This is a genomic window from Cellulosimicrobium cellulans (assembly GCF_016921195.1).
Classification (GTDB): domain Bacteria; phylum Actinomycetota; class Actinomycetes; order Actinomycetales; family Cellulomonadaceae; genus Cellulosimicrobium; species Cellulosimicrobium cellulans_F.
Map to the genome: position 1 here is coordinate 224,693 of NZ_JAFGYF010000003.1, position 230,686 is coordinate 455,378.

Here is a 230,686-nt window from a genome sequence, read left to right on the forward strand (position 1 = left end):
TCTCCCGCTCCGTGTCGGCGACGACGTCGATCACCGTGTCGCCCGACTGCCAGACCACGTGCCACGGCTCCTCCGACAGCACGTGCACGCGACGGCCCTCGACGTCCCACGTGTCCCCGCCCGCGAGCGCGGCGGTGTCCAGGAGCCCGTGCTGCTCCCGTACCACAGCCTCGCCACCCGGCGCCTCGAGGTCGATCTCGACGGCGCCACGCGGGGCGGTTCGCACGTCGACCACGCTGAAACCCTCCGGAAGAGAGGTCGGGCACGTCCAGCCCTCCGCGTCGAGCGCCGCGAGCGCGGTCGCGCCGTCGCCGTCCGGGGCGTCCTCGTGACCGGCGCCCTGCTCCGCCGTCGGCACCCCGCCCACCACGAGCGCCCCCGTGGCGCGGGGTGCGGCCTGCGCCAGCACGTTGAGGGGGTCGCTGCGGTGCAGGTCCGGCGTCACGAGCGGGCTCTCGCCCAGGGCGAAGAGGCCGACGGCCGCGACCCCGACACCGCCGACCACGAACCCGACGACGCGTCGACGCACGGCCCCCCGGCGCACGTCGCCGCTCCACGCACCGCGCGGGAGGGGCACCGGCTGCGCCCAGGGATCGCTCCCGGCAGGCGCGGAGCGGAGCGGGTCGCCGTCCGTCGAGGGGATCTGCGCCGACAGCGCGAGCAGACGGGCCGCGAGATCGGGAGCGGGCTCGACCGGCCCGGCGGAGCTCAGCGCCCGGCGTGCGGCGCGCGCCGCGGACAGCTCGGCGGCGCACCGCGGGCAGCACGCCACGTGCTCGAGGGCGCGCTCCGCCTCGGCGGGGGTGAGCTGCCCGTCGACGAGCGCGGAGAGGCGGGAGCCGAGGTGCGTCACGCCGCCCCCCGGGCGGCCACGGGCGTCGGGGCGTCGTCCGACGTCGGGCGGTCCGCGGGGTCGCGGTGCGGCAGCGCGGCACGGAGCTGGGAACGCGCGCGGTGGATGCGGGAGCGGACCGTGCCGAGCTTGATCCCCAGCGTCACGGCGATCTCCTCGTACGACAAGCCCTCGATGTCGCACAGCACGACGGCGGCACGGTACTCGGGCGAGAGCGCGTCGAGCGCGCGCTGGACGTCGTGGTCGAGGTTCGCGTGCTCGAAGCCGCGCTCCGGCTGGGCCTCGGCCCGTGCGGGGTACTGCCCGTCGTCGTCGCCCATGGCCTCCATGCGGATGCGCTGCTTGCGGCGGACCTGGTCGAGGAAGAGGTTCGTCGTGATCCGGTGCAGCCACCCCTCGAACGTGCCCGGCGTGTAGCTCGACAGCGAGCGGAACACCCGGACGAACGTCTCCTGCGTGAGGTCCTCGGCGTCCTGCCGGTTGCCCGTGAGGCGGTACGCGAGCCGGTAGACGCGCGCCGAGTGCTCGCGCACGATCTCGTCCCACGACGGCGGCACCCACGCGCCACCGTCCTGCGTCACGTGCGTGCTGGTCCCCGGTCGTGCGTCGCTCACGTCGTCCATCGTCCCAGAAGAACGCGCGGCCCCCGGCGCGTGTTCCCCCTCCCGTGCGGGACGTCCGCGCGACGTCCACGGGCCGTGCACACCCGCCCGGCGCGGGAGCGGGCCGGCGTGGGAGGGGACGGGTACGATCCGAGGCAGCGTCCGCCCCGGCCCGGTCCCGGGCCCACGCGGACGACGGACCACCAGGAGGCACCGATCACCAGCGACGTCGGCACCCACCGCAGCGCCAAGGCCGCGAGCTGGGTGTACAGCGAGGAGTTCGTCCCGGAGGACGAGGTCCTCCTGCGTGCGCGCGACCGCGCCGCGGAGCTCGGGTGCCCGGCGGTGCTCCCCGGCGTGGGGGCGGTGCTCCAGGTCCTCGCGGCCTCGCTCGCCGCCCGCGCGGTCGTCGAGATCGGCACCGGCACCGGCGTGGCGTCGCTCTGGCTCCTGCGAGGGATGCCCGCCGACGGCGTGCTGACGACGATCGACGTCGAGGTCGAGCACCAGCGAGCGGCCAAGGAGGCCTTCGCGGAGGAGGGCGTGCCCTCGGCACGGACCCGCACCATCCCGGGTCGCGCGAGCGAGGTCCTCCCCCGGCTCACCGACGGCGCCTACGACCTCGTCCTCGTGGGGGCGGACAAGCACAGCTACCCCGAGTACGTCGAGCAGGGTCTGCGCCTGCTGCGCCCGGGCGGCGTGCTCGCGGTCGACGGCGCGCTGTCGCACGACCGGGTCGCCGACCCCGCGCGGCGCGACGAGGTGACGACGATCGTCCGCGAGGTCGGTCGCTCGCTCCGCTCCGACGACCGCGTCCTGCCGGCGCTGCTCCCGAGCGGCGACGGCCTGCTGCTCGCCGTCCGGCGCTGACAGGACGCCGCCCGCGTCAGAGCCGGTCGAGCGCCTCGAGCAGGAGCCGCGCGCCGAATCCCGTCGCCCCGGCGACCACCTCGTGCCGGTCCGCCGTCGCGCGCGCCGGGCCGGCGACGTCCAGGTGCGCCCACGGCACGTCACCGACGAACTCGCGCAGGAACAGCGCGGCCGTGATCGACCCGCCCCCCGGGCTCTCGACCGGGACGTGGCGCAGGTCGGCGACGTCGGACCGCAGCGCGTCCGTGTAGTCCTCGACGAGGGGCATGCGCCACACCCGTTCGCCGGTGGTCAGCGCGGCGCTCTCCAGCGCGTCGGCGACGGCGTCGTCCGTCGCGAACAGCGCACCGTGCCCTCGACCCAGCCCGAGGCTCGCCGCCCCGGTGAGCGTCGCGACGTCGACGAGCACGTCGGGTGCGAGCTCGGCCACCGCGTACGCGATCCCGTCGGCGAGGACGAGGCGGCCCTCCGCGTCGGTGTTCGCCACCTCGACCGTGCGGCCCGACCAGGTACGCAGCACGTCGCCGGGGCGGTAGGAGGCGGCGCCGACGTGGTTCTCGGCCAGCGGGAGCACCGCGGTGACCCGGCGGTCCGAGCGGGCGCGGGCGGCGCCGAGCACCACCGCGAGCGCGACGGCGGCGCCCGCCATGTCGGTCTTCATCGGCACCATCGCCTCGCGGGGCTTGATGGACAGTCCGCCGGTGTCGTACGTGATGCCCTTGCCGACGACGACGACGTGCCGGACGTCGACGCCCCGCGGGAGGACGCCGTGGTCCGTGGGGTCGTAGGTGACCGTCACGAGGCGCGGCGGCCGGGCCGAGCCCGCACCCACGGCCAGGAGCGCGCCGAAGCCCTCGGCACCGAGCTGGGCGGGGCCGCGGACCGTCGTGTCGAGCCCGAGCGCGTCGGCCAGCTCGACCGCGCGGTCGGCGAACCACGCCGGGTCCTTCACGTCGGACGGGATGTTGGCGAGGTCGCGGACCAGCCAGGTCGCCGCCGCGGCGCGGTGCGCGGCCTCGATCGGCGCCGTGTCGTCGGGCCGGTCCTCGGGCGCGAGCAGGACGAGCTGCTCCGCGGCAGCCTCGGCCGCGGACGGTGAGGACCCGCTCTGCCGGGGTTGGTCGTACGCGGCGAGCAGGTAGCCCTCGACGAACGCGCGGACCGCGTCGGGTCCCGCGTCGGCGGTGGCGGCGCTGACGACCCGCTCCAGGCCGCGCGACGCACGGGCGAGGGCCGCACCGGCGCGCCGGAGATCGGACGCCGTCCCGGCGCCGACCCCGAGCAGGAGGATCCTCGGGGGCAGGCCCGTCCACGGGAGCCGCACCCCGGAGCCGGCGTGCGCGCGCGGCAGGTCGACGCGCACCACCTCGCCGGACGCGCCGCGGAAGCTCCGCCCGCCCGCACGCTCGGCGAGCTCCGCGAGGTCGACGCCGTACCGCACCGTCGCGTCGACGGTGCCGGCACGCGGCTGCAACCCGTCCTCGGCCTCGCGCGGAGGCGCGACGGCCACGACGACCGCGTCGACCTGCGCGCCGTCGAGGAGTACCGCGTCGCTCAGAGCGCCCCGGGCGCCGACCACCTCGGGCAGCGTGCGCGGCAGCCCGGGGAGACCGGAGACCCGGCGCTCACGTGCGGGCAATCAGCCCACCACGGCCTGGAGCGCCTCACCCAGCTCGCTGGCCTCGGTCGCGTTGAGCTCGACCACCAGACGTCCGCCACCCTCGAGCGGGACCCGCATGACGATGCCTCGCCCCTCCTTGGTGACCTCCAGCGGCCCGTCACCCGTCCGCGGCTTCATCGCAGCCATCGATGGCACTCCATTTCCGTTGTCCCGAGTCCACCCCGCGCGCGCGAGGAGGGGCGTCCGACCTCGGACGACGCCCGAGGACAGTCTAGTTCACGCGTGCCGACATCCCGGGCGTCCCGGTCACGGCGGCCAGCCGGACGGCGGGACGAGCCGCCACAGCGACCACACCCACCACACCTGACCGGCGACGCCGGCGACCGTCACGGCGGCCAGCCACAGGCGGGACCGCGTCCACCCGACGGTCACCGCCGCGAGCGGGAAGGCGAGCAGCAGGAACCGCACGAGCGACGTCCCCGGCTGGATCGCCGCGACCAGGTAGGCGAGGTACGCGCCGGACCACGCGTGCATCTCCGGGCCGAGCCGCGTCGCGACGGGGTTCAGCACGAGCGCGGCCGTCGCGAGCAGCACGAGCGCGAGGACCCACGGACCGGCATCACCCATCAGCCAGCGAGACACGTCGACCCACGGGACGAACGGCACGACCTCCGCGCCCCCGCGCCACGCCCCCTGCGTGCGGAAGTACCCCTGGTGCACCCCCGTGACGACGCTGCACGCCCACGGCCACACGAAGCCGCTGACCAGGGACACGGCGAGGAGGCCGCCCAGCCGCGCGGCGTCGGCCGCGCGCAGCTCGCCGCGCCGCCGACGCACGATCCCGTGCCAGAGCACGACCGCGGCCATCGGCAGCGCGACGGCGCGGGAGAAGCCGAGGAGGACGACCACGAGCGCCGCCCACCCGTAACGGCGCCGCGACAGCAGCAGGAGCGCGGACGCCACGAGGAGGAGCGCGAGGGACTCCGTGTACGCGACCTGGAGGACGGGGCTGGACGGGAAGACGCTCACGAGCAGGACGGTCGCCAGCGGCAGGCCCGGCCTGCGCTCGACGGCCGCTGCGCCGGCCGTGGCGACCAGCCGGTGGATCACGAGGACGGCGCCGGCGCCGCACGCGAGCGCGACCGTGGGCGCGAGCACGTCCCACCCCAGTCCGGTGACGGCGTCGAGCGCGCGGACGAGCGCCGGGAAGAGCGGGAAGAACGCCCAGACGTTCTGCTCGACGGCGCCGTCGGGACCCACGGGGAGCGTGTCGGGGTAGCCGGACGCGTAGATCTGCTCGTACCAGCTCGCGTCCCACATGCGCGCGACGTACGGCAGGTACGACGGGGCGGCGTCCGTCCAGGGGTTCGCCTCCTGGGACCTCGCGACGACGAGGAGGATCACGGCGCTCACCGCGCGCGCGAGGCCGTACACCGCGAGGACCTGCGCCCACCAGGGCCAGGAGGCGGGACGCAGCAGCCGTGGACGCTCCCCCGGGCCGGCCGAGACGCGCCGCGTGGTCACGCGAGACCCCGCAGGGCACCCGCCGGAGGAACCTCGTCGCGCACCGCGGCGACGAGGTCCAGGACGCGCCGGGTCGCTGCGACGTCGTGCGCGCGGAAGACACGTGCGCCGAGCCACGCGGCGACGGCCGTCGCCGCGAGGGTGCCCTCCAGCCGCTCGTCGGCCGGCAGGTCGAGCGTCTCGCCCACGAAGTCCTTGCGCGACAGCGCCATGAGGAGCGGGAACCCGAGCCCCGCCAGGACCTCGGTCCGACGCAGGAGGTGCAGGGAGTGCCAGGTGTTCTTGCCGAAGTCGTGCGTGGGGTCGACGAGGACCGACGCCCGGGGGACCCCGCACGCGACCGCCCGCTCCGCCGCCGCGCGGAGGGTCGCCACGACGTCCTGGACGACACCGTCGCGCGGGTCCGTGGCGCCGGGCCGCGCGGGATAGGTGACGCGGAACGGGTCGGTGCGGGGCGTCGCGCCCCCCGTGTGCGAGCACACGACCCCGACGCCGTGCTCGCCCGCGACCTCGACGAGTCGGGGGTCGTGGCCCGCCCACGTGTCGTTGATGAGGTCGGCGCCAGCGAGCGCAGCCTCGTGCGCCACCTCGGCCCGCCACGTGTCGACGCTCAGGAGCAGGTCGGGGAACTCGGCACGCACCCGTGCGACGAACGGCACGACCCGACGGACCTCCTCGTCGGGCGTCACCACGGGACCGACGCCCGCCCGCACTCCCCCCACGTCGAGGATCTCGGCGCCCTGGACGACCGCCCGCTCGACCGCGGCGAGCGCCTCCCGGTCGTCGAGCTGACGTGCGCCCGCGTAGAACGAGTCGTCGGTGCGGTTGACGATCGCCATCACCGCCGGCCGTTCGAGGACCCGCCCGCGCAGCACGAGCGACGTGCCACGAGGTGGGACCCCGAGGGGAGGCAGCGGTTCCGCTGCGTCGTCGGGGTGCTCGCCCGGCGGCTCCGCGGGCGCGTCGGGGCCGGGTGAGGTCATCGCGCCGGGGCCCTCAGCTCGCGTCGCCGGCCTGCGCCCGGGCGAGCTCCTCGGTGGCCTCGAGCTCCTCGGCGCGCAGCTCGGCGCCGCGGTCGCACACGTACTCGACGGCCTCGGCCGGGTCGTCGCAGAGGTGGACGAGGTCGAGGTCGTGCGGGCTGATCATGCCGCGCCCGGCGACCGCGGTCCGGGCCCACTCGAGCAGCCCGCTCCAGTAGTCGGTCCCGACGAGCGCGACCGGGAACTCGGTGATCTTGTGGGTCTGCACGAGCGTGAGCGCCTCGAACAGCTCGTCGAACGTCCCGAACCCGCCCGGCAGGACGACGAAGCCCTGCGCGTACTTGACGAACATCGTCTTGCGGGCGAAGAAGTAGCGGAAGTTCACCCCGAGGTTGACGTACCGGTTCATGCCCTGCTCGAACGGCAGCTCGATCCCGAGCCCGACCGAGAGTCCGCCGGCCTCCGAGGCGCCCTTGTTCGCGGCCTCCATGATGCCGGGGCCGCCACCCGTGATGACCGCGAAGCCCTCCTCGACCAGGCGACGCCCGACCTCCTCCGCGAGCGCGTAGTCCGGGTGGTCCGGCTTGGTGCGGGCCGAGCCGAACACCGAGACCGCCGGGCCGACCTCCGCCAGCGCGCCGAAGCCCTCGACGAACTCGCTCTGGATGCGCATCACGCGCCACGGGTCCGAGTGGACCCAGTCCGCGCTGCCTCCCGTGTCGAGAAGACGCTGGTCCGTCGTCTGGCGCGGGATCTGGTCCCCGCGCAGCAGCACCGGCCCCTTGCGGTACCCCGTCCCGGCCTGCGGCAGGCCGTCGTCGGAACCCTGGTCACGCACCGTGTCGCTCATGGTCACGAGCCTATGCCGCAGGGGCGGCCGTCAGCCACGCACGGAGCGCGTCGCGGCACAGCGCGAGCTCGCCGACGGAGCAGCGCTCGTCGTCCTTGTGCGCCAGGAGCGGGTCGCCGGGGCCGAAGTTCACCGCCGGGACGCCGAGCTCGGCGAAGCGCGCGACGTCGGTCCAGCCGTACTTCGGTGCCGGCGCGCCCCCCGTCACGCCCAGCACCGCAGCGGCGAAGTCCGCCGCGAGCGGGTCGTCGAGACCGGGGCGCGCGCCCGGCGCGGCGTCGGTGAGCACGACCTCGAAGCCGGCGAACAGCTCGCGCACGTGCTGCTCGGCCTCGGCGACCGTGCGCGACGGCGCGAACCGGAAGTTCACCGTCACCACGCACTCGTCCGGGACGACGTTGCCCGCGATCCCCCCGCGGATCCCCACGGCGTTCATGCCCTCCCGGTAGACCAGCCCGTCGACCTCCACCTGCTGCGGGACGTACGCCGCCAGCCGGTCGAGCACCTCGTGCGCCGCGTGGATCGCGTTGGCTCCCGTCCAGGAGCGCGCGGAGTGCGCGGCGACCCCGGGGACGCGCACCTCGACCCGCAGCGTGCCGTTGCACCCGCCCTCGAGACCGGCGGAGGTCGGCTCCCCGAGGACCGCGAAGTCGGCCGCGAGCAGGTCGGGCCGGTTGCGCGCGAGGCGCCCGAGGCCGTTGAGGTCCGACGCGACCTCCTCGTTGTCGTAGAAGACCCACGTGACGTCCTGTGCGGGCGCCTCGAGCTCCGCGGCGAGCGCGAGCGCGACCGCGACACCGCCCTTCATGTCGACGGTCCCTCGGCCCCACACCTCGGCGTGGGCGCCCTCGCCGACGACGCGCGTGGGGAGGTTCGGCGGGTCCGTGAGGGGCACGGTGTCCAGGTGGCCGGCGATCACCACGCGCCGCTCCCGGCCGAGCGTCGTGCGCGCGACGACCGTGTCGCCGTCGCGCACGACCTCCAGGTGCCGGCACGCCCGCAGCGCCGTCTCGACCGCGTCCGCGAGCGTCCGCTCGTCGCCGCTCACCGACGGCGTGTCGCACACCGCGCGGAAGAGGGCCACGAGGTCGCCGGTGAGGTCCAGCGCGGGCGGGTCGTGCGGCGGGGTCACGGAGGTCGTGGGAGAGGTCACGCCAGCACCCTACCCGCGGCCGATAGGGTGGGACGCATGACTTCTGCGACCCCCGCGACCGCCCCCTCGGCGGCCGCGTCCGAGCCGCGTACGGCGTGGGGCTACGGCCTGGCGACCGTCACCGACGACGGCACGACCCTCGACGTCTGGTACCCCTCGCCGGCGCTCGGCAGCGCCCCGGCGGACGCGACCGTCCCCGCCTCGCTCGTCGCGCTCGCCGAGCGCGACGAGCTGCGCGGCGTGGACGTCGTCGTGGTCCGGACCGAGATCGACCTCGACGCCGCCCCTGCCGACACCGCCGACGCGTACCTGCGCCTCCACCTGCTCTCCCACCGCCTCGTCGCCCCGCACGGGCAGAACCTCGACGGGCTCTTCGGCGTGCTGACGAACGTGGTCTGGACGAACCACGGCGCGTGCGCGGTCGACGGCTTCGAGGAGACGCGCCTGCGCCTGCGCGCGACCGGGCAGACCGTGACCGTGTACGGCGTGGACAAGTTCCCGCGCATGGTCGACTACGTCGTCCCCTCGGGCGTCCGCGTCGCCGACGCCGACCGGGTGCGGCTCGGGGCCCACCTCGCTCCCGGCACGACCGTCATGCACGAGGGCTTCGTCAACTTCAACGCCGGGACGCTCGGCACGTCGATGGTCGAGGGCCGCATCTCCGCGGGCGTCGTCGTCGGCGACGGCTCCGACGTCGGTGGCGGCGCGTCGATCATGGGCACCCTCTCCGGGGGTGGCCGCGAGGTCATCTCGGTCGGGCAGCGCTCGCTCCTCGGCGCGAACGCGGGTCTCGGCATCCCCCTGGGCGACGACTGCGTCGTCGAGTCCGGCCTGTACGTCACCGCCGGGACCAAGGTGACCGTCGTCGGGCAGACCGACTCCGCGGGCGAGCCCCTCGTCGTCAAGGCGCGCGAGCTCTCCGGCCGCTCCGGCATCCTGTTCCGACGCAACTCGCTCACGGGCGGCGTCGAGGCCGTGTCCCGTACCGGCGCCGGCGTCGAGCTCAACGCCGCGCTGCACGCCAACTGACCCACCACCGGCGAGCACGACGGCGTCCCGCATGACCACGACTCGAGCCCCCCGGGACCTGCCGGACGTCGGTCGTGCGCGCTCCCGGCGCCGCCCCCTCCGCACCGTCGTCACCCTCCTCACGGTGGCCGTGGTCGGGGTGGGCGGCGTCGTCCTCGCGCTCAACCGGCTCGACGACGAGACGCCCGTCGCCGAGCGGTGCGCCGCGACCGCCGACGGCCGCACCTGGTACCTGTCCGTCACCCAGGCGGACAACGCCGCGCTCGTCGCGGGGACGGCCGTGCGCCGCGGGCTCCCGGCACGCGCCGCGACGATCGGGCTCGCCACCGCGCTCCAGGAGTCCCGGCTCGTCAACATCGACTACGGCGACCGCGACTCCGTCGGGCTGTTCCAGCAGCGGCCCTCCCAGGGCTGGGGCAGCGTCGAGCAGATCATGGACCCCGTCTACTCGACCAACGCCTTCTACGACGTGCTCGAGACCGTCGAGGGCTACGAGGGCATGGAGGTCACCGTCGCCGCGCAGACCGTCCAGCGGTCGGCCTTCCCCGACGCGTACGCGCAGCACGAGCCCCGGTCGCGCGCCTGGGCGTCCGCGCTCACCGGCTGGTCCCCCGCCTCGCTCACGTGCGACCTCGCCCCCGTGGCGGCGGCCGAGGTCCCCGGCGACGGCGACCCGACGCGGCCCTTCCAGGACCGCCTCGTGCGCGACCTGGGCGACGGCGTCCGGGTGTCCCCGTTCGACGGCGGCGACGGGAGCACCGTGCAGGTCGACGCCTCGGGCCTGCCCGCCGCTGGCGAGGACGGCGGTCCCGACCGCGCCGCGTGGGCCGTCGCCCAGTGGGCCGTCGCCACCGCCAACGCCACGAACGTCGTCGCCGTCGAGGTCGGCGACCGCCGCTGGTCCCGCGACGACTCGACCTGGACCCCGCTCGACCCCGACGAGCTCGCGCCGCTCGACCCGGGCCTCCTCCGCGTCCACGTCGCCGTCCCCGACGAGGCGTGACCGGCGGCAAACGAGAGACGACGGACGCCGCGCCGCTCACCGTGGGGTGAGCGACGCGGCGTCCGTAGGAGCCAGGGTCAACGGTCGGAGACCGGGACGTAGTCGCGCTCGGTCTCGCCGACGTAGACCTGGCGCGGGCGGCCGATCTTGGTCTGCGGGTCCTTCATCATCTCGCGCCACTGCGCGATCCAGCCGGGCATGCGGCCGAGCGCGAAGAGCGGCGTGAACATCGCGGGCGAGAAGCCCATCGCCTTGTAGATGAGGCCGGTGTAGAAGTCGACGTTCGGGTAGAGCTTGCGCTCGATGAAGTAGTCGTCGTTGAGCGCGATCTCCTCGAGGCCCATGGCGATGTCGAGGAGCTGGTCCTTCTTGCCGAGGGTCGACAGCACGGCGTCCGCGGACTTCTTGACGATCGCCGCGCGCGGGTCGTAGTTCTTGTAGACCCGGTGGCCGAAGCCCATGAGGCGGACGCCGTCCTCCTTGTTCTTCACCTTCTTCATGAAGGTGTCGACGTCGTACTCGGCGCCCGCGATCTTGTCGAGCATCGTCAGCACGGACTCGTTGGCGCCGCCGTGCAGCGGGCCGGAGAGCGCGTTGACGCCGGCGGCGACGGAGGCGTAGAGGTTCGCGTGCGACGAGCCGACGACGCGGACGGTCGACGTCGAGCAGTTCTGCTCGTGGTCGGCGTGCAGGATGAGCAGCTTGTCGAGCGCGTCGACGACGACCGGGTCGGCCTCGTACTGCTGGTACGGCGTCGCGAACGTCATGCGCAGGAAGTCGTCGACGTAGCCGCGCGAGTAGTCGGGGTAGAGCAGCGGCTCGCCCACGCGGCGACGGTGCAGGTACGACGTGATGGTGCGGGACTTCGCGAGGAGCAGCACCGTCGCGAGCTCGACGGTCTCGTCGTCGAACGGGTCGAGCGACTCGGGGTAGAACGTCGACAGCGCGTTGATCGCGGACGAGAGCACGGCCATCGGGTGGGCACCCCGCGGGAACGTCCCCATGAAGGTGCGGAAGTCCTCGTGCACCAGGGTGTGGCGGTTGACGCGCTCGACGAAGGCCTCGAGCGTCGCGGCGTCGGGCAGCTCGCCGTGGATGAGGAGGTACGCGACCTCGAGGAAGCTCGACTGCTCGGCGAGCTGCTCGATGGGGTACCCGCGGTACCGCAGGATGCCGGCCTCACCGTCGATGTAGGTGATGCTCGACTCGCACGACGCCGTGTTCATGAAGCCCGGGTCGACGGTCACGAGGCCGGTCGACTTGAGCAAGGAGGACACGACGATGCCGTCGTTGCCCTCGGTCGCCGCGACCACGGGCAGGTCCTGCGCCTGGTCGTCGACGAGGAGGCGGACCTTCGCCTGCTGAGTGGTGGTCATGGTTCCCTTCCTGCTGCTGCTCGCGCCGTTGCCGCGCGGTCGACCGTACCCCGCTTCACCCGCACGTGACCAATCCTGAACCGTCACGAGAACACCACCTCTCTGTGAGGCAGGTCACGTCAGCGATCAGGCTCCGGAGAGTCGAGCCGCGGCCTCGTGGACCCTCTCATCGGTCGCGGTGAGCGCGACGCGCACGTGCCCGGACCCCTCTGGCCCGTAGAACGCCCCGGGCCCTACCAGTATGCCGAGGTCGGCGAGGTCGGACACGGTCCGCCAGCAGTCGCCGCCGTCGTCCCCTGCGGGTCGCGACCACAGGTAGAGCCCCGCCTCGGAGTGGTCGATCCGCAGCCCCGCGTCGCCGAGCGCCGCGACGAGCACCTCGCGCCGGCGTGCGTACACGTCGCGCTGCGCGACGACGTGCGCGTCGTCGGACAGAGCGGCGACCATCGCCGCCTGCACGGGCGCGGGCACGATCATGCCGAGGTGCTTGCGGGTCGCGAGCAGGTCGGCGACCAGCGCGGCGTCACCCGCGACGAACGCGGCCCGGTAGCCGGCCATGCTCGACTGCTTCGAGAGCGAGTAGGTGACGAGGAGCCCGTCGTGCGAGCCCCCGGAGACGGCCGGGTCGAGCAGGCTCGGGACGCCTCGCGACGCGTACGGCTCGGCCCAGGCCAGCTCGGCGTAGCACTCGTCGCTCGCGACGACCGCGCCGATCTCGCGCGCCGCGGCGACGACGCGCGCGAGCTGGGCGGCGTCGAGCACCCGGCCGGTCGGGTTGCTCGGGGAGTTGACCCAGACGAGACGCACGTCCCCGCGCCCCGCCCACTCGTCGACGTCGTCGGTCGCGAGCGGCGTCGCGCCGGCCAGACGCGCGCCCACGTCGTACGTGGGGTAGGCCGTGCGGGGGTGCACGACGGCGTCGCCCGGCCCGAGGCGCAGGAGCGACGGCAGGAGCCCGACGAGCTCCTTGCTGCCGACGGTCGGCAGCACCGCGTCGGGGTCGAGGCCGGGGACGCCGCGCCGGCGGGCGAACCAGTCGGCGACGGCCTCGCGCAGCGCCGTCGTCCCGTGCGTCGTCGGGTAGCCGTGGGCGTCCGACGCCGCCGCGAGCGCGTCGCGCACGACGGCAGGCGTCGGGTCGACGGGCGTTCCGATCGAGAGGTCGACGACGCCCCGCGGGTGCGCGCGGGCGCGCTCCGCGTACGGGGTCAGGGTGTCCCAGGGATAGGCGAGACCGGAGAGGTCGGCGAGTCCCACGTGCGGCGGTGCCGGGGCTCAGGCCTGCGGCGGCAGGGCGGCGATCATCGGGTCGTCCTTCTCGATGAGACCCATCTTCGCGGCGCCGCCGGGCGAGCCGAGGTCGTCGAAGAACTCGACGTTGGCGCGGTAGTAGTCGCTCCACTCCGTCGGGACGTCGTCCTCGTAGTAGATGGCCTCGACCGGGCAGACCGGCTCGCACGCACCGCAGTCGACGCACTCGTCGGGGTGGATGTAGAGCGACCGCTTGCCCTCGTAGATGCAGTCGACAGGACACTCCTCGATGCACGCCTTGTCCTTGACGTCCACGCACGGCTGAGCGATCACGTAAGTCACGACCGAGTACCTTTCTGGATTCGTCCGGACCCCGGCCCGGCGAGGGGCGAGGTCACGACAGGGAGACGCACGACTAGTATCGCTCAGGTCGGGCGGTGCCCGACCCTCCCTGACCAGCCCGTGGACGAACGTCACAGACCCGAGGAGCCGTGCCGTGCCCGACGCGCCCTGGACCGCATGGGCCCCGGGCACCCGCGTGGTCGTCCGCCGTCGCCTCACCGCCGACGAGGCGGCCGCCGCGGGCAAGCCCCTCACGGACGTCATCGGGGTCGTCGTCCGGACGACCGCGGCCGAGCTCGTGCTGCGCGAGGACGCGGGCGGGAGCGCCCCGCCGCACCGCGGTCACGGCGTGCACGACGCCGTCCCGCCCCTGGTCGTCGTCCCGCTCGACGCGATCGTGGCCGGCAAGCCCGTCCCGCCGCGTCCACCGCGTCGGCCCGCCTGACCCGGAGCCCCGAGGCCGGTCAGGCGACGACGACCGCGCCGTCCTCCACGGCGACGACGACGGCCCCACGGGCTCCCGCCGCGGTGACCTCCGCGCGCCAGCCCCCCGCGTCGTCGAGGACGACCCGCGACCGCTCCCCGGCCCCCGGCGCGTCGGCCGGGCCGCGCACCGGGTCGGGCCGGTCGAAGAACTCTCCCACGGGCGCGTTCGACTCGAGCGCCGCGACGAGCTGCTCGAGGTCGCGCACCACGACGCGCAGGGCCGACGCGACCCAGGCCGCGTTGTCGGTGACCATCGCCTCCGTGCGTCGGGGGTCCGTGCGCCCGACCCGCGTCGCGTCCCGGAAGCTGCCCGCCGCCAGCCCGCGCGCGACGTCGCGCACCGGGGCGTCCGCGACCACGCCGAGGAGCTCGGTGGCGAGGACGTGCGGGACGTGGCTGACGAGCGCCGTCGACTCGTCGTGCACGTCGTCGGTGAGGACGTGCACCGTGCCCCCGAGCGGTCCGGTCACGAGCCGCAGCACCGCGACGAACGCCTCGCGTCGCGTCGTCGCGTCGACCGTGACCGCCCACCGGGCGCCGTCGAGCATCCGCGGGTCGGACGCCTCGAAGCCGGAGTGCTCGGTGCCCGCCATGGGGTGCGCCCCGACGTAGCGCGCGTCGAGCCCCGCCGCCCGGACGGCGTCGCGCACCGCGCCCTTCACGCTGCCGACGTCCGTGACGACGGTCGCGCCGCGCACGTGCCGCGCGACCTCGGTCGCGACCGTCCGCATGGCCCGGAGCGGCACCGCGAGCACGAGCACGTCGGGCTCGGCCGCGCATACGTCGGCCACGTCGTCGACGACCCGCAGGCCTGCGGCGCGGGCGGCGGCGCGCGTGGAGGCGGTCGCGTCGTGCGCGGTCACGTCGACGCCCTGCTCGTGCAGGAGCCGCGCGACGGAGCCGCCGACCAGCCCGAGCCCGACGACCCCGACCCGCAGCTGCGCACCCGCCGCCGGTGCGGCGTCGGGCGTCACCACAGCAGCCCCGCCGCGAGCGCGGCCGGGTCGGCGGAGGAGTCGACGCTGCCCACCGGGACGTGCGCGACGTCGACGTCGGCGTGCACCGACTCGTCCAGCTCGCCCCGCGCGGGCACGACCCCGAGCGTCTTGAGCGAGTCGCCCGCGCGGACCAGGTCGTCGAGCACCGCGCGGACGGGGGCGTCCCACGGGGCGCCGTCGACGGTCAGGACGAACACGTACGTGCCGGCCACCGCCTTGAGCGGGCGCGTGATGAGGCTCGACAGGTTGACGCCGCGCTCGCCGAAGGACCGCGTGATGCGGGCGAGCACACCCGGCCCGGTGACCACCGGGGTCACCGCGAGCATCGTGCGCCACGGGCCGTCGCCCCGGGCGCGCGCCGCCTCGAGGGCCGCCGCTGCCTCCGCCCGCGGCGCGAGGACGAGGAAGCGGGTCCGGGCGCCGGCGAAGTCCTCGACGGCGCGCTCGAACGTCTCGAGGCCGTAGAGCGCGCCGCAGATCGTCGGGCCGAGCGCGACCTGGTGGGGTCCCGCGTCCCGGCACGCCGCCGCGTTCGACGACGCGGCGAGCGGGGCGAGGCCCGTCCGGCGGACGAACTCCTGGCACTGCGCGAGGCCGTGCGGGTGGGCGGTGACCTCGGTCAGCGCGCCGTGGTCGGGCCGCACGAACGCGTCGAACGAGATGTCGAGCACGACCTCGTCGACCGCGACGACCGTCGCGCTCCCCACGATCGCGTCGAGCGACGGCACCACGTAGCCCTCGACGGTGTTCTCGATCGCGACGACGCCGCGTGCGAGCTCCCCTGCGGCGACCCCGGCGAAGACGTCCGCGACGGTCGTCCGCGCGGACAGGGCCCCCGGCCCGCCACGGTGGTCGTGGTCGGCCGACCACGCGGCGGCCGCCTGGTGCGTGAACGACCCCTCGGGGCCGAGGTAGCCGACGACGCTCACGCGCGCGCGGGGTCGGGGGCCGTCGCCCAGCGCGGCTCGAGCGCGTCGGGGCCGGGGACGAACTCCTGGCCCGGCAGGACCGCGAGGACGCGGTGCGCGACTCCCCGGTCCGCGAAGCCCGCCACGAGAGCGTCGAGCGTCGCCGCGTCCGGGCAGGAGAACGCGCAGAAGAAGATGTGCGGGCCGGCCTGCGAGCGGTGGCTGCGCAGGTGCTGGAGGTCGATGCCGGCCTGCGCGACGAGCGCGAGCGTCTCCTGGAGCGACCCGCGGTGGTCGTCGCGCGGCCCGAACGCGAGCCACACCTGCGCGACGCCCTCGGCCCGCGGCGCCGCGTCCCGGCTCTCCAGGAGCCCGTACCAGACCGGGGCGCCCTCGCCGAGGAGCTCGCTGCCGACGAGCTCGGCATACCCGAGCGCGGCGAGCGTCCCCGCGGCGACGGCGCGCTCGACGACGAGGCTCCCGTCCGGTCCCGCGAGGGCCACACGCTCCTCCAGGCTCGTGCGCGTCGGGACGAGCGAGGGGCTCACGCCCATCGTGCGCAGGACGTGACGGCGGTCGCGCATGCCCGCCTCGTCCACCACGACGTGCCCTGTGAGCTCCCGCGCCGCCGACGAGCGCCCCACCCACACCCACTGGGCCGGCACGGCCGAGGCACTCGTGAGCACGAGCGACGGCGGCGCGGCGAGCAACGCCCGCTCCAGCTCGTGCGACGGCTGCGCCGGGTGGCCCAGGTGCACGACGGCGGACAGGCCGTCGATGCTCGCGACGGTCGACAGCGTGGCGGTCGTCGACCCGAGGTCGAGCAGCGCGTCCGCCTCGGCGGGGTCGCCCTCGACCCAGCCGGCCGCCGTGGCCGCGAGCAGCGCCTGCGCGCCCGACTCCCGTTCGCTCCGTCCGAGCATGGGACCTCCGTGTGTGTGGTGGACCGGGTCGTCTACTCGCAGACGACCGCGTTGTCCGGCTTGTACGTCCACCGGTAGGACTCGTCCTTGACGAGCTCTCCCTCGTGGTAGACCTTGCGGTAGTTCGTGATGGAGAAGCCCGGGCTGCCCGCGGGAGTGGGCGCGCAGTCGGCGCCCGAGTGCGTGACCGTCGTCGGCTGGACCACGTTGGACTTGCCGCTCGACGACGTCTCCACGTCGTAGTACTTGGTGCTCCAGATGGCGACGTGCAGCTCGCCGCCGCCGACCCAGGACTGCAGGAGGACGCCGTACGGGGTGTCGTTCTTGAACTTCATGTCGATCGAGCCGACGAAGATCGTCGCCTCGCGCCCCGCGGGATACCGCTCGAACCAGTAGCTGTGCGGTCGGTGCTCGACGTCCTCGAGGCCGGCGAAGAACCCGGCGTTGTACGCGGTCGTCGCCATCTGCGACAGACCGCCGCCGACGCCCTCGGTGTGCCGTCCGCTCTCGACGATGCCCGCCGCGAAGTAGCCGCCCTCGAGCGTGATGGGCGACAACGTGTCCACGAGCGAGAACGTCTCGCCCGGCTTGACGAGGGTCCCCGTCACCTTCTCCGCGCCGCGGCGCAGGTTCGCGGTGCGGACCGGCACGTTCGGCACGGGCGTGGAGAACTCCGAGACCTTCTCCTTGATCCCGAGCGCCTCGAGCGCGGCGACCGACTGCTCGGGGTCGGACTCGACGAGCTCGACCGTCGCCGTCCGCTCGTCGCCCGACGCCGCCGTCGTGACGGCGGCCGCGATGGCCGCCGGGTCGATCGTCGTGCCCGGCTCCCCGCCCTCGATCACCGGCGCCCCGTCCCGGAAGACGAAGTGCGCGTCGTCCGCGGCGGTGAGCAGGTCGTTCGTCCGGTCGACCACCGAGTCCACGAGCGTCGCACCGTCGAAGGTGAGGGTCAGCACGCCGTCGGTCGCCGCGAACGACGCGGCGGCCGCGAGCGCCTCCGGCGGGAGCTCGGGGTTCTGGCCCCCGACCGACACGACGACCGGCGCGGACACGACCTTCTGCGCGACGGCGAGAGCCGCGTCCGTCTCCTCCTGCGTGATGGCGGGCTCCACCGGCTCGGTGGGCAGCGCGACCGGGCCGTCGGAGACGAGCCAGCTCTCGGTGATGACCGCCGGCACCTCGTCGGTGACGAGCGCCGACCCGTCCGCGGCGGGGGTGCTCGTGGGAGCGCCGTCGACGAACTGCACCGCACCGTCCACGGGCTCGATCTCGAGGCTCCCGCGCAGCGCCTCGACCTGGGCATCGAGAGCCGCGTCGTCGACGAGGACGACGGGGGCCTCGTCCTGCCCGCCGAAGAGGTGCTGCCACAGGCGGGCCGGGTTCATCGAGAAGGCCGTGAGCTCCTCGGCGGTGGCCGCGGCGTCGAACGTGAGGCCCGCGGCCGCCGGGTCGAGCGTCGTGCTCGCCTCTCCCGCGGTGAGCGTGACCGGCTCCGCGGCTCGAGGCCCGAGCTCCGACTCGAGCGCGTCCTGCGCCGCCGTCCGGGTGAGTCCCCCGACGTCCACGCCGGCGACGCTCGTCCCGCTCGGCACCTTGTCCGAGAAGAACCACTGCGCGCCGGTGTAGAGGCCGCCGAGGACGAGGACGCCGATGCCGGTCCACATCAGACCGCGCACCCAGCCGCGCCGGGGGGCGTCCTCCTCGAAGCCGTCGAAGGGCGACGTCTGCCGGGTCTCGTCGGGCGGGACCGGGCCGAAGGCGCTCCCCAGGCCCGCTGCCGCCGGAGCGGCCACGGGCGTCTCGGCCGGGGTCGCCGTCGGGTCCGCCGTGGGAGCCGTGGCCGAGGCGTCCGGCCGGACGGAGGTCCGGACGACCGGGGCGGGCCGGGACCACGGGTCGACGGGCGGGATGACCTGGGTGGCGTCCGCGGCCGGCGCGGGGGTCGGGTCAGGGGGCGCGGGGTCAGGACCGGCGGCGGACGGCGCGGGTGCCTGCGGCGGCACCACGGGCACGACGGCGGTCTGCTCGGCCTCGGGCTCCTCCACCGCGGGCACCCCGGCGGTCTGCTCGACCGGGGGCTCGGTCGCCGCCTCGGCGTCCGGCCTCTCCGAAAGCGTCGCGGCCTGCGCCTCGGTGCCTGGCGGCGGGACGAGCACTGCCGGGACGCTGGGGTCGAACGCGAAGACGCGCGGCACGTACGGCTCGTCCTCGCCGTCGTCCTCCGCGCTCGAGGCCGAGGGCGCCTCGACGGGCCCTGCGTCGTGCGCGGAGCCGTCCTCGGTCCCGGCGCCCGCCCCGGCCGGAGCAGCCGCGGGCTCGCCGGGCCGCGCCGCGTCGTCGGGCGTGTCGTCCGCGTCGTCCGCAGGCGCGTCGGGCGCCTGCGCGCCCGGGGCAGAGCCGGCACCCTCGGTGACCGCCGTCGACCCCGGCTCTATGGGTGCGTCGTCCCGCTCCTGCGGTACCGCGGTCTCGACGCGGTCCGCGGTCTCGACGCGGTCCGCGCTCTCGACCGGCGTCGCGGGCTCGACCGGCTGGGGCACCTCGCCCGTGGAGGGGACGTCCGCAGCGGCGACCGCCCCGCTGCCGGCCTGCGGGGCGGCCGCGTCGTCCACCGCAGGCGCGGGGTCGGCCGGGACACCGGCCTCGTCGGAGACGTCGCCGTCGTCCGCGAGGACCTCCTCGGACGCGTCGGCCGCCGCCTCGGCGCTCTCGTCGGCGGGGGCGGGCTCGGGGCGGGGACCGGTGGTCCCGGCCCCGGGGACGGCGTCCTGAGGGGAGTCGAGATCGGCGTCTCGGTCGGTCGGCTGACCCATCCACTGTCTCCGTGACGAAAGGCGCGCGGCTGTCCGCGCGACGACGAGGGGTGTGCGGGGATCCGCACCGCGAATTCTAGCGGGACGCGAGGGTGTCCTCGGGTCCGTCGTGCCTGGTGGGACGCCCGTGGAGCGCCGGGCGGACGGGTCGGTCGCTGAACCACGAGCGCGGCAGGAACGCGACCGCCGCGACGACGAGCAGACCCCCGTAGATCCAGACGTACCCGACGGGCTCGCTCGGCACGAGGACGTCGCCGCCGGGGCCCTCGAGCGAGAGCAGCTGGACCACGACGACCCATCCGATGCCGTAGCCGAGCAGGCCGGCCATGCCGCCCCAGGCGCGCGCGAGGGTGCCCGCCGCGAGGACGGTCAGCAGCGCGAGCACGATGCCCAGCCCGACGCCACCCGGGAGGTCGACGGCGAGCAGGTGCGCCCGGTGCGCGACGGTGCCGACGAGCCCGACGACCACGCCCACGAGCGCGCACGCCACCCCACGGCCGACGAGCCGCCCCATACCGGTCTCCACGGGCCCCAGGCTAACGCGTGGGCCCGGGCCGGACCTGGTCGCCCGGGAGAGCGCCGCCGGAGGGAGCGTAGAACTCGTGTGAAGGCACGGGGGCCAGCACGTCGTTGCTGAGCGCGTACCAGCCGAGCACGCCCCCGGGGGCCTCCCCCGCGCCCGACCCTGGGGCGGCGACGGCGGCGGTCGCGCGCTGGACCTGTGTCGCGTGCGCCCGCAGGGCCGCCAGGAGCTCGTCGAGGACGGGTGCCACCGGCACCGTCACGAGCGGGGGCAGCGAGGCGTCGGGGCGGGCGACCGGCGGCAGGTCCTCGTCCGGGTCGGGCAGGACGAGGTCGGCGTCGGCCGCGAGGAGCGCGCGGACGGCGGGGTGCGCGGCGAGGGCACGCCGCGCGGCACGCAGCGTGCTCTCGGGGGCGACGGCCAGCCAGAGCGCGGGCACCGGCTCGCCCGCGGCGTCGATCAGCTCCAGCGCCCGGACGGTCACCTCGTGCGCGCGCACGTGGTCGGGGTGCCCGTACCCGCCCCCGGGCTCGTACGTCGCGACGACCGCGGGACGGCGGTCGCGCACGACGGCGGCCAGCCGCGCGGCGGCCTCGTCGAGCGGGACAGCGACGAAGGCCCGCGGCGGGAGGTCCTCCGCGGCGCTCGCGACGCCCGGCGCGACCCAGGCCATCCCGGAGTCCTCGAACCGGGGTGACGCACCGCCGTCGGGAACCGCACCCGTCACGGGGAGCGCGACCGCGTCGAGGAAGACGTGGTCCGCGACGCCGAGGGCGGCGAGCGCGCGCGCGAGCTCGCCCTCCCGGTGCGCGGCGAGGGCGGGGCCGTCGCCCTCGAGGTGCCCGACGCCGGTCGGGTGCGCGGGCGTGTCGATCACCTCGCCCCGCTCGCCGCGCGTGCACGTCACGACGGTGACGCGCTGCCCGGACCGTGCCCACGTCGCGAGGAGCGCGCCCGTGGCGAGCGTCTCGTCGTCGGGGTGGGCGTGCACGGCCAGCAGGCCGCCGTCGGGCACGACGGCGGCCTGCTGGCTCGGCGGGAAGGTCACCCCGGGGCGCCGTCAGGCGCGCTTCGCGCGCGAGACCGCGCGGGCGCGCTCGGTCTGGTCGAGGATGACCTTGCGGATGCGGACGACCTCGGGCGTCACCTCGACGCACTCGTCCTCGCGCGCGAACTCGAGCGACTCCTCGAGCGTGAGGTGGCGCGGCGGGATGAGGTTCTCGAAGTTGTCGGCCGTCGAGGACCGCATGTTCGTGAGCTTCTTCTCCTTGGTGATGTTCACGTCCATGTCCTCGTTGCGCGAGTTCTCGCCCACGATCATGCCCTCGTAGACCTCCTGCGTGGGGTCGACGAAGAACGAGCCGCGCTCCTGGAGGTTGATCATCGCGAACGGCGTCACCTTGCCGGCACGGTCCGCCACGAGCGAGCCCGTCGTGCGGGTCTCGATGTGCCCGGCCCACGGCTCGTAGCCCTCGGAGATCGAGGCCGCGATGCCCGTGCCGCGCGTCTCCGTGAGGAAGCGCGTGCGGAAGCCGATGAGCCCGCGCGCCGGGACCATGAACTCCATGCGGATCCAGCCGGTGCCGTGGTTGGACATGGTCTCCATGCGGCCCTTGCGCTGCGCGAGGAGCTGCGTGACGTTGCCGAGGTACTCCTCGGGGACGTCGATGGTCATGCGCTCCATCGGCTCGTGCGTCTTGCCGTCGATCGTGCGGGTCACGACCTGGGGCTTGCCGACCGTGAGCTCGAAGCCCTCGCGGCGCATCTGCTCGACGAGGATCGCGAGCGCGAGCTCGCCGCGGCCCTGGACCTCCCACGCGTCGGGGCGCTCGGTCGGCAGGACGCGCAGCGACACGTTGCCGACGAGCTCCGAGTCGAGGCGGTCCTTGACCTGGCGGGCCGTGACCTTGTGGCCCTTGCCGCCCTTGCCCGCGAGCGGCGACGTGTTGATCCCGATGGTCATGGAGATCGCCGGGTCGTCGACCGTGATGAGCGGGAGCGGGCGCGGGTCCTCGGGGTCGGTGAGCGTCTCGCCGATCGTGATGTCCGCGATCCCCGCGACCGCGACGATGTCGCCCGGGCCGGCCTTGTCCGTGGGGACGCGGTCGAGCGCCTTCGTCTCCAGCAGCTCGGTGATCTTCACGTTCTGGATCGTGCCGTCGTGGCGCGCCCACGCGACGACCTGGCCCTTGCGGAGCTCGCCGTTGAAGATGCGCAGCAGGGCGAGGCGACCGAGGAACGGCGACGCGTCCAGGTTCGTCACGTGCGCCTGCAGCGGCGCGCCCTCGTCGTACGTCGGCGCGGGGATCTTCTCGAGGATCGTCGTGAAGAGCGGCTCGAGGTCCTCGTTCGACGGGAGCTGGCCGTCCAGCGGCTGGTCCAGCGACGCCCGGCCGGCCTTCGCGGACGCGTAGACGACGGGGACGTCGAGGATCGCGTCGAGGTCGAGGTCGGGCACCTCGTCCGCGAGGTCCGACGCGAGGCCCAGCAGCAGGTCGGTCGCCTCGGCGACGACCTCGGTGATCCGCGAGTCCGGGCGGTCGACCTTGTTGACGACGATGATGACCGGGAGCTTCGCGGCGAGCGCCTTGCGCAGCACGAACCGGGTCTGCGGCAGCGGGCCCTCGCTCGCGTCGACGAGAAGGACGACGCCGTCGACCATGGAGAGGCCGCGCTCGACCTCGCCACCGAAGTCGGCGTGCCCGGGGGTGTCGATCACGTTGATCGTGATGCCGTCGGGCTCCCCCACCGCGGCGGCGGCCGGGCCGGCGTAGCGGACCGCGGTGTTCTTCGCGAGGATCGTGATGCCCTTCTCGCGCTCGAGGTCACCGGAGTCCATGACGCGGTCGTCCACGTGCTGGTGCGCGGAGAAGGCGCCGGACTGGCGCAGCATCGCGTCGACGAGCGTGGTCTTGCCGTGGTCGACGTGGGCGACGATCGCCACGTTGCGCAGGTCGGAGCGCACAGACATCTACGGTTCTCATTTCGTGGGGTTCGAGGGGCGACGACGGCCGGCCACCTCTGCGCGCGCGGCGCGGGAGCAGCCCGCCGCGGCATCACGGAGCACGGGCCGTCACCCGGGCACGGCTATCCTACCGGGTCGCGGTTCCCGCCACCATGACCCGCGTCACTCCCCCCGGCGCCGTGTCACTGCGGCGAGCTCTTGCGCGCGCGCCGGGACAGCGCGCGCCACCGGTCCGGCCGGTCGGGGTAGAGCTCCTCCCACTGCTCCGAGATGCTCTCCGAGACGCGTGTGGTGACGTGCTCCGTCAACGCAGCACGCGCCGCGCGTCGTTCCGCGCGCACGATCGCCGCGTGCTCGACGCGCAGAGCCCTGACGGTGGACACCGCCATCCCGATCATGACGACCGAGAACGGCAACGCGATGAGGATCGCCGCCGTCTGGAGCGCCTGCAGCCCGCCCGCGAGGAGGAGCGCGATGGCGAGCAGCCCGGAGACCCCGGCCCAGAAGATGCGGCTCCACGTCGGCGGGTTCGGGTTGCCGCCGCTCGCGAGCATGTCCACGACGAGCGAGCCCGAGTCCGACGACGTCACGAAGAACACGACGATCAGCAGGATGCCGACGACCGAGAGCACGCCCCCCAGCGGGAGGCCGTCGAAGAGCTGGAAGAGCGTGGTGTCCGTGTCGACCTCGCCGTCGACGAGCATGCTCCCCGGCTCCCGGAGCTCGCGGTAGAGGGCCGACCCCCCGAAGACCGAGAACCACAGGGTCGTGACGATCGTCGGGACGAGCAGCGTCCCGAGGACGAACTCCCGCACCGTGCGTCCGCGGGAGATCCGCGCGATGAAGACACCCACGAAGGGCGCCCAGGAGATCCACCAGCCCCAGTAGAAGATCGTCCACGACGACTGCCACTCGAGCCCGGCCTGCCCCTGGAACGCGGTCGTGTCGAAGGACAGCCGCACGATGTTCTGGACGTAGTAGCCGAGGGACTGGACCCACTCCCGGAGGAGGAAGAGGGTCGGTCCGAGAGCGAGCACCAGCACCAGCACGACCCCGGCCAAGACCATGTTGCCGTTCGAGAGCCACTTGATCCCCTTGCCCAACCCGGACACGACGGAGATCGTCGCGAGCGCCGTGATCGCGGCGATGAGCCCGATCTCGAGCGCCGTGCTCGGCTGCACCACGTCGAGGTACCCGAGGCCCGCCGCGATCTGGAGGACGCCGAACCCCAGCGACGTCGCCACCCCGAACACCGTGCCGATGATCGCGACCACGTCGATGACGTCCCCGAGCCTCCCCTTGACCCGCTCACCGAACAGCGGCTCGAGCGCCCACCGGATCGAGACCGGGCGGCCCTTGCGGTGGATCGCGTACGCGAGGGCGAGTCCCGCGACGACGTAGATGGCCCACGCGTGGACGCCCCAGTGGAGGTAGCTCTGCCCCATCGCGGCCTGCGCGAGCGCGGGGTCGCTCCCCTCGACGCCCGGTTTGGGGTCGACGTAGTGCGACAACGGCTCCGCGACGCCCCAGTAGACGAGCCCGATCCCCATGCCCGTCGCGAAGAGCATCGCGAACCAGACGGGCAGCCGGAACAACGGCTCGTCCTCGTCGCGACCCAGGACGATGTCACCGAAGCGGCTCAGCCCCATCCACAGGGAGAAGACGACGAACCCCGCCACGACGATGACGTAGTACCAGCCGAAGACGCCGATGACGTCCCGCTGGAGCGTGTTCATGAGCGCCGTCACCGTGTCGGTGAAGAGGATGGTCACGAGCACGAAGAGCAGGATGATGCCCGCCGCCGGGTAGAAGACCCGAGGTTCCGGTCGCCCGGTGCGAGGGCTGTCGAGGTCGTCGGCCGCCGTGGCCCCGCGGGCGGGAGCGCCCGCGTCGGCGGGCTCAGGTGACGTCTCGTGCTCCGGCGCGTTCATGGGCTCCAGGCTTGTCGCGCGCGCATTGCCCGGCAACCGGAACGGCTCGGGGGCGGCTGCGTGCGCAGCCGCCCCCGAGGCGTCCTCCGATCCGTCCGGCGGTGCGGGCTCGGTCAGAAACCCGCGCCCGCGGTGGGCGGCGCGCTCCGCTCGTGGTCGATGTCGTCGCGGGTCTCGGCGAGCGAGCGCTCCTCGTCCACGAGCGACGACAGCTCGTCGTTCGCGATGTCGCGCGCCGCGGCCGCGAGCAGAGCGTCGCGCGCGGCACGGCGCTCGCGCTGCGCCGCCGGGTCCGGGACGGGGACCGCGGCGAGGAGACGCTGCGTGTACGGGTGCTCCGGGGCGTGCACGATCTGCGCCGTCTCGCCCACCTCGACCAGCTTGCCCTTGTGCATGACGGCGATGCGGTCGGACAGCATCTCGACGACCGCGAGGTCGTGCGAGATGAAGAGGCACGCGAAACCGTGCTCCCGCTGCAGGTCGGTGAAGAGGTCGAGGACCTTGGCCTGCACGGACACGTCGAGCGCCGACGTCGGCTCGTCCGCCACGAGCAGCTTGGGCTCGAGCGAGAGCGCACGGGCGATGCCGACGCGCTGGCGCTGACCGCCCGAGAGCTCGTGCGGGTAGCGGTTGCGCATCGCGCGCGGCAGCTCGACCTGGTCGAGGAGGCGCTCGACCTCGCGGCTGAGCTCCTTGCCCTTGACGCCCTTGTGCAGCATGAGCGGCTCGCCGATGGACTCGCCGATCGGCAGGCGCGGGTTGAGCGACGACCCCGGGTCCTGGAACACGATGCCGACCTCGGTGCGCAGCGGCTTGAGGTCCTTGGTCGTGGCGCCCACCATGTTCCTGCCCACGATCTCGAGCGAACCCCCGGTGACCGGAAGGAGCCCGACCGCCGCACGGCCGATGGTCGTCTTGCCGGAGCCCGACTCGCCGACGAGCCCCAGGACCTCGCCCTGGTGGATCTGCACCGACACCTCGTCGACCGCGCGGAACGCCGCCTGGCGGCGACGCCCCGGGTACTCGATGACCATGTCCCGCGCGTCGAGCACGAGCGGGCGGTCCGCGGCGCCCGCGGCGGGAACCCGGTCGGTGACCATGGTCGCCTCGCGCGTGGACCCGAGGTGCGGGACCGCCTCGAGCAGGCGGATCGTGTACGGGTGCTTCGGCGCACCGAAGATCTCGGCCGACGTGCCCCGCTCGACGACCTGGCCGTCCTTCATGACCATGATCGAGTCGGCCATGTCGGCCACCACGCCCATGTCGTGCGTGATGAGGATGATCGCGGCGTCGACCCGGTATCGCAGGTCGCGGAGCAGCTTGAGGATCTCGGCCTGGACGGTCACGTCGAGCGCCGTGGTCGGCTCGTCGGCGACGAGGAGCTTGGGGTCGCACGCGAGGGCCTGGGCGATCATCGCGCGCTGGCGCTGACCGCCGGAGAGCTGGTGCGGGTACGCGTCGAAGCGGCGCTCCGGCTCGGGGATCTCGACGAGCCGCAGGAGCTCGACCGCGCGCTCCTTGGCGTCGGCGGGGCCGACGTTGAAGTGCGTCCGGATGGTCTCGACGATCTGGAAGCCCACGGTGTACACGGGGTTCAGCGCCGTCATCGGCTCCTGGAAGATCATGGAGATCTCCTTGCCGCGGACGTGCCGCAGCGAGCCGTGCGACATACCGATGAGCTCGCGGTCGCCGAGCTTCGCGGAGCCGCGCGCGCGCCCGTTCGGCGGGAGCAGGCCCAGCAGCGCGAGCGACGACTGGGACTTGCCCGAGCCGGACTCGCCGACGATCGCGAGGACCTCACCGGAGTGGAGGTCGTAGCTCACGTCCGTGGCCGCGGGGTACCAGGCCTTGTCGACGTAGAAGTCCACGCCGAGGTTGCGCACGGTCAGCACGGGGCTGCCCTGGCGCGCGGCCGGGGCCGCGGGAGACGTCTCGATGGCCACGCTGATCAGTGTCCTTCCTGCTGGAGCCGGCGCTCGTGGCGCCTCGACTCTGCGAGCATGGGCGCATGGGTCCCACGCTGGTCTTCCGTTCGACGTACGGCCGAGTCCTCACGGTGGCGACGGGCGCCGTCGCCGTCGCCCTGGTCGTGGTCACGGCCCTGACGGGGGACGTCGCCGCGGTCGCCGGGGCTCTGCTCCCCGCCGCGCTCGTGACGTACCTCGTCTGGATGCTGTTCTGGCGTCCCGCCGTGGAGGTGTCCGACGGCGGGGTCGAGGTCCGCAACGTCGCCCGCACCGTCCACGTGCCGTGGACCGCGTACGAGGGCGTCGAGACCCGGTACTCGCTCGAGGTTCGCTACGCAGGCGGCACGGTGACGGCCTGGGCGGCGCCCCGGTCGAGCGGATCGGCCCGCTGGCTGCGCAGCTCCCGCCGGAACCCCGTGGACCGGGAGCGCGTGGTCAGCGGCGCGAACGCCGAGGCCGTGGCCGAGGCCGTGACGCAGCGGCACGGCCTGCTCGCGGAAGCCGGTCACCTCGACCGCGCGGTGCCCGGCGCTCCGGGCGCCCGCACCACGTGGCACGTCGTGCAGCTCGCCGTGCTGGGCGCGCTCGCGGTCGCGACGGTCGTGGTGCTCACCGCCTGACCGCGGCCGCGGCGCGCCGCGCCGTCCGAGAGGTCGAGGACCTCCCGGACGGGCGGCGACGACGGCGGTCATCAGCTCGCCCCGGCCTCACCGGTCGAGCCCGGCGCGGCGGCGGCCGTGGGACGCGCGACGCGCTTCGCGCGCGCCATCTTGCGCTCCGACGGGATCCGCTTCTGACGCGGGTCGAACGCGTCGCGCAGGCCGTCACCGATGAAGTTGACGCACAGCGCGATCGCGACGATGAACAGACCAGGCCACCAGAACAGCCACGGACGCGTCGCGAACGCCTCCTGGTAGTCGCTGATGAGCTTGCCGAGCGAGGTCGCCGGCGCCTGGATGCCGACGCCGAGGTAGCTCAGCGCCGTCTCGAGCAGGATCGCCGAGCTCATGAGCAGCGTGACGTTGACGATGATCACGCCCACCGCGTTGGGCAGCATGTGCTTGAAGATGATCCGGCTGTTGCTGGCCCCCGCGACGCGCGCCGCGTCGACGAACTCGCGCTCGCGCAGCGAGAGGAACTCGCCGCGCACGAGGCGCGCGAGCGGCGGCCACAGGACGAGGCCGAGGAACGCACCGAGGATGAGCGCGTTGCTGCCGCCGGAGAGCAGAGCGAGCACCGCGCCGATCACGATGACCGGCATCGTGATGATGAGGTCCGTGAAGCGCATGAGCCACGAGTCGGTGGCACCCCGGAAGAAGCCCGACAGCGCACCCACGAGGACGCCCATGAGCGTCGAGATGACGCCGACGGCGAGAACGACGAGCAGCGACGTCTGGGTTCCCTGCATGACGCGCGCGAACACGTCACGGCCGGCCTCGTCCTGGCCGAAGATGTGCTCGGCCGACGGGCGGCCGCCGTTCACGAGGGGGTACGTCGACCCCTGGCCGGACGCCTTGTAGGCGTACCAGCCGTCCCAGCCGCCGATCCCGATGGACGTGATCGCCAGGAGGATGATCCCGACGAGGAAGACGAGCGCGACGACCGCGCCCTTGTGGTGGAAGAAGCGCCGTCGGACGATCTGCCCCTGGGACAGCCCCTCGACCTCGAGCAGCTCGATCTGGTTCTCGAGCGCGCCGCCCTGCGGCGCGTCGTTCGGTGTGTTGCTCATGCGTTCACCCGGATCCGCGGGTCGAGGGCTGCGTAGATGAGGTCAGCCACGATGTTGGCGATGATGGCGAGGGCCGCGACGATGACGAGGTAGGCCATGACGGGATCGATCTCGCCGCCCCGCAACGACCTCAGGAAGAGCAGGCCCATGCCCGGTCGGGCGAAGACCTGCTCCGTGATGATCGCACCGCCGAGCAGCGTGATGACGTCGATGGGGACGATCGTCGCGAGCGGGATCAGCGTGTTGCGGAACCCGTGCCGCATGACGACGGTCCGCTCCGGCAGGCCCTTCGCGCGCGCCGTGCGGATGTAGTCCTGGCTCATCACCTCGAGCATGCTCGAGCGCGAGTAGCGCGTGTACCCGGCGAACTGGATGAGCACGAGCGCGATGGTCGGCAGCAGCAGGTGCGTGTACTGGTCGAGGACCTGCACCCAGAAGTTGCCGCCGAGGTTCGGCGTGCCGTTGCCGATCGTCGGGATGGGACGGCCGTTGATGGCCGGGGCGCCGAAGTACGCCGGCCACACGGACATGACCTTGTCGACGAAGATCATCGACCCGACGAGGAAGGCAGTGATCCCCGCGGCACGCGCGGACACGCCCTTGTCCGGCCCGCCCCACGCGTACCCGATCCCGATGCCGACGGCGACGGTGACGACGGCGAGCACGAGCACGAGCCACCAGTTGTCGACCTGGCGCAGCACCGACTGGATCGGGAAGTAGACGACCACGCCGACGACGACGGTCGTGAGCGAGGCGTACAGCGCGCGGCGGTTCTTCAGGCCCGACACGAGCGCCGTGATCGCGAAGGCGAGGGCGCCGCCCGTGACCACGATGATGACCGGCCCGAGGTTCGGCCGGTCCCACCAGCCGGAGAGCTGGAGGTAGAGCAGCGCGAGCGCGCTCGCGGCGAAACCCATGCCGAAGACCGTGAGGCGTCGGCGCGCGGTGCCGCCGAACGCCAGTGACCACAGGAGGCCGAACACCACCCCGATGACGGCGATCGCGAGGATCGAGAGGTTCGGGTCCCGGAGGAAGTCGTTGAAGCCGATCGCGCCCCACTGCTTGAGCAGGACGGCGACCCAGAAGGCGGGGAGCGAGTAGAGGACGAACGACACGAAGATCGTCAGGTAGTCGAACGTGCTGTACTGGCGCAGCGCGCTGACGATGCCGACCATCACGCCGAAGATCACCGCGAGCACCGTTGCTGCGGCGACGAGCTGGATGGTCGAGATCACGGCGCCCTGGAGCAGCGTCGTGACCTGCTGGCCGGAGCGCCACGCGACGCCGAGGTCCCCCTGCACGAAGTCGCCGAGCCACTTGAAGTAGCGGATGACGACGTTCGTGTTGAGGTCGAGGTCGATCGTGCGCTGATCGATGAGCTGCTGCTTGTTGGGAGCGGTGCTGCCCTCGAGGTCCATGAAGATGTAGGGCCGGATCGCGGCGCTCACGAGCAGGAACATCGCGAACGTGGACACGAGGAGGGTGGCCAACCCTGCCAGCACACGCCGCGAGATGAAGGAGAACATCGGAGGTCTTACCTCGCTGGTCGGTAGGGACCCCGGGTCTGGGGCCGGTCGATTCTACGCGCGGGTCTCGCGTGATCGTGAACCGACGGCGACAGCCCGTCAGTGGGGTGACGTCGGGGACGGGAGCACGCGAGGACCGGGGGTTCCGGGGCGGACGAGCCGCCGGGACCCCCGGTCCCACACTCGGACGAGCCCGCCGCCGTCCGGATCGGACGACGGCGGGCCGCGTCAGGGCGTCAAGGAGCTCAGCCCTCGAACGTCCAGTTCCAGAACCCGTGGAAGATCGTCGGGCTGATCGTGATCGACTCGACGCCCTTCAGGTTCTCGTCCCAGCCCTGGATGGCGGGGAACTGGAAGATGGTCACACCGAAGCCGTCGGCCCAGAGGTTCTTCTCGACCTCGAGCTGGAGCTGGAACTGCTCCTCGGGGTCGGTCGCGACCTGCAGCTGGTCGAGCGCGGCGTCCACGGCCGGGTTGTTGTACTGGCCGTAGTTGTTGATGCCCGGCGTCGGGGCCCAGCGGAAGTTGGCGTCCGACTCGGTGACCGCGGTCGATGTCGACTGCCAGCCGAACAGCGACGCGTCGTACTGGTCCTGGCCCGTCGCGAGGAGAGTGCCCCACTCGGCGGCCGGACGGCCGGTGTCCTGGATCGTGAACCCGGCCTGCGAGGCGGCGTCCGTGATGAGCGCGAGCTGGTTCACGCGGCGCGTGTTCTCGTTGTTGTACGCGAAGCGCACCGTGATCGGGGTCGCGACCCCGGCGTCGGCGAGCAGCTGCTTCGCCTTCTCGATGTTCTCGGCCGCCTTCGACGGGTCGTAGAAGTCCGAGCCGTTCTCCGCGACCATCTGGTCGTAGTTCGGCGAGCCGGGGAGGAGGATGTTCGAGTTACGCACCTCGGCGTCCGGGTTGAGCGGCTTGATGAGGTTGTCGACGATCGTCTGGCGCGGGATCGTCAGCAGGAACGCCTGGCGGACGGCCTTGGCCTTCTCCGCGTCGCCACCGTAGGTCTGCGGGTCGAACGGTCCGCCGTTCTGGAAGACCAGGTCGACGTGCTCGTACGTGCCCTCGATGCCCGAGTGGGTCTCGACGCCGTCGAGCGCCTCGAGCGCGGTCCGGACGTCGGCCGAGGCCTGCGGGCCGATGAGGTCGACCTCACCGTTCTGCAGCGCCTGCACCTGGGCCATCGGGTCCTCGATGTAGCGGACCGTGATGGTGTCGACCGAGGCCTTGTTCTTGCCCTGGTAGTCCGGGTTCGCCTTCAGCGTGAGGAACTGGTTCTCCTCGTACTCCTCGAGCGTGTACGCGCCGTTCGAGACGTAGAGCGCCGGGTCGTCGGGCAGCGACGTGAACTCGAAGCCGGAGTTCCAGAACGACGAGATGGGCGAGAGCGCGGCGGTGTCGCCGTTGACGATGGCGTCGCGGAGCGCGTCCTTGGCCTCCTGCGGGTCCTCGATGCCGAGCGCCTTCTGCGCGACGACGTGGGCCGGGACGAACTCGTTCGTGAAGCTGAGCTCCCAGTCACCGAACGGCTTGTCGTAGACGAACGTGATCGTCTTGCCGTCCTCGGAGATCTCGGGCGTCTGCGTGATGAGCGCGATGCCGGGGTCCGTACCGTCGAAGTAGACGCCCGCGTCCACCTCGTCCTGGTTGATGACGTTACCCTCTTCGTCCAGCTCGGCCTCGACCGTGTTGAACTTGCTGGACAGGGCGGCCCAGCTGAGGAGCATGTCGGTCGCGTCGAACGCGGTACCGTCAGACCACTTCGTGTTCTCGTTGACCGTGTACTCGATGGTCAGCGGGTCGTCGGAGACCTTCTCGTACGTGCCGAACGACTCGTCCTGGACGATGTTCAGGTCGGCGTCGTAGTAGTTGAAGCCCGAGTTGAGCATGTAGTTGATGACCGCGTTCTGGGTCGCGTTCCCGTTCTGGGAGCTCAGGTTGAGCTCGTTGAGCGGAGCCTCCCACGCGACGGTGACCGCAGACTCGGTGTTGATGCCCGCGTCGTCGCCGCCGTCGGTCTCGCCGTCACCCGACGTGCCGCTGCACGCGGAGAACAGCAGTGCCCCCGTGACCGTCACGGCGAGAGCGGCACTGGTGCGCCTGATCTTCAATGTTCCTCCTCCAAGGGATGGTGGGCGCGGACGGACGGGCGTTCGTTCACCCCCCGGGCCGCCCCGTCGCCCGCGAGCCGGTTGGTGTCGGCGCGCGTGGACGGGAATGCCCACCACGGTTTGGGGCAACGCTACCCAGCAAGTTGCGACGCTTCTCCCCCTTGCCCGGTTGCTGCGGTCGATCGTTACCGAGTTGATACTGGCCGGTACGCAGACGTTTCCGCCCTGCGACAGCAGGGAAACACGCACGAAACGACTCCTGGCCCGGTCCGGCAGACCTGCCTCGTCTCACGATGCGGCAGGCGGTCAGGCCCCGGCCCGCGTCTCGACCGGGACGCCGCCAGGGTCGGTGCGTCGACGATCTCGCGCAGAGCGGCGACCTACTCGGCCGACTCCAGCGACGCCAGGCGCTTGGACGGCAGGGAGTCGCTCGCGTCAGGACCCGCTCAGCTCCAGGAACCACCGGCGAGCTGACGTGTCGTCGCGTTGAGCCTGTTGAACAGGTTGGTCGTCGCGACGTAGAGGACCAGGGCGGCCAGCTGGCGCTCGTCGAAGAAGCTCGCCGCCTCGTCCCACACTTCGTCGGGGACGGCGTCCGGTCGATCGGCCAGCCGGGTGACGCTCTCCGCCAGCGCGAGGGCGGCGCACTCCTCGTCGGTGAAGTACGGCGTCTCACGCCAGGCGACCACCGCGTGCAGGCGCTCGTCGCTCTCGCCTGCCTGCTTCGCGGACCTCACGCCCGACTCCACGCAGAGGCTGCAGCCGTTGATCTGGCTGGTCCGCAGGTGCACGAGCTCGAGCGTCGCGTGCGGAAGGTCCGTCTGCCGGGCTGCCTTCATCAGCGCGAAGATCGCGCCCGAGGCACCCTCGAGGAGCGTTGCCGGGTTCGACATCCGGGGCGTCGCGACGGGGGTCGTGGAAGTCATCGCCGTTCTCCTTGCCGTGGTGGCTGCTCGGTACGCTTCGAGCCTCGCAGGCCACCCGACCTCGAACAACGACCGGTCGAGCAACGTCCCTTGCGCCCCGGGTTAACGATCGGACCGAGGACGCCGGCTGGAGCGCCCGGCGTCAGCAGGGCATGACGAGCCGGGTCAGACGTTGAACCGGAACTCCACCACGTCGCCGTCGGCCATGACGTAGTCCTTGCCCTCGACGCGCGCCTTGCCCGCGGCCCGCGCGGCAGCGACGGACCCCGTCGCGACGAGGTCCTCGAAGGAGACGACCTCCGCCTTGATGAAGCCGCGCTCGAAGTCGGTGTGGATGACGCCGGCCGCCTGCGGCGCGGTCCAGCCCTTGCGGATGGTCCAGGCGCGTGCCTCCTTGGGACCCGCGGTGAGGTAGGTCTGGAGCCCGAGGGTGTCGAAACCGACGCGCGCGAGCTGGTCCAGCCCGGCCTCGTCCTGCCCCGACTCGGCGAGCATCTCCTTCGCCTCGTCCGGCTCGAGCTCGACGAGCTCGGACTCGAACTTCGCGTCGAGGAAGATCGCCTGGGCCGGCGCGACGAGTGCGCGCAGACGATCCTGCAGGTCGTCGTCCGCGAGACCGGCGTCGTCGGTGTTGAACACGTAGATGAACGGCTTGGCCGTGAGGAGCTGGAGGCTCGCCACGTCAGCGAGGTCGAGCCCGGCGGCGGCGGCGCCCTGGAAGAGGGTCGTGCCGGCCTCGAGGATCGCCTGCGCCTTTTTCGCGGCGTCGAGGAGGGCCGCGTCGCCCTTCTTGATCTTCACCTCCTTCTCGAGGCGAGGAACCGTCTTCTCGAGCGTCTGGAGGTCGGCGAGGATCAGCTCGGTGCTGATGGTCTCGATGTCGCCCTCGGCGTCGGTGGAGCCCTCGACGCGGACGACGTCCGGGTCGGAGAACGCTCGGGTCACCTGGCAGATCGCGTCGGCCTCGCGGATGTTCGCCAGGAACTTGTTGCCGAGCCCCTCCCCCTCGCTGGCACCCTTGACGATCCCGGCGATGTCGACGAACGACACGGTCGCGGGCAGGACGCGCTGGCTGCCGAAGATCTCGGCGAGCTTGTCGAGCCGCGGGTCGGGGAGCGAGACGACGCCGACGTTGGGGTCGATCGTCGCGAACGGGTAGTTCGCGGCGAGGACCTGGTTGCGCGTCAGGGCGTTGAACAGGGTGGACTTGCCGACGTTGGGCAGGCCGACGATGCCGATAGTGAGTGCCACGTCGCCCGAGTCTACGGGCCGGGGCCGCGGTGCGCGGACCCCGGCCCGGACGTCAGGCCGCCGACATCACCTTCTGCAACAGCTCGGGCGCACGCCGGTCGTAGGCGCGCGCGCCCCACCGGACGCCGAGGAGCAGGACGACGACGCCCACGGCGGCGCCCACGACGAGCGTCACCCAGCCCACGGCCGGCAGGTCGGCCAGGATCGCGACGAGACCCGGCACGAGGAACGGGATCGACAGCGCGAGGACGAGGAGCATCGCGACCGACTGCGCGACGAGCGTCGCCATCGCCGCGCCCTGCGGCTGCTTGAACGGGCTGTCGCCCGGCTTGGGCACCGGGTACAGCAGCCGGGCCGACGTCGCGCTCGAGACGCCGGTCGCGACCAGGAGCGTGCCGACCGTCAGGCCGAGCAGCGCCGGCAGCGTGTCCCACCGTCCCGCCACGGCGACGGAGACCACCGCGAACACCATCGTCACGACGCCCCCGGCGACGAGCACCGGGAGGGCCCGACCCCACCGGTCCGCGCGTCCGGAGACCCCCGTCGTCACGTGCAGCGCGAACGCCGTGTGGTCGTACGCGATGTCCGCCGAGATCGAGAAGCCGAGGATCCACGCGGTGAAGGGCGCGAGCGCGAGGAAGATCTCCGAACCCGACCCCCCACCCACCACGAGCAGCACGACCGGGATGAGCGGCACGACGGCGATGGACCCCGAGTAGCGCGGGTCGCGGAGCCAGTAGGTCGCGGTGCGCGCCGCGACCGCCCCGGTCGGTGTCGCGGGGAACCGGGAGAAGAAGCCCAGCCCCTTGGCCCGGCTGCCCGCCCCGGAGGTGGGCGGCGTGACGAGCGCCCGGGAGAGCGCCTTGTCCCACACGACCCAGGCCAGGACGAGCGTGACCAGCGCGACGACGAGACGCGCGAGCGCGAGGCCCCACGCGCCGTCGTGCACGGCGGCGCCCAGTCCCCACGGCGCGCCGAACGGCGTCCACGCCGCGATCTCGGCGAGGCGCGTCACCATGCCCCGCACGGCGTCGCCGTCCACGGGGCCTTCCCCGAGCTGCGAGCCGACCCAGGCGAAGGCCGGGCCGACGAGGACGAGCGGCACGAAGGCGGCGATCGTGACGACCTCGCGGTAGCGGCGCGACTCGAGCAGCGGCGCGAGGGCCGTCGTCGTCGCCCGGGAGCCGACGACGCACAGCGCCACCGCGAGGACCGCACCGACGAGCGCGGCGAGCACCGCGAGCGGCGTGCGCCACCACGCGAAGGAGACGCCGAGCGCGGCCAGCGCCGTGACGATCCCGGGGACCGAGACGACCCCCGCGACGGCGAGGCCGGCGAGCAGCCGGCGCTGCGGGATCCCGAACAGGACGAAGCGCTGGGGGTCGAGGGTCGCGTCGACCCCGAACGCGAAGAGCGGGATCACCCACCACCCGAGGACGGCGAGCGCTCCGACGAGAACCATGATCGACCCCGCGAGGACGGGGTCGTCCGTGCCGAGCACGACCATCCCGACGACGAGCATCCCCACGACGAACAGCCCGTAGAGCGCCCCGACGAGGAACCCGATCGTCTGCCACACGCTCCGCCGGAACGTGTTGCCCATGAGGGTGAGCTTGAGCCTTACGAACTGCGCAACCACGCGAGGCCCTCCGTGCTCTGCCGTCCGCCGACGAGGTCGACGAAGCGGTCCTCGAGGCTCTGGTCTCCGCGCACCGCGTCGACCGTCCCCGCCGCGAGGACGTGCCCGCCCGCGACGACCGCGACGTGGTCGCACATGCGCTGCACCAGGTCCATGACGTGCGACGACACGACGACGGTCCCGCCGCTCGCGACGTAGCCCGCGAGGATGTCGCGGATGTTGGCGGCCGAGACAGGGTCGACCGCCTCGAACGGCTCGTCGAGGACGAGCGTGCGCGGGGCGTGGATGAGCGCGGTCGCGAGCGCGATCTTCTTGGTCATGCCGGCCGAGTAGTCGACGACGAAGGTGTTCGCGTCCTTGGCGAGGTCGAGCGCCGCGAGGAGCTCGGCGGTGCGCTCCGCCACGGTGTCCCGGTCCATGCCGCGCAGGAGGCCCGCGTAGGTGACGAGCTGCGCGCCGGTGAGCCGGTCGAACAGCCGGACGCCGTCGGGCAGCACGCCGAGCTGCCGCTTGCCGGCCACGGGGTCCGCCCAGAGGTCGGTGCCGTGGACATGCGCGGAGCCCGCGTCGGGACGCAGCAGCCCGGTCGCCATGGACAGGGTCGTCGTCTTGCCCGCGCCGTTGGGCCCGACGAGCCCGTAGAACGAGCCCGCCGGGACGTCCAGGTCGATGCCGGCGACGGCGATCTTCTCGCCGAACCGCTTCCACAGCCCGCGCAGCGAGAGCGCGGCGGCGGGGTCGGGCGGCGTCGGAGGGCCGGGCTGCGTGCCGGGGTGGGGGCCCGGTGCCGCTCCGGGCACCGGACCCTGAGCGAGCGCACCGGCCGGCGCGACGGGTGGTACGGGGGTGGGATCGACCATGCGACCAACGTAGCGGAGCCCTCCGACCTCGGCCGGTGCCTTTTGTCACGACCTGTCCGCCAGGGCGCGCGACGTGTCGACGGCCGTCGTGTCGGTCCCCCGTGGGAGGGTGCCGCCATGGACACCTCGGGATGGTTGCTCTTCGCCGTCGGCCTCGTGCTGGGGCTCGTCGGCGGCGCCGCGCTCGTCCTCACCGTGCGGCGCGCCTCGCCCGACGCCGCCGCGGCGGAGGTTCGCCGGCTCACCCAGCTCCTGGGGCAGGCGCAGCAGGAGGCGGCGCGCGGCGCGGGCCTGGCGGAGCGGCTGGAGGCCGAGCGCGAGGGCTTCGCGCGCCAGCTCGGCGCGGCGCAGCGCAGCGCGGACGAGCGCCTCGACCTCGCGCGGGCGGCCCACGAGCAGCAGCTGGCCGAGCTGCGGGCGGCGGCCGAGCGCCGCGTCGAGGAGGTCCAGGGTGACCACCGCCGGCTCGAGGCGCAGTTCGAGGCGCTCTCGCGCAAGGTGCTGGCCGCGGGCACGGAGCAGTTCCTCGTCCAGGCGGAGGAGCGCCTGCGCCGCAGCCAGGAGCAGGGCGCGGCCGAGCTGGAGCGCCGCGAGGAGGCGGTGCGCCACCTCGTGGAGCCGCTCGCGGGTGCGCTCGAGAAGGTGCGGGCCGAGGTCGCCGAGGCCGAGCGTGCCCGGCTCGCCGCGCACGGCAGCCTTGCCGAGCAGGTGCGCGGGGTGCGCGACGCGTCGGAGCTCCTGCGCGCCGAGACGTCGCAGCTCGTCACCGCGCTGCGGTCGTCCCAGGTGCGCGGCGCGTGGGGGGAGCTGCAGCTCCGGCGCGTGGTCGAGGCGGCCGGAATGCTCCCCCACGTCGACTTCGTGGAGCAGGACCAGGTCGCGACGGACGACGGTGCGCTGCGCCCCGACATGGTGGTCCGCCTCGCCGGTGGCAAGCAGGTCGTGGTCGACGCCAAGGTCGCGTTCCTCGGCTATCTCGACGCGCAGGGCGCGACCGACCCTGCGGTGCGCGCCGACCGGCTCGCCGCGCACGCGCGCCACATGCGCAAGCACGTCGACGACCTCGGCGCCAAGCGCTACTGGGACCAGTTCGCCCCGGCGCCGGAGTTCGTCGTCATGTTCGTCCCGGCGGAGTCGTTCCTCTCGGCCGCCGTCGAGCAGGACCCGTCGCTGCTCGAGCACGCCGTCGCGAAGAACGTCGTCATCGCGACGCCCATGACCATGGTCGCGATGCTGCGGACCATCGCGTACGCGTGGCGGCAGGACGCCCTGGCCACGAACGCGCAGCAGGTGCTCACGCTCGGCAAGGAGCTGCACGGCCGCCTCGCGGTCATGGGCTCGCACCTCGCCAAGCTCGGGCGCCAGCTCCAGAGCGCCGCGGACTCCTACAACCGGACGGTCGGTTCGCTCGAGACGCGCGTGCTCGTCAGCGCGCGCCGGTTCGCGGACCTGCACGTCGTCGACGACGAGCTCGCGACGCCGCCGACCGTGAACCCGCAGCTCAGCGCGGTGAGCGCGCCCGAGCTGCTGGCGTCCGTCAACGAGTCCGTGATCGCGATCGACGAGCGCGACGACCGTGAGGAGTCCCGTCGGGAGCCGTCCGCCGGCGGGGCGAGCGCCTGACCGCTCGCCCCGAGCCGGCGGCTGCCGTCGACCCCGGCGCGGGCGTCAGACGGGCTGGACGGAGAGCGAGGTGCGCCCCCCGCGGGCCGGACGACCGCCGTCCGACCCGGACGCCTTGAGGTCCGCGCGCAGCTCCCGCGGCAGCGAGAACATGAGGTCCTCGGTCGCGGTGCGCACCTCCTCGACCTCGCCGAACCCCCGCTCCGCGAGGTAGGCGATCACGTCGTCCACGAGGATCTCGGGCACCGAGGCGCCGGACGTCACCCCGACGGTCGTCGCGCCCTCGAGCCAGGCCGGGTCGATCTCCTTCGCCCGGTCGACGCGGTACGACGCCCCGGCACCGGCCTGGAGCGCGACCTCGACGAGACGCACCGAGTTGGACGAGTTCGCCGAGCCCACGACGATGACGACGTCCGCGTCGGGCGCGAGCTTCTTCACCGCGACCTGGCGGTTCTGCGTCGCGTAGCAGATGTCGTCGCTCGGCGGGTCCTGGAGGGTCGGGAACTTCTGCCGCAGCCGGCGGACCGTCTCCATGGTCTCGTCGACGGACAGCGTGGTCTGCGAGATCCACACGACCTTGTCGGGGTCGCGGACCACGACGTCGTCGACGTGGTCGGGCGAGTCGACGACCTGGACGTGGTCGGGCGCCTCGCCCGCCGTGCCCTCGACCTCCTCGTGCCCGGTGTGGCCGATGAGGAGGATGTCGTAGTCGTCCTTGGCGAAGCGCACGGCCTCCTTGTGCACCTTGGTCACGAGGGGGCACGTGGCGTCGATGGTGTCGAGGTTCCGCGCCGCCGCGGCGGCCTTGACCGCGGGCGAGACGCCGTGCGCCGAGAACACGACGCGCGCGCCCTCGGGGACCTCGTCGGTCTCGTCCACGAACACCGCGCCGCGCTCGCTCAGCGTCTCGACGACGAACTTGTTGTGCACGATCTCCTTGCGCACGTACACCGGCGCGCCGTAGTGCTCGAGCGCCTTCTCGACCGCGACGACGGCCCGGTCCACGCCCGCGCAGTAGCCGCGCGGCGCGGCCAGCAGGACGCGCTTGCGAGGCGCGGGGTTCTGCGGGGCCGCCTCCGACGGGACGGCGGGGCGGTCGGACGGGTGCGCGGACGAGCCGGCGGGGTGGTCGCTCACGCCATCGAGTCTAGGCGAGGGCCCGCGCACCGACCTCGGTGAGGCCCGTCACCCACCGGCCGCGCCCGCGCTCCTCACACGGCGGTCGCCGGTGCTCCACCGTCCCTCCGCGACTCGCTGCCGCGAGCGGCACGGACGCGGGCCGCGAGACGGATCTCACCCCGGAAGGGCGGCGCTCCCGGTCGCCGGACGTCCCACGGCGCCGGAGGATCGAGTGATGGCCGACGACCTCGACCCGACCGCTCCCGACGCTCCCCCCGCCGCCACCGGCCCGAGCGGGCCCGCGGGGACCGCCGACCCCGTCGATCCTGCCGGGCCGGCGCGTCCTCGGCGGCGCGTGTGGCGGTGGCTCGTGCCCGGCATCGCCGTCGTGGTGGCCGGTGCGCTCGTCCTCGCCGCGTCCGTGGAGCACGAACGGTGGGTCGAGTCCGTCGAGCGGTACCACGCCGACGTCGCGCAGGCGGAGCGCGACGCCGCGACCGCCCGCGCCGAGGCGGAGGCGGCGTACGCGCCCCGCCTCGCGACGCTCGCCGTGGCGCACGTGGTCGGTGGCGCCGTGCTGGCGCAGAGCGCGGACCAGGTCGCCGACCCGGCCGTGCGCGAGCCCCTGGCAGCGGCGCTGCCGGAGGCCGCCACGCTCCTCGGGCTCCCCGTCGAGTACCCCGTCGAGGACCGCACGGTCGACACGCTCACGCGCCCGAACCCCTTCTTCCCTCGTTCGCTGCCGGAACGCCGGTTCGAGGTCGTCACAGGCTCCACGCCGTCGCCCGAGACGCTCGACGACGCGACGGCCGCGGTCGCCGGGGCGACGCGGGAGGTCGCGACGGCGTGGCAGCAGTGGGCGTACGACGGGCTCGAGGACGCCGTCGCCGAGGGTCGTCCGGTGCTCGCCGAGTCGGCCGGCCTCGTCTCCGACGAGGCGCACCGCACGTCGCTCGACGCCGCGCTCGCCGCCGCGGGCGCCACGCTCGACGCCGGCGTGGGCGGCGCCCCCGTCGCCGAGACCGTCGCGCAGCGCGACGCCGTGCTCGGTGCCACCGAGGCGGTGTGGACCGACCGGCTGGCCCTGACGCTGCAGCAGCGCCGAGAGCTGGGGCGCGCGCAGGGCGTGGACTGCACGGTCGACCGGTGCGTCGCCCTGACGTTCGACGACGGGCCGGGAGCCGACACCGAGCGCTTGCTGCAGACGCTCGCGGACAAGCACGTCACCGCGACGTTCTTCCTCGTCGGCACCAACGTCGAGAAGCGCCCCGACGTGGTGCGTGACACGGCCGCGGCGGGGCACCTGCTCGCGAACCACACGTGGGACCACCCCCAGCTCACGACCCTCGACGACGACGCGGTGCGCGCCGAGCTCGAGCGCACGCAGGACGCGATCACGCGGGCGTCCGGGGTGACACCCACGTTCCTGCGCCCGCCGTACGGCGACGTCGACGACCGCGTCCGGTCGGTCGCGACCCGGACGGGTCTCCAGGTGATCCTGTGGAACCTCGACACGCTCGACTGGAAGACCAAGGACGCCGCGGAGACCCGGCGGCGGGCCGTCGAGGGTGCCCGGCCGGGCAGCGTCGTGCTCATGCACGACATCCACGGCACGACGGTCGACGCCGTCCCCGGCATCATCGACGACCTGCGCGCCCAGGGGTACGTGCTCGTGACGGCCGACCTCCTGGCCCCGTGACCGGTTCCTCCTGGCACGCGCCGCGTCCCGTCGCGCGGGCGCACCGGGTGGGCGTGGGTGGGGTGCGGCAGGCTGGTCCCGTGACCGCCCCGCTCCCCCTGCCCGACGACGTCCCGCGGCCGGGCACGCCGTCCGCGGGTTCCCCTCGGCCCGGGGACAGTGGCCGCGGCCCGCTGCCGGCGCGAGCGCTCGAGACGAGCGCGGACCACCCGTGGCCCGTGCGGCTCCTCGCCCGCAAGATCGAGCAGTACGTGGACCGCATGGCGCCCGTGTGGGTCGAGGGACAGGTCGTCCAGCTCAACCGCCGTCCGGGCACGTCGACCGCGTTCCTCACGCTGCGCGACACCGACCTGGACATGTCCCTGCCCGTCTCCGCGGCGCCGCGCGTCCTCGACGGCGCGCCGCTGACGGAGGGCGCGCACGTCGTCGTGCACGCCAAGCCGGTCTTCTGGACCCGGCGCGGGACGCTCCAGCTCCAGGCGCGCGAGATCCGGCCGGTGGGCGTGGGCGACCTGCTCGCGCGCATCGAGCACCTCAAGCGCGTGCTCGCCGCCGAGGGGCTGTTCGACGCCGACCGCAAGCGGCCGCTGCCGTTCCTGCCGAACGTCGTCGGGCTGGTGTGCGGCCGAGAGTCCAAGGCGGAGCACGACGTGGTGGTCAACGCGCGGGCCCGCTGGCCCCAGGTCCGGTTCGAGATCCGCGAGGTCGCGGTCCAGGGCGCGCACGCCGTCCAGCAGGTGGGCGATGCGATCCGGGCGCTCGACGCCCACCCGGACGTCGAGGTGATCGTCGTCGCGCGCGGGGGCGGTGCCGTGGAGGACCTGCTGCCCTTCTCGAACGAGACCCTCGTCCGGGTGGCGGCGGCGTGCCGGACCCCGCTCGTGAGCGCGATCGGGCACGAGACCGACTGCCCGCTCCTCGACCTGGTCGCGGACCACCGCGCCTCGACCCCGACGGCCGCTGCCAAGCGCGTGGTCCCGGACGTCGCCGAGGAACGGTCGCGGCTGTCCCAGAGCCGCCACCGGCTGCGCACGGCGATCGCCGGCCGGGTGTCGCGCGAGCAGGCCGGGCTCGACGGCCTCCGTTCGCGTCCGGTGCTCGCCGCTCCGGGCACGATGCTCACGGATCGCGAGGAGCGCGTCGCCGCGCTGCGCGACCGCGGCCGCCGCGCCCTGGACGCGCGGCTCGTGCGCGCCGGGGGCGAGGTCGGCCGGCTGGAGGGCCAGGTGCGGGCGCTGTCGCCGGCGTCGACGCTCGAGCGCGGCTACGCCGTCGTCCAGCGCGCGGACGGGCACGTCGTCCGCTCCCCCGACGACGTCGCGGCGGACGACCTCGTGCTCGTGCGGCTCGCGCGGGGCGCGCTCGACGCGCGGGTGACCGGGCCGCACGCCGAGAGCCACCCCGACGGCCCCGGGGTCGCCCCGTGAGGCGGCGACCCGAGAACTACCCGGCGTCCGTTCCGCGGACGGCGTGTCCGACCATGACGCACAGATGGGGTTGAATACTGCCGTGACTTCCTTTGACAACGCTGTCACGACCGACGTCGCGAGCCTGTCGTACGAGCAGGCGCGCGACGAGCTCGTGCAGGTGGTCGCGCGGCTCGAGGCCGGCGGCGAGCCGCTCGAGGCGTCGCTCGCGCTCTGGGAGCGCGGCGAGGCGCTGGCCGCGCGCTGCCAGGAGTGGCTGGACGGCGCGCGAGCCCGGCTCGACGCCGCACGCGCCCAGGACGCGGCGAGCGCGCCCGGCGGCAGGCCGGACGAGACGAGCGACGAGAACCCCGACGACACCACCGGAGACGACCGATGAGCACCAGCCCCGCCGCCCCCGCGCCCGACGGCACCCCGGAGCGCGAGCACGTGCTCGTGGTGGGTGAGGCGTTGATCGACGTCGTGCACCGCGCCGACGGCAGCGTCGACGAGCACCCCGGCGGCAGTCTCGCCAACGTCGCCCTCACCCTCGGGCGCCTCGGCCGCGACGCACGCCTGGCCACCTGGCTCGGCCCGGACGCGCACGGGGAGGCGATCCGGGCCTGGCTCGACGACTCCGCCGTGACCCTCACCTCCGGCAGCACCGACGCCCAGAGGACCAGCGTCGCCACCGCCCACCTCGACGCCCACGGCGCCGCGACCTACGACTTCGACCTGGACTGGCGCGTCCCGGCCGCCACCGCCCCGGACGCGGGCACGCTCGCCGTGCACACCGGCTCGATCGCCGCCGTCCTCGAACCCGGCGCCTCCGACGTGCGCGCGCTCGTCGCCGCCGCACGCGACACCGCGACGATCACCTACGACCCCAACGCCCGCCCCGCCCTCATGGGCGACCCCGCCGACGCTCGTACCCGGATCGAGGCGCTCGTCACCCTCGCCGACGTCGTCAAGGTCAGCGACGAGGACCTCGCCTGGCTCGCGCCCGAGACCGACCCCGTCGACCTCGCCCACCAGTGGCTCACGCTCGGCCCCGCGCTCGTCGTCATCACGTACGGCGGCGACGGCGCCCTCGCCCTCACCGCCACCGGCGAGCAGCGCGTCACCGCCCCGCGCGTGGACGTCGTGGACACCGTCGGCGCCGGCGACTCCTTCATGGGCGCGCTCCTCGACGGGCTCTGGGACGCCGGCCTGCTCGGTGCCGACCGCCGCGACGCCCTGCGCGCGATCGACCCCGGCACGCTCACCGCCCTGCTCGAGCGCTGCGCGGCCGTCGCCGCCGTCACCGTCTCCCGCGCCGGCGCCAACCCGCCGCGACGCGCCGAGCTCGCGTCCACCTGACCGGCGGCCACGAGCCTCGGGGACGGGGCGACCGCGGCCGCCGCGAGCCTCAGACCTGGGCGTCCTGCTTCTGCGCTCGCTCGAGCGAGCGCTTGCGGTCCTCGGCGTTCTCGGTCTCGATGCGCTCGGCCTCGGCGTCGTCCCGCGTGAGGTTCTCGCTCGTCTCGGGGTCGAAGATCATCATCTTCGTCGGGTCGAACCACAGGTCGGTCACGTCGCCGTCGCGCACGCGCGACGCGGAGTCGAGCGCGACGACGAACTGCGTGCGCAGGCCCTCGCCGTCGAGCTCGCGGTCCAGCTCCTCGAGCTGTCCCTTCACGGACTCGTGCATCTCGAACGGGACGTACGCGTAGAGCTCCGCGCCGAGCCACTCGGTGACGTCGATCTGCGCCTCGAACGTGTGCCCCCGGTCCTTCTTGGACGGGTCCACGAGCCGCGCGTCCTCGAAGTGCTCGGGGCGCAGGCCCACGATGACCAGGCCGCGGTCGCCCACGGCCGACGCGATGCTCTCCGGCATGTCGAACTCGCCGAACGGCAACGTGATCCTCCCGCCCGACACCTCGCCCGGCAGGAAGTTCATGGGCGGCGTCCCGATGAAGCCCGCGACGAACAGGTTGACCGGCTGCTCGTAGAGCCCGCGCGGGCTCGCGACCTGCTGGAGCACGCCGCGGCGTAGCACGGCGACGCGGTCGCCGAGCGTCATGGCCTCGGTCTGGTCATGGGTGACGTAGACGGTCGTCGTGCCGAGGCGCCGCTGGAGCCGCGCGATCTCGGTGCGCGTCTGGCCGCGCAGCTTGGCGTCGAGGTTCGACAGCGGCTCGTCGAAGAGGAACGCCTTCGCGTCACGCACGATCGCGCGGCCCATCGCGACGCGCTGCCGCTGCCCACCGGAGAGGTTCGCGGGCTTGCGGTCCAGGTGCTCGCGCAGGTCCAGCATGTCGGCAGCGCGCTCGACCTTCTCGCGGATCTCCTCCTCGCTGTGCTTGCCCTTGGCGAGGCGCAGCGGGAACGCGATGTTCTCGGCCACCGTGAGGTGGGGGTAGAGCGCGTAGTTCTGGAACACCATCGAGAGGTCGCGCTCGCGCGGCGCCTTCTCGTTGACGCGCACGCCGTCGATGTTCAGCTCGCCGGACGTGATGTCCTCGAGCCCGACGATCATGCGCAGGACCGTCGACTTCCCGGAGCCCGACGGGCCGACGAGGATGACGAACTCGCCGTCGGCGATGTCGAGGTTCACGCGGTCCACCGCGAGGAACCCGTCGCCGTAGCGCTTGACGATGTCCTTGAGGGTGATCGACGCCATCAGCTCTCTCCTCGGGTTCGGCGTGCGGCACGGTGCCCGGCGGTGCGGGCGAGGCGCGGCGGTGCCGCGGCGGGCTGCGGGGCGGTGAGACTCATCCCTTCACCGCCCCCTGGGTCAGGCCGGAGACGATCTGGCGCTGGAACAGCACGACGAGCACGACCACCGGGATGGTCACGACGACGGCCGCGGCGGAGATCGCGCCGGTCGGCTCCTCGAAGTACGACGCGCCGGTGAAGAACGCGAGCGCCGCCGGGACGGGGCGGGCCGCGCTCGTCGACGTGAGCGAGATGCCGTAGACGAAGTCGTTCCACGCGATGAAGAACGCGATGAGCGCGGTGGTGAACACGCCCGGCGCGGCGAGCGGGACGATCGCCTTGCGGAACGCCTGCCACGGCGTCGCGCCGTCGACCTGGGCGGCCTGCTCGAGCTCCCACGGGATCTGCCGGAAGAACGCCGCGAGCGTCCAGATGGAGATCGGGAGCGTGAGCGACAGGTACGGGATGATGAGCCCGAGCCAGGTGTCGTAGAGGCCGATGTTGCGCCAGAGGTTGAACAGGGGCGTGACGATCGAGACGACCGGGAAGATCGAGACGCCGAGCGCCGTCGTGAGGATGAGGCGCTTGCCCGGGAAGTTCAGGCGTGCGATCGCGTAGGCGCACAGCGTCGCGAGCACGACGGCGATGACGGTCGCGATGAGCGAGATGCCGATCGAGTTGCGCAGCGCGGAGAGGAACAGCTCCTGCGCGGAGCCTCCGGACGCGAGGATCTGCTCGTAGTTGTCGGAGCTCCACCGCGGCGGGAGGAACGTCCCGGAGTTGATGTCGCTGGGCGCCTTGAAGCTCGTCATGAAGATCGACGCCACGGGGAACAGCGCCCCGACGAGGACGACGACCGTGATGACGGCCCACCAGATCTTGGCCTTGGTGCTGAGGACGCTGCCCATCACTTCTCCCCCCTCGCGCCGGCGAGATCCACCTTGAAGAGCTTGATCGCGACGAAGCAGATGAGCACGACGCACAGGAACAGCAGCACGGAGATCGCCGAGCCCATGCCGATCTGGAGCTGGCCGATCGAGGTGCGGTAGGCGAGCAGCGAGAGCACCTCCGTGCCGTTGGCACCGTTGGTCATGATGAAGACGTTGTCGAAGATGCGGAAGGCGTCGAGCGCGCGGAACAGGACGGCGACCATGATCGCGGCCTTCATGTTCGGCACGATCACCCGCGTGAACCGCTGCCACGCGGTCGCGCCGTCGACCTTCGCGGCCTCCTCGAGGTCGCCCGGCACCTGTGCAAGCCCGGCCAGCAGGAGGAGCGAGATGAACGGCGTCGTCTTCCAGACCTCGGACGCGATGATGACGAACAGGCTCGTGCCCTGCTGCGCGAACCAGTTGAGGTCCGGCCCGATGCCGGGCACCCAGTCGAACCAGTGGTTGACGTACCCGGAGGTGATGTCGAACGCGTAGAACCAGGCGAACGCCGAGACGACGGTGATGATCCCGTAGGGCACGAGGATCGCGGTGCGCAGGAGCCCGCGCAGGCGCCTGATCGCGCGGTGCATGACGAGCGCGAGCGCGAACCCGAGGATCAGCTCGATGACGACCGTGACGACCGTGATGAAGAGCGTCACGCCGAGGTCGCGCCACCACACCGAGTCCGTGAGGATCACGATGTAGTTGTTGAGCCCGACGAACGCGCGGTCGTCGGGGGCGGTGAGCTTGTAGTTGAAGAGCGAGTCGTAGACCGCCTGGAGGATCGGGTACAGCGTCACGGCGAGCATGACGACGAACGCCGGCCCCGCGAGGTACCACCCGAGGCGCGCCTCGGCGCGGGCCCGGTCGCTGCGCGCGGCCTTCGCCGCGGCGTCGGGCGCGCCGCGGGCGTCGTCCCGGGACGCACCACGGGACTCAGAGCCGCGGCGGGTCGGCGCCTCGTCGGCGTTGGTCGACGGCGTGGCGTGCCGGCCGCGGGGCGCGGGCTCGGCGGGAGGTCCGGCGTTCACAGGAGTCGCTCCCCTCGCAGGACGGCGGTGATGAACTCGGTGGACTGCTGCGGCGTCGTGTCGGGGTCGACGTCGGCAGGCGGGTACCACGTCTGCTGCAGGCCCGTGGAGACCTCGTTGTAGAACGGCGTCTGCGGCCGCGGCGCGGCCTGGTCGAGCGAGTCACGGATGACGTCGTACATGGGGAACGCCTTCTGGACGTCCGGGTCCTCGTACGCCTCGATGCTCGCGGCCGGGTTGCCGTTGGTGACGAAGTACTCGGCCTGGTTCTCCGGGCTGACGATGCACTGTGCTGCCTCGTACGCGAGGTCGGTGTGCTTGCCGAACGCCCCGATGCCGAGCGAGATGCCGCCGTAGGGCGGGCGGGCGTCCTCGCCCTCGGTGGTCCGGGGGTACAGCGCCCAGCCGATGTCGTCGAGCAGCGACTGGTCGAGCGAGCCCGCCTCGACGGCGCCCTGCGTGGAGGACCAGACGAACGGCCAGTTGACCATGAACGACCCGCTGTCGCCCTGGAACTTGGTGAGCGACGCCGGCTCGTCCTCGCTCGGGAGGCCCGGCCCGCCGACGCCGGAGGTGCCGATGTCTCCGATGATCTGCGCGGCGGCCTTGCCCGCGTCGGTGTCGAGGCCGAGCTTCACCTCGTCGGCCGGCGCCTCCGGGTTCTCGATGATGTGGCCGCCCGCGCCCTCGACGAGCGCGTTGATCCACACCGTCAGGGACTCGGCCTTGGCGCCCTGGACCGCGAGGAGCTTGTCCTGGTCCTGCGCCGCCTGCATGATCTGCTCCCACGTGACGGGCTGCGACAGGTCGAGCCCCGCGGCCTCGGCGACGGACTTGCGGTACCACAGGAGCTGGGTGTTGGCCCAGAACGGGATGGCGACCAGCTCGTCCTTCCACGTCGACGCGTCGATCGCGCCCTGGACGACGTCCTGCGTCGTCGCGTCGGCGACGTCGGCCGGTACCGGTGCGAGGAAGTCGGCCTCCGCGAACTCGGCGATGAACACCGGGTCGAGGCTCATGATGTCGATCGACGAGTCCTTCGCCGCGAGGCGTCGGGCGAGCTGCTCGCGCTGCGACGCGGCGTCGCGCGGCAGGAGCTCGGTCTGGATCCGGTACGCGCCCCCGGCGGCGTCCGTGCAGGAGGCGGCGATGTCGGCCTGTCCGCCGTTGTCCGGGTTGATGTACCACGTGAGCACCGGCGTCCCGTCGTCGCCCGGGCCGCACGCGGCGAGCGGCGCCACGAGCCCCACGGCGACCAGGACGGCGAGCGCTCGGGTGCGTCGACGCACGTCAGCTCCCCTCGGTCGCGGCCTGCCGGTTCCACCGGCGTCCCCTCCATGGCTACACCCGGACCTCGTGGCTCGCCATGCGAACGCCCGCTGCCTGCGACGACGCCGTGCGTGATCATGGGTCCATGACGTCTGCCTCTTCCCCCGCTCCCCTCACCCCGGCCGAGGCCTGGGCGACCCTGCGCGCCGGCAACGACCGGTTCGTCTCGGACGCCCCGATCCACCCCTCGCAGGGTGCGGACCGAAGGCGGGAGACCTCGGCGGCGCAGCACCCGCACACGGTGCTGTTCGGGTGCTCGGACTCGCGCGTCGCGGCGGAGATCATCTTCGACCAGGGCCTCGGCGACATGTTCGTCGTGCGGACCGCGGGCCACGTCGTCGACACCACGGTGCTGGGCTCGATCGAGTACGGGGTCGAGATCCTCTCCGCGCCGCTCGTCGTGGTGCTCGGGCACGACTCGTGCGGCGCCGTGGGCGCCGCGGTGGAGACGCTCACGACCGGGGCCCAGGCCGACGGGTTCGTCCGGGCCGTCGTCGACCGGGTCATCCCGTCGGTCGCGAAGATCACGGGCGCCGGCAACGGCTCGCTGGAGAACCTCGACCCCGCCGTGCTCCGACGCGAGCACGTGCGCAACACGGTCGACATGCTGCACTCCTACTCCGCCGGCCTCGCGGCCGCGGTCGCCGAGGGTCGCTGCGCGATCGTCGGCGTCGAGTACGACTTCGCCGAGGGCCGCGCGCACCTGGTCGACGTCGTGGGCGACGTCGGCGAGGCGCCCCGCGCCGACGTATGAGCTCGCGCCACGGGCACCTCCTCGCACCCCGCGTGACCTCGGTCACGCGGGTTGCGGGAGCCTGCGCGCGGTGCGGCAGGATGGCCCCATGACTGCATCTCCCGAGGCTCCCGGCGCCGCCGCCGGCGAGGCCGCTCCGACGACCGAGTACCGCATCGAGCACGACACCATGGGTGAGGTGCGCGTCCCCGCGCAGGCGCTCTACCGCGCGCAGACGCAGCGCGCGGTCGAGAACTTCCCGATCTCCGGCACCCCGCTCGAGCGTGGCCACATCGAGGCCCTCGCCCGTGTGAAGAAGGCAGCGGCCCGGGCGAACGCCGAGCTCGGCGTGCTCGACGAGGACGTCGCCGCGGCCATCGTCGCAGCGGCCGACGAGGTCGCGTCGGGCGCGCACGACGCGCACTTCCCGGTGGACGTCTACCAGACCGGGTCCGGGACGTCGTCGAACATGAACACGAACGAGGTGCTCGCGACGCTCGCGACGCGCTCGCTCGGGCGCGACGTGCACCCGAACGACCACGTCAACGCGTCGCAGTCCTCCAACGACGTGTTCCCCACGTCGGTGCACGTCGCGGCGACCGCCGGGGTCGTGCGCGACCTCGTGCCGGCGCTCGGCCACCTGGCCGCGACGCTCGAGGCCAAGTCCGCCGAGTTCGCGACCGTCGTCAAGTCGGGCCGCACGCACCTCATGGACGCCACGCCCGTGACGCTCGGCCAGGAGTTCGGCGGCTACGCCGCCGCGATCCGCTACGGCGTCGAGCGCCTGGAGGCGGCGCTCCCCCGCGCGGCCGAGGTCCCCCTCGGCGGCACCGCCGTCGGCACGGGCATCAACACGCCCGCCGGGTTCCCGCAGCGCGTCATCGCGCTGCTCGTCGAGGACACCGGCCTGCCGCTCACCGAGGCGCGCGACCACTTCGAGGCGCAGTCGTCGCGCGACGGTCTCGTCGAGCTGTCCGGCGCGCTGCGCACCATCGCGGTGTCGCTCACCAAGATCTGCAACGACCTGCGCTGGATGGGCTCGGGCCCCAACACGGGCCTCGGCGAGATCTTCATCCCCGACCTCCAGCCGGGCAGCTCGATCATGCCGGGCAAGGTGAACCCGGTGGTCCCGGAGGCCGTGCTCATGGTCGCCGCGCGCGTCGTCGGCAACGACGCGACCGTGACGTGGGCGGGCGCGTCGGGCTCGTTCGAGCTCAACGTCCAGATCCCCGTCATCGCGCAGGGCGTGCTGGAGTCGATCCGTCTCCTCGCGAACGCCTCGCGCGTGCTCGCCGACAAGACCGTCGCGGGCATCACCGCGAACGTCGAGAAGGCGCTCGCGCTCGCCGAGTCGTCGCCGTCGATCGTCACGCCCCTCAACCGCGTGATCGGCTACGAGGCGGCCGCGAAGGTCGCGAAGCACTCCGTCAAGGAGGGCGTCACCGTCCGCCAGGCCGTGATCGACCTCGGCTTCGTCGAGCGCGGCGAGGTCACCGAGGCGCAGCTCGACGAGGCGCTCGACGTCCTGTCGATGACGCGCCCGCCGCAGGCCTGAGCGTCGACCCGGAGGCCGGGCGGAGCGGGACGACCCGCCCCGCCCGGCCTTCGTCGTCCCGGCGTCGCGCGGGACGACGTCAGTAGTCGACGGGGTCGAGGCGGCGCAGCACGACGGCGAGCAGGCGCGCGAGCTCGTCCCGCTCGTCCTGGTCCAGGTCGGCGAGCGCCGCGCGCTCGCGATCGAGCTGCTGGGGGAAGACCTCGTCGACGAGCGCGGTCCCCGCGGCGGTGAGCGCGACGAGGACGCCGCGCCGGTCACGCTCGGCGACGGTCCGCTCGACGAGCCCGGCGCGCTCGAGCCGGTCGAGGCGCTTGGTGATCGACGCACCGGGAGCGCCCGTCATCGTCGTGACCTCGCCCGCGCGCAGCGGCCGCCCGGCGCGGCGCAGCGCCGCCAGCACGTCGAACTCCGCGCGCGAGACGTCGTGCCGTGCCGCAGAGCGCTCCAGCGCCGCCTCGAGCAGCGCCGCGACGCGCCGCAGCCGGGCTCCGACCGCCGACGTCGCGGTGTCGAGGTCCGGCCGCTGCTCAGCCCACTCCGCGCGCACGCGGTCGACGTAGTCCACGGACCCAGGATAGGGCGGTTCTCACACTCATTCACTAGTGAAACATCTCGGAACAACCGCTAGGCTGGCCGTCGATGCCCCTCTCCTCCCCCGCCCGCCCGGTGTTCGCGCCCGTGCGCGCCGCCGCACAGGACGTCCTCGACCCCGCTCATCTGCGCGCCGCGCTGCGCGTGAGCCCTGCCGACGCGACGGTCGCCGCCGCGCTGCGGTGCGGTGCGGCGGTCGCCCTCGCGATCGCTGTCCCGGGCCTTCTCGGCCGCCCCGACCTCGCGGCGTTCGCGTCGCTCGGCGCGCTCACCTCGCTCTACGGCCGGTACGACCCCTACCGCCGGCGCGCAAGCCTCCTCGCCACCGTCGGCACGCTGATGACCGGCACCATCGCGGCGTTCACCCTGCTGGCCGCGACCGGCGCCCCCACGCTCGTGACGACCGCGGCCGTCGCGCTGCTCGCCGCGGGCGCGACCGCCTTCTGCCTCCTCGTCCGCACGGGGCCGCCGGGGGCGACGATCGTCGTCTTCGCCGCGGGTGCGGGCCTCGCGGGCGCGCCGGCCCTCGCCGACGTCGGCCCGCGCGTCGTCGCCGGTGCGTCCGGTGCCCTCCTCGCGTGGCTCGTCTGCATGGCCGGAGTGCTCGTGCGGCCCACCGCGCCCGCGCGCCTCGCCGTCCGGCGCGCCGCCGACGCCGTGGCGATCGTCGCGCGGGATGCCTCGCGCGGCGCTGACGCCGCCCCCGACGTGCGCCCCACCGACGCGGCGCTCCCGAGCCCGCGCGGTGCGCACGCCGCGCGGGTGGCCGTCGGGCGGGCGCGCGAGGTGCTCGCCGACGACTCGACGTGGCGCCTGCCCCGGGGTGCCGTCGCCGCGCTCTCCCGCGAGCTCGACGAGGTCGAGCGGGCGCTCGACGCCCTGGGTGCTCCGCGCGAGGACGGCGCAGCGCCCGTCCGGGCGTCGCTCACCGCCCAGGCACGGTCCCGCGTCCGCGGCCCGTGGCGGCTCGCGACGGCGCGCGTCGGCGTCGCCGGGCTCGTCGCGGGCGGGGCCGCGGCCGTCGCCGGCCTCGGGCACGCCGCCTGGGCGACCATGGGCTCGACCGCCGTCCTGCAGGGCGAGTCGGCGCGCCACGCCGTCGTGCGGGCCCTCCAGCGCGGTGCCGGAACCGTGGCGGGCGCGCTGCTCGCGTGGCCGCTGCTCGCCGCTCCGCTCGGCTTCTGGGGAACCGCCGCGGTGGTCGTGGTGCTGCAGACCGTGACCGAGACGATCGTGGGACGCCACTACGGTCTCGCGATGCTCACGATCACGCCCATGGCGCTCCTCATGACCTCGCTGGCCCACCCGGCCGACCCGGCCGTGCTCGCGCTCGACCGCGCGCTCGACACGGTCCTGGGCGCCGTCGTCGGCGTCCTCGCCGTGGTCCTCGTCCACCCCCGAGCCCGGCCTGGCGCGAGGGGGCACCACCAGCCGCCGGGGTAGAACCTCGGTACCCCGTGGTAGGACCGTGGCACCGCGAGGTAGAGCCCTGGTCGAGACCAGGGCTCTACCTCGCGAGGTCAGACCTCGATCGACTCCAGCATCTCCGTGACGAGCGCCGCGACGGGCGAGCGCTCGGAGCGCGTGAGCGTCACGTGCGCGAACAGCGGGTGGCCCTTGAGCGCCTCGATCACCGCGGCGACGCCGTCGTGCCGCCCGACGCGCAGGTTGTCCCGCTGCGCGACGTCGTGGGTGAGGACGACGCGCGACGACTGCCCGATGCGGGAGAGGACCGTGAGCAGCACGTTGCGCTCGAGCGACTGGGCCTCGTCGACGATGACGAACGCGTCGTGCAGCGACCGCCCGCGGATGTGGGTGAGCGGCAGCACCTCGAGCATCTCGCGGTCGATCACCTCGTCGAGGACCTGCGGCGAGACGAGCGCGCCGAGCGTGTCGTAGACGGCCTGCGCCCACGGGTTCATCTTCTCGGCCTCGGAGCCCGGCAGGTACCCGAGCTCCTGGCCGCCGACGGCGTAGAGCGGCCGGAACACCATGACCTTGCGGTGCTGCCGGCGCTCCATCACGGCCTCGAGCCCCGCGCACAGCGCGAGCGCCGACTTGCCCGTCCCCGCCCGGCCTCCGAGCGACACGATGCCGACGGACTCGTCGAGCAGCAGGTCGATCGCGACGCGCTGCTCCGCGGAGCGCCCGTGCAACCCGAAGAGCTCGCGGTCGCCGCGCACGAGCTGGACGTGCTTGTCCGCGGTGACGCGGCCGAGCGCGGAGCCGCGCGGCGAGTGCACGACGAGCCCGGTGTGGCAGTGCAGCGGCCCGGCCGCCTCGACGACCGCCGGGTCGAGGCTCGTCAGCTCGACGGACTCGTGCTCCCAGAGCGCCGCCGCCTCGGCGTCGGTGAAGGAGATCTCGCCCATGCCCGTCCAGCCCGAGTCGACGGCGAGCTCGTGCCGGTACTCCTCCGCGCGCAGCCCGACCGCCGACGCCTTGACCCGCATCGGCAGGTCCTTCGACACGACCGTGACGTCGTGCCCCTCGGCCGCGAGGTTCGCGGCGACGGACAGGATGCGCGTGTCGTTGTCGCCCAGCCGGAAGCCGTCGGGAAGCACGCCCGGGTCGGTGTGGTTGAGCTCGACGCGCAGGGTCCCGCCGACGTCGCCGACCGGGATCGGGGCGTCGAGGCGACCGTGCTTGACGCGCAGGTCGTCGAGCATGCGCAGCGCGCTGCGCGCGAAGTACCCGAGCTCGGCGTGGTGGCGCTTGGCCTCCAGCTCAGTGATGACGACGACCGGGAGGACGACGTCGTGCTCGGCGAACCGCCCGATCGCGCGGGGGTCGCTCAGCAGGACCGAGGTGTCGACGACGAACGTGCGGCGTGCGTCGTCTCTCGCGTCGTCCTGCGGGGTGGGGGTGGCGGGTGAGGTGCGGACCACGAGGGCTCCCCTCCGGCGCGCGGGCGCCGTTCTCTCTCTGGGCGAGGCAGGCGACCGGCCGTCGGGCCGTGGGTGCCACGGCTCAGCAGCGCCGGTGCCGGCCCTCCTGAGCGGAGCGTGAACCCCATCGGCTGGCCTCCCGGAGGACGGCGGTGGTGCCGTCCGTCTCCTCGAAACTACGCCCGTGTGATTCGGATCACCAGCCCGGCACGCACGCGCCGTCGAGGTTTAACCCGGCGTTCACGCGGGGCACCGACACCGACGCGACCGTCCCGGGCGTCCGGGATCGACCCTCGGGAGGTCGACCTCGTGACGCACGGGCCGATCTCGCGGGTCAGTGCTCGACGTGCTTCGGCGCCATCGCCACCGCGCACACGAACCCCAGCACGAGCACCACGGCGGTGACCACGAGCGTCTGCCCGACGGCGGTCGCGAAGCCCTGGTGGAAGGCGGTGGTCGCGGCGTCGGACACCTGGCGCGCGACGTCGTCGGGCACCCCGGGCGGGAGGTCGAACGAGCCGCCCGCACCGCCCTGCAGGGAGCCGGCGTTCGCGAACCCGTCGACGAACTGCTGGCGGAGCTGCTCCGGGAGCGACGCCGCCGCGTCCCGCGCGGCGGCGGGCAGCGTGACGGCGAGGCGCGCGGTGAGCGTCGCGACGATGGCCGCGGAGCCGATGACCCCGCCCACCTGACGCGTGGTGTTGAACGCACCGGCGCCGGCGCCCGCGGTGCGGTGGTCGAGGCCGGAGGTCGCGAGGTTGGCGAGCGGCGAGAACACGCACCCGGTGCCGATGCCGAACAGCGTCATCGGCAGCACGATCGTCACGACCGACACGTCGGGACCCACGACCGCGGCGAGCCAGCCGATCGCGACCGCGAGGACCCCGAAGCCCGTCGCGACGACCCACTTGGCCGGCACGCGGTCGGAGAGGCGACCCGCGAGCGGCGCGACGACGCCCGAGACGAGAGACCCCGGCAGGTTGACGAGCGCCGCGTGCAGCGGCGAGAGGCCGAGGATCGACTGGAGGAAGATCGTCAGCGGGAAGAAGATGCCGATCATCGCGAAGGACACCGACATGCCGGCGACGTTCGCGAGCGAGAAGTTGCGCGAGCGGAAGAGTCGCAGGGGCAGGAGCGCGCCGTCGCCGAGGCGCCGCTGCCACAGGACGAAGCCCACGAGGACGAGCAGGCCGACGCCGATGACCCCCCAGACGGTGATCGGCCCGGTGATGGTGCCCCAGTCGTAGGTCTCCCCCTCCTGGAGGCCGAAGACGACGGCGAACAGCCCGACGACGGACAGCACGACGCCGAGGACGTCGAACGAGCGCTTGTTGGTCCCGAGGCGCGGGAGCCGCCCGAGCGCCAGCAACAGCGCCACGACGCCGACCGGCACGTTGACGAAGAAGATCCACTCCCAGCCCCACGACTCGACGAACACGCCGCCGAGGAGGGGTCCCGCGATCGTCGCGACCCCGGCCGTCGCGCCCCACAGACCCATGGCCGCGCCGCGCTGCCGCGCCGGGAAGACGCGCGTGATCATCGCCATGGTCTGCGGCGTCATGAGCGCCGCGCCGACGCCCTGGACGACGCGGGCCGCGATGAGCATCTCGATGGAGCCCGAGAACCCGCACCAGGCAGACGCGAGCGTGAAGACCGCGAGGCCGACGACGAACACGGGCTTGGGTCCGTACCGGTCGCCGAGGCGGCCGGCGAGCAGGAGCAGCACCGCGTAGGAGAGCAGGTAGGCGCTGTTCACCCAACCGACCGCGACGAGGGACGCGTCGAGCTCGGTCTGGAGCGTGGGGACGGCGATGTTCACGATCGTGGTGTCGACCATGATCATGAAGAAGCCGAGGATCAGCGGCGGCAGGATGCTCCAGGCGCTGCGGCCGTGGAGGTCGACGAGGGGCACGACGCGCGAGCCGGCGTCGGCGGGGGCCGGGGCCGTGCTCGGGCCGCTGCCCGAGGTGGGAGTGGTCACGAGGTCTCCTGAGGTGGGGTCGTGCGGGGGAGGCGGAAGGCGGCCGCGGGCTCCTCGGTCCAGCTCAGCGCGCCCGACTCGAGGTCGGCGATCGTCGCGTCGAGCCAGGCGATCTCGGCCGCGGTCTGGTGGAGCTGGAACGACGCGTCGAGCAGGTAGCGGCGGGGCAGGCCGCGCGCGACGACGCCGTCGAGGTGCTCGCGCACCCCGTCCGTCGCGGCCGCGAGCGCTGCCCGGCGCTCCCGGAGGAGGGCGAGGGCGTCGTCGAGGGGAAGGTCGTGCACGAGCGCGAGCCCGACCGGGAACGCCGGGTACTCGGGCGATGTCTCGCGGACGAGCTCGCGGGTGCGGTCGTGGTGCGCGGCGACTCCGGCGTCCGTGATGGCGTAGACGGTGCGCTCGGGCCGGTTGCCGTCCCGGTCGACGCCCGCGCGCTCGACGAGGCCGTCGCGCTCGAGCCGGTCGACGGCGTGGTAGACGGCGCCGGGGTTGAGCCGGACGAGCCGGTCGTCCTGCCGTCTGCGCAGGCGCACGAGCATCTCGTACGGGTGCATGGGCTGCTCGAGCAGCACGGCGAGGACGAGCGTCGCCGTGGGGCTGAGGCGCGGTGCGGGCACGGTCGTCTCCGGGACGGTGGTCGGGCGGGAGGGGCGGACGGTCCGGGTGAGCCGGTTCGGGCGAGCCGACCGGACACTGGAGGTCCGTAAGGAATATTCCTGGTGGAATATATGCCCGCACGCCTCCGGATGTCGACCCGGACGGTTCGCGCGGCTGCGGCACCGCGCGTAGGTTCACGAGCCATGAGCGTCACCGACCTGCTCGACCTCGACGCCACCGCGCTCGCCCACGCGCTCCGGACGGGCGATGCGTCACCTACCGAGGTGCTCGACGCGACGCTCGACGCCGCCGCGGGCGTGGGCGCAGACGTCGGCGCCTTCACCGTCCTCACCGCCGACCTCGCGCGCACGCAGGCGCTCGCCGCCGAGGCCGCGCTCGTCGCGGCGCGGCGCGCGGGAAACTCCACCGCCGCGTCCGGGACGAGCCCGGGCGGGCTGCCCCCGTTCCTCGGCGTCCCGTGCCCGGTCAAGGACCTCACCATGGTCGAGGGCGTGCCGATCCGTGCCGGGTCTGCGGCGATCGACCCGTTCCCGGCGCCCTACGACGACGGCGTCGTGACGCTCCTGCGCTCCGCGGGCACGGTCATGGTCGGCAAGACGACCACCCCGGAGCTCGGCCTGCCCTGCTACACCGAGCCCGACGTCGGGCCCACGGCCCGGACGCCGTGGGACCTCGCGCGGTCCGCGGGCGGGTCGAGCGGGGGCGCGGCGGCGGCCGTCGCGGCGCGCGTCGTGCCCGTCGCGCACGGCAGCGACGGCGGCGGGTCGCTGCGCATCCCCGCGAGCGCGTGCGGGCTCGTCGGGCTCAAGCCGTCGCGCGGGCTCGTGAGTCCCGGGCCGCACGGGGTCGACGGCGCGGGTCTCGCCACCCACGGCGTCCTCGCCCGGTCGGTGCGCGACGCCGCGGCGTTCCTCGACGTCCTCGCCCGCCCGTGGCCGGGAGACACGTTCACGGCGCGCCTCGCGGCCGTGCCCGGCGGGCGACGGCTCCGGGTCGGGCTCCTGCTCGATCCCGTGATCGCCGCCGACGCTCCCGTGCACCCGGCGTGCGCGGACACCGCCCGCGCGGCCGCGGCGCTCCTCGCCGGGCTCGGGCACGACGTCGTCGAGATCCCCCCGCCGTTCGGCGCCGAGCGCTGGGACGCGTTCGCCGCGCTGTGGTCGGTCGGCGCCCTCCAGGCGCCCGTGCCGCCGGACCGCGAGCACCTGCTCGTGCCGCTCACCCGGTGGCTGCGCGAGCGCGGGCGCGGCGTGAGCGGGCTCGCCTACGCCACCGCCCTCGCCGGGGTGCAACAGCTCACGCGCGAGGTCGCCGCCGCGTGGGCCGGCGTCGACGTCGTGCTCTCCCCCACGCTCGCGCAACCGCCCGCGCTCGTCGGGAGCCAGCGGATCGACGACGACCCCGCCGCCGACTTCGCCGCGCAGACCGCGTTCACCCCCTGGACCAGCGTGTGGAACCTCACCGGCCGGCCCGCGATCTCGCTCCCGCTCGGCGAGGCGCACGTCACCGACCCCGACGGCACCTCCGCGACCGTCCCGGTCGGCGTCATGCTCGGCGCCGACCACGGCGACGACGCGCTCCTCCTCGACCTCGCCGCCCGCCTCGAGGAGGCCGCGCCGTGGTCCCACCGACGGCCGGGGGTGTCGTCGTGACCGCGTACGTCGCCCTGCTGTTCGCCGTGAACGTCGGGGGACGCAAGGTCCCGTCGACCGCGCTGCGCGAGCTCGCGGACGAGCTCGGGTTCGCGCACGCCCGCACGGTCGTCAACAGCGGCAACCTCGTCGTCGCGCCCGGCACCTCCGGCGCGTCCCGGCCCGACGACGTCGCGCGCCTCCTGCACGACGCCGTCGCCGAGCGCTTCGGCGTCGACGCCGCCGTCGCGGTGCTCACCACCGAGCGCCTCCGCAAGATCGTCCGCGGCAACCCCTTGCCGGACGACGCGCACGAGCGCCCTGCCGCGCTGCTCGTCCTCGTGGGCGAGACGCCGGTCGACCCGGACGGCGCCGCCGCGATCGAGGGCCGCGGCGGGACGGAGCGCGCCGCGGTCGCGAACGGCGTCCTCTACGTCGCCTACCCCGACGGCATCGGCCGCTCGAAGCTCACGACGGCGGTCCTCTCGAAGGCCGCCGGCACCCCGGTCACAGGCCGCAACTGGAACACCATGACCCGCCTCCTCACCCTGGCCGAGGACACCCCCGCCTGACCACTCCCGCCGAGGTAGAACCGTGGTCGCGTGAGCTAGAACCGTGGTCACGCGAGCTGGAACCGTGGTTCGGCGAGGCGGGCGCGCTCGGGCTTCAAGCCCGCGGGGTGGGTCCGCGGCGCGGGTGGCCTCGGTGCTCGGGGCTGCGGCGCCGTCACCCCGGCAGCTCGGCCGTGGGTCTGAGGAGCGCCGCTCTGACGCCCCTTCGCATCCGAGCCCACCCCCACCGCTCGGCGGTCGTCTCGCCATGGCTCGGCGGCAAGCCGACCAGGCGGGCAGGCCGAACAGGGGACCATGGCTCGTCCGTCACCCCGGACCAGCCCCAACCACCTGCGCGGCGGAACCTGGCGACGACCGGGACGCGTCGCGACCGTGGCTCGACCTACGACGCGCAGCCAAGAAGCAGCAGTGAAGCGGTGCGGCCATGCGGCGGTACAGGCAGTGTTCGTGCCGCGACCGGATGCGGCATCCGGAACCGACCGAGCGAACTCACACCGCGGGCAGTCGCCCGGGCGAGCGACGACCAGCGGGAGACGACGTAGGGCGGGGTGGGTGGTGGTGCCGCGTCGTGGCGGGCCTGGCGGGAGCCGCGAGGAACGAGCGGCGGATGGTAGACGCGGCACCACCACCCACCCCGCCCACCCAACCCGACCACACGCCGTCGAACACAAGCACCACGGCTCTACCTCACGCAACCACGGCTCTACCTCGCGCAACCACGGCTCTACCTCACACGACCACGGCTCTACCTCGCCCGACCACGGTTCTACCTCGCGTGACCAGAGTGCAATCTCGGCGGGGTGGCGGGGCGCCAGTGCTGGGCCTTGTCGACGTCGCGGACGACGACGCCGAGGCGGGCGAGCTCGCGCCGCAGGTCTGCGGCGTCGGACGCCTTGTCCGCCTGGAGCATGGCGGCCCGGGCGCGCAGGACGGCGTCGGCGCTCGGCGGCAGCGCCGGGTCGCCGGGAACCCAGCGCCGGAACTCGTCCGCCCACGGGTCGTCGTCGTGCCACGGCCAGCCGTGCGATCGGAACGCGGCGGCGAGGCGGTCGGTCGCGAGCTCGGTGCGCACGTGCAGGAGCTCGACGACCGGCACGTCGTGAGGCGTGCTTTCCGCGGCGCCGGCATCGGAGGTCGACGTGCGCGCCACGGGTGACGCGGGCGACGCCTGCCGGTCGGGCGCGGTCGGGCGGGGACGGCCGAGCACGACGAGGTCCTTGCGGTCGACGAGCACGGCGGTGACACGGTCCCGGACGAGCTCGGTGCGGTCGTCGCGCAGGATCACGGTCGCGCGCTCGGGGTCGACGGTCACGACCGCGATGTCCCGCACCGCGTGCGCGGCGAACGCCAGACCGGCGAGCCCCCCGACGGCGAGGGCGATCCCGACACCGAGAGCACCGCGCTCGCCGAGGAGCGCGTCGACGGTGCGCGCGAGGCCCTGGAACGGGGCCCAGGGAAGACCCACCATCCATCCGGCGAGGTGGAGCACGCCGAACGCGACGACCGCCCCCAGGGCCGGGGACCCGCCCCACAGGAGCCAGCGGTCGAGCGCCGTCGGTCCGACGACGGTCGGCACGTCCGGTGACGCCGCCCCGTCCGGGGACGGCATCGTGGCCGGACTCGGGGCCGGGTCAGAGCCGGTGAGACCTGCCGGGGCGAGGTCGGGCGCGGGGCGAGGGACGGCGTCGGGCACCCGCAGATCCTCACGTCCGCTGGCCGCGCGCGGCGTCGCCCGGGAGGATGATCACGAGACGGGCACGTCGGCCGCGAGGGGTATGCCCCCGTTAGGATCGAGGGCGGTGTGCCGGGAAGTCTGGTCGGCCACGGTCTCGCGTCCGCGGGCCGTGCGACTCGACAGCGACCCTGGGAGCACGATGACCCACGCCACCCCGCCCTCCGGCACCCACCCCGCCTCGCAGACCGACCGCCCCTCACCGCGGGTCCGCCTGCGCCGCTGGGTCAGTCGCGAGACCACGGGCGGCGCGCTGCTCATCGGCGCGGCGCTGCTCGCGCTCCTGTGGGCGAACTCGCCGTGGCGGGACGCGTACACGGCCCTCTCGGAGACCGTCGTCGGGCCGGCCTCGATCGGCCCGCTGCCCCTGCACCTCGACCTGAGCCTCGAGACCTGGGCCGCCGACGGTCTGCTCGCGATCTTCTTCTTCGTCGTGGGCGTCGAGCTCAAGCAGGAGTTCGTGGCGGGCAGCCTGCGGAGCCCGCGCCAGGCGGGTGTGCCGATGCTCGCCGCGGTCGGGGGCATGGCGGTGCCGGCGGCGATCTTCACGGCGGTCGTGCTGCTCGCGGGCGACGACGGCGCTCTGCACGGCTGGGCCATCCCGACGGCCACGGACATCGCGTTCGCGCTCGGCGTGCTCGCCGTCTTCGGGCGCGGCCTGCCCGCCGCGATCCGCACGTTCCTCCTGACGCTCGCGGTCGTGGACGACCTGCTCGCGATCGTCGTCATCGCGGTCTTCTACACCGAGGACCTGCGCATCGGGTTCCTCAGCCTCGCGCTCGTCGCCGTCGCGCTGTTCGCCGTGCTCGTCCGCGCCCGGCGCACGCGCTGGTGGCTCCTCGTCCCCGTCGCGGTCGTCGCATGGGTGCTGGTCCACGAGTCCGGCGTGCACGCGACGATCGCGGGCGTCCTGCTCGGCTTCACCGTCCCGGCGCTCGCGATGCACGGCGAGACCGCGTCGCGCACGCACCGGTTCGAGCACGCCCTGCGCCCGTTCTCCCAGGGGGTCGCCCTGCCCGTGTTCGCGTTCTTCGCCGCGGGTGTGACGTTCGTCGGCGGCGGGGGCGACGTCCTCGGCCAGCCGGTCGTGCTCGCGATCGTCCTCGGCCTGGTGCTGGGCAAGCTCGTGGGCGTGCTCGGGATGACGGCGCTCGTCACGCGGTTCACCCCGCTGCGCCTGGCACCCGGCATCGGGGTGCGCGACCTGCTGCCGGTCGGCCTGCTGGGCGGGATCGGGTTCACCGTGTCGCTCCTCATCGCGGAGCTGTCGTTCCCGGACTCGACCCACACCGACGCGGCGAAGATCGCCGTCCTCGCCGCGTCGACGATCGCCGCCGCCCTCGCGGCGGTCGCGCTGCGCTGGGACGCCCGGCGCGCGCGCACGAACGACATGAACCTCGACGACCTGCCGGACGACGTCACCGACCACATCGGCGACGCGAAGGACCGCCTGGAGCACTGACGCCGCCGCCCACCGGCTCGGGCCCCGGATTACCCGGGCCGCCGAACCCGGGGTTGTGGGCGGGACAGCGACCCAGCCCGTCCGTATCCCCGGGTTCGGCAGCCGGAGGGCTCTGCTCAGCAGGCCGTCGCGACCTCGTACCGGCCGGGCGCGGCCTCGCGCAGCGTCGTGACCGTCGCGTCGCCCTGACCGAGGTACGCGAGCGAGCCCACCGCGTAGTACGGGTTGTACGGGTTGACGCCGTAAGAGATCGCGCGGCCGGCGGCCTGGTGCTGCGCGTTGGTCGCCGTCCCGCACCACGGGCCGGTCGGCCCCTGGACCGTGACGGTGACCTGCGCCGTCGTCGCGTTGCCCGCGGCGTCGACCGCGCGCGCCGCGAGCACGTGCGTCCCGGCGGCGAGCGCCGTCGTGTCCCAGTCGTACGCGTACGGGGCGGTGCGCAGCGTCGCGAGGGCCGCGCCGTCGACGCTCAGCTCGACGCGGTCCACGCCACGGTCGTCCGACGCCGCGACCCCGACCCGGACGGTCCCGGTCACGGTCGAGCCCGCGGTGGGCGACGTGATCGCGACCGTCGGGGCGACGACGTCCGGGTCCGGCCCGGTGCCCGGGTCGCGGTCGACCCGCCGGTTGTTCGCGAAGAGGAAGTCGGTGAGGTACGCCGGGTAGTCGACGCTGTTCGTCGACACGTACGACCCGCCGGGTCCGCCGCCCGCGGGCCACGCGTGGCCGAGCCCGGTGTTCCGGATCAGCGAGACGCGCGGGCCGTCGGCGTCGGACCACAGGGAGCCGGAGCCCGCGGTGTTCGCCCCCGCGAGCCCGGCGAGGGAGAACGACGACGTGGCCGCGGCGCCGTAGAGGTCCGCCATGACCTGGGCGTTGAGCGTCCCGTACCCGGTCGCCACGGTCGTGTCGGCGCTGCCGAACACGACGGACGTCACCTGGGTCGCGAAGTCCGCCGCGTGCGGCCCGGCGAACGTCCGGCACGTCGAGCGCGCCTGCGCGAGCGTCGTCGCGACGCTCCCGATCTGGCCCGACGTCGTCCCGACGGTCGGACCGGCCGCGATCCCGACGCCGGCGAACACGTCGGGCGCGAGGCAGCCCATGACCATCGCCTGGCCGCCGCCGGACGACAGCCCGCTGACGTAGACCTGGTCCGGGTCGATACCGAGCGAGGCGTCCGCCAGCAGCGCGGAGACGAGGTCGAGCAGGTTGTCGTCGTGCCGCGCGGGGTTGGTGCGGCTGTGGTTCGTGTCGTAGTAGTCCCAGCAGCCGAGCAGCACGCCGCCGTTCGGCGCAGCGGGGATCGCGACCACCATGCCGTGGTCGTCGGCGGTCGCGGCCCAGTTGCCCGCGTTCTTGAGGACCTGCGAGGTCTGGACGCAGCCGTGCAGCGAGATCATGAGCGCCCGACCGCCGGGGAGCGCGGGCTCGGTCGTCGGCCGGTACAGCTCGACCGTCATGCCGCCCGCCGAGCGCTGGGACCAGGAGCCCGCCGCGGACGCGGGGGCCGTGACGAGCGGCGCGAGCACGACGGCGAGCGCCGTGCCGAGAGCGAGCGCGGCAGCGGACCGGCGGGCGCGGCCGCGCCGCCTGAGGGTGTGCCTGACCATCTGAACCTCCACGTCGAGGTCGGGTCGCCGTCGGCGCTGACTGCGCCGCGACGCGCACCGTCGCGCGCCGGACCCGGGCGGACCGGACGTTACGTGTGACCTGAATCACCTGTCAACATCCTCCGGTCGGTCCGTGGCCCGAGAGCGACCGGCACGGGTTGACACCGGGCCGGTCCCGGATCCATGATTCCCGCAACCTGAATCGCCTCTCATGTTTGAGCGGCACCCCCAGGACAACCCAACGAAGGGCGAAGTCATGCGGACGAAGAAGTCCCAGCGGCCGGCACTCGCCGTCGCCGCGCTCGCGGCCGCGAGCCTCGCGCTCGCCGCGTGCGCGCCGACCGACGCGACCGGCGGCGACAGCACCGGAGGCGAGAGCAGCGCGAGCGCCGACCCGGTCGACGTCGGCATCATCTACTCCAAGACCGGGCCGCTCGCCGCCTACGGCGAGGCCTACTACGAGGGCTTCCAGGCCGGTCTCGACTACGCGACCGACGGCACGGGCGAGGTCGACGGCCGCCCGGTCAACGTGACGTTCCACGACGACGGGGGCGACCCGGACAAGGCGGTCGGCCAGGCCAAGGATCTCATCGGCAAGGGCTACCAGATCCTGGGCGGGACGGTCGTGTCCGGCGTGGCGCTCAAGCTCGCGGAGCAGGCCGAGCAGAACAAGGTCCTCTACATCTCCGGCCCGGCCGCGGTCGACGCGCTCACGGGCATCAACGACTACACGTTCCGCTCGGGCCGCCAGTCGCTCCAGGACGTCGCGACGGCGGGCACGTTCGTCGACCCCGACGGCGCGAAGGTCGTCGTGTTCGCCCAGGACAACGCGTTCGGCCAGGGCAACCTCGCCGCGGTCGAGGCCGTCCTCGGCGCGCAGGGCGCCGAGGTGACGAGCGTGCTCGTGCCGGAGGACGCCACGGAGTTCACGCCGTTCGCGCACCAGATCGTCGACGCCGCGCCCGACCTCGTGTTCGTGGCGTGGGCAGGGGCGACGTCGGGCGCGATGTGGCAGGGCCTCGACCAGCAGGGCGTGCTCGACTCGACGACGGTCGTCACCGGGCTCGGCGACGTCGCGACCTACGGCGCGTACGGCGCCGCGGCGAGCAAGGTCGACTTCCTCAACCACTACTTCCCCGGCGCCGCCGGTACCGAGGTCGAGGCCGCGATGCTCGCGTCGGTCGAGGAGGCGGGCAAGCAGGCGGACCTCTTCACGCCCGACGGTTTCGTCGCGGCCCAGATGATCGTCCACGCGATCGAGGAGGGCGGCGACGACGTCGACGCCATGGTCGACGCGCTCGAGGGCTGGAGCTTCGAGGGCCCCAAGGGCACGACGACGGTCCGCGCGTCCGACCACGCGCTGGTCCAGCCGATGTACCAGGTCAAGCTCGTGGCCGACGGCGACGCCTGGGTGCCCGAGCTCGTCACCGAGGTGCCGGGCGAGGACGTCGCGCCGGCCGAGGCGGGCTGACGTGGGCGAGCCGCACACCCTCCCCGCGCTCGAGGTCCGCGACCTCGGCCTCCAGATCGGCGGGGCGCGCATTCTCCAGGGCGTGAGCCTCGCCGTCGGGCAGGGCGAGATGCTCGGGGTGATCGGGCCGAACGGCGCGGGCAAGACGACGCTCTTCAACCTGGTCTCGGGGATCCACCGCCCGACGAGCGGGTCGGTGCTCCTCGAGGGTGCGGACATGACGACCACCTCCGTGGCCGCGCGGGCCCGCGCCGGGCTGGGCCGCACGTTCCAGACGTCGAGCCTGTTCCCGCGCCTGAGCGTCCGGGAGAACGTGCGGCTCGCCGCGCAGGGGCGCCTCGGCGGCGCCCTGTCCGTGCTGCGCTTCCCGCGCCGCGGCGACGCCGCGACGCGGGAGGCGGACCGGCACCTGGAGACCGTGGGGCTCGCGCGCCGCGCCGACGTCGCGGCCGGGGACCTGTCGCACGGCGACAAGCGCAAGCTCGAGATCGCGGTGCTCCTCGCGACCGAGCCCCGCGTCGTGCTGCTCGACGAGCCCATGGCGGGCGTGTCGTCGGCCGACGTCCCCGGCCTCGTCGAGGTCATCCGCGACCTGCACGCGACCGGCTGCACGGTCCTCATGGTCGAGCACCACATGGACGTCGTCCTGGGGCTCGTGGACCGCGTCGCCGTCATGCACCACGGTGAGGTGCTCGCGTGCGACACCCCCGACGCGGTCATGGCGGACCCGACGGTGCAGAGCGCCTACCTGGGCGTCGCGGCAGGAGAGGCAGCATGAACGCCGGCAGGAACGGGATGGACCGCGACGGAGCGATGGCCGACGTGCCCGTGCTCGAGGTGCGCGGGCTGTCCGCGCGCATCGCGGGCCAGCAGGTCGTCGAGGACGTGACGTTCTCCGTCCCGGCGACGGGCGTCACGGCGGTGCTGGGCCGCAACGGCGTCGGCAAGACGTCGACGCTCAAGGCCGTGCTCGGCCTCATCGAGCGCCGGGGGGAGGTGCTGCTCGCGGGCGAGCGCGTCGACGCCGAGCGCACGGACAGGATCGTGCGCCGCGGCGTCGGGTACGTGCCGGAGGACCGGGAGGTGTTCGCCGGGCTCACGGTCGCGGAGAACCTGCGCCTCGCCGAGCGTGACGCCCACCCGCGGTCCGAGCTCGTCGCGGAGCTCTTCCCGGACCTCGTGCAGCGCGCCGCGCAGCGCGCGGGCACCCTCTCGGGCGGGCAGCAGCAGATGGTGTCGCTCGCGCGCGCCCTGCTCAACGCCAACCGCCTGCTCCTCGTCGACGAGCCCACCAAGGGCCTCGCGCCCCGGATCGTCGGCGAGGTGTCGGACGCGCTCGCGGAGGCGGCCCGCACGGTGCCGATCCTCCTCGTCGAGCAGAACCTCGAGGTCATCGAGCGCCTCGCCGAGCGCGTCGTCGTCATCGACGCGGGCCGCGTCGTGCACACGGGCCCCGCGCGCGAGCTCCTCGACGACCCCGACCGCGTCCAGCAGCTCCTCGGCGTGCACGCCGAGGTCGACCACCACGGAACCGAAGGGGCGGTGGCCCGGTGAGCACGATCGTCCTCCTCCTCGTCACGGGGCTCGGCCTCGGGGCGCTGTACTTCCTCGTCGCGTCGGGCCTGTCGCTCATCTACGGGCTCATGGGCGTCCTCAACTTCGCGCACGGCTCGTTCCTCACGCTCGGCGCGTTCGGCGGCTGGTTCGTCGCCCGGTCGCTCGGCGCGGACTCGTGGGGCGTCTTCGCGCTCTCGCTGCTCGCCGGGGCCGTCGTCGGGGCGGGCGCCGCGGCGCTCACCGAGCTCCTGCTCATCCGCCCGCTCTACGAGCGGCACATCGAGCAGGTGCTCGTCACGGTCGGCCTCTCCCTCGCGTCCGTCGCGCTGTTCGAGGGCATGTGGGGCTCGGATCCCGAGTTCATCTCCGGGCCCGCGTGGCTCAAGGGCACGACCGACCTCGCGGGCGCCCCGGTGCCCAACGACCGGTTCGTCGCGATCGCCGCGGCGGCGCTCGTGCTCGGCGCGATCGTGCTGTTCCTCCAGCGCACCCGCTACGGGCTCATCATCCGCGCGGGCGTCGAGAACCGGTCCATGGTCACCGCGCTCGGGATCGACGTGCGCAAGGCCTTCACGCTCGTGTTCGCCGTCGGCGGCGCCGCCGCGGGGCTCGGCGGGGTGCTCGCCTCGCAGTACTTCGGCTACGTCTCGCCGCACCTCGGCGGGTCGCTGCTCATCTTCGCGTTCATCGTCACCGTCATCGGCGGCCTCGGGTCGCTCACCGGCGCCGCGGTCGCGTCCGTGCTCGTCGCGGTCCTGCAGCAGTTCGCGAACTACTACCTCGGCTACGGCGACCTCATCGTCGTGCTGCTGCTCGCGCTCGTGCTCCTCGTCCGTCCCACCGGCCTCCTCGGGAGGGCAGCCGCATGACCACCCAGACCGCTCCCCCGGCCTCGGCCGTGCCGGCCGACGACGCGGCGCGCGCCGACCGACCCGCCCGCCGGGCGCCGTCGGGCATGCTCGTCCGCGCCCTGGCCGGCATCGCGCTCGTCGCGATCCTCGCGTGCCTCCCGCTGCTGGCGATCCACGTCCCGGGCGTCCTCCCCGGCCCCACGTACACGCCCGGCGCGCTGCAGATGATGGCGCTGTGCTGGCTCATCGGCGCGCTCGCGCTGAGCTACCACCTGCTGTTCGGCGTCGCGGGGCTGCTGAGCTTCGGCCACGCGCTGTACTTCGCCGCCGGCGTCTACGGGCTCGCGATCGTGCTCGACACGACCGAGATCCCGCTCCTGCCCGCCGCGGCGCTCGTGCTCGTCGGCGGCATCGTGCTCGCGCACGTCGTCGGCGCGATCTCGCTGCGCGTCACCGGGATCTCCTTCGCCATGGTGACGCTCGCGTTCGCCCAGGCCGGCAACGTGCTGGTGCGCCGCAACCCCGGCGGCGCGACGGGCGGAGAGGAGGGCCTCGCGCTCGCCACCGGGAACGTCCCCGACGCGCTCGTCGGGGTGCTCAACACGCGCAACCTCTACTGGCTCGCGCTCGCCGTGCTCGTCCTGGTCTACCTCGTCGTGCTGTGGGTCGAGCGCTCGCGCGCCGGGCACGTCGCGGCGGCGACGCGCGAGAACGAGATGCGCGTGCGCGTGATCGGCGGGCGCCCCTACCTCGTCAAGCTGCTCGTGTTCGTGCTCGCGGCGACGCTCGCGACCGTCGTCGGGATGGCCTACCTGCTGCTCCAGTCCGGGGCGGTGCCGCGCGCGACGTCGGCCGACTTCACGCTCACGCTGCTCGTCATGGTCGTGCTCGGCGGCGTCGGCTCCCGGTGGGGCGCGATCGTCGGCGGCGTGCTCTACACGATCCTCGACCAGCGGCTCGGGACGCTCGCGGGCTCCGCGGCCGTCGCCGACCTGCCCGCGGTGCTGCGCGTGCCCCTCAGCGAGCCGCTGTTCCTCCTCGGGACCCTCTTCGTCCTCGTCGTGATGTTCCTGCCCGGCGGCATCGCCGGTGCCGCGTCGCGCCTCGCCGCGCGCCGCCGCCCGCGGGAGGATCGGGAGGGAGCCCGCGAGCGCCTCGAGGAGGTGGCATGACGACGACGACGCAGCACTGGCCCGGCGCGCAGGACGGCCTGCACACCCTCGGGCGCTGGACGCGCGACCGCGCGCTCGCGACGCCGGACCGCGTCGCGGTCGACGACCGGGGCGTCACCCTGCGCTACCGCGACCTGCACGAGCGCGCGAGCACCCTGGCGACGGCGTTCCGCGAGGCGGGGTACGGCGTCGGGGACCGCGTCGCCACGGTGACGGGCAACAGCGCCGACCAGGTCGTGCTGTTCTTCGCGTGCGCGCAGGCGGGGCTCGTCCTCGCGCCGCTCTCGTGGCGCCTGTCCCCCGGCGAGCTCGCGGCCCAGCTCGAGCAGGCCGACCCGGCGCTCGTGCTCGTCGAGCAGGAGTTCTCCGCCCTGGCGGACGCAGCTCTCGACCGGCTCGTGCTGCCGCCCCGGCGCACCGAGCTGGGCCGCAGCGGCGTCGAGGCGCGCGTCCCGGCGCCGTCGCGCCGCCCACGCGTCGCCCACGGAGCCGACGGGCCGGCGCCCGCCCCCGAGCGCCGCCCCGTGCGCGACGACGACCCGCTGCTTCTCGTGTTCACGTCCGGCACGCAGGGCACGCCCAAGGGCGCGCTGCTCACGCACGCGAACTGCTTCTGGACCAACCTCTCGCTCTCGCGCACGGTCGAGCTGACGAGCCACGACGTCGTGCTGAGCGTGCTGCCGCAGTTCCACGCGGGCGGCTGGAACATCCAGCCCCTGCTCGCGTGGTGGACCGGCGCGACGGTCGTCCTGGAGCGCACGTTCGAGCCCGAGCGCGTCCTGCAGCTCGTCGCCGAGCGCCGCGTCACGACGATGATGGGCGTGCCGACGAACTACCTGCTGCTCGCCGAGCACCCCGGCTTCGCGGACGCCGACCTGTCGTCGCTGCGGCACGCGGTGGTCGGCGGCGCGCCGATGCCCGAGCCGCTGCTGCGCACGTGGCACCGGCGCGGCGTCGCGCTCTCGCAGGGGTACGGGCTCACGGAGGCCGGGCCCAACGTGCTGTGCCTGCCGGACGACCAGGCGCGCGAGCGCATCGGGTCCGCCGGGACGCCGTACCCGCACGTCGAGGTCGCGGTCGCCGACCCGGTGACCGGCCGGCACCTCGACGGACCGGCGTCGGGCGAGCTGCTGGTGCGCGGCCCCGGGGTGTTCGCCGGCTACTTCCGCGACGACGCCGCGACGGCCGCCGTCCTGCACGACGGCTGGCTGCGCACCGGGGACCTCGTCGAGCGCGACGCCGACGGGTACTACCGCGTGGTCGACCGGATCAAGGACGTCTTCATCGTCGGCGGCGAGAACGTCACGCCGTCGGAGGTGGAGGCCGTGCTCCGGCGCCACCCCGGCGTCGCGGACGTCGCGGTCGTCGGCGTCCCCGACGACCGGTGGGGCGAGGTCGGCGCGGCGTTCGTCGTCCCGCGCCCGGGCTGGCCCACCGACGCCGAGGACCTGGAGGCGTTCTGCCGCCGCGAGCTCGCGCACTTCAAGGTCCCGCGCCGCTTCGACCTCGTCCCGTCCCTGCCCCGCACGTCGCTGCACAAGGTGTCCCGCCGCTCGCTCGCCGAGCGCGTGACCGTCCCGGAGGACTCATGAGCACCCAGCCCCGCACCGCCCGCGGCAACCGCACGCGGGCCAAGATCCTCGCCGCGGCCGAGCAGGTGTTCGCCGAGGTCGGGTACCACGACGCGTCGATCGTCAAGATCACCGAGTCCGCGGGCGTCGGGCAGGGCACGTTCTACCTGTACTTCGAGTCGAAGATCGACGTGTTCGACGAGCTCGTCGACGACCTCAACCGCCGCGTGCGGCACGCGATGATCGAGGCGAGCTCGCAGGCGGACACGCGTCTGGCCGCCGAGCGGGCGGGATTCGAGGCGTTCTTCCGCTTCACCGCGGAGCACCCGGCGCTCTACCGGATCGTGCGGCAGGCCGAGTTCGTCTCGCCCGGCGCGCTGCGTCGGCACTACTCGCGCATCGTCGAGGGTTACATGACGGGCCTCGACAAGGCGCGCGCGAACGGCGAGGTCGGCCACCACGTCGACCCGGAGGTCGCCGCATGGGCGCTCATGGGCATCGGCGAGATCGTCGGGATGCGCTGGGTGCTGTGGGGCGGACGCTGGGACGAGGGCGCCGAGCCGCCGTCGTACGACACGGCGGCCGCCGAGGTCCCCCCGCACGTCTTCGAGCAGACCATGCAGTTCATCGAGCGCGCGCTCGCCGCGCCGCGGGCCGCTCCACCGACCGGGACCGAACCCGCGACCACGACCGACACCGAAGGAGACGCGCGATGACCGTCGCCGCCACCGTCCCCGCAGGCAACCCGGCCGGACCCGGCGCCCCGACGCTCGCCGGGCGCCGCGCGCTCGTCACGGGCGGCGCGAGCGGCATCGGCGCGGCGTGCGCGCGCGAGCTCGCCGCGCGCGGCGCGCACGTGACCGTCGCCGACGTCGACCCCGACGGCGCGCAGCGCCTCGCGGACGAGCTCGGCGGCGAGGCGTGGGTCGTGGACCTCGCCGACACGCGCGCGCTCGACGACCTCTCGCTCGACGTCGACGTGCTCGTCAACAACGCGGGCGTGCAGCGCGTGAGCCCCATCGAGGACTTCCGCCCCGACGACTTCCGCCTGCTGCACGCGATCATGCTCGAGGCACCGTTCCTCCTGGTCCGGGCCGCGCTCCCGGGGATGTACGCGCGCGGGTTCGGCCGCGTCGTCAACGTGTCGTCCGTGCACGGCCTCGTCGCGTCGCCGTTCAAGTCGGCGTACGTGTCCGCGAAGCACGGGCTCGAGGGCCTGTCCAAGGTGACGGCGCTCGAGGGCGGCCCGCACGGCGTGACGAGCGTGTGCGTCAACCCCGGGTACGTCCGGACGCCGCTCGTGGAGAAGCAGATCGCGGACCAGGCGCGCGTGCACGGCATCCCGGAGCCCGAGGTGCTCGCGACCGTGCTCCTCGCCGAGTCCGCGGTGAAGCGGCTCGTCGAGCCGGAGGAGGTCGCGTCGCTCGTCGGCTGGCTCACCGGCCCGGACGCGGCGATGGTCTCGGGGGCCTCGTGGACGATCGACGGCGGCTGGAGCGCGCGGTGACCGCGGCGACGACCACGCCGGACGACGTCACCGCCGCGCCCCACACCTACGCGACGCTCGACGTCCCCGTCGCCGGCGGGCGGCTGCGCGTCGGGGTCTGGGACCCGGTCGGCCCGCACGCACCCGAGCCGGGCGCCCGGCCCGAAGGCGGCACGCGCCCCGCGCGCGACGCCGTCCCGACCGTCCTCGCCGTGCACGGCATCACGGCGTCGCACCGCGCGTGGCCGGCGGTCGTCGCGGCCCTGCCGGGCGTGCGCGTCGTCGCGCCCGACCTGCGCGGCCGCGGGCGCAGCAACGCGCTGCCCGGCCCGTACGGCATGGGCGCGCACGCCGACGACCTCGCCGCCGTGCTCGACGCGCTGGGCGTCGAGAGCGTCGTCGCGCTCGGGCACTCGATGGGGGCGTTCGTGTCCGTCGTGCTCGCGCACCGCTACCCGGGCCGCGTCTCGCGCCTCGTGCTCGTCGACGGCGGCATCCCGCTCCCGCCCCCGGCGGGCCTGCCCCCGGACGCCGACCACGACGAGGTCCTGCGGGCGCTGCTCGGCCCGGCCGTCGAGCGCCTCGAGCGCACGTTCGCCGACCGCGAGGAGTACCGCGGCTTCTGGCGCGCGCACCCCGCGTTCGCGAGCGCGTGGGACGAGCCGTGGGGCGACGTCGTCGCGGGCTACGTCGACTACGACCTCGTCGGCGAGGCGCCCGCGCTGCGCCCGGCGTCGTCGGGTGCGGCGGTCTCCGCCGACTCGCTCGAGCTCTACGAGGGCGGGCCGCTCGCGGACGCGCTCGCGGGCGACCGCCCGCTCGACGTGCCGCTCGTGCTGCTGCGCGCGCCGCGCGGCCTGCTCGACGAGCCCGAGGCCCTCTACTCCCCCGAGCACCTCGCCGCGTGGCGCGCGCGGCTGCCGGGGCTGCGCACGCGCGACGTAGCGGGTATCAATCACTACACGATCATCATGAGCCCGCCCGGCGTCGAGGCCGTCGCGGGCGAGACCCTGCGGGCCCTGGCCGTCGTCACGAGCGACGGACACGGACCGGCGAGTGACGAGGAGGTCACGGCATGAGCCCCACGATCGCGTCCCCACGAGGGACCGGGTTGGACAAGGTGGTCGCGTCCGCGGCCGAGGCCGTCGCGGACGTGCCCGACGGCGCGTCGCTCGCCGTCGGCGGGTTCGGCCTGTGCGGCAACCCGATCGCGCTCATCGAGGCGCTGCTCGCGCAGGGCACGCGCGACCTGTGGGTCGTGAGCAACAACTGCGGCGTCGACGACTGGGGCCTGGGCGTCCTGCTCGGCGCGGGCCGCATCCGCAAGATGACGAGCTCGTACGTCGGGGAGAACAAGGAGTTCGAGCGGCAGTTCCTCTCGGGCGAGCTCGAGCTGGAGCTCACGCCGCAGGGCACGCTCGCGGAGAAGCTGCGCGCCGGGGGCGCGGGCATCGCCGGGTTCTGGACCCGCACCGGCGTCGGCACGCAGGTCGCCGAGGGCGGCCTGCCCCAGCGGTACGACGGCGCGGGCGGCGTCGCGCAGGCGAGCGCACCCAAGGAGGTGCGCACGTTCGGCGTCGGTCCGCGCGGCCGCGACGGGTCGTACGCCGACGAGGCGGAGTTCGTCCTGGAGGACGCGATCACGACCGACTACGCGCTCGTGCACGCCCTGCGCGGGGACCGGCACGGCAACCTCGTGTTCCACCGCTCGGCCCGCAACTTCTCCCCGCTCGCCGCGATGGCGGGCCGCGTGTGCGTCGCGCAGGTCGAGGAGCTCGTCGAGCCCGGCGAGATCGACCCCGACGCCGTCCACCTGCCCGGCGTCTTCGTGCACCGCGTCGTCGAGGTGGGTCCCGACGCGCCCAAGCGCATCGAGCGCCGCACGGTCCGCCCGTCCGTGACCACCCAGGAGGGCTGAAGCATGCCGCTCACCCGCGACGAGATGGCCGCGCGCGCCGCGCGCGAGCTCCAGGACGGCTGGTACGTGAACCTCGGCATCGGTCTGCCGACGCTCGTGCCCAACCACGTGCCCGCCGACAAGCACCTCGTGCTGCAGTCGGAGAACGGGATCCTCGGCGTCGGGCCGTACCCGACCGAGGACGCCGTCGACCCCGACCTCATCAACGCCGGCAAGGAGACCGTCACCGTCCTGCCGGGCGCCGCGTTCTTCGACTCCGCACTGAGCTTCGGCATGATCCGCGGCGGCAAGATCGACGCCGCGATCCTCGGCGGCATGCAGGTCTCGGAGACGGGCGACCTCGCCAACTGGATGATCCCCGGCAAGATGGTCAAGGGCCCCGGCGGCGCGATGGACCTCGTGCACGGGGCCGCGCGCGTGATCGTGCTCATGGAGCACGTGGCGCGCGACGGGTCGCCCAAGATCCTGCGCTCGTGCTCGCTCCCGCTCACGGGGCGTGGGGTCGTGCATCGCGTCATCACCGACCTCGCGGTGATCGACGTGACGCCCGACGGGCTCGTGCTGCGCGAGACCGCGCCCGGCGTGAGCGTCGACGACGTCCGCGCCGCGACCGAGCCCGACCTCGCCGTCGCGCTCGACGACGCCCCGCTCGACGTCACCGACGCCCGGCCGGGACCGTCCACGCAGGCCGCGGGGACGCCCTCGTGACGCGCGACGTGCTGCGGCGCGACGTCACGACCCCGCGCGGGCGCGAGCACGTGCGCGAGGTCGCCCCCGACACCGCGGCGCGCGCGACCGTGCTCCTCGTGCACGGCAACTGCTCGTCGTCGGCGTTCTTCCACCCGCTGCTGCAGGCGCTCCCCGCCGACGTGCGCGGCGTCGCCGTCGACCTGCGCGGGTACGGCGACGCCGAGGTGCGCCCCGTCGACGCGACGCGCGGCGTGCGCGACTACGCGGACGACGTCGCGGCCGTCGTCGACGCGCTCGACCTCGCGCACCCGCTCGTCGCCGTCGCGCACTCCGCCGGGGCGGGGGTCGTGCTCCAGCTCGCGACCGACCGGCCCGACCTGTTCGACGCGGTCCTCCTCGAGGCACCCATGTCGCCGTACGGGTTCGGCGGCACGCGCGACGTCGACGGCACGTCCCTGTCGCCCGACTTCGCGGGCTCGGGCGGCGGGACGGCGAACCCCGCGTTCGTCGCGGCGCTCGCGGCGGGCGACCGCAGCGAGGACGCCGGGTCGCCCCGCGACGTGCTGCGCCGGTTCTACGTCGCCGACCCCGCCTCGTTCGGCGAGCCGCTCGGCGAGCTGGAGGAGCTCCTGCTCGACTCCGTGCTCTCCACGCGCACGGGCGACGACAACTACCCGGGCGACCGGACGACGTCGGGCACGTGGCCCGGCGTGGCCCCCGGGACGCGCGGCATGAACAACGCGATCAGCGCGAAGTACTGCGACCTGTCCGGCTTCGCGACGTCCGGCGCGACGGCACCCGTGCTGTGGGTGCGCGGCGACGCCGACGCGATCGTCTCGGACGCGTCGCTGTTCGACCTCGCGCAGCTCGGCGCGCTCGGCGCGGTCCCCGGCTGGCCGGGTGCCGAGACGCACCCGCCGCAGCCCATGGTGGCCCAGACCCGGGCCGTCCTGGACGCCTACGCGGCCGCCGGCGGGAGGTACCGTGAAGAGGTGCGGCCCGGCGTCGGGCACAGCCCGCACCTCGAGGAGCCTGACGTGTTCCTCGAGCTCCTGCTCGGGCTCGTGGACGGCGCCGTCGCCCGCACGACCACCGCACGAGCGGGCGCCACACCCCCGGCACCCGCGCAGACAGAGCCGTCCGCACCCCTGGAGGTCCAGCCGTGAGCACCACCACCCCCGTCTCTCCCGCCGCCCGCCCGGACGACGTCGTGATCGTCGCGGCCGCCCGCACGCCCCAGGGCCGGCTCAAGGGCTCGCTCGCCGCGCTGACCGCCGTCGAGCTCGGCGCCGTCGCCGCACGCGCCGCGATCGAGCGCTCGGGCCTCGGCGCGGACGCCGTCGACGCCGTGGTGTTCGGCCAGGTGCTCCAGGCCGGGGCCGGGCAGAACCCCGCCCGCCAGACGGCGGCCGGGGCCGGCGTCGGCTGGGACGTGCCCGCCGTGACGGTGAACAAGGTGTGCCTGTCCGGCCTCACCGCCGTCATCGACGGGACGCGGATGATCCGCTCCGGCGAGGCGGAGGTCGTGCTCGTCGGCGGCCAGGAGTCCATGACCAACGCCCCGCACCTGCTCCCCGGGTCGCGCGCCGGGTTCGCGTTCGGCGACGCGACGCTCGTCGACGCCGTCGCGCGCGACGGTCTCACCGACGCGTTCGACCGCGCCTCCATGGGTGCCTCGACCGAGCGCACCAACGTGGGCGACGTGTTCGTGTCGCGCGAGGAGCAGGACGCCGTCGCGGCGGCCTCGCACCAGCGCGCCGCGGCCGCGGCGAAGGACGGCCTCTTCGACGCCGAGCTCGCCCCCGTGAGCGTCCCGCAGCGCCGCGGTGAGCCGGTCGAGGTGCGCGACGACGAGGGTGTGCGCCCCGACACGACCGTCGAGGGGCTCGCGCGCCTGCGCCCCGCGTTCGACCCCGAGGGCACCATCACCGCGGGCAACGCGTCGCAGATCTCCGACGGCGCCGCCGCGCTCGTGCTCACCACCCGGGCCCGGGCAGAGTCCGCGGGCGCGCCCGTGCTCGCGACCGTCCGCGCGTGGGGCCAGGTCGCCGGACCGGACACGTCGCTGCACTCCCAGCCGGCGCGCGCGATCCGGCAGGCCCTCGACCGCGCCGGCTGGACGGTCGACGACCTCGACCTCGTCGAGATCAACGAGGCGTTCGCGACCGTCGTCGCGGTCTCCACGCGCGTGCTCGGCGTCTCGCCGGAGATCGTCAACGTCCACGGCGGCGGCATCTCGCTCGGCCACCCCATCGGGGCGTCGGGCGCCCGCCTCGCGGTCCACGCGGCGCACGAGCTCGCGCGCCGCGGCGGCGGTCGCGTCGCCGTCGGGCTGTGCGGCGGGGGCGGCCAGGGAGAGGCGCTGCTGCTGGAGGCCTGACGGTCCTCGTCGGGCGCGGCCGGTTCGAGAGGACGGTTCGAGGTGCCTCGCCTACGCTCGCGATGTGCAGCCCACCGTGACGGAGACCCGCGCCCCTGAGCCCGTCGACGAGGAGCGGCCTCGGCACGGCGTGTGGGGGCGATGGGTGCGGCGGTTCTCGGCCACCGGGCTGGTGCTCGCGCTGCTGTGGTTCAGCCTGTCGTTCACGCCGTCGCTCATCCCGCGTGCCTGGTACTACCAGGCAGTGATCTCGGGCGTGAGTGCGGTCGGCGGGTACGGCGTCGGGGCGTTCGTCGAGTGGTTCGCGGTCAAGGTCGGGTTGCGCGTCCGGTGGACGGCGCGCGCGAGCCGGGTCGCGTGGTGGGTGCTCGCCGGGGCGACCGTCGTGCTCGTGCCGCTCGCGCTGATCCTCGGGGCGCGCCGCCAGATCGAGCTGCGGCACCTGTTCGGCATGTCGGAGGACGTGCCCGGGCGCGAGGTCGTCACGCTCCTCGTGGCGCTCGCCGTCGCGCTGCTCGTGCTCCAGGCGGGCCGCGGTCTGCGGCGCCTCGCGCGCTGGCTCAGCCTCGTCGTCGACAACGTCGTACCGGCGCCCGTGGCGCGGTTCGTCAGCGGCGTCGCGGTCGCCGTGGTCGTCGTCCTGGTGTTCAACGGCGTCATCTGGTCGGGTGCGCTCAGCGCCCTGAACTCGATCTACGCGACCGCGAACGCCGACGTCGACCCGCGCCTGTCGCCCCCGGCGCAGCCCGAGCGGTCCGGGTCGGCGGCGTCCCCCGAGACGTGGGACTCGCTCGGCGCGGAGGGTCGCAAGTTCGTCGTGTCCGGACCGACCGTCGACGAGCTGCGCGCGTTCGCCCAGGCGGGCGACGTCGTCGACCCCGCGGACGTGCGCGAGCCGATCCACGCGTACGCAGGGCTCGACCCCGAGGGAGACCTCGACGCCACGGCGGCGCGCGTCGTCGACGAGCTCGACCGGACCGACGCGTGGGACCGGTCCGTCCTCGTCGTCGCGACGACCACCGGCACGGGCTGGGTGGACCCCGGCATGGTGGAGGCGCTCGAGCTCATGCACGGCGGCGACACCGCGATCGCGAGCATGCAGTACTCCTACCTGCCGAGCTGGATCAGCTTCGTCGGCGACCGGTCGACCCCGCCCGCGGCCGGCAAGGCGCTGTTCGAGGCCGTGTACGCGCGCTGGTCGGAGCTCCCCGAGGACGACCGCCCCCGCCTGCTCGCGTTCGGCATCTCGCTCGGGTCGTTCGGCATGCAGGGCGCGTTCAGCGGCGTGCAGGACGTCGAGGCGCGCTCCGACGGAGCGATGTTCACCGGCACGCCCGGCTTCACGCCGATGTGGCGCGGGCTCACCGACGCGCGCGACCCGGGCTCGCTCGAGTACGCGCCCGTGCTCGACGACGGCCGGCAGGTCCGGTGGGGCGACCCCGTCGCGACCGGGGTCGCGGACCTCTGGGGTCCCGGCCCGCGCTGGGACGAGCCGCGCGTCGTCTACCTGCAGCACGCGTCCGACGGCGTGACGTGGTGGGGACCGGAGACGCTGTGGTCCGAGCCCGACTGGCTGCGCGAGCCGCGCGGGCCCGACGTGCTGGGCGACGTGCGGTGGTACCCGTTCGTCACGTTCTGGCAGCTCACGGGCGACCTGTTCGTCGCGGCCGCGTCCGACATCCCGGCCGGCCACGGTCACGTCTACAAGCTCGAGTACGCCGACGGGTTCGCCGCCCTGCACGCTCCCGAGGGCTGGTCGGACGCCGACACCGCACGCCTCAAGGACGCGATGGACGCGCCGACCGAGGGCGGCTCGATCGGCTGACGACCGCGTCCGCGAGTGCTGGGCGTCGCCACTGCCCCGAGGGGCGACAACCCGGCACTCACCGAGGGGCGTGGGCCTCGAGGAACGAGTAGACCTCCGTGGTGTCGACGCCCGGGAACGCGCCCGTCGGCATCGCCGCGAGCATCGACGCGTGCGGGCGGGCGCTCGGCCAGGCGTGGCCGGCCCAGCGGTCCGAGAGCGCGTCCGGCGGGCGGCGGCAGCACGCGCCGTCGGGGCACCGGGAGACCAGGCGCTCGGTCGTGTCGCGGCCCAGGAACCACTTCACGTGCGCGAACGGCACGCCGACGCTCACCGAGAACTCGCCGTCCGCCGAGGCCTGCACGCGCGACGTGCACCAGTAGGTGCCGCTCGGGGTGTCGGTGTACTGGCTGAACGGGCTGAGCCGGTCCTCGACCGCGAACACCGTGCGCGCGGTCCAGCTCCGGCACACGTACTGCCCCTCGACCGCGCCGAGCGGGTCCGCCGGGAAGCGCACGCCGTCGTTCTCGTACGCCTTGTGGATCACCCCGGACTCGTGGACCTTCATGAAGTGCACCGGGATGCCGAGGTGCTTCGTCGCGAGGTTCGTGAACCGGTGCGCGGCCGTCTCGTACGACACCGCGAACGCGTCGCGGAGGTCCTCGATGGAGATCTCGCGCGCGTCCTTCGCGGCCCGCAGCGCCTTGACCGCGTGGCGCTCGGGCAGCAGGAGCGCGGCCGCGAGGTAGTTGGCCTCGACGCGCTGGCGCAGGAACTCGCGGTAGTCGCGCGGCTCCGCGTGGCCGAGCACGTGCGGCGCGAGCGCCTGGAGGAGCGCCGACGTCGCGTTGGACCGCCCGCGCATCCCGTTGCTCGGCAGGTAGACGCGGTGGTGCCGCAGGTCGAGCACCGAGCGGGTCGAGTGCGGCAGGTCGCCCACGTAGTGCAGCGTGAAGCCCAGGTGCGCCGCGAGGTCTGCCGCGACGCGCTGGGGCAGCGGGCCGCCCGCGTGGCCGACGCCGTCGAGCAGCTCGGCCGCCGCGTCCTCGAGCTCGGGGAAGTAGTTGTCCTGCGCGCGCATCGTCGAGCGCAGCTCCGCGTTCGCGCGGCGCGCCTCCTCGGGGGTCGCGGCGCGCTCGGTGTGCAGCCGCTGGAGCTCGCGCTCCAGCGCGACGATCGTCTCGAGCGCGTCCGTGGGCAGCGACTTGCCGACCCGCACCGGGCGGAGCCCGAGCGCGCCGAAGAGCGGGCCGCGCTGCGCCCGTTCCAGCTCGATCTCGAGCGCGTCCCGGCGCGACGGCGCCTCGGGCGAGAGCAGGTCGTCGAGGCTCGCACCCAGCGCCCGCGCGACCGCCTGGAGCTGCGCGAACTTGGGCTCGCGCTTGCCGTTCTCCAGGAGCGACACCTGGGACGGCGCGCGGCCGATCGCCGCGCCCAGCTCGTCGAGCGTCATGCCCCGCGCGGTGCGCAGGTGCCGGATCCTGCGGCCGATCGTCAGGGCGTCGGGCTCGCTCTCGAGCGGGATTTCCGCATGTTCCGCGATTCCGGCCGGTCGCGTCGTCGGGATAGCCATGACTGAGAGTGACACGCGCCACTCCTTGCGCACAAGAGAAGAACCGTGCTTCTTTCGCTCGATCTGGCTTGAGGAGGGCTCGCGGACGGGAGGAAGGTCGAAGCACGGACCTCGCCGAGGTCCACCGACCGGCCCGGCCGGCCCGCGCACGCGGCCGGCGCACCACCAGGAGGCACCCGTGAACAGGCCCACCATCGTCAGCCGCCGCTCCCCGTCCGAGTACGCGGGCGGCGCCCGTCCGCTCGGCGCCGTCGCGACGACGGCGGCGGTCACCGGCCCGACCGGCCATGCCCCCTCCACCGGCACCGGGCCGCGCCCCGGCGACCAGACCCAGACGGCGGCGGAGCTCGCCGGGCAGTGGTCGACCGACCCGCGCTGGGCCGGCCTCCAGCGCGACTACACCGCGGAGGACGTCGTCGCGCTGCGCGGCTCGGTGCGGGAGGAGCACACGCTCGCGCGCCGCGGCGCCGAGAAGCTCTGGGACCTCATCCACACCGAGGAGTGGGTCGCCGCGCTCGGCGCGTTCACCGGCAACCAGGCCGTGCAGCAGGTGCGCGCGGGCCTCCAGGCCATCTACCTGTCCGGGTGGCAGGTAGCGGCCGACGCCAACCTGTCCGGCCAGACCTACCCCGACCAGTCGCTCTACCCCGCCAACTCCGTGCCCGCCGTCGTGCGCCGCATCAACAACGCGCTCCTGCGCGCGGACCAGATCGAGACGGCGGAGCGTTCGAGGACCGACGACGAGCCGAGTCGCGACTGGCTCGCCCCGATCGTCGCCGACGCCGAGGCCGGGTTCGGCGGCCCGCTCAACGCGTACGAGCTCATGCACTCGATGATCGCCGCGGGCGCGGCGGGCGTGCACTGGGAGGACCAGCTCGCGTCGGAGAAGAAGTGCGGCCACCTCGGCGGCAAGGTGCTCGTGCCCACGAGCCAGCACATCCGCACGCTCAACGCCGCGCGCCTCGCGGCCGACGTCGCGGGCGTGCCGTCCGTGATCATCGCCCGCACGGACTCGCTCGCCGCGGACCTGCTGACGTCCGACGTCGACGAGCGCGACCGCCCGTTCCTCACGGGCGAGCGCACCTCGGAGGGCTTCTACCGGGTGCGCCCGGGGCTCGACGCCGTCGTCGCGCGCGGCCTCGCGTACGCGCCGTACTCCGACCTCATCTGGGTCGAGACGGGCGAGCCCGACCTCGAGCTCGCGCGCACGTTCGCCGAGACGATCCACGCGCAGCACCCGGGCAAGAAGCTCGCCTACAACTGCTCGCCGTCGTTCAACTGGAAGAAGCACCTCGACGACGCCCAGATCGCGAGCTTCCAGAAGGAGCTCGCCGCGATGGGCTACGCGTTCCAGTTCATCACGCTGGCCGGCTTCCACGCCGTCTCGCACTCCATGTTCGAGCTCGCGCGCGGTTACAACGAGCGCGCGATGTCCGCCTACGTCGAGCTGCAGGAGGCCGAGTTCGCCTCCGAGGCCGACGGCTACACCGCCACCCGCCACCAGCGGGAGGTGGGCACCGGCTACTTCGACCGGGTCGCCACGGCTCTCAACCCCGACGCCGCCACCCTCGCGCTCGCCGGGTCCACCGAGACCGCCCAGTTCCACTAAGCCCCCTCTCGCGAGGTAGTACCGCAGTCCAGCGAGGTAGTACCAGGGTCAGCACCCCGGTACTACCTCGCGAGACCAGGGTTCTACGTCGGCGGACCACGGTTCTACCTCGCGACATCGACCTTCGGAGACCGCCATGACCACGCTCACCACGACCACCTCGCCCCCGACCTCCGGCCCGTCCGGGACCGGGCCCGACGGCGCCCCGCACCCCGGGCGGCCGGGCGAGCCCGCGCCGTCGGGCACCGTCCGCATCACCGGCACCCTGCGCGTCACCGGGACGCTGGGCGAGCGGTACCGCGAGATCCTCACGCCCGAGGCGCTCGACTTCCTGACCCTGCTGCACGACCGGTTCGTCGCCCGCCGCCACGAGCTGCTCATGGACCGCCAGCAGCGGCGGCAGGACGTCGCTGACGGCATCGACCCCGACTTTCGCGCCGCGACGCGTCCCGTGCGCGACGACCCGTCGTGGCGCGTCGCGGGCTCGGCCGGCGCGCCGGGCCTCGAGGACCGCCGCGTCGAGATCACCGGGCCGACCGACCCCAAGATGACGATCAACGCCCTCAACTCCGGGGCCAAGGTCTGGCTCGCGGACGCCGAGGACGCCTCGAGCCCCACGTGGCGCAACGTGATCGAGGGCCAGCTCGCGCTGCACGACGCGATCCGCGGGACGCTGACGCACACGACCGGCTCGGGCGAGCACCGCAAGGAGTACCGCCTGCGCTCGACGACGCTCACCGACCTGCCGACGATCGTGTTCCGGCCGCGCGGGTGGCACCTCATCGAGAAGCACATGCGGTACGTCGACCGGGCGGGGGTCAGCGTGTCGGCGTCGGCGTCGCTCGTCGACTTCGGGCTGTACCTGTTCCACAACGCGCGCGAGCTCGTCGCGCGCGGCCGCGGCCCGTACTTCTACCTGCCCAAGCTCGAGGGCTACCGCGAGGCGCGGCTGTGGAACGACGTGTTCGTGCTCGCCCAGGAGTACCTGGGGCTGCCGCAGGGCACGATCCGCGCGACCGTGCTCATCGAGACCCTGCCCGCAGCCTTCGAGATGGAGGAGATCCTCCACGAGCTGCGCGACCACTGCGCCGGGCTCAACGCCGGGCGATGGGACTACCTGTTCTCCGTCATCAAGGCGTTCCGCACGCGCGGCGACTCGTACGTGCTGCCCGACCGCGCGCAGGTCACGATGACCGCGCCGTTCATGCGGGCGTACACCGAGCTGCTCGTCGCGACGTGCCACAAGCGCGGCGCGCACGCGATCGGCGGGATGAGCGCGTTCATCCCCGACCGGCGCCGGCCCGACGTCACCGAGCGCGCGTTCGAGCAGGTGCGCGCCGACAAGCGCCGCGAGGCGACGGACGGGTTCGACGGGACGTGGGTCGCGCACCCCGACCTCATCGAGGTCGCGCGCGGTGAGTTCGACGCGGTGCTGGGCGACCGCCCGCACCAGGTGTCCCGCCTGCGCGACGACGTCGAGGTGGGCCAGCACGAGCTGCTCGACATCGGCTCGGCCCGCCGGGCCGGGGCCACCGTGACCGCCGCGGGGCTGCGGTCCAACGTGTCCGTCGGGGTGCGCTACCTCGAGTCGTGGCTGCGCGGCGTCGGGGCGGCCGCGATCGACCACCTCATGGAGGACGCCGCGACCGCCGAGATCTCACGGTCCCAGGTGTGGCAGTGGATCGCGTCGGGCACGCGCACGGAGAACGGCGTGCCGATCACGCGCGAGCGCGTCGAGGCGCTGCTCGCCGAGATCGTCGACGACCTGCCGCGCACCCCGGGCAACCGCATCGACGACGCGGCGAACGTGTTCCGCGCCGTCGCGCTCGCCGAAGACTTCCCGACGTTCCTCACCATCGGGGCGTACTCGCAGTTCCTCGTGGGCTCGGAGGTCGACCAGCCGTAACCGGGCCCGCCGAGCACGACCTTGGTGTCGCTATCCGACCGATGGCGACACCAAGGTCGTTCTCGTGGGCGCGCGACGTCGTGCTCGACGCCGCACCCCGGGCGGGCATGGTGGTGGGGGGAGGTCGCCGTGTGGGAGCATCCGGCCACGCGCGGCGACACACCCGTCGTCCGGGCGCTCGCACGCACGAGCCGGGAGCACCATGAGCAACCCCTTCGCGCCGCCGAGCCAGTCGACGTCCGGCCCGTCCGGTCCGCCCCCCGCGGCTCCCGGATCACCTTCGGTCCCGACGCCCGGGCACCCGGCCGCCCCGCCTGCTGGCGCGCCGGTCCCCCTCCCGACGCCTCCGCAGACTCCCGGGTACGGGCCCGTCCCGATCGGCTACGGCCCCGTCCCGGCGGGGACCGTGCCGTCGGCACCCGTTTCGCAAGGCCCTGGCCCGACGTACCCTGTCGCCGGACTCCCCGGCCCGCCCCCGCTCGCCGCCCGCCGCGGTCTGTCGCGCACCGCCGTCGGGCTGATCGTCGGTGCTGCCTGCCTCGCCCTGGGCGGTGGCGTCGGGTTCACCGCCGGGGTCGCGAGCGACGCGGGCGGGCGGATCGCCGCGTGGTACACGGCGCCGCCCGACGACTGGTCGGACGAGGACTGGTCCGACGAGGACTGGTCCGAGGGTGAGTGGGAGGGCTCCGGCACGCCGGACGACCCGTGGTTCTTCGACGGCTACACCATCGGCGGGGACGAGTGGGAGGTCCTCCTGGACCCGCCCTACGAGGCGACCGCGGAGATCCTCGCGCACAGCGACGTCAACGTCGCGCCACCGGAAGGCACCGAGTACTGGATCGTCCCCGTGACCGCGACGTACTACGGCCCCAGCTCGCAGGTGAGCGCCTGGGGCGCCCTCGAGCTCGGCTTCGTCGGCGACGACGGCGTCCAGGCGGACGGGCAGTGCGGCGCCGTGCCCGACGCCCTCGTCGGGACGGGTCTCGTCGGGACCGACGACACGGTGTCGGGCAACGTCTGCCTCGCGGTCCCCGCGGGGGCGCCGGGGCTGTGGACGCTCTCCCTCGAGGGGTACGAGCCCTGGTACCTCACGGTGGGCGACCCCCTCGCGGGCTGACCCGCACGCGCCCACAGCCCGCCCCGGCCGCTGAGCCCGTTGCCGTGGTCGCCGGACGCACGCCGTGCCAGAGTCTCCCCATGGCCCGCCCGTGGGAGACGCGATGAGCCACACCCGGCCGGTGCGCGCCGCCGGAGCGTGGTGGGACGGCGTCCGTCCCGAGCGAGGGACGTTCTGGCGCTCCGCGGGCGCCGGCTTCCCCGGAGCCGTCGGCGGGGTCCCCGACGGCATGGCGACGGCGACGCTCGTGGGTGTCAACCCGATCCACGGCCTCTACGCGACCGCGATCGGGCGCATCGCGGGCGGGCTGACCGTCGACTCACGCCTCATGATCGTCACGACGACGAGCGCCGCCGCCCTCGCCGCCGGCTCGACGCTCGCCGGGGTGGCCGCCGACGCTCGTCGTGGGTCTGGGCTCGGTCGCCCTCCTCCTGCTCCTCGGCCGGACGCGCGTCGCCCCGAACGCGGCCGTCGTCGCGCTCGTGGTGTCCAGCGTCGGCGTGTGGGCCCTCGGCGCGACGTCCGTGCAGCTCGTCGGGGACGCGGGCGAGATCCCCGCCGGCCTGCCCTCCTTCGCGCTACCCGACCTGGGGCTCGTCTCGGTCGACGTCGCCGTGGGCGCGCTCGCGGTGGCCGCCATCGTGCTCGTGCAGGGCGCGGGGGTCGCCGAGTCCGTCCCGAACCCCGGCGGGCGCCGCGCCGACCCGAACCGCAACTTCGTCGGGCAGGGCGTCGCGAACCTCGCGGCGGGGTTCTTCCGCGGCATCCCCGTCGGCGGGTCGGTGGGCCAGACGGCGATCAGCACCGCCGCGTGGGCGCGCGACCGCTGGGCAGGGATCATGTCCGGCGTCTGGGTGCTCGTCGTCCTCGTCGCTCTCTCGGGGCCGGTCGGGGCAGTCCCCTCGGCGACGCTCGCGGCTCTGCTCGCGGTCGCCTCGGTCGGATCGATGCGGCTGTCGGCGATGGCGACGGCGTGGCGCACGGGCAGCCAGTCCCAGGTCGCGATGGCGACCACGTTCCTCGCGACCCTCCTCCTGCCCGTCGCGGCCGCGGTCGGCATCGGAGCCGCGCTGTCGATCCTGCTGCAGGCGAACCGCGAGTCGCAGGACCTGCGGATCGTCCGCCTCGTCCCCCTCGAGGACGGCACTACCGCGAGGAGCCGGCACCGCGGCACCTCGACGACGCGACCGTCACCGTGCTCGACGTCTACGGGAGCCTGTTCTACGCCGGCGCGCGCTCGCTCGAGGCCGCGCTGCCGGAACCCGGGAACGCGCACGACGCCGTCGTCGTGCTGCGTCTGCGAGGCCGCGCGAGCCTCGGCGCGACCGCGTTCACTGTGCTCGCGCACTACGCGGACCGGCTCGGCGAGCGCGGCGGCCGGCTCTACGTGAGCGGGGTCGACCCCGAGCTGGCGGCGAAGTTCGAGCAGGTCATCGACCTGCGCCTGCGCGAGCGGATCGCGGTGTACCCGGCGCGGCCTGTGATCGGCGAGTCGACCGCCGACGCGATGGCGCACGCCGAGGCGTGGCTCGTGCGCGGGGTCGAGGCGGCCCAGGTCCCCGCCGTGCGGCGGGACGGCCCGGCGAAGCGGCTGTGGTCCCGCGTGCGGTCGATGCTGCACCGCGGCTGACCGGAGCGCTCAGCCCAGCGCGTGCACGAAGTCCACGCGCTGTGCGGCGAACCAGGCCTCGTTCTCGCGGATCCGGTCCCCGACCCCGTCGTCCCACATGCGCTGCCAGCCGCCCCCGCGCACCTGCGCCGCGTGCCGCATCGCGTACCAGCTCCGCGCGAACCGTTGCGCGAGCACGTCGAGCAGCGCAAGCCGCTCGGACCGGTCCAGCCCGTACGCCTCCGCGAGGATCCGCGCACGACGGGGCGCATCGAGGTCACGCAGCGCCTCCGGACGCGCCTCCGGCGGCGCGATGGGCGCCCAGTAGAGCAGCGACGTCGCGACGTCGAGCAGCCGCGTCGTCGGCACTGCCAGGTCGAAGTCGATCACGCCGACGAGCCGGTGCGGACCCTGCGGGTCGTCGCCGGCCGGGACGAACAGCGCGTTCTCGATCGTGAGGTCGTTGTGCCCGACGACGTCCGGCACGTCGAACACGTCCGGAACCTCCGGGAACTGCGCCCGCTCGGGCCACGCGACGCCGTCGGGCAGGACGACGTCGCGCGACACCGCGTGGAGATCCCGCAGCCACCCCCCGAGCTGGACGAGCACGTCCTCGTCGGTCGCCCACGCGTGCGGCGGGCGCCCGCCCATCTCGCCCGGCAGGAACGTCACGACCTCCCGGCCGTCGTCGTCGATCCCGAGGAACCGCGGCGCGCGCTCGAAGCCCGCGCGCTCCAGGTGCAGCAGGTACGCCTCGACGGCGGGGCTGTGCGGGCCGCGCGGACGGCGGACGGTGTCGCCGCGCCGGACGATCCCGTCCGACACGTCCCCACCGAGCAGGGGGACCTCGACGTCGTCCGCGTCGTCGCTGTACGGGGGCAGATCGGTCATACCCGACACCCTCGCACGCGCAGCGGGCCCCTGGCCAGGCCCGTCGCGCTACGCGACCGTCTCGAACGGGTACCGCCGGCGCAGGACGAGCCGCTGCACGAGCGTCCACGTCACCGTCACGAGCAGGTACAGACCCGCGGCGAGCGGGACGAAGCACGCGATCACCGCGGTCATGAACTGCAGGGCGCCGAGCGCGGTCTGCAACCCCGGCCCGGCCAGGGGGCCCGCAGCGCCCGGGGCGGGCGTCGTCCGCGGCACGGCGAGGCGACCGCCGGGCAAGGACGCCCGGCGTGTGAGCTCCCCGACGAGCGCGATGAGGAGCACGACCGCGCCCGCGACCACGAGGGTCGGGACGGCGGCCGCACCCCCACCGAGCGAGCCGACGAGGCTCGAGCCGAGCGGTGCTCCCCAGAGCGTGTGACCCAGCAGTGCGTTCCCGTGGCCGGCGATCTGGGCGTGCAGGAACAGTGCGTAGACGACGCCGACCACGGGTGCCTGGGCGAGCATCGGCAGGCATCCGGCGAACGGCGTCGTGCCCGCCTCGGCGTAGAGGTCGAGGGTCGCGCGCTGCAACCTCTGCGGGTCGTCCCCGTGACGACGCTGGAGCTCGGCGAGCCGGGGCGCGAGGCGCGCGCGGTCACGCTCCGCCTTGGCCTGCGAGACGCCGACGGGGACGAGCAGGGCACGGACGGCGAGAGTGAGCAGGACGACGGCGGCCGCAGCCGCAGCGCCTCCGGCGACGGGTTCGAGCAGGTCGGACAGGCCCATCAGGGCGCGATAGGCGGCGTCGAGCACCGTGGAGACGAGCGGGAGGTCGAGCAGGTTCATGGTGGTGTCCTCGGTCGAACGTGCGGGGTACGCGTTCGCCGATCACCCTGCGCCGGGCAGGCAGGGGCACGCCGCGGCGTCGTGCGCGCGGGATGCGGGTGGGTGACCTCGGCCGGGTGATCAGCCGAGGGGTCGGCCGGGCGCCCGGGGTCGGGCGCGACCCGGGGCGTCGGGGTCGCTCTGCGTGACGGCAGGCCCGACGTCGACCGTCTCGCGCAGACGGCCCGCCGGACGGGTGGCCACGCCGAGCACGAGGGGCGTGCCCCAGCGCGCGGACGCCGCAGCGACGGCCGCGACGAGGGCGGTGGCTCCGAGGAGGAAGAGCGTCGCCGTGAGGGTCGACGTGCCGAGCAGGAGCGCGAGCGCCGACGCGACGTCGCGCGCGACGACGAGAAGGTCGTTCATCGCTCCTCCTCCTCGGTCAGGGACGGCCGTGACCCCAGCCTAGGACACGTCGAGCGCGGCCCACTCGTCGTCGGTGAGCAGGCGCGAGCGGATGATGAACCGCACGCCCTCGGGAGCCTCGACGCTGAACCCCGCGCCGCGGCCGGGCACGACGTCGATCGTCAGGTGCGTGTGCTTCCAGTACTCGAACTGCGCCCGGCTCATCCACACAGGCACGGTGAACGCCCGCGCGCCGCCGGGCTCGCCCGCGTCGCCGCCGGGGACGACCAGGTCGCCCAGGTGGACGTCCGCGTCGCCGAGCAGGAAGTCGCCCTGCGGGTAGCACATGGGCGACGACCCGTCGCAGCACCCGCCGGACTGGTGGAACATGAGCTCGCCGTGGACCGGGCGCAACCGCGCGAGCAGCGCCGCGGCGTCGTCGGTGAGCGCGACCCGCACCGGAGCCGCGCTCGTCGGTTCGGGCGAGGAGACGTCGTCGGTCACGAAACCTCCTGGGGTGGGCCGAGCATGCGCTTGCTGCCGCCGAGCATGCGGTTGTGCCCCGTCCGCACTCCTGGACGGTCGACAACCGCATGCTCGGCGGGCGGGGGTCTAGAAGAAGCCCAGCTTTTGGGCCGAGTAGGAGACGAGGAGGTTCTTCGTCTGCTGGTAGTGGTCGAGCATCATCTTGTGGTTCTCGCGCCCGACGCCGGAGCCCTTGTAGCCGCCGAACGCCGCCGCGGCGGGGTAGGCGTGGTAGCAGTTCGTCCAGACACGCCCGGCCTCGATGGTGCGGCCCGCGCGGTAGGCGGTGTTGCCCGACCGCGACCAGACGCCGGCCCCGAGCCCGTAGAGGGTGTCGTTGGCGATCGTCATGGCGTCGTCGAAGTCGGAGAAGTCGGTGACGGCGACGACGGGCCCGAAGATCTCCTCCTGGAAGATCCGCATCGAGTTCTTGCCCTCGAAGATGGTGGGCGTCACGTAGTACCCGCCCGCGAGGTCGCCGCCGAGCTCGGCGCGCGACCCGCCCGTGAGGATCTTCGCGCCCTCGGCCTTGCCGATCTCGATGTACGACAGGATCTTCTCCAGCTGGTCGTTCGACGCCTGGGCGCCGATCATCGTCTCGGTGTCGAGCGGGTTGCCCTGCTGCACCGCCTTCGTCCGCTCGATCGCGTCGCCGAGGAACGTGTCGTAGATCGACGACTGGACGAGGGCCCGCGACGGGCACGTGCACACCTCGCCCTGGTTGAGGGCGAACATCGTGAACCCCTCCAGGGCCTTGTCGTAGAAGTCGTCGCGCGCGTCGGCGACGTCGGAGAAGAAGATGTTCGGCGACTTGCCGCCGAGCTCGAGCGTTACCGGGATGATGTTCTGGCTCGCGTACTGCATGATCAGGCGGCCCGTCGTCGTCTCGCCCGTGAACGCGATCTTCCGGATGCGCGGGCTGGACGCGAGCGGCTTGCCGGCCTCGACGCCGAACCCGTTGACGACGTTCACCACCCCGGGCGGCAGCAGGTCCCCGACGATGTCCATGAGGAAGAGGATCGACGCGGGCGTCTGCTCGGCGGGCTTGAGCACGACGCAGTTGCCTGCCGCGAGCGCCGGGGCGAGCTTCCACACGGCCATGAGGATGGGGAAGTTCCACGGGATGATCTGCCCGACGACGCCGAGCGGCTCGTGGAAGTGGTACGCGATGGTGTCCTCGTCGATCTCGGAGATCGAGCCTTCCTGCGCGCGGATCGCGCCCGCGAAGTAGCGGAAGTGGTCGATCGCGAGCGGGATGTCGGCGGCGAGCGTCTCGCGGACGGGCTTGCCGTTCTCCCACGACTCGGCGACGGCGATCCGCTCGAGGTTCTCCTCCATGCGGTCGGCGATCTTGTTGAGGATGTTGGCGCGCTCGGTCGCGCTCGTGCGACCCCACGACCGGGCGGCGCCGTGCGCGGCGTCGAGCGCGCGCTCGATGTCGTCGGCGGTGCCGCGCGCGACCTCGGTGAACGTGCGGCCCGTGACGGGGCTGGGGTTCTCGAAGTACTGCCCGCTCACCGGCGCGACGTACTCGCCGCCGATCCAGTGGTCGTACCGGGTCTTGTACTCGGCGATGGCCCCGTCCGTGCCGGGGGCTGCGTAGACCGTCATCGTCTGCCTCCTCGCAGTGCTGGCTCGCCGCGCTCCTGGGAGGTCACCTCCGGGCGGGGAGTGCCCGACGGCGGTGCGCGGCACGGCGCCTCGTCGCGCCGTGGCACGACGCTAGGCACCCGAGGGTTGCAGGACCGTTGCAGCGGAGGTGGCGGTCAACCGAGCTCGTCGTCGAGCAGGTCGAGGTGCGCGCGGGCACGGACCCACAGCGGGCTGCCGTGGTCGGCGACGCGCTGGAGGCGCGTCCACGCGGCGTGGTCCTCGGCGCCGTCGTCGGTGCGGGTCCACGCGTCGAGGGCGTCGGCGTCGCCCGCCGACACGACCGCCGCGCGGAGCTCGGCGGCGAGCTCGCCACGCAGCTGTTCGACGGCGGGCGCGCCGGAGCGCGGGAGGAGCGGCGCGCGGTACGCCGCGACCGCCCCCCGGACGTCGCCGACGGCGAGCCGGTCGCGCACGACGTCGGCGTCGGTTCGCAGGGGGCGCGCGAGGCGGTACGGGCGGGACCCGGCGAGGAGCGTCCCGGCGACGCGACGCAGGCGCGAGACCTCCGCGCGCACGGTGACGTCCGAGAGCGCGCCGGGGTGCAGGAGGACGGCCAGCTCGTCGGCGGAGAGGCCACGCGGGTGTGCGGCGAGGAGCGCGAGGATCTCGGCGTGCCGCAGCGAGAGACGGTGCTCGAGGCCGTCCGGTGCGCGGAGCACGGGCGTGGTGCCGAGCACGAACAGCTCGGGCCCGCCGTCGGGCGGTGGCACGGGGAGCGTTCCCGCGCCGTCGGTCGCGGTCGCCAGGGCGGCCGCGCGCTCGGCCAGCTCGCGCTCGAGGCTCAGCACCGTCGCACGCACGAGCGAGAGCACGACTCCCGAGGCGGCCGACTGCCGGCCGGTGACGTCGAGGACGCCGAGGACCCGGCCGGTCCCCGGCTCGTGGATGGGGACGGCGGTGCAGCTGAACGCCTGCACGGGCCGGGAGAAGTGCTCCGCGCCGAGGACCTGCACGGCGCGGCGCGCGGCGAGCGCGGTCCCGGGGGCGTTGGTCCCGACGCGCTCCTCGCGCCAGACCGATCCCTCGACGAACCCCACCCGCTCGACGGCGTCGCGCAGCGCGCGGCTGCCCTCGACCCATAGGAGCCGGCCCGCGTCGTCCGACACGGCGACGGCCAGCCCGTCGTCGGCGGCGGCGTCGACGACGAGCTCGCGCACGACCGGCATGACGCTCGCGAGCGGGTGGGCCTGGCGGTAGGCGACGAGGTCGTCGTGGGCGAGCGCGGACTCCGTGCGCGGGCCCTCGGGGTCGACGCCGCTGTGGACGGAACGCCGCCACGAGTCGGCCACCACGGGGTGGATGCCGGGCGGGAGCACGCCGTCGACGAGGAAGGACCGGTAGGCCGCGCGGACCGAACGGGCGTCGCGGCGCGCGTCGGTGCGGCGCGGGTGCGCGTCCGAGCGCAGCGGCGGTGCGAGAGTGCGCGGCACGGGACCTCCGACGTCGTCGTGCGGTGCTGGGGCCAGTGTAGGTGCCGCGCCGCGGCACCGGGTCGTCAGCGGTCCCCGGCGCGGTCACCGGGCGTCCGGACGCTCCGGTCCCCGAGCGTGGTCTCGCGCGCGACGCGACGGAGCCCGGCGAGGACGACGCCGGTCGCCGCGGTGGGCGGGGCGCCGCGGCGCACGGCGGCGTACACCGGCCGGGTGCGGGGCACGCGCAGGGGCCGGGCGACGACGGCGTAGCGCGGGTCGACGGCGAGACCCGGAAGCAGCGCGACGGACAGTCCCGCCTCGACGTGCGCGAGGAGCAGCTCGTAGCTGGGGAGCCGCGCGACGACCCGGGGTTCAAACCCGGCGTCGCGGCACGCGCTCTCGACCAGCGTCGACAGGTACCGGCCGGGCAGGTCGGCGGCCCACCGCGCGTCGGCGAGACCGGCGAGGTCGACCGGCCCCTCCCCCGCTTCCGTCCCCGCCGAGGCACCCGCCGGTGCGACGAGCACGACCGGGTCCTCGAGCAGCGGGACGGTCGCGACGTCCGGACCGGCGAGCCGGGCGCCGTCGAGCAGGTCGGCGGTCACCGCGACGTCGACGTCCGCGCGCCGCAGGGCCGGGCCGCTGTCGCGCGGATCGAGCTCGACCACCTCGACCTCGACGCGCGGGTGGTCGACGGCGAGCCGCATCGCGAGGGGGATGACGAGCGCCCGCACCGCGCTCGAGAACGCGGCGACCCGCACGACTCCGGCGGGCTGCCCGTCGGGGTGGGCGAGCTCCGCCTCGGCGAGCGCCATCTGGTCGAGGATCACGCGCGCGTGCCGGGCGAGCGTGCGCCCCGCGGGCGTGAGACGCACGCGCCGCCCGGTCCGTTCGACGAGGCGCGCGCCGGTCTCGGCCTCGAGCGCCGCGAGCTGCGCGGAGACCGCGGACGGGCTCAGGTGCAGGGACGCGCCCACGGCGCGCACGGTGCCCAGGCTCTCGAGCCGCGCGAGGATCTGGAGCCGGGCGGCGTTGAGCACGCGACCTCCGATCTGCACCCGGCTGTGCGGGTTCTCCGTACAGACTGTACGAGAGTTCGCGCTGTACGCGCACAACGGTCCGTCCCTACGCTCGATCCATGACCGTGCCCTCCCCAGCCCTCACGCCGTCGCCCGGCGTCGACCCCGTCCCGGCCCGCGTCGCGGCGGACGATGCCGCGACGTTCTGGGCCGACGCCGACCGCCACCTCGTGCGGTACGGCGGGCCGTTCACGCCGGAGATCGTCGAGAGCGCGTCGGGCAGCTTCGTCACGACGGCCGACGGACGCCGGGTCCTCGACTTCACGTCGGGGCAGATGAGCGCGATCCTCGGGCACAGCCACCCGGCGATCGTCGAGACGGTGCGGAACCAGGTCGGGACGCTCGACCACCTCTTCTCCGGGATGCTCTCGCGCCCAGTCGTCGACCTCGCGCGCCGCCTCGCGGGCACGCTGCCCGACCCGCTCGAGAAGGTCCTGCTCCTCACCACGGGCGCCGAGTCCAACGAGGCGGCGATCCGGATGGCGAAGCTCGTCACGGGGCGACACGAGATCGTCTCGCTCGCCGGGTCGTGGCACGGCATGACGCACGCCGCGGCAGCCGCGACGTACAGCGCCGGTCGCCGCGGGTACGGTCCGACGGCGCCCGGCAACCTCGTCATTCCGGTGCCGAACGCGTACCGCCCCGACCACCTCACGCCCGACGGCGCGCACGACTGGCGGCGCCAGCTCGACCTCGCGTTCGACCTCGTCGACGTGCAGTCGACGGGGAGCCTCGCGGCGTGCATCGTCGAGCCGATCCTCAGCTCGGGCGGGATCGTCGAGCTGCCGCCCGGCTACCTCGCGGCGCTGCGCGACAGGTGCCACGAGCGCGGGATGCTCCTCGTCCTCGACGAGGCGCAGACGGCGCTGTGCCGGACCGGGTCCTGGTACGCGTTCGAGGGTCGCGACGGCGAGGAGCCGGTGGTCCCCGACATCCTCACGATCTCCAAGACGCTCGGCGCCGGCCTGCCGCTCGCGGCCGTCGTCACGAGCGCCCAGATCGAGGAGCGCGCGCACGAGCGCGGCTTCCTGTTCTTCACGACGCACGTCTCCGACCCGCTCGTCGCGGCGGTCGGCAACACCGTCCTCGACGTGCTCGAGTCCGAGCGGATGGACGCCCGGGTGCGCGTGCTCGGCGGCCGCCTGCGTGCCGGGCTGCTCGACCTCCAGGACCGCCACCCCACGATCGGCGACGTGCGCGGGCGGGGTCTGCTCCAGGGCATCGAGCTCGTGCTCGACCGCGAGACGAAGGAGGGCGCCGACGCGCTCGGCGCCCTGGTCACCCGGCGGGCGCTGGACCTGGGGCTCCACATGAACGTCGTGCAGCTCCGGGGCATGGGCGGGGTGTTCCGCATCGCGCCGCCGCTCACCGTGAGCGAGGAGGAGCTCGACCTCGGGCTCGACCTCCTGGACCGTGCGCTCGGCGAGGCGGAGCGTGAGCTGCTCGGCTGAGCCGCGCCCGGGTCATCCCGCGTCGGGCGTGCGACGTGCGCCGACGGCCACCACGCCGTCGCGCACGACGGCCGGCGCGCCCCACCCAGGGACGGCGAGCGACGCGCGGACACCGTCGACGACGCGGCCGTCGTCCCTGCCCGGCGTCTCGTAGACCAGCCAGAGCGCCCCGCCCGGGACGAGCAGCGCCGCCAGCGCGCTCGCCTCCTTGCGCGCGGCTCGGGTCCAGAAGAGGTTGACGTTCACCGCGAACGCGACGTCGAACGGGCCGGTGAGCCCGTCCGGGAGGTCCGGGTCCGCGACGTCGCCCTGCCGCACGACGAGGCGGCCGTCGTCGACCGCGGCGCGGTTGCGCGCCGTCGTGCGAGCGACGGCCGTACCGGACCGGTCGAGCGCGACGTACCGCACGCCGCGGTGCCGCGCGAGGACCAGCTCCGCGGCCACCCCGGGGCCCGGCCCGATCTCGAGCACGGCCTCGTCGCCGCGGAGGCCGAGCAGCGCGACGGCACGCTGGACCCGTTCGGGCACGGTGACGCTCACGAGTCCAGTCTGACCGGCGACCACCCGGTCGGCAGCACGCGTTTACACCGTCTCAGCATGCGCGACGACCCTTCCGTGATGCGGACAGCCGACCTAGCCTGACGATCGGACGGACCACCACCTCGGACACCCAGCTCCCGCAGCACGGAGGACACCATGCCCGCACCCCTCGACACCAGCGAGAAGATCACCCAGTACGCCCACCCCGACCGCCTCGTGAGCACGGACTGGCTCGCCGAGCACCTCGGGGAGCCGGGCATCGTCGTCGTCGAGTCCGACGAGGACGTGCTGCTCTACGAGACCGGTCACATCCCCGGTGCGGTGAAGATCGACTGGCACACCGACCTCAACGACCCCGACACGCGCGACTACATCGACGGCAAGGGCTTCGCCCAGCTCCTCGGCAGCAAGGGCATCGCGCGCGACACGACGATCGTCGTCTACGGCGACAAGAACAACTGGTGGGCCGCCTACGCCGCGTGGGTCTTCACGCTGTTCGGCCACGAGGACGTGCGCCTGCTCGACGGCGGCCGCGGCAAGTGGATCGCCGAGGGCCGCGAGGTCACGACCGACGTCCCCGCGCCGGAGGCCGTCGAGTACCCCGTGGTCGAGCGCGACGACGTGACGATCCGCGCGTTCAAGGAGGACGTCCTCGCGCACATCGGCAACGGGCCGCTCGTCGACATCCGCTCCCCGCAGGAGTACACGGGCGAGCGCCTGCACATCCCGGACTACCCGGAGGAGGGCGTGCTGCGCGGCGGCCACATCCCGACGGCGCGCAACGTCCCGTGGGCGACCGCGGTCGCCGAGGACGGCACGTACAAGTCGCGCGAGCAGCTCGAGGCGATCTACCAGGAGGGCGGCCTCGGCCTCGCGACCGACGACGAGGTCGTCACGTACTGCCGCATCGGCGAGCGGTCGAGCCACACGTGGTTCGCGCTCACGTACCTGCTCGGCTTCGACAAGGTCCGCAACTACGACGGCTCGTGGACCGAGTGGGGCAACGCCGTGCGCGTGCCGATCGTCAAGGGCGAGGAGCCCGGCGAGGCCCCCGCGTCGCTCAACTGACCCACCGCCCGTCCTGACGCCCGACGGCGCGCGGCCGGCCCCTCGCGGGCGGGTCGCGCGCCGTCGGCGTCCGCCGCCGGGCATACGTCGCGCGCGCCGGGCGTTCCGCACGGTGGGACCAGGTCCCGACCGCACGCCCCCGATGCAAGGATCGACACCATGAGCTCCCCCTCCGACGCTTCGCCCGACCTGCCCGCGACGCTCGCGGAGATCCGCGACGACTTCCTCGCGATGCCGGAGCGTGAGCGGCTCCAGCTCCTGCTCGAGTTCGCGAACGAGCTGCCCGACCTTCCGGAGCGCTACGCGAGCGCGCCCGGTCTGCTCGAGCGCATCGAGGAGTGCCAGTCGCCGGTACGGGCCTTCGCGGAGGTCGACGGCGACGGTGTCGTCCACTTCTACGCGACCGCTCCCGCCGAGGCGCCGACGACGCGCGGGTTCGCCTCGATCCTCGCTCAGGGCCTCTCCGGCCTGACCGTGCAGGAGGTGCTCGACGTGCCGGACGACTTCCCCATGTCGATCGGCCTGACGCGCGCGGTGAGCCCGCTGCGCATCGGCGGCATGAACGGCATGCTCACGCGTGCCAAGCGCCAGGTGCGCGAGCAGATCGCCGGCCGCCCCTGACTCACGCGGCCCCAGCCGAGCATGCGGTGGTCGCCCGTCCGGGCGTCGTGCCGGGACGCGACCGCATGCTCGGCGTGTCAGTCGCGCAGCGCGAGGCGGCGGGCCAGGACCGCGCAGACGACGAGCTGGAGCTGGTGGAACACGATCACCGGGACGGCGACGACGCCCGCGACGGCGACCGGGAACAGCACGCTCGCCATGGGCAGACCCGTGGCGAGCGACTTCTTGGACCCGCACATGAGCAGCGCGACCCGGTCCTCGGTCGAGAGCCCCAGCGCCGCGCCGCCCCACCACGTGGCCGCGAGCATCACGGCGAGGACGAGCGCGCTCACGACGAGCAGCGCGACGATCGACCAGCCGGACACGCTCGACCACACCCCGGCCGACGAGGCCGCCGCGACCGCGCCGAACACCACGACGAGGATCGTGCCGCGGTCGACGCCGAGCGTGAGCCAGCGCCGTGCCCGGACCCAGTCCCCGGCCCACGGCTGGAGGAGCTGTCCCAGGACGAACGGCAGCAGCAGCTGGAGCAGCACGGTGCGCAGGCCGCCGAGCCCACCGGTGGGACCGTCGGCTCCCCCGCCGGTCCCCGTCATGAGCCACAGCACGAGCAACGGGGTGATCACCATGCCCGCGACGTTCGACACCGTCGCGCCGCAGATCGCTCCCGCGACGTTGCCGCGCGCGACCGACGTGAACGCCACGGACGACTGCACGGTCGACGGGAGCAGGGACAGGTAGAGCATGCCGGCCGCCAGCGGCGCCCCGACGAGCGGCTCGATCGCCCACGCCGTGACGAGCCCGAGCGCCGGGAAGACGACGTACGTCGCGGCGAGGATCCCGCCCTGCAGGCGCCAGTTGCGCAGCCCCGCCCAGACCTCGCGCGTGGACAGGCGCATGCCGTAGACGAGGAAGAGGACGGTGACCGCGACGTCCGCGGCGGCGTCGACCACGCGCTGCGCGTCCGGTCCCACCGGCACGACGAGCCCGAGCACGAGCACCACGAGCAGCGTGACGACGAAGGGGTCGACCCACCTGCTCAGGACTGCGCGCACGGGGATCGAGCCTAACCCGGCCCGCGACCCGCGCGCCGCGCCGACCGCGGGCCGGTCAGAACAGCGCGTACCCGCCGTCGACCGTCACGACCGCGCCCGTCATGAAGCTCGACGCCGCGCTCGCGAGGAACACGACGGGCGGGCCGATCTCCTCCGGCTCGGCCCACGCGGGACAGCCGACCACGGGGCGTGTCAGAAGTCGAAGAGGTCCTCGAGCCACGACTCCTTCTTCTTCCGCTTGCGGTAGCGGGGGTCGTAGCCGTCGCGCCCGTCGTAGCGGCGGTCGCGGTCGTCGCGGTAGCGCTCGTCCCGGTACCGGGCGTCGCCGTACTGCTCGCCCCGGTAGCGGTCGCGGTCGTCATACCGGCGCTCGTCGCGCCGCTCACCGTACCCGGGCGAGCCGTAGTCCGCGGCGGGTGCCGGTGGGTACGACGTCGGGGCGGGCGGGGCCGCGGGGGCCGGAGCGACGGGCGCAGCGGCGACCGGACCGGCCGCCTCGGCGGCGATCTCGCTCTCCAGCGAGCGGTCGATGATCTTGTCGAGCTCGCCGCGGTCGAGCCACACGCCGCGGCACGTGGGGCAGTAGTCGATCTCCACGCCCTTGCGCTCGGTCATGACGAGCACGGTCTGGTCGGTGGGGCATAGCATGTCTGCCTCCTCGCGGGACGGGCCGGGCGCGGTCGACGCCCGCACCGGGTACTGCGGAGTCCAACGCGGCACCCGCACGCGCGGTTCCCGCCCGGCCGCGTCAGCCGGTGCGGCGATCGCTCGCGAGCCGGTCGCGCAGCTCGTCGGCCCGGTGGACCTCGTCGTCGAGGGCGGCGAGGGCTGCGGCGACCCGCGGGAGAAAGTCGGCCCCGGCCCGGAACCACTCGGCCCCTTCGAGGAAGCGTTCCGCCGCAGCGTCGTCGTGCAGGGCGAGCGCGAGGTCGGCGCGGAGCACCAGGGCGCGGAACCGCACGCGCTCGGCGACGCTGCGGGTCCGCACGCCCTCGGCGGCGAAGGCCCGGTCGAGGACCTGGGCGGCTCCACCGGGGTCTCCCGCCGCGCGGAGGATGCGTGCGTGCTCGAGAGCGCGTCCCAGGTCCGGCGGTTCCTCGGCGCCGCGGCGTGGCAGCCCGGGCACGAAGGCCCCACCAGCCACGCCGCACCTCCCGCCTCCCGCCGACAGCCCGACCACACTAACCCTCGTGGTGCGGCCCGGCACGGCGGGAGGCGGGAGGCGACCCGGTCAGCGCTGCACGCGCGCGCTGCCGCCCGAGGCGAGCTTGCGGACCTCGGCGAGCGACGCCGTCGACGTGTCGCCGGGAGTGGTCATCGCGAGCGCGCCGTGGGCCGCCCCGTACTCGACGGCCTCGTGGATCGAGCCGAGCTCCATGAGCCCGTACGCGAGACCCGACGCGAACGAGTCGCCGCCACCCACTCGGTCGAGGATCTCCAGCCCGGGGCGGTGGGTCGCCTCGGCGAAGCCCTGCACGCGCGACCACGCGATGGCGCCCCAGTCGTTGACGGTCGCGGTCCGCACGCCGCGCAGCGTCGTCGCGACGACCTGGAAGTTGGGGTACTCCTCGGCGGCCCGCGCGATCATCGCGCGGAAGGCCCCGGTGTCGAGGTCGGTGAGGTTCTCGTCGACGCCCTCCACCTCGAAGCCGAGCGAGGCGGTGAAGTCCTCCTCGTTCCCGATCATCACGTCGACGTACCGGGCGAGGCGGCGGTTGACCTCCTGCGCACGCTCGACGCCGCCGATGCCCTTCCAGAGCGAGGGACGGTAGTTGAGGTCGTAGGACACGACCGTCCCGTGGCGGCGCGCGGCGGCCATGGCCGCCTCCGCGACGTCGGCGGACGACTCGGACAGCGCGGCGAAGATGCCGCCCGTGTGGAACCAGCGCACGCCGCGGCCGAACACGTCGTCCCAGTCGACGTCCTCGGGCCGGAGCTGGGCGATCGCGGTGTTGCCGCGGTCGGAGACGCCGACCGCGCCGCGCACGCCGAACCCGCGCTCCGTGAAGTTGAGCCCGTTGCGCACGGTGCGCCCGATGCCGTCGTACTCGCGCCACTGCACCCAGCGCGTGTCGAGGCCGCCGGTGAGCATGAGGTCCTCGACGAGGCGCCCGACCTCGTTGTCCGCGAGCGCGGTGACGACCGCGCCGCGCAGACCGAACGCGCGGCGCAGGCCGCGCGCGACGTTGTACTCGCCGCCGCCCTCCCACGCGTCGAAGCTGCGGGCGGTCTTGATGCGGCGCTCGCCCGGGTCGAGGCGCAGCATGACCTCGCCGAGGGCGACGACGTCGTAGGCGCTCTCGGCGGCGGGGCGGACGGCGAGCGGGGGCCGGTCGGTCGTGGGCGTCGCGGTCGTGTCGGTCACGGGTCAGGCTCCTTCGGCGGGGTGGGTGCCGGTCGCGGCGAGCTCGACGGCCTCGCGCGTCCGACGGGTGATCTCGGCGGTGTCGCCCGCGCGCACGAGCGCGGCGTCGACCATCCACGAGCCGCCCGCGGCCAGGACGGACGGCAGCGCGAGGTAGTCGAGCAGGTTGGCGGCGCTCACGCCGCCGGTCGGCACGAAGCGCAGGCCGGGGAACGGAGCGGAGAACGCCTTGACCGCCGCCGGGCCGCCGACGACGTTCGCCGGGAAGAGCTTCACCGCGTCGAGGCCGAGGTCGAGCGCGGCGATGACGTCGGACGGCGTCGCGACCCCGGGCAGGACCGGCACGCCGACCTCCTGGGCGCGGCGGACCACGGCGGCCGACAGCCCCGGCGAGACGAGGAAGCGGGCCCCGGCCTCGACGGCCTCGTCGACCTGGGCCGCGTTGACGACGGTCCCCGCACCGACGAGCACGTCCGGCACCTCACGCGCGATCGCCTCGATCGCCGCGCGGGCACCCGCCGTGCGGAAGGTGACCTCCGCGACGGGAAGACCGCCGTCGCGCAGCGCTCTCGCGACGAGCACGCCCTGCTCCGCGTCGTCGACGACGACGACCGGCACGACGCGGGCGCGTGCGATCGCCTCCAGGGGTCCGTGGGCTGACATCCTCGCTCCGTTTCGCTATGGTGAACATCTGTTGTTCACTACGGAACGCACTCTAGGCGAAGGAGCGACGATGGCGGAAGCCGGGACGGCGGCGTCGGGCATCCCCGAGGGCGACGCGCAGGCGACGACCGGTCCGCACGGCAGCCCGCTGGGGAGCGTGGACAAGGCCCTCACCGTGCTCGAGGCCCTCGCCGGGTCCGGCCCCGCGGGGGTCGCGCTCGGCGACCTGTCGCGCTCGCTCGGGCTGCACAAGGCCTCGCTGCACCGCACGCTCGCGGCGCTGCGCTACCGCGGCTACGCCGAGCAGGACGCCGCGACGGGCGACTACCGGCTCGGCCCTGCGGCGACCGCGCTCGCGACGGTCTACCTCGGGGAGGAGAACCTGCCGGCGCTCCTGCACCCGGTGCTCGTCGCGGTGTGCCGGGCGACCGACGAGCTCGTCCACCTCGGCGCCCTCGCGGGGACCGAGATCGTCTACCTCGACAAGGTCGAGCCCGCGCGCGCCGTCCGGGTCTGGTCGGCCGTGGGCCGGCGCCGCCCCGCGGCCACGACGGCGCTCGGGCGCGCGCTGCTCGCCCACCGGCCGCTCGACGACGGCGCGCTCGCCTGGTACGCCGCGGCCGCCCCCGACGAGCACCCCGTCTCGCCCGCCGCGCTCCGCGCGACGTGCGACGCGACGCGGGCGAGCGGCTTCGCGACGGAGACCGAGGAGAACGAGCCGGGCATCAGCTGTGTCGCCCTCCCGATCCTGCGAGGTGGGCAGTCCGTGGCCGCCGTGAGCGTCACGGCGCCGGCCGAGCGCCTCGGTGCGCGACGGCGGCGCGAGATCGAGGCGGTCCTGCGCGACGTCGTCCCGCCCCTGCTGCCCCCGACGCTCGCCGTGCCCGACGCCGCGCTCGGACGGTCCGGCGCGCCCGTCGCCGCAGGCACCCGTCGACCGGCGACGGGTGCCGCCCTGTGAGAGAGTTCAACGGCAGCGACGGAATGACGGAAGGGCCCGCGCGATGACCGTCCTCGTGGCGTACAACGACTCCCCGCAGGGCGAGACCGCGTTCCGTGCGGCGGTCGCCGAGGCGGTCCACCGCTCGACAGCCCTCGCGGTCCTCGTCCTCACCCCCCAGGACGCCGACGCGGGCGTCCCCGCGACCCTCGCGCACCTGCTGGACACCCTCCCGGCCGAGGTCGCACGCCCCGAGATCACGTACCGGCCGGAGCACCTCGACCCGGCCGAGGCGATCATCGACGAGGCAGAGCGCACGGCGCCCGACCTCGTCGTCGTGGGCGCGCGCAAGCGCTCGCCGGTGGGCAAGTTCCTCCTCGGAAGCACGACGCAGCGCGTGCTCCTCGACTCGCCCGTCCCGGTGCTGGTGGTCAAGGCGTCCCACTGACACCGTGCCGACGGGCGTCGCGGCGCGGCCGCCCGGTCCCCCGGGACGGCCGCACCGCGACCTCTCAGCGCTGTGCGACGGCGGCGCGCAGCCCGTCGACGAGCGGCGTCGTCGGTCGGCCCAGCAGACGCCCGAGCTCTCCCGACGTCTCGGCGAGCAGCCCGTCGCGGATGTTGCCGTCCAGCGCGACGACGAACCCGGCCGTGCCCTCGTCCAGGCCCGCGCCGAGAAGGAGCGCGCGGTGCTCGTCGGGGGTCACGCGCCGGTAGGTGACGGGGCGGCCCAGCACCTCTGTCGCCGCGGCGGCGAGGTCGTCGAACGTCCACGCGACGTCGCCGCTCAGCTCGTACACGGCGCCTGCGTGCGCGGCGGCGTCCGCCGTCGCGGCGAGTGCGACGACCGCGGCGGCCTCGGCGTAGTCGGCGCGGCTCGCGCTCGCGACGCGGCCGTCACCCACGCTCGACACGATCTCGCCGGACTCCCGGGCGCCCAGCACGTCGCCGACGTAGTTCTCGGTGTACCAGTTGTTGCGCAGGATCGTGGTCGCCAGGCCCGACGCCGCCAGGAGCTCCTCCGTGGCCTTGTGCTCGGGCGCGAGGACGAGCGCCGAGGTCGTGGCGTGCGGCGCGCTCGTGTAGACGACGCGCGAGACGCCGGCAGCCCGCGCGGCGTCGACCACGTTGCGGTGCTGGTCGACGCGCTGCCCGACCTCGGAGCCCGAGACGAGCACCAGCACGTCGACGTCCGCGAGCGCCACGGCGAGGGTCTGGGGCCGCGCGTAGTCGGCCTCGCGAACCTGGACGCCCCGGTCGGCGAGGTCGGCGACCTTCGCCGTCGTGCGCGCGGCGGCGACCACCGCGGACGGGTCCGCCCCGTGCGCGAGGAGGGACTCGACGACGAGGCGGCCGAGGTGGCCGCTGGCTCCGGTGACGGCGATGGACATACGAAGGCTCCTTCGGTGCGCGAGGGCACGACCGGGCGGTCGCGCCGTCCCAGCATGCGCTTACTTTTCGAAAGTGCCAACTAGTCGCTAGTGCGGTCTATGTCACAGTGCTGCGGCACTGGCTGGCGCCGTATCCTGGGGCGATGACGACCGACGCTCGCACCGTGGAGGACACCGAGGACCACGGACCGACGGACGCGATGGTGGCCGACGTCTTCCAGCGCGGCTGCACGTCCCGGCACGTCCTCGAGGCGGTCACCGGCAGGTGGGGCGTGCTCACGGTCGCCGGTCTGCGCGACGGCGCGGTCCGTTTCAACGCGCTGCGTCGCCGCATCGACGGGGTCAGCGAGAAGATGCTCGCCCAGACGCTCCAGTCCCTGGAGCGCGACGGCATCGTCGTGCGCGAGGTGCGTGCGACGATCCCGCCGCACGTCGAGTACTCCCTCACCGACCTCGGGCGCCGCGTCGCCGACAGCCTGACAGGGCTCCTCGACGTGCTCGAGGGCTCGGTCGCGGAGGTCGCGGCGTCCCAGCGCGCGTACGACGAGCGCCGGGACGCCTGAGGTTCACGTCGGCGAGCGCAGGTACCAGACGACGAGCGCCGCGACGACGAGCAGGCCGGCCAGCACGGCGAGGACGATCTTGCCGACGCTGTAGGGGCGCCGCCCGATCACCTGGCCGGTGTTGGCGTTGACCATGACCTGCCACTGCTTGCCCGCGTACACGTACGTCGCGATCCACAGCGGGAGCAGCACGAGCTTGAACATCACGTCCGCGTAGGCCGTGCGGATCGCGCCGACCCGCTGCTCGTCGCCCCCGATGTCGCGCTCGACGTCGTCGCGGATGACCGACGCCATCTTCTGCTTGGCGCGGTCCAGGCCGGCCGGGGGCTCGACGTCGTACCGGGCCGCCGCGAACCCCGCGAGGTACTCGGCACGGAACGGCACCGCGTGCGACAGCGGCCACGGGCCGAGCCGGGCGAGGTCGCGCTCGGCCACCTGCGACGACGCGGGGACGATCACGTCGTCGAAGTCACGCGCGACGTGTCCCGACACGGGGGTCCAGGCCACCCGCCGCTCCCGGGTCTCCTCGTCCCCGTTCTTGACGGTCACGTAGTAGGCGTCGCCCCGCTGCCCCGAGTACGCCGACGACGTGCGCGCGTCGAACGTCCAGTGCGGCACGTACGAGCCGTGCAGCGACTCGGTGTCCCCGACCTTCTTCAGCTCGCCGGGGGCGAACCAGCGCGAGCGCACCCAGCGCCGGAACGCGTCGCGCGCCTGCGCCTGCTCCACGCCGAACGGCACCACCGCCTCCGGCTGCACCAGACCGTCCGTCTCGGCCGTCGCAACGAGGTGCCCGCCGCAGAACCGGCACGCGACGGACAGGTCGGTCCCCCGCGTCGTCGCGCCGCAGCCGTCGCACGTGAGGACCCGCGCGTCGACGATCCCGGCGCGCACCCCGCCCTGCGCCGCGGCCCACGCGTCGAACGAGTGCTCGGCGACCGCGTCCCCGGCCGCGTGCACGATCGCGACGGTCCCGCCGCACGCGACGCAGCGCAGGTGCTGCGTGCCGGGCGCGTACGCGAGCTGCGACCCGCACGCGTCGCAGCGCGTGCGGACGAGCTCTCCCTGGGTGTCGCTCACCGTCAGCCCGCCAGCGGACCGGTCGGGGCGCCGGTCGGAGGCAGCGGCGGCGGGGTCGCCGCGAACAGCGGCGCGAGCGCGGGGACCTCGCCCGCGGCGGTCCACGCGGCCATGCCCTGCTGCCACACGAGCGACTCGCGCGTCACCTCGCCGGACCGGACCCGGCCGGCGAGGTCCGCCGTCGTGCCGGGCCCGGACTGCGTGCCGCCGACCGCCCAGTACCAGGGCGACTCCACGGCGGGCAGGGGCGGCGGTCCGGTGGGCGCCGGTGCCGGCTGCGCCGCCGTCGTCCCGAGCGACTGCGCGAGCCGCTGGCCCATGGCGGCCCCGAGACCCATGCCGGCGCCGAGCCCCATCCCGTCGCCCGCGCCTCCGGGGTTCGCGGCGGCGGTCTCGATCGCGTTCGCCGCCTGGAACTTCGTGTACTGGTCGAGGTTCCCGACCACGGCCATCTGCGTGCGCTTGTCGAGCGCCGCCTCGACCTCGGGCGGGAAGGAGACGTTCTCGAGGACGAAGCGCGGGACGGTGATGCCGTACTCCGACAGGTCCTCCGAGAGCTGGCCCGCGAGCTGCGTGGCGATCTCTCGCTGGTTCGCGGCGAGGTCGATCGCCGCGACGCCGGCCTCCGCGAGCGCCGGGCCGAGCCGGCCGACCACGAGGCGGCGGAAGTAGTCGCCGATCTCGTCCGTGCGGAACTGCGGGTCGGTCCCCACGAGCTGGCGCAGCAGCGCCGACGGGTCCACGACCTGCAGCGCGTACGTCCCGAACGCGCGGATGCGGACCGCTCCGAGCTCCGGGTCGCGCAGGATCACCGGGTTCTGCGTGCCCCACGTGAGGTCCGTGAGCTGGCGCGTCGCGACGAAGTACACCTCCGCCTTGAACGGTGAGTCGAACCCGTACTTCCAGCCCTGGATCGTCGACAGGATCGGCAGGTTCTTGGTCTCGAGCGTGTACGTGCCCGGACCGAACACGTCGGCGAGCCGGCCCTCGCTCACGAAGACGGCGCTCTGCCCCTCGCGCACGACGAGCTTCGCCTGGTTCTTGATCTCGTTGCCCTGGCGCGGGAAGCGCCAGACGATCGTGTCCCGGCTCTCGTCGAGGAACTCGATGATGTCGATCAGCTGGCCGCGCAGCTTCTCCATGAAGCTCATCCGGACTCCTTCGCTCGTCGTGCGGGACGGCCGCGGGCGGCCTGGCGTACCGGCGCGCGGCCCGCCGCGGTCCCCCCGGGCGCGCCGAGCATAGCGGCACCCTGGCCCGACGATGAAACCGCCAAGGATCGGTAAAACCGACTGGTGGTCGCGGGGTCCCGCTCGATCCCCCGAACCCGGGTCCGCTCCCCGCGGACGCGGCCGTCCGGTGCGGGACCCTGCTTCGGTGGTCACCTATCCTGGCCGGGTGCCGACCTCGCCGACGACCGCGCCCGCGACGCCCACCGTCGCGGTCCTCCTCGCGGCCGGGGCGGGGACCCGGCTCGGCCGCGGGCCGAAGGCGCTGCTCCCCCACCGAGGCGGCACGCTCGTCGAGCACGCGACGGGGGTGCTGCTCGCGGGCGGGTGCGACGCCGTCGTCGTGGTCCTCGGCGCGGGCGCGGACGACGTGCGCGCCGCGACGGCGCTCGACGAACCCAGGGTCCGCGTCGTCGACAACCCCGGCTGGGCGACCGGGATGGCGTCGTCCCTGCGCGTCGGCGTCGTCGCCGCGCTCGACCTCGCTCCCGCCCGGGTCGTCGTCGCGCACGTGGACCAGCCCGGCGTCGTGCCCGACGACGTCGCGCGCCTCCTCGCCGCCCACCGCCCCGGCCGCGTGGCCGCGTCCCGCTGGACCGGCGGCGTCGGCCCCGCGGCACCCTCGGGCGCGGATCGCCCGCGCTGGGCCCACCCGCTCGTCCTCGACGCCGCGCTGGCCGCGCCCGCGGCCGCGAGCGCCCACGGCGACCGCGGCGCGCGCGGCTTCCTGCGCGCCCACGCCGACCTGGTCGACGTCGTCGACCACCCGGGCGACGGCCGCGACCTCGACACGGAAGCCGACCTCGACCTCCTGCCTCCGGCCGATCGCTGAGCGTATGAGACCGCCGCGTCCGATCGGCGCGGCCTCTCATGCCCTCAGCGTGTGGTTGCGGCCTTGATGCCCACGTACACACGGTCTCGGGCGAGCGGGAGCTCGGTGAACCGCACGCCCGTCGCCGCGCGGATCGCGTTGGCGAGCGCCGGGGCCACCGGGTTGAACGGGCTTTCGCTCATCGACTTCGCCCCCATCGGGCCGACGGTGTCCGACGTGCGCGCGAAGTAGACCTCGCTGCGCGGGGTGTCCGCGAAGGTGGGCAGGTGGTACTGGCGGAAGATGTCGGTCGTCACGCGCCCGGTGTCGTCGACGATCACGTTCTCGTACAGCGCGGCGCCGAGGGCCTGCGCGATGCCGCCCTCGACCTGGCCGCGGCACTGGCGCGGGTTGACGACCTCGCCGGCGTCGGCGGCCTGGACGGACTGGAGGATGCGGATCTCGCCCGTCCCCCGGTGCACGGCGACCCGGAAGCCGTGGACGTTGAACGCGACGGAGCGCGGGGTCCCGCCCCACCGTCCCTCGGCGACGAGGTCGATCCCGGCGTCGGCGGCCGCGCGGGCGACGTCGGCGAGCGGCAGCACCGTCGTCCGCTCGCCTCCCGTGCAGTCGACCCCGCCGGGCACGAGCCGGCAGTCGCCGGGTGCGGCGCCCAGGACGCCGGCCGCGACCTTGAGCACCGCCTCGGCGAGGTCCTGCGCGGCGGCGAGCGACGCCTTGCCCGCGACGACGGTGCCGGTGGACCCGAACGCGCCGGTGTCGTGCTCCACGAGGTCCGTGTCGGACTGCCGCACGACGACGTCGGCGGCGTCCTGGCCGAGCGCGCTCGCGACGAGCTGGGCGTGCACGGTCGTCGTGCCGTTGCCGAACTCGGCGGTCCCGACCTCGGCCTCGACGACCCCGTCCGGCCGCAGCCGCACGCGCGCGTGGGAGTAGTGACCACGCGGGGGCACCGTGTCGATCATGGACAGCGCGGTGCCCTCGCCGACACCCCACTCCGGCCCGAGGTCCGGCAGCGCGTCCGGCCCCGACCCGGCGCCCGCGCCGTACGCGGCGACGTCGCGCGCGCGGCCGCGCGCGAGCGCGTCGGCGGCCAGGTCGAGGCACTGGTCGAGCCCGTAGCTGCCGTAGAGCACGTCCTCCTCGGGCGTCGGGTGCGTGGAGAGCATGGGGTCGCCGTCGCGCACGACGTTGCGGCGCCGCAGCTCGACCGGGTCCATCCCGAGCTGCCGCGCGAGCTCGTCGACCGAGGACTCGACCGCGAAGATCATCTGCGACAGCCCGTACCCGCGGAACGCGCCCGCGGGCACGGTGTTCGTGTAGACGCAGTGGGCGTCGACCTTCTTGTTGTCGCACCGGTAGACGGCGAGGGACTCGCCGCACCCGTGGAACATGACGCCCGGGCCGTGGTTCCCGTACGCCCCCGTGTTGCTGAGCACGTCGAGGTGCAGCGCGGTGAGGGTCCCGTCGCGGCGCGCGCCCGCGCGCACCCGGATGCGGAAGGGGTGGCGCGTCGTCGTGCCGATGAACTGCTCGGAGCGCGTGAGCTCGAGCTGGACCGGCCGACCGAGACGCAGCGTGGCGAGCGCCGCGACGTCCTCCGTGAGCACCTCCTGCTTGCCGCCGAACCCGCCGCCCACGCGCTCGCAGTGCACGCGCACGCGCTCCGGGTCGAGGTCGAGGACGCGCGCCAGGTGGCGGCGCGCGAGGAACGGGACCTGCGTGGACGACCGCACGACGAGGCGCCCGTCGTCGTCGAGCGACGCGATCGCGCAGTGCGTCTCGAGCGCGGCGTGCTGCACGCGGTGGGTGCGGTAGGTCGCCTCGTGCACGACGTCGGCCTCCGCGAGACCCCGCTCGACGTCGCCGAGCTCGGAGTGCACCTCGGCGACGACGTTCGCCTCGGGGCGAGAGACGCGCGCGTCGGCGGCGTCGAGCTCGGGGTGCACGAGCGGCGCGCCGGGCGCCATCGCTTCCTCCGGGTCGACGACGGCGGGCAGCACCTCGTACTCGACGCGGACCCGGCGCACGCCCTCCTCGGCGGCGGCGACCGTCTCCGCGACGACGGCGGCGACGCGCTGGCCCACGTGCCGCACGACGTCGTCGAGGATCCGCGTGTCGTCGGGGTCGTCGGTGAACAGCTCGTGCTGCGCCGTCGAGAACCGCGTCGCGGGCGCGTCCTCGTGCGTGAGGACGGCGTGCACGCCGGGCACCGCGAGCGCGTCCGTCGTGTCGATCGCGACCACGCGCGCGTGCGCGTGCGGCGACCGCACGAGCTTGAGGTGGAGCAGGCCCGGGTAGTCGGCCGGGTCCACGTCGAGCGTGTACCGCACCGTCCCGGTGACGATCCCCCGGCCCGCGGGCGCGGGCACGTCGCGCCCGAACGCCCGGCCCGCCTCGCCAGAGCCCTGCTCCGCCGAGGGAGAGCCCTGGTCCAGCGAGGGAGAGCCCTGGTCCAGCGAGGTAGAGGCCCGGTCGCCGACCGACGGCGCACGCTCGCCCGTGCCCGGCGCGGTCCCGGTCGTGTCACCGCGCCCCAGGACCGCGTCCTCGATCGCGCGGTACCCCGTGCAGCGGCACAGGTTGCCCTTGAGGTTGCGCGGCAGGTTCTCGCGCTGCGCGTCGTCGAACGTCGCGGCGGTCATGATCATCCCGGCGGTGCAGAACCCGCACTGGAAGCCCTGCGCGTCGAGGAACTGCTGCTGCACCGGGTGCAGCGCGTCCTGCGGGCCGTGGGGGTCGTGGTCGCACGCGCCCACGGGATCGTCCCCGGCCGCGCTGCCGTGGCACGACGACGCCGCGAGCCCCTGGATCGTCGTCACCTCGTGGCCCGCCGCACGACGCGCGGGGTAGACGCACGAGTGCACCGGGATGCCGTCGACGTGGACGGTGCAGGCGCCGCAGTCGCCGCCGTCGCACCCCTTCTTGACGCCGAGCGCGCCCTGCTCGCGCAGGTAGGTGCGCAGGCACTGCCCGGCGCGGGGCTCGGCCTGGACCGCGCGGCCGTCGATCGTCACGGGCGGTGCCGGGCGGGGGTCGAGCGTGGTCATCGGAGGCCTCCGTCCGTCGTCATACCGTCGAGGAGCTCGGTGAGGAGCTCGGAGCGGATCTCCTCGCCGAGGCGGTAGGTCATGTCCCGGCGCCACTCGGGCAGGCCGTGGATGTCGTCGTGGTAGAGGTCGGCGGGGATCGCGGCGTCGAGCGTGGCGACGAGGTCGGCGGCGGTGGGCAGCACGTCCGCTGCGAAACGGAGCTGCACGGGCCGGCGCGTCGAGGCGGTGACCGTGAGGACGAAGGCGCCCCCGGCGTCGGGCGGGTCGACCCGACCCACGAGCAGCACGCCGGAGCGCCCGAGGTTCGACAGCGACAGGCGGCGGAACGCGGTGCGCGAGCGCAGCGCGTGGTCCGGCAGACGGATCGCGCGCAGGAGCTCCCCGGGCGCGAGCGTGTTGCGCAGCTCGCCCGTGACGAGGTCGACGACGGGCTGCTCCCGGCGGGTGCCGCCCGGCCCCCAGACCTCCGCGACGCCGTCGAGCGCCGCGGTGAGCGAGATCATCGGCCCGGCCGGCAGGGACGTGCAGACGTTGCCCCCGACGGTCGACGTGTTCCAGATCTTGAACGACGCGACGAAGCTGTCGCAGCACGGCCGCACGAGGTCCAGCGCGCGCCACCGGTCGCGCACGGGCGCGGCCTGCGCGCTCTCCTCGAACGCCCACAGCTCGGCGACGGTGCACGTCGCGGCGATCTCGAGGCCCTCGTCGGTGACGGTCAGCGCGGGCCACCCCGCGCTCGTCAGGTCGAGCAGGCGCCGGAGCGTCTCGCTGCCGTAGGAGAACAGGACGGTCCCGCCCGCGAGCCACGCGTCGCCCTCGCGCCAGTCGGCGGGGTCGGCGGTCGGGACGAGGTCGGTGACGGTGCTCAGGTCCATCAGGAGGCCTCCTCGGGGGTCGGCGCGGCGGCGGCCGCGGGGTGATGGGCGGGCGAACCGGGCGGCGGGTCGGCGTGGATCGGCCCGTCCGTGCCGCTCAACGGGACGACGGCGGCCCGCCCGTGCCGGGTCGCGACGAGCTCTGCGGTGATCGAGACGGCGACCTCCTCGGGCGTGACGGCGCCGAGGTCGAGGCCGATGGGCGAGCGGAGCCGCGCGAGCGCGGCCTCGCTCACGCCCTCCGCGCGCAGGGCGGCGACACGCTGCGCGTGCGAGCGGCGCGAACCCATCGCCCCGACGTACGCGAGCGGCAGGTCGAGCGCGAGCCGCAGGAGCGGCACGTCGAACTTCGCGTCGTGCGTGAGGACCGCGACGGCGGTCCGGGCATCGACGCGTCCCGCCGCGGCCTCCGCGGCGAGGTACCGGTCCGGCCACTCGACGACGACCTCCGCCTCGGGGAACCGGCGGGCATCGGCGAACACCTCGCGTGCGTCGACCAGCGTCACGCGGTACCCGAGCAGGCGCACGTGCCGCACGAGCGCGCCGGCGAAGTCGTTCGCCCCGCACACGAGGAACCGTGGGGCCGGCAGGCGGGTCTCGACGAGGAGCGTGACGGGCTCGGTCTCGTCGCACGCGTCCGCGTGCGCGGGCACGCGGTCCGGGCCGCGGTGCGACGGCGAGGGCCCCGCCGTGCCGGGCGCCCCGTGCGCCGCGTGGACGGTCGCCGTGCCGCCGGCGCGCAGGACGGCGACGACCTGCGCGGTCGCCGCGTCGAGAGCGTCGGGCCCGACGAGGTCGCGGATCGCTGCGGCGACGACGCGCTCGCTCGCGGTGGCGGGGTCGTCGACGAGCGCCGCCGTGCGGCGCGACCCGTCGATCCGGCGTACGAGGGCGACCGCACGGCCCGTCTCCGCGGCCGGGCCCCTCGTCTCCTCCGGTCCGTCGCCACCCCGGCGCGGACCGCCGTCGGGCCGCGTCACGGCCGCGGCGAGCGCGCGCGCCGCGTCGTCGCCGGGGAAGACGGGCTGGACGTGGACGTCGAGGGTGCCGCCGCAGCTCAGCCCGACGGCGAACGCGTCGTCGTCGCTGTAGCCGAACGTCTCACGGTGGCTCGTGCCCGAGGCGATCGCGTCGAGCGAGGCGGCGTGCACCGCGCCCTCGACGCACCCGCCGGACAGGCTGCCGATCACGGCGCCGTCGGCGCGCACCGCCATCGCGGTGCCGACCGGTCGTGGCACGGAGCCGGACGCGGCGACCACCGTCGCGACGGCGAACGGGGGCTGCCCCGGGCCGAGCCACGGGGCGAGCCGGTCGACGAGATGGAGCATCGTGGGCCTCGCTTCCGCCAGGGTGCCGGCGAACCGGCGTCCTTCCAGTGAACCCTTGCGGTGAGTCCCCTGCGTGTCCGAGGTCGCGTCGGCTGTGACGCGCCGGAAACACAGGGCTTGAATCCGCCCTTGGAACACTCTCCACCTGTGCAGAGTGTTCCGTCCAGCGGAACTTACCTTCCGCTCAACGGACTCCACGCTAGCACGCGCCGTGGCCCAGGTCACGGCCCCGGCCGGAGCACCGTCTACGATCGGGCCATGACCGCGGTCTCGCTCGGGATGCCCAGGCTGCGGTCGGGCGCGCCCACGAACGGCTCCGCGGACCTCGACCCGGGGCGTCCCCCGACCGACGCGCTCGTTGACCGCTACGGGCGCGTCGCGCGCGACCTGCGCATCTCGATCACGGAGAAGTGCTCGCTGCGCTGCACCTACTGCATGCCCGCGGAAGGGCTGCCCGCGATCCCCCGCGAGGACCTCCTCACGCCGGACGAGATCGGCCGGGTCGTGCGCGTCGCGGTCGACCGCCTCGGCATCACCGACGTCCGGTTCACGGGCGGGGAGCCGCTCATGCGTCGGGACCTCGCGGACATCCTGCGCGCCGCGCGCGCGGCCGCGCCCCACGTGTCGCTCTCGCTGACGACGAACGCGATCGGGCTCGACAAGCGCGTCCACGAGCTCGTCGCCGCCGGTCTCGACCGCGTCAACATCTCCCTCGACTCCGTCGACCGCGCCGACTTCGCACGCCTCACGCGCCGCGACCGGCTGCCCGACGTGCTCGCCGGGATCCGTGCCGCGCTCGACGCCGGCCTCGCGCCGGTGAAGCTCAACGCCGTCCTCATGCCCGAGACGCTGTCGGGCGCGGCCGACCTGCTCGCGTGGGCCGTCGAGCACGGCTGCCACCTGCGGTTCATCGAGCAGATGCCGCTCGACGCCGACGGGCGCTGGACGCGCGACGACCTCGTGTCGGCGACGGACCTCCTGGCCATGCTGGGCACCCGCTTCGACCTGGTCGAGGTCGGACGCGACGACCCGTCGGCGCCCGCCGAGGAGTGGCTCGTGGACGGCGGACCGCAGACGGTCGGCGTCATCGCGTCCGTCACGCGGTCGTTCTGCGGCGCGTGCGACCGCACGCGGCTCACCGCCGAGGGCACGGTCCGCTCGTGCCTGTTCGGCGACGACGAGACCGACCTGCGCGCGATCCTGCGCTCGGCGGACCTCGACGAGGACGAGCGCGACGACGCCCTCGCCCGCGCGTGGCAGGGCGCGATGTGGCGCAAGCCGCTCGCGCACGGCAGCGACGCCCCCACGCTCGCCGCCGACGCCTTCGCGGCGACGACACGCAGCATGGGCGCGATCGGCGGCTGAGCGTCACGACGGTGGCGCAGATCATAGGGTGAAGCCGGTCACCTGGGTGCATCAGCCCAGGTCAGAGCCGCCGTCTCTTCCTACCATGGATGTCGTGACGACGATCTCTCCTGCACCCACCAACCGCCCCTCCTCCTCGATCTCCGGTGCGTCCTCGACGACCCCGGACAACAGCGCCTCCGCGCTCCCGATCTACCGCACCGACGAGCGGTCCGCCGCCTGGAAGGCCGGGACCAAGAGCGTCCTGGGCGCGGCGATCGGCGCCGTCGTCGGGACCGTCGTGCTGAGCTGGTTCGGCCTCATCCTCGGCACCGCCGTCGGCCTCGGCATCGGCATGCTGCTCGACAACCGCCCCGCCGAGCGCTGACCTTCCCCCTCCCCTCCCGGCCCGCGCGGCCGGGCAGTCCCGCCCGACATCGTCGTCGCCCGGCGGATCAGAAGGAACTCACGAGAGGCGAGAAGCGGCCCCTCCCCGGCTCCGGCCGGGGGCCACTTCTCGCCTCTCGTCGTCTCGCGAGCGGTCCAGGGACGCGTCCTACAGCCCGACCCACTCCGAGACGCCGTCGTCGAAGTGCTGCCGCTTCCAGATCGGCACCTCGGCCTTGATGCGCTCGACGAGCAGCGAGCACGCCTCGAACGCCTCCCGGCGGTGGCCCGCGGCCGCCGCCGCCACGAGCGCGACGTCGCCGATCCCCAGGCTCCCGTACCGGTGGACGGCGGCGACCCGCAGCCCTGTCTCCGCCGCCACCGCGGCCACGCACCGCCGGATCACCGCGGTGGCGTCGGGGTGCGCCTCGTAGTCGAGCCGGGTGACGCCTCGACCGCCGTCGACGTCGCGCACGACCCCGCGGAACGTCACGACGGCGCCGCACTCCGGGCTCGCGACCTCGTCCTCGACGGCGCGCGACACGGCGTCTCCGAGCACGTCGGTCGTCACGCGGCTCACGTCCTGGGACGCCCCACCCCGGGCAGCGCCCTCCGACTCGCCCTCCGACTCGCCCTGGGACTCGCCCTGCGTCTCGCTCACAGTTCTCGTACCTCCACCTCGGTCCCGGCGTCCCACTGTGTCACGTCGGCGGGGACGTCCACGAGCACGTTCGCACGCGCCATCGACGCGACGAGGTGCGAGCCCGCTCCCCCGACGACGCGCACCGTGCCGTCGGGGCCGGTCGCGCCGCGGAGGAGCTGACGCTTCCCCGCGGGCGACGTGAGCGCGTCGGCGAGGACCGCCGTGCGGACCCGTTCGACGGCCGGCAGCCCCGCCGCGCGCTCGAGCGGCTCGCGCAGGAACATCGCGAACGACACCTGGGCGCTCACCGGGTTGCCCGGGAACGTGAGCACGGGCGTCCCGTGCACGGTGCCGAACCCCTGCGGCCCGCCCGGCTGCATCGCGACCGACCGGAACGTGACGCCCGGCGACGTCGCCCCGCCCACCTCCCGGGCGGCGCCCCGGGCGCCGGCGGGTCCGGATCCTCCGAGCACGTCCTTGACCACCTCGTACGCCCCTTGCGACACGCCGCCCGACGTCACCACGAGGTCTGCGGCCGCGGCCGCCTCGGCGAGCACGGCGGCGAACCGTGCGGCGTCGTCGCCGCACCGGGCCGTGAGGACGACGTCGCCGCCCGCGCGCCGGACGGCCGCCCCCAGGGCATCGGCGTTGGCGTCGAAGACCTGCCCCGGCCCCGGCGTCTCCCCCGGCCCGACGAGCTCGGACCCCGTCGACAGGACGGCGACGCGCGGCCGAGCGACCACGCGCACGCCCCCCACCCCGCACGCCGCGGCGGCGGCGAGATGGTGCGGCGCGAGGACGGTGCCGTCCGCGAGAAGCGTGTCCCCCGGCCGGACGTCGGAGCCTGCCTCGCGGACGAAGTCCCCCGCCGACCGCGGCACCCGTACGTCGACCACGTGGCTCGCGCCTGGGCCTGCCGCGTCGTCCGCGGTGGGACCCTCGGGTCGCGGCGCGCCGACGAACGTCCCCGCCACGGTGTCCTCGACGGGGACGACGGCGTCCGCGCCCTCGGGCACGGGCGCGCCGGTCATGATGCGGGCCGCGGTGGCGGGCGCGAGCCGTGGCGGGACGCCCGGCGCCGCGGGGATCTCGGCCGCGACGGCGAGCCGGACGGGAGCGTCCGCGCTCGCTCCGGCGACGTCCGCGGCCCGGACGGCGTACCCGTCCATCTGGGAGTTGCGGAACAGCGGGACGGCGACGGGCGCGACGAGGTCCCCCGCGAGGACTCGGCCGAGCGCGCGGGCGAGGGGGACGTCCTCGGTGCGCGTGCGCCGTCGGGCCGCCTCGACGAGGGGGGCGAGCAGCGCCGCGACGTCCGCGCGGTGCTCGTCGACGCTCACACGAGCTGTCCCGGCCATGCCACGCCCTCCCACGGTCCCGTGCACGCCGACGGGCCACCCGGAGGAGCGGGCGACCCGTCGGCCGTGCGGTCGATGTCGAGGCTCAGCCTCCCACGACCGCGGTCAGGGGACCGCGCACGAAGTACACGACGAACCCGGCCGCGACCACCCACAGGAGCGGGTGGACGTCGCGCGCCCTGCCGCACGCGAACCGCAGCAGGACCCACGTGACGAACCCGATGCCGATGCCGTTCGCGATCGAGTACGTGAGCGGCATCGTCACGATCGTGAGGAAGACCGGCAGCGTGACGGTGAAGTCCGTGAGGTCGATCTCCTTGATCTGGCCCATCATCATCGCGCCCACCACCACGAGCACCGCGCTCGCGACCTCGATCGGGACCACGGCGGTGAGGGGCGTGAGGAACATCGCGACGAGGAACAGCCCGCCCGTGACGACCGAGGCGAGGCCCGTCCGCGCGCCCTCGCCCACGCCCGCCGCCGAGTCGACGAACACCGTGTTCGACGACGACGACGTCGCGCCGCCCACGACCGCGCCCACGCCCTCGACGACCAGCGCCGACTTGATGCGCGGGAAGTTGCCGTCCGCGTCGGCGAGGCCGCCCTGCTTGGCGAGCCCCGTCATCGTGCCCATCGCGTCGAAGAAGTTCGTGAAGAACAGCGTGAACACGAGCATCGTCGCCGCGAGCGCCCCGATCCGGTCGAACGCGCCGAACGAGAACTGCCCCAGCAGGCTGAGGTCCGGGACGGAGACGAGGGAGCTCGGCAGCGTCGGGACGGTGAGGTGCCAGCCGCCGGGGTTGTCGTCGGACGCGGGACCGAGGTGCAGCACCGACTCGGCGACGATCGCGACGACGGTCGTCGCGACGAGCCCGATGAGCAGGCCGCCCTTGACCTTGCGCGCGACGAGGATGCCCATGGTCAGCAGCCCGACGATGAACACGAGCGTCGGGACCGAGGTGATCGACCCGCCGTCGCCGAGCTGGACCGGCGGACCGCCCGGGGTGCGCGTGACGAACCCCGCGTCGACGAACCCGATGAACGCGATGAACAGGCCGATGCCGACCGTGATCGCGGCCTTGAGCTGGCGCGGGACGGCGTTGAAGATCGCGGACCGCGCGCCCGTCACGGCGAGCAGCACGATGAGCAGTCCGTTGACGAGCACGAGCCCCATCGCCTCGGGCCACGTGACGTCGCCGATGACGGCGACGGCGAGGAACGAGTTGATGCCCAGCCCGGCCGCGAGCGCGAACGGGAGGTTCGCGACGAGCCCGAACAGGATGGTCAGGCCGCCGGCGGCGAGGCCGGTCATGGCGCCGACCTGCGCCGTCTGGAGCCACCCGCCCGCGACGTCCACCGGTGCGTTCTCGGCGCTCGTGCCGCCGAGGATGAGGGGGTTGAGGATGACGATGTACGCCATCGCGAAGAAGGTCACCAGGCCGCCGCGGAGCTCGCGCCCCGTGGTCGAACCGCGCTCGGTGATCCGGAAGAAGCGGTCGAGCCGGCCGGCGGCCGGGCCGGTGCCGCGTGGGTCGTCGTTCTCGGCGGTCTCCCGCCGGGTGCCGAGGAGGGTCACGTCCTTGTGTCCTTTCGGTGCGGTGCTGAGCGGCGCTCGGCCGGTCAGTACTCGATCCGGGAGTCGAGGACGCGCCAGGCGTCGAACGGCGCGGTGGCGGTGGCCGTGCGCTCGTGCACGACCTGCATGCTCCGGTCGGCGGGGTCGGCGGCGAAGAAGTCGTAGAACTCCGCGTCGTCGAACCCGGCGCGCGCGGCGTCGTGGCGGTCGGCGGCGAAGTACACGGTCTGCACGCGCGCCCAGAGGGCGGACGCGAGGCACATGGGGCACGGCTCGCAGCTCGAGTAGAGCGTCGCGCCCGTGAGGTCGAACGTGCCGAGCGCGGCGCACGCGCGCCGGATCGCGGTGACCTCGGCGTGCGCGGTGGGGTCGTTGTCCTGCGTGACCCGGTTGTTGCCCTCGAACACCTGCCCGTCGGCGGTGACGATGACGGCGCCGAAGGGGCCTCCGGCGTTGGCGACGCTCTCGACCGCCAGGGTGACGGCTCGGTCCAGGTGTGCTGCGTCCACGACAAGAGTGTCCATGGTGAGTCTCCACGGTTCGGGCAGCGACGCCGGGTGCTCCGCCTCCGGCTTCCGGCTCGTCGGTGAGCCGGGAGGAGGCGGCCGGCGGGCCGCTGCAGGCGAGTTGTCCACTTCCGCCTGGTAGGTAGCTGCCGGTGTCGGATCGATCGCGTCGACCACCGAGCGTGTCGCTCGGCCCGGGCCCGCCGTTGGCATGCACGACGCTAGCAGCGCGTGACGGAGGACACAAGAGAATCGGAAGAACTTTTCCACACTGTGGACAGACGTGTGGAGGACCGCGATCCTCCGGCCGTTGCGGAAGGAACTCCCGCCCGGAAGAGTTGTCCCAGCACAGGTCCGACGCAGGTCGGTCCGAAGGTCCATCTGAGGGTCCGACGCCGGGGGCGTCGCCCGTCCCCGACCACCCGGAGGCCCCGTGACCGAGCCCGCTCCGCCGTCGTCGTTCCCGATCGTCCGCGTCCCCGCGCGGCCAGGGCCCCCGCTGCGCTTCCAGCTCCGTCCCGTCGCGCCGTCCCTGCGCTCGTTCCTCGCGACGGAGGCGGGTGGCGCGGTGCTGCTCCTCGCCGCGACCGTCGTCGCGCTCGTCTGGGCGAACTCCGCCTGGTCCGGCGCGTACGACGCCCTGTGGTCCGCGACGGCGGGCTGGCACGTCGGACCGTGGTCGTTCGAGATGGACCTGCACCACTGGGTCAACGACGCCGCGATGGCCGTCTTCTTCCTCGTCATCGGGCTCGAGATCAACCGCGAGGTGACGAGCGGCGAGCTCCGCAACCGGCGGACCGTCGCCGTGCCCGCGCTCGGCGCGCTCGGCGGGCTCGCCGTGCCTGCCCTCATCTACGTCGCGTTCAACGCCGGCTCCCCCGCGCAGCACGGCTGGGGCATCGTCATGTCGACCGACACCGCGTTCCTCGTGGGGATCCTCGCCCTGTTCGGGCCTCGCTGCCCCGACCAGCTCCGGCTCTTCCTCCTCACCCTCGCCGTCGTGGACGACATCGGCGCCATCACCGTCATGGCGCTCTTCTACACGGACGACCTCTGGCTCCCAGGTCTGCTCGCCGCGGCCGTGCTCGTCGCGGGGATCCTCGCGCTGCGCTGGCTCGGCGTCTGGCGGCTCACCCCGTACGCGCTCGCCGGGATCGCGCTGTGGGGCGCCGTCTACGCCTCGGGCGTGCACGCGACGCTCGCGGGAGTGCTCGTGGGCCTGCTCGTCCCGTCGCGCTCGTCGCGGCCCGTCGACGTCGCGGTCGTGCCCAAGTACGCCAAACGGCTCGCGCAGGAGACGACGGCGGAGCGCGAGCACCTCACCGAGCTCGCCGCGCGCGCGGCCGTGCCCACGAGCGAGCGCCTCCAGCGCGTGCTGCACCCGTGGAGCGCGTACGTCGTCGTGCCCGTCTTCGGCCTCGCGAACGCGGGCGTGCAGCTCGACGCCGAGTCGCTCCGGACCGCGGCGACGTCGCCCGTGACGATCGGCGTCGCCGTCGCGCTCGTCGTGGGCAACGCCGTCGGCATCTTCGGCGCCGCGACGCTCGCCCTGCGCCTCGGACTCGGCGACCTCCCGGGGCGCGTGCGCTACTCCCACCTGCTCGGCGGGGCCATCCTCGCCGGCATCGGCTTCACCATCTCGCTCTTCATCGCGGAGCTCGCGTTCGACGACGAGGCGCTCATCGAGCAGGCCAAGATCGGCATCCTCGCGGGCTCGCTCGTCGCCGCCGTCCTCGGCTCCCTCGCGCTCCGGTTCGTCGGCGAACGCTGGCCCCTCTGCTCCCCGGGCGCCGACGGCCCCCCGCCCGAGCTTCCACCCCTCCCCTGGCGCCCGCCCGCAACCCCCTGAGCGCCCCACCTCCGCCGAGGTAGAACCATGGTCGGGTCTCAGGCCCGCGCGCTGCGAGCCGCGACAGCAGCGCCCCGCGGCAGCGCGGCAGCCCGGCACTCTCGTGCGGCGACCGGCTCGACCAGCGGGAACTGTGCCGGCGAGACCGACACCGCGAGCGGTCGCCCGGGCGATCGACGACCAGGGCGAGACGACGCCGGGCGGGGTGGGTGGTGGTGCCGCGTCGTGGCGGGCCTGGCGGGAGCCGCGAGGAACGAGCGACGGATGGTAGACGCGGCACCACCACCCACCCCGACCACCCAACCCGACCACACGCCGTCGAGCACAAGAACCACGGCTCTACCTCACGCAACCACGGCTCTACCTCGCGCGACCGCGGCTCTACCTCGGCGAGCGGGTCCTACCTCGGTGGGGCGGCGGCCTCGATGGCGGTGCGGAGGCCGTCGGCGGTGACGCGGCCTCGGTAGCGGACGCCGTTGACGAACAGCGTCGGGGTGCCCTGGACGCCCACGGCGAGGGCGTCGGCATAGTCGCGCTGCACCGGTGCCGCATGCTGCTGCGCGGCGTCCCCCACGACGGACGCTCCGTCGAGACCGAGCTCCTCGGCGCGGTCGACCAGGCCGGCCTCGCCGAGCTGGTCCTGGTGCTCGAACAGCGCGGCCTGCATCTCCCAGAACCTCCCCTGCGCCGCGGCGGCCTCGACCGCGAGCGCCGCGGAGAGCGCGTGCGGGTGGAGCTCGAACAGGGGGAAGTGCCGGAACACGAGCCGCACCTGGCCGGCCGAGGCCTCGACGACCTGCCGCAGCACGGGCGCGGCGGCGGCGCAGTACGGGCACTCGAGATCACCGAACTCGACGATCGTCACGGGCGCGTCCGGGTTGCCGAGCACGTGCGCGTCGGCGGGGACGAGCTGGTCGGCCGGGATCGGGGCTGCGGTCTGCTCGCTCACGCCGCCCAGCATGGCACGGGGCGGACGCGTCGCACCCGGCGAGCGGCCGGTCGACGAGGTAGCCCTGCGCCCCGACGTCCTCGACGGAGAACGCCATCTGCCGCACGCCGTCCGGTCCGAAGCCGGTGCGGACCGGACGCGCGCTCCCCGAGGTCCGACTCGCTCGTGCTGACGAGCCCACGTGCCCTCGCAGCAGAGCACCAGGTGTGTCATGACCCCTCCCCGTCTCGCCCCGAGCGGTCGCTCGAGGCCCCGTCTGGGGAGGGTCCGGCGGGGTTCGTGATGCTTCGGTGAGCGTCTCCCCGCTCACGCGCGGAACGGTCCGGGGGCCTGTGCCGGGTGGCGTAGGTTCTGGCGATGTGACCGTCACGAGCACCCCACCCTCCACCGACCCCTCGGGCTACCCGACCGGGCGGGAGCGGCGGCACGCCCGGGGCACGCGCCGTCGACGCGGCGTCTGGGTCGCGGTCGTCGTGACGCTCGCGCTCCTTCTCGGCGCCGCCGGGGGCGGGCTGGTCTGGTACCGGGGGTCGACGTACGACGAGCTGGCGGCACGGACCACCGTGGCCCAAGAACTGCTCACGACCTCCGACGGCAAGGTGGCCGACCCCGCGGTCCGGGCGGAGCTCACCGCGGAGGTCGACGACGCGCGCGCCCTGCTGGGCGCGTCGTTCCTCGATCGGATGACCACCGGGACGACGAGCGCGACCCTGTCGCTGGAGCAGGCGTCACAGGCGGTGCACTCCTCGATGCTGGAGCACGCGCGTGCCGAGGTCGAGGCCGCCCGGACGAGTCTCGCGCCGGTCCAGGAGCAGGGCGAGAAGGTCTACGCCGCCACGGAGGGCCTGGGCGCCGACGAAGCGGTGCGCACCCGGCTCCGGGAGGCGCTCGACGCCGCCGCGACGACGTCGGAGAACGCCGGGAGCGGTGCGTCTGGGGACGACCTCGCCGCGCTGGAGCAGGCGGTGCTCGACCTGGAGGCGGACCTCGCGACCGTCGCGACCTCGACGGAGGAGATGTCGGCCGCGCAGGACGCCGTCTCCTGTCCCGCACCGGACCAGGTGTGGGACCCGGACGGCGGGCGCGTGCCCGACTCCGCCCTCGCCCCGATCCCGTGGTCCCCGTCGGACCGCGTACGCGCCGACGTGCTCGACGGGCTCGTCGCCCTGGACGCCGCCTACGTCGAGCGGTTCGGCGTCCACCTGACGATCAACTCGTCCTACCGCACGTACGAGGAGCAGGCCGAGCTCTACGACCCGTCGTCGCCGATCGCGGCGCCGCCCGGTTGCTCGAACCACGGCCTGGGGTTCGCCGTCGACCTGGGCGGCGGCGTGCAGGCGTTCGGCACCCCGCAGTACGAGTGGCTCAAGCAGAACGCCGAGACGTACGGCTGGACGCACCCCGACTTCGCCGAGCCCGACGGACGCGTGCCGGAGCCGTGGCACTGGGAGTCGGTGCTGGCGCGCGCGGAGGACTGAGCCGTCCGCAGGGCGTCAGGACGCCGGCGGCGCCGCCGGGCCCGCGTCGCGGTCGACGTCCACGCGGGTGACGCGCCCCGGCGTCGGGCCGTCGCGCAGCCACGCGACGAGCCGCTCGACCGCGTCGTCCGCCCCGGTGGCGACCACCTCGACGGTCCCGTCGGGGAGGTTGGTCGCCGTCCCCTCCAGCCCGAGCACCGCGAGCCGATCGCGGGTCGCCCAGCGGAAGCCGACGCCCTGCACGCGTCCGTGCACGACGGCCCGCACGCCGGCCGGCGCGTCGGAGGCCCCGCTCACAGGTGCACGTGCGCCGGGACGCCCGTGGACGACTCGATGTCCGACTCGGCGTCGTCGAGCAGCCGGTCCGCGAGCCGCCGCAGCGCCCGGCCGACGGCGATCTCGTCGCCGATGAGCGGGACGTCCAGGTCGTGCGGGTCGCGGCGCGCACGCCCGACCGTCCGCAGGTGCTCCGGTGTCTCCGCCACGAGCACTGCCTCCGCCGTCGTGCGGCCCTCCGACTCGACGACGCTGACCTGCACGCGCCAGACCTTCGTCGTGTCGGTCCCGCCGCCGTTCTCCGCCCCGGGCACGTGCTCGACGTAGCTGTCCGACCCGGGGTAGACGAGCGTGCGCTCGCCCGTGTCCGTCCATTCCACGAGGTACGGGGGCGACCCGTCCTCGTGCCGCAGCTCGACCACCACCCCGTCGCGCACCGCTCCGCCGACGACCCCCGAGGCGGTCACGATCCTGTCCCCGACCGATGCCCTCATGGCTCCTCCTCGTGCCGCACCGCTCTTCCATCATGCGACCGGCTCGGGCCCGTTGCACCCCCGGGGATCCGGGTCAGCCGGCGAGCTGGGCCCGCAGCCCGTCGGGGTCGTGCGCGGGGAGCCGGCACACGAAGTCGGCGCACAGGTAGGCGCCCGGGCCGCGGCCGGCGAGCAGGTCGACGCCGTCGACCGCGAGCGCCGCGGCGTCACCGGGCGTCACGGCGAGCAGCAGGCCGTCCGGGTGGTACCAGTCGCGCGCGACCTCGCGGAACGCCTCCCGAAGGTCCGGGTCGGCGACGAGCACGAGCTGGTGCGGCGGCTCGGCGAGCCCGACGGCGACGCGCAGCACCCCGGCCGCGCCGAGCGGGTGCTCGCTCGCGGTCGGGGACGACGCGACCTGCGCGCGGGCGGCGTCGCGGTAGCGCGCCTCGCCCGTCGCGAGGTGCGCGAGCAGCGCGGCACGCGCGGCGGCCGTCGTGCCCGACGGGACGGCCCCCTCCGACGCGTCCGCGGCGGCACCGGCCGCGAGCCCGAGGTCGGTGAGCACCGGGTCGGTGCCCTGCGGGGGCCGCAGCTCGCCGTCCGCGCCGACGGTCGCGTCGACGAGGCGCAGCCCTTCGCGCACGTACCGGGCCTCTCCCGTCAGGCCGCCGAGCACGAGGAGCGCGGTCGCGAAGGCGCCGTGGTCCTCGAGCGTCGCGACGGCGTCCGAGGCGATCCCGCCCTCCGACGCGCGCACGAGCGTCCCGTCGGCCCGGACGTGCGTGGTCAGCAGCCGGTCGGCGGCGGCGCGCGCGGCGTCGGTGAGGTCGGGGAGGCCGAGGTGGTGCCCGGCTCGGGCGAGCGCCTCGATCGCGAGGCCGTTCCAGCCGGTGAGGACCTTGGTGTCGAGCCGGGGCGGCTCGTGGTGCGCGCGCTCGGCGGGCGGGAGCAGGTAGTAGCCGCCCTCGACGCGCTCGCCGTCGACGACGGACTCCGAGTCCTGCGCGCTCGCGAACGCGCCGTCGGCGAGGCGCAGCACGCGCAGGAGGAAGCGCCCGACGTCGGCCGCGACCCGCGCCGCGCCCTCGCCCGGGTCCGGGCTCCCGGGGGCGGGCGCGGGCGTGCGGAGCGGGCCGTCCACCGGCGTGGTGCGCCGCAGCACGGCGAGCGTCGTCGTGGCCGAGAGGAGCTGGGCGTTGTCGTAGAGCATCCGCTCGTAGTGCGGCTCCGACCAGTCGGGCCGGGTCGCGTACCGGAAGAACCCGCCGTCGACGTCGCGCAGCGGGCTCGCCGCCATCGCGTCGACCGTGCGCCCGGCCAGAACGAGCGCCCGCCGCGCGACCTCGGGGTCCACGACCGACGACGCGGCCACGTCGAGCAGGAGCTCGAGCGTCGGGACGACGGGGAACTTCGGCGCCCCGCCGAACCCGCCGTGCACGCGGTCCTCCGCCGCCTCGAGCCGGTCGACGACGGTCCGCGCGTGGTCGGCGAGCCGGCCGACCGGCCCGTCGTCGGTCGCGCCCGGAGCGCCAGGCTCCCCCGGCACGGCGACCGACGTCGCCGCGGCCCGCGGGACCCCCGTCCGCCGCCCCGCCGCCGCGTCCCGGAGCGCCGCGCGGATCGTCTCGCCGGTGTCGACGACCTGCTCGCGCCGCTGCTCCCAGGCCTGCGCGACGGCGTCGAGCACGTCCCGGAACGCGGGCCGCCCCGCCACGGGGACGGGCGGCCAGTAGGTGCCGGCGTAGAACGGGGCGCCGTCCGGCGTCGTGAACACCGTGAGGGGCCAGCCCAGGTCGGGCGTGAACGCGCTGGCCGCGGCGAGCAGGCTCGCGTCGACGTCGGGGTGCTCCTCGCGGTCGACCTTCACCGCGACGAAGCCGCGCGCGAGCAGCGCGCCGATCGCCGGGTCGGCGAAGCTCTCGCGCGCCATGACGTGGCACCAGTGGCAGGTCGCGTAGCCGACCGACACCATGACCGGCACGTCGCGGCGCCGCGCCTCGGCGAACGCTCCGGCGCCCCACGGGTACCAGTCGACGGGGTTGTCGGCGTGCTGACGCAGGTACGGGCTCACGGCGTCGGCGAGGCGGTTCACCATGCCGTCCAGCCTGCCAGGTCGGCGCGGCGCTCGCGGGGCGGGAGACCGGTCGGAGTTGTCTGCTACGTCCAGGAGCGGCGCGCTTGTAACGTTGCGCCCATGCCCGGCCCCGAGCAGTCCGCCCTCGCGGTGGCGACCGACGACGACACCGGCCCGACCACCCAGGCTCCCGCCGCCCACGCCGGGCCGAGGCCCGCCGCGCCCGACGTCTCCGTCCGACCCGCTGCCGCTCGCGACGTCGAGCCGAGGCCCGCGCCGCTGCCGCGCCGGCCCGTCCGCCAGGTGCCGGCGAGCGGCGACCGGAAGGGCCCGTTCACGCTCGCCGAGGTGCTCGGGCACGGCGGTTTCGCGCACGTCTACCGCGCCACGGACGCGGGCGGCGCGGCGGTCGCCGTGAAGGTCCTCACGGGCCTCCAGGAGGGCTCGCGCGACCGCTTCGTCCAGGAGGCGCGACTGCTGGAGGCGGTGGGCGGGCGCGGCTTCCCCGCGTTCGTGCGCTCCGGCCTGGACGACGAGCAGCCGTGGTTCGCCATGGAGCTCGTACCGGGCACCACGCTGCGCGACCACGTCCGCGCGGCCGGCCCGCTGGACGGCCCCCGGGCGCTGCGGCTCGCCGCGCAGGTCGCGGAGGCGCTGCTCGTGCTGCAGGAGCAGCACTGCGTGCACCGCGACCTGAAGCCCGCCAACATCATGGTCGACGGCGACCGCGCGGTCCTCATCGACCTGGGCATCGCCAAGATGTTCGACACCGCGACGTCCACCCAGCCCGTCGGGACGCTCGCGTACATGGCGCCGGAGCTGTTCGGCCGCCGCGTCCACCCCCGCTCGGACGTGTACGCGCTCGGCCTGCTCCTGGTCTTCGCCACCACGGGCGTCGTGCCGGCGGACCTCAACTTCCTCGGCCGCGACCTCGAGGCCGACGACCTCGTCCGGGAGGTCCCCGACGACCTCGTCGGGGTGCCCGCCGGGATGGAGCTCGCCCCGGCCCCCGCCGAGCTGCCCGAGATCGACCCCCACCTGCAGGACCTGATCCTGTCGATGACCCGCTACCAGCCGAACCACCGCCCCGCGCTCGAGAGCGTCGCCGCGGTGCTGCGCGCCCGGCTCGCCGGGGAGGCCGCCGACGACACCCTGCTCCTCACCGCACGGATCGTGGCCGACGGCGCCACCGCGGCGGAGCGCGCGCTGGGCCCCGCCGGCGGGTTGGCCGCCGCGACCGGCGCACCCGTCCGCGCCGAGCGGGCGGCGGAGGTCGCGTCGCTCGGCACGGTGTCCGACGCGGCCCGCGCCCGGGAGCCGTGGCACGCCCTCGTCTACGACGCGACGCTGATGAGCGTGCTGGCCGAGGTGCACGGCGACGGGTTCGACGGCGCGGCCGCCGAGGTCATCGCGGACCACGTCGCGAGCATCGGCGCCCACGTGGCCGACGGCCGGACCCCCGCCGAGCTCAAGGACTGGCTCTGGCAGGCGATGCGGTGGCAGCCCGCGGCACCGCCCGCGGGGCACGCCGACACCCTGCGCGGGTGGCGCGAGTACCGCCGCCCGACGCACCCGGTGCTCCCGGTGCGGCGCCCCGGCGCCGAGCCCGTGGCCCGGGTCGCGCGGTCGCGGACGGACGGCCCCGTCCCCGTCCCGGCGTCCGGCGCCCCGGACGCCCGCGCCTGGCCGGTGCCGGTGCAGCGCGTCTCCACGCTCGGCCGCGGCCCGTCGGCGCGGTCCCGGGCGGAGCCGGTCCCACCTGCGGTCGCGCGGACCCGCGTGCTGGACTCCCCCGACCTCGTCGCCACGCAGGCCGGCCGGCCGGTCCCGCCGTCGGTCCCGCCGCGCCGGAGCCCGGTCCAGCACCTCGGCCCGACGCCGCCGTCGCCCCCTGTGCGTCCGGGGTCCGCCCGGCCACGGATCACCGGTGCGGCGGTCACGAGCACCCCGGCCCCGCACGCCGCCAGCGCGTCCGCGGCCACGCCGGCGCCGCACCAGGCGGCGGCCACGGCGTCCGCCACACGGTCCGCACGGCCCTCCCGACCGGCCGCGTCGTCGACCTGGGGCCGTTCCCGGGTCGGAGCCGCGCTCCTGCGAGCGCTCCCGCGCGTGCTCGCGCTCCTGGCGGTGCTGCGGACGCTGTGGCTCGTGCCCGACGGCGCGGCCCGGCACAGCGAGCCGTTCGTCCCCCTGCCGCCGCAGCTCCTGGAGAGCCTGCGCGTCTCGGTCGACCTGGCACCGCTCGCCGACGGCCCCGTGCTCGCCCTGGCGGCGCTCGCGGTGGCCGTGGTGCTGCGCGTCGCCGGGCAGCGCACGCGGACGTGGCCGTACGTCCTCGTCACGTGCGCGTCGGTCGCGGCCACCGTCGTGCTCGTGCTCCGAGGCTGACGGGGGTTCGGGCCGGGTGGGGCGGCGCCGCGGCGCCCTCCGACCGCGGTCTCGGAGCGCGTGGGCTCAGAGCGGCCCGAGCACGTCGTCGCGCGGTGCCCTGAGGTCCAGCACGGCGAGTACGCCCCCGAGCGCGCGCTCCTCGTACCGGAAGTGCGACTCCATGATCGCGCCCACCCCGTCGAGGTGACGCACGACGGCGTCCCGCGACGCGAGGGGGTCCGTCGCCTGGTCGAGCGCGCGCTCGAGGTCCGCGACGAGGTACGCGATCATGCCGTGGTCCTGGCGCAGACGTCGCAGGACGTCGGCGAGGTCCGGATGCCGCTGCTCGAGCTCCGGGAAGAGCACCGCGTCCTCGGCGGTGTGGTGCCGCGTCAGCGCGGTGCAGAACCCCCGGCAGTAGACCAGCAGGTCGGCGACCGGACCGGCCGGGCTCGCGTCGTCGTCGTGCGCCGTGTCCCGTACCAGCTCCAGCGCGCGTCGCAGCCGTCCGTGCACGGCCCGCATCTCGTCGTACCAGGCCACGAGCCTGGCCTTCTCGCCCTCACTCACCGGTGAGGAACGAGGAAAGGGCCCGTGCCGTCACGGCTCCCCCTTCCGGGTTCGGCGCCTCCATGCCTGACGCGGTCCGCCACCGGCACGCGACGCTGGGCGCGACCCTACCAACCCGGTGCGGCCGGCGGTCAGGCGTGCAGCCGGCGGAGGAACGCGCGCGTGCGCTCGCGCTGGGGATCGCCCAGCACCTGCTCGGGCGTGCCGCGCTCGTGGACGCGGCCCTCGTGGAGGAAGCAGACCTCGTCGGCGACGCGGCGCGCGAAGCCCATCTCATGCGTCGCGACGAGCATCGTGCGCCCCTCGGCGCGCAGCTCGGCGAGCAGGTCGAGCACCTCGCCGACGAGCTCGGGGTCGAGCGCCGAGGTCACCTCGTCGAGCAGGAGCAGCTCGGGCCCGTTGACGAGGGCGCGCGCGATCGCGGCGCGCTGCTGCTCGCCGCCCGAGAGCTGGTCGGGGTACGCGGTCACCCTGTGCCCCAGCCCGACCCGGCCGAGCATCTCGACGGCCGCCGCCTCCGCCTCCGCGCGCGCCCGCCGGTGCACGAGGCGTGGCGCGAGCGTCACGTTGTCGAGCACGGTGAGGTGCGGGAAGAGGTTGTACGCCTGGAAGACCATGCCCATGCGGGCGCGGACCCGGTTGGCATCGAGCCGCGGGTCCGCGACGTCCTCGCCGTCGAGCAGGATCTGCCCGTCGTCGACCTCCTCGAGGAGGTTGACCACGCGCAGGAGCGTGGACTTGCCCGAGCCGGACGACCCGACGAGCACGACGCACCGGTGCGCGTCGACGTCGAGGTCGATGCCGTCGAGCACGACCCGCCGCCCGCCCGGGACGCCGGGTGCGGGGAAGGTCTTGCGGACGCCGCGCAGCGCGAGCAGGTGGTCTGTGCCCCCGTCCTGCGGGGTCGCGTCGGAGGGCAGGACGAGCCCGCTCATCGGATGTCCCCCGCCCCGCTCACGGTCGCGAGCGACCGGCCCCAGCCTCGGCGTGCCTGATACGCGTCGACCGCGCGCGTCAGCGGGAACGACACGAGGAAGAACAGGATCCCCGCGACGACGTAGGGCGTGAAGTTGTAGCTGCCCGTCGTCGCGATCTGCGCGGCACGGATCGCGTCGACCGCGCCGAGCACGGAGATGAGGCCCGAGTCCTTCTGGAGCGAGACGAGGTTGTTCGCGAGCGGGGCGGTGACGTTGCGCACCGCCTGCGGCAGCACGACGCGGCGCGTCGTCTGGGCGCGCGTGAGCCCGAGCGAGCGCGCCGCCGCGACCTGTGACGGGTGCACCGACTCGATGCCCGCACGGAACACCTCGGCCAGGTACGCGGTGTAGGTGAGGACGATCGCGAGCGCCCCGAGGAAGGCGCCCGACGTCGGCAGCCACTCGAGGCGCAGCGCGGGGAGCCCGAAGCCGACGAGAAGCAGGACGAGCAGGAGCGGCACCCCGCGGAAGAGGTCGACGTACGCGGTCGCGAACGCGCGCAGCGGGAAGAGCGCCGGGATGCGGCTCGTGCGCGCGATCGCCAGCCCGAGCCCGAGCAGCGTCCCGACGACGCCCGCCACGACCCAGACGCGCAGGTTGAGCCACAGCCCCTCGAGGATCGCGGGGAGCGACTCCCAGGCCATCGCGGGGTCGAAGAAGGCGGTCCGCGCTCGCTCCCAGCCGGGTGCGTTGACGACCACGAGCACGACCGCCGCGACGACGAGCACGGTGCTCACGAGCGCGACGAGGAGCGAGCGGCGGCGCTGCGCGCGCCGGAAGGCGGCGCGGTCGAGCGCGAGCGGCGACGGCGACCACGCGGTGGTCGGGACGCCGGCAGGCGCCTCGCTGCGCCCAGGCGGGCGCGCGTCGTCGGGCACGGTCACGGCCGGGTCACTCGAGGACGGGGATGTCGTCCGACTTGAGCCACGTCGTGCGCAGCTCGGCGAGCGTGCCGTCGGCCTCGAGCTCGTCGACGGCCTGGGTCACGCAGTCGGTCAGCGCGGAGTCCAGGTCGAGCACGAGCCCGTACTGCTCGACGACGCCCTGGTCGGGCAGCGTCCCGATGACGACGGAGTCCGGGAAGTACTCGGTCGACGCGGCGACGCCCTGGTCGACGTCCATGACCATCGCGTCGATCGTCCCGGACTGCAGCGCCTGCATGCCGTCCCCCGCCGCGTTGTACGGCGAGATGTCCGCGTCCTCGCCCCAGGCCGCCTCGGCGAGCGTGAGGCTCGTCTGCGCGGCGGTCACGCCGATGCGCGCGCCGTCGAGCTCGGCGAGGGTCGTCGCGCCCGCGTACGGGCCGTCTTCCATGACGATGACGCCCTGTCGCGTCGTGAGGTACGGGCTGGAGAAGTCGACGGCCTGCTTGCGCTCGTCGGTGATCGACGTCTGGTAGGCCGCGACGTCGAACGGCTTCACGGCCGGGCTGATGATCTGCTCGAACGTCACGGTCTCCCAGACGACGTCGTCGGCCGCATAGCCGAGGCGGTCGGCGACCGCGTAGATCAGCGCCGACTCGAAGCCCTCGCCCGAGTCGTGCTCACCGATGTACCACGGCGCGTACGCCTCGCCCGCGCCGACGGTCAGCACGCCGTCCGTGAGCGTCGGGAGCGCGCCGGGCTCGCACTGGGCGGCGTCGGCCGAGGCGCTGCCGCTCGGGCTCGCGGCGTCGTCGCCGTCGCCTCCCGACGAGCAGGCCGTCAGCGTGAGCGCGGCGACCGCCGTGACGGCGGTGAGGACGGCGGGACGGGGACGCAGACGGCGCATGGTGACCTTCCGGGTGTCGGGCGCCCGCGGGAGTGGTGGGCGCCGGCCACTGACGATAACGCCGGGCCGTGGGCCGTGGCTTCCCCCGGCCGCGCCCCGCCGGGTGGGGCGCGTCACAGCGCGAGCCCCGATGCTGCGAGGCGACGCGCCCGGGCGGATGTGCCCGGACACGACGAAGGCCCTCGATCATCAGATCGAGGGCCTTCGCCTTCTGAGTAGCGGGGGCAGGATTTGAACCTGCGACCTCTGGGTTATGAGCCCAGCGAGCTACCGAGCTGCTCCACCCCGCGTCGGTGATCACTACTCTACGTGAGGTTCCGGACCAGGCCAAATCGGGTGGACGAGACGTGGGTCACGCCAGGACCTCGACCCCGAACGCGAACTCGCGCACGGCCCCCGGCTCGAGCCGCACGTCCGCGGCGCAGTCGGGGCGGTTGAACGCGTCGGTCAGGGTCTCGACGGGCTCGATCGCGACGGCGGCCCGCTCACGACGCGCCAGTCCGTCGCCCGTGTACACGTGGACGAGCCCGCGGTCCTGCCACACCGCGAGCCCCTGCCCCGTCGCGGGGTCGCGCACGACCGTCCGCGCGCGGCCGTCGGCGTCGGTGCGCAGGTCGCCGAACGCGTGGTCGAGCCGCACGCCGGCGAGCGGCAGCGACCCGACGCCGTCGACCGCACCGAACGCCTCCGCCCCCGGGAGCGGCAGCAGCCCGGCGTCGGTCAGGACGGCGCGCCGCGCCGGGACGGTGAGCTCGAGCCGGTCGATCGTGGCGTGCTCCGGGACGCGCAGGTACGGGTGCCACCCCAGGGCGACGGGCGCGGCGGTCGCGCCGTCGTTGCGGGCTCGCAGCGTGACGTCCAGCGAGCCTGCGCCGAGGAGGTACTCGACCTCGAGGGCGAGCGCGAAGGGGTAACCCGCGTGCGCGTCAGGGGCGACGGACGCGCGGAGCGTGACCGACACCGGTCGCGCGGGGTCCCCGTCCGCGGGGCGCGCGGGGCCCTCGTCACGGTCGACGACCGTCCAGTCGAGCGTGCGGGCGAACCCGTGCATGGTGAGGGGCTCCCACGGCAGGACGGGCGGCACCTGGTGCCGGACGCCGTCGAACACGTACTGCCCGCCCGCGAGACGGTTGACGAACGGTGCCATGAGCGCGGACCGCGCGGCGTCGTGCGCGGCGACCTCCGCCTCGTCGGCGTACCCGTCGACGAGGTCCTCGACGCGAGACGTCCCGTCCGCCCCGCGCCACGGTGCGCGCCACGCGAGCACGGCCGCACCGCGCAACGCCACGACGAGCTCGGCCCCGGACGGGTGGCGCAGGCGCGCCGCGGGGACGGCCGGGGTCGTGCCGCTCGCCGCGCTGAAAGCGTTGCTGCAAACCGTTGCAGAAGTCACGAGGAGCGATCCTCTCGCCCGGCGGACGAAATGACAACTCCGTACGACGCCGGACGGGCGGGGACACCCGCTGGTGTCCCCGCCCGTCCGTGGCGTGCGTCGTCCTGCCGCGGCGTCAGCCGGCCGACGACTCCGTGTCGAGCGACTGCTCGGCCGCGAGCGCCGCCTCGAGCGCCTGCTGGAGCCGCTCCTGCGCCTCGCCGTAGGCGGCGAAGTCGCCCTCGGCCAGCGCCGCCTGTCCGTCCTCGATCGCCTGCTGCGCCTGGCGCAGCGCCTGGTCGAGCTCGGCGCGGGCGCCGCCGTCCACCGTGCCGCCGTCAGCCGGCGGCGCCGGCTCCTCGGTGGCCGGCGGCTCGGTGCCGGGGTCCGTCGTCCCGGGGTCGGTCGTCCCCGGGTCGGCGGTCTCGCCGTCGGCGGGCTGGTCCGGGACCTCGGTCTCGACCCCGCCGTCGGCGTCACCCGCGTTCGCGCCCGAGTCGCCCCCGAACACCTGGTCCAGCGCCTCGTCGAGCGTGTCGGCGAAGCCGATCTCGTCGCCGAACGACACGAGCACCTTGCGCAGCAGCGGGAACCGCGTGCCCTCCGTCGACTGCACGTAGACCGGCTGGACGTACAGCAGGCCGCCGCCCACCGGGAGCGTGAGGAGGTTGCCGTTGATGACGGTCGAGTCGCCGCGCCGCAGCGCGAGGAGGCCGTCCGCGGCGGTCGGGTCGGTGTTGAAGTTGTTCTGCACCTGGCCCGGTCCGGGGACCGTCGCGTTGCGCGGCAGCTCGAGGAGCCGCAGCGTGCCGTAGTCCTCCGACCGCACGCCCGCCTCGTTGCCCGGCTCCGCGTCGACCGCGAGGAACCCGGTGAGGATGTTGCGGTCCGAGCCACCGCCCGGGATGTACGTCGACATGAGCGAGAACGTCGGCGCCTCCTGGCTCGGCATCTGCAGCGTGAGGTAGTACGGCGGCTGCAGCGGCTTGACCTGCCCGCTCGCCGTCGGGTCCTCCGGGCTGCGCCAGAAGTCCTGACCCGAGAAGAACTCGTTCGCGTCGTCCACGTGGTAGCTCGCGAGCAGCGTGCGCTGCACCTTGAACAGGTCCTCGGGGTAGCGCAGGTGGCTCATGAGGTCGCCGGAGATCTCCGACATCGGCTGCACCGTGCCGGGGAAGACCTTCGTCCACGCCTGGAGGAGCGGGTCCTCGGCGTCCCACGCGTACAGGTCGACCGACCCGTCGTACGCGTCCACGGTCGCCTTGACCGAGTTGCGGATGTAGTTGACCTGCTGCGGCGCGAGCGCCTCGACCGAGTTCGCCGCGACGAGCGAGTCGGCCGTCGACTCGTCCAGGGACTCCGACGTCGAGTACGGGTACGCGTTCGAGGTCGTGTAGCCGTCGACGATCCACTTCACCCGGCCGTCGACGACCGCCGGGTACACGCGGCCGTCGAGCGTGAGGTACGGCGCGACCTTCGCGACACGGTCGCGCGGGCTGCGGTCGTAGAGGATCTGCGACTCCTCCGTGACGCGGTCGGAGAAGAGGATCTGCTCGGAGCCGAACTTCAGCGCGTACAGCACCTTGTTCAGGAACGACCCGACGCTCGGGCCGGCCGCGATCTCGTCCGTCGGGAACGTGTTGTTGACCTGACCGCCCTCGTCGTCGACCGGGTAGTCGAGCTCCCACGGGTCACGACCCTCGGGCGCCCCGACGATCGAGTACTGCGGTGCCTCGGGCGAGAAGTAGATGCGCGGCTCGTAGCCGCCCGCGTCCGTGAACGCGCCGGTCGACGGGATCGAGCCCTCGTAGAACGCGGGACGTCCGTCCGGACCGATCTGGTTGCCGTACGCGGCGACGACGCCGAAGCCGTGCGTGTAGACCGTGTGGTCGTTGACCCAGTTGCGCTGGTCGGCGCCCAGCCCGTCCTGGTTGAGCTCGCGCACCGCGATGACGGTGTCGCGGCTCTCGTCGTCGATCGTGTACCGGTCGACCGACAGCGACGGCGAGAACTGGTAGTACTGCTTGTTCTGCTGGAGCTGGCTGAACGACGGGCTGACGATCTCGGGGTCGAGCAGGCGGATCGACGCGGTGGTGTCGGCGTCCTCGCGCAGCGCGCCCGCCTCGGCCTCGGTCTTCGCGTTGTACTGCTCGGTCTGGACGTCGTCGATGCCGTAGGCCGCCTTGGTCGCGTCGATGTTGCGCTGGATGTACTCCTCCTCGAAGTCCTGCGCGTTCGGCGTGACCTGGAAGCGCTGGACCACGCTCGGGTAGATGCCCCCGATCGCGATGGCCGACACGACCATGAGGCCCACGCCGATCGCCGGCAGGCGCCAGTTGCCGCGCACCGCCGTCACGACGAACAGCGCCGCGACGAACAGCGCGACGACCGTGAGGATCGCCTTCGAGGGGATGACCGCGTGCACGTCCGCGTAGGACGCGCCGTCGAACTTGGCGCCGCCCGAGGTGAGGATCGAGTACCGGTCGAGCCAGTAGTTGGCCCCGATGAGGACCAGGAGGAGCGCGGCGATCACCGAGAGCTGGACGCGCGCCGCCGTCGTGGTGCGCGGGCCCGCGTCGGAGCCGCCCCCGACGCGCAGCCCGCCGTAGAGGTAGTGCGTCGCGACCGCGGCGATGCCCGCGATGATCACGACCGCCATGAGGAAGCTCACGACGAACCGGAGCGCGGGCAGCGTGAAGACGTAGAACGACAGGTCGATGCCCCACTGCGGGTCCGTCGTGCCGAACGGCACCGAGTTCAGCGCCAGCAGGACGGTCTGCCACTGCGACGCCGCGGCCGCGCCGGCGAAGAAGCCGACGAGGGCGGGCGCGACGATCATGACGACCTTGCGCAGCGGCTCGATCGCCTCGCGGTACTGGTCGAGCGTCGCCTGCTCGGGCGTCGACGGCGCGTAGATCGGCCGCGACCGGTACGCGATCGAGAACGACAGGAAGACGAGCCCGCCCATCACGAGGAACCCGCCGACGAACAGGGCGATGCGCGCGCCCCACTGCGTCCACAGGACGTTCGCGAAGTCGAGCTGCCGGAACCACAGCACCTCGGTCCAGAACTGGGCGAGCAGGAGCAGGAGGACCACGAGGGCGCCGACGACGGCGATCGCGATCCCGATCGGACTCCGGCGCCGGGCGGGCCGCGCCCCGGAGGACGGCCGGCGGGGCGCTGAGGCGAATGACACGGTGGGTATACCTCTTCGGTCGTGGCTCGGGCGTGCACCGGGGTCAACGCCCGGTCCTCCCCCAAGGTTCCCACGGTCCGCGGCCTCGTGGGGGACGTCACGGTCGGCCACCGCCCGTCCGCCACCGGACGGCCCGCGATGGGGGACCATGGGGGCATGCCCCGACCTGACGACGCCCCCTCCCCCGCACCCGGCCCCGACCCGGTCGCCCCCGGCGGCCCGACGCCCCAGCAGGCCCTCGCGCTCGCCGTCCACGAGGTCGAGGCGCACGCGGCGGACGGGGGGTGGGACGCCCCGCCGCGCCTGTTCGCGCTCGTCGCGACGGCCGGGGCGCTCGCGGCGGACCCGACGCTCGCGGACCGCCTGCCGCCGGACGTCGTGGCGGCGGCCACCGCGGACCCGCACCACCTGCTCTCGATCGAGCAGGAGGGCTTCGCCGTCGACGGCGACCTCGAGGACGGGCTCGCGCGCGTCGCCTGGCCCGGGACGGTCGACGGCGCGGCGCTCGTCGTCGAGCGGATCGTCCTGCCGCCGGCCGCGGAGGAGGGCGTGCCGGACGACCCGGACGCCGCGCTCGACTACCTCACGTCGCACCCCGACCGGCAGGACGTGCGCCTCGCCGTCGGCGTGCTGCGGGACGGCCCGGCGTGGTGCGCCGTCCGGTCGCGCGCGCACGACTCCGCCACCGACGTCGCGGGCGGCCCCGACCTCGTCCCCGGTCTCGTCACCGCGCTGCGCGCGACGCTCGAGGACTGACGCGGGCGGTCGTCGTCAGCGCGCCTCGCACGTCGCGAGCGAGTCGCCCTCGCCCGCGCCGATCGCCTCCATCGCCGCGCGCGCGTCGGCCAGCGTCGAGACCGCGGCGACGCGCAGGCCGTCGGGCACGTTGCCCACGACCTCCGGGCAGTTGGCCTGCGGCGCGAGGAACCACGTCGCGCCGTCGCGCTGGGCGCCGTACAGCTTCTGCTGGATGCCGCCGATCGGGCCCACGTCGCCCTCGACGCTCATGGTGCCCGTCCCCGCGATGACGACGCCGTTCGCCTCGTCCTCGGGCGTGAGCTGGTCGATGATGCCGAGCGCGAACATCGTGCCCGCGCTCGGGCCGCCGATGTCCTCGATCTCGATCGACACGTCGACCGGGAAGTCGAACGTCGGGTCGATGAACACACCGAGCAGCGCGGTGTCGCCGCCGTCGGTCGTCGTCACCGTGAGGTCGGTCTCCACGCCGTCCCGCAGGACGCCGAGCGTCACGTCGGCACCCGGGTCGACCGCCTCGAGTCCGTCGATGAGGTCCTGGTACGTCGGCACCGGCGCTCCGTCGAGCGCGACGATGACGTCGCCCGGTTCGACGACGCCGTCCGACCCGCTGTCCGGGACCGCGGCCTCGACCGTGAGCGTCGCGGGCACCTCGTACCCGAGCTCGGTGAGCGCCGCGACCGTGGCGTTCTCCTGCGACGAGATCATCTCGGCCTGGCCCTGCTGCTCCGTCTCCTCCTTGGTGCGGCCCGTCGGGAAGACCTCCTCGACGGGACGCACGCTGCGTGAGCGGTCGAACCAGCCCTGCACCACCTGGGCGAGGTTCACGGGGTAGCCGGGCCCGCCCGCGACGGAGACCGTCGTCAGGCGCAGCTCGCCCGTCGAGTCGAAGGTCTCGGCGCCCGAGATGGAGATGAGCGGCGTGCCGTCCTGCTCGCCGAGCGTGTCCTCCGTCGGCCCCGGCGACCGCACCGCGTACGGCGCGGGCAGGATCGCGAGTCCCGCGACGAGCAGCGTCGTCACGAGCAGGGAGATGCCGAACGTCAGGGACCGCCGGGTCACCGGCGGCGGGACCTGCTCGTCCTCGGCGAGGAGGGCGTCGAAGGAGGGGGCGTCGCTCACCGGGACATCATCCCCGAGGATCCTGGGTTCTCCCTGCCGACGGCGCCGCCATGCGCGCCGGAGGGGGTGGGTCAGGCGCGCCGCGACCGCGCCTGCCGCCACACCGCGGCGGTCCCGAGGACAGCGACGGCCGCTCCCGCGGCACCGAGGGCCGCGGCGTCGCGACCGCCGAACCGCAGTCCCGCCACGCCCACGCGGCCGCGCACCTCGGACAGCAGCACCTCCAGCGCGGCGGGACCGGACCAGGTCGGCGACCACCCGGCGTCGTGCAGGCGCCCGGCCGAGACCGACCACGGGTGCACGACGAACGCGAGGTCGCTCGCCGGAGACGGCAGCACCCCGACCCGGTGCAGGCGCTCCGCCGCGCCGAACGCGGTCGCCGGCGGGAGCTGGACCGTGCGCAGGCCGGCCGCGGCGGCCACCGTCTCGGAGTCGAGCGCGTCGGGCAGCCCGTCACGCAGCGGACCGGCCGTCAGCCCGCCCACGAGGCCGCCGTCGAGCGCGACGCGGACCGCCGCGACGACGTCCTCGACGTGCACGAGGTGCCACGTCCGCTCCCCGCCGCGGACCGTGAGCAGGCGCGGGGCCTCGAAGTGCCGCGTGAGGAGCGTGTCGATCCCGGGCCCGACGACGACCGCCGGCCGCACGAGCCCGAGCGGCGCCCCGTGGAGCGCCTCGCGCAGCGCGTCCTCGAACGCGGCCACGTCCCCCGCGAAGCCGGGTCCGTCGTCGACGGCGACCGGGTCGTCGTCGTCGATCACCGCACGGCTCGGTGTCGCCCCGTGCACGGCGGCGGAGGTCACGGCGACGACGTGCTCGATCCCCGCGGCGACCGCGGCCTCGCCCGCGCGGCGGCCGAGGAGGGCGAGCCGGGCGCGCTGCTCGGCGTCGGTCTTCGCGCGCGGCGCCCCGAACTCCCCCGCGGGAGCGACCACGACCAGCCGGCGTGCGTCGTCGGGCCACCCCTCGGCGTCCACGGGCGACGCGTCGACGGCGCTCAGGCCACGGCGGACCGCGTCCGCGACCTGACCGACCCCGACGACCACGACGGGGTCGCGCGGAGGCGTGACGGGCTGGACCACCGGGACCTCCCCCGGGTCGCCCGGGGGTCGTCCCCCGGCGGGCGCCACCTCGCTGCGCCGTGAGCGAACCCGGCCCTCGGACATGGCCCAGCCCCCGTTCTCGGCGGTCGATCGTGGTTACGGTGATCACCGACGCTACCGTGAGGAGTCCCCATGAGCAGCCTTCCCCCCGACCGCACGCCCGGACCGGACGACGACACGCCCTTCGACCCGCGGTTCGAGGAGCTGCTCCGCTCGATGCTCGGCCCCGACGCGGACGAGGCGCTGCGCGAGCTGCGCGCCCGCGGCCTCGACCCCCAGGCGCTCGCCGCCGGGGGCGCGGCGGACCCCCAGCTCTTCCAGCACGTCCTCGCGCAGGTCCAGCGGCTGCTGTCGACGCCGAGCGACGGCCCCGTGAACACGGACGTCTCGCACGACGTCGCACGCCAGGTTGCGGTCGCCGAGGGTGACCCCTCCGTCACGGCCGCGCAGCAGCGGGCCGTGACCGAGGCCCTCTCGGTCGCCGAGCTGTGGCTCGACGCCGTCACAGACCTCCCGCCCTCGGGCGGACGCGCCCAGGCCTGGAGCCGGTCCGAGTGGGTCGAGCACACGCTCCCGGCGTGGAACGAGCTCGTCGCGCCCGTCGCCGCGTCCGTCGCGGACGCCCTCGCCACGGTCCTGCGCGACCAGCTCCCGGAGGGCCTCGGTGACGACCCGTCCGCGCTGCCCGGGGTCGGGTTCACGCTGCCGGGGCAGGTGCCCGGGCTCCCCGCGGGCGCACTCGGGTTGCCGGGCGACCCCGCGGCGCTCATGCAGCGCCTCGGCTCGGCCGTCTTCGGCATGCAGATCGGCCAGGCCGCAGGGACCCTGTCGCGCGAGGTCTTCGGGGCCACCGACGTGGGGCTGCCCCTGCTGGACCAGCCCGGGACGGTCCTGCTGCCGACGAACGTCGAGGCGTTCGCCGAGGGCCTGGACGCCCCCGCCGAGGAGGTCCGCCTGTTCCTCGCGCTCCGCGAGGCGGCCCACGCGCGCCTCTTCACGCACGTGGCGTGGCTGCGCGGCCACCTCCGCAGCCTCGTCGGCGCGTACGCGCGCGGGATCACCATCGACCTGTCGGCGCTCGAGTCACAGCTCGCCGACGTCGACCTCACCGACACCGGCGCCCTCCAGCGCGCTCTGTCGGGCGGTGTCTTCGGGCTCCAGAACACTCCCGAGCAGCAGGCCACGCTCCTGCGGCTCGAGACGACGCTCGCGCTCGTCGAGGGCTGGGTCGACGAGGTGACCGCGACCGCGGCGCTCCCCCACCTGCCGCACGCCGTCCCGCTGCGCGAGATGCTGCGGCGGCGCCGCGCGGCGGGTGGTCCCGCCGAGCACACGTTCGCGACCCTCGTCGGGCTCGAGCTGCGTCCCCGTCGCTCGCGCGACGCGGCAGCGCTGTGGGCGCTCATCGCGGCGCAGTCCGGTTCGAGCGCACGTGACGGCGTCTGGGACCACCCCGACCTCCTGCCGGACGCGACGGACCTCGACGATCCCGCGGGCTACGAGAGCAGGCGGGCCGTGACCCGCATCGAGGAGGCCGACGTCGACCGCGCGCTCGAGGAGATCTTCCGCGCCGCCGAGGGGGCGGGCGGGGCGGAGCCCTCGACCGGGACGACGGACGACGCGACCGACGACGGGCCGACGGACGCGGACGGCACCGCCCGCTGAGCCCCGGGCGTCCTTCCGCTCAGGGACCTTCCGACGTCGCGTCGGCCGCGAGCTCGGCGTCCTCCGCAGGGACGTCGGGGTCGTCGCCGTCGGGCTCGAGGTCCGCGTCCCGCGCGAACGAGACGCCCTCCAGGAAGCCGCGCGCCCGGTCCGTCCGCGGGTACGACTCGAGCAGCTTCCAGAACCCCGGTCCGTGGCCGGCGTGGAGCAGGTGGGCGAGCTCGTGGAGCAGCACGTAGTCGAGCACCCAGGGGGGCATCCCCCGCACCCGGGTCGAGATGCGGATCGTCCCGTCGATGAGGGTGCACGACCCCCACCGCCGGTCCTGGTTCCCGGACCAGCGCACGCTCGTCGGGTGCGCGCGGCCGTCGAGGTACTTCTCGGACAGCTCGACGGCACGCCGCTCGAGCTCGGCGTCGGAAGGGCGTCGCCGCCGCTCGGAGTCGGCCAGGCGGTCGAGCATGCGCTGGACCCACTCGCGCTCCTGGGCGCGGGTGAAGCGCGCCGGGATCGCCACGATGGTGCGCTCGCCGTCGCGGTAGGCGCTCACCGTGCTCTTGCGTCGGCGGCTGCGCCGAACCTCCACGATCGTCTCCCGGACCACGCTCAGACCGTAGTGGTTCTGGCCACGAAATGGCAGTGCCCCACGCCGCACGACGGGGATTTCCGCTCCACCTGGTCGAGCGGACGCCGAGCGGAGCTGTGCTCCCGGTCAAGGAACCGCCCGTGAACCGTCGTCGAGGTCAGCCTGTGGACAACTCCGGTCGGGGGTCTCCGCCGTGCCACGCTGATCGCGGGCGGCCGACCGTGCCGCCACGCCCCCACGACGCGCGGAGGACACGTGCAGCGACGACGCGTGCTGCGACCCGAGGCACCGCTGCTGCGGCGCGCACCGGGCGAGGTGCAGGTCGGCACCGACCCGCGCTGGTCGGTCCGGCTCACCGGGCTCGAGCCCGCCGAGGAGGAGTGGCTGCGCGCGCTCGCCGCGCCGTCGGCCCGACGCGAGACGGGCGTCGAGACCGGGACGCCGTCGCCCGGTCGCCGGGCCGCGCTCGTCCAGCTCCTCGAGGAGGCGCATCTCCTCGTGCCCGCCCGCCGACGACGGCCGGTCTCACCCGCTCCGGGCCACGGCGAGGCGGACGTGGGCGTGCTCTCGGCACTGCGGCCCGACGGCGCCGGGCACCGCGTGCTCTCGACGCGCGCCCGGGCGACCGTCGCCGTCGTCGGTCTGGGGCGGGTCGGGGCCTCGCTCGCCGTGCACCTCGCGACGGCCGGCGTGGGCACCGTCGTCCTGGAGGACCCTGGCACGGTCCTCACCACGGACGTCGGGGTGGGCGCGTACCGGCTGCGCGACGTCGGGACGCCCCGCGAGGCCGCGGTCCGACGGCTCGTCGAGGAGGTCGCACCCGGTGTGGTCGTCACCGCGAGCGCAGATGCGCGCCGGTCGACCGACGTCGTCGCGGCGGCGGAGCGACCGGGCCTGCTGCCGGACGTCGTGGTCCTGGTCGAGCACGGCGCGGCGGACCCGGAACGGGTCGGGAGGATCGTGGGAGAGGGAGTGGCGCACCTGTCGGTCGTGGTGCGCGAGGCCGACGTCGTCGTCGGACCGTTCGTCCGGCCGGGCCTCGACCCGTGCCTGACGTGCGTGGACCTGCACCGCGCCGACGCCGACCCGTGCTGGCCTCAGCTCGCAAGGCAGCTGCGCGCCCGTGCCGTGCGCACGGCCGAGGAGTCGTCGCTCGCGGCGTCGGCAGCCGCGATCGCGCTCGGTCAGGTCCTCGCGGCCCTGGACGGGCTGGTGCCCCGCGCAGCCACGGCCTGCATCGAGATTCCTGCTCCCGATGCGGTGCCGCGGCTGCGCGAGACCGGCCGCCACCCGCGCTGCGGGTGCGACGAGCTGGCGCGCACGCCCCCGGACGGGGCGCTGCTCACCATGTCAGGCCGCCGTCGAGGCGCCGACTGACGCCCCTGCCTCGACGCGCACGGCCTCCTGCGCCTGGCGCTCGGCCTCGCGGGCGAGCACCTCGGCCTTGCTCGGACGGCCGCGGCCACGCTTGCGCGCGACGACGACGCCGTCCACGAAGACCTCGCCACCCCAGACACCCCAGGGCTCGCGGCGCTCGATCGCGCCGGCGAGGCAGCCCTCGACGAGGGGGCACGTGCGGCACAGGGCCTTGGCCTCCTCGACCTCGGCGGACCGCTCGGCGAACCAGAGCTCCGGGTCGTTGGTGCGGCAGGGCAGCAGACCCGCGAGGAGACGGTCGAACTCTGCGGAGTCCTTCTCGCCGAGGGGCGTGGCCAGCGGTTGGTGGGGGACCCAGGGGCCGGATCCGCCCTGGGCAGTGATGTTGTCGAGCAGCGCGGTGAGCCGCACGATGTCCTCCAGTGATGTCCTGTCGTGGGTGTGAACGTCGTCGTCACAAGACCCCGAGGACGACGGTCCCCGTCCTGGGAGAGACGGGAGAGACCGGTGATCCTCATCGGCAGACGTGCTCTGGAGAACACGAAGGCCACGGGTCCGAGACGGACTCCGCGGCCTGGAAGGTTCTGGTCGGTCAGACCAGACGTGTCCTGGAGGCGGAGTCGGGAGCGGGGCGGGTGACGAAGGTGCCGCCGCGGTGCGCGGTTGCACGCGGACGGAGTCCTCCTGGCGTGCCCGTGCAGACGGACGCGTTATCCAGCAGGTTCGCCATGGCGATCTGGTTCTTCATCAGCTTTCCCACCCCCTCTCTCCGTTCGAGGCCCGCCTCCCGGCGCGCCCCTCTCCAACAGGACTCGTCGACCATATGACGCGCGTCGTGGGACGCACAACTTATTTACGGGAGTTTCTTCGACGAGTTTCTCCGACGCTCCTCGGAGCCCGAGAACGGCTCCGCTCTACCGCTCCGCGCGGCTCACGATGTCCAGGATCGTCGCGCCGTACCGTTCGATCTTGGCGGGCCCGAGCCCGTTGATGCGGGCGAGCGCCGCCGTGCTGGTGGGCCGCGTCTCCGCGATCGCCGCGAGCGTCGTGTCGACCAGCACGGTGAACGCGGGCTTGTCCGTCTCCTGCGCGACCTGGCTGCGCCACTCGCGCAGGTTCTCGAACAGCTCGCGGTCGTACTCCCCCGTGAGCCGCAGCTTCGCCTGCCCGGCGCGCGGCCGGCGCGTGCCGTGCGCGCCCGGCTCGTCCGGCCACAGGCCGTCGAGGAAGCGCGTGCGGCGCCGCGTCGCGCGACCGCCCGGGTTCCTCGACCTGGCGAAGGACAGCTCGAGGTGCTCGCGGGCACGGGTGATGCCCACGTACAGCAACCGCCGCTCCTCCGCGACGGCCTCGTCCGTCTCCGCGAGGGAGATCGGCATGAGGCCCTCGCTCATGCCGGCGAGGAACACCGCGTCCCACTCGAGACCCTTGGCGGCGTGGAGCGACGCGAGCGTCACCCCCTCCACGGTCGGCGCGTGCTGCGCGGCGGCGCGCTCGTCGAGCTCGGCGACGAACGTCGCGACCGTCGGGGCGGGGCCCTCAGTCGCCTGCGCGAGCGCCGCGACGTCGTCCGCGAGCGCGACGAGCGCCTGCGTGGACTCCCAGCGCTCACGGGCCGCGCCGCGCGCGGCGGGCGGCTCGGGGGCCCACCCGGCGGCGGCGAGGACGTCGCGCACCGTCTCCGGCATCGCGACGTCGGGGTCGGCCGACCGGGCGGCGCCCCGCAGGAGCACGATCGCGTCGCGCACCTCCTTGCGCTGGAAGAAGCGCTCGCCGCCTCGGACGAGGTAGCCGATGCCCGCGTCGGCGAGCGCCGACTCGAACGCCTCCGACTGCGCGTTGGTCCGGTACAGGACCGCGATCTCGCTCGCGCGCGTCCCCGCCGCGAGGAGCCGCGAGATCCGCTGGGCGATGCCGGTGGCCTCCGCCTCGTCGTCGTCGTACGCGGTGAACGCGACCGGCGGACCGGCGGGCCGCTGGGCGACGAGCTCGAGCGCCTGGTGCGCACCGCCCGCACGCCCGGCGCGCGCGAGGAGCTGGTTCGCGAGGTTCACGACCTGCGGCGTCGAGCGGTAGTCGCGCACGAGCCGGATGACCTGCGCGCCGGGGTGGGTGCGCGAGAACGTGAGGAGGTGGTGGGGCGTCGCGCCCGTGAACGAGTAGATCGTCTGCGACGGGTCGCCGACGACGCACAGCTCGTCGCGCCCCCCGAGCCACTGGTCGAGGACGAACTGCTGGAGCGGCGAGACGTCCTGGTACTCGTCGACGACGAAGTGGCGGTACTGGCGTCGCACCTCGTCCGCGACCCCGCCCTGCGTCGCGAGCATGTCGCCGAGCATGAGGAGCACGTCCTCGAAGTCGATGACCGACCGCTCGGTCTTGACGTCCTCGTACGCGGTGATGAGGCGTGCGACGGTCTGGTGGTCGTACCCGGCGGGCGGCTCGCGGTCGATCGCCTCGCACGCCCGGACGTAGTCGTCCGCGGTGACGAGCGAGACCTTGGCCCACTCGACCTCGGACGACAGGTCGCGCACGGCGACGCGGTCGACACCGACGCCGAGGCGGCGCGCCGACTCGGCGATCACCGGGGCCTTGTGCTCGAGGATGCGCGGCGGCGCACCCCCGACGACCTTGGGCCAGAAGTACCCGAGCTGCCGCAGCGCCGCGGCGTGGAACGTGCGGGCCTGCACACCCGTCGCGCCGAGCTCGCGCAGGCGCGTGCGCATCTCGCCCGCCGCGCGCGCGGTGAAGGTCACGGCGAGGACGCTCGTCGGGACGTACACGCCGGTGCGGACGCCGTAGGCGATGCGGTGCGTGATCGCGCGCGTCTTGCCCGTCCCGGCACCGGCGAGCACGCACACCGGACCGCGCAGCGCGACGGCGACGTCGCGCTGGTCGGGGTCGAGCGCGTCGAGGATCTCGTCGGCGGTGCGCAGGGACGGCGGGCGTGAGACCGGTGGCGTGGACATCACCCGGGATTCTCGCAGGCGCCGGTGACACGCGGGTGCCGGCCGGCTCGATCGGGGAGGGAACAGCGCGCGGTCCCCCGGTGTTACCGTCACGACCGACCGCCCGCGGCACGCGCCGCCCGGAACCGCACCAGGAGAGCCCTCGATGAGCACCGCCCCGACCCTTCCCGACGCCGGCTCGATCGTCATGTACTCGACGACCTGGTGCGGGTACTGCCGCCGCCTCAAGACGCAGCTCGACTCCGAGGGCATCGGCTACACCGAGGTGAACATCGAGGAGACCCCGGGGACCGCGGAGTTCGTGGAGTCGGTCAACGACGGCAACCGGACCGTGCCGACCGTCGTCTTCCCCGACGGCTCCGCCGCCACCAACCCGTCGCTCGCCGAGGTGAAGCAGCGCCTCGCCGCCTGAACCCACCACGTCGTGGACATGAGACAGGCCCGGTTCGGACGTCCGAACCGGGCCCTCCTCTTGCCCACGACGTCTCGTGGGCTCAGGCGTCGGGGAAGCGGTCGCCGAACCAGTCCTCGACGAGCGAGCGTGCGATGGACGCGCGGCCCGGGAGCAGCACGTCTCCGGCGCGGACCGCGGCGGCGAGCTCGGGACGGGTGAACCACCGCGCGTCGGTGAGCTCGACGCCGTCGACGTGCAGCTCGGTCGTCAGGGCCCGCGCGGCGAACCCGAGCATGAGCGACGCCGGGAACGGCCACGGCTGGCTCCCGCGGTAGGCGACCTCGCCGACGACGACGCCCGCCTCCTCCGCCACCTCGCGCCGGACCGCGCTCTCGAGCGACTCCCCAGGCTCGACGTACCCGGCGAGCGTCGAGAAGCGCCGCTCGGGCCAGTGCGCGGCGTGCCCGAGCAGCAGCCGCTCGTCGTCACCCTCGCCGTGCACGACCGTCATGATGACCGCCGGGTCCGTGCGCGGGTACAGCTCGACGCCCTGCGCGACGCAGCGCCGCGTCCACCCGCCGTTCTCGACCGTCGTCCGGCCGCCGCAACGCGGGCACCGGGTGTGGCTCGCGTGCCACGCCGCGAGGGCGACGGCCTCGGTCGCGAGCCCCGCGAGCGGCCCCTCGAGCCCGCCGACGAGCTCGCGCAGCCCCGACCACGACCGCTCGCGCGCGAGCACCGCGAACGGGTCGGAGGCGTCGACGCCCTCGATGTCGACCTCCTCCGCGTCGGCGTCGTCGGGCAGGACGAGCGCGACGTACGCGACGCCGTCGCCCTCCCCGAGGAAGAGCCAGCGCGCCTGGTCCTCGTCGACGGCGGTTCCGACGTCGGCCAGGGTCGCCGGGTCGAGCAGCGCGACGCCGTCCGCCGGGGTCGGCCCGGCGAGCGCGAGGCGGCCGCGGTGGACGAGCACGACGCGCGTCGCGGGGTCGGCCCGGAGCCTGCGCACGAGGTCCGGCTCGCCGCGCCGGTGGGCGGCGCGGTCCAGGACCGCCCCGTCGAGGGGCAGGGGGAGGTCGCGGAGGGTGGTCCTGGGCAGCGTGCCCGACGACGACCGGGCGGGTGGGGTGCTCACCCTCCGACCGTAGGCCACACGACCGGCGTGGGTGCCCCGGGCGGCGGCCGGGGAACGACTACCGTGGTCGGGTGCCTCGCTCACCGCTGACCCTCGCCGCGCTCGCGACCGCCGCCGTGCCGGGTCTCGACGCCCGCAGCGCGCTGGCCGTCGAGGACCCGGGCGACTACGACACCGCCGTCGTCACGGACGCCGAGGGAGCCCGCTGGACGGTGCGCGCGCCGCGCAGCCTCCAGGCCGGCGCGGCGCTCGAGGCCGAGGCCGACCTGCTCACCTCGCTCCAGCTCTACGCCGACTCGGGTGTGCTCTCCTTCGCGGTGCCCCGCGTCAGCGGCACGGCGCTCCTGCCCGAGGGTGGGCGGGCGGTCGTGCACCCGGCGCTCGACGGGACCGCCCTCGAGGTCGACGGGCTGCGCCCGGGCCCGGGGCTCGCCGCCGACCTCGGCCGCGTGCTCGCGTCGATCCACGAGCTGCCCCGCACGATCGTGGACGACGCCGGGCTGCCCGGGTACGACACCGAGGAGTACCGCGCCCGGCGGATGGCGGAGCTCGACGAGGCCGCGGCGACCGGCAAGGTGCCGACGGCACTGCTGCGCCGTTGGGAGACGGCGCTCGAGGACGTGTCGCTGTGGCGGTTCCAGCCGGTCGTGGTGCACGGCGACCTCGGCCCGGAGCAGGTCCTCGTGGCGCGCGGCCGCGTCGTCGCCGTGACGGACTGGGCCAGCGCGCGCGTCGCCGACCCGGCGGACGACCTCGCGTGGTTGCTCGTCTCCGCGCCGCCCGAGGCGATCGACTCGATCATGGAGGCGTACCAGCTGCGCCGGACAGAGCTCACCGACAAGAACCTCGTGGACCGCGCCCTCCTCGTCGGCGAGCTCGCGCTCGCGCGCTGGCTCCTGCACGGCGTCCGGCACGGTCTCGACGACGTCGTCGCGGACGCCCTCGACATGCTGGCCGACCTCGACGAGGCGACGCGGGACGACGACTGACCGCCCGCTCGAGCGCGGCGCGAGGATGGCTCCCCCCGGGCCCGGCCCACGCGGTCAGCCCGCGAGCAGCGCCTCGATCTCCTCCTCGCCGAGGAGCCGGCGCGGGCGCACGGTCTCGTCGGACGCGACGTAGTAGAACGCCGCGTTGACCTTCTCCAGCGGCAGCCCCGTCCACCGCGACCACGCGAGCCGGTAGACCGCGAGCTGCACCTCGCGCACGCTGCGCGCGGCGGCGTCCGTCGGCGCCCGTCCCGTCTTCCAGTCGACGACCACGACGGCGTCGCGCGCTCCACCGGCGTGCTCCGGCCGCTCCGGGAACACCGCGTCGATGCGCGAGCGCAGCACCGTGTCGCCGACCGGGGTCTCGACGTCGACCTCGACCGCGACCGGGGTCCGGCTCGCCCACTCCGACGCGAGGAACGTCCGTTGCAGGGTCTCGAGGTCGGCGTCCGGGTCGAGGTCGTCGTCGTCCGCGCCGGGAAGGTCCTCGACGTCCAGGAGCGACGACGTCGTGAAGTAGCGCTCGGCCCACAGGTGGAACCGCGTGCCCCGGCGCGCGTGCACCGTGGGCTCGACCGGGACGGGGCGCCGCAGGTGCAGCGCGTACTCGTCGCGGTCCGCGGCGAGCCGTACGAGGCTCGACGCCGAGACGTGCGCAGGCAGCTCGACCTCCCGCCCCGAGCGCTCGGCCCGCTCCGCGAGCAGGACCCGCGCGAGCGCGACGAGGTCCCGCCCCTCGTCGTCGACGAGCACGCCCGCGGGCGCGGTGAGCCCGGCCGGGCCCGTCCCGGCCTGACCCGTCACCGGGTCGGGCGCGCAGCCAGGACCGGGCGCGACCGGCGCCGGTCCGGGCGCACCGAGGTCGGGCCCGGCGTCAGCGTGCGCCGCGTCGACGGGACGTCGGGCGCGCGCCTCGCGGGCGCGCTCGACGGCTGCCGCGGTGCGGCGCAGGACCGCGCGCGCCGACCCGTCGGGGGCGTCGTCGGGCACGGGCCACTCGCCGGTGACCTCGACGTCCTCGAGCGGGTTGGTGTCGTCGGGGCCGGGCGGGGCCGACCAGCCGTCCGCACCCACGACCCCCGACTCGACGAGCTCCAGGAGGAACGGCGAGAGCACGCGCGGGCGCGAACCCGTCTGCCACCACGACGCCGTGAGGTACAGCTCCCGCCGCGCCCGGGTGAACGCGACGTACGCGAGCCGGCGCTCCTCCGCGAGCTGGTGCTCGCCGCTCGCCGCCCGGAACTCGTCACGCCGTGCCACGAGCTCCTTGGTGTCCGAGGCAAGGTCGAAGCGGAACTCCGGCAGGTCCGCGGCGTCGCCGCGCAGCGGGTACGGGAGCTGGCTCACGTCGTTCAGCCACCCGCTGTCCGCGCGCACGCCCGAGGACGACTGCGCCGTCGTCGGGAACACGCCGTCGACGAGCCCGGGGACGACGACGACGTCCCACTCCAGACCCTTCGCGGCGTGCGCGGTGATGACCTGGACGGCGTCCGGGTCCGGCTCGCGCACCGGCAGGTCCAACCCGTTCTCGCGGGTCGAGGCGACCCCGAGCCACGCGAGGAACGCGCCGAGCGTCACGACGTCGGCCGTCTGGGTGAAGGTCGCGGCGACGTCGCGGAACGCGTCGAGGTGCTCGCGCGCCCGGTCGCTCACGGCCTCCGGGTCGACGAGGCGGCGCGACGCGAGCAGCGCCTCGTTCGTCACGGCCTCGACGTCGAGACCGAGCGCGCGCTCCGCCTCGACCACGAGCTCCGGGAGCGACAGGTAGGTCAGGCTCCGCAGCGCGCGCAGGGTGCGGGACAGCGCCGAGAGACGCGCGTGCCCCTGGGCCGTGAGCGTGCGGCCGTCGGCCGCGGGCTCGCCCGGAGCGGGCAGGTCGTCGAGCGCGTCGACGATCGAGCGATGGTCGGCCACGTCGCCCTCGACGACCACGGGATCCGGGCCCTCGCCGTCCTGCGCCGACGCGCGTCGGCGGGACCCGAGCGTGCCCTCGTGGCGCGCGAGATCGGCGGCACGACTGCCGAGAGCGTGCAGGTCGGCGGCGCCCAGGTTGAGCCGCGGGCCCGTGAGGAGGCGGACGAGCGCGTCGCCGCGCGAGGGGTCGTGCACCGCCTCGAGGAGCGCGACGACGTCGACGACCTCCGGCGTCGTGAGCAGGCCGCCGAGGCCGACGACCTCCACGGGCAGTCCCCGGCGCCGCAGCGCGACCTCGACCGCCGCGAACTGGCTGCGCTTGCGGCACAGGACCGCGGCGGTGACCCGTCCGCCCGGGGCGCCCGCAGGCCGCCAGCGCGCCGCGACGAGCTCCGCGACGGCGGTGGCCTCCTCCTCCGCGGTGGCCGCGACGTGCGCGGACACCGTGCCGGGCCCGGCGTCGGGGCGCAGCGCGAGCGGCGGCACCTCGACGCGGTCACCGTCGCTCCGGCCTCCCGCTCCGCGCAGCGGACCGGCGGTGACGTTCGCCGCCCTGAGCACGGCGGCGTCGTTGCGCCACGACGTCGACAGGAAGCGCACGGCCGACCGGTCGCCCGTCGCCCGCGGGAACCGCTCGGGGAACCGCGCGAGACCGCCCGCGCTCGCGCCGCGCCAGCCGTAGATCGACTGGTGCGGGTCCCCGACGGCGGTCACCGGGTGCCCGCCGCCGAACAGGCCCGCGAGGAGCTCGACCTGCGCGTGGGACGTGTCCTGGTACTCGTCGAGCAGGACGACACGGAACCGCGCCCGCTCGGTCTCCCCCACGACCGGGACCTCGCGCGCGAGGCGGGCAGCGAGCGCCACCTGGTCGCCGAAGTCCAGCGAGTCGGTGGCGCGCTTGCGCCGCCGGTACTCCGCCACGACGTCGAGCAGCCGGACGCGCTCGGCGACGTCGCCGACGAGCTTCTCGACCTCCTTGGTCCGCGCCTTCTGCCGCGGCCCGAGCGGGAGCGCGTCGAGCTGCTCGACGATGCCGGCGAGCCGTTCGCGGGCCTCGTCCGGCTCGAGGAGGTGCTCGCCGAGGGCGCCCGAGAGCCCGAGCACGGCCGCGACGACCGTGCTCAGCGCGCGGTCGGTGCCGAGGTCGTCGTCCCACCCCTCCACGACCTCCGACGCGAGCTGCCACTGCTGCGCCTCGCCGAGGAGCCGCGCGCCGGGCTCGACGCCCACGCGCAGGCCGTGGTCGCCGACGAGCGACGCGGCGTAGGCGTTGTAGGTCGCGACCGTGGGGCGGTCGAGCAGCGACAGGGCCGACGACGCCCCGCCCCGGGCGCGGGCGAGCTGCGCGAGCCGCACCTGGACACGCTCCGCGAGCTCGCCGGCCGCCTTGCGCGTGAACGTCAGGCCGAGCACCGCGTCCGCGGGCACGAGCTCGTTCGCGATGAGCCAGACGACGCGCGCCGCCATCGTCTCCGTCTTGCCCGAGCCGGCACCGGCGACGACGAGCGTGGGCTCGAGCGGCGCCTCGATGACCTCGACCTGCTCCGGGGTCGGGCGTGGCCTGCCCAGCAGCTCGGCGATGCGGGTCGCGGAGAGCGTCGGCCGGACCGGGTCCGCCGTCGCGCGGCCGGGCTCGGCCGGCTCGAGCGCGACGCCGTCCGCCGCGACGAGCCGGACCGCCGAGCCGGGCGGCTCCGGGAGCTCGAACAGCTCGCTGCTCACGCGACCACCCTCCTGCCCTCGGGCTGCACCGGGCACGCGCGGCGCACGGGGCACATCTCGCACAGCCCGTTCTGGCGCGCGGTGAACGTCGCCGCCGACATCGTCCCGGCGGCGTCCTCGACGAGGTCGCGCGCCCAGCTCGAGCCGTCCGCCCCCGGGTCGAGCGCGGGCTGGGGCACCACCGCGGGTCCGACGTGCGTGCTCCCCACGTAGACGAGCTGCGCGCCCGCGCTCCGCGTCCCCTCGGGCAGGTCGAGCGCGCCCGCCTCCACCGCGAGCTGGTACGCCCCGAGCTGCGGGTGCTCGGCGCCCTCGGCCCTGGTCGCCGTGCGCCGTCCCGTCTTGAGGTCGACGACCCGGACCTTGCCGTCCCCTGCCGCCTCGACCCGGTCGATGGTCCCGCGCAGGCGCGCGCGACCGACGGTCACGTCGAACGTCGGCTCGACGAGGAGCGGCTCGCCCGCCTGCGCGACGTAGGCCGCGAGCTTCTCGATCATGCGCTCCGCGCGTCGCCTCAGCTGACGCGTCGGCCAGCCGTCCGGCAGCGCGAGCTCGACCCAGCGACGGTCGAGCTCGGCGCGCAGCTCCGCGAGCGTGCCCGACGGGTGGCTCTCGGCGATCGAGTGCACGAGCGTGCCGAGGCTCTGGTGCGTCGCGTCGGGCGCCGTGCCGCCCGCGGCCTCGAGCGACCACCGCAGCGGGCACGTCGAGACGGTCTCGACCTTCGACGGCGACACCGTGACGGTCTCCTCCGGGCCGCGCAGGGCGGCGGCGCTCGACACGCCCGCCACGCCGTACCAGGTCTCGGGCCGCGCCTCCGCGACGCCGAGCTCGCCCAGGTCGGCCAGGAGCGTGGCCGCGGCGACCGCGCGCGCGTCCGGCGTGCCGTCGTCGGCGAACCCGCCCGCCCGGGCCTCGCGCGCCGCCGCCTCGACGAGCACGCCGCGCGCGGCTGCCACGAGCCCCCGCAGGTCGAGCGGGGCGCCGACCCGTACGTGACGGCGCGCGTCCGGGTCCGCGCCGGGTGCCGGGGCGGCGCCCGGCCCACCCGTCGTCGCCGGCCGCGGGGACCCGTCCTCGGGCCCGTCGGTGCCGTCCGGGCCCTCGTCCGGCCCTTCGGGAGCAGCGGGCGGGACGACGAGGTCGCAGAACACGGACGGCGCCTCCTCCGCGTCCTGGACCGCCGTCACCACGAGCCGACGGGTCGCGCGCGACGTCGCGACGACGAAGGCCCGCAGCTCGTCGGCCAGCACCTGGGCGCGCGCCTGGGACCCGACGCCGTGCGCGTCGTGCGCACGGCCCGCGAGGAGCTCGACGAGCGCCTGCGACCCGAGCAACGAGTCGCGCAGCCGCAGGTCGGGCCAGACGCCGTCCTGCACGCCCGCGACCACGACGACGTCCCACTCGCGTCCCGCCGCGCCCGCCGGGGTCAGCGCCGCCACGGCGTCCGCACCGCTCGCGCTCGCCGCGAGCGAGTCGGCAGGAAGGTCCTGCGAGGCCAGGTACTCGACGAACGCCTCGGCCGGCGCGCCGGGCATGCGGTCCACGAACGTCTCGGCCGCGCGGAAGAGCGCGAGCACCGCGTCGAGGTCACGGTCCGCGCGCGCCCCGGCCGGTCCGCCGTCGAGCGCCACCGACCGCCACCGCTCCGCCAGCCCGGTCGCCGCCCACACCGCCCACAGCACGGTCTGCGCCGTCGCGCCGGGCTCGGCCGCCGCCGCCCGGCCCGCGGCGAGCGCCCGCGCGACGGCGACCGGCCCGCGGCGCACGGTCGGTGGCAGGGTCGCCGCGCGTGCCGGGTCCAGCAGGAGCTCGACGAGCAGGGCGTCCGACGAGCGACCGCCCCCGCCCTCGAGCTCCTCCGCCCGCAGCGCGCGCCGCAGCCGACGGAGCGCGACGACGTCCAGCCCACCGACGGGCGACGTCAGCAGTGCCGCCGCGGTGAACGGGTCGAGCGCGTCCGGGTCGTCCTGCTCCGCGACGCACGCACGGACCGCCGCGAGCAGCGGCGCGACGGCCGGCTCGTCGCGCAGCGGGACGTCGGAGCCGAGCAGCGTGACCGGCACCGAGGCGGCGACGAGCTCGCGACGCAGCGCCGCGAGGCGGGTCCCGGTGCGGGCGACGACCGCCATCCGGTGCCACGGCGTGCCGTGCAGCAGGTGCTCGGCCCGCAGCTCGCGCGCCACGAACGCGGCCTCCTGCGCCACGGCCGAGAGCACGACGACCTGGACGGGCGGCGCGCCGTCCGGGCGAGCAGCGCCGTCCGCACCCGCCGCCGCGCCGCCCGGCACGTGCCGGGGCGCCGCGCCGCGGTGCACCGCGCCGGCGACGGTGCCCACCTGCGCGGCGACGCGACGCGTCACCTCGCGCAGGGGGCCGGGCTGGCGCCACGCCGTGCCGAGCACGGCCACGCGCGCCCCGAGCTCACCGCGGCGGGCGCCGTCCCGACGGACCGGTGCGGACGCGCGGCCCACGAGGCCCGGGCTCGCGCCACGGAACGTCTGGACGGCGGCGTCCGGGTCGCCGAGCAGCACGAGCCGCGCGCCGTCGTCGTGCAGCACGTGCAGGAGCCGCGCGGTCGCGACCGTGGCCTCCTGGTAGTCGTCGACGACCACGAGGTCCCAGCGCGGCCGGGCAGCGTCGGGCACCTCGTCGTCCCACGCGAGCAGGGCCTCGGCCGCCTCGTCGACCACGATCGCCGGGTCGAACCGCGCGCCCGCGTCCGGGGTCCCCGAGCGCAGCGCCGTGACGTCCAGGTACTCCGCGAAGAGCTGGGCGCCCAGCGTCCACTCGGGGCGCTCGTAGCGCTCCCCCAGGGCGGCGAGGTCGGCAGGCGTCAGGCCACGCTCGGCCGCGCGCATGAGCAGGTCGCGGAGCTCCTGCCGCAGGCCCCGGAGCCCGAGCGCCTCCTCCGGGAGACCGGGCGGCAGGACCAGCGGCGAGCCCAGGTGCGTGAGGCCGCCCTCGAGGTGGCCCTCCAACAGCTCGGAGAGCACGAGGTCCTGCTCGGGGCCGGAGATGAGCGTCGGGACGGGCTCGCCCAGCGCGGCGGCACGCTCGCGGAGGATCGCGAAGGCCGCCGAGGCCGCGGTGCGCACCATCGGCGCCCCGACGGTGCGGCGGGCGCGGGCCGACAGCCGGTCGCGGAGCGACGCGGCAGCGCGGCGGGACGAGGCGAGGAGCAGGACGCGCTCCGGGGCGAGGCCGTCGGCGAGCGCCGCGAGCACGACCTCCTGGGCGACGAGCGTCTTTCCCGTGCCCGGCGCCCCGACCACGAGCGTGGCCCCCGGGCCCGCGGCCGCGACGAGCGCCGCGCGCTGGGAGTCGTCGAGCGTCACGTCGGCCTCGTGGTCGCGAGGGCGCGCGACGAGGCGAGGGGCGGTCGTCAGGAGCACGGCCCGATCTCATCACGCGCCACCGACATCCCCGCCGCCACCGGGCTGCGGGCGCCACCCGGCTACGGCACGGGCCACCCGTTGGTGACGCAGCCCTGCGCCGAGATCGACTGCTGCACCATGACCGGGGCCACGGCACCCGGGGCCGGGCAGTCCTCGTGACCGTGCCCGAGCACGTGGCCGACCTCGTGGTTCACCAGGTACTGGCGGTAGGTCGCGACGTCGTCGCCGAAGTCGGGCGCGCCGAGCACCCAGCGCTCGAAGTTCAGCACGGCCACCCCGGACACGGAGTTGCCGCACGAGTACTTCCCCTCGGTCGCGAGGGGCGCGCACATCCGGTCCGTGGTCGCGGGGCTCGCGAGCACCACGCGGATCGACGCGTCGTCCGCGGCGGTGCGGGAGAACGTGACGCCGTCCGGCCCGGACCAGCCCCGCGGGTCGTTGAGCGTGGCGAGCACGGCCGTCGCGAAGATCTCGCCGTCCACCGGCAGCCCCTGCTCGACCTCGACCCGGACGGACCGGACCGTGCCCGTGCCGGGCGCGGGCGCCTCGCCCGGGACGACGACCAGGGTCCCCCCGAGGTCGGGCGCGACGACGACCTCGCCCAGGAGCCCGGAGCCCGGCTCCGCGACCGGCGCCTCGGGCGTGGGCTCGGCGTCGGGGACCGGCTCCGCCGGGGTCTCCGGCGCGCTCGGTGACGGCGACGGAGCGAGCGCCGACGGGGCGTCGGGCCGCGGCGCGAGGAGGTCGAGCGGGGCGGGCCCGTCCGCGACGTCCCCGGTGCTGCCCGCGCGCTCGACCGCGGAGCGGCTCGCCGGATCCGTCTCCCCCCGGGCCGGTGCGGGCGGGGCCTCGCGTTCCGCCGTCAGGGGAGCGCCTGCGCCGCCCGGGGCCGGCACCCCCCACACCTCCGCCGTCGCGGCGCCGCCGCCGAACCCGACCACGAGGCACGCGGCGACCGCCGCACCGTGCCGGAGCCCCCTCGAGGAACGCTTCTCGCGGGTCGTCGCGGGTCGGTTCGGGGGGGCATGTCTGTCGAGCACCCGACCATCGTCCCACTCCTCGTGACACGGGGTCGACACGAGGCGCCGTTTCCGTATCCTCCCCCCATGACGGGAGCCAGCGGGGGACGCGCGCACGGCACGGCCGGGCCGCCCGTCGCCGCGCGCACCCGGATGCCCCGGGACGAGCGTCGGGCCCAGCTCCTGACGATCGCCGAGGAGCTCTTCGCGTCGCACGGCTACCACCACATCTCGATGGACGAGATCGCGGACCGCGCCGGTGTCGGCAAGCCCGTGCTGTACCGGCACTTCCCCTCGAAGCTCGACCTCTACCTCGCGCTCATCGACGACCAGGGCGACCGCCTCGTCCGGGCCGTCCACGTCACGCTCGACCCGTTCCGCGAGCCGGCCCCCGGGGTCTCCGCGAGCGACCTCGACGCCCTCGCGGTCGACGGGCTCGCCGTCATCGAGGGCATCGTCCGGGCGTACGTCGCCTATGCGCGCACAGCCGGCAGGTCCGCGGCGCTGCTCTTCGAGTCCGACGTCATGCGCGACCCCGTCGTGCGGGCCCGCGTGCTGGCCCCCGACGCACGCATCGCGGGGGCGTTCGCCGACGTGCTCGTCCGCATCACCGACCTCGACGCCGACGAGGCCCTCGTCGTCTCGCGGACCTGCACGGCCGTCGGTCGGGCCGCGGCGACCGAGGCCGTCCGTCCCGACGGGACCGCGTCGGCCGACGACGTGACCCGGCTCGTCCCGCGCCTCGTCTGGCGCGGCGTGCACGGGATGCTGCGCCGTCCGCGGGGCGGCGCCCCCGACGCCGCGGGGGTGCCGACCGCCGACGTCGCCCCCGGTCCGGCGCGCGCGGCGCTCGACGGCTCGAGCGCGGGAATCTGACTACTATCGAACGCGTTGTCGCCGGTGGGAACGCCGCCCGCGCTACCCGAGGCCCGTCGTCGCTGCGCCTGGCGCAGCCGCTGTGAGGAGATCTGAGTGGAAGTCACGATCGGTGTGCAGAACCTGGCCCGTGAGCTCGTCGTCGACACGGACCTGTCCGCCGACGCCGTGGCGACCGCCGTCGCGGACGCGCTCGGCGGCGCCCCCGCCCTCGAGCTCACCGACTCGCGCGGTCGCCGCGTGATCGTCCCGACGGCGTCGCTCGGCTACGTCGAGATCGGCACCGAGGAGCAGCGCAAGGTCGGTTTCGGCTCGCTCTGACCGCCACGACCCGGCCGCCACGACGCCGCCGTCGCGCCCCCCGGGCGCGGCGGCGGCGTCGTCATGCCGCCAGGCCCAGGCGGTCCATGCGCCGGGAGTGCTCCGCCGTGAGCCGCGCGAAGACCCACGACTGGGTCGCGGGCGCCGGGCCGTTCGACGCGTCGTCGGCCGACGCGTCGACACCCGCCGCGACGAGCCGCGCGAGCGCGGGCCGCTGGGCGAGGACGACGCCGACGACGCCCAGCGCCTCGCCGACGAGGCGCCGGCCCCACAGGGCGAGCCGGGAGGCGAGCACCGGGTCCGCCGCGGCGGCGTCGGCGATGACCGGGGCGTAGCGCTGCGACGGCGTGTCCTGCGTGAGCGCCTCCACGACGACGTCGCGCGAGCGCTCGTCGAGGCCCTGGGCCGCGAGCAGGCAGAAGTCGTCCGCGACGCCCTGGCCCACGTAGCCCTTGAGGATGCCCTCCCACCACGTGCTCGGTCGCGTGCGCGCGTCGAAGTCGTCGAACAGGCCGTCGAACGCGGTCATGCAGTCCGCCGGGTCTCCTCCCAGCTCCTCGACACGCACGAGCACGCGCTCCTGCCGGTCGAGCATCGCGGCCGCGAGGCGGGACAGGGCCTGGCGCTGGCGCAGCGTGGGCGCGTGGGCCGCGTCGCCCGCGAGGCGGCCGAAGCTCGCGAGCTCGGTGTAGGCGACGAGGCCGAGCAGCTCGACGGCGTCCGCGTGGTCCGCCGTGGGCAGGGTCAGGGGGCTCGCGTGCTCGGCGTCGCTCATCGGGCCAGGATAGTTCTCCGATATCATGGCCGACGTACATCGGTTGCCCGGTCGTCCAGACCTCACGCTCGTCACGCGAACGACGACGGCACGGCACGGTCCGCAGCGCGGGCCTGGCCACGACATTCACGATCGGCTGCCGGCCACGAGGTGCGTACGACCGCGACCGGGAGCCTCCCGGGACCGGGCCCGTCGGGCCCGCCGACGGTCGCGCGTGCCCGAACGAGACAGAGGCACCAGTGACCACCACAGACGCCACCCCTGACGTGAGCGCGGACGCGACGACCGTCGCCGCCAGCGTCCACGCGGACAACACCACCTTCGCCGACTTCGGCGTGCGTCAGGAGATCGTCGACGCGCTCTCCGACGCGGGGATCGTCCAGCCGTTCCCCATCCAGGCGATGACGCTGCCCGTCGCGATGTCGGGCCACGACATCATCGGCCAGGCCAAGACCGGTACCGGCAAGACGTTCGGCTTCGGCGTGCCGCTGCTGCACCGCGTCGTCGCGCCGGGCGAGCCCGGGTTCGACGAGCTCCCCTCCCCCGGCAAGCCGCAGGCGCTCGTCGTCGTCCCGACGCGCGAGCTCGCGGTCCAGGTCGCGAACGACCTCGCCACCGCCTCGAAGCGCCGCTCCGTGCGCATCGTGCAGCTCTACGGCGGCCGTGCCTACGAGCCGCAGGTCGAGGCGCTCCAGCGCGGCGTCGAGGTCGTCGTCGGTACCCCGGGCCGCATGATCGATCTCATGAACCAGGGCCACCTCAACCTCACGCGGGCCTCGATCGTGGTCCTCGACGAGGCGGACGAGATGCTCGACCTCGGGTTCCTCCCGGACGTCGAGAAGATCCTCGCCCGCACGCCCGCCCAGCGGCACACGATGCTCTTCTCGGCGACGATGCCGGGCGCCGTCGTCTCGATGGCGCGCCGCTACATGAAGCAGCCGACGCACATCCGCGCGAACGACCCGGACGACGGCGGCCAGACGGTCAAGAACATCGAGCAGGTCGTCTACCGGGCGCACGCGCTGGACAAGGTGGAGATGCTCGCGCGCATCCTCCAGGCCGACGGCCGCGGCCGCACGATCGTGTTCGCGCGCACCAAGCGCACCGCCGCGAAGGTCGCCGACGAGCTCGTCGACCGCGGCTTCGCTGCCGGCTCGATCCACGGCGACCTGGGCCAGGGCGCGCGAGAGCAGGCGCTGCGCGCGTTCCGCAACGGCAAGATCGACGTGCTCGTCGCGACCGACGTCGCGGCGCGCGGCATCGACGTCGAGGACGTCACGCACGTCGTGAACTACCAGTGCCCCGAGGACGAGAAGACGTACCTGCACCGCACGGGACGCACCGGTCGCGCGGGCAACAAGGGCACCGCGGTCACGTTCGTCGACTGGGACGACATCCCCCGCTGGTCGCTCATCGACAAGGCGCTCGGCCTCGGCATCCCGGAGCCGGTCGAGACGTACTCGAGCTCGCCGCACCTGTACACGGACCTGCACATCCCCGAGGGCACCAAGGGTCGCCTCCCGAAGGAGCGCCGCACCCTCGCGGGTCTCGAGGCGGAGGAGATCGAGGACCTCGGCGAGACCGGCAAGCGGCACACGCCCGCCGGCGGCTCGCGCGGCCGCCAGGGTGGCCGGTCCGACGGCGGCCGCGGCCGCTCCGAGGGCGAGCGCGGCCGGTCCGGCGGCCAGGGCCGTTCCGGCGGGCGGCGCGCGGAGGGCGAGCGCTCGGGCGGTCGTGCCGAGGGCGAGCAGGTCGACGCGGGCGCGCCGTCCGAGGGCGGCGAGCGCCGTCGTCGGTCCCGGAACCGCCGCCGCACGCGCGGCGGCCGCCCCGTCGAGCAGCAGGGCGGCGCCGAGGCGACCGCCCAGCCCGCGGAGTAGCCCGGGCGAGCAGTCCGGAGCCCGACGACGAACCCCGGGTCTTCCCCACGGCCACCGCGCCGTAGGGGAAGACCCGGGGTTCGACGCGTCCGGGAGCCGTCGGTCAGCGCACGTGCGCGTCCCGACCCGCGAACCACACCGCGACGCCCTGGACGGCGGCCGCGGCGACGAGCAAAAAGAGCGGCAGCGTCCACGCGCCGGTGACGTCGTGCGCGAGGCCGAGGCCGAGCGGCCCGGTCGCGGCGAGCAGGTAGCCCGCGCTCTGCGCCATGCCGGAGAGCTCGGACGTGTGGGCGGCGTCGCGGGCCCGCAGGGCCATGAGGGTGAGCGCCAGGCTGATGCCGCCGCCCTGGCCGAGGCCCACCAGCACGACCCAGAGCGCCGCGGCGCCGGGGGCGAGGGCCAGCCCGAGCAGCCCGGACCCGACGAGCACGACGAGCACGATCCCGATGCCCCGCTGGCGGCGCATGCGGCCGGCGAGGACCGGGGTCACGAACGACCCGACGATGCCGGCGAGGTTGCACAGCGCGAGGAGCCAGCCGCCCACCTCCGGCGTCCTGCCGAGCGCGACCATGATCTCGGGGAGCCAGGCGTTGACGGCGTAGAACGACAGCGACTGCATGCCCATGACCACGGTGACCGCCCAGGCGAGCGGGCTGCGCCACACCGCGGAACGGGCGACCCCGGCCCCGACGCCCGCGCCGAACGCCGTCACGCCGGCCGGGTCGGGCCGCAGCGCGCGCGGCACCCACACGAGCACACCGAGGACGGCGAGCACGCCCCACGTCGCGAGCGCGCCGCGCCAGTCGAGACCCGCCGCGGTCGCGACCGGGAGGGTGAGCCCGGCCGCGAGCGCGGCACCGCCCGACAACGCCATCGAGTAGAGCCCGGTCATGAGCCCGATGCGGTCGGCGAAGTCGCGCTTGATGAGTGCCGGGAGCAGGACGTTCCCGAGGCCGATCGCGCACCCGGCGACCACGGTCCCGGTGAACAGACCCCACGTCTCGGGGACGAGCCGGAGCGCGAAGCCGACGCACAGCACGACGAGACTCACGAAGAGCGCGCGCTCGAGCCCCCAGCGCCGCGCGAGCACGGGTGCGAGCGGCGCGAGGAGGCCGAAGCACAGGACGGGCAGCGTCGTGAGCACGCCCGCGGCCGTCGCGCTGAGCCCCAGGTCGGCGCGGATCTCCCCCAGCACGGGCGAGATCGAGACGACCGCGGGGCGCAGGTTGAGCGACGCGAGGACGATCGCGACGACCGCTCCCACCCCCAGGGGACGGCGCATCCCGCTCACGCGTCGGCCTCCCCGGCTCCCGCGCGACGGCGGCGTTCCGCGGCAGCCTCCACGAGGTGCGCGCGCACGGCGTCGATCGTCGCGGTCACCGCGGCCTCGGCCGCGTCGGCGTCGCCGGCCCGGATCGCGGCGACGACCTGCTCGTGGCCGGGGACGTCACGGTGGTGACGACGCTGCTCGCCGGAGGGGAAGGTCCGGACGAGCGCGTGGTCGAGGCCGTCGTAGAGGTCCGCGAGCAGGGGGTTGCCCGCAGCACGCACGACCTCGGCGTGGAAGGCGACGTCGGCCGCCTGGAAAGCGTCCTCGTCGGCGTCCCGCGCCGCGACCTGCGCCGCGAGCGCGGCGTCGAGCCGGACGAGGGCGTCGTCGTCGTCGCGCTCGGCCGCGGTCCGGGCCGCACCACGCTCGAGGATGCCGCGCACCTCGAGCACGTGGAACGCGTCGGTGGTCCGCGCACGGCGCGCCAGCGCGGCGTCCAGGCCGTCGGCCGCGCGGACGTAGGTGCCGTCGCCGCGCCGGGGCTCGAGGACGCCGGCGTGCTCGAGAGCGCGCACCGCCTCGCGCACGGTGTTGCGTCCGACGCCCAGCTCGGCGACGAGCTCGGGCTCCGGCGGGATGCGGGTCCCGACGGGCCACTCGCCGCGCGCGACGCGCTCGCTGAGGCGCTCCACGACGAGCTCGGACACCTTCCGGGGTGGCACGATCGGCTGGCTCACCGAAAGAACCTAACATCCCCTGTTTCGCTGACGCCGACCGACTCGGGGTGGGGCCCGCCCGGCCGCGGGACGCGGCGTCAGGCGCTCTGGACGAACTGCGTGACGGCGTCGGCCACGAGCTGGACCGCGATGGCGGCGAGCAGCAGGCCGGCGATGCGTGTCACGAGGATGGTCCCGGAGTCACCGAGCACGCGGTTGATGACGTTCGCGAAGCGCATGGAGAGCCACAGGCACACGTGCACCGCGACGACACCGGCCACGATCGCGACCCACTCCGCGACACCGCCCCCACGCTCCCCCGCGCGCTGGACGAAGACCATGGTCGCGACGATCGCGCCCGGGCCCGCGAGGAGCGGGGTGCCGAGCGGCACGAGCGCGACGTTGACGCCCTTGTTGCCCGACGGCTGCGGCTCCTCCATCTTGCCCGTGAGGAGCTCCATCGCGACGAGGAGCAGCAGCAGGCCGCCCGCGGTCTGGAGCGCGGGCAGCGAGATGTGCATGTAGCTGAGGATCTGCTGGCCGAACACCGCGAACGCCACGATCACGCCGAACGCGACGAGGATCGCCGTGCGCGCCGCCTGGTTGCGCTGCTTGGCACCCATCGCGCTCGTCAGGCCGAGGAACACCGGCACCGTGCCGGGCGGGTCCATGATGACGAACAAAGTGACGAAGACCTCTGTGAAGAGCCGGACGTCGAAGACCTCGCTCATCGTCCGATCATCGGATCACGTCCAACTGTCCCAGCTCCTCGATCTGCTCCAGCACGGTCGGTGCTGTCGTGTTCTCCCCGAGCCGGTTCGGTTTGCCGGCCCCGTGGTAGTCGCTCGACCCGGTGACGAACAGGCCCAGGGTGCGGGCCAGGTCCTCGAGACGTGCGCGCTGGCGGTCGTCGTGGTCGCGGTGGAACACCTCGAGCCCCGCGAGGCCCGCCGCGGTCATCTCCTCGATCACCGCGTCGGGCACGACGCGCCCGCGACCGTCCGCGCCCGGGTGGGCGAAGACGGGGACGCCGCCCGCCGCCCGGATGCCCCGCACGGCCGCGACGGCGTCGGGCGCGTAGTGCGGCACGTAGTACGGGGTGTCGGTGGCGAGGATCGTCGCGAACGCCGCCGAACGGTCGGGCGAGAGCCCGGCCGCGACGAGCGCGTCCGCGATGTGCGGGCGTCCGATCGTCGTCCCCTCGACGGTCTGCGCGAGCACATCTTCCCACGTGATCGGGTAGTCCTCGGCGATGAGGTCGACCATCCGCCGCGCGCGGTTCGTGCGTGCGTCGCGCGTGCGGTCGAGCTCCGCGAGCAGCGCCGCGTGGGCGGGGTCGTGCAGGTAGGACAGCACGTGCACGCTGATGCCGCCGGAGCGGGCCGACATCTCCGCGCCGCGTACGAGCGCGACCCCGTGCGCGAGCGCCGCGTCGGTCGCCTGTGACCAGCCCGCGGTCGTGTCGTGGTCGGTCAGAGCGACGACGTCGAGACCGGCCGCGGCGGCGGCCTCGACGACCTCCCCCGGTGCGTCCGTGCCGTCGGACGCGGTCGAGTGGGTGTGGAGGTCGATGCGCACGGGGACCAGGATAGTGACGGACCGCAGGACGGCGGCACGGGACCCGCACACGATGTCCACACGGGGCGCGGCCCCTCCCCACGGTCGTCCCAGGCTGGAGTGCCACAGTCAGGAGCGATGAGCCTCACCACGCGCGTACCCGCCGCCTCTCCCGCCGCCCTCCTCACCGCTCCCGGCCCCCGCACCGACGCGTCGGCCGACGGCTCGGAGCTCCCGCCCGCCGTCGTCTTCGTCCACGGCATGCGCACGTCCGGCGCGATCTGGGACCGCCAGGTGGAGCACGTGCGCACGCTGGGGCACGACGCCGTCGCCGTCGACCTGCCGGCGCACGGCGTCCGTGCGCACGAGCGCTTCACGCTCGACCGGTCCTTCGAGGTGCTCGACGAGGCCGCCGCCTCGTTCGGTCCGGGCCGGCGCGTCGCGCTCGTCGGGCTCTCGCTCGGCGGGTACACGTCGCTCGCCTGGGCGGCCCGCCGCCCCGCGAACCTCGCGGGCGTCGTCGCCGCGGCCTGCACGTCGGACCCCAAGGGCAAGCCGGTCGCGCTGTACCGCGACGTCGCGCGGCTCGTCGTCGCCGGTGGTGGTGCGGTCGGGCGCAGCGCGCGCTGGGCCGCGCGGACGACCGCGACCGCGTGGGGCGTGATCGCGCGCGGCGGGCGCGGCCTCCCGGGCGGCGCGGCGTCGTCGTACGCGCTCGCCGGCCCGGCCGACGCCGGCCCACCGGCTCCCGTCGCGCCCGGGTGGCACGTCGTCACGGACGCGCTCACCCAGCTCGCGGGGCGCTCGTGGCTCGCGCACGTGCGCGACGTCGACGTGCCGGTCTGGCTCGTCAACGGCGCGCGCGACCACATGCGGCTCGACGAGCAGCGCTACCTCGCCGCGGCTGCGGACGCCGCGCTCGTCGTGGTGCCGCGCGCCGGCCACGACGTCAACAGCGAGGCCCCCGAGGCCTTCAACCGCGTGCTCGGGCGCGCGCTCGTGGACTTCGGCCGCGTGCGCGGTGCGAGACTGGGGGCATGACCGACGCCACCCCCGTCACGCCCGAGCCCACGTCCGAGACGCCAGACCAGGCACCCGAGAACGCCGGCGCCGGCCAGGACCTGGCCTCCCGCGGGAGCAACCGCTCGCAGCGCCCCGACTCCGACGCGTTCAAGGCCTTCATCACGAGCGGCTGGGCGCCGCGCGCGGAGCTCGACGTCGAGCCCCTCCCGGCCGCCCCGTACACCGTCGCCCGCCGCGCCGCGCTGTCCGCCCGGTTCCCGGGCGCGCGCCTCGTGGTGCCCGCCGGCCCGCTCAAGACGCGCTCGAACGACACCGACTACCGCTTCCGGCCGCACTCGGCGTTCGCGCACCTGACCGGCTACGGCACGGACCAGGTGCCCGACGCGGTGCTCGTCCTGCACCCCGTCGAGCCGGGGACCGGCGACGGCGGCTGCGACCACCACGCGGTGCTCTACGTGCGCCCGCTCGCCGCGCGCGACACCGAGGAGTTCTACGCCGACTCGCGCTACGGCGAGTTCTGGGTGGGCGCGCGGCCGTCGCTCGACGACGTCACGACCGCCACCGGTGTCGAGGCCCGCCACGTCGACGAGCTCCGCGACGCGCTCGCGAAGGACGTCGGCCCGGGCGGGGTGACGCTGCTGGTCGTCGCGGGCGCCGACGAGGCCGTGGAGGCGCTCGTCGAGGCGATCCGCGCGGAGGCGGGGGTCGACGAGACCGAGGCGGCGGGGTCTGCCCAGGACCAGGAGCTCACCGACGCCGAGTGGCTCGCTCGCGCGGAGGCCGCGTACCGCCGCACGGACGCCGCGCTCGTCGAGGCCGTCTCCGAGCTGCGGCTCGTCAAGGACGCGCACGAGGTCGAGCAGATGCGCGAGGCCGTCGCCGCGACGATCGCGGGCTTCGAGGAGGTCGTGCGGAACCTGGGGCGCGCCGTCGAGCACCGCCGCGGCGAGCGCGTCATCGAGACGACGTTCGACGCGCACGCGCGCCTCGAGGGCAACACGGTCGGCTACGAGACGATCGCCGCCGCCGGCGAGCACGCGACGACGCTGCACTGGATCCGCAACGACGGCGTCGTGCGGACGGGCGAGCTCGTGCTGCTCGACGCGGGCGTCGAGGTCGACTCGCTCTACACGGCCGACGTGACCCGCACGCTGCCCGTCGACGGCGAGTTCACCGAGGTCCAGCGCCGCGTGTACCAGGCCGTGCTCGACGCCGCGGACGCCGCCTTCGCCGTCGCCGTGCCGGGCGCGCGCTTCCGCGACGTGCACGCCGCCGCGATGGAGGTCATCGCCGCGCGCCTCGAGGAGTGGGGCCTGCTCCCGGTGAGCGCCGCCGAGTCGCTCTCCGCCGAGGGCCAGCAGCACCGCCGCTGGATGGTGCACGGCACGAGCCACCACCTCGGCCTGGACGTGCACGACTGCGCGCAGGCGCGGCGCGAGCTCTACCTCGACGGGGTCCTGGAGCCCGGCATGGTCTTCACGATCGAGCCGGGGCTGTACTTCAAGGCGGACGACCTGGCCGTGCCGGAGGAGTACCGCGGCATCGGCGTCCGCATCGAGGACGACGTGCTCGTCACGGCCGACGGCAACGAGAACCTCTCGGCCGCGCTCCCCCGCCGCCCCGAGGACGTCGAGGCCTGGATGGCGCGCCTGCGCGGCTGACCCGCGCGCGTCAGGCCGGGCGCCCGGGCTCGTCGGGCTGCTGCGCCCCGGTCTGGGCGTCGGGCTGCGCGTCGGCGGGCTGGTCCGACGTCGGGCGCATGGCGCCGTAGCGGGGCTCCCCGGTCGGCGTCGTCCAGCGAGGGTCGGGGGTCCGGGCCGGCGGCGCGACCGGGGGCGTGGGCGCCGGTCCGGCGCCCGCCGGCGCCTCGGGCGCCGGCGCGGCCGGCGGGGTCGCTCCCGGCGTGCCCCACGTCGGGTTCGCGGGGGCGGCCGGCGCGCGGACCCCGCCCGCGCCCTCCGGCATCCGCGACAGGAGCTGGCGCGCGTCGCCCGCGCGCTCGGGCGCGCAGAGGATCCCGTACGACGACGCGACGATCTGGCTCTGGGAGGTGAAGTCCCGCTTGCCCTGGGTCAGCGCGTACGACAGCACCGAGAAGAGCAGGCCGAACCCGGCACCGATCCCGACGGCCGTGAGGACGAACCCGCCCTGCCCGGAGAACATGAAGAGCAGCAGGCCGACGAACAGGCCGAACCACGCGCCGGACGCGGCGCCCGCGATCGCGACGCGCCCGTAGGTGAGCCGGCCCGTCACCCGCTCGACCATCTTGAGGTCGGTACCGACGATCGTCACGAGCTCGACCGCGAACTTGTTGTCCGAGAGGAAGTCGACCGCCTTCTGCGCCTCGAGGTAGGTCGCGTACGACGCGATCTCCTCGCCACGCGGCGGGGTGGGGACACGGGGGACGGCACCCGGGCGCGACATGCTCATTCGCCCAGTCTGTCCTACTCCTGCGGAGTGCGCGAGGGCCGCACGGTCGGACGTCCGCGGCCGGGGCCGCCCGACGGCGCCACCCACCGGGAGGAACGCGCGGCGACCGGGGGGGCGTGCGTAGGCTGGCCGCGTGAGCGCAGCCACCACCGTCTTCGTCGCGCGTCTGGCCGGGACCAGCGTGTTCGACCCCATCGGCGACCAGGTCGGACGGGTGCGGGACGTCGTCGTGCTCATCCGGCCCAAGGGCGCGCCCCGCGCCGTGGGCCTCGTCGTCGAGGTGCCGGGACGACGCCGGGTCTTCCTCCCGCTCACGCGCGTCACGAGCATCGACGCCGGGCAGGTCATCTCCACGGGCCTGGTGAACATGCGGCGGTTCGAGCAGCGCGCGATGGAGACGCTCGCGGTGAGCGAGCTGCTCGAGCGCACGGTCGAGTTCGTCGACGGGTCGGGCACGGCGACGATCGAGGACCTCGCGATCGAGCGCCAGCGGACGGGCGACTGGCTCGTCACCAAGCTGTACGTGCGGCGCCGGGCGCAGCACAAGGGCACGCTCGGGCTGCGCCGGCGCGGCGACGCGATCGTCGTGGACGTGGGCGCGGTCACGGGCCTCGCGGGCGGCACCGAGGCGCAGGGCGCCGCCATGCTCCTCGCCGCCTACGACGACCTCAAGCCCGCCGACCTCGCCGACGTCATCCACGACCTGGGCGACACGCGCCGGCTCGAGGTCGCGGGCGCGCTCGACAACGAGCGCCTCGCCGACGTCCTCGAGGAGCTGCCGGGGGACGACCAGGTCGCGATCCTCTCCGGGCTCGACACCGACCGCGCCGCGGACGTCCTCGAGGCGATGCAGCCCGACGACGCGGCGGACCTGCTGCACGAGCTCCCGGAGGCGCAGGCGGCCCAGCTCCTCGAGCTCATGGAGCCCGAGGAGGCGCGCGACGTGCGCCGCCTGCTCGCCTACGCCGAGGACACGGCGGGCGGCCTCATGACCTCCGAGCCGGTCGTGCTCGGCCCCGAGACGACGATCGCCACGGCGCTCGCGCAGATCCGGCGCAAGGACCTCGCCCCCGCGCTCGCGTCGATGGTGTTCGTCGCGCGGCCCCCGCTCGAGACGCCGACGGGACGGTTCCTCGGCGTCGCGCACTTCCAACGGCTGCTGCGCGAGCCCCCGCACGCCGCCGTCGGCTCGGTGCTCGACTCCGACGTGGAGGGCGTCGCTCCCGACGCCCCGCTGGGTCGCGTCACGCGCATCCTCGCGACCTACGACCTCCTGTGCGTCCCCGTGCTCGACGCGGAGAAGCGCCTGCTCGGCGCGATCAGCGTCGACGACGTGCTCGACCACATGCTCCCCGACGACTGGCGCGAGACCGACGACGACACGGACACGGACCAGGCACGCGCCACGCCGGCCCCCGGGTCGCTGCCGCGTCCCGCGGCCCGCGGCGGCGCGACGGGGGTGGCCCGTGGCTGACCGCCTCGACACCCCGAAGAGCGCGCGACGCACGCTGATCCCGCGGGTCAAGGTCGACCAGGACGCGGTCGGCCGCGCGACCGAGGGCATCGCCCGCTTCCTCGGCACGCCCCGGTTCCTCGTCTACCTCACGGTGTTCTGCGCGGTGTGGATCATCTGGAACTCGTGGGGACCGGAGGGCCTGCGGTTCGACTCCGCGGAGTTCGGTTTCACCGCGCTCACGCTCATGCTCTCGCTCCAGGCGTCGTACGCGGCGCCGCTCATCCTGCTCGCGCAGAACCGCCAGGACGACCGCGACCGGGTCACCGCGGAGCAGGACCGCCAGCGCGCCGAGCGCAACCTCGCGGACACCGAGTACCTCGCACGCGAGATGGCGGCCCTGCGCATCGCGCTGAGCGAGGTCGCGACGCGCGACTTCGTCCGCTCGGAGATCCGGAACCTGCTCGAGGAGCTCGAGGAGAAGTCGGCGCGCCAGCCCGAGGACGACGTGACCGACCGCTGACACGAGTCGCGCAGCCGCACCGGCCCGCCGGGCGCCCTTCGCGGACGTCGGGCGTCCCCGCCGGCCCTTACCGCGTGCCCTCGGCCGCCACGCGACGCAGGCGCTCGACGAGCACGGGATCGCCCGAGACGGTGAGCCCGTCGGACGGTCCGCGACCCCACAGCCACAGGTCCAGTGCCCACGCGGGCCCCGAGACCTGCGTCGTGGTCGAGCCGGGCAGGTCGACGAGCTGGGCGACGTCGAGGTCGTACGCGGTGCCCGACTCCGGGCCCGTCCCCGTGAAGCGCCCGAACGCGAGCTCCCAGCTGCGCGGCCGCTCCCCGAACCCGTCGACGACCACGGAGACCGTCGCGCCGTCGGGTGTGAAGACGCCCCACCCGGGCACGCCGTCGACCATGACCGACAGCACCTCGTCGACGCCGTCCGCCGCGACGTCCGGGTCGGCGGGCGTCACGTCGCGCCCGGCGGTGAGCTCGGCGTCGGCGCGGTGGATCAGAGCCTCGTGCGCCTGGCGGCGCAGGACCCAGCCGACGTGCCGCCCCTCCTCGTGCCACGACCAGCACGGCTCGTCGGGACGGCGCCCGGTGAGCGCGGCGACGAGGCGGCTCGTCGAGCGCTGCAGCAGCGCGGGCAGCTCGGCGTCCGACGCCGGCCGGGCGAGCGGCTCGACCTCGTCCCCGTCGAGGCCCTGGCCCGGGGCCGGCCCGAGGACGCGTGCCCAGAAGTCCTGAACCTCCGCGAGGTGGTAGAGCAGGTCCGCCCCCCTCCACTCGGGGCACGACGGCACGCGCGCGTCCGGCGGCGCGCTCCGCACGGCGTCGCCGAACAGCTCGCTGTCCCGTGCGAGGGAGGCCAGGGCGTCCATCCGTGCACGGTAGACCCGTTCGCCGTACCACGGCGTGCGATGCGGCTCACGTCCCTCCCGGGACCTAGGGCCCGGCGGGCGGTGCCGCAGGCACGCCTACGATGGGACCATGCCCGACCCCGCCGCAGACCCGCTCGAGCACGCCGTCCGGCAGGCCCTCACCGCGGTCCTCGACCCGGAGATCCGCCGCCCCGTCACGGACCTCGGCATGATCCGCTCGGTCGCGGTCGAACGCGGCGCGCCGGGCGCGGTCGTGACGGTGGGCGTCGACCTGACGGTCGCGACGTGCCCCATGCGCGACACCTTGTCCCGCGACGTCGACGCCGCGGTGCGCGCGGTCGACGGCGTGGCGGACGTGCGCGTCGAGCTGGGGGTCATGAGCGCCGAGCAGCGCGCGGAGCTGCGCACGATGCTGCGCGGTGGCGTGGGCGAGCCCGAGATCCCCTTCGCGAAGCCGGAGTCGCTGACGAAGGTCTACGCGATCGCGTCGGGCAAGGGCGGGGTGGGCAAGTCGTCCGTCACGGCGAACCTCGCGGTCGCGCTCGCGGCCCAGGGTCTCGAGGTCGGCGTCGTCGACGCGGACATCTACGGGTTCTCCATCCCCCGCATGCTCGGCGTCGACCGCCAGCCCACGCGCGTCGACAACATGCTCCTGCCGCCGATCGCGCACGGGGTGAAGGTCGTCTCGATCGGCATGTTCGTCCCGCCCGGCCAGCCGGTCGTGTGGCGGGGCCCGATGCTGCACCGCGCGCTCCAGCAGTTCCTCGCGGACGTCTTCTGGGGCGACCTCGACGTGCTGCTCCTCGACCTGCCGCCCGGGACGGGCGACATCGCGATCTCCGTGGCGCAGCTCCTGCCGGGCAGCGAGATCGTCGTGGTCACGACGCCGCAGGTCGCGGCCGCGGAGGTCGCGGAGCGCGCCGGCTCGGTCGCCACGCAGACGCAGCAGGGCGTCGTGGGCGTCGTCGAGAACATGTCGTGGCTCGAGCAGCCGGACGGCTCGCGGCTGGAGGTCTTCGGGGCGGGCGGCGGGCAGCGCGTCGCCGCGAACCTGTCGCGCGCCACGGGCACCACCGTCCCGCTCCTCGGCCAGGTCCCGCTCGACGTGTCGCTGCGCGAGGCCGGCGACGGCGGTACCCCGGTGGTCCTCGCGGACCCCGGCTCGCCCGCGGCCGCCGCGCTGCGCGACGTCGCGCTCGGCCTCGCGCGCCGTCCGCGCGGTCTCGCGGGCCGCTCGCTCGGCGTCACCGTGGTCTGACCGGGACGGTCGGACCGCCCTCACGGGTCGTCGACGCGGGAGCCGCCGGTCTCCCGCGAGGTCGGTGCGAAGCGCCCCTGTCTTTTCTTCGTGCCACGGTATAGTCTCGCCCGCATCTCGTCAGGGGGGACGGCCGTCGGGCCGGTGAGGGGGAACCTGCTGTGGCGTCGTCGCTGCTCAGCCCTGCCGTCGTGCGTCTCGAAGGCGTCCGGCTCCTCCGCAAGGGCGCCTCCACCCGTTACCGGACGGTGACCCCACGGTGGAGAGTTCCCGACAGAACTCCTCCCCAGGGATGACGACGCCGTCACGCCCCGCCCCCTAGCCTCGGGCCGGGCGTCCACCCGCCCCGCCGCGTCCCGCCGCTCGCCGTCCACCACCGTCGTCCCAGGAGCCCGCACGTGGGTATCACCCGCCGGATCGTCTTCCCTGCCCTCCGCATCGTCATCTGGGGGGTCATCGCCACCGCGCTCGCCGTGATCGCCTTCCGCTCCGCTCCCGAGCCGCCCGCCGACCCGGCGGTCCCCTCCGCCGAGATCGTCGAGCCCCGCGTGGCGGTGACGACGGGCGACGTCACGAACACCGTCACCCTGGCCGGGCAGATCGTCGCCGACCCGGCGGCCCCGCAGAAGGTCACCCAGCGGGGCGTCGTCACCGCGGTGCACGCCAAGCCCGGGGACGTCGTCGAGGCGGGCGCGCCCCTTCTCGAGGTCACCCTCGAGGAGCCCCGCGAGCCCCTGACGGAGACCGACCCGGAGACCGGCGAGGTCACGGTCACCGAGCGCCGGCCGAAGGTGACGAGGGAGACCGTGGAGGCCACCACCGCCGGCACGGTCGCCACGTTCACGGCCCTGAAGGACCAGGAGGTCGCGGTCGGGGAGGACTTCGCGTCGATCTCCCCCGGGACGCTCTCCGTCACGGGCAGCATGGTCGCCGAGCAGCAGTTCCGCCTGCTCCAGATCCCGACCGAGGCGACCGTCACCGTCACCGGCGGGCCCGCCCCGTTCACGTGCACGAACCTGCGCATGGGCACCGCCGCCGCGCCCGCCGCGTCGCCAGAGGAAGGCGAGCCCGACCCCGCCGCCGCCTCGTCCGCGAGCGTCACGTGCGCGGTGCCGGGCGACGTCACCGTCTTCGCCGGACTCGCCGCCGAGCTCGAGATCACTGCGGGCTCGGTCGAGGGCGCCCTCGTCGTCCCCGTGACCGCGGTCCTGGGCCGGGTCGAGCAGGGCAAGGTCTGGGTCGTCGGCGAGGACGGCGAGCCCGAGGAGCGGGCCGTCACGCTCGGCCTCACCGACGGCAGCGTCGTGCAGGTCACCGAGGGGCTCGCCGAGGGCGACGAGGTCCTCGAGTTCGTGCCGGGCCAGGACGTCGTGCCGGTCGTCGACCCGATGACCGGCGAGGTGATGGAGGGATGAGCCTCCTGGAGCTGCGCGGCGTCGCCCGCTCCGTGCTCCTCCCCGACGACCGGGAGCTCGAGATCCTGCGCGGTATCGACCTCACCGTCGCCGCGGGCGAGCACGTCTCGGTCGTCGGGCGCTCGGGCACCGGCAAGTCCACCCTCCTCAACATCCTCGGGCTCCTCGACACCCCGACGGGCGGGGAGTACCTGCTCGACGGCGTCCCCATCGGCCGGCTCTCCGGCCGCGCCCGGGCACGGCGCCGCGGCACGGACTTCGGGTTCGTGTTCCAGCAGTTCAACCTGCTCCAGGGCCGCACGGCTCTGGAGAACGTCGTCGCGCCGCTGCTGTACGCGCGGGGCCGGCAGTTCTGGCAGCGCAGGACGCTCGCCGCGGAGATGCTCGAACGGGTCGGCCTCGGCGACCGCCTCGACACGCGCCCCGAGAAGCTCTCCGGCGGTGAGCAGCAGCGCGTCGCCATCGCCCGCGCGCTCGTGCGCGTGCCCCGCGTGATCCTCGCCGACGAGCCGACGGGCGCGCTCGACGTCGACACCGGCAGCGAGGTCATGGACCTGCTCGACACGATCGCGCGCGAGAACGGGTCGGCACTGGTCGCCATCACGCACGACCTCGCCGTCGCGTCGCGCGCGGCCCGGCAGTTCCGTCTCGCCGACGGCGTGCTCGCGCCGATCGTCATCAGTGCGCGCAGCGCGGGGTCGCTCGCCGCGCTCGGGGCGACGAGCGGGCACGGCGCGACCCGGGGCACCGGTGACGTCGGGCCCGACGGTCCGGGTGCGCACGACGACCCCGCGCAGCACGCGCTCGAGGTCGGCGACGACCAGGCCGAGCACGTCGCGCGACCGCTGGTCGCCTCGCACGGTGCGTCCCCGCGCACGGGAGACGTCGCGTGACCGGGATCGTCGGCGCCGTCCTCGAGGCGTGGGACGAGCTGCGCGTCCACAAGGTGCGCGTCCTGCTGGCGCTCGTCGGCGTCGCCGTCGCGGTCTGCGCGATCACCGCGATCTCGGCGGCGGGAGAGATGCTGCGCCAGGTCTCGGCCGAGCAGAACGACCGCTGGAACGGGCGCGCCGCGACGCTCCAGGTGTCCGCGTGGCCCACGGGGGAGGGCGGGAGCGTCATGCCCGCGCCCGAGGAGTACGAGCGCGTGTTCGACGAGGTCGTGGCGCGCTACGACGTGACGTACTCGTCGATGCTCCGCAACGCGCCGGCACCCGTACGCTTCCCCGACGGCACGCGCGAGGTCTACACGACCGGCGTCGACGTCGACTGGGCGACCATGCACCGCTTCGAGGTCGCGTTTGGGCGCTGGTTCGTCGACGGCGACGAGGACCGCCTCTCCCCCGCCCTGGTCGTCAACCAGGCGTTCCTCGACGCGCTCGGCGGCGTGCCGGTGGCCGAGCACCCGACCGTGACGATCGGCGGCGACAACCCGGTCGTCGCGACGGTCGTCGGCGCGTTCCCGAACGACTGGCCCGACGCCGAGCCGCAGGCGTACGTGCTGGTCTCGGCGCAGTCGGCGTGGGTCACGCCGGAGTCGCTCGAGATGACCGGACCCCCGACGCTCGAGCTCTGGGTGCCCGACGCGCTCTCCGAGGACCTCGTCGCCGCGATCCAGCGCGACGTCGCCGGCGCGCTCAGCGGGGTGGAGGCGAGCGTCTTCCGTTCGGACTCGGCCTCGTACTCCGTCGTCGACGGCGCGATCCGCTGGGTCGTGCTCGGCGTCAGCGTGATCGCGCTCCTGCTCGGCGGGCTGGGGCTCGTGAACATCGCGCTCGTCACCGTGCGGTACCGCATCCGCGAGATCGGGATCCGCCGCAGCTTCGGCGCCAGCTCGGGGCGTGTCTTCTTCGCCGTGATGATGGAGAGCGTCGTCGCGACGACCGTCGCGGGCGTGCTGGGCGTGACCGTCGCGGTCGTCGCCCTGCACAACGTCCCGCTCGACGTGCTCATGGGCTCGGCCGTCCAGGACGCCCCCGGCTTCCCCTTCTCCGCCGCGGTGACGGGCATGGTCGCCGCCGTCGGCATCGGAGCGCTCGCCGGCCTCCTCCCGGCGCTCGTCGCCGTCCGGGTCAAGGTCATCGACGCGATCCGCTACTGACCCGGGCGGCCGGCCCGGCGCGTGCCGGACGGCCGCCCGGCCCCGATGTTCGGTCGTGTTCGATCATGTTGGATTTATCGGCGATGTGGACAATACTGTTCGCATGCTCGCCTCACAGCGCCAGGAGCGCATCCTCGCGGAGATCCGGGACCACGGCGCGGTCCGCATCGGCGACCTGACCCGCGAGCTCGGCGTGTCGGACATGACGATCCGGCGCGACCTCGTCGAGCTCGCCGACCAGGGCCTCGTCCGCAAGGTCCACGGGGGAGCCGTCGCCCCGCACACCACCGCGCACGAGCCCGGCTTCGCCGCCAAGAGCTCGCGCGAGGCCGCGGAGAAGGAGGCCATCGCGACGGCCGCCGCACGCCTCATCACGGCGAACGCGTCGGTCGCGCTGAGCGCCGGCACGACGACCCACCTGCTCGCCGCCCGCATCGCCGCGGACCCCGCCCTGCGCCCCCTGACGGTCGTCACGAACTCCCTCCCCGTCGCCGAGATCCTGCACCGTGCGAACGACCCGCGCCTGGAGACGATCCTCACGGGCGGCAGCCGCACTCCCTCCGACGCGCTCGTCGGGCCGCTCGCGGAGGCCGCGCTCGCGGGCCTGCGCGTCGACCTCGCGTTCGTCGGCGCGCACGGCGTGGACCCGGAGATCGGGCTCACGACCCCCAACCTGGACGAGGCCGCGACCAACCGCGCGCTCATCGAGTCCGCGGGCCGCACCGTCGTCCTCGCCGACCACACGAAGTGGCACACCACCGGGCTGCGCGTCTTCGCGACGTTCGCCGACGTGGACGTCCTCGTCACCGACGCCGGGCTCGCGGACGACGCGCGCGCCCGGGTCCAGGACCTCGTCGAGCAGCTCGTCGTCGCCTGACGGCTGTGCCGTCGCCGCCGCACCCCTCACCGCACCGCGATCGGAATCCCGCACGCATGAACCCGCACCTGCGCCGCACCTCGACCCGCCTCGCCGACGGCCGCGAGCTCGTCTACTTCGACGACTCGCCCGCGTACGTCTCGGGTGAGCGCTCACGTCGGCTCGACGACCCGCGACCGCTGCCCGACCGGTTCGCCCCTGTCCCCGGACCCGACGGGACGCCGCGCCCGTACGTCGGCCCCGAGATGCGCCGCGACCCGCTCACGGGCGACTGGGTCCCTCTCGCCGCGCACCGGATGAACCGCACCTTCCTCCCCGCCGCCGACTCGTGCCCGCTGTGCCCGGCGAGGCCCGGGAGCGCGTACTCGGACGGCGAGATCCCCGACACCGACTACGACGTCGTCGTCTTCGAGAACCGCTTCCCGTCGCTCCAGCGCGTGCCCGGCGTCGCGGACGCCGTCGTCGAGGACGCTCCGCTCCAGCTCCACGCGCCGGCCGCGGGCCGCTGCGAGGTCGTGTGCTTCTCGAGCGACCACCGCACGTCGTTCGGCGCGCTCTCGCCGCAGCGCGTGCGCACGATCATCGATGCGTGGGCCGACCGCACTGCCGTCCTCGGTGCCGAGCCCGGCGTCGAGCAGGTCTTCTGCTTCGAGAACCGGGGTCAGGAGATCGGCGTCACGCTGCACCACCCGCACGGGCAGATCTACGGCTACCCGTACGTCACGCCGCGCACGCGCGCGCTGCTCGACGAGGCGCGCGAGCACCACCGCCGCACGGGCCGCAACCTGCTGCGCGACGTCCTCGACTCCGAGCTCGCGGACGGGCGTCGCGTCGTGCTCGAGACGCAGCACTGGGTCGCGTACGTGCCCTTCGCCGCCCGCTGGCCCGTCGAGGTCCACCTGGCCCCGCGACGCGACGTGCCCGACCTCCCGGCGCTCACGGACGCCGAGCGCGACGACCTCGCCACCGCCTACCTCGAGCTCCTGCGACGCCTCGACCGGTTCTTCGAGACCGCCGACGGCGACCCCATCCCTCTCCCCTACATCGCCGCGTGGCACCAGGCGCCGGCGCACGAGGGCCGCTCCGTCGCGGACGGCGGCACGGACGACGTGACGCTCGCGCGGCTCCACCTGCAGGTCTTCTCGGTGCTGCGCGCGCCGGGCAAGCTCAAGTACCTCGCCGGCTCGGAGTCGGGCATGGGCGCGTGGATCAGCGACACGACCCCCGAGCGGATCGCGGCACGCCTCCAGGAGCTCGCCCCGTCCAGCGCCGCGCGCGGGTGGGTCCGCTCGTGGTCGGACGACGACGGCGCGGCCCGGGCGCGGGCGGTGCTCGCCGCGGCGTTCGGCGAGGTCGACCCGCGACCCGGCGACGAGACCGCCGGGGAGCACGCGGACGAGGTCCACGTCTGGGCGGCGCCCGGGCGCGTCAACCTCATCGGCGAGCACACCGACTACAACGCGGGGCTGTGCCTGCCGATCGCGCTCCCCCACCGTACGTACGTCGCGCTGCGTCCGCGCACCGACTCCGTCGTCCGGCTCGCGTCCGCCCAGGCGCCTGGCGAGACGTGGACGACGACGCTGGAGGACGTCGCCCCGGGCGCGGTCTCCGGGTGGGGCTCGTACGTCGCCGGCGTCGCGTGGGCGCTGCGCGAGCACCTCGTCGCGCAGGGCGCGGACCCCGCCGCCATCAGGGGCTTCGACGCGGCGGTCGACTCGAGCGTCCCGTTCGGCGCCGGGCTCTCCTCGTCGGCCGCGCTCGAGTGCGCTGTCGCGGTCGCGCTCGACGACGTCGCCGGGCTCGGGCTCGGCACGACCGACGCCGGCCGTGCCACTCTCGCGACCGCGAGCGTCCGTGCCGAGAACGAGATCGCGGGCGCGCCCACGGGCGGCATGGACCAGGCCGCGTCCCTGCGCGCCACCGCCGGGCATGCGCTGCTCCTCGACTGCCGTCCCGGCCTCGACCCCGTCGAGTCCGCCGAGCAGGTGCCGTTCGATCTCGACGCCGCGGGCCTCGCCCTGCTCGTCGTCGACACGCGCGCCGAGCACCGGCTCGTCGACGGCCAGTACGCGGCGCGCCGCGCGACGTGCGAGGACGCCGCCCGCACGCTCGGGCTGGGCTCGCTGCGCGAGCTCGCGGACGACGTCGCCGCGAGCGGCGACCCTGCCGGGGCGCTCGCCGTCGCCCTGGAGAAGGTGCCCGACGACGTCGCGCGCCGCCGCGTGCGACACGTCGTCACGGAGATCGGCCGCGTGCGCGACCTCGTCGCGCTCCTGCGCGACGGCCGCCCGGACGCGGTCGGGCCGCTCATGAACGCGTCGCACGCGTCGCTGCGCGACGACTACGAGGTCTCGAGCGTCGAGCTCGATGTCGCCGTGGACGCCGCGCGCGTCGCCGGCGCCCTCGGTGCGCGCATGACCGGCGGCGGGTTCGGCGGCTCCGCGATCGCGCTCGTCCGCGCCGACCAGGTCGAGTCCGTCGCCGACGCCGTCCGCGCCGCGTTCGAGCGCGAGGGCCTCGGGGCGCCCGGCTTCCTCCTCGCGACGCCGTCCGCACCGGCCGAGCGCGTCGCCTGACCCCTCCGACGGTGCCTCGGCGCCCGCGGTTCAGACGTCGTAGGTGACGACGAGCGGCGCGTGGTCGCTCCAGCGCTCGTCGTGCGTCGGCGCGCGGTCGACCTCGACCTTGACGGCGCGCTCGGCGAGCGACGGCGTGGCGAGCTGGTAGTCGATGCGCCAGCCGGAGTCGTTGTCGAACGCGCGCCCGCGCCACGACCACCACGTGAACGGGCCGGGACCCTCGCCGCCGTGGACGCGGCCGAGGTCGACGAGGCCGAGCTGGTCGAGCCAGACGTCGACGTACGCGCGCTCCTCCGGCAGGAACCCTGCGCTCTTGAGGTTGCCCTTCCAGTTCTTGATGTCGACGTTGTGGTGGGCGATGTTGAGGTCGCCCGCGAGCAGGACCATGTGCCCCGTGGCCGCGAGCTCGCGCAGCCGGGCCGTGACCTTCTCGAGGTAGGCGTACTTCGCGACCATCGTCTCCGGCTGGCTCACGGTGCCGGAGTGGATGTACGCCGAGATGACGGTGACGCGGCCGCCGTCGGGCAGCTCGAGGTCCGCCTCGACCCAGCGGCCCGTGTCGACGGGCGGCTCCGGCTCGCCGGCGCCCAGCCCGACGCGCACGGCCGCGACGGGCAGCCGGGAGGCGACGGCGACACCGGCGCGGCCCTTGATGTCGCACGCCTGGTGCGCGACGTGCCATCCGTCCAGAAGGTCGTTCACGACCGAGTCGGGGGCGCGGACCTCCTGGAGCAGCAGGACGTCGGGGGTCCGGGACGCGATCCAGGCGTCCATGCCGCGACGGTAGGCGGCACGGATGCCGTTGACGTTGGCGGTGGCGATGGTCAGCACGCGGGCCATCCCATCACACGCCACCGACAGGACGGGGCTCCGGCGTCACGCCGGGGGCGTGGCCTCGCTCACGGGAGCAGGCACGACGCGAGCGGGACGGAACGCGCCGGCGAGGACGGCGGACACCGCGGCAAGGACCGCCAGGACGACGAAGCCGACGCGGAGCTGGTGGGCGGTCGCGAAGACGCCGGTGAGCACGCCCCCGAGCACTGCGCCCGCGTAGGTGAACACGTTGAGGCGCGCCACGGCGCGGTCGGTGACCGTCGCGACGGTCCCGACCGGCGGCTCCGCCGGCCCCGTACCCGTGCCCGCCGCCACCGTCTCGCGGGCGCGGTCCCCGATCGCCGAGAACGCGAGCGGCGCGACGACGCCGAGCCCGAGCCCGGTCGCCGCCAGCCCGAGCACCGCGACGGGCCAGCCGGGAGCCGCTGCCACCGCGACGAACCCTAGGGCTCCGAGCGTGCCACCCAGCCGCACCACCCGGACGCGACCGGCCCGCTCGACGAGCCCGTCCCCGACGAGCCGCGAGACGATGAGCGCCGCCTGGTACGCCGCGTAGCCGAGCGGTGCCGCCGCCGCGCTCGCCGCGAGGACGTCGCGCAGGAACGTCGCGCTCCAGCTCGACACCGCCGAGTCCGCGACGGGGAATGCCAGCATCCCTGCGCCGAGCAGCGCGATCGTGCTCGCGGCGACCCAGGCCACGGTCCCGGGCGATGCCGTGGCCCGGACGCCGTCCGCCACCTCGGCCGGGGCCACGGCCTCGGGGGCCGCGCCACCGCCGTCGGGCAGGCGCAGCGCGAGCCAGGCGGCGCCCACGGCCACGAGCAGCGCCACGAGCGGGAGCGCGACCGGCTGACCCAGCCTGACGAGCGCACTCCCCGAGACGGCGAGCGCACCGAGCACGCCCCCGGCGGCGTTGGCCGCGTAGAACGACGCGAGCAGGCTGCGGCCGTGCGCGCGCTCGACGTCGATCCCGAGCATGTTCATCGCCGCGTCGACCGCGCCGAGCGCGAGCCCGTACAGCCCGATCGCGACGAAGAAGACCGGCCACGACGGCGCGAGCCCGACGCCTGCGACCGCGAGCGCCGCGAGCAGCAGGCCGCCGACGACCACGATGCGCGCGCCGCTGAGCGCCGCCACGACGCCGGACAGCGCGCTGCCCAGCCCGGCGAAGACGCACACGCCCAGCACGACGAGCGTGACGACGTCGTCGCCCATGCCGAGCCGGTCCTTGTACCCGGGGATGCTCGTGAGCACCACGGCGAACCCGAAGCCCTGCACGGCGTACGCCGCCGTCGTCGCGATGCGCTCCGTCACCCGCGCAGACTAGCGGCTGCGGGCCGCCCCCGGAACGCCGCAGGGCGCGGCCGTGGTGACCCACGGCCGCGCCCCGGGGACGAGGTCAGGCGGAGGCGCGCTCCGCCGCGTCGACGACGTTCGCGAGGAGCATCGCGCGCGTCATCGGCCCGACCCCGCCGGGGTTCGGCGAGATCCAGCCCGCGACCTCGGCGACGTCGGGCGCGGCGTCCCCGACGACGCGGCTCTTGCCGGTCTCGGGGTCGACCTCGCGCGAGACGCCGACGTCGATGACGACGGCGCCCGGCTTGACCATGTCGCGCGTGATGATCCCCTGGACGCCCGCGGCCGCGACGACGACGTCGGCACGGCGCACCAGCTCCGCGAGGTCCGTCGTCCCGGTGTGCGTGAGCGTCACGGTCGCGTTGACGGCGCGGCGCGTGAGCAGGAGGCCGATGGAGCGGCCGACCGTCACGCCGCGGCCCACGACCACGACCTCCTTGCCCGCGAGGGAGATCCCGTGCCGCTCGATGAGCTCGATGATCCCGCGCGGCGTGCACGGGAGCGGCGAGGTGACCTCCTCGTTGACGCGCAGGACGAGGCGCCCGAGGTTGGTCGGGTGCAGCCCGTCGGCGTCCTTGGCCGGGTCGATGAGCTCGAGCACGCGGTTGGTGTCGATGCCCTTCGGGAGCGGGAGCTGCACGATGTACCCCGTGCAGGCCGGGTCCTCGTTGAGGCGACGGACCGCGGCCTCGATCTCCTCCTGCGTGGCGTCGCCGGGCAGGTCCTCGCGGATCGAGGACAGCCCGACCTCGGCGCAGTCGCGGTGCTTGCCCGCGACGTACCACTGCGAGCCCGGGTCGTCGCCGACCAGGAGCGTGCCCAGGCCGGGCACGACGCCCTTCTCCGCGAGGACCGCGAGGCGGTCCTTGAGCTCGGCCTTGATGGCGGCGGCGGTCGCCTTGCCGTCGAGGAGCTGCGCGCTCACTGGTGGAGGCCCGGGTACAGCGGGAAGTCGGCCGTGAGCTTCTGCACGCGGGCGCGCAGGGCGTCGGCGTCGGTCGCGGCGCCCTCGCGCAGTGCCGTCGCGATGATCTCCGCGACCTCGGTGAACTCGGCGTCGCCGAAGCCGCGCGTCGCGAGCGCGGGCGTGCCGATGCGCAGGCCGGACGTGACGCGCGGGGGGCGCGGGTCGAACGGCACGGCGTTGCGGTTCACGGTGATGCCGACCTCGTGCAGGAGGTCCTCGGCCTGCTGGCCGTCGAGCGCGGAGTGGCGCAGGTCGACGAGCACGAGGTGGACGTCCGTGCCGCCCGTGAGGACGGAGACGCCGGCCTCCGCGACGTCGGCCTGGGCGAGGCGGTCGGCGATGATGCTCGCACCGCGCAGCGTGCGCTCCTGGCGGTCGCGGAAGTCGTCCGAGCCCGCGATCTTGAACGACACGGCCTTGGCGGCGACGACGTGCATGAGCGGGCCGCCCTGCTGGCCCGGGAAGACGGCGGAGTCGATCTTCTTGGCGTACTCCTCCTTGCTCAGGATGAAGCCGGAGCGCGGGCCGCCGATCGTCTTGTGGACCGTGGAGGACACGACGTCCGCGTACGGCACCGGGGAGGGGTGCAGGCCCGCGGCCACGAGGCCCGCGAAGTGCGCCATGTCCACCCAGAGCTTCGCGCCGACCTCGTCCGCGATCTCGCGGAACGCGGCGAAGTCGAGGTGGCGCGGGTAGGCGGACCAGCCGCCGATGATCACGTCGGGACGCGTCTCGAGGGCCTGCTTGCGCACCTCGTCCATCTCGATGCGGTACGACTGCGGGTCCACGCCGTAGGCCGCGACGTCGTAGAGCTTGCCGGAGAAGTTGATCTTCATGCCGTGCGTGAGGTGGCCGCCGTGCGCCAGCTCGAGGCCGAGGATCTTGTCGCCCTTGTTGATGAGCGCGTGCAGCACGGCGGCGTTGGCCGTGGCGCCCGAGTGCGGCTGGACGTTGGCGTGCTCGGCGCCGAACAGCTCCTTGGCGCGGGCGATCGCGAGGTTCTCCGCGACGTCGACCTGCTCGCAGCCGCCGTAGTAGCGGCGGCCCGGGTAGCCCTCGGCGTACTTGTTGGTGAGCACGGAGCCCTGCGCCTGCAGGACGGCGCGCGGGACGAAGTTCTCGGACGCGATCATCTCGAGGGTGTCGCGCTGGCGCGCGAGCTCCCCGTCGAGGACGGCCGCGATCTCGGGGTCGAGCTCGGCGAGCGGGGTGTCGAGGACGTTGTCGGCTGGCTGGGCGCTCATGGCGTCTCCTCCGCGGGTGCTTGGCAGTGTGTCGTCGGTGGTCACGTTCCCGGCTCGCCGGGTACGCCCCACCAGGGGGTGACCCGGGGCCCAGGCGAACGACCCGTCGTCTGCACAGCGTGTCGCTCCCCGGTGGTGATCCACCCTGCCCGGGGCGGAGTTCCACCGGGCGGCGCCAGTCGCGACGCGTCGATCCTAGCGCACGGCCCGCCGGCGGGTCCCGGGCTCTCGTCCTGCGGCGCCGTTCCCTGCTCCGCCCGGGCTACTCCTGCCCGACGGCGTCGGACTCGTTGCGCGCCTCGGCCTCGCCGAGGATGCGACGCAGGTAGGTATAGGTGAGGTCGCCGGCGGCCTTGTCGTACTGCTCCTCGTACCCGTGCTTGGTGTACATCGCGAGGTTCTGCTTGGAGTCCTTGCCCGTGAAGACCCAGATCTCCGTGGTCTGCTCCGGGAGGTAGGGCAGCACCTCGAAGAGCATCTGCGTGCCGATGCCGCGGCCCTGCATGTCCGGCGCCACGGCGAGGCGGCCGAGCGTCGCCTTGCTGTCCTCGATCTCGACCCGCACCGAACCGACGAGGCGTGGGCCGAGCCACGCGCCGATCGTCACGACGTCCTCGCGCGCGAGGTCCTCGCGCAGCTCGTGGAGGGTCTGGGTCAGCGGGGGGATGTTGGGGTCCTGGTAGAGCTGCGCCTCGGTGACGAACGCCGCCCGCCGCAGGGTCAGGAGCTCGCCGGCCTCGGCGTCGTCGACGAGGCGGGTCGTGATCTGCGCGTCGTTCATGGGGACATCGTGTCAGACATCGCGCGGCGCGACCGCGCGTATCCGGGTGGTGTCAGGCGGCCGGACGGCGGCCCCGTCACCGCCGGGACGCGGCTACCCTCTGAGGGGTGTCCACGACAGCTCCCCGTGGCGCCGACGTCCCCGACACCTCGGCGCCCCGCACCGCGCAGCCCCCGACCGGCGACCCCACGCACTGGGTCCTCACGCTCTCGTGCCCGGACGGGCCGGGGATCGTGCACGCCGTCGCCGGGGCCCTCGCGCGGCTCGGCGGCAACATCACGGAGTCGCAGCAGTTCGGCGACCCGCTCTCGGGGCTGTTCTTCATGCGCGTGCAGGTCGAGGCCGCCGCCGAGCGGGCCGAGCTGGAGCGCGCGGTCGAGGAGGTCGCCGCCCGGTTCGCCATGACGTGGCAGCTCGACGTCGTCGGGCGCCGGGTCCGCACGCTGCTCATGGTCTCCAAGGCGCCGCACTGCCTCGTCGACCTGCTGTACCGCGAGCGTTCCCAGGGCATGCCGATCGAGGTCGTCGGCGTCGTCGGCAACCACCGCGACCTCGAGGACATCGCGACCTTCTACGGCAAGCCGTTCCACCACGTGCCCGTCACGCGCGACACCAAGGCCGACGCCGAGGCGCGCCTGCGCGAGCTCGTCGCCGAGCTCGACGTCGAGCTCGTGGTCCTCGCGCGCTACATGCAGATCCTCTCCGACGAGCTGTGCCGCGAGATGCCCGGGCGCATCATCAACATCCACCACTCGTTCCTGCCGAGCTTCAAGGGCGCCCGCCCGTACGCCCAGGCGCACGACCGCGGCGTCAAGCTCATCGGTGCCACGTCGCACTACGTGACGGGTGACCTGGACGAGGGGCCGATCATCGAGCAGGACGTCGAGCGCGTCGACCACTCGCGCCGCGTCGAGGACCTCGTCGCGATCGGCGAGGACGTCGAGCGCCAGACGCTCGCGCGCGCCGTGCGCTGGCACGCGGAGCACCGCGTGCTCCTGGACGGGCACCGGACCGTCGTCTTCCGCTGAGCCGCGGGCTCCCGCCGAGCTCCTCCGTGCCGGCGCCTCCCCCTGCACGACGGCGGCCCCCGCCACGTCCGAGGACGTGACGGGGGCCGTCGTGCGGCGGCGTGCCGGTACGCCGCCGCCTCCCGGTCGCTCAGAGCGAACGGGTCACTGGGTGAGCTCCTCGAGGGTGGGGTCACCCGCGTAGACCTCGGCCGCGTTCTCCTGCGTGACGATGATCGGCTCGAGGAGGAAGGCCGGGACGACCTTCACGCCGTTGTCGTAGGACTCGGTGTCGTTGATCTCCGGCTCGTCGCCCGCCTGGAGCGCCTTCACCGCGTTGATCGACTCCTCGACGAGCTTGCGCGTGTCCTTGTAGATCGTCGAGTACTGCTCGCCCGCGACGATCGACTTGACCGACTCCACCTCGGAGTCCTGGCCGGTGATCACCGGGGTCTCCTTGCCGGCCTGCTTGGCCGACGTGAGGGCCGCGCGGGCCAGGGTGTCGTTCGGGGACAGGACGCCGTCGAGCTCCGTGTCGGAGTAGCTGCCCGAGAGCACGGTGTCCATGCGCTTCTGCGCGTTCTCGGCCTTCCAACCCTGCGTCGCGACCTGCTCGAACGACGTCTGGCCGGACGGGATGACGAGCGTGCCGTCGTCGATCTTCGGCTGCAGGACGCTCATCGCGCCCTCGAAGAACGGCGTCGAGTTCGCGTCGTCGGGCGAGCCGGCGATGAGCTCGATGTTGTACGGCGCCTCGCCCTTGCGCTCGGCGAGGCCCTGGAGCAGCGCCTCGCCCTGGAGCTCGCCGACCTTGAAGTTGTCGAACGCGATGTACTCGTCGACCGCGTCGGTGTTCTTCACGAGGCGGTCGTACGCGATGACGGTCGCGCCGTTGTCCTTGGCGTTCTTGAGCTGGCTGCCGAGCTGCGAGCCGTCGATGGCGCCGACGATGATGACCTTCGCGCCCTGCTCGACCATCGCGTCGATCTGGCTCTGCTGCTCCGAGACGCCCCCGTTGGCGAACTGGACGATCGGCTTGAAGCCGGCCTCGGTGAGCCCGTCGTTGAACAGCTCCTCGGCGAGGACCCAGTTCTCCGAGGTCTTCTGCGGGAGCGCGACGCCGATGGTCGCGCCCTCCTCGAAGCCGGCCGCCGCGGACTCGCCGCCGGTCTCCTCGCTACCACCGGTGTCGCCGCCCCGCTCGGACGAGCAGCCGCTGAGCACGAGCGCACTCGCGGCGGTGAGCGCCAGGAGCGTCGTGGTGAGCTTCTTCATGGGTACCACTTTCTTGTCGGGCATCCGTCGTCGGATGCGGTCAGGGGTCGTGCGGTGAGAGAGGACGGTGCGTGCGCGGTCGCGGTGTCGACGGCGCGTCAGCCCTTGGACGCGGTCGCCCCTGCCTCCACGGGGACCTCGGGCCGGGCGTCGTCGGCCCCGGTGACGGCGCCGGTGCCCTTGTCGCGTCGCGACGGGAAGATCAGCGCGATGATCGACGGCCGGCCCTGCACCTTGTTGTAGACGTCGAACGCGACGGCGGCGAGGAGCACGAGGCCCTTGATGATCTGGGTGCGGTCCGAGCCGATGCCCATGAGCTGGAGGCCGTTGTTGAGCACGGCCATGACGAGGCCGCCGATGACGGAGCCGACGACCGTGCCGACGCCGCCGGAGACGGCGGCCCCACCGATGAACACGGCCGCGATCGCGTCGAGCTCCCACATGTTGCCGTCGAACGGACCGGAGGCCGTCGAGCGGCCGATGAAGATCATGCCCGCGAGCGCCGCGAGGACCGACATGTTCATCATGACGAAGAAGTTCGTCTTCTTGATGTCGACGCCGGAGAGCGCCGCCGCGGCGCGGTTGCCGCCCACGGCGTAGACGTGGCGTCCGCCGACGGTCCGCTGGGCGACGAACTGGTACACGATGACGAGCAGGATGAGGATGACGGCCGGCACGGGGATCGAGGTCCCGACGCGGCCCGATCCGTAGAGGTACGTGAGGTAGGCGATGACGGCGCTGAAGAGCACGACGCGCGTCACGGCGACCGACGTCGGGACCGGCTCGGCGCCGAGCTTGCGGGCGCTGGCCCGACGGCGGAGCTCGGCCCACACGACCGCGGCGATCGCGAGCACGCCGAGCAGCAGCGTCGAGTTGTTGAGGCCGGTGCCGGGGCCCCACTCGGGCAGGTAGCCGCCGCCGATCCACTGGATCTCGGAGGGGACGGGGACCGTGTTGGACTTGCCGATGTACTGGTTGAGCCCGCGGAAGATCATCATGCCGGCGAGGGTCGTGATGAACCCGGGGATGCCGACGTAGGCGACCCAGAAGCCCTGCCACGCGCCGATGACGGCGCCGACGCACAGTCCGAGGAGGATGCCCAGCCACCACGGGATGCCCCAGTCGCGGATGGCGAGGGCCACGATGATGCCGGTCACCGCCGCCACGGACCCGACCGACAGGTCGATGTGGCCCGCGATGATCACGAGGACCATGCCGATGGCGAGGATGAGGATGTAGGAGTTGCCGTTGAGCAGGTTCTGCGCGTTGCTCGGGGTGAGGACCCGCCCGCCCGTGGCGATCTGGAAGAAGATGATCAGGGCGAGGAGCGCGAAGAGCATGCCGAACTGGCGCGCTCCCCCGCTCAGCAGCTGCTTGATGGACGACATCGTCGGTGGTTCCTTCTCGGTTGCGATGCGGTGGCTGGGTGGTGGGGGCCGGCTCAGGCGGCGTCGGCGGGCGCGTCGCCCGAGGCGCCGGTCATGAGCCGCATGAGGCCTTCCTGGGTCGCCTCCGACCCGGGCACCTCGCCCGTGATCCGCCCCTCGAAGACGGTGTAGATGCGGTCGCACAGCCCGAGGAGCTCGGGGAGCTCCGACGAGATGACCACCACGCCCCGGCCCGCGTCGGCGAGCTTCTGGACCAGGCCGTAGATCTCGTACTTGGCGCCGACGTCGATGCCGCGCGTCGGCTCGTCGAGGATGAGCAGCTCGGGCTCGGTGTACATCCACTTGGCGAGCAGGACCTTCTGCTGGTTCCCGCCCGAGAGCTTCGCGACGCCCTCGTGCACGCTCGGGGCCTTGATGGAGAACGCCTTGCGGTAGGACTCCGCGGCGACGAACGCCGCGTCCCGGTCGATGACGCCGGCCTTCGCGATGCGCGGCAGGTTGGCGGCCTGGATCGTGCCGAGGATCGTGTCGAGCAGGTTCAGCCCGAGCGACTTGCGGTCCTCGGGGACGTAGGCGATCCGGTTCTCGATGGCCGAGAGCACCGTGGGCATGGAGACCTCTCGCCCGTCGATGCGGACGACTCCGGACCTGTACCGTCCGTACGACCGCCCGAAGATCGACCGCGCGAGCTCGGTGCGCCCGGCGCCCATGATCCCGGCGAAGCCGACGATCTCGCCCCGACGGACGTGGAACGTCGAGCCCTTGCAGACGAGCCGGCCCGGGACCTCGGGGTGCTCGACGGTCCAGCCCTCGACCTCGAAGAAGGTCTCGCCGATGGAGGGCGTGTGCTCCGGGAAGCGCGACTCGAGCGAGCGGCCGACCATCCCGCGGATGATGCGATCCTCGTCGACGGCGTCGTCCTTCACGTCGAGCGTCTCGATCGAGCGCCCGTCGCGGATGATCGTGATCGAGTCCGAGATCGCCTCGATCTCGTTGAGCTTGTGCGAGATGATGATGCTCGTCAGGCCCTTGGCGCGCAGGCCGCGCAGCAGGTCGAGCAGGTGCTCCGAGTCCTCCTCGTTGAGCGCCGAGGTGGGCTCGTCGAGGATGAGGAGCCGCACGTCCTTGGCCAGGGCGCGCGCGATCTCGACGAGCTGTTGCTTGCCGACACCGATGTTCTTGATCTGCGCGTCCGGCGACTCCTGGAGGCCGACACGCGCCATGAGCTCCTCGGCCCGGCGCCGCGCGGCTCCCCAGTCGATCCCGAAGGACCCCTTGACCTCGTTCCCGAGGAAGATGTTCTCGGTGATCGAGAGCTCGGGGATGAGGGCGAGCTCCTGGTGGATGATGACGATCCCCGCGTGCTCGCTGGACCGGATGTCCTTGAACTGGACCTCCGCGCCCTCGTAGTAGATGGCGCCCGAGTACGTCCCGTGCGGGTACACGCCCGAGAGCACCTTCATGAGCGTCGACTTGCCGGCGCCGTTCTCGCCGCAGATCGCGTGGATCTCACCGGCTCGCACCCGCAGGTTCACGTCGTCGAGGGCGCGCACGCCCGGGAACTCCTTGGTGATGCCTCGCATCTCGAGGATCACGCGCTCGTCCGCCATCGGACCTCCTCCTGCCGAGGACAGCTCGCGGCGCACCGACGCGCCGCGGACCCGGACACCCTCAGCGCCGCCCGAGCGGGTGCGACGTTATGCCGGTGGCGTTCTTGGCGTCAACTCCTGAACGCAAGGATCGACAGAACCGTGACCAAACAGCGACCTTGGTCCCATGACAGCGCAGACATATGCTCTGGATGTGAGCGCAAACACGCGGGAACGCTCCCAAGCGGTCACGATCTGAATGCGTGAGAGCGCTCCAAGACGTCGGCCGCCCTCGCCGAGCATGCGCGAGCATGCGGTTGTTGCCCGTCCGGGCGCCGTCATGGGCTGCGTCCGCATGCTCGACGGGCGAAACCGCATGATCGACGCGTCCGCAGAGTGCATCGCGACGGTGCGGCGCTGCTCCGACGGGTTTCGGCCGGGACTCGCAGGGCTGACAGGCGCCGAGTGGCGCCGCCCCGCGGACTAGCGACGTGGGAGCGGGAGCTTGAAGCCCTCGTGCGACTGCTCGTAGCCGAGCGACCGGTAGAACCGGTGGGCGTCGACGCGCTGCTTGTCGGACGTGAGCTGGGCGAGCGTGCAGCCTCGCGCGACGCCCCAGGCGTGCGCCCACGCCATCATGGCGCGGCCGACGCCCTGCCCACGGAGCCGGCGGTCCACACGCACCGCCTCGACGAGAAGCCGCGACGCTCCGTTCCGGGAGATCCCCGGGACCACGGTGAGCTGCATCGTGCCCACGACCTCGCCGCCCAGCTCGACCACGACCAGCTCGTTGTGCGGGTCGGCGTCGATCGCCGCGAACGCCGCCTCGTGCGCGGCCCCGACCTCCCCCGTCCGGGACCGGGCGATGGCGTCGTCCGCGATGAGCGCGACGACCCGCGGCAGGTCGGCGGCGACGGCAGTACGGAACGCGAGACCCGCCGTCGGACCGACGGCGGGCTGGGGCGAGGTGGTCACGGCCCGCGACCGTAGCACCCGGAACCCTCAGGGAGAACCCGACCCTGCCGAGGTAGAACCGGGGTAATCCGAGGTAGAACGGAGGTGAGCCGAGGTAGAACCCTGGTAAGGACCAGGGTTCTACCTCGGCAAACCAGGGTTCTCCCCCGGCGAAGGCTCAGGAGCAGGTGAGCTCCTCGTGGGCGACGGTGAAGGTCGAGGTGACCCTCTCGCCGTCGACCACCGCGGTGGCGGTCACCGCGGCCTCGCCGGCCGCGACCGCCTTCTGGCGCGTCGCGAACGACTGGTAGGCGTTCTTCCCGGCCGCGACCTTCGTGAACGCCTTCTCGCCGAACGGCGTGGAGAGCGTCAGGTCCACGGGGACCGCGCCGTCGTTCGTCGCGCGGACCGCGACGTACGCCGTGCCCGCGAGGCAGCGGGGCTGCACCTCGACGGAGACGGGCAGCTCGCCGCCCGCCTGCGGCTCGACGAGCACCGCGACGGTGCGCGCCGGGACCGTGACGGTCCCGGAGTCCGCGTCCCACGTGGTGCCCTGCACGACGGCGTCCCTCCCCTCGGCCTGGACCGGCGAGAGCACGTACTCGCGGCCCGCGAGCGCGGACAGCGGGACGGTGACCTCGTCCGGCGAGGCGTTGAACACCGTGAGCAGGCCGTCGAGCGCCGGGTCGACGTCGGGGCCGACGGTGTCGTCCACCGCCATGGCGACGACGCCCGGCACCTGCTCGGGCCCGGCACCCGGGAAGGTGACCTTCTCCTGGATGAGGTCCGCGTCACCGAGCCGGAAGAGCTCGGTCGAGTGCCGCAGCCGCAGGAGGTCCTGCGCCTGTGCCGACGCGGTGGCGATGTCGTCGGGCGACGGCTTCAGCGCCGGGTCCGCGAGGAGCGGGGCCATGAGCGGCCACTTGTCCTCGTTGTCCGCCGCCATCGGCAGGCCCTTGCCGAACCCGTTGTCCTGACCGGTCCAGTCGATCGCGTTGAACCAGTCGCCGGAGTCGTAGCTGTTGCGGTCGAGCGACTTCGACCGCAGCAGGTCCGTGCCCGCGTGCCAGAACGACGGCGTCTGGGAGAGCGCCGCGGTCGCGAGCGACACCGTGTTCATCCGTACGCGCTCGTCCATGGGCGTGTCGGCCGGGAGCTTGAGCGCGAGCAGGTCGAACAGCGTCTCGTTGTCGTGCGCGTCGACGTACGTCACGACCTCCTCGGGCGAGTCGGCGTAGCCGGCCGGCGCCCCGCGGTAGTCGATCTCGTCGCCGCGCTTCTCCTCGCCCGTCGACGTCACGAGCGTGTAGTCGCGCAGGTTGCCCGCGAGGCCGAGGCGCACGAGGTCCGTCTGGTGGCCGAGGTCGGCGAGCTCGTCCGCGGAGCCGTCGTTCACGGTGCCCGGCTCCCCCGCCCGGGCGGGCTGCCCGTTCGGGTCGGTCGCCAGGCCCGTGCCGAAGCCCTGCGTGAACGTGGACGCGCCGTCGACGGGCGAGCCGCCGTGCACGGCGTCGCGCAGCCTGTCGGAGAAGGTCCCGATGCCCGTGCCGCCGAGCTGGCCCTGCGTGGCCTGCTCGAACAGCGCGTTGCCCGCGACCTCGCCGAAGTCCCAGCCCTCGCCGTACAGGTAGACGGACTTCCCGTCGACGCCGTCCTCGGCGAGCGTGAGCTCGTCGAGCGCGGCCCGGACGTCGAGCATGTTCTGCTTCGAGTGGTGACCCATGAGGTCGAAGCGGAACCCGTCGACGCGGTAGTCCTTCGCCCACGTGACGACCGAGTCGACCATGAGCTTGCCCGCCATCGCGTGCTCGGTCGCGACGTTCTGGCAGCACGTGCTCGTCTCCACGGAGCCCGTGGTCGGGTTCTGCCGGTGGTAGTAGCCGGGCACGACCCGGTCGAGGACCGACTTCGCGTCCTGCCCGCTCGCCGCGGTGTGGTTGAACACCTGGTCGAGCACGACCTGCAGCCCGGCGTCGTGGAGCGACCCGACCATGGTGCGGAACTCCGCGACGCGCGCGCCGCCGTCCGCGTCCAGGGCGTACGACCCTTCCGGGGTGCTGAAGTGCCACGGGTCGTAGCCCCAGTTGAAGCCGTCCTGCGCCTGCACCGCCGCGACCGCGGCCTGCTGCTCCGCCGAGTCGGGCGCGAACCCGGTGAGGTCGCCGGTCGTGGCCTGGGCCGCGCGGTCCTCCGGGATCGACGCGATGTCGAACGTCGGGAGCAGGTGCACCGTGGTGAGGCCCGCGTCCGCGAGCTCGCGCAGGTGCGTCATGCCGGCCGAGCCCTTCTCCGCGAACGCGAGGTACGTGCCGCGCCGCTCCGCCGGGACGGTCTCGTCGGAGATCGAGAAGTCCCGGACGTGGAGCTCGTAGATCGTCTGGTCCACCGGCCGCTCGACGACCGGGGCGGGCGTGCCCTCCCAGACGCCCGGGCGGAACGCGGGGTCGTCGAGGTCCACGGCCACCGAGTGCGTGGAGTCGAGGGTGAGCCCCACCGAGTACGGGTCGGTGACGACGTTCGTCTCGACCTTCCCCGTGCTCGGGACGTAGACCTGCACCTCGTAGAGGTAACGCGCCCCCTTCCAGCCGACGGCCGCGCCGCCGAGCTTCTTGTCGGCCGCCTTGCCGTCGAGCGTCCACGTGCCGTCGGCCTGGCGCACGGCCTCGAACCGGCGCGGGTCGTCGTCGAGCGACGCCCCCGCGGGCCACGCGAGCACCGAGACGGCCTTCGCCGTCGGTGCCCACAGGGCGAACGACGCCCACTTGCCGTTGGCGTGCCACGAGACGCCGAGCTCGCGCTCGGCGGCGTCCTCGGCGCACAGGTCGTCGACGACGCCCGGCACCTGGACCCCGGTCGCGGCCGTGAGCGCGCCGCCGTCGGCCCGGGTGACGAGGAGCTGACCGGTGAGCGCGGCCTCGACCGCGGCGCGGTCGATCGGCTCGCCGTCGTCGAGCACGCGCAGCGCGGTGTGCCCGGCGAGCGCCGGGAAGTCCGCCGCGACGTCGTCGGGCAGGCCGGCCGGGTCCACCTCGAGCGTGTACGACGCCGTGCCCTCGGGAGCCTGCACCTCGCCCTCCGCGCTGCCCGGGGCGACGGAGATCCCGCCGTCCGGTGCGGCCCACAGGGTCCACTCGTCGCCCGTACCGAGGTCGCCGGGCCAGGCGACCAGGTCCTCACGGACCCAGTGCGCGGCCTGCTGCCCGGTGCCGGGGAGCGGCGGGTTCGCCACCTCGATGGTCAGGAGGTGAGTGGCGAGGTCGTACGAGAACGTGACGTTCTCGCCGTCGCCCACCGAGAACTGGTAGTTCGCCCCGTCGGGTGCGCCGCCCACGCCGTAGTTCTCGGCCCAGCTCAGGCCGTGCGCGACCTTGCCCTCGTACGCGCCGGCCGCGAGGCGGTCGGTCGACCAGGTGTACGTCCCGTCGCCGTCGGGATCCTTGAGCCAGGACGCGAGGCAGTCGGGCGCCCACGACGCGGGGCAGCCGACCTGGTCCTGGAACGAGCCCGGCAGCGTGACGATCGGGCCCTGCGCGGTGCTCGAGAAGTCCTTGCTCACCGGGTCCCAGTAGAACGTCACGGGACCGCCGGTCGTCGTGTACGTCGCGTTGCCGCCGTCCTGTACACCGCCCACGCCATAGTTCACGGTCCACGACCCGTTGAGCGCGACCTTGTACTCGTACGTCCCGGCCGGGACGTCGAACGTCCCCGCGTAGACACCGTCGGCGCGCTTCGTGAGCTGGGCGGCCTCGCACGCCGGGGCCCAGTCGCCCGCGCAGCCCATGGCCGCGTTGTGGCTCCCGGGCACGGTCACGAGGTCGATCTCGGGCTCGGGCTCCTCCCCCACGACCCCGCTCACGTCGACCCCGACGCTCGCGAACGTCGACGCGGCGGCGCGGTCGCCGTCGGCGTCGGTCGTCACCGCGCGGTACTCGACGAGGGTGCCGTCGGCCAGGCCCGCGACGTCGTGGAAGACGCGCGGTGTCGTGTCCTCGGCCGTGCCGAGCGGGTGCCACTCGGCGCTGCCGACCTCGCGCCACGCGAACGACGTCTCGGCCCAGGTGTCGGCGTCGACGTCAGCCGCGACCGGCGCGACACCGGTCACCGCTCCCCCGGCGCGCGGCACGGTGACCGCGATCTCACCGGACGAGTCCGCGCCGACCTCGCGGTCCGCGCGCAGCACGACCGTGCCCGTCGCCGGGACCGTGAGCGTGACGATGCCGTCGGCGTCGGCGATGACGGGCTGCCCTCCACCCCCGGGGACCTCGCCGTAGAGCACCTCGTACGACGCGCCCGGCGTCAGCGTCGTGAACGTCACGGTCCGGTCCTCCGCCGCGTTGTTCAGCGCGACGAGGTGCTCGACCTGCTCCGTGCGGTCCACCCGGCTGAAGGCGTACACACCCGCCCCGTTCTCGACGTAGCGCTCGACCTGCGCGCCGTCGGCGAGGGCCGGGTGCGCCTCGCGCAGCGCGGCGAGCTCCGCGATGTGCGCGTAGAGCGGGGCGTCGGTGTCGAAGCGGTCGACGCTGCCCGCCTGCTCACCGGTGACGAGCGGCTGGTCGGCGTACTCGTCGACCTGGGTCGCGAACAGGGTCTGGCGCGCGTCCTTGTCGCCGCCCTTCCCGGCGAAGCCCTGCTCGTCGCCGTAGTAGACGACCGGCTGCCCGCGCGTCAGGTACATGAGGTCGTGCGCGAGCTCGTCGCGCGCGAGCGGGTCGTCGGTGCTCGCGAGCATGTACCCGACGCGCCCCATGTCGTGGTTGCCGAGGAACGTCGGCAGCGCCTGCGCGTTCGTCGACGGCGTCGTGTACATGTCGTCGCTCGCGAAGAGCGAGGCGAGGCCCTTGGCGCTGTTGCCGCTCGCGAAGCTCGTCGCGGCGGACTGGAACGTGAAGTCGAGCGTCGAGCTCATGTCGGTCTTGCGCACGTAGGGCGAGAGCTTTGCCGCGTCGGCGTCGTAGACCTCGCCGAACATGAAGAAGTCGTCCTTGCCCTGCGCGTGCGCGTAGTCGAGGACCTCGGTGGTCCACGTCTCCCAGAACTCGAAGTTCACGTGCTTGACGGTGTCGATGCGGAACCCGTCGATGCCGAGGTCGATCCAGTCCTGGTAGACGTCGACGAACCCGTCGACGACCGTCGGGTGCTCCGTCATGAGGTCGTCGAGGCCGTCGAAGTCCCCGTACGTCACCGACTCCCCGGTCCACGTCGAGTTGCCGCGGTTGTGGTACAGCGTCGGGTCGTTGAGCCAGGCCGGGACCTTGAGGTCCTCCTTGCCCGCGGGGACGACCGGCGTGTACGGGAACGACGTCGCGGCGTCCAGCGCCGGAAAGTCGCCCGTGCCCGCGTGGTCCGCCGGGTCGAACACCGTGCCGTCCGCGTCGCGGTAGGGGGACGTCGCCTGGTCGACGTAGGAGTACTGCTTCTCCTCGTAGTCGATCACGTCGGCCGTGTGGTTCGTGATGATGTCGAAGTAGACCTTGATACCGCGGTCGTGCGCCTCGTCGATGAGCGCCTCGAGCTCGGCGTTGGTGCCGAGGTGCGGGTCGATCTGCGTGAAGTCGGTGATCCAGTAGCCGTGGTAGCCCGCCGACGCGTCGGCGCCCGTGCCCTGGACCGGCTGGTTCTTGAACGACGGTGTGAGCCAGATCGCCGTCGTGCCGAGGCCCGCGATGTAGTCGAGGTTCTGCCGCAGGCCCGCGATGTCGCCGCCCTGGTAGAAGCCCTTGTTCGTGGGGTCGTACCCGGACACGAGCGGGTCGTCGCCGAGCCCGGCGGTGTCGTTCGACGGGTCGCCGTTGGCGAACCGGTCGGTCATGACGAAGTAGAAGCGCTCGTCCGACCCGGGCTGGCGCACCGGGGGCACCACGAGGCCGGCGTCCTGCGCCTCCTCGTAGCCGCCGGCGAGCCCGAGCGGGGTGAGCGCGATGCGGTGCGTCGACTCGTCGAACGTGACGCGGACGGTCGCGTCGCCGCCGAGCACGAGCGGCGCGTCGTCCTGACCGCCGTCGCGCCCGTACGCCTCGTCCCAGGCGTCGTCGAACGCGACCTTGTACTGGTAGGTGCCGGCGGGCAGGTCGAAGTCGGCGGACCAGACGCCCGCCGCGTCGGTGGGCACGAGCTCGGTCGCGACGCACGCGGGGTCCCAGTCGGCCGCGCAGCCGAGCTCGGACTGGAGGTCGCCCACGAGGGCGAGCGTGCGTTCGTCGGCACCCGCGGCCGGCGCGGCGAGCGTCACGCCCGCGAGGCCGGAGGTGGCGAGCGCGACGGCGGTGACCGACGCCGTCGCGCGGGACCCGCGCGAGCGGCGGGCCGGAGGGTCGGATGGGTGGTGCGACGGGGTGCGCGGGACGCGGCGACGTCGCGGCGTGGAGGTCATGAGGACTCCCTCGTCCGGTGGCTGGTGCGGAGCCGCAGGCATGAGCAGGCACGAACCGGTGAACGCGGGCGACGAGGACCGACAGCGGGCGACGTCGACCGCGGCTTCCTCAGCGTACGGCTGACCCGAACTGTACTGCTTGCAGAAACTTGCAGCAAGGCTCTGCACGCCCCCGCCAGGGTGGGTTCGCCAGCGAGCGGGGTTGTCGGGAGCGGGGGTGCGCCGGGTCGTGCGGGCCGGTGGGAGCCGGGAGGAACCAGGGCGGATGGTCGACGCACCCCCGCGGAGGTGGCACCACGGGACGGGACGTGCGGTGCGTGCGGTGCGAGAACGGACCAGCGCAGACGTCAGCCCGCGAGGTGCCCCCAGCGTGGCGCGAGCTCGCGCCACGGCCCGACCTCGGCCACGCGGCCCTCGTCCAGCACGACGACGCGGTCCGCCCGCGCGAGCGCCGCCCGCTTGGACGTCGCCCCGATGACGGTGGTCCCCCGCTCGCGGAGCGAGGTCCACAGCTCGATCTCGGTCGCCGCGTCGAGCGCGCTCGACACGTCGTCGGCGAGGAGGAGCTCGGCGTCGGTCGCGAGCGCCCGCGCGAGCGCGAGCCGCTGCACCTGACCACCCGAGAGGCGGACGCCGCGGTGCCCGACGAGCGCCTCGTGCCCACCGGCCTCGACGACGTCGCGCTCCAGGCGGGCGGCCGCGACCGGGCCGTGGACGTCGCGCTCGTGCCCGAGGCGCACGTTGTCCGCGAACGTCCCCGAGAGCACGCGCGGCACCTGCGCCACGTGGGCGACCTGTCCCGGGCGCAGGAACGTCTGGGCGTCGACGACGTCGATGCCGTTCCACCGGATGTCGCCCGTGTGCTCCATGAGGCCCGAGAGCGCCGAGAGCAGGCTCGACTTGCCCGCGCCGACCTGCCCCAGGAGCAGCACGAGCTCGCCTCGACGCACCGCGAGGTCGACACCCTGGACGCCGATCGTGCCGTCGTCGTGCAGCGCCGTGACGTCGACCAGCTCGAGCGTCTCGAGCGGCTGCCGCGGGCCGGGGTCGGGCGCAGGGGCCGCTCCCGTGAGGAGGTCGACGCCGGCCGGCAGGTCCATGAGGTCCGTGCCCGCGGCGAAGCGGCTCGTGGTGCGCTGCCACGAGCGCGTGCCGGGGGCCTCCGTCACGACCGCACCCGCGACCACGCCGAACCACCCGAAGCCGTTCACGGCGTTGGCGACCAGGAGCGCCGTCGCGAGGTCCCACGTCCCCGCGAGGAGCCCGGCCCATGCCGCGACGACGCCGAGCTGGATCATGACGAGCGGGACGCCGTCGAGCGCCGCCTGCACGCGGTGCTCGAAGATCGCCGCACGCACGCGGCCGGCGTCGACGTCGCGCAGGTGCGCGTGCACCTGCGGCGTCCGGGCGGCGAGCTTGACCGTGCGTGCCGAGTCGAGCGCGGAGACGAGCGCCCGCCCGAACCGGGCGCGGGCGGCCGACGACCGGGTGGCCGACCGGCCGGCGATCGGGCGCCCGAGCGCGGACGCCGCGGCGGACACGACCATGACGGCGAGCAGCACCGCGCCCGCGAGCCACGACCCGCTGAGCAGCGCCGTGACCCCGGCGATGACGAGGCCGTTGACGAAGTCGACCCAGCGGTCCGCGTACCGGACGAAGCGGTCGGCGTCCATGGCGCGCGCGACCACCTCGCCCGGGGGCGTCGCGGTGAGGCGGTGCTGGCGCGTCTGACCCGCCATGACGGCCATGCGCACGCGCAGCAGCACCTCGATCCACCAGCGCGGGTAGACGTAGAGCGCCCACGCGAGGCACAGCGGCGCCACGACGAGGAGCACGGCGAGCGGCACGAGCAGCTGCGCCGGGAAGCCGTCGTCCAGGTCCTGCACCGCGCGGCCCCAGAGGAAGCCCGTGACGGCACCCTGCGCCGAGACCAGGCTCGCGACGAGGAACAGCACGGCACCCACGACGCCCCACGCGGGACGCACGAACAGGGCGTGCGCGACGCCGCGCGCGAGGCTCGGCCCGTCGCCGGGGTCGGCGAGCACCGGCGGCTCGCCCCGGCGCCGTCGGCCGCCGACGGCCTCGGCGGCGCGACCCGCGGCGGGGTCGGCGACGTCGTCGGGCCCTCCCGAGCCGTGGGGTCCGTGTGCCCGCTCGGGCTGTCCCGGCCCGTCGGCCAGGTCGTCGCCCGCCTCGGTGCGCGAGCCGACGGCGGCCGTCGCGCCCTCCTCCGCGACGCTCGCCGCGAGGAGGTCGCGGTACGGGCCCGGGACGCGCGCGAGCGTCGCCCGCTCGCCCTGCTGCACGACCCGCCCGTGGTCGAGCACGGCGAGCAGCCCGGCACGCTCGATCGTCGTGAGGCGGTGCGCGACGAGCACGCCGGTGCGCCCCGCGAGCAGCCGCTCCGAGGCCGCGACGACGCGCGCCTCGGTGAGCGGGTCCATGCGCGCCGTCGCCTCGTCGAGCACGACGACCTGCACGTCGCGCACGAGCAACCGCGCGAACGCGACGAGCTGCTCCTCCCCCGCCGAGAGCGACGTCCCGCCCGGGCCGAGCAGCGTGTCGAGGCCGTCGGGCAGACCCGCGACCCAGTCGTCGAGGCCGAGCTCGCGCACCGCCGCCTCGACGTCCGCGCGCGGCACGTCGGCGAAGAGCGCGACGTTCTCCGCGAGCGTCCCCGCGAGGATCTCGGTGCGCTGCGTCACGACCCCGACGGCGGCGCGCAGCGCCTGCAGGTCGAGGTCCCGCACGTCCACGCCACCGACGAGCACGGCGCCGCGCGGCGGCTCGACCGCGCGCGAGAGCAGCGACGCCAGGGTCGACTTGCCCGATCCCGTCCGCCCCACGAGCGCGACCGTCTCGCCCGCGGGCACCCGCAGGCTCACGCCGTCGAGCGCGAACGTGCCCTCGGCGTACGAGAAGTGGAGGTCCCGCACCTCGATCCCCACCGGCCCCGCGGGCAGCGCCCTCCCGCCCGTCGGCTCGGGCTCGACGGCGAGCATCTGCCGGATGCGTGCGAGCGCGCCGAGGCCCTCCTGGATGTCCGGCAGGTGGTGGACCAGGTTGTCCACCTGACCGACGAACATCGCCGTCACGAGGAACAGCGTGACCAGGCGGTCGACGCCCAGGTCGCCGTCCGCCGCGAGCGCCGCGCCCGCGACGGCGACCCCGGCGAGCAGCGAGGCGAGGACGAGGCCGGCGCGCCGGAGCATGCGCGACTCGACGACGAGCACGGCCTCGAACTTCCGGTGCACCGCGGCCGAGCGCTCGGCCAGGCGCCGCACGGCGAACGACTGACCGAGGCTCGTGCGCAGGTCGTCCCGCGCCGCGACCGACTCCTCGAACGCCGCGGCATGGTCGGTCCAGGCCGCCTCCTCGACCACCTTGCGGCGCGCGATCTCCCCCAGCATCGGACGGACGATGACCGCCGCGAGGGCGCCGAGCACCGGGAAGAGGATCCACGCCGGCCACCACGTGAGGCCCGCGACGACCCACATCGGCAGGACGCCGACGACGGTGCGGCCCGCGCCCCAGAGCTGACGGCGCACGAGCGTGCCGACCGCGTGCGTGTCGTCGTCGACGCGGTCGAGCACCTCGCCCACCGCCTGCTCGGTGAGCGTGGCGAGCGGCTGGTGCAGGGCCGCCGTGAGCAGGTCGCCGCGCAGGCGGCCCTCGGCGCGGTCCACGACGCCGGCCCACACGACCTGGCCCGCGGTGTCGAGCAGCGCCGCACCGACGACGCACGCGGCGAGGAGCTGGAGCGTCGCGGTCGTCGGGTCGTCGGCGAGCCAGCCCGCGACGACCGTGCCCAACGCCGCGCCGACCGCACCGACCGTGAGCGCGACCAGCGCGACGACCGCCTGCGGTCCGCGCAGCCGCCGCCAGTCCAGGCGACGTGCCGGGTCGACGGGCGCACGTGAGGCACCCGCCGGCGCCGCGGTCTCGGGTGCGGTCGGGGGGTTTCGGGGCTGCTCGGTGGGCAGGGTGGCGTCGATCATGGCCCGTCGACCCTACGGCGCGTCACCCACGCCGACGCAGGGATTTTCGCCGTGGGGCGGCCACGCGCGAGCCCCCGCGCCGCTCCCTGGCCGTCCCGTCCCGCGGTTCCCACCGCGGGACGGGGACAGGGCTCAGACGAGCCCGAGCTGCTCCACGGCCTGCCGCTCCTCCTGGAGCTCCGCCACCGACGCGTCGACGCGCCCGCGCGAGAACTCCGAGAGCTCCAGGCCCTGCACGATCTCCCACGACCCACCGCGCGAGACCACCGGGAACGACGAGATGAGGCCCGTCGGGACGCCGTACGACCCGTCGGACACGACGCCCGCGCTCGTCCAGTCGCCCTCGGGCGTGCCGAGCACCCAGTCGCGCACGTGGTCGATCGCCGCGTTCGCCGCCGACGCCGCGGACGACGCGCCGCGCGCGTCGATGATCGCCGCGCCCCGCTTGGCGACCGTCGGGATGAACGTGCCCTCGAGCCACTCGCGGTCCTCCGCGAGCCGCGCGCCCGGGGTCCCCGCGACGTCCGCCTGGAAGATGTCCGGGTACTGCGTCGCCGAGTGGTTGCCCCAGATCGTCACCTTGCGCACCTCGGACACCGGGACGCCCGCCCTCTTGGCCACCTGCGTCAGTGCGCGGTTGTGGTCCAGGCGCGTCATCGCGGTGAACCGGTCCTTCGGCACGTCCGGCGCGTTCGACGCCGCGATGAGCGCGTTCGTGTTCGCCGGGTTGCCGACGACCAGGACGCGGACGTCGTCCGCCGCGCCCGCGTTGATCGCCTGGCCCTGCGGCTTGAAGATGCCGCCGTTCGCCTCGAGCAGGTCACCCCGCTCCATGCCCGGGCCGCGCGGGCGCGCGCCCACGAGCAGCGCGACGTTCGTGCCCTCGAACGCGGCCGTCGGGTCGTCGAAGATGTCGATGCCCGCGAGCAGCGGGAAGGCGCAGTCGTCGAGCTCCATCGCGGTGCCCTCCGCAGCCTTGACGCCCTGCGGGATCTCCAGGAGGCGCAGGCGCACGGGGGTGTCGGTGCCGAGCATCTGGCCCGACGCGATACGGAAGAGCAGTGCGTAGCCGATCTGACCGGCAGCGCCGGTCACCGTCACGTTCACGGGGGAAGTCATGCGCTCACTCTCCCACAACCAGAACCGCTCGGAGGCCCGACGGCGAGCGGTCGCCTCGGGGTCGCCGGGCCGGGCCGCGAGCGGCGGTGCGCGGGCCGGAGGACGACGACGGCGACGCCCCTCACGACGAGGGGCGCCGCCGTCGGGCACGCGGGAGGGCGATCAGCCCAGGCGCGCCTTGAGGTTCTCGTCGAGCGCGGCGAGGAAGTCCTCGGTCGTCAGCCACTCCTGGTCCGGGCCGATGAGGAGCGCGAGGTCCTTCGTCATCTTGCCGGACTCGACCGTCTTGATGACGACGTCCTCGAGCGTCTGCGCGAACTCGGTGACCTCCGGCGTGCCGTCCAGCTTGCCGCGGTGCATGAGGCCACGGGTCCAGGCGAAGATCGACGCGATCGGGTTGGTTGACGTCGGCTTGCCCTGCTGGTGCTGGCGGTAGTGACGCGTCACGGTGCCGTGCGCGGCCTCGGCCTCGACGGTCTGGCCGTCGGGGGTCATGAGGACGGAGGTCATGAGGCCGAGCGAGCCGAAGCCCTGCGCGACGGTGTCGGACTGGACGTCGCCGTCGTAGTTCTTGCAGGCCCAGACGTAGCCGCCCTCCCACTTCATGGCCGAGGCGACCATGTCGTCGATGAGGCGGTGCTCGTAGGTGAGACCCTTCGCGGCGAACTCCTCGGCGAACTCGGCGTCGAACACCTCCTGGAAGATGTCCTTGAAGGCGCCGTCGTAGGCCTTGAGGATCGTGTTCTTCGTCGAGAGGTACACGGGGTACTCGCGCTGGAGGCCGTACGCGAACGAGGCGCGCGCGAAGTCGCGGATCGACTCGTTGAAGTTGTACATGCCCATCGCGACGCCGCCCTCCTCGGGCATGGTCACGACCTCGAACTTCTGCGGCTCGGAGCCGTCGGCCGGCTCGAACGTCATCGTGATCTTGCCGGGGCCCGGGACCTTGAAGTTCGTCGACTTGTACTGGTCGCCGTGGGCGTGACGGCCGATGATGATCGGCTTGTTCCAGCCCGGCACGAGGCGCGGAATGTTCGAGATGATGATCGGCTCGCGGAAGACGACGCCACCGAGGATGTTGCGGATCGTGCCGTTGGGCGAGACCCACATCTTCTTGAGGCCGAACTCCTCGACGCGCGCCTCGTCGGGCGTGATCGTCGCGCACTTGACGCCCACGTTGTACTGCTTGATCGCGTGCGCGGCGTCGATCGTGACCTGGTCGTCCGTCGCGTCGCGGTTCTGGATCGACAGGTCGTAGTACTTGAGGTCCACGTCGAGGTACGGGTGGATGAGGCGGTCCTTGATGAACTGCCAGATGATGCGCGTCATCTCGTCGCCGTCGAGCTCGACGACCGGGTTGACGACCTTGATCTTGCCCATGCGCAGATCGCTCCAACTGTCGGGGACTGGTGCCCCCGGGAGCCGGACGGCGACCGTGCGGCCCGTGGGCCCGGTCCGTCGCACACAGGGGCGTTGCTGACCGCGGTCCAGGGTACTCGACTTCTCGACATCAAGATACTTTGCCGGACCCCCGCGGAGCGTTCGGATCGTGAGACCCGGCGTCCGTTCTCAGGTGCGGCACCGCAGATTTCCACGCATCTCCCGGATGGTGGTGGCAAGATGCCCCCAGATGCCGGAATGGCCGGGCACTCGGTCAGGCATCGTGCCGTCGTCCCGACCGCCTCCCGGTGCCGCACCGTGGCGGCCGGCGGGACTGCCCGACGTACCCACCGAACCAGACAGGATGATCATGTCCCAGGACACCACCGCTCCCGGCGCACCGGAGGGCACCGTCGACGACTCGCGCACCGCGCCGACCGAGGCCGTCGCCGTCGTCCAGCCCAGCCTCCTCGCGCGCCTCGGCGCCGAGGTCTTCGGCACGTTCTTCCTCGTGCTCGCGATCGTCGGCGTGGCGATGTGGGTGCGGTTCTTCAACGGCAACCTCGTGCTCGCCGTCGCCCTCGCCGGCGGCCTCGCGCTCGTCGCGGGCATCGCGGCGGTCGGCCACGTGTCCGGCGGGCACTTCAACCCGGCCGTGACGCTCGGTGCCGCGATCGGCGGGCGCACGGCATGGCGCGACGTGCTGCCCTACTGGCTCGCCCAGCTGGTCGGCGCGCTGCTCGCCGGCGTCGTGCTCCTCGCGACGATCCCCCGCGCGACCCTCGACATCCTCCAGCAGAACCAGCTCCTCGACGAGGCCACCACGGGCGCGCTCTTCCGTGCGACCGCCAACGGCTACGAGGCGCACTCCCCCATCGTCGGCACCTTCGGCGGCGCCGCGCAGCAGCTCGGCCTCGAGGTGACGCTGCCGCTGCTCGGCGCCCTCCTCATCGAGGCGATCGGGACGGCCGTGTTCGTCGGTGTGATCCTCGGCGTGACCGACTCGCGGACCCGCAGCACCGTCGCCCCGATCGCGATCGGCTTCGCGCTCGCCGTGCTGATCCTCGTCGCGGCCCCGTTCACCAACGCGTCGCTCAACCCCGCTCGGTCCACCGTCTCGGCCGTCTTCGGCGGCGACTGGGCGCTCAGCCAGCTGTGGGTCTTCTGGGTGGCGCCGCTCCTCGGCGGTGCGATCGCAGGCCTGTTCTACCGCGCCTTCGCATTCGCCCCGAAGCAGGACGACCTCCTCGGCGAGGACCACGTCACGGTGACTGAGGCGGAGGCCCCGGCATACTCCGCGGCCGCCGGTGCGGCCGGCACGGGCGCGGCGGCTGGTGCGGGCGCGGTGGCTGGTGCGGGCGCAGCCGCCGTCGTCGAGGAGGAGGTCGTCGTCACGGACGAGAACGGTGACGTCGTCGCGGTCGAGGAGGTCGAGGAGGTCGTCGCGGCGGACGAGCCCGAGGCCTCGGGCACGGAGGACACCCCCGGCACGGACGAGGCCCCCAAGGCCTGACGCCCCCGACGCCCGACGGGCCCGGACCGCGATCGCGGTCCGGGCCCGTCGTCGTGAGCCGTGCAGGAACGCTCTCTTCCGCGGTGCCGCACGCGCGTCGTCGACGACGCGCGCCCGGCGACCTGAGGCCCGCGGACGTCAGATCTCGCCCTGGTCCAGGGTCAGCGCGAGGAAGGCCATGACGACGGCGGGAGCGAGGAAGAAGAAGACGTCCAGGCCGCGGGAGCGGACGGTGATCCCCACCGGGCCCGGGCCGGGGAGGACGGCGCGGCACACCCCGGCAACGGCGAGCAGCCCGGCGAGCGTGAAGCAGCCGGCGCGGGCGCCGGCGAGCACCGCGACGAGCGTCGAGACCGCGACGCCCGCGAGCACGAGCCACATCGCGGGCTGGCGTGACGGGGCCAGGCTCGCGGGAGGCTCCGGGACCGGCGGCCGGGCCTCGTCGTCGGGCCGAGCACCCGCGGGGGGCTCTCCGCCGCCCGGCTCGTCCTCGACGTGGTGCCACGCCGGCACGAGCGTCGTCGGCGGCCGGTGGCGCGTCCCACCGTCGGCGGTGACGTCGGTCACGCTGCTGCACCTTCCACGCCCGGAAGCCTACCGTCGTGGCCTAGCGTGACGTGCATGTCGTCCGCCGAGCCGCCGGTCCTCCCGCCCCCGCCTCCGCACCGCGGGGACCGCCCCGCGACGGTCCCCGAGCCCCCGTCGTCGGTCGTCGTCGTGGGCGCCGGCCTCGCCGGTGCCCAGACGGTCGGCGCGCTGCGGCGCCGCGGGTACGCGGGGCGGATCACGCTCCTCGGAGCGGAGGGCGTCCCCCCGTACGACAGGCCGCCGCTGTCGAAGGAGCTGCTGGCCCGGCCGCACCCTGCCTGGCTCGCCGAGGACCTCGGCGTCGACGTCGAGGCCCTCGCCGACGACGTCCGCCTCGCCGACCCGGCGGTACGGCTGGAGCGGCGCTCCACGCCCGAGGGTGGCGCATGGGAGGTCACGACCCGCTCGGGTGAGCGCCTCGCCGCGGATGCCGTCGTGCTCGCGGTCGGCTCCGCACCCGTCCGGCCCGGTGGGTGGGCCGACGCCCGTCTGCTGCACACCGCGCAGGACGCGGAGGCCCTGCGCCGCGCGCTGCGGCCAGGGCTCCGCCTCGTGGTCGTCGGCGCCGGCTGGATCGGCGCCGAGCTGTCCGGAGTCGCGGCGGGCGCGGGCGCACGCGTCACGGTCGTCGAGGCCGCGGACGCACCGCTGCGCCGCCAGCTCGGCCCGGTGGTCGGGGCGCACCTCGCGCCCTGGTACGCCGCGGTGGGCGCCGACCTCGTCACCGGTGCGGCCGTCGCGGAGGTCCGACCCGACGGCGTCCGGCTGGCCGACGGACGCGAGCTGCAGGCCGACGTGGTGCTGGCCGCCGTGGGCGCCCGTCCCGCGACGGACTGGCTCGACGGCGTCGTCCCGCGCGACGCCCGCGGCAGCATCCCCGTGGCCGCGACCGGCGCGGTGCCGGGCCTGGACGGGCTCTGGGCCGTGGGCGACTGTGCGACGCGCGAGCACCCCGTGCTCGGCGACGTCCCGGGCGGTCACTGGTCCGTCGCGCTCCACGACCCCGACGCGACGGTCGCCGCGATGCTCGGCGACGACGACGCCGGCCCGGGGCACGCCCCCTACGTGTTCTCCCAGCAGCTCGGCCACGACCTCGCCCTGTTCGGCGTGCCCGCCGAGGGCGACGACGTGCTGTTCCGCGGCGACCCCTCGGGCACGGGCCACGACGGTTGGGCCGCGTTCTACCTCGGCCCGCGGTCGGACGACCCCGCGACGGCGGACGGCGGCCCGGAGCGCCGGGTCACCGAGGTCCGGGCGATCCTCCTGGTCGACTCGCCGCGCGACGTCGGCCCGGTCCGCAAGGCGATGAACCGCACCGGCCGTCTCCGCGTCGACCTCGCCGTGGCGCTCGACCCGACCCGCCGCCTGCGAGACGCGCTCGCCTGACGGCCTGCACGAGACGGCCCCGCCGGTCCGAGGACCGGCGGGGCCGTCGAGCAGGGTCGTGTCAGTGCGCGAAGTGGCGCGTCCCCGTGAAGTACATCGTCACGCCCGCCGCCCGCGCTGCCTCGATCACCTCGGCGTCGCGGATCGACCCGCCCGGCGCGACGACGGCGCGCACGCCCGCGTCGAGCAGGATCTCCAGGCCGTCGGCGAACGGGAAGAACGCGTCGGACGCCGCGACGGCGCCGCGTGCCCGCTCCTCGCCGTCGGCGAGGGTGTTGGCGCGCTCGACCGCGAGGCGGCACGAGTCGACGCGGTTGACCTGCCCCATCCCGACGCCGACGGCGGCGCCGTCGCGCGCGAGGAGGATCGCGTTCGACTTCGCGGCCCGGATCGCGCGCCACGCGAACGCGAGGTCCGCGAGCGTCGCGTCGTCGGCGGCCTCGCCCGTGACGAGGGTCCAGTGCTGCGGGTCGTCCCCGCCGGTGACGTTCCCGTCGGCGTCCGTCACGACGGCGTCGACCCGGTCGGTGCTCTGCACGAGCAGCCCGCCGCTCACCGGACGGGTCTCGACGGTCGTCGTCGGCGGGGTGTCGACGACGAGGAGGCGGATGTTCTTCTTGGCCCGGAGGACCTCGAGCGCCTCGGGCTCGAAGCCCGGCGCGACGACCACCTCGGTGAACACGGGCGCGATCTGCTCGGCCGCCGCCCGGGTGACGACGCGGTTCGCCGCGATGACGCCGCCGTAGGCCGAGACGGGGTCGGTCGCGTGGGCGCGGGCGTGCGCCTCGGCGACGTCGGTGCCGACTGCGATGCCGCACGGGTTGGCGTGCTTGATGATCGCGACGGCGGGCGCGTCGTGGTCGTGCGCGGCACGCCAGGCCGCGTCGGCGTCGACGTAGTTGTTGTAGCTCATGGCCTTGCCGTGGAGCTGCGTCGCCTGCGCGAGGCCGCCGGCACCGTGGCCGTTGGTGTAGAGGGCGGCGCGCTGGTGCGGGTTCTCGCCGTAGCGCAGCACGTCGGCGCGGTCCCACGTGGCGCCGATCCAGGCCGGGAACCCGGTGCTCACGGTCTCGCCGTCGGCGCCTCCCTCGACCGGCACGGTGTCCGTCGGCGCGACGACGTTGCCCATCCACGACGCGACCGCGACGTCGTAGGTCGCGGTGTGCACGAACGCGGCGGCCGCGAGCGCCTTGCGCTGCGCGTAGGTGAAGCCGCCCGCCTGCACGGCCGCGACGACGTCGTCGTACCGGGCCGGGTCGACGACGACGGCGACGCTCGGGTGGTTCTTCGCGGCCGCGCGGACCATCGAGGGCCCGCCGATGTCGATCTGCTCGACGACCTCGTCGGGCCCCGCACCCGACGAGACGGTGGCGGCGAACGGGTAGAGGTTGACGACGACGAGCTCGAACGGAGCGATGCCGAGCTCGTCGAGCTGTGCGAGGTGATCGGCCTTGCGCGAGTCCGCGAGGATGCCGGCGTGCACGCGCGGGTGCAGCGTCTTGACCCGACCCTCGAGGCACTCGGGGAACCCGGTGAGGTCCTCGACCTTCGTCACGGGCACGCCCGCGCCGGCGATCGTCGACGCGGTGGAGCCGGTGGAGACGAGCTCCACGCCCGCCGCGTGGAGCGCCGTCGCGAGCTCGACGAGGCCGGTCTTGTCGTAGACGCTCAGGAGCGCGCGCCGCACGGGGCGCTGCGCGTCGTCGGCGAGCTGGACGTCGGGGGCGGAGGGCACGTGCGGGGCCGGGTGGGACATGACGAGGGGCTCCTCTGGGTCGCGGTCGCGGTCCGGCGGTGCGCCGGTACCGAGTGGCTGAACCCAGGCGCCCAGGCGGTCGACGCACCAGCAGGTTGATCCGGCCGCTCCCCGGTGGTCGTTCCCACCCTCGCCAGTCGCGGCCGGGACGAGTCTACCGGGCCGGCCCGGCTGGCACGGGCTCGCCCGGCACGGTGCGCGACGCGACGAGGGCGGCCGCGTCGTCGGCCCAGGTGTCCGGGGGGCCGACCTGCCAGAGCGACCGGACGGTGCTGAGGACGGCGACGGTGACGACGAGGAGCCCGGCCAGGACCGCGAGCGCGACGCCCGGGCCGAACCGGTCGAGGAGGCCGCTCCCCACGAGCGGGACGAGCGGGCCTGCGGCGAGCCCCGTGAGCCCGAGGACGGACGACAGCCGTCCTTGGAGCTGCGGCGGCGTGATGGCCGCCGCGTAGCCGGAGAGTCCGGCGTTCACGGCCGGGACCAGCAGGAGCGCGAGAGGGAGCACGACGACGTACGCGAGGTACGCCTGCAGCATCGCCATCACGACGGCGCCGGCCGCGAGCAGGCCGAGCGCGGCGACCACGAGCACCCCCGCGCGCACCCGCGCGACGAGCCGCGGCGCGAGGACCGCGCCGACGAGGACGCCCACGCCGACCGCGAGGTCGACGAGGCCGATCAGGAGCGGCGCGGTGCCCGTGCGCACGAGCTCGAGGTTGATGCCGACCATGAGTCCGCCGAACGCGACGTTGATGACGACGAACAGGCCGAGCAGCGCGCGGAACAGCGGCACGGACCACACGAACCGGAGACCGTCGCGCATCGCCTCCGCCGGGCGGGTCGCGCGCGCCGCGACGACGTCGCCGTTGAGCGGCTCGCGCACGAACCACGTGCCGACGGCGGTCGCCAGGTGCCCGATCGCGGCGCCGGCGAGCGGGACGGCGTGCGCGACGGCGTAGAGCACGCCGCCGAGGGGTCCAGCCAGGAGGCTCGCGACGGCGTCCCGGCCCTGCACGGCCGCGAGCGCCGTCGGCAGCTGCGGCACGGGGACCACCGAGCGGAACGCGCCGCTCATGGCCGGGTCGACGAGCGCCCCGACGACCGAGGCCCCGAAGAGCACGGCCGCGAGGTGCCAGGCGGTGAGCGACCCGAGTCCCGCGGCGAGCGCGACCGTGCCCCACAGCGCCGCACCGACGGCCGCGGACACCGTGATGAGCCGGCGCCGGTCGACCCGGTCCGCCACGACCCCGGCGGGCAGGGTCGCGAGGAGCGCCCCGAGCTGGCCGACGGCGGCGACGACGCCCGCCTGGACGACCGAGCCCGTGATCCCGTAGGCGACGAGCGGCACCGCGAAGAGCGCGACGCCCGCGCCGAGCGACTCCGCCGTGAGCCCCGTCATGAGCAGCATGTACGACCTGTTGCGCAGGAGCGAGGGCGCCGCGGCGCCCCCGACGGCGTCCGGGGCGACGGCGTCCGAGGCGCCGGTGCCCAGGGCGGCGTCCGGGGCGGCGGCGTCCGGCATGAGGACCGTCGGTGACGGCGCTGGGGAGCGGCGGTCCCCACGAGAGGTGGGCGGCGTGTGCGTCATGACGTCGAACCTATGGTGCGCAAGCACCGTTGCGCAATAGCTATTGCGCATGAGGTCGTGTGCACCTCCGGCTGCCTGGCACGGGCGCGTTGCTAGCCTCGGCCTGTGCTCGAGACCTTCCACGTCCAGGACCCTGCCGCACTGCGGGCCATCGCCCACCCGCTGCGCCAGCGCATCCTCATGGAGCTCGCCGTCCTCGGCCACGCGCGCGCCACCGACCTCGCCCGGGCCACCGGAGAGCCCGCGAACTCCGTGAGCTTCCACCTGCGGGTGCTCGCCAAGGCCGGGATGATCGTCGAGGCGCCCGAGCACGCGCGCGACCGGCGGGACCGGGTGTGGAAGAACGTGGCCGAGAGCTACGCGGTGGAGCCCGGGGCGCCGGACGCGGTGCGCCACGTGGTGCGCCCGGCGCTCGCGTGGGCCGAGGAGACCTTTCGCCGCGGGAGCGAGATGGGCGCGCGGGAGGACCGGATCCTCGCGCTCAGCACGCTCGTGCTCAGCCCCGCGCAGGCGGCGGCGATGGCGCGCGAGGTCCAGGAGCTCCTGGAGCGCTGGAACACGCGCTCGCTCGACGAGGGGCGCGCGTCGCCCCAGGAGCGGCGCGAGACCTACCAGGCCCTCGCCGTGCTCGCGCCGCGCGACCTCCCGCCCGCGGACGAGGCCTCCGGCGAAGACACGGAGAGCCCCGGCGCCTAGCCGATCAGGGCCCGGCGCCCCTCGACGCGCAGCCCCTCGCGCGCGACGCGGCCGACGGTCTCGACGAGGAGCGCTCGCTCCGCGACCTTGATGCGCTCGTGGAGCGACGACTCGTCGTCGCCGTCCTCGACCGGGACGGCGACCTGGGCGATGATCGGGCCGGTGTCGACGCCGTCGTCGACCACGTGGACGGTGCACCCGGTGACGCGCACGCCGTACGCGAGCGCGTCCCGCACGCCGTGCGCCCCGGGGAAGGACGGCAGGAGCGCAGGGTGCGTGTTGATCGTGCGGCCCGCGAAGCGCCCGACGAACGCCGGGCCGAGGATGCGCATGAAGCCGGCGAGCACCACGAGGTCCGGCCGGAAGACGTCGACGGCCTGCGCGACCGCCTCGTTCCACGCGGCCCGGTCCGCGAAGTCCCCTGGAGCCACGACCACGGCGGCAACCCCGGCGTCGCGCGCGAGGTCGAGACCGCCCGCGTCGGCCTTGTCCGACACGACGCCCACGACGCGCGCCCCGTAGGCGGCGTCGTCGTGCGCGGCGAGGATCGCGGCGAGGTTGCTGCCCGCGCCCGAGACGAGGACGACGACGCGGGCGGCGGAGGTGGACTCGACGGGGTGGCCGGACGGCGTCTGCACGGTGCTCCTGCGGGTGTCGGGGTGGTTCAGGACGGCTCGAGCGTCGGGCTCGGCGGGACGGGCTGGGCACCCTCCCGGGCACGCGGTCTCCGATGGGAGAATGTACCGCGAGCCGCCCGACCGACCGAGGAGCTGCCCGTGGGCAACCCGTACGCACCGCCCCGTCCCGACGCGCCGCAGCAGCCTCGTCCCGAGTCTCCGCAGCCGCCGGAGGAGGGTGCGCGTCCGGACGCACCGGTCCCGCCGGGCGCCGGCCCGGGCCCGGGTGCCCCGCTCCCCCCGCCCCCGCCCCCGCCCGGGTGGTCGGACCTGCACGCGCCCGCCGACCGCCGGCCTCCGGCGCCGCCCGAGCCGGCGGAGCCCGACCCCGAGCTCGCGCGGCAGGCGACCCGGCGGGTGCTGCACTTCGGCCTCCTCCTGCTGGCCGTGATCGTCGTGAGCACGATGCCGTTCCCGTGGCAGGCGGTGAGCCTCGCGCTCGCGCTCGGCGCGATCGTGGTGGGCATCCGCGCGCTCCTGGCCGTCTGGCGCGCGCGCGTGCGCGGGGCGCTCGTCCCGGCGCTGGGCATCGGGGTCGGGCTCTCGGCCATGCTCGCGCTGCAGATGGTCTCGACGCTCGTCACGTGGGACGTCGCGCTGGCGCACCAGCAGTGCCTCGACGGCGCGATCACCGTCTCGGCGGAGAAGCGCTGCGACGTCGAGCGCACCCACGCGCTCGAGGAGAAGTTCGCCCGCTGGTTCCCCACGCCGGCGCCCGCGTCGTCCTGACCCGTCCGGGGCCGCGCACGCAGCGCGGAGGCCACCTGCCGAGGCCACCTGAGACTCCGTCGCCCGCTCGTGACGTCGAGTCTCTAGGGTGTGCTCATGACGACCACGACCGTGACGCCGCGGCCCGGTGCCGACGAGCGCCTCGCCCGGCTGATTCGGATCCCCACGGTGTCCGCCGAGCTGGAACAGCGGGGGCTCGCGCCCTTCGACGAGCTGGTCGACCTCCTTCCTGAGCTCTACCCCCTGGTCCACGAGCACCTCGGCCGCGAGCGCATCACCGACCTCGGGCTGCTCTACCGCTGGCGCGGGCGCTCGGACGAGCCGCCCGTCGTGCTCATGGCGCACTACGACGTCGTCCCGGTCGACGAGAGCGACGACTGGGCCTACCCGCCGTTCGAGGGGCGCGTCGCCGACGGCTGGGTCCACGGGCGCGGCGCGCTCGACGACAAGGGGCCGCTCGTCGTCGTGCTCGAGGCGGTCGAGAACCTGCTCGCGGCGGGCTTCGCGCCCGCGCGCGACGTCTACCTGTCGTTCGGCGGCGACGAGGAGTCGCACGGCGGGGCCGCCGCCGCGATCGCGACGACGCTCCGCGACCGCGGTGTGGTGCCGTGGCTCGTGCTCGACGAGGGCGGCGCGGTCACGGACTCCCCGCTCCCCCTCGTCCCCGGGAGCGCGGCGATGATCGGCGTCGGCGAGAAGGGGGTCCTCACGCTGCGCCTCACCGCGCGCGGCGAGGGCGGGCACGCGTCCGCCCCGCCGACGACGACGGCGGTCCGGCGCGTCGCGCGCGCCGTCGAGCGCCTCGGCCCCCGCACCTTTCCCGCGCGCACGCCCGTCGCGATCTCGCGCATGCTCCGTCTCTTCTCCGAGCGCGCGACCGGGCCCGCCCGCGCCGCGCTGCGCGCCCTCGCCGCGACGCCGCCCGTGTCCGCCCAGACGTTCGCCGCGATGGGCGGCGAGGCCGCCGCCCTCGTCCGCACGACCGTCGCGCCGACGATGCTCTCCGGCGGCACGGCCGCGAACGTGCTGCCGTCGCAGGCGTCCGCGACCGTCAACCTGCGGATCGCGCTCGGCGAGACCGTCGCGGGCACCGTCGAGCGCGTCCGCCGGCGCGTCGACGACCCCCAGGTCCAGGTCGAGGTCGTCGAGGGCAGCGAGCCCTCCCCCGAGTCCCCCGTCGACGACGAGCGGTTCGCGCTCCTCGCCGCGTGCGTCGGCGCCTCGCACCCCGACGCGCTGCCCGCCCCGTACATCACGATGCAGGCGACCGACGCGCGGCACTTCCACCGGTACTCGCCGGCCGTGTACCGGTTCGCGCCGCTCGCGATGTCGGCCGCGCTGCGCGCCACGATCCACGGCGTCGACGAGCGCGTCGAGGTCGCCGAGCTCGAGCGCGGCGAGGTGTTCCACCGCGCGCTCCTGGAGCGGCTACCCTGACGCTCCCCCACCCTCCCGGGCGTGCGACGACGCGCGCCTCCCACGCAGAAGGAGCAGCGATGGCTCGCTCGCTCACCGGGCACCTCGGCGGGTCGACCCTCGCCGGCGTCGTCGGGTTCCTCGCCTTCGTCGAGCTGACGAGCGGCGTCCTCCAGGGCTACTACACGCCGATGCTCACGGACATCGCGCGGCACCTCGGCGTGCACGACGCCGACGTGAACTGGCTCGAGGGCTCCCAGCTCATGCTCTCGGCGCTGGTCGTACCCGCGCTGGCGAAGCTCGGCGACATGGTCGGCCACCGTCGCATCCTCCTGTGGTCGACGGCGGTCACCGCGGCCGCGTCGCTCGTCCTGCCGTTCACGGACTCGTTCGCGGTGTTCCTCGTGGCGTGGGCCCTGCAGGGGTTCTACGTCGTGTGGCTGCCCCTGGAGATCGCGCTCGTGTGGTCGCGGGCGCGGCGCCTCACCCGTCCCGCCGCCGTCACCGCACGCGCGGCCGCCGTCCTCGTCGCGGCGCTCGAGGCCGGCGCGATCGTCGGCGCGCTCGCCGGCGGGGCCCTCGTCGACGCGCTGCCGCTGCGCGTCGTGCTCCTCGTCCCCGCGCTCCTGGTCGTCGTGTGCTTCGTCGTCGTGCTGCTCGGGGTGAAGGAGTCGCCCGAGCCGGCCGGCGGACGCTTCGACACCGTCGGCCTCGTGCTCGTCTCGCTCGCGCTCCTCGCGCTCACGGGCGGCCTCAGCCTGCTGCGTCTCGAGGGCGTCGCGGCGGTCGCGCCGTGGGCGCTCGTCGTGCTCGGCGCCGCCCTGCTGTGGCCGTTCGCCCGGTGGGAGCTGCGCCAGGACGACCCGCTCGTCGACGTGCGCATGTTCCGCTCCCCCGCGCTGGGCCCGGTGTTCCTCACGGCCGGGCTCTTCGGCGTCTCCGTGCTCGGCGCCCAGGCACCGCTGTCCACGTTCGCCCGCACCGACCCCGCCGAGCACGGGTACGGCCTCGGCACCTCCGGCTTCCAGACGTCGCTCCTCATCGGCGTCTACCTGATCGGCATGATCGTCGGCGCGCTGTCCTTCCCCCGCGTCGCCCGCCGCGCGACGCCGCGCCTCACCCTGGTCGGAGCGTCCACCCTCGTGGGCGCGGGCTTCCTGCTCTTCCTGCCGTTCCACGGGACGTTCGCGAACGTGCTCACCAACATGGTCGTCGTCGGGCTCGGCTCCGGCGCGCTCGTCGCCGCGCTGCCGGCAGCCGCCGCGGCGGCCGCACCCCCGACCCGCACCGGCGTCGCGACCGGCCTGACCAACTCCGTGAAGACGGTCGGCGGCGCGATCGCGTCCTGCGTCTTCGGCATCGCGCTCGCGGGCGCCGCGCTCCAGGGGGGCGGCGCCACCGAGAGCACGGCCGGCTCGTTCGGCGGGTACGTCACCGTCTGGGTCGTGTGCGGCGCGACGGCGCTCGTCGCCGCGGTCCTCCTGCTCGCCGTCGTGCCGCGCCAGGCCTTCACCGACCCCGCCACCGCGGCCCCCGTCGAGGGCGCACGGGCGACCACGTCGCGGACCGCCTGAACCTCCCGGCACAGCTCCCTCGCTCCGCCGAGGGAGGACCGCAGTGGGCCGAGGGAGAACCGCGCTCGCGCGAGGTAGGGCCGTGGTCCCTCCCGACGGAGGGCTGGTCACCTGGCGTTCGGCCGGGGTGGGTGGCCGGCTCGCGGCCGAACCACCGCTCTACCTCGGCCAACCACGGCTCTACCTCGGCGGGCCGAGGTTCTCCCTCGGCGTCAGGCCTCGTCGTCGAGGGGGTCGCCGTGGCGGCGGCCCAGGACGTCGAGCCGCGCCCCCAGGACCGCGAGCGCGGCGCCGCCGCCGATCTCGGCCGCGGCGAGCGCACCGACGACGAGCGCGTCGGCGCCGACGACCTCGAGCCGACCGGGCCCGACCGCCCCGCCCGCGAGCCAGCTCACGACCCCGACGAGCAGTCCCGCGCCGAGCGCGACCCCGCCGACGGCGAGTCCGACGTCGAGCCACCGGACGTCGTCGTCCGGGTGCGTGCCGGTCACGTCGCGCAGGCGGCGCCACACGAAGGCTCCGGCGACGACGCCGAGCGCGACGACGACGGCGGGCACCCAGGGCGTCAGCGGGTTGGTCCAGTCATCGCCGGGCAGCGCGCCGAGCAGCGGGACAGCCGGCAGCGCGCCGGGCTCGGAACCGGTCGGGGCGAACGTGCTGCCCTCGCCCACGGCGAAGCCCGGCCCGACGAGCCACGCCCCCGCCCAGGCGACGACGTTCGGCAGGACGGCGAGCTGCGCGAGCGCGAGGACGATGCCGCCGACGGTCCCGGGCACGAGCCCGGCGACGATGTCGCCCGACGTCGCGCGCCCGGCGACGAGCCACGCCCCGACGACGACGGCCGAGACGCCGGCCAGCAGGCTCGTGCCGAGCAGGCCGCCGCGCAGCCCCAGCCGCACCGACGACGGGAGCCACCCGTCGAGCCGCTGCGTGATGTCGCCGACGAAGGGGGCGTCCGGCCGCGCGAGGATCCCGGCGCCGAGCCCGAGCCCGCCGACGAGCGTTCCCCCGACGACCGCGATGGCGAGACCCCAGGGCGGGGTGGACCCCGCGAGGAGCGCGACGCCCGCTGTCGCGAGCGCGTAGGTCACGGTGCCCGCGACCCATGCGGACGTCGTCGTGTGCGCGGAGCGCCGCGCGGACGCGAAGCAGCAGAACAGCGCGAGCGCGGTGAGCCCCAGCGGGACCAGCGTGACGGTCGTCCCGCTCGCGACGAGCGGGACCCCGTGGCCGAGGAGCCAGAAGCCCGCGGCGATCGTCACGGACTGGCCCCACCCCGTGCCCTCGGAGGACCCGGTCGACGATGCGAGGAAGGCCACGACGCCCGGCAGGACGACGACCGCGAGGGACAGCGCGAGCGCCTGGAGCGCGGCGAGCACGCCCGACGGTCCGCGCCGGACCACGACCGGTGCGGGGGCCGGGCTGCCGTCCACGGTGCGCGTGCGCGCACCACGCGTCGTGCTGGTGGTGCTCATGGTGCCCATCGTCGTCGATCGAGTGGTCGGTACGTGGCATTCGCCCCGGCGCGCCAGCCTACCCGCGCCGACGATCGGCCCATGACGACGGCGCCCGTCCCCACCGCGTTCGTCCCGGGTGGCGGTGGCGTGCGCGGCGCGGTCCGGATCGGGATGCCGCGCGCGCTGCTGGAACGCGGCATCACGCCGGACCCGGTGGTCGCGTCGTCGAGCGCCGGCCCGGACGCCCGACGCCCCGCGACCGACCGGTCGCGGGGCGTCGGGCGCGGGGACCCGGGTCATGGGTCCTGCGGCAGGTCCAGGGTCAGGCGAGGACCTCGCGCAGGAGCGCGGCGGTCTCGGACGGCGTCTTGCCGACCTTGACGCCGACGGCCTCGAGGGCCTCCTTCTTGGCCTGCGCGGTGCCCGCCGAGCCGGAGACGATCGCGCCGGCGTGGCCCATCGTCTTGCCCTCCGGGGCGGTGAAGCCCGCGACGTAGCCGACGACCGGCTTGGTGACGTGCTCCTTGATGTAGGCAGCGGCACGCTCCTCGGCGTCGCCGCCGATCTCGCCGATCATGACGATCGCCTTGGTCTCGGGGTCGTTCTCGAACGCCTCGAGCGCGTCGATGTGCGTGGTGCCGACGATCGGGTCGCCGCCGATGCCGATGGCGGTCGAGAACCCGAGGTCCTTGAGCTCGTACATCATCTGGTAGGTCAGCGTGCCCGACTTCGACACGAGGCCGACCGGGCCCTTGCCGGTGATGGTGTGCGGGGTGATGCCGGCGAGCGACTCGCCCGGGGTGATGATGCCGGGGCAGTTCGGGCCGATCATGCGCGTCTTCTTGCCCTGCAGGTAGGCCCAGACCTCGGCGGTGTCCTGGACGGGGACGCCCTCGGTGATGACGACGATGAGCGGCATCTCGGCGTCGATCGCCTCGATCGCGGCGTCCTTGGTGAACGCCGGCGGGACGAAGAGGACCGACACGTTCGCACCGGTCTCGGCCATGGCCTCGGCCACGGTGCCGAACACGGGCAGCGTGACGTCGTTGCCCTCGTGGTCCTTGTGCGTGACGGTCGTGCCGGCCTTGCGGGCGTTGACGCCGCCGACGATCTGCGCGCCCGAGTCGAGCATGAGGGCGGTGTGCTTGGCACCCATCCCGCCCGTGATGCCCTGGACGATGATCTTGGAGTCGGAGTTCAGGTAGATCGACATGGTGTTCTCTGTCTCAGCTTTCCGCGTCTTCGGGCGATCAGGCGTTGGCCAGCTCGGCAGCCTTGTCGGCCCCGCCGTCCATGGTCTCGGCGAGGGTCACGAGCGGGTGGTTCGCCTCACGCAGGATCGCACGGCCGAGGTCCACGTTGTTGCCGTCGAGGCGCACGACGAGCGGCTTGGACGCCTCGTCGCCGAGGATCTCGAGCGCACCCACGATGCCCTTGGCCACCTCGTCGCACGCGGTGATGCCGCCGAAGACGTTGACGAACACCGACTTGACCTGCGGGTCGTTGAGGATGACGTCGAGCCCGTTGGCCATGACCTGCGCGTTGGCGCCGCCGCCGATGTCGAGGAAGTTGGCCGGCTTCACGCCGCCGTGGGCCTCGCCCGCGTACGCGACGACGTCGAGCGTGCTCATGACGAGCCCCGCGCCGTTGCCGATGATGCCGACCTCGCCGTCGAGCTTGACGTAGTTGAGGCCGTTCGCCTTGGCCTTGGCCTCGAGCGGGTCGGTCGACTCCTTGTCCTCCAGCGCCTCGTGGTCCGGGTGGCGGACCTCCGACGCGTTGTCGTCCAGCGTGACCTTGCCGTCGAGCGCGATGATCGAGCCGTCCTCGGTGCGGACGAGCGGGTTCACCTCGACGAGCGTCGCGTCCTCCGCCGTGAAGACGGTCCAGAGCTTCTGGATGACCGCGGCGACCGGGGCCTTGAGCTCCTCGGCGAAGCCGGCCGCGTCGACGATCTCGCGCGCCTTGGCCTCGTCGATGCCGACGATCGGGTCGACGGCGACCTTGGCGAGCGCCTCCGGGCGCTCGACCGCGAGCTGCTCGATCTCCATGCCGCCCTCGACGGAGCACATGGCGAGGTAGTTGCGGTTCGACCGGTCGAGGAGCACCGAGAAGTAGAACTCCTCGGCGATCTTCGCGCCCTGGGCGACCATGACGCGGTGGACCGTGTGGCCCTTGATGTCCATGCCGAGGATCTCGGACGCCTTCTCGGCGGTCTCCTCCGGCGAGTGGGCGAGCTTGACGCCGCCGGCCTTGCCGCGGCCGCCGGTCTTCACCTGGGCCTTGACGACCACGGTGCCGCCGCCGAGCTTCTCGGCGCCCGCGCGGGCCTCCTCGGGCGTCGTCGCGACGACCCCGCCCAGCACGGGCACGCCGTGCTTCTCGAAGATGTCGCGCGCCTGGTATTCGAACAGGTCCACCCTGCTGCGTCCTTCCGTCTGATGCGCCGTGTGCGGCATGACCGATGTCTCGACATCAAGACATCCCCGTACAGGGTAGCCCGGGAAGCCCGGGGCTCCTATCGCTCGGCGGCGGAGGACGGCCGACGCCGCGTGTTCCGTTCGTCACGCGACGACGCCCGGCGGGCGGTGCCGGCTCAGTCCGCGACAGGCACGTCCACGAACCGTACCGGCGTGCTGCCGTCCGTGACCTCCGTGGACCCGTCCGGCACGTCGACGACGACGGTGCCGGCGCCCGTGTCCGGCCAGACGACCGTCACGCGGGCCGTGGCGCCGGTCTCCAACGAGCCCAGCTGGAGATCGGCGAGCGTGCTGCGCTGCTGGTCGGTGTAGACGGCAGGGTCGACGAGGTAGTCCACCGGGTAGACGCGCACACCGCCGTCGAGCAGCGTGACGTTGTTCGCGCCGAGCATCCCGGCGCTGAGGTCGCCGCGTCCGTCGCGGACGGACCCGAGGACGCTGACGAACGTCGCGTACTCCGGTCCGACGTTGCGCACGTCGAGCGTGCCCACGAGGTAGCCACCCGCACGGCGGACCTCGACGAGGGACACCTCGAGCCGCTGCGTCCCGCCGAGCCCGTCGCGGTGGTCGAGGGTCGCGCTCCCGAGCCCGTCGACCGTGGGCCCCTCCGCGGCGAGCGCTCCGCCCGCGTCGGACGACCCGACGACGGCAGGCTCGCCGGACGGCGTGAACTCGACGGTCACGCGACGGTTGAGGGCACGCCCCTCGTCGCTCGGCTCCGTCGACACCGGCTCCGTCTCGCCGCGCCCCTCGACACGCACGTCGAACCGTCCCAGGTCGGCGATCTCCCCGAGGCGGTCTGCCACCGCCCGGGCACGTCGCTCGGACAGCTCCTGGTTCGCCGCGTCCTCCCCCACGTCGTCGGTGTGCCCGACGACGACGAGGTCGCCGTCCGCGGCGAGCGCGAGCTGGGCGGCGACCGCCTCCAGCACGCCGTCGGCCTCGGGCCCCAGGTCGGCGGAGTCGACGGCGAACAAGACGTCCGAGTCGACCGCGACGCTCACGAGGTCGCGTGCGTCGCGCGTGCGGACGGCATCGCCGGCCGAGGTGCTGAACGTCTCGAGGAACGCGGTCGGCGCCACGACGTCCGTGGTCCCGTCCGGCGCGAGGTCCGCGACGGGCACCGTGAGGTCGCCCGCGTCGGCGGCGGCGACGACCGGCACGTCCTCGACGAGGCCGAGCGCGGGGACGAGCACCGCGGTCGTCGGGGTGTCGGGAGCGTCGAACGCGACGTACCCGACGACGGGTTCCCGCCCCGTCTCGAGCAGGTACTCCTCGCCGAGGGAGGCGAGCGCCGCGCCGGACGCCGAGCGCGCCGGCTCGCGCACGACCCCGTCCTCGAGGTCCACCAGGCGCGTGCCGTCCAGCGAGTCGTCCTGGGTGAGCGCGAGGTTGGCGAACACCTCCCCGACCATGACGAAGGCGTCTCCGCCCGTGGCCTCGATCTCCACGCGCAGCACCGCGAGGTCGCCGTCCACCGCGACCGGTCCGACCGTGGCCTCGACGTCGAGACCGAGCACCGTGCCGGGGACGACCACGGGTGCCGGGTCCGCGGAGAGCGCGGCCGCCTCCGTGGAGGTCGCCGCCGGGCGTGGACCGGCGCCGTCGGCGCCACAGCCCGCGAGGGCCAGGGCGAGGACCGCCGCGACGGCGGGGGCGACGCGCGGCGCCCTCCGCGTTCCGTTCCGGTGCAGCATCGCGAGATCTCCCCCGTGGATCGACGTCCCGCGCTCGTGCCGCGCGGCGGCACGACAGTAGCCGACCCGTCCCGGCGGTCGGACGGCCGCCCGAGGTCGTCAACGCGTGTTGACACCCGTCGCTGCGTCAACCTAGATTGACACCCATGGAACCCGTCGACATGGACGCCGCGAGCAGCACCGATCCCGACACGGGGCTGCGGGCCGTGCGGTCGCTGCGCGTGCTCGCCGAGCGCCTCGAGGCGCTGCAGGTCGAGCACGCTCGTGCGCTCGGCTGGTCCTGGCAGGAGATCGCCGACCGCCTCGGCGTCTCCCGCCAGGCCGTGCACAAGAAGTACGGGACGTCCCGAACCACCAGGAGGTCATGACATGTTCGAACGCTTCGCGGCCGACGCCCGCGACACGGTGGTCGGCGCCCAGGAGGTGGCCCGCTCGCGCGGCGACGACGCCATCGACGCCGTGCACCTGCTCCTCGCCCTCGCGCGCCAGGACGGCGGCGCGGGCGCGGACGCGCTCGCGGCCGTCGGCGTCGGCGCGGACGCCCTCGAGGGCCACGTCGACTCGGCGCGTCGGCACGACACGCTCGACGGCCCTGCGCTCGCGGCCCTCGGCATCGACCTCGAGGAGGTCCGCGCCCGGACCGACGCGGCGTTCGGGCCAGGGGCGCTGGATCGCGCGGGCGACGACGAGCGCCGTCGTGGGCGGCGCCACCGCCGCTCGCACATCCCCTTCACGCCCGAGGCGAAGAAGGCTCTCGAGCTCTCGCTGCGCGAGGCCGTGCACGCGGGCTCACGCGCCATCGACTCGGGTCACGTGCTCGCCGCCGTCGCCCGCTCGAAGGGTTCGACGGCGCACCGCGCGCTGGTCGACGCGCTCACCGAGGCGGGGTCCGACGTCGCAGGCCTGCGCGCCGCGCTCGCCACCCGGCACCGCGAGGCCTCGTGACGGGTCCGGATAGACGTAGGCGTACACCTGGTCGGTGTGCGTCGTCGGGTCGCCGCGGCCAGTAGCCGACCGCGGCGTCCTCCGCGTTCTCCGCGTAGCGGTGGATGGGCTCGAGGTCGTCGGGCTGCGGGCACGGCTTCCCGTGTCCTGCTCGAACGGCACCGGGTCGGGGATCTCGCGCGGGGTCGACCACACCCGCACCGGGCACGCCAGGGTGCGGGGCGGGCGGCCGGCTGCGGCACGGAGGGCTCCTCGGGGCTCGGTCGTCCTGCCACGGGAGGACCGCCGGGGCGCTCGTGCCCGACGACGGGGTGACGCCCGGCCGCGGCCGCGCACCTACCGTCGGTGGGGTGCCTGACGTGACCTCGCTCCACCACCGCTCCGACGACCGCACGAGCTCTGCGCCCGCACGGTCGTCGGGGGTCCCCGCGCCCGGCGGGCAGCCCTGGTCCAGGGGGGTCGTCGCGCTCGTCGCGAGCGTCCTGCTCGGCGGCCTCACGTCCTTCGCCCAGGGCGGCGTCCTGCCCGACGCCGTGGCACCCTTCGCGAACTCCGCCAGCGGCTGGACGCTGCTCACCACGCTCCTCGTCGCCTGGGCGGCGCGCAACCCGCGCACGCGGACCGGGCACGCCGCCGTGCTCGGCGCCGCGAGCTTCCTGTTGCTCACCCTGGGCTACGCCGTCGCCGCCGACCTCCGTGGGTACTTCTACGACCCGACGACGTTCGGGGTCGTCGGCCTCGTCGTCGGCCCGTTCGTCGGGGTCGCGGCGGCGTGGCTGGGGCGCACCGGAGTCCACGCCGCCCTCGGCACCGCGGTGCTCGCGGGAATCGGCGTCGGCGAGTCGGTGTACGGGCTCACGACGGTCGTCGAGACGACGGGCGCCACCTACTGGGTCGCGATCGGCGCCGTCGCGCTCGTGCTCCTCGCCGCCATGCTCGCGCGTCGCGTCCGCGGCGCCGCGCCGGCCACGATCGCCGTGGCGGGCACCGCGCTCGCGGCAGGGGCGTTCGTCGTCGCCTACCGCGCCCTGGGCACGATCGGCTGATCCTCTGCGGCTCGGCCGAACCCGCGGGCACGACCGTCGAGACGTCAGAGCTTGGTCACCGGCGAGTAGCGCAGCAGGAGCCGCTTGGTCCCGTCCGCGCCGAAGTCGATCTTCGCGACGGCGTTCGGCCCCGCGCCCTCGAGCGCGACGACCGTCCCGAGACCGTACGCGTCGTGCGTGACCTTGTCGCCGACGGCGAGGTTCGGCACGTCCCCGTCGGCCCGCGGCGTCGCCGACCCGAACTTCGCCCCACCGGGCGGCGAGCCGAACGCGGCGCGGGCAGGGGCCGACGACGACGGGTCGTGGCGGGTCTGGCGGGAGCGGCCCGAGGAACGAGGGCCGCGGATGGTAGACCCGTCGTCGTCGGCCCCTGACCGCGCCCCCGACCCGAACCCGGACCGCGATCCGGACCACGAGCCCGAGCCCGAGCCGCGGCCCCAGACCGACCCGCCCGCGCGCAGCGTGGCCATCGACGACTCGCGCCGCCGCCAGTCCCACAGCTCCTCCGGGATCTCCTCGAGGAACCGGCTCGGCGGGAACTCGTTCGCCATGCCCCACGCGGACCGCACCGCGGACCGCGAGACGTAGAGCCGCTCGCGCGCGCGGGTGATGCCCACGTAGGCGAGGCGGCGCTCCTCGGCGAGCTCGGCGTCGTCGTGCAGGGACCTCATGTGCGGGAACGTGCCGTCCTCCATGCCGGTGAGGAACACGACGGGGAACTCCAGGCCCTTCGCGGTGTGCAGGGTCATGAGCGTGACGACGCCCGGGTCCTCCTTCGCCTCGCCCTCGGCGTCCTCGTCGGCGCCGTCGTCCGCGGGGATCTGGTCGGCGTCCGCGACCAGCGAGACGCGCTCGAGGAAGTCGGACAGCGTGCCCTCGGGCTCGAGCTCCGTGAACTCCGTCGCGACGGCATGCAGCTCGGCGAGGTTCTCGACGCGCGTCGCGTCCTGCGGGTCGTCGCTCGCGCGCAGCTCGGCGAGGTAGCCGGTGCGGTCGAGGACGGCGCCGAGGATCTCGGACGGGGTCGCGCCGGAGTCCGCGAGCTCGCGCAGCCCGGTCATGAGCTCGACGAAGGCGCGCAGGGGGTTGAGCGTGCGGTTGGTCAGGCCGGGGATCTCGTCGATCCGGGCGAGCGCCGCGCCGAACGAGATGCGCTCGCGGTCCGCGAGCGCCGCGACGGCGCCCTCGGCCCGGTCGCCGAGCCCGCGCTTGGGGACGTTGAGCACGCGGCGCAGGTTGACGTCGTCGTCGAGGTTGTCGATCGCGCGCAGGTACGCGACGGCGTCCTTGACCTCGCGCCGCTCGTAGAAGCGCGTGCCGCCGACGACCTTGTAGGGCAGGCCGACGCGGATGAGCACCTCCTCCAGCGCACGGGACTGGGCGTTGGTCCGGTAGAACACCGCGACGTCGCCGGGGCGCACGCCCTCGGTGTCGCCGAGGCGGTCGATCTCCTCCGCGACGAACCGCGCCTCCTCGTGCTCGTTGTCCGCGACGTAGCCGATGACCTTCGCGCCCGCGCCCGAGTCGGTCCACAGCCGCTTGGGCTTGCGGTCGGGGTTGCGCGAGATGACGGCGTTGGCGGCCGAGAGGATGTTCTGGGTCGAGCGGTAGTTCTGCTCGAGCAGGATGGTGCGGGCGTCCGGGTAGTCGGCCTCGAACTCGAGGATGTTGCGGATCGTGGCGCCGCGGAACGCGTAGATCGACTGGTCGGCGTCGCCCACGACGGTGAGCTCGGCGGGGTCGAGCGCGGGCACCTGCGCCTCGCCGGTCCCGCTCGTCGCAGGGTCGGTCGCGGCGGAGTCCTCGCCCACGCCCGCGAGCTCGCGCACGAGCACGTACTGCGCGTGGTTGGTGTCCTGGTACTCGTCGACGAGCACGTGGCGGAACCGGCGGCGGTAGTGCTCGGCGACCGCGGGGAACGCCTGGAGCAGGTTCACCGTGGTCATGATGATGTCGTCGAAGTCGAGCGCGCTCGCCGCGACGAGCCGGGCCTGGTAGCGCGTGTAGACGTCGGCGAGCACCTGGTCGAACTCGGGCACGTTTGCGCCGTGCTGGCCGGCCCGCGCCGCGAGGCCGTCGTCCGTCGCGTGGGCGCCGGAGTCGCGCGCGTAGGTCTCGGGGTCGATGAGCTCGTTCTTGAGGTCCGAGATCTTGTTGGCGAGCGACCGCGCCGGGTACTTCTTCGGGTCCAGGTCGAGCTCGCGCGTGACGAGCGTGATGAGCCGCTGGGAGTCCGCGGCGTCGTAGATCGAGAAGCTCGACCGGAGCCCGAGCGTCTTGGCCTCACGCCGCAGGATGCGCACGCACGCCGAGTGGAACGTGGAGACCCACATGTTCCGCGCCGACGGCCCGACGAGCGCCTCGACGCGCTCGCGCATCTCCGCGGCCGCCTTGTTGGTGAACGTGATCGCGAGGATCTGCCCGGCGCGCGCCCGGCCCGTGGCGAGCAGGTGCGCGATGCGGTGCGTCAGCACGCGCGTCTTGCCCGAGCCGGCGCCCGCGACGATGAGCAGCGGCCCGCCCGCGTGCACGACGGCCTCGCGCTGCTGCGGGTTGAGCCCGTCGAGCAGCGCGTCGGGGTCGAGGTGGGCGTACCGGCCCTTGCGCTCCCCCGTGCCCGACGGCGAACCGGCAGCCCCCGCCTCCGTCCCCCCCGGGGTGCCGTCGCCGGCGGGCGACCCCGCGCCGTCGGGCACGGCCGGGTCGTCGGTCCAGCGCGGGGCGGTCCGCGGGAGTCGCGACTCGCCGCCGTGGTCGACGCGCGGGCCGTCGAAGAGCGTGTCGAGGCCGGGCAGCGGGAGGTTCTCGAAGAGCGAAGCCATAGCCCCTCCAGCCTAGGCGCCCGCGCCCACACCCGGTGCCGCCCCGCCGATGAGTCCTGTGTCCCGCGACGGTCTCCCCGTTCGTCCGCAGCACCTGCCGCACCACGAAGGAGCCACCATGGCGACGACCCACCTCACGGGCGTGCACACCGTCGCGGTCCCGGTCACGGACCAGGACCGCGCGCTGGCCTACTACACGGGGACGCTCGGTTTCGAGGTCCGCATGGACGGCGAGCTCCAGGAGGGCTTCCGCTGGATCGAGGTCGCTCCCCCGGGCTCCCCGACGTCCGTCGCGCTCGTCGCGGCCGGCGAGGGCATCGCCGCGGGCGTCGACACGGGCATCCGCCTCACGACCTCCGACGCGGCCGCCGACCACGCGGCGCTCACCGACGCCGGTGCGAGCACCGGCGAGCTCCTGCGCTGGGAGGGCGTCCCGCCGATGTTCTCGCTGCGCGACGTCGACGGGAACACGCTCTACGTCATGGAACTGCCCGGCTGAGCCGCCCAGCGAGGGCGGTCAGGCGGAGACCGAGACCGTCGCGCGGACTGCTGCGGGCTCCTCGACGAGATCGACCACCGCGGACGCGAGGTCTGCTCGGCGGATCGAGTAGTGCCACCGCACGTTGCCGTCCGTCCGCGAGCGGTACGCGCCACGGGCCTTGCCGTCCTGGAGCATCGGCGGGCGGACGAGCGTCCAGTCGAGGCCGCTAGCCGCCACCACCGCCTCGGTCGCGGCGAAGGCCGCGTTCTCCTCGCGCAGCACCCGCGCGAGCACCGGCTTGGCGAGGTACCTGCTCAGGGGGTCGTCGCCGTCGACCACCCACCCGCTCGCGCTCAGCGCGACGAGGCGTCGCACGCCGGCACGGTGGGCCGCCTCGACGAGCGCCTCGGCCGCCCGCGCCTGGACGTCTCGCGGCTCGCCCTTCACCGGACCTACGCAGGAGACGACGGCGTCGGCACCGGACAGCGACTCGGCGAGCCGGCCCACGTCCCGCGCGTCTGCGACGGCCACCGCGTCGGTGCGGACGCCCCCGAGACGGTCCGGCCGCCGCACCACCGCCGTGACGTGGTGGCCGCGGGCCTGCGCTTCTCGGACCACCTCGCGGCCGGTCCGTCCACTTGCTCCGATCACGGCGATCTTCATGTGCATCCTCTCGTGGGGTGAGTAAGTGTTTACTCACCCCTAGGATGGTCGCGTGCGACAGACCCGTCAAGACCCGACCGCCCTCCGCGCCGCCGGCCTGGCGGAGACCGGACGATGAGCGCCCGAGAGCGGATCCTCGACGCCGCCGCGACGGTCCTGCGTTCCCAGGGCATCGCCGCCGCGACGACGCGCGAGATCGCTCGCGCGGCCGGGTGCTCGGAGGCCCTCCTCTACAAGAACTTCGCCGACAAGCAGGACCTCTTCCTCGCGGTCCTCGCCGAGCGCATACCGCGCCTCGCCTCGACCGGCGACCTCGCCGGAGGACGCACGGTCGCCGAGAACCTCACGACGCTCGTCGAGCAGCTGCTCGGCTTCTACGTGCGCACGTTCCCCGTCGCCGCGTCGATCTTCGGGACGCCCGAGCTCCTCGCCGCCCATCGCGCGGCGATGGACCGCCGTGGCGCGGGGCCCGAGGCCCCCGCCCGTCACCTGCAGGCCTACCTCGACAGCGAGATCACGAACGGTCGGCTCCCCGAGGACCTGGACGCACGCTCCACCGCCCGGGTCCTCGCCGGCGCGGCGCTCCTCGAGGCCTTCCTGGCTGCGTACGCGGGCGCGGACGACGTCCCGGACGCCACGGCACGGGCGCGCGACATCGTCGCCGTCGTCACGCCGCTGCTCGACTGACCCCCGCGCGACGGAGCCGGGCACCCGGCGGGGCGGCGCGACCGGCGCGCACGCTCAGGTCAGCACCAGCCCGACGCCCCACGTCGCGGCGGCGAGCAGGCCACCGAGGAGCTGGACGAGGATCGTGATGCCCGTGGCCTGCATCGCGGCCACGGTCGCGCGCCACGCGGCGCGACGGTCACGGCGGCGCAGGAGCTCCGCGACGAACACCGCGAGCACGAAGCCGATGAAGAGCCCGACCACCGGGATGACGAAGAAGCCGACGACGCCCGCGATCCCGCCCCACACGAGCGTCGACCACGGGACGTCCGCCCGGCGCATGTGGCGGCCCGCCAGGACGTACTGCGACACCTCGGCGGCGACCACGAGCACGGCGGCGACCGCGAAGACGACCCACGCGGCCGTGCCGCCCGTCACGATCGCCCACACGAGGATCGCGCCGAGCACGAGCACGTTCCCGGGCAGGATCTGCACGACGATCCCGATCAGACCGACCAGGATCGCCAGCCCGACGAGGACCTCTCCACCGATGCTCACGGGGGAAACCCTCGCACGTCACGGGCGACGCGCACGCTCCGGGAGCGGCACGAGCCGCGGGTGCGCGACGCCGTCGACCACCCAGGACCGGATCATCGCGCTGAACAGGTCCGGGTCCTCCGCGCTCCACTGATGGTGCATCCCGGGCGCGAGGCGCACGACCGCGTCCGGCACGCGCCGCTCGATCGTGGTCAGGGCGCGACGCGCGGGGCGCAGGTCCTGGCCGCCCGCGACCGCGAGCACGCGGGCTCCCGACTCCGTGAGGCCGTCCGGCCAGCGCCCGCCGTAGACGTCGGGCAGCAGTCGCGCCATGGTCTCGCGGCGGATGGCGAGCCCCGAGCGCACGAACAGGTCGCGCGCGTCCGCCGGGATCCCCATGGCGACGGCCTGGCCGCGCCAGTACCAGGGCCGGTCCCAGACCCGGAGCTGGGCGCGGCCGAGCGCACCGGCAAGCCCGCGCACGCCGTCGACCACCGCGCCGGACGCGAGGACGGAGCGCACGAGTCCCGGGTGCTGCGCCGCGAGGCGCAGGGCGACGATCCCGCCGAGCGACAGCCCGACGACGTGCACCTCCCGGCCGGCGGGGATCGCGGAGACCGTCGCGGCGACGTCGTCGACGACCGCGTCGAGCGACGCCGGAACCCGGTCTCCGCGGCTCCCGAAGCCGAGCAGGTCGGGTGTCCACACGTCGAGGTCGTCCAGCGCCTCGACCTGCGGCTCCCACATCCAGGAGGCGACGTTGCCGCCGTGGAGCAGGACGACGGAGATCCCGTCCGTGCCGGGCGCGCCGGGCCGCGTGGCGGGGTGGTGCACGACGACGTCCGGCGCGGTCACGTGAGCACCTCCCGCTCGGTCTCGTCGAGCCATGCGAGCTCGGTCCGGGCGTGCGCGAGCCCGTGGCGCAGCGTCGCGAGGCGCAGCGCGAGCCCGCGGGTGTCGCGGACGCGGTCGGCGTCCGGCCCGCCGTCGGCGAGGACCGCGGCGACACGCTCCTCCTCCGCGGTGAGCGTCGCGACCGTCTCCTCGGCCAGCGCGCGCCGCGCCGCGAGGAGCTCCGCGACGCCGGCGTCGTCGAGCTGGTCGGCGAAGAACAGCCGGCCGAGGAAGGGCTCGCGCGATCCCTCGGGCTCGAGCGGCGAGGCGAGCCAGTCGCGCAGCGCCGCCCGGCCGGCGTCGGTGATCGTGTGGACCTTCCGGTCGGGATAGCTCTCCTGGGGCACGACCTCCACCTCGGCCAGCCCCGCCTCCACGATCGCGGCAAGGGTGCGGTAGAGCTGCGACCGGTCGGCCGCCCAGAAGTGCCGGACGGACGAGTCGAACGCGCGCTTGAGGTCGTAGCCGGTCATGGGCCGGATCGTGAGGAGACCGAGCACGAGATAGCGAAGGACCATGCGACTAGTGGACCATGCACCTAGTCGCGGGTCAATGCCCCGGGGACGACGAAGGCCCGCCGACGGACGATCCGTCGACGGGCCCCGGCCGGGTCGCTGCGGTCAGTTCCAGAAGACCGCGACGAGGATGTTCACGAGGGTCAGGCCACCGATGGCGTGCTTGACGCCCGGCGCGACGGCGCCGTCGGCCGCCTTGGCCCCCTGGCGCTTGGCGACGAACGCGAGCACCGCGATGACGAGCGCGACGACCAGCTTGACGCCGATCTTGGCCATGTCGGGCCCGCCATTCGTCCAGGTCTCCCAGACGGACGCCTCGCCGATGCCCACCATGGCGATCCCCGCGACGAGCGCGGTGAGCGCGCCGTGGAAGACGCCCTTGTACAGGCCCGGCGAACGCAGGGACGCGAGGTAGCCGCCGAGGACGATGGCCCAACCGATGAAGTGCAGCGCGACGAAGACGTTGTAGAGGAACTCCATGGCGCCATCCTATTTGCTGACGACCGTGTCGTGAAAGTTTGCACAAAGTGAGATGCGCCCCTGCTCCTCGCCGGTCGCACCACCGACCCACCGCGCACGGTCGTCACGGTCGACAAACCAGACCTGATCAGTCTAGTATTTCCGGTTTCCCACCATGCGGACCAGGGCTGTCCACGCCGCCGGACCGCCGCTATCGTTCACGACATGACCACGGCAGCCCGCACCCTCCTCGTGACCTCGCGTCACGGGATGCCGGCGTGCGCGCACACGTGTCTCAGCTGTTGTCGCTGAACCGCGCCCGACTCAGCGCGAGCCCGCAGGCTCGCCCCTCTCCCCGGAGAAACCCTGAGAACCGGCGCGCGCCGTCGGTCCTCAGCCACTCGCACCCTCGCTGAGCGCTCGTCGTCGCGCGTCCCCGCCCCCGAACGAGGACACGAGGAACCCCGATGACGCAGGCCACGACTGCGCCGGAGACCACCGAGGCCGCGGCCACGCGACCCGGTCGTCCGGCCGGCGAGCGCGCCGCACGGCCGTCGCGCGCCGCCCGCCCGAACGGGCAGTGGAAGGTGGACGGCACCGAGCCGCTCAACGCCAACGAGAAGTGGAAGCAGGAGGACGGCGGGCTGTCCGTCCGCGAGCGGATCGAGACGATCTACGCGCGGGAGGGCTTCGACTCCATCACCGGCGACGACCTGCACGGCCGGTTCCGCTGGTGGGGCCTGTACACCCAGCGCAAGCCCGGGATCGACGGCGGCAAGACGGCGACCCTCGAGCCGCACGAGCTCGAGGACCGGTACTTCATGCTCCGGGTCCGCATCGACGGCGGCGCCCTGACGACCGAGCAGCTCCGCGTCATCGCGGACATCTCGAAGGAGTTCGGGCGCGACAGCGCCGACATCACCGACCGCCAGAACATCCAGCTCCACTGGGTCGAGGTCGAGAACGTCCCGGAGATCTGGCGCCGGCTGGAGGCCGTCGGCCTGCAGACGACGGAGGCGTGCGGCGACGTCCCCCGCGTCGTGCTGGGCAGCCCGGTCGCGGGGATCGCGGCCGACGAGCTCATCGACCCGAGCGCCGCGATCGCGGAGATCACCCGCCGCTACATCGGCGTCCCGGAGCTGGCGAACCTGCCCCGCAAGTTCAAGACCGCGCTCACGGGGCACCCGAGCCAGGACGTCGTGCACGAGATCAACGACGTCGCGTTCGTCGCGCTCCGCCACCCCGAGCTCGGCGTCGGGTTCGACCTGTGGGTCGGCGGCGGTCTGTCCGCGAACCCGCGCCTCGGCGAGCGCCTCGGCGCGTTCGTCACCGAGGAGCAGGTGCCCGACGTCTGGCACGGGGTCGTGCAGATCTTCCGCGACTACGGCTACCGCCGCCTGCGCAACAAGGCGCGCCTCAAGTTCCTCCTCGCCGACTGGGGGCCCGAGAAGTTCCGTGAGGTGCTCGAGACCGAGTACCTCGGGTATCGGCTCCCGGACGGCCCGCCCGCCCCCAAGCCGCCGGTGCCGGGCGACCACGTGGGCGTGCACAAGCAGAAGGACGGGCTCAACTACGTCGGCGCGGCCCCCTACGTGGGTCGCGTGTCCGGGACGATCCTGGCGAACGTCGCCGACCTCGCCGAGTCGGTCGGCTCGCACCGCGTGCGGCTCACGCCGCACCAGAAGCTCCTCGTCCTGGACGTCCCGGACGAGCACGTCGAGCACGTCGTCGCGACGCTCAAGGCCAACGGGCTCGACGCCAACCCGAGCCCGTTCCGCCGCAGCACGATCGCGTGCACGGGCATCGAGTACTGCAAGCTCGCCATC

At 74.4% G+C, this 230,686-nt stretch carries 193 protein-coding genes, 1 tRNA gene, 3 pseudogenes and 2 riboswitches (2 of these 199 cut by a window edge); of the genes and pseudogenes, 80 read left to right on the forward strand and 117 right to left on the reverse strand.

Annotated features, from left to right (window positions below):
- Positions 1-853, reverse strand: the 5' portion of a protein-coding gene (locus tag JN535_RS09115; RefSeq protein ID WP_205205187.1) for a zf-HC2 domain-containing protein. The gene continues 110 nt to the left of window position 1, outside the view; only the first 853 of its 963 coding nucleotides appear in the window; it begins with the start codon at positions 851-853; the stop codon falls past the left edge of the window.
- Positions 850-1,476 carry an RNA polymerase sigma factor SigE gene (gene sigE / locus JN535_RS09120; protein ID WP_205205191.1) on the reverse strand — a complete coding sequence of 209 codons (627 nt, stop codon included), beginning with the start codon at positions 1,474-1,476 and terminating at the stop codon, positions 850-852. Before sigE ends, JN535_RS09115 begins: the two co-directional genes overlap by 4 nt.
- Positions 1,477-1,719: 243 nt before the next feature.
- Between sigE and JN535_RS09125 the strand changes: the two genes are divergently transcribed.
- On the forward strand, positions 1,720-2,325 hold the full coding sequence (locus JN535_RS09125; protein ID WP_307868469.1) for an O-methyltransferase: 606 nt from the start codon (positions 1,720-1,722) through the stop codon (positions 2,323-2,325).
- A gap of 16 nt (positions 2,326-2,341) precedes the next feature.
- Here the strand turns inward: JN535_RS09125 and JN535_RS09130 are convergent, their stop codons facing one another.
- The 6 genes from JN535_RS09130 to dapE all read right to left on the reverse strand — a co-directional run bounded on the left by JN535_RS09130 (position 2,342) and on the right by dapE (position 8,456).
- Positions 2,342-3,964: a leucyl aminopeptidase family protein gene (locus tag JN535_RS09130; RefSeq protein WP_205205193.1), complete on the reverse strand. Its 1,623-nt coding sequence runs from the start codon at positions 3,962-3,964 to the stop codon at positions 2,342-2,344.
- Positions 3,965-4,132 carry a DUF3117 domain-containing protein gene (locus tag JN535_RS09135; RefSeq protein ID WP_064506638.1) on the reverse strand — a complete coding sequence of 56 codons (168 nt, stop codon included), beginning with the start codon at positions 4,130-4,132 and terminating at the stop codon, positions 3,965-3,967.
- A gap of 120 nt (positions 4,133-4,252) precedes the next feature.
- A complete protein-coding gene (locus tag JN535_RS09140; protein ID WP_205205195.1) occupies positions 4,253-5,470 on the reverse strand; it encodes a hypothetical protein in 1,218 nt (405 codons plus the stop codon).
- Positions 5,467-6,453, reverse strand: coding sequence for a dihydropteroate synthase (folP, locus tag JN535_RS09145; RefSeq protein ID WP_205205197.1), 987 nt, complete (start codon positions 6,451-6,453; stop codon positions 5,467-5,469). The genes JN535_RS09140 and folP overlap by 4 nt, the downstream gene beginning before the upstream one ends.
- A gap of 13 nt (positions 6,454-6,466) precedes the next feature.
- Complete coding sequence (locus JN535_RS09150; protein ID WP_205205199.1) at positions 6,467-7,303, reverse strand: LOG family protein; 837 nt, start codon at positions 7,301-7,303, stop codon at positions 6,467-6,469.
- 10 nt (positions 7,304-7,313) lie between these two features.
- On the reverse strand, positions 7,314-8,456 hold the full coding sequence (dapE, locus tag JN535_RS09155; RefSeq protein WP_307868471.1) for a succinyl-diaminopimelate desuccinylase: 1,143 nt from the start codon (positions 8,454-8,456) through the stop codon (positions 7,314-7,316).
- Between the two features lie 36 nt (positions 8,457-8,492).
- Between dapE and dapD the strand changes: the two genes are divergently transcribed.
- Together dapD and JN535_RS09165 are read left to right on the forward strand one after the other, a co-directional pair.
- Positions 8,493-9,485, forward strand: a complete 993-nt coding sequence (gene dapD / locus JN535_RS09160) for a 2,3,4,5-tetrahydropyridine-2,6-dicarboxylate N-succinyltransferase (RefSeq protein ID WP_205205201.1) — start codon at positions 8,493-8,495, stop codon at positions 9,483-9,485.
- 31 nt (positions 9,486-9,516) lie between these two features.
- Positions 9,517-10,488, forward strand: a complete 972-nt coding sequence (locus tag JN535_RS09165) for a hypothetical protein (protein WP_240200853.1) — start codon at positions 9,517-9,519, stop codon at positions 10,486-10,488.
- Between the two features lie 77 nt (positions 10,489-10,565).
- On the opposite strand, the gene JN535_RS09170 is transcribed toward JN535_RS09165, so the two are convergent.
- The 3 genes from JN535_RS09170 to fdxA form a co-directional block, all read right to left on the reverse strand.
- Positions 10,566-11,864 (reverse strand): citrate synthase, encoded by a 1,299-nt coding sequence (locus JN535_RS09170; RefSeq protein ID WP_205205209.1) that lies wholly within the window; start codon positions 11,862-11,864, stop codon positions 10,566-10,568.
- 126 nt (positions 11,865-11,990) lie between these two features.
- A complete protein-coding gene (gene dapC, locus JN535_RS09175; protein WP_205205211.1) occupies positions 11,991-13,121 on the reverse strand; it encodes a succinyldiaminopimelate transaminase in 1,131 nt (376 codons plus the stop codon).
- Between the two features lie 18 nt (positions 13,122-13,139).
- Entirely contained in the window at positions 13,140-13,457 is a 318-nt protein-coding gene (gene fdxA, locus JN535_RS09180) for a ferredoxin (RefSeq protein ID WP_024841122.1), read from the reverse strand.
- Positions 13,458-13,611: 154 nt separating this feature from the next.
- Between fdxA and JN535_RS09185 the strand changes: the two genes are divergently transcribed.
- A complete protein-coding gene (locus tag JN535_RS09185) occupies positions 13,612-13,902 on the forward strand; it encodes a hypothetical protein (RefSeq protein ID WP_205205213.1) in 291 nt (96 codons plus the stop codon).
- Positions 13,903-13,921: 19 nt separating this feature from the next.
- Here JN535_RS09185 and JN535_RS09190 read toward each other — a convergent pair whose 3' ends face one another.
- The 9 genes from JN535_RS09190 to JN535_RS09230 all read right to left on the reverse strand — a co-directional run bounded on the left by JN535_RS09190 (position 13,922) and on the right by JN535_RS09230 (position 26,950).
- On the reverse strand, positions 13,922-14,917 hold the full coding sequence (locus JN535_RS09190; RefSeq protein WP_307868475.1) for a prephenate dehydrogenase: 996 nt from the start codon (positions 14,915-14,917) through the stop codon (positions 13,922-13,924).
- Positions 14,914-15,870: a prephenate dehydratase gene (locus tag JN535_RS09195; protein WP_307868476.1), complete on the reverse strand. Its 957-nt coding sequence runs from the start codon at positions 15,868-15,870 to the stop codon at positions 14,914-14,916. The genes JN535_RS09190 and JN535_RS09195 overlap by 4 nt, the downstream gene beginning before the upstream one ends.
- On the reverse strand, positions 15,867-16,772 hold the full coding sequence (locus JN535_RS09200; protein ID WP_205205214.1) for a hypothetical protein: 906 nt from the start codon (positions 16,770-16,772) through the stop codon (positions 15,867-15,869). The genes JN535_RS09195 and JN535_RS09200 overlap by 4 nt, the downstream gene beginning before the upstream one ends.
- A gap of 32 nt (positions 16,773-16,804) precedes the next feature.
- Complete coding sequence (locus JN535_RS20715) at positions 16,805-19,588, reverse strand: VanW family protein (protein WP_240200854.1); 2,784 nt, start codon at positions 19,586-19,588, stop codon at positions 16,805-16,807.
- A gap of 76 nt (positions 19,589-19,664) precedes the next feature.
- A complete protein-coding gene (locus JN535_RS09210; RefSeq protein ID WP_205205215.1) occupies positions 19,665-20,114 on the reverse strand; it encodes a hypothetical protein in 450 nt (149 codons plus the stop codon).
- 10 nt (positions 20,115-20,124) lie between these two features.
- Positions 20,125-21,159, reverse strand: coding sequence for a PIG-L family deacetylase (locus JN535_RS09215; protein WP_307868478.1), 1,035 nt, complete (start codon positions 21,157-21,159; stop codon positions 20,125-20,127).
- Positions 21,160-21,171: 12 nt separating this feature from the next.
- Complete coding sequence (gene typA, locus JN535_RS09220) at positions 21,172-23,082, reverse strand: translational GTPase TypA (protein WP_205205216.1); 1,911 nt, start codon at positions 23,080-23,082, stop codon at positions 21,172-21,174.
- A gap of 176 nt (positions 23,083-23,258) precedes the next feature.
- Positions 23,259-25,007: a BCCT family transporter gene (locus JN535_RS09225; protein WP_205205217.1), complete on the reverse strand. Its 1,749-nt coding sequence runs from the start codon at positions 25,005-25,007 to the stop codon at positions 23,259-23,261.
- A gap of 113 nt (positions 25,008-25,120) precedes the next feature.
- Entirely contained in the window at positions 25,121-26,950 is a 1,830-nt protein-coding gene (locus JN535_RS09230; RefSeq protein WP_307868479.1) for an ABC transporter ATP-binding protein, read from the reverse strand.
- 65 nt (positions 26,951-27,015) lie between these two features.
- On the opposite strand from JN535_RS09230, the gene JN535_RS09235 reads away from it, so the two are divergent.
- Entirely contained in the window at positions 27,016-27,594 is a 579-nt protein-coding gene (locus JN535_RS09235; protein WP_205205223.1) for a PH domain-containing protein, read from the forward strand.
- 71 nt (positions 27,595-27,665) lie between these two features.
- On the opposite strand, the gene JN535_RS09240 is transcribed toward JN535_RS09235, so the two are convergent.
- From JN535_RS09240 to JN535_RS09270, 7 genes are all read right to left on the reverse strand, one after another.
- Positions 27,666-28,703: an ABC transporter permease gene (locus JN535_RS09240; protein WP_205205224.1), complete on the reverse strand. Its 1,038-nt coding sequence runs from the start codon at positions 28,701-28,703 to the stop codon at positions 27,666-27,668.
- Positions 28,700-30,229: an ABC transporter permease gene (locus JN535_RS09245; protein ID WP_205205225.1), complete on the reverse strand. Its 1,530-nt coding sequence runs from the start codon at positions 30,227-30,229 to the stop codon at positions 28,700-28,702. Before JN535_RS09245 ends, JN535_RS09240 begins: the two co-directional genes overlap by 4 nt.
- 245 nt (positions 30,230-30,474) lie before the next feature.
- Positions 30,475-32,340 (reverse strand): ABC transporter family substrate-binding protein, encoded by a 1,866-nt coding sequence (locus JN535_RS09250; protein ID WP_240200855.1) that lies wholly within the window; start codon positions 32,338-32,340, stop codon positions 30,475-30,477.
- Positions 32,341-32,786: 446 nt separating this feature from the next.
- A complete protein-coding gene (locus JN535_RS09255; protein WP_205205226.1) occupies positions 32,787-33,266 on the reverse strand; it encodes a carboxymuconolactone decarboxylase family protein in 480 nt (159 codons plus the stop codon).
- Positions 33,267-33,431: 165 nt separating this feature from the next.
- The gene (gene ychF, locus JN535_RS09260) at positions 33,432-34,517 is read right to left on the reverse strand and encodes a redox-regulated ATPase YchF (protein WP_205205227.1); all 1,086 of its coding nucleotides are present in this window, start codon (positions 34,515-34,517) and stop codon (positions 33,432-33,434) included.
- A gap of 52 nt (positions 34,518-34,569) precedes the next feature.
- On the reverse strand, positions 34,570-36,156 hold the full coding sequence (locus tag JN535_RS09265; protein WP_205205228.1) for a hypothetical protein: 1,587 nt from the start codon (positions 36,154-36,156) through the stop codon (positions 34,570-34,572).
- Entirely contained in the window at positions 36,138-37,016 is an 879-nt protein-coding gene (locus JN535_RS09270) for an ABC transporter ATP-binding protein (protein WP_205205230.1), read from the reverse strand. Before JN535_RS09270 ends, JN535_RS09265 begins: the two co-directional genes overlap by 19 nt.
- 117 nt (positions 37,017-37,133) lie before the next feature.
- On the opposite strand from JN535_RS09270, the gene rmuC reads away from it, so the two are divergent.
- Positions 37,134-38,639, forward strand: coding sequence for a DNA recombination protein RmuC (gene rmuC, locus JN535_RS09275; RefSeq protein WP_205205232.1), 1,506 nt, complete (start codon positions 37,134-37,136; stop codon positions 38,637-38,639).
- Between the two features lie 45 nt (positions 38,640-38,684).
- Here rmuC and JN535_RS09280 read toward each other — a convergent pair whose 3' ends face one another.
- Positions 38,685-39,776 carry a 4-hydroxy-3-methylbut-2-enyl diphosphate reductase gene (locus tag JN535_RS09280; protein ID WP_205205234.1) on the reverse strand — a complete coding sequence of 364 codons (1,092 nt, stop codon included), beginning with the start codon at positions 39,774-39,776 and terminating at the stop codon, positions 38,685-38,687.
- A 217-nt stretch (positions 39,777-39,993) separates the two neighbouring features.
- Here JN535_RS09280 and JN535_RS09285 point away from each other — a divergent pair, with 217 nt between their 5' ends.
- The 4 genes from JN535_RS09285 (at position 39,994) to JN535_RS09300 (ending at position 44,222) form a co-directional block, all read left to right on the forward strand.
- Positions 39,994-41,457, forward strand: coding sequence for a polysaccharide deacetylase family protein (locus JN535_RS09285; protein ID WP_205205236.1), 1,464 nt, complete (start codon positions 39,994-39,996; stop codon positions 41,455-41,457).
- Between the two features lie 80 nt (positions 41,458-41,537).
- Complete coding sequence (xseA, locus tag JN535_RS09290; protein WP_374100492.1) at positions 41,538-42,884, forward strand: exodeoxyribonuclease VII large subunit; 1,347 nt, start codon at positions 41,538-41,540, stop codon at positions 42,882-42,884.
- A 64-nt stretch (positions 42,885-42,948) separates the two neighbouring features.
- A complete protein-coding gene (locus tag JN535_RS09295; protein ID WP_205205238.1) occupies positions 42,949-43,263 on the forward strand; it encodes an exodeoxyribonuclease VII small subunit in 315 nt (104 codons plus the stop codon).
- A complete protein-coding gene (locus tag JN535_RS09300) occupies positions 43,260-44,222 on the forward strand; it encodes a carbohydrate kinase family protein (RefSeq protein ID WP_205205240.1) in 963 nt (320 codons plus the stop codon). The genes JN535_RS09295 and JN535_RS09300 overlap by 4 nt, the downstream gene beginning before the upstream one ends.
- A 49-nt stretch (positions 44,223-44,271) precedes the next feature.
- Here JN535_RS09300 and JN535_RS09305 read toward each other — a convergent pair whose 3' ends face one another.
- From JN535_RS09305 to JN535_RS09320, 4 genes are all read right to left on the reverse strand, one after another.
- Positions 44,272-45,525, reverse strand: coding sequence for an ABC transporter ATP-binding protein (locus JN535_RS09305; protein ID WP_205205246.1), 1,254 nt, complete (start codon positions 45,523-45,525; stop codon positions 44,272-44,274).
- 91 nt (positions 45,526-45,616) lie between these two features.
- Positions 45,617-46,468, reverse strand: coding sequence for a carbohydrate ABC transporter permease (locus tag JN535_RS09310; RefSeq protein WP_205205247.1), 852 nt, complete (start codon positions 46,466-46,468; stop codon positions 45,617-45,619).
- Positions 46,468-47,523, reverse strand: coding sequence for a carbohydrate ABC transporter permease (locus JN535_RS09315; RefSeq protein ID WP_307868484.1), 1,056 nt, complete (start codon positions 47,521-47,523; stop codon positions 46,468-46,470). The genes JN535_RS09310 and JN535_RS09315 overlap by 1 nt, the downstream gene beginning before the upstream one ends.
- The gene (locus JN535_RS09320) at positions 47,520-48,812 is read right to left on the reverse strand and encodes a sugar ABC transporter substrate-binding protein (RefSeq protein WP_205205249.1); all 1,293 of its coding nucleotides are present in this window, start codon (positions 48,810-48,812) and stop codon (positions 47,520-47,522) included. Before JN535_RS09320 ends, JN535_RS09315 begins: the two co-directional genes overlap by 4 nt.
- Before the next feature lie 125 nt (positions 48,813-48,937).
- On the opposite strand from JN535_RS09320, the gene JN535_RS09325 reads away from it, so the two are divergent.
- Both JN535_RS09325 and JN535_RS09330 read left to right on the forward strand, forming a co-directional pair.
- Positions 48,938-49,606 carry a carbonic anhydrase gene (locus JN535_RS09325; protein ID WP_205205250.1) on the forward strand — a complete coding sequence of 223 codons (669 nt, stop codon included), beginning with the start codon at positions 48,938-48,940 and terminating at the stop codon, positions 49,604-49,606.
- Between the two features lie 88 nt (positions 49,607-49,694).
- Positions 49,695-51,140 (forward strand): class II fumarate hydratase, encoded by a 1,446-nt coding sequence (locus tag JN535_RS09330; RefSeq protein ID WP_205205251.1) that lies wholly within the window; start codon positions 49,695-49,697, stop codon positions 51,138-51,140.
- A gap of 79 nt (positions 51,141-51,219) precedes the next feature.
- Here the strand turns inward: JN535_RS09330 and JN535_RS20720 are convergent, their stop codons facing one another.
- Complete coding sequence (locus tag JN535_RS20720) at positions 51,220-51,708, reverse strand: MarR family winged helix-turn-helix transcriptional regulator (protein ID WP_205205253.1); 489 nt, start codon at positions 51,706-51,708, stop codon at positions 51,220-51,222.
- Positions 51,709-51,782: 74 nt separating this feature from the next.
- Between JN535_RS20720 and JN535_RS09340 the strand changes: the two genes are divergently transcribed.
- Positions 51,783-53,177, forward strand: coding sequence for an FUSC family protein (locus JN535_RS09340; RefSeq protein WP_205205255.1), 1,395 nt, complete (start codon positions 51,783-51,785; stop codon positions 53,175-53,177).
- Between the two features lie 77 nt (positions 53,178-53,254).
- Here JN535_RS09340 and JN535_RS09345 read toward each other — a convergent pair whose 3' ends face one another.
- From JN535_RS09345 to JN535_RS09355, 3 genes are all read right to left on the reverse strand, one after another.
- Entirely contained in the window at positions 53,255-54,622 is a 1,368-nt protein-coding gene (locus JN535_RS09345; protein ID WP_205205256.1) for a PhoH family protein, read from the reverse strand.
- 334 nt (positions 54,623-54,956) lie between these two features.
- The gene (locus JN535_RS09350; protein ID WP_205205257.1) at positions 54,957-56,603 is read right to left on the reverse strand and encodes an MDR family MFS transporter; all 1,647 of its coding nucleotides are present in this window, start codon (positions 56,601-56,603) and stop codon (positions 54,957-54,959) included.
- On the reverse strand, positions 56,600-57,220 hold the full coding sequence (locus JN535_RS09355; protein ID WP_205205258.1) for a PadR family transcriptional regulator: 621 nt from the start codon (positions 57,218-57,220) through the stop codon (positions 56,600-56,602). The genes JN535_RS09350 and JN535_RS09355 overlap by 4 nt, the downstream gene beginning before the upstream one ends.
- 183 nt (positions 57,221-57,403) lie before the next feature.
- On the opposite strand from JN535_RS09355, the gene JN535_RS09360 reads away from it, so the two are divergent.
- Both JN535_RS09360 and JN535_RS09365 read left to right on the forward strand, forming a co-directional pair.
- Positions 57,404-58,873, forward strand: a complete 1,470-nt coding sequence (locus JN535_RS09360) for an amidase (protein ID WP_205205259.1) — start codon at positions 57,404-57,406, stop codon at positions 58,871-58,873.
- Positions 58,840-59,424: a DUF1697 domain-containing protein gene (locus JN535_RS09365; RefSeq protein ID WP_205205260.1), complete on the forward strand. Its 585-nt coding sequence runs from the start codon at positions 58,840-58,842 to the stop codon at positions 59,422-59,424. Before JN535_RS09360 ends, JN535_RS09365 begins: the two co-directional genes overlap by 34 nt.
- Before the next feature lie 766 nt (positions 59,425-60,190).
- Here JN535_RS09365 and JN535_RS09370 read toward each other — a convergent pair.
- On the reverse strand, positions 60,191-61,117 hold the full coding sequence (locus JN535_RS09370) for a YqeB family protein (RefSeq protein ID WP_205205261.1): 927 nt from the start codon (positions 61,115-61,117) through the stop codon (positions 60,191-60,193).
- Between the two features lie 181 nt (positions 61,118-61,298).
- On the opposite strand from JN535_RS09370, the gene nhaA (JN535_RS09375) reads away from it, so the two are divergent.
- The gene (gene nhaA, locus JN535_RS09375) at positions 61,299-62,618 is read left to right on the forward strand and encodes a Na+/H+ antiporter NhaA (protein ID WP_205205263.1); all 1,320 of its coding nucleotides are present in this window, start codon (positions 61,299-61,301) and stop codon (positions 62,616-62,618) included.
- A 116-nt stretch (positions 62,619-62,734) separates the two neighbouring features.
- Here the strand turns inward: nhaA (JN535_RS09375) and JN535_RS09380 are convergent, their stop codons facing one another.
- Positions 62,735-64,228, reverse strand: a complete 1,494-nt coding sequence (locus tag JN535_RS09380) for an extracellular catalytic domain type 1 short-chain-length polyhydroxyalkanoate depolymerase (protein ID WP_205205265.1) — start codon at positions 64,226-64,228, stop codon at positions 62,735-62,737.
- Positions 64,229-64,484: 256 nt separating this feature from the next.
- On the opposite strand from JN535_RS09380, the gene JN535_RS09385 reads away from it, so the two are divergent.
- From JN535_RS09385 to JN535_RS09450, 14 genes are all read left to right on the forward strand, one after another.
- Positions 64,485-65,699 carry a substrate-binding domain-containing protein gene (locus tag JN535_RS09385; RefSeq protein ID WP_205205267.1) on the forward strand — a complete coding sequence of 405 codons (1,215 nt, stop codon included), beginning with the start codon at positions 64,485-64,487 and terminating at the stop codon, positions 65,697-65,699.
- 1 nt (position 65,700) lies between these two features.
- Positions 65,701-66,477: an ABC transporter ATP-binding protein gene (locus JN535_RS09390; protein WP_205205269.1), complete on the forward strand. Its 777-nt coding sequence runs from the start codon at positions 65,701-65,703 to the stop codon at positions 66,475-66,477.
- Positions 66,474-67,253: an ABC transporter ATP-binding protein gene (locus tag JN535_RS09395; RefSeq protein WP_374100493.1), complete on the forward strand. Its 780-nt coding sequence runs from the start codon at positions 66,474-66,476 to the stop codon at positions 67,251-67,253. The genes JN535_RS09390 and JN535_RS09395 overlap by 4 nt, the downstream gene beginning before the upstream one ends.
- A complete protein-coding gene (locus JN535_RS09400; RefSeq protein ID WP_205205271.1) occupies positions 67,250-68,125 on the forward strand; it encodes a branched-chain amino acid ABC transporter permease in 876 nt (291 codons plus the stop codon). The genes JN535_RS09395 and JN535_RS09400 overlap by 4 nt, the downstream gene beginning before the upstream one ends.
- 86 nt (positions 68,126-68,211) lie before the next feature.
- Positions 68,212-69,279, forward strand: a complete 1,068-nt coding sequence (locus tag JN535_RS09405) for a branched-chain amino acid ABC transporter permease (protein ID WP_205205430.1) — start codon at positions 68,212-68,214, stop codon at positions 69,277-69,279.
- Positions 69,276-70,871 carry a class I adenylate-forming enzyme family protein gene (locus JN535_RS09410; protein WP_205205273.1) on the forward strand — a complete coding sequence of 532 codons (1,596 nt, stop codon included), beginning with the start codon at positions 69,276-69,278 and terminating at the stop codon, positions 70,869-70,871. Before JN535_RS09405 ends, JN535_RS09410 begins: the two co-directional genes overlap by 4 nt.
- On the forward strand, positions 70,868-71,566 hold the full coding sequence (locus JN535_RS09415; protein WP_205205275.1) for a TetR/AcrR family transcriptional regulator: 699 nt from the start codon (positions 70,868-70,870) through the stop codon (positions 71,564-71,566). Before JN535_RS09410 ends, JN535_RS09415 begins: the two co-directional genes overlap by 4 nt.
- Positions 71,563-72,357, forward strand: coding sequence for a 3-hydroxybutyrate dehydrogenase (locus JN535_RS09420; protein ID WP_205205277.1), 795 nt, complete (start codon positions 71,563-71,565; stop codon positions 72,355-72,357). Before JN535_RS09415 ends, JN535_RS09420 begins: the two co-directional genes overlap by 4 nt.
- Positions 72,354-73,415, forward strand: coding sequence for an alpha/beta fold hydrolase (locus tag JN535_RS09425; RefSeq protein WP_205205278.1), 1,062 nt, complete (start codon positions 72,354-72,356; stop codon positions 73,413-73,415). Before JN535_RS09420 ends, JN535_RS09425 begins: the two co-directional genes overlap by 4 nt.
- Positions 73,412-74,254 (forward strand): CoA transferase subunit A, encoded by an 843-nt coding sequence (locus JN535_RS09430; protein WP_205205279.1) that lies wholly within the window; start codon positions 73,412-73,414, stop codon positions 74,252-74,254. Before JN535_RS09425 ends, JN535_RS09430 begins: the two co-directional genes overlap by 4 nt.
- A gap of 3 nt (positions 74,255-74,257) precedes the next feature.
- Entirely contained in the window at positions 74,258-74,962 is a 705-nt protein-coding gene (locus JN535_RS09435; RefSeq protein WP_205205280.1) for a CoA transferase subunit B, read from the forward strand.
- Positions 74,959-76,110, forward strand: coding sequence for an alpha/beta hydrolase (locus JN535_RS09440; protein WP_205205281.1), 1,152 nt, complete (start codon positions 74,959-74,961; stop codon positions 76,108-76,110). Before JN535_RS09435 ends, JN535_RS09440 begins: the two co-directional genes overlap by 4 nt.
- Positions 76,107-77,324, forward strand: coding sequence for an acetyl-CoA C-acetyltransferase (locus JN535_RS09445; protein WP_205205282.1), 1,218 nt, complete (start codon positions 76,107-76,109; stop codon positions 77,322-77,324). Before JN535_RS09440 ends, JN535_RS09445 begins: the two co-directional genes overlap by 4 nt.
- Positions 77,325-77,388: 64 nt before the next feature.
- Positions 77,389-79,149, forward strand: coding sequence for an alpha/beta hydrolase (locus JN535_RS09450; protein WP_205205283.1), 1,761 nt, complete (start codon positions 77,389-77,391; stop codon positions 79,147-79,149).
- 58 nt (positions 79,150-79,207) lie between these two features.
- On the opposite strand, the gene JN535_RS09455 is transcribed toward JN535_RS09450, so the two are convergent.
- Complete coding sequence (locus JN535_RS09455; RefSeq protein WP_205205431.1) at positions 79,208-80,701, reverse strand: helix-turn-helix transcriptional regulator; 1,494 nt, start codon at positions 80,699-80,701, stop codon at positions 79,208-79,210.
- Between the two features lie 178 nt (positions 80,702-80,879).
- Here JN535_RS09455 and aceA point away from each other — a divergent pair, with 178 nt between their 5' ends.
- The 6 genes and pseudogenes from aceA (at position 80,880) to JN535_RS20730 (ending at position 86,963) form a co-directional block, all read left to right on the forward strand.
- Positions 80,880-82,310 (forward strand): isocitrate lyase, encoded by a 1,431-nt coding sequence (gene aceA / locus JN535_RS09460; RefSeq protein ID WP_307868492.1) that lies wholly within the window; start codon positions 80,880-80,882, stop codon positions 82,308-82,310.
- 136 nt (positions 82,311-82,446) lie between these two features.
- The gene (gene aceB, locus JN535_RS09465) at positions 82,447-84,216 is read left to right on the forward strand and encodes a malate synthase A (RefSeq protein WP_205205284.1); all 1,770 of its coding nucleotides are present in this window, start codon (positions 82,447-82,449) and stop codon (positions 84,214-84,216) included.
- A 406-nt stretch (positions 84,217-84,622) separates the two neighbouring features.
- The gene (locus JN535_RS09470) at positions 84,623-85,333 is read left to right on the forward strand and encodes a hypothetical protein (protein WP_205205285.1); all 711 of its coding nucleotides are present in this window, start codon (positions 84,623-84,625) and stop codon (positions 85,331-85,333) included.
- 103 nt (positions 85,334-85,436) lie between these two features.
- A pseudogene (locus JN535_RS21705) lies at positions 85,437-85,713 on the forward strand (hypothetical protein); the annotation flags it as partial.
- 24 nt (positions 85,714-85,737) lie between these two features.
- Positions 85,738-86,724, forward strand: a complete 987-nt coding sequence (locus tag JN535_RS20725) for a SulP family inorganic anion transporter (protein WP_307868495.1) — start codon at positions 85,738-85,740, stop codon at positions 86,722-86,724.
- Positions 86,670-86,963 carry a hypothetical protein gene (locus tag JN535_RS20730; protein WP_240200856.1) on the forward strand — a complete coding sequence of 98 codons (294 nt, stop codon included), beginning with the start codon at positions 86,670-86,672 and terminating at the stop codon, positions 86,961-86,963. The genes JN535_RS20725 and JN535_RS20730 overlap by 55 nt, the downstream gene beginning before the upstream one ends.
- Positions 86,964-86,972: 9 nt before the next feature.
- Here JN535_RS20730 and JN535_RS09480 read toward each other — a convergent pair whose 3' ends face one another.
- The 7 genes from JN535_RS09480 to JN535_RS09510 all read right to left on the reverse strand — a co-directional run bounded on the left by JN535_RS09480 (position 86,973) and on the right by JN535_RS09510 (position 93,675).
- Positions 86,973-87,833 carry an aminoglycoside phosphotransferase family protein gene (locus tag JN535_RS09480; protein WP_205205286.1) on the reverse strand — a complete coding sequence of 287 codons (861 nt, stop codon included), beginning with the start codon at positions 87,831-87,833 and terminating at the stop codon, positions 86,973-86,975.
- Positions 87,834-87,881: 48 nt separating this feature from the next.
- Entirely contained in the window at positions 87,882-88,661 is a 780-nt protein-coding gene (locus JN535_RS09485; protein ID WP_205205287.1) for a YidC/Oxa1 family membrane protein insertase, read from the reverse strand.
- A 120-nt stretch (positions 88,662-88,781) separates the two neighbouring features.
- The gene (locus JN535_RS09490; protein WP_205205288.1) at positions 88,782-89,066 is read right to left on the reverse strand and encodes a DUF6412 domain-containing protein; all 285 of its coding nucleotides are present in this window, start codon (positions 89,064-89,066) and stop codon (positions 88,782-88,784) included.
- A 39-nt stretch (positions 89,067-89,105) separates the two neighbouring features.
- Entirely contained in the window at positions 89,106-89,549 is a 444-nt protein-coding gene (locus tag JN535_RS09495) for a DUF779 domain-containing protein (RefSeq protein WP_307868497.1), read from the reverse strand.
- A 108-nt stretch (positions 89,550-89,657) separates the two neighbouring features.
- Positions 89,658-91,181 (reverse strand): acetaldehyde dehydrogenase ExaC, encoded by a 1,524-nt coding sequence (gene exaC, locus JN535_RS09500; protein ID WP_205205289.1) that lies wholly within the window; start codon positions 91,179-91,181, stop codon positions 89,658-89,660.
- A gap of 155 nt (positions 91,182-91,336) precedes the next feature.
- Positions 91,337-92,653 carry a GAF domain-containing protein gene (locus JN535_RS09505; RefSeq protein WP_307868499.1) on the reverse strand — a complete coding sequence of 439 codons (1,317 nt, stop codon included), beginning with the start codon at positions 92,651-92,653 and terminating at the stop codon, positions 91,337-91,339.
- A 65-nt stretch (positions 92,654-92,718) separates the two neighbouring features.
- Entirely contained in the window at positions 92,719-93,675 is a 957-nt protein-coding gene (locus JN535_RS09510; protein ID WP_205205290.1) for a LysR family transcriptional regulator, read from the reverse strand.
- 98 nt (positions 93,676-93,773) lie between these two features.
- Here JN535_RS09510 and JN535_RS09515 point away from each other — a divergent pair, with 98 nt between their 5' ends.
- Positions 93,774-95,165, forward strand: a complete 1,392-nt coding sequence (locus JN535_RS09515; RefSeq protein ID WP_205205291.1) for an aspartate aminotransferase family protein — start codon at positions 93,774-93,776, stop codon at positions 95,163-95,165.
- A gap of 12 nt (positions 95,166-95,177) precedes the next feature.
- Here the strand turns inward: JN535_RS09515 and JN535_RS09520 are convergent, their stop codons facing one another.
- A complete protein-coding gene (locus JN535_RS09520; protein WP_205205292.1) occupies positions 95,178-95,705 on the reverse strand; it encodes a class I SAM-dependent methyltransferase in 528 nt (175 codons plus the stop codon).
- Between the two features lie 156 nt (positions 95,706-95,861).
- On the opposite strand from JN535_RS09520, the gene JN535_RS09525 reads away from it, so the two are divergent.
- Positions 95,862-96,773, forward strand: coding sequence for a sulfurtransferase (locus tag JN535_RS09525; RefSeq protein ID WP_205205293.1), 912 nt, complete (start codon positions 95,862-95,864; stop codon positions 96,771-96,773).
- 159 nt (positions 96,774-96,932) lie between these two features.
- Entirely contained in the window at positions 96,933-97,394 is a 462-nt protein-coding gene (locus JN535_RS09530) for a SufE family protein (protein WP_205205294.1), read from the forward strand.
- A gap of 77 nt (positions 97,395-97,471) precedes the next feature.
- Here the strand turns inward: JN535_RS09530 and JN535_RS09535 are convergent, their stop codons facing one another.
- The 6 genes from JN535_RS09535 to eda form a co-directional block, all read right to left on the reverse strand.
- Positions 97,472-98,449, reverse strand: coding sequence for a bile acid:sodium symporter family protein (locus JN535_RS09535; RefSeq protein ID WP_205205295.1), 978 nt, complete (start codon positions 98,447-98,449; stop codon positions 97,472-97,474).
- 55 nt (positions 98,450-98,504) lie between these two features.
- Positions 98,505-98,633, reverse strand: a complete 129-nt coding sequence (locus JN535_RS20735; RefSeq protein WP_307868500.1) for an SDR family oxidoreductase — start codon at positions 98,631-98,633, stop codon at positions 98,505-98,507.
- An 8-nt stretch (positions 98,634-98,641) separates the two neighbouring features.
- A complete protein-coding gene (locus JN535_RS09545) occupies positions 98,642-99,097 on the reverse strand; it encodes a TFIIB-type zinc ribbon-containing protein (RefSeq protein ID WP_205205297.1) in 456 nt (151 codons plus the stop codon).
- A gap of 100 nt (positions 99,098-99,197) precedes the next feature.
- Positions 99,198-99,593: a hypothetical protein gene (locus JN535_RS09550; protein WP_205205298.1), complete on the reverse strand. Its 396-nt coding sequence runs from the start codon at positions 99,591-99,593 to the stop codon at positions 99,198-99,200.
- A gap of 87 nt (positions 99,594-99,680) precedes the next feature.
- The gene (locus JN535_RS09555) at positions 99,681-100,814 is read right to left on the reverse strand and encodes a sugar kinase (RefSeq protein ID WP_205205299.1); all 1,134 of its coding nucleotides are present in this window, start codon (positions 100,812-100,814) and stop codon (positions 99,681-99,683) included.
- 3 nt (positions 100,815-100,817) lie between these two features.
- Complete coding sequence (gene eda, locus JN535_RS09560; protein ID WP_205205300.1) at positions 100,818-101,477, reverse strand: bifunctional 4-hydroxy-2-oxoglutarate aldolase/2-dehydro-3-deoxy-phosphogluconate aldolase; 660 nt, start codon at positions 101,475-101,477, stop codon at positions 100,818-100,820.
- A 70-nt stretch (positions 101,478-101,547) separates the two neighbouring features.
- Here eda and JN535_RS09565 point away from each other — a divergent pair, with 70 nt between their 5' ends.
- The gene (locus JN535_RS09565) at positions 101,548-102,438 is read left to right on the forward strand and encodes an IclR family transcriptional regulator (protein WP_205205301.1); all 891 of its coding nucleotides are present in this window, start codon (positions 101,548-101,550) and stop codon (positions 102,436-102,438) included.
- A gap of 43 nt (positions 102,439-102,481) precedes the next feature.
- Positions 102,482-102,865 carry a universal stress protein gene (locus JN535_RS09570; protein WP_205205302.1) on the forward strand — a complete coding sequence of 128 codons (384 nt, stop codon included), beginning with the start codon at positions 102,482-102,484 and terminating at the stop codon, positions 102,863-102,865.
- 64 nt (positions 102,866-102,929) lie between these two features.
- On the opposite strand, the gene JN535_RS09575 is transcribed toward JN535_RS09570, so the two are convergent.
- The gene (locus tag JN535_RS09575) at positions 102,930-103,808 is read right to left on the reverse strand and encodes an SDR family oxidoreductase (protein ID WP_205205303.1); all 879 of its coding nucleotides are present in this window, start codon (positions 103,806-103,808) and stop codon (positions 102,930-102,932) included.
- Positions 103,809-103,951: 143 nt separating this feature from the next.
- Here JN535_RS09575 and JN535_RS09580 point away from each other — a divergent pair, with 143 nt between their 5' ends.
- Positions 103,952-104,371, forward strand: a complete 420-nt coding sequence (locus JN535_RS09580) for a winged helix-turn-helix transcriptional regulator (RefSeq protein WP_205205304.1) — start codon at positions 103,952-103,954, stop codon at positions 104,369-104,371.
- A 3-nt stretch (positions 104,372-104,374) separates the two neighbouring features.
- Here JN535_RS09580 and JN535_RS09585 read toward each other — a convergent pair whose 3' ends face one another.
- Together JN535_RS09585 and JN535_RS09590 are read right to left on the reverse strand one after the other, a co-directional pair.
- Positions 104,375-105,451 (reverse strand): hypothetical protein, encoded by a 1,077-nt coding sequence (locus JN535_RS09585; RefSeq protein WP_205205305.1) that lies wholly within the window; start codon positions 105,449-105,451, stop codon positions 104,375-104,377.
- 2 nt (positions 105,452-105,453) lie between these two features.
- Positions 105,454-106,602: an SPFH domain-containing protein gene (locus JN535_RS09590; protein ID WP_205205306.1), complete on the reverse strand. Its 1,149-nt coding sequence runs from the start codon at positions 106,600-106,602 to the stop codon at positions 105,454-105,456.
- Between the two features lie 247 nt (positions 106,603-106,849).
- Here JN535_RS09590 and JN535_RS09595 point away from each other — a divergent pair, with 247 nt between their 5' ends.
- A complete protein-coding gene (locus JN535_RS09595; protein ID WP_307868502.1) occupies positions 106,850-107,512 on the forward strand; it encodes a nucleotidyltransferase family protein in 663 nt (220 codons plus the stop codon).
- A gap of 44 nt (positions 107,513-107,556) precedes the next feature.
- Here JN535_RS09595 and JN535_RS09600 read toward each other — a convergent pair whose 3' ends face one another.
- The 3 genes from JN535_RS09600 to JN535_RS09610 are packed head-to-tail and all read right to left on the reverse strand — an operon-like array spanning position 107,557 to position 112,768.
- The gene (locus JN535_RS09600; protein ID WP_205205308.1) at positions 107,557-110,562 is read right to left on the reverse strand and encodes a molybdopterin-dependent oxidoreductase; all 3,006 of its coding nucleotides are present in this window, start codon (positions 110,560-110,562) and stop codon (positions 107,557-107,559) included.
- Positions 110,559-111,440: an FAD binding domain-containing protein gene (locus JN535_RS09605; protein WP_205205309.1), complete on the reverse strand. Its 882-nt coding sequence runs from the start codon at positions 111,438-111,440 to the stop codon at positions 110,559-110,561. The genes JN535_RS09600 and JN535_RS09605 overlap by 4 nt, the downstream gene beginning before the upstream one ends.
- Positions 111,440-112,768: an XdhC family protein gene (locus JN535_RS09610; RefSeq protein WP_205205310.1), complete on the reverse strand. Its 1,329-nt coding sequence runs from the start codon at positions 112,766-112,768 to the stop codon at positions 111,440-111,442. The genes JN535_RS09605 and JN535_RS09610 overlap by 1 nt, the downstream gene beginning before the upstream one ends.
- A gap of 258 nt (positions 112,769-113,026) precedes the next feature.
- On the opposite strand from JN535_RS09610, the gene moaA reads away from it, so the two are divergent.
- On the forward strand, positions 113,027-114,133 hold the full coding sequence (moaA, locus tag JN535_RS09615; RefSeq protein ID WP_205205311.1) for a GTP 3',8-cyclase MoaA: 1,107 nt from the start codon (positions 113,027-113,029) through the stop codon (positions 114,131-114,133).
- 94 nt (positions 114,134-114,227) lie between these two features.
- Entirely contained in the window at positions 114,228-114,500 is a 273-nt protein-coding gene (locus JN535_RS09620; RefSeq protein WP_205205312.1) for a hypothetical protein, read from the forward strand.
- A 168-nt stretch (positions 114,501-114,668) separates the two neighbouring features.
- Here JN535_RS09620 and JN535_RS09625 read toward each other — a convergent pair whose 3' ends face one another.
- The 4 genes from JN535_RS09625 to JN535_RS09640 all read right to left on the reverse strand — a co-directional run bounded on the left by JN535_RS09625 (position 114,669) and on the right by JN535_RS09640 (position 118,600).
- Positions 114,669-115,058, reverse strand: a complete 390-nt coding sequence (locus JN535_RS09625) for a molybdenum cofactor biosynthesis protein MoaE (RefSeq protein WP_307868536.1) — start codon at positions 115,056-115,058, stop codon at positions 114,669-114,671.
- A gap of 98 nt (positions 115,059-115,156) precedes the next feature.
- On the reverse strand, positions 115,157-116,500 hold the full coding sequence (locus JN535_RS09630; RefSeq protein ID WP_205205313.1) for a molybdopterin molybdotransferase MoeA: 1,344 nt from the start codon (positions 116,498-116,500) through the stop codon (positions 115,157-115,159).
- Between the two features lie 85 nt (positions 116,501-116,585).
- On the reverse strand, positions 116,586-118,076 hold the full coding sequence (locus JN535_RS09635; protein ID WP_205205314.1) for an NCS2 family permease: 1,491 nt from the start codon (positions 118,074-118,076) through the stop codon (positions 116,586-116,588).
- Between the two features lie 44 nt (positions 118,077-118,120).
- Entirely contained in the window at positions 118,121-118,600 is a 480-nt protein-coding gene (locus JN535_RS09640; protein ID WP_205205315.1) for a nucleoside deaminase, read from the reverse strand.
- Between the two features lie 415 nt (positions 118,601-119,015).
- Between JN535_RS09640 and nhaA (JN535_RS09645) the strand changes: the two genes are divergently transcribed.
- Complete coding sequence (gene nhaA / locus JN535_RS09645) at positions 119,016-120,431, forward strand: Na+/H+ antiporter NhaA (protein ID WP_307868504.1); 1,416 nt, start codon at positions 119,016-119,018, stop codon at positions 120,429-120,431.
- A 400-nt stretch (positions 120,432-120,831) separates the two neighbouring features.
- Here nhaA (JN535_RS09645) and JN535_RS09650 read toward each other — a convergent pair whose 3' ends face one another.
- Positions 120,832-121,380 (reverse strand): DsbA family protein, encoded by a 549-nt coding sequence (locus tag JN535_RS09650; protein ID WP_307868506.1) that lies wholly within the window; start codon positions 121,378-121,380, stop codon positions 120,832-120,834.
- A gap of 359 nt (positions 121,381-121,739) precedes the next feature.
- Here JN535_RS09650 and JN535_RS21535 point away from each other — a divergent pair, with 359 nt between their 5' ends.
- Complete coding sequence (locus JN535_RS21535; RefSeq protein ID WP_205205317.1) at positions 121,740-122,858, forward strand: D-alanyl-D-alanine carboxypeptidase family protein; 1,119 nt, start codon at positions 121,740-121,742, stop codon at positions 122,856-122,858.
- Between the two features lie 15 nt (positions 122,859-122,873).
- Here JN535_RS21535 and JN535_RS09660 read toward each other — a convergent pair whose 3' ends face one another.
- The 3 genes from JN535_RS09660 to JN535_RS09670 form a co-directional block, all read right to left on the reverse strand.
- Positions 122,874-123,155 carry an acylphosphatase gene (locus tag JN535_RS09660; RefSeq protein WP_205205318.1) on the reverse strand — a complete coding sequence of 94 codons (282 nt, stop codon included), beginning with the start codon at positions 123,153-123,155 and terminating at the stop codon, positions 122,874-122,876.
- Positions 123,152-123,628 (reverse strand): dsRBD fold-containing protein, encoded by a 477-nt coding sequence (locus JN535_RS09665; protein ID WP_115942194.1) that lies wholly within the window; start codon positions 123,626-123,628, stop codon positions 123,152-123,154. The genes JN535_RS09660 and JN535_RS09665 overlap by 4 nt, the downstream gene beginning before the upstream one ends.
- Positions 123,629-123,701: 73 nt before the next feature.
- On the reverse strand, positions 123,702-125,705 hold the full coding sequence (locus JN535_RS09670; RefSeq protein WP_205205319.1) for a thioredoxin domain-containing protein: 2,004 nt from the start codon (positions 125,703-125,705) through the stop codon (positions 123,702-123,704).
- Between the two features lie 99 nt (positions 125,706-125,804).
- Between JN535_RS09670 and JN535_RS09675 the strand changes: the two genes are divergently transcribed.
- Entirely contained in the window at positions 125,805-128,072 is a 2,268-nt protein-coding gene (locus tag JN535_RS09675; protein WP_205205320.1) for a serine/threonine-protein kinase, read from the forward strand.
- Between the two features lie 66 nt (positions 128,073-128,138).
- On the opposite strand, the gene JN535_RS09680 is transcribed toward JN535_RS09675, so the two are convergent.
- The 7 genes from JN535_RS09680 to JN535_RS09710 form a co-directional block, all read right to left on the reverse strand.
- Entirely contained in the window at positions 128,139-128,597 is a 459-nt protein-coding gene (locus JN535_RS09680; protein WP_307868507.1) for a hemerythrin domain-containing protein, read from the reverse strand.
- A gap of 158 nt (positions 128,598-128,755) precedes the next feature.
- The gene (locus JN535_RS09685; protein ID WP_205205322.1) at positions 128,756-129,559 is read right to left on the reverse strand and encodes an amino acid ABC transporter ATP-binding protein; all 804 of its coding nucleotides are present in this window, start codon (positions 129,557-129,559) and stop codon (positions 128,756-128,758) included.
- Positions 129,556-130,485: an amino acid ABC transporter permease gene (locus tag JN535_RS09690; RefSeq protein WP_307868508.1), complete on the reverse strand. Its 930-nt coding sequence runs from the start codon at positions 130,483-130,485 to the stop codon at positions 129,556-129,558. The genes JN535_RS09685 and JN535_RS09690 overlap by 4 nt, the downstream gene beginning before the upstream one ends.
- 7 nt (positions 130,486-130,492) lie before the next feature.
- Positions 130,493-131,371: an ABC transporter substrate-binding protein gene (locus tag JN535_RS09695; RefSeq protein WP_205205323.1), complete on the reverse strand. Its 879-nt coding sequence runs from the start codon at positions 131,369-131,371 to the stop codon at positions 130,493-130,495.
- A gap of 216 nt (positions 131,372-131,587) precedes the next feature.
- Positions 131,588-131,661 (reverse strand) — tRNA-Met (locus tag JN535_RS09700).
- 62 nt (positions 131,662-131,723) lie between these two features.
- Complete coding sequence (locus tag JN535_RS09705; RefSeq protein WP_205205324.1) at positions 131,724-132,764, reverse strand: aldose 1-epimerase; 1,041 nt, start codon at positions 132,762-132,764, stop codon at positions 131,724-131,726.
- A 115-nt stretch (positions 132,765-132,879) separates the two neighbouring features.
- Positions 132,880-135,939: a UPF0182 family membrane protein gene (locus JN535_RS09710; protein ID WP_205205325.1), complete on the reverse strand. Its 3,060-nt coding sequence runs from the start codon at positions 135,937-135,939 to the stop codon at positions 132,880-132,882.
- 156 nt (positions 135,940-136,095) lie between these two features.
- Between JN535_RS09710 and JN535_RS09715 the strand changes: the two genes are divergently transcribed.
- Positions 136,096-136,695 carry a PPA1309 family protein gene (locus tag JN535_RS09715; RefSeq protein WP_240200858.1) on the forward strand — a complete coding sequence of 200 codons (600 nt, stop codon included), beginning with the start codon at positions 136,096-136,098 and terminating at the stop codon, positions 136,693-136,695.
- A gap of 15 nt (positions 136,696-136,710) precedes the next feature.
- On the opposite strand, the gene JN535_RS09720 is transcribed toward JN535_RS09715, so the two are convergent.
- Complete coding sequence (locus tag JN535_RS09720; RefSeq protein WP_205205326.1) at positions 136,711-137,817, reverse strand: YlbL family protein; 1,107 nt, start codon at positions 137,815-137,817, stop codon at positions 136,711-136,713.
- A gap of 71 nt (positions 137,818-137,888) precedes the next feature.
- Positions 137,889-138,899 carry a nucleoside-diphosphate sugar epimerase gene (locus JN535_RS09725; RefSeq protein ID WP_205205327.1) on the reverse strand — a complete coding sequence of 337 codons (1,011 nt, stop codon included), beginning with the start codon at positions 138,897-138,899 and terminating at the stop codon, positions 137,889-137,891.
- 153 nt (positions 138,900-139,052) lie between these two features.
- Here JN535_RS09725 and JN535_RS09730 point away from each other — a divergent pair, with 153 nt between their 5' ends.
- Entirely contained in the window at positions 139,053-140,585 is a 1,533-nt protein-coding gene (locus tag JN535_RS09730) for a zinc-dependent metalloprotease (RefSeq protein WP_205205328.1), read from the forward strand.
- A 19-nt stretch (positions 140,586-140,604) separates the two neighbouring features.
- Here the strand turns inward: JN535_RS09730 and JN535_RS09735 are convergent, their stop codons facing one another.
- The gene (locus tag JN535_RS09735) at positions 140,605-141,189 is read right to left on the reverse strand and encodes a YgjP-like metallopeptidase domain-containing protein (protein ID WP_307868510.1); all 585 of its coding nucleotides are present in this window, start codon (positions 141,187-141,189) and stop codon (positions 140,605-140,607) included.
- Between the two features lie 237 nt (positions 141,190-141,426).
- Here JN535_RS09735 and JN535_RS09740 point away from each other — a divergent pair, with 237 nt between their 5' ends.
- The gene (locus JN535_RS09740) at positions 141,427-142,548 is read left to right on the forward strand and encodes a ThiF family adenylyltransferase (protein ID WP_205205329.1); all 1,122 of its coding nucleotides are present in this window, start codon (positions 141,427-141,429) and stop codon (positions 142,546-142,548) included.
- On the opposite strand, the gene JN535_RS09745 is transcribed toward JN535_RS09740, so the two are convergent.
- On the reverse strand, positions 142,522-142,959 hold the full coding sequence (locus JN535_RS09745) for a WhiB family transcriptional regulator (protein ID WP_205205330.1): 438 nt from the start codon (positions 142,957-142,959) through the stop codon (positions 142,522-142,524). The two genes, JN535_RS09740 and JN535_RS09745, sit on opposite strands and share 27 nt — an antisense overlap.
- Before the next feature lie 503 nt (positions 142,960-143,462).
- On the reverse strand, positions 143,463-145,517 hold the full coding sequence (locus JN535_RS09750; RefSeq protein WP_205205331.1) for an ATP-dependent helicase: 2,055 nt from the start codon (positions 145,515-145,517) through the stop codon (positions 143,463-143,465).
- A gap of 145 nt (positions 145,518-145,662) precedes the next feature.
- Here JN535_RS09750 and JN535_RS09755 point away from each other — a divergent pair, with 145 nt between their 5' ends.
- Positions 145,663-145,929, forward strand: a complete 267-nt coding sequence (locus tag JN535_RS09755) for a mycoredoxin (protein WP_205205332.1) — start codon at positions 145,663-145,665, stop codon at positions 145,927-145,929.
- A gap of 82 nt (positions 145,930-146,011) precedes the next feature.
- On the opposite strand, the gene nudC is transcribed toward JN535_RS09755, so the two are convergent.
- A complete protein-coding gene (gene nudC, locus JN535_RS09760) occupies positions 146,012-147,046 on the reverse strand; it encodes an NAD(+) diphosphatase (RefSeq protein ID WP_307868512.1) in 1,035 nt (344 codons plus the stop codon).
- A 71-nt stretch (positions 147,047-147,117) separates the two neighbouring features.
- On the opposite strand from nudC, the gene JN535_RS09765 reads away from it, so the two are divergent.
- Positions 147,118-148,035, forward strand: coding sequence for a macrolide 2'-phosphotransferase (locus tag JN535_RS09765; protein WP_205205333.1), 918 nt, complete (start codon positions 147,118-147,120; stop codon positions 148,033-148,035).
- Positions 148,036-148,089: 54 nt separating this feature from the next.
- Here the strand turns inward: JN535_RS09765 and JN535_RS09770 are convergent, their stop codons facing one another.
- From JN535_RS09770 to JN535_RS09780, 3 genes are all read right to left on the reverse strand, one after another.
- Positions 148,090-151,671: a UvrD-helicase domain-containing protein gene (locus JN535_RS09770; protein ID WP_374100494.1), complete on the reverse strand. Its 3,582-nt coding sequence runs from the start codon at positions 151,669-151,671 to the stop codon at positions 148,090-148,092.
- Entirely contained in the window at positions 151,668-155,066 is a 3,399-nt protein-coding gene (locus tag JN535_RS09775; RefSeq protein ID WP_307868515.1) for an ATP-dependent helicase, read from the reverse strand. The genes JN535_RS09770 and JN535_RS09775 overlap by 4 nt, the downstream gene beginning before the upstream one ends.
- Positions 155,067-155,128: 62 nt before the next feature.
- Positions 155,129-156,109, reverse strand: a complete 981-nt coding sequence (locus tag JN535_RS09780) for a DUF3152 domain-containing protein (RefSeq protein WP_307868516.1) — start codon at positions 156,107-156,109, stop codon at positions 155,129-155,131.
- Positions 156,110-156,175: 66 nt separating this feature from the next.
- On the opposite strand from JN535_RS09780, the gene JN535_RS09785 reads away from it, so the two are divergent.
- Complete coding sequence (locus JN535_RS09785) at positions 156,176-156,964, forward strand: TetR/AcrR family transcriptional regulator (RefSeq protein WP_205205334.1); 789 nt, start codon at positions 156,176-156,178, stop codon at positions 156,962-156,964.
- Positions 156,965-157,060: 96 nt separating this feature from the next.
- Entirely contained in the window at positions 157,061-157,285 is a 225-nt protein-coding gene (locus tag JN535_RS09790; RefSeq protein ID WP_205205335.1) for a DUF3107 domain-containing protein, read from the forward strand.
- A 61-nt stretch (positions 157,286-157,346) separates the two neighbouring features.
- Here JN535_RS09790 and JN535_RS09795 read toward each other — a convergent pair whose 3' ends face one another.
- Positions 157,347-158,060: a ferritin-like fold-containing protein gene (locus JN535_RS09795; RefSeq protein WP_205205336.1), complete on the reverse strand. Its 714-nt coding sequence runs from the start codon at positions 158,058-158,060 to the stop codon at positions 157,347-157,349.
- A 239-nt stretch (positions 158,061-158,299) separates the two neighbouring features.
- On the opposite strand from JN535_RS09795, the gene JN535_RS09800 reads away from it, so the two are divergent.
- Positions 158,300-159,940, forward strand: a complete 1,641-nt coding sequence (locus JN535_RS09800) for a DEAD/DEAH box helicase (RefSeq protein ID WP_205205337.1) — start codon at positions 158,300-158,302, stop codon at positions 159,938-159,940.
- Positions 159,941-160,043: 103 nt separating this feature from the next.
- Here the strand turns inward: JN535_RS09800 and JN535_RS09805 are convergent, their stop codons facing one another.
- From JN535_RS09805 to JN535_RS09820, 4 genes are all read right to left on the reverse strand, one after another.
- Positions 160,044-161,225, reverse strand: a complete 1,182-nt coding sequence (locus tag JN535_RS09805; protein ID WP_240200954.1) for a CynX/NimT family MFS transporter — start codon at positions 161,223-161,225, stop codon at positions 160,044-160,046.
- 5 nt (positions 161,226-161,230) lie between these two features.
- Entirely contained in the window at positions 161,231-161,950 is a 720-nt protein-coding gene (locus JN535_RS09810; RefSeq protein WP_205205339.1) for a FadR/GntR family transcriptional regulator, read from the reverse strand.
- A gap of 77 nt (positions 161,951-162,027) precedes the next feature.
- On the reverse strand, positions 162,028-162,660 hold the full coding sequence (locus JN535_RS09815) for a MarC family protein (protein ID WP_205205340.1): 633 nt from the start codon (positions 162,658-162,660) through the stop codon (positions 162,028-162,030).
- A 7-nt stretch (positions 162,661-162,667) separates the two neighbouring features.
- Entirely contained in the window at positions 162,668-163,507 is an 840-nt protein-coding gene (locus tag JN535_RS09820) for a PHP domain-containing protein (RefSeq protein WP_205205341.1), read from the reverse strand.
- Positions 163,508-163,624: 117 nt separating this feature from the next.
- Here JN535_RS09820 and JN535_RS09825 point away from each other — a divergent pair, with 117 nt between their 5' ends.
- Complete coding sequence (locus JN535_RS09825; protein WP_205205342.1) at positions 163,625-164,527, forward strand: alpha/beta fold hydrolase; 903 nt, start codon at positions 163,625-163,627, stop codon at positions 164,525-164,527.
- Positions 164,524-166,170: an aminopeptidase P family protein gene (locus JN535_RS09830; protein ID WP_205205343.1), complete on the forward strand. Its 1,647-nt coding sequence runs from the start codon at positions 164,524-164,526 to the stop codon at positions 166,168-166,170. The genes JN535_RS09825 and JN535_RS09830 overlap by 4 nt, the downstream gene beginning before the upstream one ends.
- Positions 166,171-166,180: 10 nt before the next feature.
- On the opposite strand, the gene JN535_RS09835 is transcribed toward JN535_RS09830, so the two are convergent.
- Positions 166,181-166,939 (reverse strand): general stress protein, encoded by a 759-nt coding sequence (locus tag JN535_RS09835; RefSeq protein ID WP_240200859.1) that lies wholly within the window; start codon positions 166,937-166,939, stop codon positions 166,181-166,183.
- Between the two features lie 133 nt (positions 166,940-167,072).
- Between JN535_RS09835 and JN535_RS09840 the strand changes: the two genes are divergently transcribed.
- Complete coding sequence (locus JN535_RS09840) at positions 167,073-168,413, forward strand: magnesium transporter MgtE N-terminal domain-containing protein (RefSeq protein WP_205205344.1); 1,341 nt, start codon at positions 167,073-167,075, stop codon at positions 168,411-168,413.
- Positions 168,406-168,915, forward strand: coding sequence for a DUF1003 domain-containing protein (locus JN535_RS09845; RefSeq protein WP_205205345.1), 510 nt, complete (start codon positions 168,406-168,408; stop codon positions 168,913-168,915). The genes JN535_RS09840 and JN535_RS09845 overlap by 8 nt, the downstream gene beginning before the upstream one ends.
- Positions 168,916-168,982: 67 nt before the next feature.
- Here JN535_RS09845 and JN535_RS09850 read toward each other — a convergent pair whose 3' ends face one another.
- Positions 168,983-169,780: a maleylpyruvate isomerase N-terminal domain-containing protein gene (locus tag JN535_RS09850; RefSeq protein WP_205205346.1), complete on the reverse strand. Its 798-nt coding sequence runs from the start codon at positions 169,778-169,780 to the stop codon at positions 168,983-168,985.
- 109 nt (positions 169,781-169,889) lie between these two features.
- On the opposite strand from JN535_RS09850, the gene JN535_RS09855 reads away from it, so the two are divergent.
- From JN535_RS09855 to galK, 7 genes and pseudogenes are all read left to right on the forward strand, one after another.
- Entirely contained in the window at positions 169,890-171,038 is a 1,149-nt protein-coding gene (locus JN535_RS09855) for an Mrp/NBP35 family ATP-binding protein (RefSeq protein ID WP_205205347.1), read from the forward strand.
- A 398-nt stretch (positions 171,039-171,436) separates the two neighbouring features.
- Positions 171,437-172,453: a secretion protein HlyD gene (locus JN535_RS09860; protein ID WP_205205348.1), complete on the forward strand. Its 1,017-nt coding sequence runs from the start codon at positions 171,437-171,439 to the stop codon at positions 172,451-172,453.
- On the forward strand, positions 172,450-173,346 hold the full coding sequence (locus JN535_RS09865) for an ABC transporter ATP-binding protein (RefSeq protein WP_240200860.1): 897 nt from the start codon (positions 172,450-172,452) through the stop codon (positions 173,344-173,346). The genes JN535_RS09860 and JN535_RS09865 overlap by 4 nt, the downstream gene beginning before the upstream one ends.
- The gene (locus JN535_RS09870) at positions 173,343-174,554 is read left to right on the forward strand and encodes an ABC transporter permease (protein WP_205205349.1); all 1,212 of its coding nucleotides are present in this window, start codon (positions 173,343-173,345) and stop codon (positions 174,552-174,554) included. Before JN535_RS09865 ends, JN535_RS09870 begins: the two co-directional genes overlap by 4 nt.
- A gap of 103 nt (positions 174,555-174,657) precedes the next feature.
- The gene (locus JN535_RS09875) at positions 174,658-175,431 is read left to right on the forward strand and encodes a DeoR/GlpR family DNA-binding transcription regulator (protein ID WP_205205350.1); all 774 of its coding nucleotides are present in this window, start codon (positions 174,658-174,660) and stop codon (positions 175,429-175,431) included.
- Positions 175,432-175,487: 56 nt separating this feature from the next.
- Positions 175,488-176,690, forward strand: a pseudogene (galT, locus tag JN535_RS20750) (galactose-1-phosphate uridylyltransferase); the annotation flags it as partial.
- A gap of 150 nt (positions 176,691-176,840) precedes the next feature.
- Positions 176,841-178,007 (forward strand): annotated as a pseudogene (gene galK / locus JN535_RS20755) (galactokinase); the annotation flags it as partial.
- Between the two features lie 30 nt (positions 178,008-178,037).
- Here galK and JN535_RS09885 read toward each other — a convergent pair.
- From JN535_RS09885 to JN535_RS09905, 5 genes are all read right to left on the reverse strand, one after another.
- Positions 178,038-178,841, reverse strand: coding sequence for an exodeoxyribonuclease III (locus JN535_RS09885; RefSeq protein ID WP_307868518.1), 804 nt, complete (start codon positions 178,839-178,841; stop codon positions 178,038-178,040).
- A gap of 45 nt (positions 178,842-178,886) precedes the next feature.
- Entirely contained in the window at positions 178,887-180,158 is a 1,272-nt protein-coding gene (locus JN535_RS09890) for an MFS transporter (RefSeq protein ID WP_205205353.1), read from the reverse strand.
- Between the two features lie 85 nt (positions 180,159-180,243).
- Entirely contained in the window at positions 180,244-181,125 is an 882-nt protein-coding gene (locus JN535_RS09895; RefSeq protein WP_205205354.1) for a bifunctional methylenetetrahydrofolate dehydrogenase/methenyltetrahydrofolate cyclohydrolase, read from the reverse strand.
- Complete coding sequence (gene glyA / locus JN535_RS09900; protein ID WP_205205355.1) at positions 181,122-182,411, reverse strand: serine hydroxymethyltransferase; 1,290 nt, start codon at positions 182,409-182,411, stop codon at positions 181,122-181,124. The genes JN535_RS09895 and glyA overlap by 4 nt, the downstream gene beginning before the upstream one ends.
- An 81-nt stretch (positions 182,412-182,492) precedes the next feature.
- Positions 182,493-182,604: riboswitch (ZMP/ZTP riboswitch) on the reverse strand.
- 69 nt (positions 182,605-182,673) lie between these two features.
- Entirely contained in the window at positions 182,674-183,192 is a 519-nt protein-coding gene (locus JN535_RS09905) for a GNAT family N-acetyltransferase (RefSeq protein WP_205205356.1), read from the reverse strand.
- Positions 183,193-183,299: 107 nt separating this feature from the next.
- Between JN535_RS09905 and purU the strand changes: the two genes are divergently transcribed.
- Positions 183,300-184,220: a formyltetrahydrofolate deformylase gene (gene purU, locus JN535_RS09910; protein WP_205205357.1), complete on the forward strand. Its 921-nt coding sequence runs from the start codon at positions 183,300-183,302 to the stop codon at positions 184,218-184,220.
- A 144-nt stretch (positions 184,221-184,364) separates the two neighbouring features.
- On the opposite strand, the gene JN535_RS09915 is transcribed toward purU, so the two are convergent.
- The 8 genes from JN535_RS09915 to JN535_RS09950 form a co-directional block, all read right to left on the reverse strand.
- Positions 184,365-185,474 (reverse strand): substrate-binding domain-containing protein, encoded by a 1,110-nt coding sequence (locus JN535_RS09915; RefSeq protein ID WP_205205358.1) that lies wholly within the window; start codon positions 185,472-185,474, stop codon positions 184,365-184,367.
- Positions 185,475-185,572: 98 nt separating this feature from the next.
- Positions 185,573-186,862 carry a multiple monosaccharide ABC transporter permease gene (gene mmsB / locus JN535_RS09920; RefSeq protein ID WP_205205359.1) on the reverse strand — a complete coding sequence of 430 codons (1,290 nt, stop codon included), beginning with the start codon at positions 186,860-186,862 and terminating at the stop codon, positions 185,573-185,575.
- A gap of 53 nt (positions 186,863-186,915) precedes the next feature.
- A complete protein-coding gene (gene mmsA, locus JN535_RS09925) occupies positions 186,916-188,472 on the reverse strand; it encodes a multiple monosaccharide ABC transporter ATP-binding protein (RefSeq protein WP_205205360.1) in 1,557 nt (518 codons plus the stop codon).
- Between the two features lie 462 nt (positions 188,473-188,934).
- Positions 188,935-189,426, reverse strand: a complete 492-nt coding sequence (locus JN535_RS09930) for a GNAT family N-acetyltransferase (RefSeq protein ID WP_205205361.1) — start codon at positions 189,424-189,426, stop codon at positions 188,935-188,937.
- Positions 189,427-189,583: 157 nt separating this feature from the next.
- Positions 189,584-195,778, reverse strand: coding sequence for a pullulanase-type alpha-1,6-glucosidase (gene pulA, locus JN535_RS09935; protein WP_205205362.1), 6,195 nt, complete (start codon positions 195,776-195,778; stop codon positions 189,584-189,586).
- A 347-nt stretch (positions 195,779-196,125) separates the two neighbouring features.
- Complete coding sequence (locus tag JN535_RS09940; protein WP_205205363.1) at positions 196,126-199,776, reverse strand: ATP-binding cassette domain-containing protein; 3,651 nt, start codon at positions 199,774-199,776, stop codon at positions 196,126-196,128.
- Positions 199,777-199,908: 132 nt separating this feature from the next.
- The gene (locus tag JN535_RS09945) at positions 199,909-200,895 is read right to left on the reverse strand and encodes a malate dehydrogenase (RefSeq protein WP_205205364.1); all 987 of its coding nucleotides are present in this window, start codon (positions 200,893-200,895) and stop codon (positions 199,909-199,911) included.
- Positions 200,896-201,057: 162 nt separating this feature from the next.
- A complete protein-coding gene (locus JN535_RS09950; protein WP_205205365.1) occupies positions 201,058-202,275 on the reverse strand; it encodes an NADP-dependent isocitrate dehydrogenase in 1,218 nt (405 codons plus the stop codon).
- A 370-nt stretch (positions 202,276-202,645) separates the two neighbouring features.
- Here JN535_RS09950 and JN535_RS09955 point away from each other — a divergent pair, with 370 nt between their 5' ends.
- On the forward strand, positions 202,646-203,788 hold the full coding sequence (locus JN535_RS09955; protein ID WP_240200861.1) for an MIP/aquaporin family protein: 1,143 nt from the start codon (positions 202,646-202,648) through the stop codon (positions 203,786-203,788).
- A 138-nt stretch (positions 203,789-203,926) separates the two neighbouring features.
- Here the strand turns inward: JN535_RS09955 and JN535_RS21540 are convergent, their stop codons facing one another.
- A complete protein-coding gene (locus JN535_RS21540) occupies positions 203,927-204,355 on the reverse strand; it encodes a DUF3017 domain-containing protein (RefSeq protein WP_205205367.1) in 429 nt (142 codons plus the stop codon).
- 54 nt (positions 204,356-204,409) lie between these two features.
- Between JN535_RS21540 and JN535_RS09965 the strand changes: the two genes are divergently transcribed.
- Positions 204,410-205,762: an NAD(P)/FAD-dependent oxidoreductase gene (locus JN535_RS09965; protein WP_205205368.1), complete on the forward strand. Its 1,353-nt coding sequence runs from the start codon at positions 204,410-204,412 to the stop codon at positions 205,760-205,762.
- A 61-nt stretch (positions 205,763-205,823) separates the two neighbouring features.
- On the opposite strand, the gene purH is transcribed toward JN535_RS09965, so the two are convergent.
- Positions 205,824-207,518 carry a bifunctional phosphoribosylaminoimidazolecarboxamide formyltransferase/IMP cyclohydrolase gene (purH, locus tag JN535_RS09970; protein WP_205205369.1) on the reverse strand — a complete coding sequence of 565 codons (1,695 nt, stop codon included), beginning with the start codon at positions 207,516-207,518 and terminating at the stop codon, positions 205,824-205,826.
- Positions 207,519-207,580: 62 nt separating this feature from the next.
- Positions 207,581-207,669, reverse strand: a riboswitch (ZMP/ZTP riboswitch).
- Between the two features lie 3 nt (positions 207,670-207,672).
- Positions 207,673-209,106, reverse strand: coding sequence for an MFS transporter (locus JN535_RS09975; protein WP_205205370.1), 1,434 nt, complete (start codon positions 209,104-209,106; stop codon positions 207,673-207,675).
- 105 nt (positions 209,107-209,211) lie between these two features.
- On the opposite strand from JN535_RS09975, the gene JN535_RS09980 reads away from it, so the two are divergent.
- A complete protein-coding gene (locus JN535_RS09980) occupies positions 209,212-209,802 on the forward strand; it encodes an ArsR/SmtB family transcription factor (RefSeq protein WP_205205371.1) in 591 nt (196 codons plus the stop codon).
- On the opposite strand, the gene purN is transcribed toward JN535_RS09980, so the two are convergent.
- On the reverse strand, positions 209,799-210,440 hold the full coding sequence (gene purN, locus JN535_RS09985; RefSeq protein ID WP_205205372.1) for a phosphoribosylglycinamide formyltransferase: 642 nt from the start codon (positions 210,438-210,440) through the stop codon (positions 209,799-209,801). The two genes, JN535_RS09980 and purN, sit on opposite strands and share 4 nt — an antisense overlap.
- Before the next feature lie 138 nt (positions 210,441-210,578).
- Here purN and JN535_RS09990 point away from each other — a divergent pair, with 138 nt between their 5' ends.
- The 3 genes from JN535_RS09990 to JN535_RS10000 all read left to right on the forward strand — a co-directional run bounded on the left by JN535_RS09990 (position 210,579) and on the right by JN535_RS10000 (position 214,198).
- Positions 210,579-211,208, forward strand: a complete 630-nt coding sequence (locus JN535_RS09990; RefSeq protein WP_205205373.1) for a hypothetical protein — start codon at positions 210,579-210,581, stop codon at positions 211,206-211,208.
- A 96-nt stretch (positions 211,209-211,304) separates the two neighbouring features.
- Positions 211,305-212,645 (forward strand): M20/M25/M40 family metallo-hydrolase, encoded by a 1,341-nt coding sequence (locus JN535_RS09995; RefSeq protein WP_205205374.1) that lies wholly within the window; start codon positions 211,305-211,307, stop codon positions 212,643-212,645.
- A gap of 59 nt (positions 212,646-212,704) precedes the next feature.
- Positions 212,705-214,198, forward strand: a complete 1,494-nt coding sequence (locus JN535_RS10000) for an MFS transporter (protein ID WP_205205375.1) — start codon at positions 212,705-212,707, stop codon at positions 214,196-214,198.
- Between the two features lie 212 nt (positions 214,199-214,410).
- Here the strand turns inward: JN535_RS10000 and JN535_RS10005 are convergent, their stop codons facing one another.
- From JN535_RS10005 to JN535_RS10020, 4 genes are all read right to left on the reverse strand, one after another.
- Positions 214,411-215,673 (reverse strand): cell division protein PerM, encoded by a 1,263-nt coding sequence (locus JN535_RS10005; RefSeq protein ID WP_205205376.1) that lies wholly within the window; start codon positions 215,671-215,673, stop codon positions 214,411-214,413.
- 304 nt (positions 215,674-215,977) lie between these two features.
- Positions 215,978-216,868, reverse strand: coding sequence for a succinate--CoA ligase subunit alpha (gene sucD / locus JN535_RS10010; RefSeq protein WP_024840415.1), 891 nt, complete (start codon positions 216,866-216,868; stop codon positions 215,978-215,980).
- A gap of 37 nt (positions 216,869-216,905) precedes the next feature.
- Positions 216,906-218,075: an ADP-forming succinate--CoA ligase subunit beta gene (sucC, locus tag JN535_RS10015; RefSeq protein WP_087471387.1), complete on the reverse strand. Its 1,170-nt coding sequence runs from the start codon at positions 218,073-218,075 to the stop codon at positions 216,906-216,908.
- A 176-nt stretch (positions 218,076-218,251) separates the two neighbouring features.
- Positions 218,252-219,832: an OmpA family protein gene (locus tag JN535_RS10020; RefSeq protein WP_275892191.1), complete on the reverse strand. Its 1,581-nt coding sequence runs from the start codon at positions 219,830-219,832 to the stop codon at positions 218,252-218,254.
- 146 nt (positions 219,833-219,978) lie between these two features.
- Between JN535_RS10020 and JN535_RS10025 the strand changes: the two genes are divergently transcribed.
- The 3 genes from JN535_RS10025 (at position 219,979) to JN535_RS10035 (ending at position 221,823) form a co-directional block, all read left to right on the forward strand.
- Positions 219,979-220,200 (forward strand): helix-turn-helix domain-containing protein, encoded by a 222-nt coding sequence (locus JN535_RS10025; protein ID WP_205205377.1) that lies wholly within the window; start codon positions 219,979-219,981, stop codon positions 220,198-220,200.
- Position 220,201: 1 nt separating this feature from the next.
- Positions 220,202-220,777, forward strand: a complete 576-nt coding sequence (locus JN535_RS10030) for a Clp protease N-terminal domain-containing protein (RefSeq protein WP_205205378.1) — start codon at positions 220,202-220,204, stop codon at positions 220,775-220,777.
- Positions 220,778-221,127: 350 nt separating this feature from the next.
- Positions 221,128-221,823, forward strand: a complete 696-nt coding sequence (locus tag JN535_RS10035; protein WP_205205379.1) for a DUF6518 family protein — start codon at positions 221,128-221,130, stop codon at positions 221,821-221,823.
- 44 nt (positions 221,824-221,867) lie between these two features.
- On the opposite strand, the gene pcrA is transcribed toward JN535_RS10035, so the two are convergent.
- The gene (gene pcrA / locus JN535_RS10040; protein WP_240200864.1) at positions 221,868-224,645 is read right to left on the reverse strand and encodes a DNA helicase PcrA; all 2,778 of its coding nucleotides are present in this window, start codon (positions 224,643-224,645) and stop codon (positions 221,868-221,870) included.
- A gap of 118 nt (positions 224,646-224,763) precedes the next feature.
- Here pcrA and JN535_RS10045 point away from each other — a divergent pair, with 118 nt between their 5' ends.
- Positions 224,764-225,144 carry a VOC family protein gene (locus JN535_RS10045; protein ID WP_205205380.1) on the forward strand — a complete coding sequence of 127 codons (381 nt, stop codon included), beginning with the start codon at positions 224,764-224,766 and terminating at the stop codon, positions 225,142-225,144.
- An 18-nt stretch (positions 225,145-225,162) separates the two neighbouring features.
- Here the strand turns inward: JN535_RS10045 and JN535_RS10050 are convergent, their stop codons facing one another.
- A complete protein-coding gene (locus JN535_RS10050) occupies positions 225,163-225,789 on the reverse strand; it encodes an NAD(P)-dependent oxidoreductase (protein WP_205205381.1) in 627 nt (208 codons plus the stop codon).
- Positions 225,790-225,903: 114 nt separating this feature from the next.
- On the opposite strand from JN535_RS10050, the gene JN535_RS10055 reads away from it, so the two are divergent.
- On the forward strand, positions 225,904-226,476 hold the full coding sequence (locus tag JN535_RS10055) for a TetR/AcrR family transcriptional regulator (protein ID WP_205205382.1): 573 nt from the start codon (positions 225,904-225,906) through the stop codon (positions 226,474-226,476).
- Between the two features lie 54 nt (positions 226,477-226,530).
- On the opposite strand, the gene JN535_RS10060 is transcribed toward JN535_RS10055, so the two are convergent.
- From JN535_RS10060 to JN535_RS10075, 4 genes are all read right to left on the reverse strand, one after another.
- Positions 226,531-227,013 carry a DUF456 domain-containing protein gene (locus JN535_RS10060; RefSeq protein WP_205205383.1) on the reverse strand — a complete coding sequence of 161 codons (483 nt, stop codon included), beginning with the start codon at positions 227,011-227,013 and terminating at the stop codon, positions 226,531-226,533.
- An 18-nt stretch (positions 227,014-227,031) separates the two neighbouring features.
- Complete coding sequence (locus JN535_RS10065) at positions 227,032-227,847, reverse strand: alpha/beta fold hydrolase (RefSeq protein WP_205205384.1); 816 nt, start codon at positions 227,845-227,847, stop codon at positions 227,032-227,034.
- Positions 227,844-228,404: a PadR family transcriptional regulator gene (locus tag JN535_RS10070; RefSeq protein ID WP_205205385.1), complete on the reverse strand. Its 561-nt coding sequence runs from the start codon at positions 228,402-228,404 to the stop codon at positions 227,844-227,846. Before JN535_RS10070 ends, JN535_RS10065 begins: the two co-directional genes overlap by 4 nt.
- Before the next feature lie 102 nt (positions 228,405-228,506).
- Positions 228,507-228,881 carry a hypothetical protein gene (locus tag JN535_RS10075; protein ID WP_064315411.1) on the reverse strand — a complete coding sequence of 125 codons (375 nt, stop codon included), beginning with the start codon at positions 228,879-228,881 and terminating at the stop codon, positions 228,507-228,509.
- A gap of 446 nt (positions 228,882-229,327) precedes the next feature.
- Between JN535_RS10075 and JN535_RS10080 the strand changes: the two genes are divergently transcribed.
- Positions 229,328-230,686, forward strand: the 5' portion of a protein-coding gene (locus tag JN535_RS10080; protein WP_205205386.1) for a nitrite/sulfite reductase. Its footprint extends 393 nt past the window's final position; only the first 1,359 of its 1,752 coding nucleotides appear in the window; its start codon is at positions 229,328-229,330; the stop codon falls past the right edge of the window.

Coding starts and splice junctions, on each gene's coding strand:
- sigE (WP_205205191.1), bottom strand. CDS start 1,476: ATGGACGACGTGAGCGACGCACGACCGGGGACCAGCACGCACGTGACG.
- JN535_RS09135 (WP_064506638.1), bottom strand. CDS start 4,132: ATGGCTGCGATGAAGCCGCGGACGGGTGACGGGCCGCTGGAGGTCACC.
- folP (WP_205205197.1), bottom strand. CDS start 6,453: ATGACCTCACCCGGCCCCGACGCGCCCGCGGAGCCGCCGGGCGAGCAC.
- JN535_RS09150 (WP_205205199.1), bottom strand. CDS start 7,303: ATGAGCGACACGGTGCGTGACCAGGGTTCCGACGACGGCCTGCCGCAG.
- dapD (WP_205205201.1), top strand. CDS start 8,493: ATGACTTCTGCGACCCCCGCGACCGCCCCCTCGGCGGCCGCGTCCGAG.
- JN535_RS09165 (WP_240200853.1), top strand. CDS start 9,517: ATGACCACGACTCGAGCCCCCCGGGACCTGCCGGACGTCGGTCGTGCG.
- JN535_RS09170 (WP_205205209.1), bottom strand. CDS start 11,864: ATGACCACCACTCAGCAGGCGAAGGTCCGCCTCCTCGTCGACGACCAG.
- JN535_RS09200 (WP_205205214.1), bottom strand. CDS start 16,772: ATGCTCGGACGGAGCGAACGGGAGTCGGGCGCGCAGGCGCTGCTCGCG.
- JN535_RS20715 (WP_240200854.1), bottom strand. CDS start 19,588: ATGGGTCAGCCGACCGACCGAGACGCCGATCTCGACTCCCCTCAGGAC.
- typA (WP_205205216.1), bottom strand. CDS start 23,082: ATGTCTGTGCGCTCCGACCTGCGCAACGTGGCGATCGTCGCCCACGTC.
- JN535_RS09225 (WP_205205217.1), bottom strand. CDS start 25,007: ATGAACGCGCCGGAGCACGAGACGTCACCTGAGCCCGCCGACGCGGGC.
- JN535_RS09235 (WP_205205223.1), top strand. CDS start 27,016: ATGGGTCCCACGCTGGTCTTCCGTTCGACGTACGGCCGAGTCCTCACG.
- JN535_RS09240 (WP_205205224.1), bottom strand. CDS start 28,703: ATGAGCAACACACCGAACGACGCGCCGCAGGGCGGCGCGCTCGAGAAC.
- JN535_RS09245 (WP_205205225.1), bottom strand. CDS start 30,229: ATGTTCTCCTTCATCTCGCGGCGTGTGCTGGCAGGGTTGGCCACCCTC.
- JN535_RS09255 (WP_205205226.1), bottom strand. CDS start 33,266: ATGACTTCCACGACCCCCGTCGCGACGCCCCGGATGTCGAACCCGGCA.
- JN535_RS09270 (WP_205205230.1), bottom strand. CDS start 37,016: ATGGTCGATCCCACCCCCGTACCACCCGTCGCGCCGGCCGGTGCGCTC.
- rmuC (WP_205205232.1), top strand. CDS start 37,134: ATGGACACCTCGGGATGGTTGCTCTTCGCCGTCGGCCTCGTGCTGGGG.
- JN535_RS09285 (WP_205205236.1), top strand. CDS start 39,994: ATGGCCGACGACCTCGACCCGACCGCTCCCGACGCTCCCCCCGCCGCC.
- JN535_RS09295 (WP_205205238.1), top strand. CDS start 42,949: ATGGGGTTGAATACTGCCGTGACTTCCTTTGACAACGCTGTCACGACC.
- JN535_RS09300 (WP_205205240.1), top strand. CDS start 43,260: ATGAGCACCAGCCCCGCCGCCCCCGCGCCCGACGGCACCCCGGAGCGC.
- JN535_RS09305 (WP_205205246.1), bottom strand. CDS start 45,525: ATGGCGTCGATCACCCTCAAGGACATCGTCAAGCGCTACGGCGACGGG.
- JN535_RS09310 (WP_205205247.1), bottom strand. CDS start 46,468: ATGGGCAGCGTCCTCAGCACCAAGGCCAAGATCTGGTGGGCCGTCATC.
- JN535_RS09325 (WP_205205250.1), top strand. CDS start 48,938: ATGACGTCTGCCTCTTCCCCCGCTCCCCTCACCCCGGCCGAGGCCTGG.
- JN535_RS09330 (WP_205205251.1), top strand. CDS start 49,695: ATGACTGCATCTCCCGAGGCTCCCGGCGCCGCCGCCGGCGAGGCCGCT.
- JN535_RS09340 (WP_205205255.1), top strand. CDS start 51,783: ATGCCCCTCTCCTCCCCCGCCCGCCCGGTGTTCGCGCCCGTGCGCGCC.
- JN535_RS09360 (WP_205205259.1), top strand. CDS start 57,404: ATGAGCGTCACCGACCTGCTCGACCTCGACGCCACCGCGCTCGCCCAC.
- nhaA (WP_205205263.1), top strand. CDS start 61,299: ATGACCCACGCCACCCCGCCCTCCGGCACCCACCCCGCCTCGCAGACC.
- JN535_RS09380 (WP_205205265.1), bottom strand. CDS start 64,228: ATGGTCAGGCACACCCTCAGGCGGCGCGGCCGCGCCCGCCGGTCCGCT.
- JN535_RS09385 (WP_205205267.1), top strand. CDS start 64,485: ATGCGGACGAAGAAGTCCCAGCGGCCGGCACTCGCCGTCGCCGCGCTC.
- JN535_RS09395 (WP_374100493.1), top strand. CDS start 66,474: ATGAACGCCGGCAGGAACGGGATGGACCGCGACGGAGCGATGGCCGAC.
- JN535_RS09405 (WP_205205430.1), top strand. CDS start 68,212: ATGCTCGTCCGCGCCCTGGCCGGCATCGCGCTCGTCGCGATCCTCGCG.
- JN535_RS09410 (WP_205205273.1), top strand. CDS start 69,276: ATGACGACGACGACGCAGCACTGGCCCGGCGCGCAGGACGGCCTGCAC.
- JN535_RS09415 (WP_205205275.1), top strand. CDS start 70,868: ATGAGCACCCAGCCCCGCACCGCCCGCGGCAACCGCACGCGGGCCAAG.
- JN535_RS09420 (WP_205205277.1), top strand. CDS start 71,563: ATGACCGTCGCCGCCACCGTCCCCGCAGGCAACCCGGCCGGACCCGGC.
- JN535_RS09430 (WP_205205279.1), top strand. CDS start 73,412: ATGAGCCCCACGATCGCGTCCCCACGAGGGACCGGGTTGGACAAGGTG.
- JN535_RS09435 (WP_205205280.1), top strand. CDS start 74,258: ATGCCGCTCACCCGCGACGAGATGGCCGCGCGCGCCGCGCGCGAGCTC.
- JN535_RS09455 (WP_205205431.1), bottom strand. CDS start 80,701: ATGGCTATCCCGACGACGCGACCGGCCGGAATCGCGGAACATGCGGAA.
- aceB (WP_205205284.1), top strand. CDS start 82,447: ATGACCACGCTCACCACGACCACCTCGCCCCCGACCTCCGGCCCGTCC.
- JN535_RS09480 (WP_205205286.1), bottom strand. CDS start 87,833: ATGACCGATCTGCCCCCGTACAGCGACGACGCGGACGACGTCGAGGTC.
- JN535_RS09485 (WP_205205287.1), bottom strand. CDS start 88,661: ATGAACCTGCTCGACCTCCCGCTCGTCTCCACGGTGCTCGACGCCGCC.
- JN535_RS09490 (WP_205205288.1), bottom strand. CDS start 89,066: ATGAACGACCTTCTCGTCGTCGCGCGCGACGTCGCGTCGGCGCTCGCG.
- exaC (WP_205205289.1), bottom strand. CDS start 91,181: ATGACGGTCTACGCAGCCCCCGGCACGGACGGGGCCATCGCCGAGTAC.
- JN535_RS09515 (WP_205205291.1), top strand. CDS start 93,774: ATGACCGTGCCCTCCCCAGCCCTCACGCCGTCGCCCGGCGTCGACCCC.
- JN535_RS09525 (WP_205205293.1), top strand. CDS start 95,862: ATGCCCGCACCCCTCGACACCAGCGAGAAGATCACCCAGTACGCCCAC.
- JN535_RS09530 (WP_205205294.1), top strand. CDS start 96,933: ATGAGCTCCCCCTCCGACGCTTCGCCCGACCTGCCCGCGACGCTCGCG.
- JN535_RS09545 (WP_205205297.1), bottom strand. CDS start 99,097: ATGCTATGCCCCACCGACCAGACCGTGCTCGTCATGACCGAGCGCAAG.
- eda (WP_205205300.1), bottom strand. CDS start 101,477: ATGTCAGCCCACGGACCCCTGGAGGCGATCGCACGCGCCCGCGTCGTG.
- JN535_RS09565 (WP_205205301.1), top strand. CDS start 101,548: ATGGCGGAAGCCGGGACGGCGGCGTCGGGCATCCCCGAGGGCGACGCG.
- JN535_RS09570 (WP_205205302.1), top strand. CDS start 102,482: ATGACCGTCCTCGTGGCGTACAACGACTCCCCGCAGGGCGAGACCGCG.
- JN535_RS09575 (WP_205205303.1), bottom strand. CDS start 103,808: ATGTCCATCGCCGTCACCGGAGCCAGCGGCCACCTCGGCCGCCTCGTC.
- JN535_RS09580 (WP_205205304.1), top strand. CDS start 103,952: ATGACGACCGACGCTCGCACCGTGGAGGACACCGAGGACCACGGACCG.
- JN535_RS09590 (WP_205205306.1), bottom strand. CDS start 106,602: ATGAGCTTCATGGAGAAGCTGCGCGGCCAGCTGATCGACATCATCGAG.
- JN535_RS09600 (WP_205205308.1), bottom strand. CDS start 110,562: ATGACCACGCTCGACCCCCGCCCGGCACCGCCCGTGACGATCGACGGC.
- JN535_RS09605 (WP_205205309.1), bottom strand. CDS start 111,440: ATGGACCTGAGCACCGTCACCGACCTCGTCCCGACCGCCGACCCCGCC.
- JN535_RS09610 (WP_205205310.1), bottom strand. CDS start 112,768: ATGCTCCATCTCGTCGACCGGCTCGCCCCGTGGCTCGGCCCGGGGCAG.
- moaA (WP_205205311.1), top strand. CDS start 113,027: ATGACCGCGGTCTCGCTCGGGATGCCCAGGCTGCGGTCGGGCGCGCCC.
- JN535_RS09630 (WP_205205313.1), bottom strand. CDS start 116,500: ATGGCCGGGACAGCTCGTGTGAGCGTCGACGAGCACCGCGCGGACGTC.
- JN535_RS09640 (WP_205205315.1), bottom strand. CDS start 118,600: ATGGACACTCTTGTCGTGGACGCAGCACACCTGGACCGAGCCGTCACC.
- JN535_RS09665 (WP_115942194.1), bottom strand. CDS start 123,628: ATGAGGGCATCGGTCGGGGACAGGATCGTGACCGCCTCGGGGGTCGTC.
- JN535_RS09670 (WP_205205319.1), bottom strand. CDS start 125,705: ATGGTGAACCGCCTCGCCGACGCCGTGAGCCCGTACCTGCGTCAGCAC.
- JN535_RS09675 (WP_205205320.1), top strand. CDS start 125,805: ATGCCCGGCCCCGAGCAGTCCGCCCTCGCGGTGGCGACCGACGACGAC.
- JN535_RS09685 (WP_205205322.1), bottom strand. CDS start 129,559: ATGAGCGGGCTCGTCCTGCCCTCCGACGCGACCCCGCAGGACGGGGGC.
- JN535_RS09695 (WP_205205323.1), bottom strand. CDS start 131,371: ATGCGCCGTCTGCGTCCCCGTCCCGCCGTCCTCACCGCCGTCACGGCG.
- JN535_RS09715 (WP_240200858.1), top strand. CDS start 136,096: ATGCCCCGACCTGACGACGCCCCCTCCCCCGCACCCGGCCCCGACCCG.
- JN535_RS09730 (WP_205205328.1), top strand. CDS start 139,053: ATGAGCAGCCTTCCCCCCGACCGCACGCCCGGACCGGACGACGACACG.
- JN535_RS09750 (WP_205205331.1), bottom strand. CDS start 145,517: ATGTCCACGCCACCGGTCTCACGCCCGCCGTCCCTGCGCACCGCCGAC.
- JN535_RS09755 (WP_205205332.1), top strand. CDS start 145,663: ATGAGCACCGCCCCGACCCTTCCCGACGCCGGCTCGATCGTCATGTAC.
- JN535_RS09785 (WP_205205334.1), top strand. CDS start 156,176: ATGACGGGAGCCAGCGGGGGACGCGCGCACGGCACGGCCGGGCCGCCC.
- JN535_RS09795 (WP_205205336.1), bottom strand. CDS start 158,060: ATGAGCGACGCCGAGCACGCGAGCCCCCTGACCCTGCCCACGGCGGAC.
- JN535_RS09805 (WP_240200954.1), bottom strand. CDS start 161,225: ATGCGCCGTCCCCTGGGGGTGGGAGCGGTCGTCGCGATCGTCCTCGCG.
- JN535_RS09815 (WP_205205340.1), bottom strand. CDS start 162,660: ATGAGCGAGGTCTTCGACGTCCGGCTCTTCACAGAGGTCTTCGTCACT.
- JN535_RS09825 (WP_205205342.1), top strand. CDS start 163,625: ATGAGCCTCACCACGCGCGTACCCGCCGCCTCTCCCGCCGCCCTCCTC.
- JN535_RS09830 (WP_205205343.1), top strand. CDS start 164,524: ATGACCGACGCCACCCCCGTCACGCCCGAGCCCACGTCCGAGACGCCA.
- JN535_RS09835 (WP_240200859.1), bottom strand. CDS start 166,939: ATGAGCATGTCGCGCCCGGGTGCCGTCCCCCGTGTCCCCACCCCGCCG.
- JN535_RS09850 (WP_205205346.1), bottom strand. CDS start 169,780: ATGGACGCCCTGGCCTCCCTCGCACGGGACAGCGAGCTGTTCGGCGAC.
- JN535_RS09855 (WP_205205347.1), top strand. CDS start 169,890: ATGCCCGACCCCGCCGCAGACCCGCTCGAGCACGCCGTCCGGCAGGCC.
- JN535_RS09865 (WP_240200860.1), top strand. CDS start 172,450: ATGAGCCTCCTGGAGCTGCGCGGCGTCGCCCGCTCCGTGCTCCTCCCC.
- JN535_RS09875 (WP_205205350.1), top strand. CDS start 174,658: ATGCTCGCCTCACAGCGCCAGGAGCGCATCCTCGCGGAGATCCGGGAC.
- glyA (WP_205205355.1), bottom strand. CDS start 182,411: ATGAGCGCCCAGCCAGCCGACAACGTCCTCGACACCCCGCTCGCCGAG.
- JN535_RS09905 (WP_205205356.1), bottom strand. CDS start 183,192: ATGAACGACGCGCAGATCACGACCCGCCTCGTCGACGACGCCGAGGCC.
- JN535_RS09915 (WP_205205358.1), bottom strand. CDS start 185,474: ATGAAGAAGCTCACCACGACGCTCCTGGCGCTCACCGCCGCGAGTGCG.
- mmsB (WP_205205359.1), bottom strand. CDS start 186,862: ATGTCGTCCATCAAGCAGCTGCTGAGCGGGGGAGCGCGCCAGTTCGGC.
- mmsA (WP_205205360.1), bottom strand. CDS start 188,472: ATGGCGGACGAGCGCGTGATCCTCGAGATGCGAGGCATCACCAAGGAG.
- pulA (WP_205205362.1), bottom strand. CDS start 195,778: ATGACCTCCACGCCGCGACGTCGCCGCGTCCCGCGCACCCCGTCGCAC.
- JN535_RS09940 (WP_205205363.1), bottom strand. CDS start 199,776: ATGATCGACGCCACCCTGCCCACCGAGCAGCCCCGAAACCCCCCGACC.
- JN535_RS09945 (WP_205205364.1), bottom strand. CDS start 200,895: ATGACTTCCCCCGTGAACGTGACGGTGACCGGCGCTGCCGGTCAGATC.
- JN535_RS09950 (WP_205205365.1), bottom strand. CDS start 202,275: ATGGGCAAGATCAAGGTCGTCAACCCGGTCGTCGAGCTCGACGGCGAC.
- JN535_RS09955 (WP_240200861.1), top strand. CDS start 202,646: ATGTCCCAGGACACCACCGCTCCCGGCGCACCGGAGGGCACCGTCGAC.
- JN535_RS09965 (WP_205205368.1), top strand. CDS start 204,410: ATGTCGTCCGCCGAGCCGCCGGTCCTCCCGCCCCCGCCTCCGCACCGC.
- purH (WP_205205369.1), bottom strand. CDS start 207,518: ATGTCCCACCCGGCCCCGCACGTGCCCTCCGCCCCCGACGTCCAGCTC.
- JN535_RS09975 (WP_205205370.1), bottom strand. CDS start 209,106: ATGACGCACACGCCGCCCACCTCTCGTGGGGACCGCCGCTCCCCAGCG.
- JN535_RS09995 (WP_205205374.1), top strand. CDS start 211,305: ATGACGACCACGACCGTGACGCCGCGGCCCGGTGCCGACGAGCGCCTC.
- JN535_RS10000 (WP_205205375.1), top strand. CDS start 212,705: ATGGCTCGCTCGCTCACCGGGCACCTCGGCGGGTCGACCCTCGCCGGC.
- JN535_RS10005 (WP_205205376.1), bottom strand. CDS start 215,673: ATGAGCACCACCAGCACGACGCGTGGTGCGCGCACGCGCACCGTGGAC.
- sucD (WP_024840415.1), bottom strand. CDS start 216,868: ATGTCGATCTACCTGAACTCCGACTCCAAGATCATCGTCCAGGGCATC.
- JN535_RS10020 (WP_275892191.1), bottom strand. CDS start 219,832: ATGCTGCACCGGAACGGAACGCGGAGGGCGCCGCGCGTCGCCCCCGCC.
- JN535_RS10025 (WP_205205377.1), top strand. CDS start 219,979: ATGGAACCCGTCGACATGGACGCCGCGAGCAGCACCGATCCCGACACG.
- JN535_RS10030 (WP_205205378.1), top strand. CDS start 220,202: ATGTTCGAACGCTTCGCGGCCGACGCCCGCGACACGGTGGTCGGCGCC.
- pcrA (WP_240200864.1), bottom strand. CDS start 224,645: ATGGCTTCGCTCTTCGAGAACCTCCCGCTGCCCGGCCTCGACACGCTC.
- JN535_RS10045 (WP_205205380.1), top strand. CDS start 224,764: ATGGCGACGACCCACCTCACGGGCGTGCACACCGTCGCGGTCCCGGTC.
- JN535_RS10050 (WP_205205381.1), bottom strand. CDS start 225,789: ATGAAGATCGCCGTGATCGGAGCAAGTGGACGGACCGGCCGCGAGGTG.
- JN535_RS10055 (WP_205205382.1), top strand. CDS start 225,904: ATGAGCGCCCGAGAGCGGATCCTCGACGCCGCCGCGACGGTCCTGCGT.
- JN535_RS10070 (WP_205205385.1), bottom strand. CDS start 228,404: ATGGTCCTTCGCTATCTCGTGCTCGGTCTCCTCACGATCCGGCCCATG.
- JN535_RS10075 (WP_064315411.1), bottom strand. CDS start 228,881: ATGGAGTTCCTCTACAACGTCTTCGTCGCGCTGCACTTCATCGGTTGG.